At 60.4% G+C, this 230,686-nt stretch carries 185 protein-coding genes and 5 pseudogenes (1 of these 190 cut by a window edge); 98 read left to right on the forward strand and 92 right to left on the reverse strand.

What is annotated here, in order from left to right; translation table 11 throughout:
* Positions 1 to 236: 236 nt before the first annotated feature.
* A pseudogene (locus AWB77_RS07070) lies at positions 237 to 995 on the forward strand (IS3 family transposase); the annotation flags it as partial.
* A 68-nt stretch (positions 996 to 1,063) separates the two neighbouring features.
* Here the strand turns inward: AWB77_RS07070 and citF are convergent.
* The 13 genes from citF to AWB77_RS07135 all read right to left on the reverse strand — a co-directional run bounded on the left by citF (position 1,064) and on the right by AWB77_RS07135 (position 16,990).
* Positions 1,064 to 2,608 carry a citrate lyase subunit alpha gene (gene citF, locus AWB77_RS07075; RefSeq protein ID WP_061133721.1) on the reverse strand — a complete coding sequence of 515 codons (1,545 nt, stop codon included), beginning with the start codon at positions 2,606 to 2,608 and terminating at the stop codon, positions 1,064 to 1,066.
* Between the two features lie 83 nt (positions 2,609 to 2,691).
* Positions 2,692 to 4,215, reverse strand: coding sequence for a fumarate hydratase (locus AWB77_RS07080; RefSeq protein ID WP_061133722.1), 1,524 nt, complete (start codon positions 4,213 to 4,215; stop codon positions 2,692 to 2,694).
* Between the two features lie 143 nt (positions 4,216 to 4,358).
* Complete coding sequence (locus AWB77_RS07085; protein WP_061133723.1) at positions 4,359 to 5,111, reverse strand: SDR family oxidoreductase; 753 nt, start codon at positions 5,109 to 5,111, stop codon at positions 4,359 to 4,361.
* A 21-nt stretch (positions 5,112 to 5,132) separates the two neighbouring features.
* Positions 5,133 to 6,569 carry an aldehyde dehydrogenase family protein gene (locus AWB77_RS07090; RefSeq protein ID WP_061133724.1) on the reverse strand — a complete coding sequence of 479 codons (1,437 nt, stop codon included), beginning with the start codon at positions 6,567 to 6,569 and terminating at the stop codon, positions 5,133 to 5,135.
* A gap of 468 nt (positions 6,570 to 7,037) precedes the next feature.
* Positions 7,038 to 8,168 (reverse strand): porin, encoded by a 1,131-nt coding sequence (locus AWB77_RS07095; RefSeq protein ID WP_061134060.1) that lies wholly within the window; start codon positions 8,166 to 8,168, stop codon positions 7,038 to 7,040.
* Between the two features lie 150 nt (positions 8,169 to 8,318).
* Positions 8,319 to 9,446 carry a flavin reductase gene (locus AWB77_RS07100; RefSeq protein ID WP_074168865.1) on the reverse strand — a complete coding sequence of 376 codons (1,128 nt, stop codon included), beginning with the start codon at positions 9,444 to 9,446 and terminating at the stop codon, positions 8,319 to 8,321.
* Between the two features lie 29 nt (positions 9,447 to 9,475).
* Complete coding sequence (locus AWB77_RS07105; protein ID WP_061133726.1) at positions 9,476 to 10,072, reverse strand: glutathione S-transferase family protein; 597 nt, start codon at positions 10,070 to 10,072, stop codon at positions 9,476 to 9,478.
* A gap of 18 nt (positions 10,073 to 10,090) precedes the next feature.
* Positions 10,091 to 11,305, reverse strand: a complete 1,215-nt coding sequence (locus AWB77_RS07110) for a bifunctional 3,4-dihydroxy-2-butanone-4-phosphate synthase/GTP cyclohydrolase II (RefSeq protein WP_082852601.1) — start codon at positions 11,303 to 11,305, stop codon at positions 10,091 to 10,093.
* A gap of 65 nt (positions 11,306 to 11,370) precedes the next feature.
* Entirely contained in the window at positions 11,371 to 12,540 is a 1,170-nt protein-coding gene (locus tag AWB77_RS07115; RefSeq protein WP_061133728.1) for an LLM class flavin-dependent oxidoreductase, read from the reverse strand.
* Between the two features lie 49 nt (positions 12,541 to 12,589).
* Complete coding sequence (locus AWB77_RS07120) at positions 12,590 to 13,156, reverse strand: NAD(P)H-dependent oxidoreductase (protein WP_157694761.1); 567 nt, start codon at positions 13,154 to 13,156, stop codon at positions 12,590 to 12,592.
* A 339-nt stretch (positions 13,157 to 13,495) separates the two neighbouring features.
* On the reverse strand, positions 13,496 to 14,653 hold the full coding sequence (locus AWB77_RS07125) for a CaiB/BaiF CoA transferase family protein (RefSeq protein WP_061133730.1): 1,158 nt from the start codon (positions 14,651 to 14,653) through the stop codon (positions 13,496 to 13,498).
* Between the two features lie 245 nt (positions 14,654 to 14,898).
* Entirely contained in the window at positions 14,899 to 15,804 is a 906-nt protein-coding gene (locus AWB77_RS07130) for a LysR family transcriptional regulator (RefSeq protein ID WP_061133731.1), read from the reverse strand.
* Positions 15,805 to 15,982: 178 nt separating this feature from the next.
* Complete coding sequence (locus tag AWB77_RS07135; RefSeq protein WP_061133732.1) at positions 15,983 to 16,990, reverse strand: LysR substrate-binding domain-containing protein; 1,008 nt, start codon at positions 16,988 to 16,990, stop codon at positions 15,983 to 15,985.
* 211 nt (positions 16,991 to 17,201) lie between these two features.
* Between AWB77_RS07135 and AWB77_RS37165 the strand changes: the two genes are divergently transcribed.
* From AWB77_RS37165 to AWB77_RS07150, 4 genes are all read left to right on the forward strand, one after another.
* On the forward strand, positions 17,202 to 17,327 hold the full coding sequence (locus AWB77_RS37165) for a hypothetical protein (protein ID WP_279616173.1): 126 nt from the start codon (positions 17,202 to 17,204) through the stop codon (positions 17,325 to 17,327).
* A gap of 757 nt (positions 17,328 to 18,084) precedes the next feature.
* Positions 18,085 to 18,489 carry a MarR family winged helix-turn-helix transcriptional regulator gene (locus tag AWB77_RS07140; RefSeq protein WP_061134061.1) on the forward strand — a complete coding sequence of 135 codons (405 nt, stop codon included), beginning with the start codon at positions 18,085 to 18,087 and terminating at the stop codon, positions 18,487 to 18,489.
* Between the two features lie 11 nt (positions 18,490 to 18,500).
* On the forward strand, positions 18,501 to 19,235 hold the full coding sequence (locus AWB77_RS07145; protein WP_061133733.1) for an NADPH-dependent F420 reductase: 735 nt from the start codon (positions 18,501 to 18,503) through the stop codon (positions 19,233 to 19,235).
* A gap of 178 nt (positions 19,236 to 19,413) precedes the next feature.
* The gene (locus AWB77_RS07150) at positions 19,414 to 20,595 is read left to right on the forward strand and encodes an MFS transporter (protein WP_061133734.1); all 1,182 of its coding nucleotides are present in this window, start codon (positions 19,414 to 19,416) and stop codon (positions 20,593 to 20,595) included.
* A gap of 210 nt (positions 20,596 to 20,805) precedes the next feature.
* On the opposite strand, the gene AWB77_RS35625 is transcribed toward AWB77_RS07150, so the two are convergent.
* Both AWB77_RS35625 and AWB77_RS07165 read right to left on the reverse strand, forming a co-directional pair.
* Entirely contained in the window at positions 20,806 to 21,321 is a 516-nt protein-coding gene (locus tag AWB77_RS35625; protein WP_157694762.1) for a hypothetical protein, read from the reverse strand.
* A gap of 499 nt (positions 21,322 to 21,820) precedes the next feature.
* Entirely contained in the window at positions 21,821 to 22,504 is a 684-nt protein-coding gene (locus AWB77_RS07165) for a Crp/Fnr family transcriptional regulator (protein ID WP_061133737.1), read from the reverse strand.
* A 1,111-nt stretch (positions 22,505 to 23,615) separates the two neighbouring features.
* On the opposite strand from AWB77_RS07165, the gene AWB77_RS07170 reads away from it, so the two are divergent.
* The 5 genes from AWB77_RS07170 to AWB77_RS07180 all read left to right on the forward strand — a co-directional run bounded on the left by AWB77_RS07170 (position 23,616) and on the right by AWB77_RS07180 (position 27,982).
* Positions 23,616 to 23,936 carry an alcohol dehydrogenase catalytic domain-containing protein gene (locus tag AWB77_RS07170; protein WP_082852604.1) on the forward strand — a complete coding sequence of 107 codons (321 nt, stop codon included), beginning with the start codon at positions 23,616 to 23,618 and terminating at the stop codon, positions 23,934 to 23,936.
* A gap of 14 nt (positions 23,937 to 23,950) precedes the next feature.
* Entirely contained in the window at positions 23,951 to 25,435 is a 1,485-nt protein-coding gene (locus tag AWB77_RS07175; protein WP_208601504.1) for a class I adenylate-forming enzyme family protein, read from the forward strand.
* A gap of 37 nt (positions 25,436 to 25,472) precedes the next feature.
* The gene (locus AWB77_RS35630) at positions 25,473 to 25,619 is read left to right on the forward strand and encodes a hypothetical protein (protein ID WP_157694763.1); all 147 of its coding nucleotides are present in this window, start codon (positions 25,473 to 25,475) and stop codon (positions 25,617 to 25,619) included.
* Positions 25,620 to 26,267: 648 nt separating this feature from the next.
* Positions 26,268 to 26,513, forward strand: coding sequence for a hypothetical protein (locus AWB77_RS35635; RefSeq protein ID WP_157694764.1), 246 nt, complete (start codon positions 26,268 to 26,270; stop codon positions 26,511 to 26,513).
* A 197-nt stretch (positions 26,514 to 26,710) separates the two neighbouring features.
* A complete protein-coding gene (locus AWB77_RS07180; protein ID WP_082852605.1) occupies positions 26,711 to 27,982 on the forward strand; it encodes an SGNH/GDSL hydrolase family protein in 1,272 nt (423 codons plus the stop codon).
* A 1,190-nt stretch (positions 27,983 to 29,172) separates the two neighbouring features.
* On the opposite strand, the gene AWB77_RS07185 is transcribed toward AWB77_RS07180, so the two are convergent.
* The gene (locus AWB77_RS07185; protein ID WP_157694765.1) at positions 29,173 to 29,859 is read right to left on the reverse strand and encodes a hypothetical protein; all 687 of its coding nucleotides are present in this window, start codon (positions 29,857 to 29,859) and stop codon (positions 29,173 to 29,175) included.
* 665 nt (positions 29,860 to 30,524) lie between these two features.
* On the opposite strand from AWB77_RS07185, the gene AWB77_RS35640 reads away from it, so the two are divergent.
* Positions 30,525 to 30,680 carry a hypothetical protein gene (locus tag AWB77_RS35640; RefSeq protein ID WP_157694766.1) on the forward strand — a complete coding sequence of 52 codons (156 nt, stop codon included), beginning with the start codon at positions 30,525 to 30,527 and terminating at the stop codon, positions 30,678 to 30,680.
* Between the two features lie 430 nt (positions 30,681 to 31,110).
* Here AWB77_RS35640 and AWB77_RS07190 read toward each other — a convergent pair whose 3' ends face one another.
* The 5 genes from AWB77_RS07190 to AWB77_RS07215 form a co-directional block, all read right to left on the reverse strand.
* Positions 31,111 to 31,320 carry a hypothetical protein gene (locus tag AWB77_RS07190; protein WP_061133741.1) on the reverse strand — a complete coding sequence of 70 codons (210 nt, stop codon included), beginning with the start codon at positions 31,318 to 31,320 and terminating at the stop codon, positions 31,111 to 31,113.
* Positions 31,321 to 31,817: 497 nt separating this feature from the next.
* Positions 31,818 to 32,630 (reverse strand): oxidoreductase, encoded by an 813-nt coding sequence (locus AWB77_RS07200; protein ID WP_061134063.1) that lies wholly within the window; start codon positions 32,628 to 32,630, stop codon positions 31,818 to 31,820.
* Positions 32,631 to 32,665: 35 nt separating this feature from the next.
* A complete protein-coding gene (locus tag AWB77_RS07205; protein ID WP_061133743.1) occupies positions 32,666 to 35,806 on the reverse strand; it encodes an efflux RND transporter permease subunit in 3,141 nt (1,046 codons plus the stop codon).
* Positions 35,803 to 36,918 (reverse strand): efflux RND transporter periplasmic adaptor subunit, encoded by a 1,116-nt coding sequence (locus AWB77_RS07210; protein WP_061133744.1) that lies wholly within the window; start codon positions 36,916 to 36,918, stop codon positions 35,803 to 35,805. Before AWB77_RS07210 ends, AWB77_RS07205 begins: the two co-directional genes overlap by 4 nt.
* Before the next feature lie 82 nt (positions 36,919 to 37,000).
* A complete protein-coding gene (locus AWB77_RS07215; protein ID WP_061133745.1) occupies positions 37,001 to 37,618 on the reverse strand; it encodes a TetR/AcrR family transcriptional regulator in 618 nt (205 codons plus the stop codon).
* A gap of 77 nt (positions 37,619 to 37,695) precedes the next feature.
* On the opposite strand from AWB77_RS07215, the gene AWB77_RS07220 reads away from it, so the two are divergent.
* From AWB77_RS07220 to AWB77_RS07255, 7 genes are all read left to right on the forward strand, one after another.
* Complete coding sequence (locus tag AWB77_RS07220; RefSeq protein ID WP_061133746.1) at positions 37,696 to 39,156, forward strand: efflux transporter outer membrane subunit; 1,461 nt, start codon at positions 37,696 to 37,698, stop codon at positions 39,154 to 39,156.
* A gap of 129 nt (positions 39,157 to 39,285) precedes the next feature.
* Positions 39,286 to 39,852, forward strand: a complete 567-nt coding sequence (locus AWB77_RS07225; protein WP_244158479.1) for a TetR/AcrR family transcriptional regulator — start codon at positions 39,286 to 39,288, stop codon at positions 39,850 to 39,852.
* Between the two features lie 786 nt (positions 39,853 to 40,638).
* Entirely contained in the window at positions 40,639 to 41,400 is a 762-nt protein-coding gene (locus AWB77_RS07235; protein WP_157694767.1) for a hypothetical protein, read from the forward strand.
* A 75-nt stretch (positions 41,401 to 41,475) separates the two neighbouring features.
* Entirely contained in the window at positions 41,476 to 42,624 is a 1,149-nt protein-coding gene (locus AWB77_RS07240; protein WP_061133749.1) for a hypothetical protein, read from the forward strand.
* Between the two features lie 534 nt (positions 42,625 to 43,158).
* Positions 43,159 to 43,968, forward strand: coding sequence for a hypothetical protein (locus AWB77_RS36595; protein ID WP_208601505.1), 810 nt, complete (start codon positions 43,159 to 43,161; stop codon positions 43,966 to 43,968).
* Between the two features lies 1 nt (position 43,969).
* Positions 43,970 to 45,466: a hypothetical protein gene (locus AWB77_RS07250; protein WP_157694768.1), complete on the forward strand. Its 1,497-nt coding sequence runs from the start codon at positions 43,970 to 43,972 to the stop codon at positions 45,464 to 45,466.
* A 191-nt stretch (positions 45,467 to 45,657) separates the two neighbouring features.
* Positions 45,658 to 47,409, forward strand: coding sequence for an ATP-binding protein (locus AWB77_RS07255; protein WP_061133752.1), 1,752 nt, complete (start codon positions 45,658 to 45,660; stop codon positions 47,407 to 47,409).
* A gap of 540 nt (positions 47,410 to 47,949) precedes the next feature.
* Here the strand turns inward: AWB77_RS07255 and AWB77_RS07260 are convergent.
* On the reverse strand, positions 47,950 to 51,663 hold the full coding sequence (locus AWB77_RS07260; protein ID WP_061133753.1) for a hypothetical protein: 3,714 nt from the start codon (positions 51,661 to 51,663) through the stop codon (positions 47,950 to 47,952).
* Positions 51,664 to 51,862: 199 nt separating this feature from the next.
* Between AWB77_RS07260 and AWB77_RS07265 the strand changes: the two genes are divergently transcribed.
* On the forward strand, positions 51,863 to 52,060 hold the full coding sequence (locus tag AWB77_RS07265) for a hypothetical protein (RefSeq protein ID WP_157694769.1): 198 nt from the start codon (positions 51,863 to 51,865) through the stop codon (positions 52,058 to 52,060).
* Positions 52,061 to 52,832: 772 nt separating this feature from the next.
* Here the strand turns inward: AWB77_RS07265 and AWB77_RS07270 are convergent.
* Complete coding sequence (locus AWB77_RS07270) at positions 52,833 to 53,201, reverse strand: hypothetical protein (protein WP_061133755.1); 369 nt, start codon at positions 53,199 to 53,201, stop codon at positions 52,833 to 52,835.
* 996 nt (positions 53,202 to 54,197) lie between these two features.
* On the opposite strand from AWB77_RS07270, the gene AWB77_RS07275 reads away from it, so the two are divergent.
* Both AWB77_RS07275 and AWB77_RS37170 read left to right on the forward strand, forming a co-directional pair.
* Entirely contained in the window at positions 54,198 to 56,462 is a 2,265-nt protein-coding gene (locus AWB77_RS07275) for a hypothetical protein (RefSeq protein ID WP_157694770.1), read from the forward strand.
* 619 nt (positions 56,463 to 57,081) lie between these two features.
* On the forward strand, positions 57,082 to 57,903 hold the full coding sequence (locus AWB77_RS37170) for an H-NS family nucleoid-associated regulatory protein (protein WP_061133757.1): 822 nt from the start codon (positions 57,082 to 57,084) through the stop codon (positions 57,901 to 57,903).
* Positions 57,904 to 59,973: 2,070 nt separating this feature from the next.
* Here AWB77_RS37170 and AWB77_RS37410 read toward each other — a convergent pair.
* Positions 59,974 to 60,378 (reverse strand): annotated as a pseudogene (locus AWB77_RS37410) (calcium-binding protein).
* Between the two features lie 470 nt (positions 60,379 to 60,848).
* Here AWB77_RS37410 and AWB77_RS07295 point away from each other — a divergent pair.
* The 3 genes from AWB77_RS07295 (at position 60,849) to AWB77_RS34255 (ending at position 63,395) form a co-directional block, all read left to right on the forward strand.
* The gene (locus AWB77_RS07295; protein ID WP_061133759.1) at positions 60,849 to 61,523 is read left to right on the forward strand and encodes a hypothetical protein; all 675 of its coding nucleotides are present in this window, start codon (positions 60,849 to 60,851) and stop codon (positions 61,521 to 61,523) included.
* The gene (locus AWB77_RS36600) at positions 61,520 to 63,031 is read left to right on the forward strand and encodes a lysozyme inhibitor LprI family protein (RefSeq protein WP_208601506.1); all 1,512 of its coding nucleotides are present in this window, start codon (positions 61,520 to 61,522) and stop codon (positions 63,029 to 63,031) included. The genes AWB77_RS07295 and AWB77_RS36600 overlap by 4 nt, the downstream gene beginning before the upstream one ends.
* A gap of 94 nt (positions 63,032 to 63,125) precedes the next feature.
* Positions 63,126 to 63,395: a hypothetical protein gene (locus AWB77_RS34255; RefSeq protein ID WP_074168867.1), complete on the forward strand. Its 270-nt coding sequence runs from the start codon at positions 63,126 to 63,128 to the stop codon at positions 63,393 to 63,395.
* An 880-nt stretch (positions 63,396 to 64,275) separates the two neighbouring features.
* On the opposite strand, the pseudogene AWB77_RS07305 reads toward AWB77_RS34255, so the two are convergent.
* Both AWB77_RS07305 and ligD read right to left on the reverse strand, forming a co-directional pair.
* Positions 64,276 to 64,685: pseudogene (locus AWB77_RS07305) on the reverse strand (HU family DNA-binding protein).
* A gap of 28 nt (positions 64,686 to 64,713) precedes the next feature.
* The gene (gene ligD, locus AWB77_RS37290) at positions 64,714 to 65,022 is read right to left on the reverse strand and encodes a non-homologous end-joining DNA ligase LigD (RefSeq protein WP_341844955.1); all 309 of its coding nucleotides are present in this window, start codon (positions 65,020 to 65,022) and stop codon (positions 64,714 to 64,716) included.
* A 368-nt stretch (positions 65,023 to 65,390) separates the two neighbouring features.
* Between ligD and AWB77_RS07310 the strand changes: the two genes are divergently transcribed.
* The 4 genes from AWB77_RS07310 (at position 65,391) to AWB77_RS07325 (ending at position 75,704) form a co-directional block, all read left to right on the forward strand.
* A complete protein-coding gene (locus AWB77_RS07310) occupies positions 65,391 to 66,629 on the forward strand; it encodes a DUF6361 family protein (protein ID WP_061133761.1) in 1,239 nt (412 codons plus the stop codon).
* Complete coding sequence (locus tag AWB77_RS07315; protein ID WP_061133762.1) at positions 66,623 to 68,455, forward strand: phospholipase D family protein; 1,833 nt, start codon at positions 66,623 to 66,625, stop codon at positions 68,453 to 68,455. The genes AWB77_RS07310 and AWB77_RS07315 overlap by 7 nt, the downstream gene beginning before the upstream one ends.
* The gene (locus AWB77_RS07320) at positions 68,452 to 71,766 is read left to right on the forward strand and encodes a helicase C-terminal domain-containing protein (protein ID WP_061133763.1); all 3,315 of its coding nucleotides are present in this window, start codon (positions 68,452 to 68,454) and stop codon (positions 71,764 to 71,766) included. Before AWB77_RS07315 ends, AWB77_RS07320 begins: the two co-directional genes overlap by 4 nt.
* Positions 71,767 to 71,948: 182 nt before the next feature.
* The gene (locus AWB77_RS07325) at positions 71,949 to 75,704 is read left to right on the forward strand and encodes a DEAD/DEAH box helicase (RefSeq protein WP_061133764.1); all 3,756 of its coding nucleotides are present in this window, start codon (positions 71,949 to 71,951) and stop codon (positions 75,702 to 75,704) included.
* 248 nt (positions 75,705 to 75,952) lie between these two features.
* On the opposite strand, the gene AWB77_RS07330 is transcribed toward AWB77_RS07325, so the two are convergent.
* Positions 75,953 to 79,897 carry an SIR2 family NAD-dependent protein deacylase gene (locus tag AWB77_RS07330; RefSeq protein ID WP_061133765.1) on the reverse strand — a complete coding sequence of 1,315 codons (3,945 nt, stop codon included), beginning with the start codon at positions 79,895 to 79,897 and terminating at the stop codon, positions 75,953 to 75,955.
* 350 nt (positions 79,898 to 80,247) lie between these two features.
* Between AWB77_RS07330 and AWB77_RS07335 the strand changes: the two genes are divergently transcribed.
* The 3 genes and pseudogenes from AWB77_RS07335 to AWB77_RS07350 all read left to right on the forward strand — a co-directional run.
* Positions 80,248 to 81,555 (forward strand): SAVED domain-containing protein, encoded by a 1,308-nt coding sequence (locus AWB77_RS07335; protein ID WP_061133766.1) that lies wholly within the window; start codon positions 80,248 to 80,250, stop codon positions 81,553 to 81,555.
* Entirely contained in the window at positions 81,548 to 82,876 is a 1,329-nt protein-coding gene (locus AWB77_RS07340; protein WP_244158480.1) for a nucleotide-binding domain-containing protein, read from the forward strand. Before AWB77_RS07335 ends, AWB77_RS07340 begins: the two co-directional genes overlap by 8 nt.
* Before the next feature lie 1,278 nt (positions 82,877 to 84,154).
* Positions 84,155 to 84,793 (forward strand): annotated as a pseudogene (locus AWB77_RS07350) (IS110 family transposase); the annotation flags it as partial.
* Between the two features lie 212 nt (positions 84,794 to 85,005).
* On the opposite strand, the gene dgt reads toward AWB77_RS07350, so the two are convergent.
* From dgt to AWB77_RS37175, 3 genes are read right to left on the reverse strand one after another with little or no spacing between them, the layout of a single operon-like run.
* Complete coding sequence (gene dgt / locus AWB77_RS07355) at positions 85,006 to 86,412, reverse strand: dGTP triphosphohydrolase (RefSeq protein WP_063936491.1); 1,407 nt, start codon at positions 86,410 to 86,412, stop codon at positions 85,006 to 85,008.
* Between the two features lie 44 nt (positions 86,413 to 86,456).
* On the reverse strand, positions 86,457 to 86,645 hold the full coding sequence (locus tag AWB77_RS35645) for a hypothetical protein (protein ID WP_157694771.1): 189 nt from the start codon (positions 86,643 to 86,645) through the stop codon (positions 86,457 to 86,459).
* Between the two features lie 28 nt (positions 86,646 to 86,673).
* The gene (locus tag AWB77_RS37175; protein ID WP_082852606.1) at positions 86,674 to 87,327 is read right to left on the reverse strand and encodes a restriction endonuclease; all 654 of its coding nucleotides are present in this window, start codon (positions 87,325 to 87,327) and stop codon (positions 86,674 to 86,676) included.
* 321 nt (positions 87,328 to 87,648) lie between these two features.
* Between AWB77_RS37175 and AWB77_RS07365 the strand changes: the two genes are divergently transcribed.
* Positions 87,649 to 88,593, forward strand: a complete 945-nt coding sequence (locus tag AWB77_RS07365) for an FRG domain-containing protein (RefSeq protein WP_061133771.1) — start codon at positions 87,649 to 87,651, stop codon at positions 88,591 to 88,593.
* Between the two features lie 144 nt (positions 88,594 to 88,737).
* Here the strand turns inward: AWB77_RS07365 and AWB77_RS07370 are convergent, their stop codons facing one another.
* Both AWB77_RS07370 and AWB77_RS35650 read right to left on the reverse strand, forming a co-directional pair.
* Entirely contained in the window at positions 88,738 to 89,484 is a 747-nt protein-coding gene (locus AWB77_RS07370) for a hypothetical protein (RefSeq protein WP_061133772.1), read from the reverse strand.
* A complete protein-coding gene (locus AWB77_RS35650) occupies positions 89,433 to 90,008 on the reverse strand; it encodes a hypothetical protein (RefSeq protein ID WP_157694773.1) in 576 nt (191 codons plus the stop codon). Before AWB77_RS35650 ends, AWB77_RS07370 begins: the two co-directional genes overlap by 52 nt.
* Before the next feature lie 924 nt (positions 90,009 to 90,932).
* On the opposite strand from AWB77_RS35650, the gene AWB77_RS07380 reads away from it, so the two are divergent.
* The 5 genes from AWB77_RS07380 to AWB77_RS07400 are packed head-to-tail and all read left to right on the forward strand — an operon-like array spanning position 90,933 to position 96,050.
* Positions 90,933 to 92,261 (forward strand): gallate dioxygenase, encoded by a 1,329-nt coding sequence (locus AWB77_RS07380; protein ID WP_061133774.1) that lies wholly within the window; start codon positions 90,933 to 90,935, stop codon positions 92,259 to 92,261.
* Positions 92,262 to 92,285: 24 nt separating this feature from the next.
* Complete coding sequence (locus AWB77_RS07385) at positions 92,286 to 93,635, forward strand: MFS transporter (RefSeq protein ID WP_061133775.1); 1,350 nt, start codon at positions 92,286 to 92,288, stop codon at positions 93,633 to 93,635.
* Positions 93,636 to 93,650: 15 nt separating this feature from the next.
* Entirely contained in the window at positions 93,651 to 94,676 is a 1,026-nt protein-coding gene (locus AWB77_RS07390) for an amidohydrolase family protein (protein WP_061133776.1), read from the forward strand.
* Between the two features lies 1 nt (position 94,677).
* Positions 94,678 to 95,361 carry a 4-carboxy-4-hydroxy-2-oxoadipate aldolase/oxaloacetate decarboxylase gene (ligK, locus tag AWB77_RS07395; protein WP_061133777.1) on the forward strand — a complete coding sequence of 228 codons (684 nt, stop codon included), beginning with the start codon at positions 94,678 to 94,680 and terminating at the stop codon, positions 95,359 to 95,361.
* A 5-nt stretch (positions 95,362 to 95,366) separates the two neighbouring features.
* A complete protein-coding gene (locus AWB77_RS07400; RefSeq protein ID WP_074168858.1) occupies positions 95,367 to 96,050 on the forward strand; it encodes a substrate-binding domain-containing protein in 684 nt (227 codons plus the stop codon).
* A 13-nt stretch (positions 96,051 to 96,063) separates the two neighbouring features.
* Here AWB77_RS07400 and AWB77_RS07405 read toward each other — a convergent pair whose 3' ends face one another.
* The gene (locus AWB77_RS07405; RefSeq protein WP_061133779.1) at positions 96,064 to 97,164 is read right to left on the reverse strand and encodes an NADH:flavin oxidoreductase/NADH oxidase; all 1,101 of its coding nucleotides are present in this window, start codon (positions 97,162 to 97,164) and stop codon (positions 96,064 to 96,066) included.
* Between the two features lie 94 nt (positions 97,165 to 97,258).
* Here AWB77_RS07405 and AWB77_RS07410 point away from each other — a divergent pair, with 94 nt between their 5' ends.
* On the forward strand, positions 97,259 to 98,170 hold the full coding sequence (locus AWB77_RS07410) for a LysR family transcriptional regulator (RefSeq protein WP_061133780.1): 912 nt from the start codon (positions 97,259 to 97,261) through the stop codon (positions 98,168 to 98,170).
* Positions 98,171 to 98,263: 93 nt separating this feature from the next.
* Here the strand turns inward: AWB77_RS07410 and AWB77_RS07415 are convergent, their stop codons facing one another.
* Positions 98,264 to 99,820 (reverse strand): methyl-accepting chemotaxis protein, encoded by a 1,557-nt coding sequence (locus AWB77_RS07415; RefSeq protein ID WP_061133781.1) that lies wholly within the window; start codon positions 99,818 to 99,820, stop codon positions 98,264 to 98,266.
* A gap of 242 nt (positions 99,821 to 100,062) precedes the next feature.
* On the opposite strand from AWB77_RS07415, the gene AWB77_RS07420 reads away from it, so the two are divergent.
* The gene (locus AWB77_RS07420; RefSeq protein ID WP_061133782.1) at positions 100,063 to 101,061 is read left to right on the forward strand and encodes an FUSC family protein; all 999 of its coding nucleotides are present in this window, start codon (positions 100,063 to 100,065) and stop codon (positions 101,059 to 101,061) included.
* 19 nt (positions 101,062 to 101,080) lie between these two features.
* Here the strand turns inward: AWB77_RS07420 and AWB77_RS07425 are convergent, their stop codons facing one another.
* Positions 101,081 to 102,622, reverse strand: coding sequence for a DHA2 family efflux MFS transporter permease subunit (locus AWB77_RS07425; protein WP_061133783.1), 1,542 nt, complete (start codon positions 102,620 to 102,622; stop codon positions 101,081 to 101,083).
* Positions 102,623 to 102,728: 106 nt separating this feature from the next.
* Between AWB77_RS07425 and AWB77_RS07430 the strand changes: the two genes are divergently transcribed.
* Positions 102,729 to 103,172 (forward strand): MarR family winged helix-turn-helix transcriptional regulator, encoded by a 444-nt coding sequence (locus tag AWB77_RS07430; RefSeq protein ID WP_061122936.1) that lies wholly within the window; start codon positions 102,729 to 102,731, stop codon positions 103,170 to 103,172.
* A gap of 88 nt (positions 103,173 to 103,260) precedes the next feature.
* Positions 103,261 to 103,548: a DUF4148 domain-containing protein gene (locus AWB77_RS07435; RefSeq protein WP_082852607.1), complete on the forward strand. Its 288-nt coding sequence runs from the start codon at positions 103,261 to 103,263 to the stop codon at positions 103,546 to 103,548.
* Positions 103,549 to 103,570: 22 nt separating this feature from the next.
* Here AWB77_RS07435 and AWB77_RS34260 read toward each other — a convergent pair.
* A pseudogene (locus AWB77_RS34260) lies at positions 103,571 to 103,873 on the reverse strand (ShlB/FhaC/HecB family hemolysin secretion/activation protein); the annotation flags it as partial.
* A 440-nt stretch (positions 103,874 to 104,313) separates the two neighbouring features.
* On the opposite strand from AWB77_RS34260, the gene AWB77_RS07445 reads away from it, so the two are divergent.
* Entirely contained in the window at positions 104,314 to 106,230 is a 1,917-nt protein-coding gene (locus AWB77_RS07445; RefSeq protein WP_061133785.1) for a M60 family metallopeptidase, read from the forward strand.
* Positions 106,231 to 106,489: 259 nt separating this feature from the next.
* Here AWB77_RS07445 and AWB77_RS07455 read toward each other — a convergent pair whose 3' ends face one another.
* On the reverse strand, positions 106,490 to 107,374 hold the full coding sequence (locus AWB77_RS07455; protein WP_061133786.1) for an EAL domain-containing protein: 885 nt from the start codon (positions 107,372 to 107,374) through the stop codon (positions 106,490 to 106,492).
* A gap of 341 nt (positions 107,375 to 107,715) precedes the next feature.
* On the reverse strand, positions 107,716 to 108,837 hold the full coding sequence (locus AWB77_RS07460) for an ABC transporter ATP-binding protein (protein ID WP_061134067.1): 1,122 nt from the start codon (positions 108,835 to 108,837) through the stop codon (positions 107,716 to 107,718).
* A gap of 178 nt (positions 108,838 to 109,015) precedes the next feature.
* Here AWB77_RS07460 and AWB77_RS07465 point away from each other — a divergent pair, with 178 nt between their 5' ends.
* Genes AWB77_RS07465 through AWB77_RS07495 form a run of 7 tightly spaced genes read left to right on the forward strand, consistent with a single transcriptional unit; the run spans position 109,016 to position 116,172 of the window.
* Complete coding sequence (locus tag AWB77_RS07465; protein ID WP_061133787.1) at positions 109,016 to 110,386, forward strand: ABC transporter substrate-binding protein; 1,371 nt, start codon at positions 109,016 to 109,018, stop codon at positions 110,384 to 110,386.
* A 46-nt stretch (positions 110,387 to 110,432) separates the two neighbouring features.
* Positions 110,433 to 111,362 carry a carbohydrate ABC transporter permease gene (locus AWB77_RS07470; protein ID WP_244158482.1) on the forward strand — a complete coding sequence of 310 codons (930 nt, stop codon included), beginning with the start codon at positions 110,433 to 110,435 and terminating at the stop codon, positions 111,360 to 111,362.
* Positions 111,363 to 111,373: 11 nt separating this feature from the next.
* The gene (locus AWB77_RS07475) at positions 111,374 to 112,225 is read left to right on the forward strand and encodes an ABC transporter permease subunit (RefSeq protein ID WP_061134068.1); all 852 of its coding nucleotides are present in this window, start codon (positions 111,374 to 111,376) and stop codon (positions 112,223 to 112,225) included.
* A 33-nt stretch (positions 112,226 to 112,258) separates the two neighbouring features.
* The gene (locus AWB77_RS07480) at positions 112,259 to 113,239 is read left to right on the forward strand and encodes a sugar-binding transcriptional regulator (RefSeq protein ID WP_061133789.1); all 981 of its coding nucleotides are present in this window, start codon (positions 112,259 to 112,261) and stop codon (positions 113,237 to 113,239) included.
* A gap of 10 nt (positions 113,240 to 113,249) precedes the next feature.
* Positions 113,250 to 113,996, forward strand: coding sequence for an SDR family oxidoreductase (locus tag AWB77_RS07485; RefSeq protein ID WP_061133790.1), 747 nt, complete (start codon positions 113,250 to 113,252; stop codon positions 113,994 to 113,996).
* A 31-nt stretch (positions 113,997 to 114,027) separates the two neighbouring features.
* Positions 114,028 to 115,065 carry an NAD(P)-dependent alcohol dehydrogenase gene (locus tag AWB77_RS07490; RefSeq protein WP_061133791.1) on the forward strand — a complete coding sequence of 346 codons (1,038 nt, stop codon included), beginning with the start codon at positions 114,028 to 114,030 and terminating at the stop codon, positions 115,063 to 115,065.
* A 33-nt stretch (positions 115,066 to 115,098) separates the two neighbouring features.
* Entirely contained in the window at positions 115,099 to 116,172 is a 1,074-nt protein-coding gene (locus tag AWB77_RS07495) for an alcohol dehydrogenase catalytic domain-containing protein (protein WP_061133792.1), read from the forward strand.
* A gap of 16 nt (positions 116,173 to 116,188) precedes the next feature.
* On the opposite strand, the gene AWB77_RS07500 is transcribed toward AWB77_RS07495, so the two are convergent.
* Genes AWB77_RS07500 through AWB77_RS07510 form a run of 3 tightly spaced genes read right to left on the reverse strand, consistent with a single transcriptional unit; the run spans position 116,189 to position 119,649 of the window.
* Complete coding sequence (locus AWB77_RS07500) at positions 116,189 to 117,265, reverse strand: ABC transporter substrate-binding protein (RefSeq protein ID WP_082852608.1); 1,077 nt, start codon at positions 117,263 to 117,265, stop codon at positions 116,189 to 116,191.
* Complete coding sequence (locus AWB77_RS07505) at positions 117,259 to 118,284, reverse strand: aldo/keto reductase (RefSeq protein ID WP_061133794.1); 1,026 nt, start codon at positions 118,282 to 118,284, stop codon at positions 117,259 to 117,261. Before AWB77_RS07505 ends, AWB77_RS07500 begins: the two co-directional genes overlap by 7 nt.
* Positions 118,285 to 118,305: 21 nt before the next feature.
* A complete protein-coding gene (locus AWB77_RS07510; RefSeq protein WP_061133795.1) occupies positions 118,306 to 119,649 on the reverse strand; it encodes a Rieske 2Fe-2S domain-containing protein in 1,344 nt (447 codons plus the stop codon).
* 133 nt (positions 119,650 to 119,782) lie between these two features.
* Between AWB77_RS07510 and AWB77_RS07515 the strand changes: the two genes are divergently transcribed.
* Both AWB77_RS07515 and AWB77_RS07520 read left to right on the forward strand, forming a co-directional pair.
* On the forward strand, positions 119,783 to 120,580 hold the full coding sequence (locus AWB77_RS07515; RefSeq protein WP_061133796.1) for an IclR family transcriptional regulator: 798 nt from the start codon (positions 119,783 to 119,785) through the stop codon (positions 120,578 to 120,580).
* Positions 120,581 to 120,622: 42 nt separating this feature from the next.
* Complete coding sequence (locus tag AWB77_RS07520) at positions 120,623 to 121,588, forward strand: PDR/VanB family oxidoreductase (protein ID WP_061133797.1); 966 nt, start codon at positions 120,623 to 120,625, stop codon at positions 121,586 to 121,588.
* A 58-nt stretch (positions 121,589 to 121,646) separates the two neighbouring features.
* Here the strand turns inward: AWB77_RS07520 and AWB77_RS07525 are convergent, their stop codons facing one another.
* The 4 genes from AWB77_RS07525 to AWB77_RS07540 all read right to left on the reverse strand — a co-directional run bounded on the left by AWB77_RS07525 (position 121,647) and on the right by AWB77_RS07540 (position 125,858).
* Positions 121,647 to 122,909, reverse strand: a complete 1,263-nt coding sequence (locus AWB77_RS07525) for an MFS transporter (RefSeq protein ID WP_061133798.1) — start codon at positions 122,907 to 122,909, stop codon at positions 121,647 to 121,649.
* A gap of 49 nt (positions 122,910 to 122,958) precedes the next feature.
* The gene (locus tag AWB77_RS07530) at positions 122,959 to 123,321 is read right to left on the reverse strand and encodes a hypothetical protein (protein ID WP_244158484.1); all 363 of its coding nucleotides are present in this window, start codon (positions 123,319 to 123,321) and stop codon (positions 122,959 to 122,961) included.
* 137 nt (positions 123,322 to 123,458) lie between these two features.
* A complete protein-coding gene (locus tag AWB77_RS07535) occupies positions 123,459 to 124,568 on the reverse strand; it encodes a zinc-dependent alcohol dehydrogenase (protein WP_061133800.1) in 1,110 nt (369 codons plus the stop codon).
* Between the two features lie 3 nt (positions 124,569 to 124,571).
* A complete protein-coding gene (locus AWB77_RS07540) occupies positions 124,572 to 125,858 on the reverse strand; it encodes an aromatic ring-hydroxylating dioxygenase subunit alpha (protein WP_061133801.1) in 1,287 nt (428 codons plus the stop codon).
* 191 nt (positions 125,859 to 126,049) lie between these two features.
* On the opposite strand from AWB77_RS07540, the gene AWB77_RS07545 reads away from it, so the two are divergent.
* Positions 126,050 to 126,376 carry a non-heme iron oxygenase ferredoxin subunit gene (locus tag AWB77_RS07545; protein ID WP_061133802.1) on the forward strand — a complete coding sequence of 109 codons (327 nt, stop codon included), beginning with the start codon at positions 126,050 to 126,052 and terminating at the stop codon, positions 126,374 to 126,376.
* 45 nt (positions 126,377 to 126,421) lie between these two features.
* On the opposite strand, the gene AWB77_RS07550 is transcribed toward AWB77_RS07545, so the two are convergent.
* From AWB77_RS07550 to AWB77_RS07575, 6 genes are all read right to left on the reverse strand, one after another.
* Positions 126,422 to 127,327 carry a CobW family GTP-binding protein gene (locus AWB77_RS07550; protein ID WP_061134069.1) on the reverse strand — a complete coding sequence of 302 codons (906 nt, stop codon included), beginning with the start codon at positions 127,325 to 127,327 and terminating at the stop codon, positions 126,422 to 126,424.
* Between the two features lie 12 nt (positions 127,328 to 127,339).
* Positions 127,340 to 128,050, reverse strand: a complete 711-nt coding sequence (locus AWB77_RS07555) for a class II aldolase/adducin family protein (protein WP_061133803.1) — start codon at positions 128,048 to 128,050, stop codon at positions 127,340 to 127,342.
* A gap of 23 nt (positions 128,051 to 128,073) precedes the next feature.
* Positions 128,074 to 128,907, reverse strand: coding sequence for an ABC transporter permease (locus tag AWB77_RS07560; protein ID WP_061133804.1), 834 nt, complete (start codon positions 128,905 to 128,907; stop codon positions 128,074 to 128,076).
* A complete protein-coding gene (locus AWB77_RS07565; protein WP_061133805.1) occupies positions 128,904 to 129,728 on the reverse strand; it encodes an ABC transporter ATP-binding protein in 825 nt (274 codons plus the stop codon). Before AWB77_RS07565 ends, AWB77_RS07560 begins: the two co-directional genes overlap by 4 nt.
* A gap of 9 nt (positions 129,729 to 129,737) precedes the next feature.
* Positions 129,738 to 130,778, reverse strand: coding sequence for an ABC transporter substrate-binding protein (locus AWB77_RS07570; protein WP_082852609.1), 1,041 nt, complete (start codon positions 130,776 to 130,778; stop codon positions 129,738 to 129,740).
* Positions 130,779 to 130,850: 72 nt separating this feature from the next.
* Positions 130,851 to 131,987, reverse strand: coding sequence for a porin (locus tag AWB77_RS07575; RefSeq protein WP_061133806.1), 1,137 nt, complete (start codon positions 131,985 to 131,987; stop codon positions 130,851 to 130,853).
* A 443-nt stretch (positions 131,988 to 132,430) separates the two neighbouring features.
* On the opposite strand from AWB77_RS07575, the gene AWB77_RS07580 reads away from it, so the two are divergent.
* From AWB77_RS07580 to AWB77_RS07590, 3 genes are read left to right on the forward strand one after another with little or no spacing between them, the layout of a single operon-like run.
* Positions 132,431 to 133,252, forward strand: coding sequence for an IclR family transcriptional regulator (locus AWB77_RS07580; RefSeq protein WP_244158485.1), 822 nt, complete (start codon positions 132,431 to 132,433; stop codon positions 133,250 to 133,252).
* 8 nt (positions 133,253 to 133,260) lie between these two features.
* Positions 133,261 to 134,319: a 2Fe-2S iron-sulfur cluster-binding protein gene (locus AWB77_RS07585; RefSeq protein WP_244158486.1), complete on the forward strand. Its 1,059-nt coding sequence runs from the start codon at positions 133,261 to 133,263 to the stop codon at positions 134,317 to 134,319.
* 56 nt (positions 134,320 to 134,375) lie between these two features.
* Positions 134,376 to 135,368: a hypothetical protein gene (locus AWB77_RS07590; RefSeq protein WP_061133808.1), complete on the forward strand. Its 993-nt coding sequence runs from the start codon at positions 134,376 to 134,378 to the stop codon at positions 135,366 to 135,368.
* Positions 135,369 to 135,414: 46 nt separating this feature from the next.
* Here AWB77_RS07590 and AWB77_RS07595 read toward each other — a convergent pair whose 3' ends face one another.
* The 5 genes from AWB77_RS07595 to AWB77_RS07615 all read right to left on the reverse strand — a co-directional run bounded on the left by AWB77_RS07595 (position 135,415) and on the right by AWB77_RS07615 (position 140,073).
* Positions 135,415 to 136,539: a VIT1/CCC1 transporter family protein gene (locus AWB77_RS07595; protein WP_061133809.1), complete on the reverse strand. Its 1,125-nt coding sequence runs from the start codon at positions 136,537 to 136,539 to the stop codon at positions 135,415 to 135,417.
* A gap of 114 nt (positions 136,540 to 136,653) precedes the next feature.
* Positions 136,654 to 137,220, reverse strand: coding sequence for a cytochrome b (locus tag AWB77_RS07600; RefSeq protein ID WP_061134072.1), 567 nt, complete (start codon positions 137,218 to 137,220; stop codon positions 136,654 to 136,656).
* 93 nt (positions 137,221 to 137,313) lie between these two features.
* A complete protein-coding gene (locus AWB77_RS07605) occupies positions 137,314 to 138,303 on the reverse strand; it encodes a PDR/VanB family oxidoreductase (RefSeq protein ID WP_061134073.1) in 990 nt (329 codons plus the stop codon).
* Between the two features lie 46 nt (positions 138,304 to 138,349).
* On the reverse strand, positions 138,350 to 139,522 hold the full coding sequence (locus tag AWB77_RS07610; RefSeq protein ID WP_061133810.1) for a Gfo/Idh/MocA family protein: 1,173 nt from the start codon (positions 139,520 to 139,522) through the stop codon (positions 138,350 to 138,352).
* Positions 139,519 to 140,073, reverse strand: coding sequence for a MarR family winged helix-turn-helix transcriptional regulator (locus AWB77_RS07615; RefSeq protein ID WP_061133811.1), 555 nt, complete (start codon positions 140,071 to 140,073; stop codon positions 139,519 to 139,521). Before AWB77_RS07615 ends, AWB77_RS07610 begins: the two co-directional genes overlap by 4 nt.
* A 299-nt stretch (positions 140,074 to 140,372) precedes the next feature.
* Here AWB77_RS07615 and AWB77_RS07620 point away from each other — a divergent pair, with 299 nt between their 5' ends.
* From AWB77_RS07620 to AWB77_RS07660, 9 genes are all read left to right on the forward strand, one after another.
* Positions 140,373 to 141,611, forward strand: a complete 1,239-nt coding sequence (locus AWB77_RS07620; RefSeq protein WP_061133812.1) for an aromatic ring-hydroxylating dioxygenase subunit alpha — start codon at positions 140,373 to 140,375, stop codon at positions 141,609 to 141,611.
* A gap of 277 nt (positions 141,612 to 141,888) precedes the next feature.
* Positions 141,889 to 144,096, forward strand: a complete 2,208-nt coding sequence (locus tag AWB77_RS07625) for a tripartite tricarboxylate transporter permease (protein WP_061133813.1) — start codon at positions 141,889 to 141,891, stop codon at positions 144,094 to 144,096.
* Positions 144,097 to 144,170: 74 nt separating this feature from the next.
* Positions 144,171 to 145,259, forward strand: a complete 1,089-nt coding sequence (locus AWB77_RS07630) for a Bug family tripartite tricarboxylate transporter substrate binding protein (RefSeq protein ID WP_061134074.1) — start codon at positions 144,171 to 144,173, stop codon at positions 145,257 to 145,259.
* Positions 145,260 to 145,291: 32 nt separating this feature from the next.
* Entirely contained in the window at positions 145,292 to 146,005 is a 714-nt protein-coding gene (locus AWB77_RS07635) for a class II aldolase/adducin family protein (RefSeq protein WP_061134075.1), read from the forward strand.
* Between the two features lie 278 nt (positions 146,006 to 146,283).
* Positions 146,284 to 146,892 (forward strand): chromate transporter, encoded by a 609-nt coding sequence (locus AWB77_RS07640; RefSeq protein WP_061133814.1) that lies wholly within the window; start codon positions 146,284 to 146,286, stop codon positions 146,890 to 146,892.
* A 4-nt stretch (positions 146,893 to 146,896) separates the two neighbouring features.
* Positions 146,897 to 147,424 (forward strand): chromate transporter, encoded by a 528-nt coding sequence (locus AWB77_RS07645; protein WP_061133815.1) that lies wholly within the window; start codon positions 146,897 to 146,899, stop codon positions 147,422 to 147,424.
* A gap of 326 nt (positions 147,425 to 147,750) precedes the next feature.
* The gene (locus tag AWB77_RS07650) at positions 147,751 to 148,206 is read left to right on the forward strand and encodes a (2Fe-2S)-binding protein (RefSeq protein ID WP_061133816.1); all 456 of its coding nucleotides are present in this window, start codon (positions 147,751 to 147,753) and stop codon (positions 148,204 to 148,206) included.
* Between the two features lies 1 nt (position 148,207).
* A complete protein-coding gene (locus AWB77_RS07655) occupies positions 148,208 to 150,442 on the forward strand; it encodes a xanthine dehydrogenase family protein molybdopterin-binding subunit (RefSeq protein WP_061133817.1) in 2,235 nt (744 codons plus the stop codon).
* Positions 150,443 to 150,452: 10 nt separating this feature from the next.
* Complete coding sequence (locus AWB77_RS07660; RefSeq protein WP_061133818.1) at positions 150,453 to 151,721, forward strand: c-type cytochrome; 1,269 nt, start codon at positions 150,453 to 150,455, stop codon at positions 151,719 to 151,721.
* Between the two features lie 30 nt (positions 151,722 to 151,751).
* Here AWB77_RS07660 and AWB77_RS07665 read toward each other — a convergent pair whose 3' ends face one another.
* Positions 151,752 to 152,021, reverse strand: a complete 270-nt coding sequence (locus AWB77_RS07665) for a DUF1488 family protein (protein ID WP_061133819.1) — start codon at positions 152,019 to 152,021, stop codon at positions 151,752 to 151,754.
* A gap of 455 nt (positions 152,022 to 152,476) precedes the next feature.
* Here AWB77_RS07665 and AWB77_RS34265 point away from each other — a divergent pair, with 455 nt between their 5' ends.
* A complete protein-coding gene (locus tag AWB77_RS34265) occupies positions 152,477 to 152,917 on the forward strand; it encodes a DUF3331 domain-containing protein (RefSeq protein WP_074168860.1) in 441 nt (146 codons plus the stop codon).
* Positions 152,918 to 153,182: 265 nt separating this feature from the next.
* The gene (locus AWB77_RS07670; RefSeq protein ID WP_061133820.1) at positions 153,183 to 153,614 is read left to right on the forward strand and encodes an H-NS histone family protein; all 432 of its coding nucleotides are present in this window, start codon (positions 153,183 to 153,185) and stop codon (positions 153,612 to 153,614) included.
* A gap of 18 nt (positions 153,615 to 153,632) precedes the next feature.
* On the opposite strand, the gene AWB77_RS07675 is transcribed toward AWB77_RS07670, so the two are convergent.
* From AWB77_RS07675 to AWB77_RS07700, 6 genes are all read right to left on the reverse strand, one after another.
* Positions 153,633 to 155,096, reverse strand: coding sequence for an amidase (locus AWB77_RS07675; protein WP_061133821.1), 1,464 nt, complete (start codon positions 155,094 to 155,096; stop codon positions 153,633 to 153,635).
* A 27-nt stretch (positions 155,097 to 155,123) separates the two neighbouring features.
* The gene (locus AWB77_RS07680) at positions 155,124 to 156,083 is read right to left on the reverse strand and encodes an LLM class oxidoreductase (protein WP_061134076.1); all 960 of its coding nucleotides are present in this window, start codon (positions 156,081 to 156,083) and stop codon (positions 155,124 to 155,126) included.
* A 102-nt stretch (positions 156,084 to 156,185) separates the two neighbouring features.
* A complete protein-coding gene (gene mctP / locus AWB77_RS07685) occupies positions 156,186 to 157,667 on the reverse strand; it encodes a monocarboxylate uptake permease MctP (protein ID WP_061133822.1) in 1,482 nt (493 codons plus the stop codon).
* A complete protein-coding gene (locus tag AWB77_RS07690) occupies positions 157,664 to 157,864 on the reverse strand; it encodes a DUF3311 domain-containing protein (protein WP_061133823.1) in 201 nt (66 codons plus the stop codon). The genes mctP and AWB77_RS07690 overlap by 4 nt, the downstream gene beginning before the upstream one ends.
* 256 nt (positions 157,865 to 158,120) lie before the next feature.
* Positions 158,121 to 158,864, reverse strand: coding sequence for a tRNA (5-methylaminomethyl-2-thiouridine)(34)-methyltransferase MnmC2 (gene mnmC2, locus AWB77_RS07695; protein ID WP_061133824.1), 744 nt, complete (start codon positions 158,862 to 158,864; stop codon positions 158,121 to 158,123).
* Positions 158,865 to 158,866: 2 nt separating this feature from the next.
* A complete protein-coding gene (locus AWB77_RS07700) occupies positions 158,867 to 159,574 on the reverse strand; it encodes a YceH family protein (protein WP_061133825.1) in 708 nt (235 codons plus the stop codon).
* Between the two features lie 426 nt (positions 159,575 to 160,000).
* Between AWB77_RS07700 and AWB77_RS07705 the strand changes: the two genes are divergently transcribed.
* Positions 160,001 to 161,473, forward strand: a complete 1,473-nt coding sequence (locus AWB77_RS07705) for a circularly permuted type 2 ATP-grasp protein (RefSeq protein ID WP_061133826.1) — start codon at positions 160,001 to 160,003, stop codon at positions 161,471 to 161,473.
* Positions 161,474 to 161,533: 60 nt separating this feature from the next.
* Positions 161,534 to 162,583: an alpha-E domain-containing protein gene (locus AWB77_RS07710; RefSeq protein WP_061133827.1), complete on the forward strand. Its 1,050-nt coding sequence runs from the start codon at positions 161,534 to 161,536 to the stop codon at positions 162,581 to 162,583.
* A 10-nt stretch (positions 162,584 to 162,593) separates the two neighbouring features.
* Here AWB77_RS07710 and AWB77_RS07715 read toward each other — a convergent pair whose 3' ends face one another.
* Positions 162,594 to 163,664: a zinc-binding metallopeptidase family protein gene (locus tag AWB77_RS07715; RefSeq protein ID WP_082852610.1), complete on the reverse strand. Its 1,071-nt coding sequence runs from the start codon at positions 163,662 to 163,664 to the stop codon at positions 162,594 to 162,596.
* A 163-nt stretch (positions 163,665 to 163,827) separates the two neighbouring features.
* Between AWB77_RS07715 and AWB77_RS07720 the strand changes: the two genes are divergently transcribed.
* The 4 genes from AWB77_RS07720 (at position 163,828) to AWB77_RS07735 (ending at position 171,906) form a co-directional block, all read left to right on the forward strand.
* Positions 163,828 to 167,262 carry a transglutaminase family protein gene (locus tag AWB77_RS07720; protein ID WP_061133828.1) on the forward strand — a complete coding sequence of 1,145 codons (3,435 nt, stop codon included), beginning with the start codon at positions 163,828 to 163,830 and terminating at the stop codon, positions 167,260 to 167,262.
* A gap of 36 nt (positions 167,263 to 167,298) precedes the next feature.
* A complete protein-coding gene (locus AWB77_RS07725) occupies positions 167,299 to 169,923 on the forward strand; it encodes a circularly permuted type 2 ATP-grasp protein (protein ID WP_061133829.1) in 2,625 nt (874 codons plus the stop codon).
* Positions 169,920 to 170,816, forward strand: a complete 897-nt coding sequence (locus tag AWB77_RS07730; RefSeq protein ID WP_096031098.1) for a transglutaminase family protein — start codon at positions 169,920 to 169,922, stop codon at positions 170,814 to 170,816. The genes AWB77_RS07725 and AWB77_RS07730 overlap by 4 nt, the downstream gene beginning before the upstream one ends.
* Positions 170,817 to 170,928: 112 nt before the next feature.
* The gene (locus AWB77_RS07735; protein ID WP_061134079.1) at positions 170,929 to 171,906 is read left to right on the forward strand and encodes an aldo/keto reductase; all 978 of its coding nucleotides are present in this window, start codon (positions 170,929 to 170,931) and stop codon (positions 171,904 to 171,906) included.
* A 6-nt stretch (positions 171,907 to 171,912) separates the two neighbouring features.
* Here the strand turns inward: AWB77_RS07735 and AWB77_RS07740 are convergent, their stop codons facing one another.
* The 5 genes from AWB77_RS07740 to AWB77_RS07760 all read right to left on the reverse strand — a co-directional run bounded on the left by AWB77_RS07740 (position 171,913) and on the right by AWB77_RS07760 (position 177,201).
* On the reverse strand, positions 171,913 to 173,469 hold the full coding sequence (locus AWB77_RS07740; RefSeq protein WP_061133830.1) for a phospholipase D family protein: 1,557 nt from the start codon (positions 173,467 to 173,469) through the stop codon (positions 171,913 to 171,915).
* Between the two features lie 28 nt (positions 173,470 to 173,497).
* Positions 173,498 to 174,838 (reverse strand): TAXI family TRAP transporter solute-binding subunit, encoded by a 1,341-nt coding sequence (locus tag AWB77_RS07745; protein WP_374728679.1) that lies wholly within the window; start codon positions 174,836 to 174,838, stop codon positions 173,498 to 173,500.
* A 184-nt stretch (positions 174,839 to 175,022) separates the two neighbouring features.
* Positions 175,023 to 176,012 (reverse strand): hypothetical protein, encoded by a 990-nt coding sequence (locus AWB77_RS07750; protein ID WP_082852611.1) that lies wholly within the window; start codon positions 176,010 to 176,012, stop codon positions 175,023 to 175,025.
* A 150-nt stretch (positions 176,013 to 176,162) separates the two neighbouring features.
* Entirely contained in the window at positions 176,163 to 176,714 is a 552-nt protein-coding gene (locus AWB77_RS07755) for a TetR/AcrR family transcriptional regulator (RefSeq protein ID WP_061133832.1), read from the reverse strand.
* Positions 176,715 to 176,775: 61 nt separating this feature from the next.
* On the reverse strand, positions 176,776 to 177,201 hold the full coding sequence (locus AWB77_RS07760; RefSeq protein ID WP_061133833.1) for a hypothetical protein: 426 nt from the start codon (positions 177,199 to 177,201) through the stop codon (positions 176,776 to 176,778).
* A 141-nt stretch (positions 177,202 to 177,342) separates the two neighbouring features.
* Between AWB77_RS07760 and AWB77_RS07765 the strand changes: the two genes are divergently transcribed.
* Positions 177,343 to 178,491, forward strand: a complete 1,149-nt coding sequence (locus tag AWB77_RS07765) for a peptidyl-alpha-hydroxyglycine alpha-amidating lyase family protein (RefSeq protein WP_061133834.1) — start codon at positions 177,343 to 177,345, stop codon at positions 178,489 to 178,491.
* Between the two features lie 7 nt (positions 178,492 to 178,498).
* On the opposite strand, the gene AWB77_RS07770 is transcribed toward AWB77_RS07765, so the two are convergent.
* Positions 178,499 to 180,472: an MFS transporter gene (locus AWB77_RS07770; protein WP_061133835.1), complete on the reverse strand. Its 1,974-nt coding sequence runs from the start codon at positions 180,470 to 180,472 to the stop codon at positions 178,499 to 178,501.
* Between the two features lie 153 nt (positions 180,473 to 180,625).
* Positions 180,626 to 181,549, reverse strand: a complete 924-nt coding sequence (locus tag AWB77_RS07775; RefSeq protein ID WP_061133836.1) for a DNA-3-methyladenine glycosylase family protein — start codon at positions 181,547 to 181,549, stop codon at positions 180,626 to 180,628.
* 161 nt (positions 181,550 to 181,710) lie between these two features.
* On the opposite strand from AWB77_RS07775, the gene AWB77_RS34270 reads away from it, so the two are divergent.
* Complete coding sequence (locus AWB77_RS34270) at positions 181,711 to 181,878, forward strand: hypothetical protein (RefSeq protein ID WP_244158487.1); 168 nt, start codon at positions 181,711 to 181,713, stop codon at positions 181,876 to 181,878.
* 15 nt (positions 181,879 to 181,893) lie between these two features.
* Here the strand turns inward: AWB77_RS34270 and AWB77_RS07785 are convergent, their stop codons facing one another.
* A complete protein-coding gene (locus tag AWB77_RS07785) occupies positions 181,894 to 182,256 on the reverse strand; it encodes a hypothetical protein (protein WP_061133838.1) in 363 nt (120 codons plus the stop codon).
* A gap of 86 nt (positions 182,257 to 182,342) precedes the next feature.
* Complete coding sequence (locus tag AWB77_RS07790; RefSeq protein ID WP_061133839.1) at positions 182,343 to 183,098, reverse strand: GntR family transcriptional regulator; 756 nt, start codon at positions 183,096 to 183,098, stop codon at positions 182,343 to 182,345.
* Between the two features lie 163 nt (positions 183,099 to 183,261).
* Between AWB77_RS07790 and AWB77_RS07795 the strand changes: the two genes are divergently transcribed.
* From AWB77_RS07795 to AWB77_RS07825, 7 genes are all read left to right on the forward strand, one after another.
* On the forward strand, positions 183,262 to 184,482 hold the full coding sequence (locus AWB77_RS07795) for a pyridoxal-phosphate-dependent aminotransferase family protein (protein ID WP_061133840.1): 1,221 nt from the start codon (positions 183,262 to 183,264) through the stop codon (positions 184,480 to 184,482).
* Positions 184,479 to 185,243 (forward strand): 2-keto-4-pentenoate hydratase, encoded by a 765-nt coding sequence (locus AWB77_RS07800; protein ID WP_061133841.1) that lies wholly within the window; start codon positions 184,479 to 184,481, stop codon positions 185,241 to 185,243. The genes AWB77_RS07795 and AWB77_RS07800 overlap by 4 nt, the downstream gene beginning before the upstream one ends.
* 54 nt (positions 185,244 to 185,297) lie before the next feature.
* On the forward strand, positions 185,298 to 188,336 hold the full coding sequence (locus AWB77_RS07805) for an FAD-binding and (Fe-S)-binding domain-containing protein (protein ID WP_061134081.1): 3,039 nt from the start codon (positions 185,298 to 185,300) through the stop codon (positions 188,334 to 188,336).
* A gap of 263 nt (positions 188,337 to 188,599) precedes the next feature.
* The gene (locus AWB77_RS07810) at positions 188,600 to 189,889 is read left to right on the forward strand and encodes an MFS transporter (RefSeq protein WP_061133842.1); all 1,290 of its coding nucleotides are present in this window, start codon (positions 188,600 to 188,602) and stop codon (positions 189,887 to 189,889) included.
* A gap of 93 nt (positions 189,890 to 189,982) precedes the next feature.
* Positions 189,983 to 190,765, forward strand: a complete 783-nt coding sequence (locus AWB77_RS07815) for an enoyl-CoA hydratase/isomerase family protein (RefSeq protein ID WP_061133843.1) — start codon at positions 189,983 to 189,985, stop codon at positions 190,763 to 190,765.
* Between the two features lies 1 nt (position 190,766).
* A complete protein-coding gene (locus AWB77_RS07820; RefSeq protein ID WP_061133844.1) occupies positions 190,767 to 192,005 on the forward strand; it encodes a CaiB/BaiF CoA transferase family protein in 1,239 nt (412 codons plus the stop codon).
* A 77-nt stretch (positions 192,006 to 192,082) separates the two neighbouring features.
* Positions 192,083 to 193,231, forward strand: coding sequence for a DSD1 family PLP-dependent enzyme (locus AWB77_RS07825; RefSeq protein WP_061133845.1), 1,149 nt, complete (start codon positions 192,083 to 192,085; stop codon positions 193,229 to 193,231).
* On the opposite strand, the gene AWB77_RS07830 is transcribed toward AWB77_RS07825, so the two are convergent.
* From AWB77_RS07830 to AWB77_RS07860, 7 genes are all read right to left on the reverse strand, one after another.
* Positions 193,228 to 194,277, reverse strand: a complete 1,050-nt coding sequence (locus AWB77_RS07830; RefSeq protein ID WP_061134082.1) for an FUSC family protein — start codon at positions 194,275 to 194,277, stop codon at positions 193,228 to 193,230. The genes AWB77_RS07825 and AWB77_RS07830 overlap by 4 nt on opposite strands.
* A 212-nt stretch (positions 194,278 to 194,489) precedes the next feature.
* A complete protein-coding gene (locus AWB77_RS07835) occupies positions 194,490 to 194,675 on the reverse strand; it encodes a hypothetical protein (RefSeq protein WP_061134083.1) in 186 nt (61 codons plus the stop codon).
* A gap of 147 nt (positions 194,676 to 194,822) precedes the next feature.
* Positions 194,823 to 196,007, reverse strand: a complete 1,185-nt coding sequence (locus AWB77_RS07840; protein WP_061134084.1) for a c-type cytochrome — start codon at positions 196,005 to 196,007, stop codon at positions 194,823 to 194,825.
* Between the two features lie 73 nt (positions 196,008 to 196,080).
* Positions 196,081 to 197,820 (reverse strand): methanol/ethanol family PQQ-dependent dehydrogenase, encoded by a 1,740-nt coding sequence (locus AWB77_RS07845; RefSeq protein WP_061133846.1) that lies wholly within the window; start codon positions 197,818 to 197,820, stop codon positions 196,081 to 196,083.
* Positions 197,821 to 198,017: 197 nt separating this feature from the next.
* Positions 198,018 to 198,299 (reverse strand): pyrroloquinoline quinone biosynthesis peptide chaperone PqqD, encoded by a 282-nt coding sequence (gene pqqD / locus AWB77_RS07850; RefSeq protein ID WP_061133847.1) that lies wholly within the window; start codon positions 198,297 to 198,299, stop codon positions 198,018 to 198,020.
* Between the two features lie 62 nt (positions 198,300 to 198,361).
* The gene (gene pqqA, locus AWB77_RS07855) at positions 198,362 to 198,436 is read right to left on the reverse strand and encodes a pyrroloquinoline quinone precursor peptide PqqA (RefSeq protein WP_008347847.1); all 75 of its coding nucleotides are present in this window, start codon (positions 198,434 to 198,436) and stop codon (positions 198,362 to 198,364) included.
* Between the two features lie 173 nt (positions 198,437 to 198,609).
* Positions 198,610 to 200,553, reverse strand: a complete 1,944-nt coding sequence (locus tag AWB77_RS07860; protein WP_061134085.1) for a sigma-54-dependent Fis family transcriptional regulator — start codon at positions 200,551 to 200,553, stop codon at positions 198,610 to 198,612.
* A gap of 364 nt (positions 200,554 to 200,917) precedes the next feature.
* Here AWB77_RS07860 and AWB77_RS07865 point away from each other — a divergent pair, with 364 nt between their 5' ends.
* Entirely contained in the window at positions 200,918 to 201,112 is a 195-nt protein-coding gene (locus AWB77_RS07865) for a hypothetical protein (RefSeq protein ID WP_061133848.1), read from the forward strand.
* Between the two features lie 122 nt (positions 201,113 to 201,234).
* Here AWB77_RS07865 and AWB77_RS07870 read toward each other — a convergent pair whose 3' ends face one another.
* From AWB77_RS07870 to AWB77_RS07885, 4 genes are all read right to left on the reverse strand, one after another.
* Positions 201,235 to 201,879 (reverse strand): LysE family translocator, encoded by a 645-nt coding sequence (locus AWB77_RS07870; RefSeq protein WP_061134086.1) that lies wholly within the window; start codon positions 201,877 to 201,879, stop codon positions 201,235 to 201,237.
* Positions 201,880 to 201,941: 62 nt separating this feature from the next.
* A complete protein-coding gene (locus AWB77_RS07875) occupies positions 201,942 to 203,522 on the reverse strand; it encodes a GGDEF domain-containing protein (protein WP_244158488.1) in 1,581 nt (526 codons plus the stop codon).
* Between the two features lie 109 nt (positions 203,523 to 203,631).
* Positions 203,632 to 204,480, reverse strand: a complete 849-nt coding sequence (locus tag AWB77_RS07880) for a hypothetical protein (protein ID WP_061133849.1) — start codon at positions 204,478 to 204,480, stop codon at positions 203,632 to 203,634.
* Between the two features lie 184 nt (positions 204,481 to 204,664).
* On the reverse strand, positions 204,665 to 205,750 hold the full coding sequence (locus AWB77_RS07885) for a tartrate dehydrogenase (protein WP_061133850.1): 1,086 nt from the start codon (positions 205,748 to 205,750) through the stop codon (positions 204,665 to 204,667).
* A gap of 134 nt (positions 205,751 to 205,884) precedes the next feature.
* Here AWB77_RS07885 and AWB77_RS07890 point away from each other — a divergent pair, with 134 nt between their 5' ends.
* The 13 genes from AWB77_RS07890 (at position 205,885) to AWB77_RS07950 (ending at position 219,200) form a co-directional block, all read left to right on the forward strand.
* Positions 205,885 to 206,805, forward strand: a complete 921-nt coding sequence (locus AWB77_RS07890) for a LysR family transcriptional regulator (RefSeq protein ID WP_061133851.1) — start codon at positions 205,885 to 205,887, stop codon at positions 206,803 to 206,805.
* A 149-nt stretch (positions 206,806 to 206,954) separates the two neighbouring features.
* Entirely contained in the window at positions 206,955 to 208,109 is a 1,155-nt protein-coding gene (locus tag AWB77_RS07895) for an efflux RND transporter periplasmic adaptor subunit (RefSeq protein WP_341844953.1), read from the forward strand.
* Between the two features lies 1 nt (position 208,110).
* A complete protein-coding gene (locus tag AWB77_RS07900) occupies positions 208,111 to 208,803 on the forward strand; it encodes an ABC transporter ATP-binding protein (RefSeq protein WP_061133853.1) in 693 nt (230 codons plus the stop codon).
* Positions 208,804 to 208,809: 6 nt separating this feature from the next.
* Positions 208,810 to 209,964 (forward strand): ABC transporter permease, encoded by a 1,155-nt coding sequence (locus AWB77_RS07905; protein WP_061133854.1) that lies wholly within the window; start codon positions 208,810 to 208,812, stop codon positions 209,962 to 209,964.
* A 9-nt stretch (positions 209,965 to 209,973) separates the two neighbouring features.
* Positions 209,974 to 211,140 carry an ABC transporter permease gene (locus tag AWB77_RS07910; RefSeq protein ID WP_061133855.1) on the forward strand — a complete coding sequence of 389 codons (1,167 nt, stop codon included), beginning with the start codon at positions 209,974 to 209,976 and terminating at the stop codon, positions 211,138 to 211,140.
* Between the two features lie 103 nt (positions 211,141 to 211,243).
* Complete coding sequence (locus tag AWB77_RS07915; protein WP_061133856.1) at positions 211,244 to 211,636, forward strand: tautomerase family protein; 393 nt, start codon at positions 211,244 to 211,246, stop codon at positions 211,634 to 211,636.
* Positions 211,637 to 211,665: 29 nt separating this feature from the next.
* Complete coding sequence (locus tag AWB77_RS07920) at positions 211,666 to 212,037, forward strand: GFA family protein (RefSeq protein WP_061133857.1); 372 nt, start codon at positions 211,666 to 211,668, stop codon at positions 212,035 to 212,037.
* Positions 212,038 to 212,187: 150 nt separating this feature from the next.
* Complete coding sequence (locus tag AWB77_RS07925; protein ID WP_061133858.1) at positions 212,188 to 213,657, forward strand: alkaline phosphatase family protein; 1,470 nt, start codon at positions 212,188 to 212,190, stop codon at positions 213,655 to 213,657.
* A 187-nt stretch (positions 213,658 to 213,844) separates the two neighbouring features.
* On the forward strand, positions 213,845 to 214,930 hold the full coding sequence (locus AWB77_RS07930) for a linear amide C-N hydrolase (RefSeq protein ID WP_061133859.1): 1,086 nt from the start codon (positions 213,845 to 213,847) through the stop codon (positions 214,928 to 214,930).
* Between the two features lie 108 nt (positions 214,931 to 215,038).
* The gene (locus AWB77_RS07935; RefSeq protein WP_061133860.1) at positions 215,039 to 215,707 is read left to right on the forward strand and encodes a DUF3348 domain-containing protein; all 669 of its coding nucleotides are present in this window, start codon (positions 215,039 to 215,041) and stop codon (positions 215,705 to 215,707) included.
* Between the two features lie 10 nt (positions 215,708 to 215,717).
* Positions 215,718 to 217,964, forward strand: coding sequence for a DUF802 domain-containing protein (locus AWB77_RS07940; RefSeq protein WP_061133861.1), 2,247 nt, complete (start codon positions 215,718 to 215,720; stop codon positions 217,962 to 217,964).
* On the forward strand, positions 217,961 to 218,617 hold the full coding sequence (locus AWB77_RS07945; protein WP_061133862.1) for an OmpA family protein: 657 nt from the start codon (positions 217,961 to 217,963) through the stop codon (positions 218,615 to 218,617). The genes AWB77_RS07940 and AWB77_RS07945 overlap by 4 nt, the downstream gene beginning before the upstream one ends.
* Positions 218,601 to 219,200, forward strand: coding sequence for a DUF2894 domain-containing protein (locus tag AWB77_RS07950; protein WP_061133863.1), 600 nt, complete (start codon positions 218,601 to 218,603; stop codon positions 219,198 to 219,200). The genes AWB77_RS07945 and AWB77_RS07950 overlap by 17 nt, the downstream gene beginning before the upstream one ends.
* 57 nt (positions 219,201 to 219,257) lie before the next feature.
* Here AWB77_RS07950 and AWB77_RS07955 read toward each other — a convergent pair whose 3' ends face one another.
* The 8 genes from AWB77_RS07955 to AWB77_RS07990 all read right to left on the reverse strand — a co-directional run bounded on the left by AWB77_RS07955 (position 219,258) and on the right by AWB77_RS07990 (position 227,876).
* The gene (locus AWB77_RS07955; protein ID WP_061133864.1) at positions 219,258 to 220,241 is read right to left on the reverse strand and encodes a transketolase family protein; all 984 of its coding nucleotides are present in this window, start codon (positions 220,239 to 220,241) and stop codon (positions 219,258 to 219,260) included.
* Positions 220,238 to 221,080: a transketolase gene (locus tag AWB77_RS07960; RefSeq protein WP_061133865.1), complete on the reverse strand. Its 843-nt coding sequence runs from the start codon at positions 221,078 to 221,080 to the stop codon at positions 220,238 to 220,240. The genes AWB77_RS07955 and AWB77_RS07960 overlap by 4 nt, the downstream gene beginning before the upstream one ends.
* Positions 221,081 to 221,105: 25 nt before the next feature.
* Entirely contained in the window at positions 221,106 to 222,434 is a 1,329-nt protein-coding gene (locus AWB77_RS07965) for an MFS transporter (protein WP_061133866.1), read from the reverse strand.
* A 55-nt stretch (positions 222,435 to 222,489) separates the two neighbouring features.
* The gene (locus tag AWB77_RS07970; RefSeq protein WP_061133867.1) at positions 222,490 to 223,239 is read right to left on the reverse strand and encodes an SDR family NAD(P)-dependent oxidoreductase; all 750 of its coding nucleotides are present in this window, start codon (positions 223,237 to 223,239) and stop codon (positions 222,490 to 222,492) included.
* Positions 223,240 to 223,332: 93 nt separating this feature from the next.
* Complete coding sequence (locus AWB77_RS07975) at positions 223,333 to 224,226, reverse strand: LysR substrate-binding domain-containing protein (RefSeq protein WP_061133868.1); 894 nt, start codon at positions 224,224 to 224,226, stop codon at positions 223,333 to 223,335.
* A gap of 6 nt (positions 224,227 to 224,232) precedes the next feature.
* The gene (locus AWB77_RS07980) at positions 224,233 to 224,820 is read right to left on the reverse strand and encodes a peroxidase-related enzyme (RefSeq protein WP_061133869.1); all 588 of its coding nucleotides are present in this window, start codon (positions 224,818 to 224,820) and stop codon (positions 224,233 to 224,235) included.
* Positions 224,821 to 224,865: 45 nt separating this feature from the next.
* Positions 224,866 to 227,478, reverse strand: a complete 2,613-nt coding sequence (locus tag AWB77_RS07985; protein ID WP_061133870.1) for a PAS domain-containing hybrid sensor histidine kinase/response regulator — start codon at positions 227,476 to 227,478, stop codon at positions 224,866 to 224,868.
* A 206-nt stretch (positions 227,479 to 227,684) separates the two neighbouring features.
* Positions 227,685 to 227,876 carry a hypothetical protein gene (locus tag AWB77_RS07990; protein WP_061133871.1) on the reverse strand — a complete coding sequence of 64 codons (192 nt, stop codon included), beginning with the start codon at positions 227,874 to 227,876 and terminating at the stop codon, positions 227,685 to 227,687.
* A gap of 194 nt (positions 227,877 to 228,070) precedes the next feature.
* On the opposite strand from AWB77_RS07990, the gene AWB77_RS07995 reads away from it, so the two are divergent.
* The 3 genes from AWB77_RS07995 to AWB77_RS08005 form a co-directional block, all read left to right on the forward strand.
* Positions 228,071 to 229,177, forward strand: a complete 1,107-nt coding sequence (locus AWB77_RS07995) for an aldose epimerase family protein (RefSeq protein ID WP_244158503.1) — start codon at positions 228,071 to 228,073, stop codon at positions 229,175 to 229,177.
* An 87-nt stretch (positions 229,178 to 229,264) separates the two neighbouring features.
* Positions 229,265 to 230,146 (forward strand): RNA polymerase sigma-70 factor, encoded by an 882-nt coding sequence (locus AWB77_RS08000; RefSeq protein WP_061133873.1) that lies wholly within the window; start codon positions 229,265 to 229,267, stop codon positions 230,144 to 230,146.
* Positions 230,147 to 230,299: 153 nt separating this feature from the next.
* Positions 230,300 to 230,686, forward strand: partial view of a carboxymuconolactone decarboxylase family protein gene (locus AWB77_RS08005; protein WP_061133874.1) — the 5' portion only. The gene runs 93 nt beyond the window's last position; 387 of the gene's 480 nt are visible here — the first part of the coding sequence; its start codon is at positions 230,300 to 230,302; its stop codon lies beyond the right edge, outside the window.

Raw genomic sequence — 230,686 nt, forward strand, 5'->3', positions numbered from 1 at the left:
ATTTCTCCACTCCCGTCGATTACGAGGCTAGGATGATCGCTGCATAATTTGCTGTACGTGGAAACGAGGCAGGATCATACCTTCGTTTGCCGTTGGAGCATTCTCGGATGACTCGGAGTGGCAGAAAGTCAAACTCATCGTCGCTCATGGTCTGCGTCCGCAATGTGGGTTGCGGACGCAATCGTCGCTCTTAACGCCCCTCGAAGAAAGGTGTGCTCGTTTTAGCGCTTACGGCCGATGCGCAACTGCTGACGTTGATTCGAACGATTCATGCCAGGTTCAAAGGCGCTTACGGCTCGCCGGGCATGACCGAAGCGGTGCGTTCTCGCGGCTTTCCGGCTAGCAAAGCACGTGTGGAGCGGCTGATGAGCGCCAATGGCATTCGGGCCCGCCACAAGCGCCGTTATCGCGTGACAACCGATTCTCGGCACAAGCTGCCGGTCGCACCGATGTGTTGAACACCAACTTCACGCCGGCCGAGCCCAATCAGGTGTTCACCTCGGACATCACGTACATCTGGACAAATGAGGGCTGGCTGTATCTGGCGGTCGCGCTCGACCTGTTCAATCGGGAGGTCGCGGGTTGGTCCATCAAGCCGCCGCGTGGCGACGGAGCTCGTCACTGACGCGCTGACAATGGCGTGGTTCCGCCGCCGGCCCGCGCCCGGCGCGCTGCATCATTCCGATAGAGGCAGTCAATACGCCAGCCACGACCTCCAGCGCAAGCTGGCCCCGTACGGGATGCGCTGCTCGATGAGTCGCAAAGGCAGCTGCTGGGACAACGCGCCGACGGAAAGCTTCTTCACTAGCCTGAAGAACGAGCGGGTGCACGGCACCCGTTATCGCACGCATCGCGATGCCGTTGCGGACTTGTTCGCATACATCGAAGTGTTTTATAACCGCAGTCGTCGTCATTCATCGCTCGGCTTCATGTCGCCAACTCAGTTCATGCAAGACTGGCTTGCGGCTCAGCGGACAAAGGATACGGCTGAATAACTCGGGGCCTCTGGAAGGCGAACAGCCGAGGGAAGCTCACTGGCTTGTCGCGCTGACAATAGATCTACTTAGACCTGAAGCAGAGCATCGACGATGGTTCCATCGCGGTACTCCTGTAATGCAACGACTCGACGTGACTCGTCTGGCACTCGTTGGTAACTCGGTTGCTTCACGCCACCCTGTGCGAGGTCATAGAGCTTTTGAATGGGCAACACGGTCAGACCGGCTGAAAGAAGAAGGTCGGTCAGGTCGGCTCGTAATGGATTCACAGCCACACCCGCCTCCGTGACAACCACGTCAATTGACGAGCCCGGCGTAGTGACGGTCGTGACTTGCTCCACGACCTTGGGGAATGAGCCGGCGTTCAACTTGGTTGTGACCATGGCTAACTTGGCGCCTGCGGCCGTATCGCTGTGCCCGCCCGAGCCACCGAGCAGCCGGCCGTCAGAGCGGGTCGAAACGTTTACATTGAAGCTTAAATCAATCTCGGACGCACCGAGAATCATCGAGTCAAGACGATTCACGACCGGACCGCGCGTTGAAGGGTTCGCATAGAGCGAGGCTGACATCGCCTGATGATGCGGATTCTCTCGGTAGGACCTGACCGCGTCGAGGTCAAAGCATTGCACGTCGAAGAGTGTGCGGAACAGCCCCTCTTCAAGCATCGAAACAATCTTTCCGGTAATGCCGCCTGCAGCGAAGCTTCCTTGGACGCCTCGGTCCCGCATCATCTCATGAACGTATTGCGCGACTGCCAGCGACACTCCTCCGGCGCCCGTCTGGAATGAGAATCCGTCCGTGATAAGTCGGCTCGCACGTAGGACGTTCGCGGCAGTCTTGGCAATGCTGAGTCCCACTGGGTCCTCGGTCACTCTGGTCGTGCCTGAGACGATTTGGGAGGCGTCGCCGACGCAGGGGACGGCAACAACGAAATCCACGTAATCTTGAGTGATTTCCGCCGGGCATGCAGGATAGGTGACAAGATTGTCGGTGACGGCGACGACATGGCGCGCACAACCAGCATCAACCATCGCATAGCCGAGCACGCCGCAAGCCGACGGGCCGTCGACCCCATTGATGTTGCCGTAGTCATCCGCCGTGGGTGCTGCAATGAAGGCAATGTCAATGGCAAGCTCGCCCGATTCGATTGCTCGCGCACGACCGCCATGTGTTTGCAGGATAGCGACGTCGTGAAGCTTGCCTACGCTGATTGCGTCTGCCACGGGGCCGGCCACATATCCTGTGTAGATGCTCCGAACCACACCCGACTCAAAATGCCCCACCAACGGCGCATGCACCGGAAACAGAGAGCTCGCTGCAACTCGCAGCCCGCGCAACCCCATTTCTGCTGCGGCCTGCACGACCATGTTTAGAACATGGTCGCCGTTACGCAGATGATGATGAAACGAAAGTGTTGCCCCATCCCGCGCGCCGCACGCCTCGAGGGCGGCTCGGATGTTCGGTAGTAACTTTGCAACTCCTGGAGGAACGCTTAGCACTCGAAGCGAAGCGCGCTCGACAACGCGTGATTCGGCAGGCGCGCCGGCGAAGGGCTTGACTTCGCCATAACCAGGAACTCTGTCAGGTAACGTTCGACCGAGAGCGTTTATCATTTCAAGTATCCCGTTGTGACTTCTTGAGCTTCAAAGATAGTCTGCTTTGCGTAAGCGCGGGAGGGCACAGGGCTCTACGCGTGTCAGACACTCACCACTGGGATCCCAGCGATACGTGTTCTCCACTCAGCAGGGCCTGTCTCGTGGACCGAGGTTCCACGCGAATCGACGGCGACGGTAACAGGCATGTCGCGTACTTCAAACTCGTAGATTGCCTCCATCCCGAGGTCTTCAAAGGCCAGGACTTTTGCGCTGCGGATGGCCTTCGAGACTAAATAGGCTGCGCCCCCAACTGCCATCAGGTATGCGGCCCCATGACGTTTTATTGCGTCGACGGCAACGGGGCCTCGTTCGGCTTTCCCAATCATAGAAATCAGGCCGGTCTGCGAGAGCATCGTTTCCGTGAATTCGTCCATTCGTGTGGAGGTCGTCGGGCCGGCCGGGCCGACGATCTCGTCGCGCACGGGGTCGACGGGCCCCACGTAATAGATGACGCGATTCGTGAAATCGACCGGAAGAAGTTCACCATTTTCAAGCATGGTCGAGATTCGTTTGTGTGCAGCATCTCGACCGGTCAACATCTTTCCGGAAAGAAGCAAAGTCTCACCCGGCCTCCATGAAGCGACTTCTTCTCGCGTCAGAGTTTCAAGATTCACGCGCTTGCTCGTTTGCGCATTCGGCGCCCATTCCACTGTGGGCCAATCGTCAAGAGACGGTTCCTCGAGCTTCGCGGGACCGGAACCGTCGAGCGTGAAGTGAATGTGCCGCGTTGCGGCACAGTTGGGGATGATGGCCACGGGCTTCGAGGCAGCGTGAGTGGGTGCAGCGAGGATCTTGACATCCAGTACCGTCGTCAGCCCTCCGAGACCTTGCGCGCCAATGCCGAGCGCGTTGACCTTTTTGTAAAGCTCCATCCGAAGCTCTTCGATCCAATCTCGTGGACCACGGGCGATGACTTCCGCGATGTCGATTGGCGCCATCAGCGATTCCTTCGCCATAACCATTGCTTTCTCAGCTGTTCCACCGATTCCGATCCCAAGCATTCCTGGGGGACACCAGCCGGCGCCCATCAAGGGCACAGTCTTGAGCACCCAGTCCACTATCGAGTCGGACGGGTTAAGCATGGCAAACTTCGACTTGTTTTCTGAACCACCACCCTTTGCCGCGACGTCGAATTCGACCTTATCTCCTTGGACAAGGCTGTAATGGATGATAGCTGGCGTGTTGTCGTGCGTATTTCTGCGCGAGCCTTCGGGCGGGCTCACGATGGATGCACGCAGGACGTTGTCGGGGTGAAGATATGCCTGGCGAACACCTTCGTTAATCATGTCGTCGACGCTGAGGCTCGCATCCTCCCAGCGCACGCTCATGCCGATTTTGACGAAGACTGTGACGATTCCAGTGTCCTGACACATCGGGCGATGGCCCTGAGCCGACATTCGGCTGTTGGTAAGAATCTGCGCGATAGCATCTTTCGCGGCGGCGCTCTGCTCGAGCTCGTATGCACGGCCGAGGGAACTGATGTAGTCGAGCGGGTGGTAGTAACTGATGTACTGCAAGGCGTCAGCGATGCTCTGAATGACGTCTTGCTGCTTGATGACTGCCATGAGTTTCTCCGTGGGGGCGGCGCAGCCGTTGCGTTGCAAGTTCAGGAGGGCGCCACATACGGACCGACCGCCTGCGACGCACCCAGCAAGAATCGCGTTGCGTCGCAGGGCTAGCGGTGAAGCGTTTCATCGTGCCGCCGTTCTTAGATGGTGCGTCCGCCGTCGACGGGAACTTCCAGCCCGGTCAAATAGGCCGCTCCGTCCGTTGCCAAAAATACTGACACCTGCGCTACGTCATCCGGCTCGCACAGCCGACCGAGAGGAATCGAGGAGATGAAGCGAGCGCGATTATCGGGCGTATCCGGCACCCCCATGAAGTTTTCGAGCAGTGCAGTCGCACCCATCACCGGACAGATTGCGTTGACACGGATGTTGTCGGGAGCGAGCTCGACCGCCATTGATTTCGACAGCATGTTGACGGCACCCTTGGACCCGTTGTACCAGGTGAGGCCCGGGCGCGGCCGGATACCCGCTACGGAACCGACATTCAAAATCACACCTGCCTTCCGCTCACGCATCAAGGGAACTACTGCGTGTGCCATGTGATAAATGGACTTGATGTTGACCGCGTAGACGCGGTCGAACGTCTCCTCGTCAACGTTGAGCATGGGCTGATTTTTGTGCGTCGTGCCGGCATTGTTGACGACGATGTCGGGAGCACCGAACGTATCGACGCATGCTTTTACCGCTGCATTGACATCGGCAGCCTTTGTAACGTTGCAGTGTACCGCAACCGCGTTCGCGCCCAACTCCGCCGCCAGCTTCTGCCCAGCTTCGATATTCAGGTCAGCGATGACAACCTTCGCCCCTTGTTCAATGTAGCGGCGAGCAATCTGCGCGCCGAAACCGCTCGCTGCACCCGTGACGATCGCGACCTTACCTTCTAAAGCTCCCATTTCCTGTCCCCTTAACACGCTTTATCCATTGAAGTTTTGCACCACAGTTTTGGTCGTGCTCATCTCTTCGAGAGCAAGGAAGCCCTTTTCCCGTCCGTGACCGCTCTTCTTCATGCCGCCGAAAGGCAATTCGACACCGCCGCCAGCGCCGTAGCAGTTGATGAAGACTTGACCTGCAATAATCTTCCGAGCAAGGCGAGCCTGCCGGCTGCCGTTCTCCGTCCATACGCCGGCCGCCAGACCAAACTCAGTACCATTGGCAAGCGCCACCGCGTCGGCCTCATCTTTGAACGACATCGCTGACAGGACGGGCCCGAAGACCTCGTTGCATGCGAGGCGATGGTCACGCGGAACCTTGCCGAACAGGACGGGCGCGACGAAATACCCATCAGCAGGCGCGTCCGGCGAGATAGAACCCTTCGCAATTACTTCGACGCCTGAGGCCGCAGCCTCGTCGATAAAGTTTTGCACCCGTTTTTGCTGCTTCGCGCTCACAATAGGTCCGCAGTCGAGGTCCATCTCCGGCGTCCCGACGCGTACTTCGTTGAACAGACGCGCGACCTTTTCCATGAACTTGTCGTAGATGTCCTCCTGTATAAGCAGACGGCTACCGGCTGAGCAAGTCTGCCCAGCGTTTTGGACGATCGCCTTGACGATTTGGGGTGCCGCCTTGTCTAGGTCTGCGTCGTTAAATACGACCTGAGGAGACTTGCCGCCCAGTTCGAGCACGCACGGAACATGATTGCGAGCCGTTGCCTCCTGAACCATCACGCCGACTTCCGGCGAGCCTGTAAAAGTTGCGAAGTTGATTTTCGGATGTGAGGTGAGCGCGGCGCCCGCTTCGTGCCCATAGCCTGTGACCAGATTGAACGAGCCTGCGGGGAACCCGGCCTCGTCGAAGAGCTGGGCAATGCGGATACTGCTCAGACATGCGTCTTCCGATGGCTTCAGCACGGCGGCGTTGCCCATCGCGAGGGCAGGAGCGATGGTGCGGCCAAGCATTTGCGCCGGATAGTTCCACGGAATGATGTGGGCCGTCACACCGTGCGGGACACGCACAACGCTAACATTGAAGCCGTCGAGGTACGGAATCGTCTGGCCGTGGATTTTGTCCGCCGCAGTGCCATAGAATTCGAAGTAACGCGCCACGACTTTGACGTCGTTCCGAGCAACGGTGAGCGGCTTCCCAGTATCCCGTGCTTCGATCTGCGCGAGATCCTCGGCGTTGTCCAGGATGACCTGGCCCAGGCGGCACAACAGCCGACCGCGCTCGGTAGCGGTGAGCCGGCCCCACTCGCCGTCTAGCGCCTGGTTGGCAGCGAGCACTGCGCGGTCGATGTCTTCAGACTTCCCGCGACTAATCGTGGTGAACTCTTCGCCCGTCGACGGGTTGAAGACATCGATGGTCGAACCGTCAGCTGCATCGCTCCATTTTCCGTTGATGTAAATCGTGCCCATCGTTCGTCTCCATAGAGTTAATGCGTTCGCGGATCCCCGGGAACCGGCATATCCGCTCAGCGCTTGCATAAGAATGTACGCTTTGGTCGACCGGAATGGGAAATATGGATTGAGTCTCCCCGATATAGGACGGTCCTATACGACCGACTCTCCGGCTTTGACCGCTGTGCGTGAAAGAGAGGTGCAAGAAGCGCGACAACTGGCAGGGAAACCCCTCGGGTTTCCCCTTATACAAGAGGCTCGGACGAAGGGTTAGGGAAGTGAGCCCATGTATCCTGCAGTCACCTTGGAGCGGCCCAACAGTAGTCTCGATAGGTTAGGACGATAGCTCATGCTCCGCGACGGCTCGACGGCCCCTTTAGTGAATGAACTCGCCTCGTCGAGTGCTCGTCATGCGCAGATGAGGAATTCCTGCCTTATTTGCCAACCCTCCCGAGGCGATCTGTTCAGCGCATGCCGTAGCGATACTTAGAACGCGTGTTTAATACCGACTCGCAGCACAAGTTGGGATGTGCTCGACGAAGGTGAGGCCGCACCAGCAATATAAGCGTTGTTGAAGACCGTTCCATCTGCCTGGCGTACGTGCTGATATACGCCTTGGGCATAGACGTCGGTTCGCTTCGAGATAAAGTAGTCAGCCTGCAGTCCGCCTTGTTGCCACTTTGGCCGCGTGGTGCCGGTGCCACCATCCAAGCTGCCTTCCGTGAAGTTGTACATCGCCATCAACTGCACAGCCGGCGTTACTTGGTATTTCCCGAACACTTCGAAGTTATCGAACTTCAGGAACGTCGAGCCGGGTGGCAAGGCGCCGAAATACACGGAGCCAACCGGGTTCCTCAATGCAGTGTGCTCATAGTTGACGCCCGCCATGACCTGACCGAAGGTGTACGTGACCGCTGCTCCCCAGATCTGCTGGCGCTGAGCAACAAAGTTCGTGTCGTCGGTGGCAAGTGCACCTCCTTGGTTAACGCCACCTGAGTTTGCCTGCAGATAACCTGCTGCCACGGCAAGCCCGGCTCCCGAATAAGACGCGCCGACGCTATACAGGCGATTGTTTGCGAATCCGCCGGCTTGGTTACTAAAAGCGTATAAGCCGCCAAACCGGAATCCGCCGTAGTTGATGCTGGAGTACTTCACCGCATTGTCGACCCGGAAGCTGTTATCGAGATTGTCGTTGTCGAACGGGTGGGAGAAGATGAAGCCGCCATATCCGCCGTTGGCGGTCAGCGGGGCGACATAATCAACAATCGAGTCGTATTGACGCCCGAAGGTCACAGTCCCGAAGTCCTGAGACTTCACTCCAACATACGCCTGGCGGCCAAACATTCTTCCCGACTGACCGAGCCTTCCTGAATTGAGGTCGAAGCCATTCTCCAAAGTGAAGATGGCTGAAAGCCCAGCGCCCAGGTCTTCGACGCCCTTCAATCCCCATCGGTCGCCGGCGACGTATCCTGCCTGGAGTTGATATGCCTTGTTACCACCAGCATTGTTGGTCCACCCGAAGCCTTCGTCGATTAAACCATACAGCGTGACCGAACTCTGCGCAATAGCTGAAGTCGAGAGCAGGAGTCCAGCACATGCTAAGGGCAGTTTGTTCACTTCATCTCCTTTTTTGAGCAAGTCTCCCTAGAGCCTTGCCATGTAATGTAGTACTACTATTTATCAGGCAGAACGAGACGATGAGAAACGGTGACAAATCGCTTCGTCGTCTAACTAAGCCCCGCACGTATCAACGCGCAGGAAGGCAAGTTAGCCTGCGCAGCGTCGCAAATGGTCGATAAGACGCTTTCCGGCAATTTGCAACGAGTCATAGGACCGGATGACGATGGAGTGTGTTCGCTCAGCCCACTCGTCCTCCAGACGAATGACTTTGATGCCCACCGCTTTCGCGTACAGATTGGCCATCTTTTCGGGAAGTACACCTATGCCGAGGCCCGCTTGAACCATGGCGGCTTGCGCGTCGTAGGTTGCAACCTGCATACGACACTTCCATGACATGTCGAGCTCGGCCGCCGCTCGTTGCATCTGCAGATTGATTTGGCTTCCGGTGTGGAGCCCAACGTAGTTGTGCTCAAGCGTGTCGGCGAATGCAACCGAATCCTTGTCTGCAAGCGGATGCCCCGCGCGTGTGGTCAGTACGAGTCGGTCCTTGCGATACGGGATGACTTCAAGCTTATTGACCTTCGGTCCCGAGACAATCATCCCGATGTCGCACGCGTTCTCCTCGACCGCCGAAACAACGGCCGTACTGACCTTCTCTTCAAGGTGCACGTCGATGAGCGGATTCTTCCCCAGGAAGGATGCCAGGTCCTCCGGCAGAAACTGAGTAAGGGTGGAGAGATTGGAGGTAATGCGAACATGCCCAGTCAGCGCTTGGGTTGCACTGAGCTTGCCGTCAGCGTAGATGAGCGGACTGATGCCTTCCTCGACGCGGACGGCGTTGACGCGCCCAATGATGACAGAGTGCGTGGCGAACGGAACAATGCTGTCGACGTCGCAAAAGAGGTTGCATTGCGCACCTTCCAGATATGGAATGCCGCTCTCGTCGGTGCACCACGTGCCTACGCCAAAGCGCGCATCACCCTTGAGCTTCCCGCTGAACGCCGCAACGAGGTCTTCGTGCTCAGTGGTGAGCACATTCACACAGAACCGCCCCCTGATGGTAAGCGGGTCATGGATACTTGCGCTTTGGTTGGCACAGATCAGCAGCGAGGGCGGGTCCATGGTCAGCGAGTTGACCGCCGTCGCTGTCATCCCGAACCTGCTTCCATTCACATCCGCTGTGCTGATAATCGTGACCGTCGATGCGAGACGGCGCATGGCACGCTTGAAATCACCTGTGGCCTGGTCGATATCGACCACGACTGGGGTAGTCATGATTTGCTTCTCCAATTTCTCTGCGCTCGTCACTGCTTCGGCACGCTGTGTTCAAACGACGGACGGCTGGAAAGGCGATTCCGCAGAGCGTCGAGTTCGGGCAGCGATGGCATCCATTCAGTTTTCGGGAACCGAAAACGGACATAATCGAGCGCAACAACGGCAGTGATAGCGGCGAGGTCAGGCGTACCGGCTTCGTAGGTGGGTGGGTCCTGTTCCAGCTTCAACAGACCATTGACCATCGAGCGACGGCGGCGAAGACCTACCGGCGCCTCGTCGAAGCCGGCATCCGTAATCTTTCGCCCGATAAGCGTGTGGACGGCGGCATCAATGACGCCCATCGCCACGCCGGCCTTCGCGATGGTTCGCGTAGCGGAGTCGCCGAGCAACGACGGACTTGGCCTCTGGCTTTCGAGCCACAGCACGATGAGGAGCGACTCTGTGAGCGTCACCCCGTCGTTCGTCACCAGTGCTGGAACGCGAGCCGCTGGGTTCACTTCCAGAAGTGCGGGGGCGTCCGCCCACGGGTCCACGACTTCGCCCGGTACATCGCTGCCGATTTTTTCTTCAAAGGAAATTCGGGCGATACGTGCATAGGGCGACGTGGTATTAAGGAACAGTTTCATGCTGTCTCCCGAAGATTGTTATACGATGGCTTCGAGTGAGCCGAGAAGATGCCCAAGCTTGAGCTTCTTAGTTTCAAGGTACGTTGCATTTTCGAGGTTCGGCTCGCAGACAAGTGAGGTCCGTCTCACTGAAGAGTTTCCGGTGCGGGCAACCGCCGCAACCTTTTGCGGGTTGTTCGTGAGCAACTCGACGCTGGTCAGCCCAAGGTCCGCCAGGATGTCGACGGCGACAGCGTAGTCACGAGCGTCTAATGGCAAGCCGAGCGCTTCATTGGCTTGCAATGTGTCAAGACCGGCTTCCTGCAACTCGTAGGCCCGAATTTTGTTGACCAAACCTACGCCTCGCCCCTCGTGACCGCGGAGATAAATGACGACACCTTGACCGCGTTGCGCGACCATCTCCATCGAAGCCTTTAACTGCTCACCACAGTCGCATCTGCGAGACCCGAACACATCGCCGGTCAGGCATTCCGAGTGGATTCGGACCAGTACGTCGGATGCGTTGGTCACATCACCTGTCACCAGGGCGAGGTGTTCGTGAGAGCTCCCGTCAACTCGGTATGCGTACGCATCAAACGGACCGAAGCTGGTTGGGAGTCGCGCTTTTCCAGCACGCTGAGCCAATGCAACCTTCATCCTGTATGCCACCAGGTCGGCGATGGAGATGATGGGAAGGTCGTGCAGCCGCGCAAAGGCTTCGAGCTCCGGCCTTCTTGCCATGCTGCCATCATCGTTTACCACCTCCGCAAGCACACCGCCGCGCCGGAGGCCTGCTAGTGTTGCGAGGTCCACCGCTGCTTCGGTATGGCCAGGGCGCACCAGCACTCCACCCGGAACTGCTCGCAAGGGAAACACATGGCCAGGGCGATTGAAGTCGCCCGCTGACACGGCCGGGTCTACGAGGGCGGAGATAGTCGCGGCTCGGTCGGCTGCGGAGATGCCGGTCGAGGTTCCTTGCTTGACGTCGACGGTAATCGTGTAGGCAGTGCGCATCGAGTCAGTGTTGCGCTCGACCATCAATGGAAGCTCGAGAGCGTCGATGCGTTCCCCTGGCAGACCGACGCAAAGCATTCCGCTCGTGTATCGAACCATGAATGCGATGGCCTGAGGGGTCGCGAACTCAGCAGCAAGAATGAGGTCACCCTCGTTCTCACGGTCTTCGTCGTCGACCACGACTACCATCGAACCAGCCTTCATTGCCTCGATGGCGTCCTCAATTTTGTCCAGTGCCACGAATTCTTCTCCGAAATTTTCAAGGACAGCCGCAGGCGATGCTGCGGCCACCGCTGGCGACTGCGTTACGCAGCCTCCGCCGTCGCTACCGCTTCCGCTGTCTGCTTATGCGGCTTGCGCAGGCCGGCCTGCTCGAGAAGCGGCATCACCCGCTCGTTCCAGTACGGGAGCTCGGCGTTGTAGTCGACCATCGTGATGAGGGAGCCATTGACGCCTGTCTTGGAGAGTTCCAGAAGACGGTCGGTGACCTGCTCAGGGGTACCGACAAGCGGATAGCCGCCCCAGCCTGCAATGAAATTCCGGCGGAACTTGTCCATGTAGTCAGGCGAGTACGAGCCGCTCTCGACACCGAAAACCTTGCAGACGTTGTCTGCAGCTTCCCAGTCGCCTTTCTGGTTCACGTAATAGTCGTAATACTCTTTCGCTTCCTTCTCCGTATCGCGGACGACAGTGTAGCAATACGTGAACGTGTTGATCTCGCGCTGGTAGTTTTCCAACGCGGTCTTCTTCATCTCCTTGACCCACGCGGTCGCCTTGTCCAGGCCGTTTTCTTCGACGACCGAGAAGTTGATGTCGCAATACTTGGCCGCGAATTCGCGGCCTTTGCCCGACGAGCCTGCGCTGATGAGAACGGGGCGGGGACTCTGGTAAGGCTTGGGCGAGGAGAAGCCGTTCTTCAGCGAAAGGAAATTGCCCTCAAAATCAGACCACTCTTCGGTCCAGAGCTTCTGGACGATTTCAACCCATTCCGTCGCGTACTCATAGCGCGTGTCGTGTTCCATCATCTTGCGACCGAACATTTCCATCTCTGGCGTGAACCAGCCGCAGACCATGTTGATACCGAACCGACCTTTGGAGATACGGTCGATGGTCGTGCCCATCTTGGCGGCAACGATGGGATGAATGGTCGGCACGTGCGACGTCGCGAAAAGAAAAATCTTGCTCGTTACAGCGGCCAGAGCTGATGCCCATGTGTACGTCTCCATACACGTGCCATTGAAGTTGCTCGGGCCACCGAAGCCACGCCAACGGGCGATAGGCACCATCGCTTCCCAGCCAGCGCCTTCGAGCATGGCGGCAAGTTCCTTGTTCTTTTCGAACGTGGGCTCGAAGGAGGTCTCGGCCAACGTCATCGCGCATGCGTTAGAGCAGTTGGAGCCGAAGATGCCGAGCTTGAATTTGTTGTCGTTGAACATCGGGTTGCCTGCTTCACGGAATGCGTCGAGATTGCTCATGGTGGTATCTCCTGATGACTTGGATGAGTGACTAATGGCTGGACAAGATTTACGCGCAGACGCGTTGCAGCATCTCCGATAGTTCGTCGACGCTACGTGCGACACGCGTGCTGTAAGCGGGCTTCAACTCGTCCTGCGAGGCGAAGTCGTCCGTCAGTGCGTAGAGGCCGCGGCTCGCAACCCTCGCGTCGAAGAAAAGGAAGAGCGGCCGAAGGTGATAGTCGAGAATTGATTCGTGGTACGGCGCAGCACCAGTGGCTGTGATGATTACGGGCTTATCCGCAAAGGCTTCACGGTCGTACAGGTCAAAGAAGTGCTTGAAAATGCCTGTATAAGAGCCCTTGTAGACTGAGGTGCCAACGACGAGCACGTCGCACATCTCGACGGCTGCCATCACAGCCTTCGCAGATGGTTCAGCTTCGTCACGACTAAAGATAGAACCGAGCGATTTGCCTGTATCAACGAAATCAAACAGGGTCGTCTGACCGAGACCTCGCAATTCGGCCTCGTCTAGAACCGCCTTCACCAAGGTGCGAGTCCGGGAAGGGCGATTCCAGTTACCTGACAGACCGACGATGCGTCGGTTCGATTTCACGGTGTCAGTTGACTGAGTCAAGATTCATGTCTCCGTACGGCTAGTAGTTTTGGTCTGCCGCTCGTGGTGGCAGATGTCTTGAACGAAATGCTATGCGCCTCAACCATTACTAAGAAGCTGATTCTGGGCAACGGGGCTGCTTGCGAATTCGAACTCGATACAAACCCTAAGCGGCAGGGCGACGAAGTGAAGGCATGCATCTGCATGTATAAGCGGGTGTCATCACACGCTTAAGCAGCGCGTCCGTAACGTGCAGAGCAGGGGCTGTCAGCTCGATGCATGATTCGAGCGACATCAGAGAATTGGAGACAGGCGTGGCGCTAGCTGAGTGCCACGTCTTTCTCCCGAAAGTGCGGAGCGTTAGAAGGCGATGCGGTCAGATGAACTGGCGAGCTGAGCTATGCCGCTTTCGATCGTTGCCCCCTGTTGATTGATATCAGGAACCGTTCGATATGACTTTTCATCCCACTCAGTGATGTAGGGTGTAGCCGGAATTTCGAAAGACTTACCGTGAATTTCCATTGGACGTGTTCGAAATTGCGGATGTTGTATGAGGTCGTGGACCGTGTTAATAGCTCCGAACGCCGTCTGCGCCTCAGTCATCCTGTCGACCGCCTGGCTATAGCTCAGGCCCAGGAAGACTTCAGTGATGAGAGACTCCAACTCTTCTCGATTACGTACACGAGCGTGATTCGAGCTAAATCGTTCATCGCATGCGATGTACGGCATCGACAACACCCTTTCGCAAAACAGCGTCCACTCGCGCTCGTTCTGAATCGACAGTACGAATTCCTTGCCGTCTGAACAGGTGAATACTCCGTATGGCGCTATGCTCGGATGCTTCAACCCAACGCGCTCCGGTGCCCCATGGCCGTATCGAGTCTGGAGATAAGGGACCGCCATTAAGTCTGCAGCTGAATCGAAAAGTGACACTTGAACTCTGCTCCCTTGGCCTGTATTGGCTCGTTGCAGCAGAGCTTGCTGAATGCCAATCAATGCATTCATTCCAGCTGTAATGTCGCAAATCGAGACGCCGATACGGCCCCACGGGCCTGGTGCGCCGCTAATCGCGACAAGGCCACTCTCTGCCTGTACCAAGAGGTCGTAAGCCTTCAGTTCACGCAATGGGCCGTTCTCACCATATCCGGAGATATCGCAGGTGATGAGGCGTGGGAACGCCATGCGCAACTCGGCTGAGCCAAATCCCAAACGCTGCGCTGCCCCGGGTGCCAAGTTTTGTATGAAAACATCGGCCGACGCACAAAGTGCTCGCAGCGTGTTCCGGTCGGCCGCTTCACGAAGATTCAAGGAAATCGATTCCTTTCCTCTGTTAATCCACACGAAGTAGGACGATTCACCATTCACGGCATGGTCATATCCTCGAGCGAAGTCACCCTCGGGTCGCTCTATCTTAATGACTCGTGCGCCAGCGTCCGCTAAGCGGCTTGTACAGAAAGGTGCAGCAACCGCCTGTTCGAGTGCCACGACGGTGATGCCGTCCATCGGTTTTTTGGTCATTGCGATGCCTGTTCACTCAATGAGTTTGCAGCGAAGCTCGCGTCTGTTGGCTCGGTCATCGCTAACGAGTCCGGGCGTCGACATTCTTCTATGGCTGTCCATCCGCGCGAACTCGCTGCTCGATACACGAAAAATGCGCGCCATCTCCAAGCCAATTGTGGTTGGGCGGCTGAATGGCGTCTATTTCAATGTGGTCAAGGCGGGATTGCGCAAATTCATGATTCGGTTTACTACCTAGCGCGCGCTTAAGAGGCTTGCTTTTCGCTTGAAGAAGCGAGCAAATGCTCAAGCAGCAATGTCGTTGGGACATTGGGAACGCGGTCCCTCTTAGTACATACGAGCATCGGACGTTCGGCCCACTCCTCAGGCAGTGGTCGAACTATCAATCTAAGGCCGTCTGCAATGCTCTTCGCTGCCTCGAAAGGTAGTATCCCCACACCTAAGCCCGACTGAACCATTCGACAGACAACATCAAAGCTTCGTACCTGGACTTGCAGGCGCAGCGGTTTTTCTAGAGTAACGGCCTGCTCAGTCAGAAGACGCATCATCGAAGCTCCGCTCTCCAAGGCAATGAGATCGTAGTCGAGTACGTCTGCGAAACTGAAATCGACAGCAGAGGCAAGTTCGTGCTGCGGGAGGCACACCGCTGCGAGCCGGTCCGAGCGATAGTGACGCATATCCAGGCCATCAGTCGGTATGCCCTCCATGACAAGTCCGATGTCGGCCTCCCCAGCCAGTAGCGCGGTCCGGATTTCCGGGCTCCAGCGCTCTTGAACCACGACCCGGATATCTGGATGCAGCGCCGTGAAGGTCGCGAGGTCGTCCGGTAAGAATTCCGTAAGGCACGATGTATTGGCGAGCACGCGAAGTGCTCCGCGCTTTCCCATCGCGTGGCCGCTCATTTCCGCCTCCATCCCGTTAAGCTGGGCGAGAAGGGCTTTGGCGTGTGCAAGCAGCGAAGCGCCGGCCGGCGTCAGCTCCACGCCACGAGGCGAGCGCTCCAGGAGCGTGGTCTTGAAGCGATGTTCTAGCAGTGCTATTCGGCGGCTTGCCGCAGCCGCACCTATGTGTGATGCGTCTGCTGCTTTGGTTAGGCTGTGTAGCTCAGCCGCGCGCACGAACAGCGCCAAGGAATCTATGTCAGGCAGCATGTTAGGCGTCCTTCGAGCGATTCGAGCGCTCGTGTAGTTCTATATGCGCTCGCCTCTGAAGAGGAGGCTCCATGCGTGCATTCAGGTCACCGGCGCGTTCTACCCGCGACTCTAGCCTCTTACCGGGCTCCGTGGAAAGACGAATTGCCTCTTTCCGCTATAGGATGAATCTATGCCATCAGGTCCCTTCACGCTTTCCTCTACGAGGAACAGCCGCATCAGGCGCAGGCTCCGGCATCTGCTCACCCGCTGGCGGCTCGCGCAACGTGATGCCTTGCCAATCACCAACAGCATGCAACTCAGAAACCAGTTCAATCATGGTGGAGCGGACAACCTGCGTCGCCGCGATGGTGGGCACGCCATTACTCCAACACAAGCTCGCGGGGCGATTCATGCTGGGTTCCACCACCTTTCTGATAGGCGGTCGCTTCTGGAAATTTCGGCGAGCCAAGGCTGATACCGGCAGGATGGTACAAGCCGTTCCAGACTCGGCGATCTCAAGCATCGTTGGCAGGGAGTCGATGTCGGCCACAATGTTCAGGTCGACATCCGCTCGCGAAAACGTGCGTTCGATGAGCAAGCGTAGGCCGTTGGTCGGTCCCGGTGCCACCATCGGCACATTGCTCAGAAATCGGATTGGGCAGGTCGTATCGTCCTCGCCCAAGTTCGGCACTGGATAGCCGACGACATGGAGATCCTCGTCGAACAACGGGTGAGCAGAAACGCCCAAGCTGTCAGTGTCCCGGAACAAGATAGCGAGGTCGAGTCGTCCGTTGGCAAGCAGTTCCGTAATGTAGCCACTCATACTTTCGAATATTTGTAGACGGATGCCTGGGTATCGCTGCCTCACGCGCTCAAAGAGGGGAGCGGCCAACGTCGACGCGATTGTTGTCGGGAAGCCGATAGCAACCGTGCCGGATTCACTTCCGCCACCCTCCTGAACTTCCTGTTTAATCTGTTCCATCCGGCGAAGCACGTCTCTAGACAAGCGGTAGAGCGCCTTGCCAGCTTCTGTTGGGGCCACTCCTTGTGGGCTTCGGATGAGCAACTTGGCCTTCAACTCCGCCTCGAGATTGAGTACCTGCTGGCTCAGTGACGGCTGAGCGATGAAAAGGCGTTCCGCGGCCTTCGACAGGCTGCCCGAGTCGACTATAGTCACGAAGTACTTAAGTTGCCTGACGTCCATGTAATCGTCCAAGCCTCATTTTCGATTGACGGCCATAGGATACTCCTCTAGCGTCATCCCCCGTTCCGATATTCCTTTGATTCCCGCTCGGCTGGAAACATGTTTCCTCGTTCTTGGCACGACCGCCGACGCCGCGACTTGGGCCGGAGCTTGCGCGGCGCAGCCATGACAACCACCGCGATGACGTTTTCCGGGCGCACGCGGGTGCGCGATGAACCGGGGCAAGGGGCAAGGCCAGAGCTTCCCTTCGAAGACGCTCAAGGAGACGGGCAGGGCGAGCAGCGAGACGGATGGCGAGATCGAGGAAACGGCTAGCGTCGTGAGCCAGTACCACTGAAGGGTCTAAGGAAACCGCGCCCAATACGGCAAACGGAAGCAGTCGTTCAGCAACGTCACCGGAGAACAGGTAGCGATGAAATCCGCTGACATGCAGGAAGCCCACCGTAAGGTGGGCGCGGCAGACGGGTGACCGCGATTGTTGAAGCGCGCTTCGGCTGGTATGACGCAACCCACCCAGAAGCGAAGCCAATAGCTTGTAGTTGCACGTGCTCGATAACCTTATTCATGAACACATCAAAGACCTGTTGATGCGGGAACTGATCTCGCTACAGGACGCTTCATCTCCTTCGCTCGTAGGGCCGCATGGCAATGCGCCATCGAGCCGTCGATGCACTACCGGGCGCTGGCAAACGCATCGATCAATCCGTCGCCGGTGCGACGCGTCAAGCCCGCACGGGATGAGGCGCCGCGCGCGCCATGGGCGGTGGAATGCTCATTCTTTGGAAGGGGGTGTTGACTCGGAAGCGCGCGTCACCATGTCGACCATGGGCTTAGCGAAAGCGCTCGCCGAGTCAACTCAGCGTGAGCCCAGGTGCGGCATGGACAGTTCATACATCGCGCGCTGTGTTGCGCTCCAGAGTAATCGAAGGCGCAACGCTCGTCGCCTGGGATGCATTGTCACGGCTAGACAGCCAGCATTTATCTTGTACAATAGGAAATCGCGGTCTAGTAACAGTTGATCTAGAGACATGACAGATAGGGAAGACAGGCAAGATACTCAAGGGCCCCCGCGAACTTGGCAGCACGCACCAAACATGCAGCTTTCGTTCGCAATCTATGGCCTCGCCAGTCGGATGGCGCGTTTGCATAAGCCGTTCCTCGAACCGCTTGGACTGACCTTTCCTCAGTATCTCGCGATGCTCGAGCTTTACACGGGCACGCCACGCTACGTCAGCGACCTGGGGAACAGCCTTGGAATGGATACGGGCACTATCACCCCGCTCCTGAAACGAATGGAGGTGCAGGGGCTTGTCACCCGCACGCGGGACCCAAAGGACGAGCGCCGCGTGCTCGTCAGCCTGACCGCTAAAGGCGAGGAGCTCAAGGCACAAGTCTGGGGCGTCTGCGACAGCATCGACGGCGAATGCCCGCTCAGCGCGCGGGAAGTCATTACCCTGCGGGACACTCTTAACGGACTCTTGCAACCCGATCAAAACTAAGAGGGATCGTCATGAAAATCGGAATCATCGGCGCCGGGAACATCGGGTTGGAACTGGCCCGCAAACTGTCAAAGGCCGGGCATGCAATAAAGCTCGCCAACTCGCGGGGGCCTGAAAGCTTGGCCGACGTCGTCAAAGATACGGACATTAAAGCTGCCACCGGCGAAGACGCAGGAAAAGACGCCGACGTCGTCATCCTCTCGCTGCCGTTTAATAGGAACCTGGCGGCGGCGGAGTTGCTCAAGCATACGCCCGCTACTGCGATCATCATTGATACGTCCAACTACTATCCTGCACGAGACGGTCACATCGATGAGGTTGATGCCGGCGAACCTGAGACGCTGTGGGTCAGTAAGCGAATCAGGCGCCCTTTATTGAAGGCATGGAATGCACTGCTATCCTCAACTCTTAGAGAGGCCGGTCTTCAGCCGTCCGAGTCGGGACGGATAGCGATCCCAATTGCTGGCGACGATGTTGTCGCGAAAGATGTCCTCGCAAGCTTAGTGAGCGAAACCGGATTCGACAGCGTCGACGCCGGCACGCTGGGTGAGTCCTGGCGCTTCCAGCCGGGTGCTCCAGCCTACTGCACCGAACTCACGCGCAACGAACTCGAGATCGCCCTGGCTAGTGCCGTTAAGGGACGTGTGCCCGCTAACCGGGACGCAATCATGAAGGTGTTTACCGACGGGCCGGGCCCGTCGTCGCGCAGGGACTTGGTGCAATTAAATCGGACGATGTCACTCTAGCGTTACCGTTGACGGTGTAAAGGTCAGTAGGGAACTCACGCGGTCAACGGTCAATCAACTAGCGCGCTAGGAAATAGCGAGCTAGAAGTCCCACGAAAATCTGCACCAGAAAGATTCCCGTCGGGTCTCAGGCAGTCCGCGAGACGACGACGCCCCCATATCAAACAGCGAGGTAACCATGCTGCAGGCCGCCAAAAAACCAGTCGTGAACCCGAATTGGGCGTCGGTGTTTGCAATAACATTCACCGGCATCCTGCTTCTCGCCTCCGAATTTTTACCGGTTGCGATTTTGACGCCGATTGCCGCTGATCTTCAAATAACGGAGGGCCATGCAGGGCAATCCATTTCGATCGCTGGATTGTTCGCACTCTTCACAGGGTTATTTATCGCTCCAGTCATTGGTCGCGCTGACCGAAAACGGGTGGCACTTTACCTTATTAGCCTGATGCTTGCTTCGGGTGTCGTCGTCGCGAGTGCTTCGAACTCTGCATTCCTGATGATTGGTCGTGCCATGATCGGCGTGGCGATCGGAGGATTTTGGGCCCTGACAACCGCGATCGTCATACGCCTCGTGCCGGAAGACAAAGTCCCGAAAGCGCTCGCTCTGATCAACGGCGGCAATGCGATTGCTGCGACCGTTGCGGCGCCGCTGGGTAGCTACTTAAGCAGCATCATCGGATGGAGAGCGGCCTTCGGGCTTATCGTACCGCTCGCGGCGATCGCCTTGATTTGGTTCTGGCGTGCGCTTCCTAGCCTCTCTTCCGAGCAGCAGCCGAAGAGCGTCAAGGACGTGTTCGGGCTATTCAAAAATTTTCGCTTCGCGTCGGGTGCGGTTGCGATTGGGCTCTTCAACACCGGGCACTTCGCATTTTTCACCTATCTGCGTCCGTTCCTTGACGTTGTAACCAACAACGACCCCATGGCCGTATCAGGCATGCTGTTCACCTTCGGATTTGCCGGTATCGTTGGATCCTCGTGGATCAGCATCCTTCTGAAGAAGCATCTTTTCGTTGCGCTCACACTGCTTCCGCTCACGATGGCGGCCCTCGGGGTCGGACTTATTACCGTCGGTGGCGCACAGCTTTACGCTTTGGTCCTTTTGTTCGGCTGGGGCATGCTGATCGTGTCTGTACAGGTCTCATGGTGGACTTGGCTAAGCCGCACGATGGCACACGAGGCCGAAGCGGCCGGCGGGCTGATGGTGGCTATCATCCAGGTATCCATCACGCTGGGCGCGGGTGTCGGTGGCGTACTGTTCGACGCTGCCGGATACACAGCGTCGTTCGGCTTTGCGGTCGCCATGCTCTGCGCCAGCGCGCTCGTAGCGTCGCTCGCCGCCCGTGCGGGAGTGCCCGGCTAAGGTTTCATCGGTGCAGTCCGGTTTGGGCCGATCGATCGTCAAGCGTAGCAAAGCAATGTTGTCACCGACCAATTGCCACGCAATGGCGGTCGAGGCCTCTTAAGTTAAACAACATTACTTCGCTCTCCGGCTGTCGAGACCGTTCAGAATTGCGGCGAGATTGAATAAGTGAAGCAGCGGTTCGGCGCGCCCGTCAGGTCATCGATCCGACTAAGCAGCATATGGTTTGGTGCCGCCACGCGCTCCTTCTTCGTTTGCCTCAGCGATATGATGACGCATCAACGCATAGGCAGATGCAGATGGTGGGAATCGGCGATCATGTTCGCCGCGCGCCTTAGCGCCTCGCCGCAATCCTCGCAATTCTGCGGGCCGCCGAGACACAGGCAGACGCAACGCATTGCGGGCGGATTCCGCGACCTCGGAGATGCCGAATCCGTTCACCGTGCCGTGGCCGCGCATCCGCAAATCTCGGAATGGTTGCTGCCGGTCGCGCGCAGCTAGATTTATACGACCGCCGCGCCGCCAGGAGTCGCGCAAACCTTGCGGGCGAGTCTCGAATTCATCGCCGAGTACGAGGGTGCACAGCGGCGCATAAAGCTGCAACAACGCGTCCGTCAACTGCGTGATGGGCTGTCCGCGATGCCGATGCGCGTTACTCGACTGGCGCCTGCCCGAGTCCGGGACCGCGATCCAGCCGCTGCTCATCACGCGATACAACTCGACCACGCTTTCTCGGCGATCGAGCGGTTTTTTCGCGATAAGTCGCGCGCCGAGCTGGAGGCTCCGGTCAACGCTATGGGGTGGCTACGGCAGCAGTGCTGAGCCTGGGTAAAGCGTTGATGAGCGACCATATCAACACTCGCCATTTCTTTTCACTGTCGCACGCACTCACGGAATCCAGGCATCGTTTCCGGAGCGCGAACGTGGTGGACGCCTTCCGCCCGGCAGTCGGCGTACCATGCTTGGAGGCGGTCGGTCACGGTCTGCGAAATTTCAAGCCACGCCTGCGCGACCAAGGTACGTCAGTTCGCGACCTAGGGAGGAGAGCGCTCGTCCGCTGGCCGGGGAGGGGTACTTGACCTTAGCGTCATCGCGGTCGGAACCGAACAGGGCAGCCTATTCGGCGACGACGGGGCGGATCTCAGCAAGATTGAAACTCAGCTCTCACGGACGGGATCGAATCCCCGAAAACATCGAGTCGCAAATGCGAAGCAAGTTCCCGCTGTCACTCTGACGCCTCTGCAAAGCGGCGCAAGCCCTCCACATTCGTTACTTCGACGCGCCCATAACTGACGTTCACCAGTCCCACTTCCTGAAGGCGTCGGACCGCGCGATTAACCTTTTGACGCGTGATGCCGGACAAATAGCCGATTTCCTCCTGCGTCAACGCAATCTCAGCGCTGCAAATGGGGTAGAGCTTGGGATTGAACATCGCGAGAAGGCAGTTCGATACACGCAGAGACGGTTCCGATAGACGATCGTTCTGAACCGTCGCCATAAGCTGCCCGAGCCGCTCGTTGATGTGCTCGAGTAGGAATCGGTTGAAAAAGAGACTCTCATCGAGGATTCGAAAGAAGAGTTCCGCCGGTAGCAATGCAACGAGTGACGGCCGTAGCGCAATGGCATCGTAGTGCCATTGTTCAGACTTCAAAACCGTTCCTTCTCCGAACCAGGCGCCGGGTGGAATGCCTGCAAACGTCATTAAACGTCCTGTCTGCGACGAATTACAGACCTTGACCAAGCCATCGACCACGCCGACCCAATGGCGGCAATGGTCTCCACGTCGGCAGACATAACCGTCGGGCTCGACTACGCGCGATACGATGCCGTTGCGCACGGCTTGCTGCAAGTCGGCTGGAAGGCCCGAAAACCAAGGTGAGCGGGATAGGTGATCGTCAACAATTTTCATAGGAGGGACACTACAGGCATTGAGGTACCGCGTGCCCTCGGGGAAATCCGGATAACAGATTGTTTCATGCGAGACAAACTTGCCAAGCCCTCTGACATAGACTTGCTCAACAACATGCAAGCGCCGCTGGACTTCTGTCTGACGTGCGTGCGGCCACGGCGCAGAGACACATGAAGGCTTCGACAGAGATGCGTATTTCAGGTTCGGCCCCGTGGGACGACGAGAAAGCTGTATTAGCTAGCTTTGAGCAATCCTACTCGTTCTCGCGACTTGGTCTCGATTTTTCAGCGTTGACCACGATGCGGCGCGAGATAAGGATCCGTTGCACTTTGGTTGTCTCCGCGCAAGGGCATGGGACAGCTGAAACTTTCCGTCATAGCCCGTTGTCACTTGGGCGATGCCTGAGTCGACCTGCCGCGGATAGACGGCAGCAGGCGCGCGCTGATCGCTTCCCGTTCCTTGGTACTGCGCGCTCGGAACATGTTCGTTCCTCGCTCCACCATGAAGGACGCGCAGCGCTTCTCGCAACGGATAGCACGGAGGATGCGGCCGCGCGCGCCAACAACGGCGTCGCTTGCGTTCTTAATTTTCGTATAGGAATCGCCCCGTATTCAGTCCGACCTCCAGGTCAGGGTGGGGAGGGTAAGCGGTTCCTGAGTCTGGCTAGTGCAATCAGCCTCTCGGCGCAGAGTTGCCTATCCGCGTTCGTAAACAGATCTGTCAAACGTGCATCAACGACTCGGCAGCACGGCCGATTCAATCACCGCGATATGAAGGTTGATGCCGAGGGACGTGGATGGCGACGTGGGCCCGAGTACGGCGATCGCTTACGTCATGGGCTCAGGCGGAGTCTATCGTGACCATTTTATCGGTGCCTTGGACGAGGAAAGTACCACTGTTCGATCGCGCGGCGCTACCGAAGACTGAAGAACGCCAACGACGTGAGCGGCGCTGAGCGGGACATGCGGTAAGCCTTGGGGTCCTTCGTTGTGACGCCCGCGACGCCGGGGCATGAAGCGAACGGAGTCCGTAATGTCCGGGCGCGCGTTGCCCGAGAAACTCCAACAAGTACAACGCGCAGGCTTTGCCTGCCGCACAGTAGGAGACAGTCGTGACACGAGTAAATGCGGCAGTAGTCAGGGAAAATAGAGGCGCGTTCAGGATCGAACTCGAAGATCGGCGTGACAATGAAGTGCTGGTGCGCATCAAAGGCGTGGGCTTGTGCCAGACGGACTTAGTGGTGCCGGATCAATATTTTCCCACACCACTATCGGCCGTACTTGAACACGAGGGCGCAAGAGTGGTCGAGCAAGTCGGTAGCGCAGTGGCCAAGATGAAGGCGGGCAATCATGTGGTGCCCAGCTACGTCGCTCCAGAGTCATTGGAGGTCCTCACAGCGGATCTGATTCCCGGCGACGTAGAGGTTGAATGATGCGAGCCGCTACGATGACTCATCTGGTTCGGCACGCCGCTGGGCGATTCGGCGACCGGATCGGGCTGACACTGCCGGGCGAAGGTGAATACAGCTATAGCCAGTTCGACCAACTCGCGGGGCGCTTCGCCGGCGGGCTTGCTGATCTGGGCATCGGGCCTGGCGATAGGGTCGTGTTGTATCTGCCTAACGGCTGGCAATGGATCGTCGCCTATCACGGGATCGCGCGGCTCGGCGCGGTTGTCGTGCCGGCCAACATTCTTCTCAGTGCCCAGGAGGTCGCGTACATCGCTTCCGATTCGAAGGCCGTCGCGGCGATTCTGCCCGGCGAACGCAGCGCGGCGGTGCCGTTAGACGATCAGGTCTGCCGCATTGCACTGGGGAATGCGGCAGACGCAATGGAATTCGAATCGCTACTGCACGGGGGCTATCGGGAACCGGTCGAGCGCCGGCCCGACGACCTGTTCACGATTGCCTACACCTCAGGCACTACGGGTAAGCCGAAGGGAGCAATGCTGACCCATCGCGCTCTGTGGGAGAGCCTGGTCGGAACGGCGACGTTCCATGTACGCCATTCCAGCGAGGTAGTGTTGTCTTCGTTGCCGTACGCACACGTGTACGGCAATATCGTGATGAATGCGATGTTCCTTGCGGGCACCCGGCTGGTTAGCACACCAAAGTTTGATGCAGGTCGCGCCTTCGAATTGATCGAAGCGGAGCGAGTCTCGCTATTCGAGGGCGTCCCGACGATGTACTACCAGATGTTGGCGCATCCTCAGATCGCGGGTGCCGACTTTTCTAGCCTACAGCGTTGTACGGTCGGGGGGCAAACGATGCCCGTTGCCAAGATCGAAGCAGTCGTCGACCGCTTCGGTTGTCCGCTGTTAGAGCTGTGGGGTATGACCGAGGTTGCCGGCCCTGCGGTTACACACTCGCCGTACTGGGTAGCGCGGCCCGGCTCGATCGGTCTGCCGTTCGCGGGCATGCAGGTGCGCATTGCGGACCTGAACGATACGTCTCGCGACTCTCCGTGTGGTACGCCAGGCGAGCTCATGGTGCGAGGACCGCAAGTGACCGTCGGTTATTACAACAATCCCACCGCGACTGCGCAGGCGCTTGACGCACAGGGCTGGCTAGCGACGGGTGACATTGCCTATGCTGACGCGGATGGCTTCTTATACGTCGTAGACCGCAAGAAGGACATGATCATTACAGCGGGCTACAACGTGTATCCGGCCGAGTTGGAGCAGGTGGTCGCGATGCACCCTGACGTAGTAATGACCGCAGTGGCTGGCATCCCCGACGAGGAGAAGGGCGAAATCGCCGTCGCCTTCGTCGTATTGCGCGAAGGATCGCAGCTCGACGAGGCAACGCTGTTGGTGCACTGTCGTCAGCACCTGGCCGCCTACAAGATGCCACGTGCAGTGCGCTTCGTGTCCGAACTACCGAAAACGAGCACAGGCAAGATCATGCGACGCTTACTTGCCAATATCGCCTGATTACAAACATACAATCTGCGAACAAAGGTGTTGCGCCATGGCGATCGACTTCTTCTCCGACTCCGCGACGACAATCCACGGCGAGTTCGTCACTGCGGCTGCCAGCATGGCGGTAATCAATCCGGCCAACGAGGGTCCACAAAGAGTCGACCATGCTGACGTCAATCTATATGCGCGATCCTGACTTGACCTTGATTGGGATTTGCGAGCGCATCGCAACGAGTTGAGCTTTCGACGAGGCGTCCGCTTGAACTGGCTCGCGAATGCGCCTGGAGTTAGAAATGAGCGGTGCCTATGGAGGGGGTTCAATATTAACTGACTCTTACCGGTTGGACAGGACTTAGCTAGCCGGCATCGAACCGTGGCCATGGATACTGCAGCCGTCCTCCGAACTGGAACCTAACTGGATTGGGAGACCGATCGTTGGATTATCAGGAACTAGGCCCGTATCGAATGCATGCTATGACGTTGCGAGGGCGACGGGTGGTCAGGCAATAGTCAGTGCGCGCAGGAAGGGATGTTCGCATGTGCCGCGCGCAGATCACAAGGTTCACATTCCGCACGCGACACTTTAAGTTTTGGGCGGCGTCCGGAGGCGGCCTCTCCATGACCCTCGGGAAAACGATAGTGCTTTCCATGTCGCCGACGAGAGTGCGAGTAAGAGTCCAGTCAGTTTCGCGATTCAGAATGACTGCATGCCTTTGAGAGCGGTTCAATAGACAGCGATGTCGGGTAGGCGCTAGTAAGCAGTCGCGTATCCAAACATGCGTGGCCCCAAGGTTGGCGCAACGCGATCGGCCTTTCTACGACGAGATTCAATAATGGAGACGCCGTGTTCATACAGACCGATCGCGAGACGAGCTTAGCCGCATGCTGCCCGAAGACGGCCATTCAGGATCAGGAAGAAGAGAAGATGCGCGGCTCCGGCAGCTATGAGGAATCGTCATTCGGGGAGGTGAGGGTAACAAGCAGCACAACAGACTCAGCCGCTGCACTGGTCTCGGAAGTTGCTATTCGACCATCTGAACGACAGAAAGGCTTCGGCGATACAAAAGGCGGGTGGCGTCGAGGTTTGTAAGTCGAGCGCGCCGGAGAAGCGATGTCGACAACGCCACTTTTTGTCGGACCTCAGCGCATCGAGTAACGACGTGGAAAAGCTTTAAGATCACGAAGCAATGCCTGGCCTGTGGATTGAAGTTGTACTAATTTATAACCCGGACAAGCGACAACTTGCGGTCGATTCGCAAAAAAAGGTCCACTAAAAGGAGACACGTTATGTTAGCGGCTTTAACGAAGAGCATAAAATCATCTTTGTCTTCCGCAGCGTCCGTAATCTCGATCGTCGCTGCGACGTCAATATTGTTGGCCGCGTGCGGCGGCGGAGTGGATGCCCCCAACAGATGGGTGGCGACTTGGTACGCAGCGCCGCAGAACTATAATGACCCACTCTCTATTGTTCCCGTGTCGACACCCTTTACAGTTGAAAATCAGACGATTAGACAAATAGTGCATCTATCAAAGGGTGGAAATGCTGTGCGACTGAAGCTGGCTAACCTTTTTGGCTCCGGTCCTGTTAGTTTCTCGGCCATACGTATTGCGCGTAACCAAGGAAGTGGAGGCGCTATCGATGTCGCTACCGATAAGCCGGTGACGTTTTCGGGATCCACAGCGCTTACCTTGGAACCGGGTGCGGTTGCCTGGAGTGACAGCATCAACATCCCTGTTTCGACCCACGACGAAATCGCAATCAGTATATATCTCGCAGGTGGGGTGCAAGTTGCGGATGTACATTCCGATGCAAGACAGACGAATTATTTCGCGCCGGGGAATCAAACCTCAAACGGGGTGTTGAAGAACGCCATTTCAAAGACATCATACTATTGGGTTTCCGAATTGGACGTAAATTCGTCGAACGACACGAAAGTTGTCGTTGCATTCGGCGACTCGATTACGGACGGTCACAATTCGACTGTCGACGCCAACCATCGGTGGCCTAACTTTCTTGACGATCTCGCGCAATCTCCGGGTTCCCGTCTTAGTAATTTGGCCGTTGTAAATTCCGGCATTTCAGGGAACCGTTGGTTGACCGATGGTACGGGTCCCAACGGGCTTAGCCGTTTCGACCGGGATGTGCTTGGAATTTCAGGCGTGACGCACGTCATCATCTTACTTGGCATCAATGATATTGGTTTTCCGTATCTGCTTCCTTCACAAGCGGTTACGGCGAACCAGATTATTCAGGCAATGCAGACGGCGATTTCCAAGGCGAAGGAGAGGGGTTTGAAGGTCTATCTTGGGACTTTGACTCCCATGGGAGGGTCTCCGTATTTCAATACAAATAGCGAAGCTGATCGGCAGTCCGTCAACGCGTTCATTCGATTGGCGCCGAAGGGGGTCGACGGGGTAATCGACTTTGATAAAGCTATCCAAGATCCGGCAGACTCGACGCGAATGTTGGCTGCATACGATAGTGGCGATCACCTTCATCCTAATGATGCGGGTTACAAGGCAATGGCCGATGCAATAAATCTCGCGTCGCTTAATTGAGACCTCCAATATTGCAGTGAACGGTCGGGTCTTGTGCGCCCAACGGATGACGATTCCCGCTGAAAATCTCCGTATTCTCTACGACCTCCATTTCTAGGCGCCGTTAGGAGGGACGCCCATGAAGTTCATTGAGAGTCGACGGGTGAACGAGGTGACGAAGAAATCGAACTTAGCTTTTTTGTCACCGTCTGATAGTGATGCGGTGCGCTGGCAGTCAGCGCCCGTGCTGACAGGGAGGGGCAGCGAAGCTCGCGCCGCCGCTTAAATTCGCATCACGTTGGTGGCCGGCGCAGGACTCGCTCCCTTTCTCGCCGTACTGGGCGTCAATCTTTGTCGAACAACGCGGGCGCGGATGTGCTCTTCAGCCTGCTGATTCCCGGCGGCTTATGCGCTCTCGCGAGAGAGAAAGGCAGGAATGCTTTCCTGATAGTGGTCAAGTCCGCTGAGCCAGTATGCCTAGGCCCACTTGCCGTTGACAGCAAACGCGTGCACGGCTAAGCGCTCGTTATCCTAACCGAAAATCATGTAGCTCTTATAGCTCTGCCGTTCCCATGACTCTTGTCCGATGCCGCACGATGGCTTTGAGACGCATGTTTGAACCCACCCTTGAGCTGTCACCCTGCTCTACGCTGCCATACGCGCACGAAACGTTGGTGCGTTCCGCTAGCGCTTCGGAGCGAAGACCGTGACGTTCATCAAGCGGTAACCTGACGCGTGAAATACCACGCTCGTTAGCCGTCTCGATGGCAGCGATGAAGCAGCGGAACTCTCTCGATCGCTTACTGGTGATCGGTCTCACGAGCTTGCGCCGGTGAAGGAATTCGGATGCTACGGAACTGATCGATGAACGACAAAAGCCCCCCAGTGAGAAAGGGCTCCCCGCCCTGTCAAGCTCAAAAACGTTGACTGCAATGAGCCGAACTTGATGCGGCCTGCTCTAACGGGCGCGTCCGACGATCGTGCGTTTCTGGGCATAGGTGGAAAGCTTTGCGCGGCGCAACGATCTACTACTACCGCCATGGGTTCGGTAACCGAAGAACACGAGTCACTGGGTCAGCGAATGTCGGAACGTGGGATAACTCATCGACTCATCGGATTCGCCGGCCCGGAGTTCAGGACGGTCCCGACCGTGCATGCCAGCCGACCGGGTGCGGGCCCAACGGCAAAAATCTCAGGCTCCGTGTGCGCTGTTAGCGGGGCGGATCTCCCCAAGCTGGCGTGCCGGTCGTGAGTGTTGCGATTGCCAATTCCGTCAGAAGGCGCCAGCCTTGCCGGGACTGCGACTCGTTGCAGGGCATGCGCGACGACCATGGCTTGTGCTCCTTGCGATCGTCGCCCGTCCTTCGTGGCTGCCGGCCGCACAAGCGGCCAACATTCCGCGCTTCGTCGCTACGCACTCTTGTCACCAGCCTGGGACGACAGGGGCTCTCGTAAGACCTGGTCGGCAGCGAGTTGCGCGCTTCGGCGCAAAGCCCATCCGGTAGCGGCGACGCCCGTTGACTTGCGACGAATCGCTTGAGGCGCTCGGTCGCCGCGGTCAAAATCCTTGAGTGCGATCGAGCGATCGAGCGCAACTGCTGGTCGTGAAGCGACAGGATCTTTCCGAGCAGGGAAGCGGTCGGCGCGTCAATGAACCACGCCCGCTGTTGCTCAGCGTTCGTAATCGCGGTGTTCATTCCAAGCTCGGCACTCGCGTACACTTGCATCGGAAGACCAGCAAAACCCCTTTCTTGCAGGTGATAGGTGATGTCCAGGGCCGGCAGCAGTTCATTGAACTGATAGGAGGTGCCGCGCTTGGGGCGACGGCAGGCCGCCAGGGCTACGTGGATCTGCAGCAACATTTTCTCCGCCGCGGCCATTGGCAGTGGCAGCAACATCGAGCGAGTCATAGGTCCGCGAGGGCCGATCGAGTGCCCCGATTTGCGGGGCGTTCGGGTGGCGCTGCGAGGCATTACGGACAGAGGCAGACGAACAGAGTTTGGGACCGGAAGCTTCGAGACTACACGTGCATTTTATCGCACGGGCCCGACGGCGCGGACCGCGCTAGGCCAGAAAGGCCGAGTATGGCAAGTCTCCTTCCGAGATCAATCCGCTCCACTTGCCGACAACAGACCTTATGCCGAGTACGAGGACCGAACGAGCCAGCCGGCCACAGCCAGTTGGTCGCGAGAATGATGTTGCGACGAATCCGTAGAGCTTCCATCGCGGCGGATGGTATCTGACCGTACGGCCGAGGCCCCAATTGCGCTGGCGCGAAGTGGGTCAGGCTGCCGCCCAAGGGCGGGAAGCCTCTTTCACGATGCAAGCCTAAGCCGGCCCCAGCGGTACCGCAAGGCGCCACATGCTCAATCATCGGAACCGGACCTGCAGCGGTTCCCCTTTTCGGTAAGACGCGTCAATTTCGACGGCGATGCCACGTTCCTGACTTGTTCCTCGGAAAGCAAGCGAACGCCCTTCGCTGCGAGAAGCTTCGCGCCTCTAATGGCCGACACATGATCGTCGCGCGCGCCACCTCATCGCGAGCGTGCTCAACGCTTTCTCGATGTCTCTCTGTAACAAGTATGCCGTGCTGGACGTCTATGACGATGCGGGTATGGCCGACGCGCTTGCGGCGGCCCTGACGGCATACGGCTACCATGCTCTCGTGTCGCACGGCGGCACGCCGCTCTTCAAATCCCACAAGCATGGGCGCCCCTAATGGTCGTCCTTGACACAGAAATGGCGCCCGGCGACGGCTTCAGGGTCGAAGAAGCCATGCGTGGTTCCATTCGATTCACCGCGGTGCCGGTCATCGGCCACAGCCGAGGCGCTAGGGTTTTCGATATCTCGTCACCGCAACGATGCACAGCGACATCCGCGTTTTCTATGAGAGGGCGGTCTCAACTCGAAGTGCAACGAGGGGTTTAATGTTTGGGCCTTGAGGTTGACTTGCTGATTTGACCTGCCTATGTGACGTCGTTGAAGCGGTAGCACCCTCGTGATTGCTGGGATCGTCCGCGCTGGGCCCTAGAATCCAGAACTTGCGAAGGGTGGCCATGTACACCGCTTCATGGGCAAAAAAAAGCGCCGACTGTGGGTCGGCGCAAAAGTCCCGAGGTGGGACCTGAGAGATCGTTCCTGCTTCTTACTCAATGTACGGTTCCAAAGAATGCGATCGCGCCGTCCGCCGGCGTTAGGCCCGCCTGGAAATAGCCTTCGAGACGATCCGCGATGGTCTCGTCAAGCGTGATGGGTGGCTCCACGAAGCCTGCGAGCCGAGCATGGTCGTACCACTCGTCGAGCCAGGTGCGCGCATCAATCACATACAGCGTTAGCGCGTTCGAAGCATCGTTGAACATGGTTGGCTCCTTGTTTCGTGCAAGATCAAACCGCCGCGGCACCGTTGCCCATTCCCGGCCGGCGGTGCTCCGGCGGGAACAGAAACCAAGAGCGGTCGGCGTGGCGAAAGAAGAAAACCAATGATAAGCGGCCCGTCCAGCCGATCTCCATGCACAGTCGGCGCCTAGCGCCCTCGCGCCACCGTGTGACGAAGCGCACGCGCATTCGCTCGTCGCGCGTCTCAGCCACGAGTCTTTCGACCTGAACGCGAAGCGATATCTCGCCTGGGGCCATCTCCCTTCCCGCTAGGTGATGAACCGACGCCACGTGCATCGCTGTCTCAGTCCAATCAGGCGCATAGGAACGTATTGTCAGGATTTGCTGATTTGGTTCGTCAGAAATTTCTGACGCGTTCGAAGCAGTTTGAGGCCGGCCTGCTTGAGCGCGCCGAGTCGACGTCGGGGGGCGCACGCTAGCACGCTCTTGGCGACCACAGGGCGCAGACCTTGCCGCGGACTCAGGGTTCACGGAGGCCAAATGTCTTCCTCAAACTAGCGTCGACCGGACCTGCCGGCATAAAGCGCCGCAGCTTCCTCAAGAGAGACGCCTGTCCTGCCGGCGCAAAGCGCATCCCCCAGTTACCAAGCGACGCTTCAACAATTGTATTGGCTACGACATCCGGCAGAGGAGCACCTCTGACGCTGTTGACGACTGCGGTCGACGCAAGCCCACGCTCGCGTTCGTACGCCGCAATTTTCGAACACACCTGAGGCGCATTGACGTCCAGATTAGTCCGCGTAAAGGACGGCTCGACGAGCGTTGCCCGGATACCGAACTGGCGGATTTCGTGATCCAGCGTCTCGGTCAACCCTTCGACCGCATGCTTGGACGCGGCATAGAGGCCCATATATGGTGCCGGCAAAAAGCCGAGTACCGAACTGACATTGACGATCCGTCCGTGTCGTTGCACTCGCATGTAAGGAAGCACTGCCTGGGTCGTGCGCAGAATGCTAAATACGTTCGTGTTGAACAGCGCCGCGGCTTCGGTAACTGAAGTTTCCTCCACCCCGCCGATCAGCGTCGTGCCGGCGTTATTGACGAGCACGTCGATACGTCCGGCGCGGTCGATAATCGTATTAACCGCGTTTCGAACGGAAGCATCGTCACGAACATCCATCTGCACCAGCTCCACACCGCTCAATTGCGACGTTCGTGCAATGCTGCGTATGGTTCCGAATACGCGGCAACCGCGATTTGCGAATTTTTCTGCCGTCGCGCGCCCGATGCCGGACGACACTCCGGTCACGATGACCACATTGGAACTGTGCATGGCAGTTTCCTTCGACATGGTGAACTGGTTTCGCTTCAACTGCTCGCGTCGAGCGCTTCCTGGCGCGTCGATTCGGTTGCAGAGGCGTGCTCCCGGCGGTCATTGTGGTAACTCGCGCTGTCGCTCGGCCGGATTTTGAACCAGATTGAATACATCGCCGGCAGGAACACCAGAGTCAGTACTGTCCCTGCAAATGTTCCGCCGATTAGGGTGTACGCGAGCGTGCCCCAGAACACAGAGTGGGTTAGCGGAATAAACGCGAGGATTGCTGCCATAGCGGTCAGGATCACTGGGCGCGCACGTTGCACAGTGGCCTCGACGACGGCATGGAAAGGATCCAGCCCCGCCTGTTCGTTCTGGTGGATCTGTCCGATCAGGATCAGCGTGTTGCGCATTAGGATGCCCGATAGCGCGATGAGACCGACCAGCGCATTGATGCCGAACGGCTGCCGGAACAGGATCAACGTCGGCACCACTCCGATCAGGCCCAGCGGGCTGGTCAGGAACACCATCACCATGGCGGAGATCGAGCGCACCTGGAAGATGATGATGATGAGCGTAACCGCCAGCATGATAGGGAAGAGCGGCAGCATGGCTTTCGTCGCCTTGCCCGATTCCTCGACGGAGCCGGCTTCCTCGATCCGGTAGCCGATGGGAAGGTTTGCCATGATGGGCTGAAGCTGCTTCGTGATTGCAGTCGAGACGTCCGGCGGCTGAAGGTTGTCAGCAATGTCGCCCCGTACCGTGATCGTCGGTGCGCGATCGCGCCAGCGCATGATGGGTTCCTCCATGCGCACGACGACCTTGCCCACCTGCGACAGCGGAATGCGTTGCCCGTTCGCGCCGGCCAGCGTGAAGTCGCCGAGCCGTGCCGGGTCGAGACGAACATCGCCGGCCGAACGAGCCATGACCTGCACGGTCCGAATATCCTCGCGCACGGCGGTGACAGGCACGCCGGTAAGGAGGAACTGCAGTTGTTGAGCCACGGCGCTGGACGTCAGTCCCACCGCCTGAAGGCGGTCCTGCTGCAGCGTGAAGTGCAGCGTCGGCGAGCGCGTGCCCCAGTCCGCATTGACTGTGCGCATCATTGGACTGCCGTCCATCACCTCTTGAACTTCGGCGGCAATACCACGTAACTTGTCGGGGTCCGGACCGGTGACGCGATAGGCGACCGGGAACGGCGAATACGGCCCGAACACAAGCTGTGTGACCCGCACGCGTGCCTCGGGGGCGAGACCGTTAGAGACTGCCTGACGGAGTCGCTGCTTCAGCGCGTCGCGCTCTTCCTGGCTGTCCGTGCGGATCACGATCTTGGCGAACGACGGGTCGGGTAGTTCTGGTCCCATTGCTAGATAGAAACGCGGCGCACCCTGCCCGACATAGGCGGTGACGATCTTTGCTTCCTTCTGCTTAGCGAGCCACGCTTCGACCTTCCTCGTGGCGGCGCTGGTTTGCGCGATCGACGTGCCATAGGGCATCTGCACCTCGACCAGTACTTCCGGACGGTCGGAGATCGGGAAAAACTGTTTCTTGACCACGCCCATGCCGAGGATGGCCAGGACGAAGAGGCCCACGACCGAACCGGCGACCAGCCATTTGCGCGCGATGACCCGCGTGAGCAACTGACGGAAGCGGTTGTAGCGCGGCGTGTCGTAGATCGCGTCGTGACCGCCTTCAATTCTTTTGAAGTCGGGCAGCATCTTCACACCCAGGTAGGGCGTGAAGACCACGGCGACGACCCACGATGCGATCAGCGCGATGCCGACGATCCAGAACATGTTGCTGGTGTACTCGCCGGCCGTGGAGCGCGCGAAGCCATTGGGCATGAAGCCGACGGCGGTCACCAGCGTGCCCGCCAGCATCGGCGCGGCCGTATGACTCCACGCGTAGGCGGAGGCAGCGATGCGGCTGTAGCCTTCCTCCATCTTTACCACCATCATCTCGATCGCGATGATCGCGTCGTCCACGAGTAGGCCGAGCGCCAGGATCAGCGACCCAAGCGTGATGCGATCGAAGTTCTTGCCGGTCGCGGCCATCACGACGAACACCACCGCGAGTGTCAGCGGTACGGCCGCGGCAACGACGAGACCCACCCGCCATCCCATGCTGATGAAACTCACCAGCATGACCACCAGCAGCGCAACAAAAAACTTGACCATGAACTCATCGACCGCCGAGCTGATGTTCACGGCCTGATCCGTGACCTTGGTCAGGCTCATGCCCAGCGGCAGCCCGGCGTTGATTGCGCCCACCTCGCCGTCTAGCGCCTTGCCGAGATCGAGTCCGTTCGAGCCGTCGCGCATGACGATGCCGAGCAGAAGTGCCGGTTCGCCGTTGTTGCGGATCATGAACGTCGCCGGATCTTCATAGCCACGCGTAACGGTGGCAATGTCCGACAGCTTCAGCGTGCGGCCCTGCGCTACGACCGGCGTGTCACGGATCTTCTGAAGGTTGTCAAACGCGCCGTCGAGGCGAATGAAAACCTCCGGACCTTTGGTCTCCACGGAGCCGGCCGGCGTCAGCGCGTTCTGGCCGTTGAGCGCGGCGAACACGTCCTGGGGGCTCACGCCCAGCGTTGCCAGCCGCTCATGTGAGAGCTGGATATAGATTCTCTCCGACTGCTCGCCGATGATGTCGACCTTCTTCACACCCGGCACGTGGAGCAACCGTTGGCGCAGCGTCTCCGCATCGCGCACCAGCCGGCGCTGCGGTTCGCCTTTAGCCTTCAGTGCGAAAAGGGCAAACGTGACGTCCGCATATTCGTCATTGACCATCGGCCCTATCACGCCACCCGGAAGCTTAGCTGCTTCGTCACCAATTTTTTTCCGGGCCTGGTAGAACTCTTCCTGTACCTCCGATGGCGGTGTGCTGTCGAGCAGCGTCAGCGTCGTGAAGGCCAGCCCGGGGCGCGTATAGGTTTCGGTGCGGTCGTACCAGCGCAATTCCTGCATGCGCTTTTCGATCTTCTCGGCAACCTGATCGTGCATTTCTTGGGCGGTTGCGCCCGGCCATGCGGTGACGATGGTCATTACCTTGACCGTAAAGGCAGGGTCTTCCGCGCGACCGAGCTTTAAGAAGGACACGAGCCCGGCAAGCGAGATCAGGCAGATGAGGAACAGCGTTATCGCACGCTCGCGCACAGCGAGCGCCGACAGGTTGAATCGGCCTTCGCTCACGGACGTGCTCCTTCGCTCGCCATCGCGACGGCCTGGCCGGCGACGCGGACCGGCTGGCCGTCGCGCAGCAATTGTGCGCCGAGCGCGACGACCCGCTCACCTTGCTTTAGTCCAGCGGAGATGCGCGCGCTATCGTCGTCCAAATGTTCGACCGTCACCGGCCGCCAAGAAACCTTGGCCGGTTCTCCATTGATTACCCACACGCCCGGCCCATTGCCCGCATCGAGCAGCGCGCCGATGGGCACCTGCCAACCGGCGTGCACCGCAGAACCTGTGTCGGCAATCTGGACTGTCACCGTGGCACCCAGTGGGGCGCTGGCAAGTTCACCTTGCAGGACATACCGCGCTTCGAAGGTTCGGGTGCGGAGGTCCGCCGTATCCGAGAGCTGGCGCAGTGTCGCCGGCACGCTGACGCCGCCGTAGCCGAACAGCGTCGCTTGTGCAACCGAGCCGATTCGCGGGCGCAGCGTTTCGGGCAACTGGATAACGGCCTCGCGGCTGCCGGCATGGGCCAGACGCACCACGGTCTGGCCTGCGCTGACGACCTGGCCCGGTTCGGCGAGCGTCTCCATCACGACGCCATCGCCGTCGGCGACCAACGCGGCATAGCCAGTGGCATTACGCGCGACGTTGGCGTCGGCCTCGGCCGCGTTGAGCTGCGCCCTCGCGGCATCCGCGGCCGCCTTGGCCTGGTCGTAGGCCGAAGCTGATATCGCACCCGTGCCTCGCAGATCGCGGTACCGCTGCTCATCCTGCGCGGTCTGCTCCGCTCGCGCCCGGGCGGCGGTCACCGCCTCGTGCCGCGCCTGCGCGGCAAGCTTGAGATCGATAGGGTCGAGGCGCATCAGCGGCTGCCCACGTTTGACGGTTTGCCCGGCATCCACCAGCCGCTCCAGCACCTTGCCGGAAACCCGGAAACCAAGGTCGCTCTCCACCCGGGCGGCGATGGTTCCGGTAAACGAACGGGATGCGGGGATCGCGCGTTGGACGATAGCGGTCCTCACCAGCGGCACCTCAGTGCGCGGATCAGGCGGTGCTTTTGCGCCGCAGGCGGTTAGTGCAAGCGGCAACGCACAGGCGAGTGCCGAGGCGGCGAGGCGACGCGAGAACATGAAATTTCCATCGATGAGTGATGATGGATTTCATTATGGTTCTAGTGACCAGTACAGTCAAGCGTCACAACCTTAGTGTCGGTTAGGGCGACAGGCTGCGAAGTACCAAGCTGGCCAACTGTGCGGGCGCGACGTCCGTGGTGTCACGGCTGTACTGAAGCAGCAGTGGATTGAGGTATGGGCGCATCACGAGATAGATCGCCCTTGCGGTTTCGTCCAGCGGCGTCTTGCGTTCGAAGTCTCCGTTCTGCCGGCCTTCCTGCAGGACGTCCTGGAGCAGCTTCTGCACGCGTTCTTCGTAGACTTGCACCGCCTGCCAGTTTTCCGTGGCTGCCGACGCAGCGATGTCGTAAAGCTTGCGGTCAAGGAAAAACAGCCGGAGGCTAGCATCGGTAATGACTTTGAACATCCGCCGTAGCTTCTCGGGCGGCAAATCGGTGTCTGCGACGGCTTTCCTGACCTCGCTTTCGATCTCGTGCAGGCAGTTCGCGCAGATCATCTCGCCAATGGCCTGCTTGGACTCGAAGAACTTGTAGATGTAGGCCTTGGAAAACCCGATCGCCTTGGCGAGGTCCGAGACTGTCGTTTTATCGTAGCCATACCGGCTGAAGTGCTCGGTGGCCGCAGCGACGATTTGGTCCCGCACGTCGTGCTCGGCAGGACCGCGTGGGGAAGCGGAGGGGGTAGTGGTGTTTTTCATAGGCATAGCATACAGGAATGGACAACCTGTGACTGTTTGGTATTATAGTCACAACCGGAATCCCTGCGAAGACGCCCATGCTACCGAAACACCTCGTTGCCGCGGTCATTGTCGCGAGCCTCTCGACAGGCTGCGCGGTCGGTCCTGATTATGTGCGACCGAGCGTCGCTATGCCAGACAGCTTTTTGGGCCAGCCGGCAGTTGCTCACAGGCAGGCGACGGCGACTGCCGATCTTGTCACGTGGTGGACCGGGTTCGGCGATCCGCAACTGACGCGATATGTCACGCTTGCGCTGGACCAGAATCTCGACCTCGCGCAGGCGGCCGCGCGCGTTACGCAAGCGCGCGCTGGACTCGGCGCGGCGAACGCCGCACTGCTACCGTCCGGCAATGTCAGCGGCCAGGCGGCGCGCGTCTACCAGTCGGTCGAAACTCCCTTGGGGCGGCTCTTGAATTCAACGCCCGGCTTCGACCGTTACGGCAACGACTACGAGGCTAATTTCAACGCGAGCTGGGAACTGGATGTGTTCGGGGGCCTGCGTCACGGGCGGGAAGCGGCGCTTGCCGACTATCAGGCTTCGGAGGCCGGCGAGGTGGCAACGCGCCTCGCGGTGGCAGCGCAGACTGCAGACATCTACATCACAATTCGTGGATTGCAGGCTCGTCTGCAGGTTGCTCGCAAGCAGTCGCAGACGCAGCAAGATCTACTTTCCACCATCAAACTTCTGTATGGAAAGGGCCTCGCGGCCGACCTTCAGGTGAGCCAGGCTGAAGGCGCGCTGGCTCAGGTTCGGGCATCCATCCCGGTCCTCGAGGCGGGGATGGATGCAGCGATGAACGCGTTGGATGTGATGCTGGGTTCACAACCTGGCACGCATCGGGCGGAACTGCTCGAGGGCGGCGATATCCCCTCCGCCCCTCGAATCGCGGACACCGGAGCGCCGGGAGAGTTGCTCAGGCGTCGACCCGACCTGATCGTGGCCGAGCGGCGCCTCGCTGCATCGAACGCGCGTGTCGGCGTGGCCATCGCAGAGTATTACCCTAAGGTGTCGCTCAGCGGCCTGATCGGCAGCGCTACCTCGGTGGCCAGCGGCAACCTGTTCAGTAGCGGTGCCAGTCAAGGTGCCGGCGTGCTGGGGCTGCGCTGGCGCCTGTTCGATTTCGGCCGCATCAATGCGCAGATCAATGAGGCCAAAGGGCACGAAGCGGAAATGCTCGCCGCGTACCGGCTTGCCGCATTGCATGCTACGGAGGACGTCGAGAATTCTTTCTCGGCACTGGTCAAGCGCGAGGATCAGGCTGCCATTCTCGCGCAAGGCGTGAACTCGCTCGGCCGGGCGCGAGCGTCCTCGTTCGCCGCTTATCAAAAGGGTGTCGTGAGCCTGATCGAAGTGCTGCAGGCAGACGACAGTCTTTTGCGCGCCTCCGATGAGCGGGTGCAGGCGCAAACGGAATCGGCGCGCGCAGCGGTAGCGGCGTTCAAGGCGCTCGGTGGAGGGTGGAAACCCGCTGAAGCCGAAGCGGTCGCCAGTGAGTAGCAAGGCTACATAACACGTACTTGCCAACAACGTCGGTCCTCCCATCGCCCATTTTCGATATGAGCGCTTCGCGGTATGCCACCTAAACGACTGACTCGAGCAGAGAGCCGAGAGAGGACGCGGCGGCGTTTGCTCGATGCAGCGGCGTCGAGCATTGCCGAGAAAGGGTTTGCCGCGACGAGCGTGGAAGACATCGCTGCACGCGCCGGATATACGCGTGGCGCCTTCTACTCGCACTACAGCAGTACGTGCGATGTTTTCGCCGAGCTGCTACTTCTCCGTCATCAGAATGAGCGAGACGATCTGCAGGCGCTACTGGACGCAGCCTCATTCGCTGAAGACCTTCAGTCGCAGCTAACTTTATTGAATGTGCGGCGCCATGGCGACAGCGATAGCTACCTTATCTGGGCTGAAGCACGCATGCATGCCCTGCGCGATGCAACATTCCGACAACGCATCAACGTCCTATTCCTCGAGAGGCGCGACATCGTTGGGCGCCTCATAGGAAGATTCAGGGACCGTCTTAATAGGATGCCGCCTGGTTCTTCGGATGACCAAGCGGTCGCCGCAATCGCGCTCTTGAAGGGAATCGCCTACTTCAACATGACGATGCCCGAAAAACTGCCCAACGTTTTGGCCATAGCGATTATCGACACCGTCTTCGTGGCAGCTTTCTTGCCGCCGTCCTATGATTGACGCGTCCAGATGGACGGACAACTCGACCGACGATACTTTTCGCTAGTCACACTGGCGACTGTGAGGTGCAACGACTTCGAGGGGTTGAGTTGCGGACAGATAGCGAAGACGCTCGTGCAATCGTCGACGACATAACTGGCACGCGGAACCGGAGCGTATTGGTTATGGGAAGACACGGCGTCGGTGCGTTGTTGCTCGTCCTTTAGCTCCGAAGACGATGGGCTAGTCAGTGCGGTTTTCGATACGGCGAAGAAAGCGGCGCGAAGTCAGCTGTCGGGAGCGCGACCAGCGCTTATCTTATTTGGTTTCGAGAGCGTCGAGGCTGACCAGCTATCGAGCCTAGCGCGGCAAGATGGAGATCGCACGCAAGCACCGAGTGCTGCGCCGTTGGCCGTCAGTCAGTCCCATCTGGCGATGGCCGGGAACACGTTGTGGGCGTCGGTCTTCTCAGCCGTAGCCGCTTGCGAGCTCGAGGCTCTGGCTGCCTCGACAGCGGCGAAGTGGCCTGCTACTTTGAGAACAAGAGCAGTCCCCTCTGGCTGCCGGTGTTCAAGGGTTTGTTTCGGGCGTAGGCACTCGGTCAGCCTGGCGGAGCGCACAAGATCTATACGCGGGAACGTTCGATGAACTCTCCCAAGATTAAAGTTCTTTCAGCGTTTGCCGTAAACGAGCGTGCCTACTACCCACAGGTTTTCGGGCCCTGCAAGAAGGCCGAACCAGATCTGGCGCGCGGATGGGCCATGCGCCTCACCAAGAACTTGCCACCAGGAACAGGGAGCTCAGCCGATGACCAAAATCGAACGTCGCTCTATCAGTGACGCGGACATATCGGAAGTGCATGAGATTGTAGTCGAGCTCACCACTCGAAAGCGGCCAGCGGGAAATCGAACACCGATGGAGCTATGGTTCGATAAGGCTGCCACGGCACTACGAGACCACTCGATCGCGATGTTAAGTGCGCTGTTTTGCTTGCTGTTTCTGAGCTGGGCGTTCGAGAAGGAATCGTTGCGAGACGCCTTTTTGGTAGAGAGCGCGTTCGTTGGACTGATACTGCTTACTGCATCGTTCATTGGGATCGGCGGCGCTGTCCCGTTTATCAACCGCCTGCGCAAGGCCCCATATTCGCCTCTGCTTTGGTCGGTTGAAGCTTGTTCTCGCATCGATCTACCGCTCTTCCACCGGCTCCTCCGCTGCAATCGGAACGCCATAGCTTATATGCTGGTTCAATTCAGCCACGAGCGTAGCTCATTCGAAAAGCGCGGTGCGATGCTCGCCGGGGCGCTCGACAGGATTGGGCTATTTCCGGCAATCGCGGCTTTCGTCGGACTCGCAACATCGCTGTGGTCGCACTCGGAAACATTCGTTCGTGTGCTCGTTTTCCTAGTTCCGGCTTTCTATTTCATTAATTTTTTGAACTGGATGCTCTTGCAAGAAATGGATCGGACAATAGCGATCCTAAAGTATAGCCTTGACATTCTCGAAGCGGATCACGAGGGGTTGTCGTTAGCAGAAACACGCATGCTAAAGGACATCGGAATCGCAGCGTGATACGGACCGTGCCGAAACCATCGTCGGAGAATCTTTCCCTTCGCGCAGTTAGTTCAATTCCAACTCGCAACTTAAATGGATCAGAAAAGCTTTCTTGAACATTTTGGTGTCAGCCAAGATGAGATAGACTCTATGACGAAGCGCGCAAGGCTTGAGACATTCAATGAAAAAGCACTTTTCGCTCGCTTATCGACAGCTCAGCGGACCCCAGACGCGGGCGCCTATATTGCAGAGCAGCTGTGGGCCTGTCATCGCGTTCTTTCCGCCGCTGGCGTTCACAACCTGATGTATCTAACTAGAGGCCTCGTAGAAAGGGGAATTGCTCATCTCTGCTGGGAGGAGCTGCTGGATCGGAAGTTCGGCGATCCAATGAATGTGCAAAATCGTGCGGTGTGGCTTCTGTTCCACCTCTGTTTGCAAGCTCAACGAGACTTTGCGCTCGATGTCTGCACCGCTCGATCCCGTGAGGATCTGCTAACAGGGCGTTTCTTAGAGGGGATTAAGGGCGCATGCGCTGGTTGGACAGAATCGTCATCTTCTTATCTCCGGAGGGTAGAAAACGTCCTGGAAGTTTGCAGCCTCGACTTGACGGTGGGCGGGGGCGAGCAAGAAACCGGCGGTGACTTCGCCTTGATCTTGGACATCAAAGGCAATCCTTCTTGTGCGCAAGACTTCGAGCATAGTATTGTGACGCTGACAGAAGGCGGCCCACGAGGTGACTTTTTTGTTCCTCTCATATTCCAGGCAAAACGTTATACCGGTTCCGCTGCAGACATCTCGAGAAGAAATAGTACCCAAGGTTATCAATTCAATCGGCTGCGGCAAAGAGACTGTGCTTCTGCCTATATCTTTTATGAAAACGGTGACAACGGTATTGACTGTCCGGCGCTTCCCATGGTTAAACTCGCCAATCACTGCTCACCTGTGGAAGTGAGCCGCACGACTGGCGTATTTGAAGATAGTGTCGACTTCGCGACGTATATCCTTTGCGCCGTGAACGGATGTGATGATATGCCTGCGGCCCAAACCCGCGAAGATGCGTTGAACATGATACTTGCCAACGCATCACCTGAAAGCCTGACCAAGTTGGTTGTGCTCGGAAACACGGCAGGGCTCAAAGAAACATACAGGGACGCGTTAGCGGCACTTCGTGCAGAGATCAAGAGTGGAGTCTCGATGGACGCGACGCAGCCCGAACGACCGCGGAAACATGGACCATGTTGATCCTTGCTCGAGAGATTAAGCCAGCTTCACTACCGAGACTGCAGAATATTCCGGTTTCTGCCGCGGGCGGCGCGCCAAAGAACGAAGACGACGGCTTAAGTTGGAAGGCGCGCTCCGGTCGAACAAGGTCGAAGAGATTTCTGAAGGCTCAACGCCTAATTCCTGCGAATGACGAATGCGACAGCCTAATGCGCTGTGAATTCGGTCGTCCCAATCGAGCTATAGTTGAACTAGCTCAAATAAGCGATGGCGGGCAGTCATTCGCTCTGCAGAGCCGTGCTGCAAAAACGTCTACGCGGATCCGAGGCGAATCATCGCTCATCAACACTGACCGAATGCCATATGCGCATGGCGATGGAGTGGAGCGGACCTTCTTTCCATGAGTCAATGGGGGTCGGAATAAAAATACCGAACTGTGTGTCGATTCGAAACAGAATCATCGAATGATTGGCGGGAAGGCTTCTGTGCGCGAAAATCTCTTGGAGCCAGTGCGGCCCAGTGCGCACGCCCGGAACGAAGCACGGAAAAGAAGAAATGGCATCGTCGCCACTCTTAGGTCCTGAAAATAGCGAGGACGGAAGACAGTCGCGGCTGTATCGCGCCCTACCGACGCTGCATCGGACCGAGCCTAACTTGTTTTGGGTGCACTCGATGGCGCCTCGCGTATTCCGAGACGCCGCAGAGACTGGCTATGTCATGCCGTCTCGCTGTTCATTTTTCAAGCGCGATCTCATCTACCTGTTCTACGGCCGGCCGGCCTATCGATTTGGCTACGACGGTTCCATGCGCGCCGGCCAATGGGCACCCTGCGTCATCGTTTTTCGTCCTACGATTGAATCGTTCAGCGTCCAGTCGCACCCGTTCGACACCGGGGCTTTTCTCAGCGGGAGGTACGAACAATGGATACCCCGCGAGTACGACGTGGCGGATTTCGAGCTGCCGTCATCCTGCGGAGCGCCCGCCCAGTGCATTCAGGCGTTTTATGGTTCGAACCGGAACTACTGGGTCGGCGACGGCAGAAAGGCAGCCGCGTACCGCGGCGGCGAACTTGAGCGTGTTGTCCTCGCTGATATGATTTCTGACCGCGCAGGGGCCCATGCCGACAACCGGCGCCTTGCAATCGAGATGGCGCTCGCAACAAAAGTTCCGATCGACCGGGAACATGTTCTGGCGCTTGTTGTCCCAGATACGCTGAAAGACGCGCCATATGTTTTGCCCTACTCGTTTGCGAAGAACATTCCCGTGTTTTCGTACAGGCTGTATGAAGGCGCAACGGTAATGGAGCATCAAGTGCATATCGAGGAAGCCGTACGACATGTGCACGAACTGAATGGGGCGATTTGAAATGGAATCCATATTCAAGCCGCACGGTTTCGCGCCAATCGATCCTGCTCTTCCGGGTTTCGCCAGGAGCATTTTCGCTTCTACCCGCGATGGTCAACTTTTTATACAAGACGTTGTAAGGGAGGAATCCATCCGATTTATTAGCGTTGCAACTGCGGAACCGGAAATTTTAAAATTCGACGACGCTGCAATTTCGGAGCTGACTCAAATGCCGGGGATGGGGGCGCATAACTGGCACTCGACGCCGCTTTACGTATTCTCATGGGGAGATGGAAGAATCACGGCGGGGAGCAAAGATAAGGTAGCGATAGTGCTGCTTGAAAAGCTCCAAGACTTGATCCAGTGGCCGCGTATTTACGCGTCCGCCGCAGACTTTATCTATTCCTCAAAATCATCCCAAGGCGTCGGAATCCATAGTTATCGCCGGAATGACGGGGACCTTTTATTTGTTGCGGACCAGAAGGTAGCATCTTTAAAGATGCGAACAAACAAGATCCTCACAAAGATACAGCCAAGCCGTATTGCATCCGTTGATCACGGCGCCGAAGCAATGCGGCTATACCAGCGATTCAAAGAAAGACTTGCCCCTGATGTGATGGAGCTTGCAGTTCTTTACTTGGAAATGCAGCGAAGCGAGGATGTGATCAAGCTTCTTGACTTGGCGTCCGAGGGTGCACATTCAACTCGTGCACCATGGCCGCGAGTCACCGATGAAGTTGTTGAAAGACTCCGATTCGCGGATAGAGAAATCGCGCGAGGAAAGTACCGAGTAGCAACTTCAGTTTATGCAGCCGTGCTTGCAGAGTTGAGTTCTGAGATCGACGACGACATCGTTGTCAGGCTTGCTAGGTTCTCTATCTCAGAGAGGTGCGGCCTGCTTAGAACAGGCCGTGACGTATTGCGTCTTCCGGAGTGGCAACTGCTCGACTGTCTGCTGAAAGAACTGTGCTGCATTGCCAGTAGTTCAAACGAATGGCTTGCCTACAGTGGACGATCGTTGCTACGTCTCGCGAGTGTGTTTCTATCTAAGAAGGAGACTGAGCGAGCGCGGGACGTTCTTTCAATGGTTTCAGAGTTAGCGACTTCGGCGGCCGACCGGAAACTGTCAATTGACTATGACCTTTCGACGGAGCTTCTCTTAACCCAGGCGAGCCTTGAGATATATGCTGGGGATTTGGGCCGTGCAGAAAAGTGCTACCAGCAAGCGGTCGCGCGTCTGCGCAAGGCTGACGAGAACGTCAGTACGATGTTTCGGTTGGCGTCAGTGCTGGCGGGTTTATCCGACTTCTACCTCGCGCAGGGGCGACTGATTGCGGCGGAGGCGACTGCAATTGAAGGAGTGGCATGGGGAAGAATCTTGGCGCTCGCTGGAATTCCAAAAAGCGAAGAAAGCGTATTGACGGCTCAAGGTGTCCTCGAGAGATTGTACGTTCGAGCCAGTCGGGACTTAGAGCTCTCTCTCCTGCGCAAGACCCTGGATGCTTCGACACGCGGTTGATTTGCCGTATAAGACATGAGTCGCTCGACGACTTGCCTTCCCACAGGCATGGCGCCTGTGGGCTGCACCGTCGCACCTGATCACTAAAGTGTTCCGTAGCTTTGCCGTTAACGACTACGGATGGGGCAGAAAAGCTAGTAGTGACAGGTGAGACTGAAGGATCGCAACGAGACCGGATCCCGTTTTGCAAGATGAAAAACAACAAAGCCCGTTTTAGCGTTAATTCCCGGCTGGCACACATTCTCAGCCAGGAGTACACCTCGAGCGAGAAGGCTCTCAAAGAGCTTGTGGACAACGCTTGGGACGCCGACGCAGAGCGTGTGACCATATCATTGCCCGAGCCGATGAGCGACGCGCCGATTGTCATCTCAGACGATGGTAGCGGCATGACCACAGCGGAGTTGAATAACCACTACCTCTCGATCGCGTCGGATCGCCGCGCGAGAAGTGGCGAGCGTACCGCGCGTAAGCAGCGTTTGGTCAAAGGGCGCAAGGGTATCGGCAAGTTCGCGGGACTGATGACAGCCTCCGTGATGACGCTTGAGACCTGCGCACGAGGGACCAGGACGAGCTTCACGCTGCGACTTCAGGATTTGTTAAACGCTCACGACCTTGACATGTTGGACCTAGAGCTCGTTACGACTGTGTGCGACTCGAGCGCACATGGGACGACGATTACTCTCAGCGATCTTGACCAGCAGTTGGCGTTTCCTAGTCCCCAGCGAATTCGCCAATTGCTATTGCAAGACTATGGTCGCGAAACGGATTTTGGCATCGTTGTTGACGGGAAGCCACTTGGCGTTGACGACGTTGTCGGGACATTCAAGGACAACACCTTTTCTGTACAGAACGTGGGAGAAGTCAAGCTTCGGTTCGCGATCGCGGAGAAAAAATCGGTGTCACGGCAGCCTGGAATCGTGATACGTGTCGACGGAAAGGTGGTAGGGAAACCCTCTTTCTTCGGATTGGACGAACGCGACGATTTCCCTCCGAAGCTTTTGAAGCGTCTCTACGGTGAGATAGATGCGGATGGACTTCGAGATCACGTCACCGCCGGTTGGGACAGCCTTATCGAGAATAGCGAGCTTCTAGAGAAGGTTAGGGAAGTCGTTGCGCCCCTTGTCCTTCAGGCGTTCAAGGAGGCTCACGGCAAGGAACTGCAGCTCGCTCATGCCCGGCTGAAGCGCGAAATCAAAGAGCGGCTAGCCGCCCTTCCAGAGAACCGACGGGAATATGCCGAAAGCGCGATAAGGAAGGTGCTCGACAAATTCTACGGCGAACCGCCGGAGAAAGTGGAGCCTTTCATCCATGTCCTGCTGGAGGCAATCGAACGATCAGACTACGGTTCCGTGGTTAGGCATTTGGCGGAAGCGCGACGTAGAGATGTAGTTGCACTTGCGGAGGCGCTGGACGAGTTTGGTCTCGCCGACATGGCTTATCTCGTTGAGCAGGCGGGAGCGCGTCGAGAATTTCTTAACAATCTTGAAGCGCTCGCGAAGGATGAGAAAACCATCGAAGCGCAGATGCATAGAGCGGTCGAGCGAAATCTTTGGGTATTTGGCCCCGAGTATTCGGTATTCAGCTCGAACCAGACACTGCAGCGCCAGGTGGAGGACATGCTCGGTAAGAAGTTTACGGGATCGCGTTCAAAGAAGCGGCCCGACCTGCTGCTCAATGAGAATCTTAGTGGAGAGTGCTTGCTCGTCGAGTTCAAACGGCCATCGCACGCGTTAAACCGCGGCGATTATGAGCAAGCTACTCACTATAGACATGACTTGACGAAGCACATGGGCAAGAGGATCAAAGTGTTGTTGGTTGGTGGGGACCGTTCTCCCGACTACCCGACGAACAATACCGAGCCGGACGTCGTGGCTCATACTTTTCTAGACGTCATTGCAACAGCGAGACGTCAACTGGATTGGCAAATCCGACAGCAGCGTTGACGCCTGCTGAGCCTCGCTTCTGAAGCCCAGTGAAGGGTGCCCATGACCAGCACAAGGATCAGTTATTCCCACTTTTCTCGTATTGCGCAGATGCTACCATTGCAGTCAAAGCGATTTCGCCGCGCGTCAGCCGCGGCAAATTTTATCTTAACTACTGTCGCTCCGCGCTCAACCATACATGTCTCGTTTGGGAATCGACCGTGCGACCGGCGAGGGAAAGGATCATCCGCGCTACCTCGCCGTACCTACGCCCGTCGTGTCGCAATGCAAGCTCATAGAAACCCCCTCTGATCTGTCCGAGCTACCGCTCGGGCTCGACAGTCAACCCTTTGGTTGGGTGTTTCGCGAGGAATCCTTCGATCCGATCTAGCTCGATGCATCAGCGCGATTCCGTCGAAAAATCAGTGGCGCTCGCGTGTTTGGCTGACTGCTAGCACTGCTTGCGTACTCATGGCGCGCGGAGCTACGCCCTACAAGACGTGCGTCGCATGGGTCCAGCTGTCGTGATCAGCAACTACCTCGAGGTTGCTGCCCGCCAGCCTATGCGGTAGCGAGGTCGCAGTCCCTGAGCAATGCGATATTTGTCCCAGCAAGCCGCTTGACGATAACGTCCCAGCGTGTCTTGCCTGCATTTGAAAGAATGCCGACTTCGGACTGTTTCAATTTGGCAATGATGTTTTGAAGCAGGACAACATCGCGGCGCGCGAAATCAGCGAATTTCTTTGCCCTCGGTCGGAGATCATCTCCCGCCTTTTCGCTGGCTCTCGCATCGCGAAGCAACGCCCAGCTAAGGCCTTGCATAACACTGCACCTTTCGATAAGGAACCTGATGGTCAGTGAGTCGGAGGGATGAGTCCTGAGCAAGCTCAGTTCCGCCTCGCCAACAAATCCTAAGGCAATTTGATAGCGCCGTACAGCACCGGGAAATTGCACCGCCGTGACGCAGCGGATGGTGGATGCAGGCGCGACTCTTTGGACTGCCAGCACGTTTCTTTTGTTGCCCCGGTAGGCAATTCTTGCGAAGCGCGACTCGAGGAGCAGCATATGTGCGCGTTCGTTCTCGTTCTCGTGGAACTGTTGCGCGTAGTAGTCCAATGCTCTGCGAATCTTAGCGGTCAGGTCGAGTACGAGCATCTTTGCAGCGGGGTGGGCGGCTTGACTCGGTTTCTGCAAGATTCGGATTATCTCTAAGCCCAATCGGCCAAACATCCTCAGACCCTCTGCCGCAAGATACGGAGGTCGAGCCACTGATGCACCTCCAGGGAGGCGATTGAGAAGCTCGAAGGCGGCGAGAAAAGGTACGGTGTAACCGAGCAACTGCGCTATTGCCATGTTTTCCGTGTCTTTGGATTCCGCAGCGGCCGAACGGAAGATTCCAAGTAACACGAGGTGAGAAAAGACGTCGTCGGTATTGTCGTGTATTTTCACGTCAATCGAACCGGCTGCGCGTTCTACCCGTTCGTTAAGCTGGTCGGCCGTTGGTAGCCATGAATCTGCAGGCTTGCGCTCAGTGTCATGGAACTCGAAGAGTTGCGGAGGAATGCTGTAGCCACGCAGAAGCTTGAGGCATTCGCCACTGGAGCGCTCGCTCGTCGGACCATCAGAGAGCCCATCGATCTGAACAAGCACTTTCCCAATCACCGACTTTCCTTTCATCAGACTGTCGAAGCGATTCAGCGTGGGGCGGATCGTTCGCCAAGTGGAGCTCGGTCCGCACCGGAATGCCGCCACGCCGAGGGATATATAGTGACGAACGAGATCCTGCTCACTCAAACACTGCCTGCCGGGCAGGTCGAATGAACTATCGCATCGATAATCTAGCAGCTGCGGCGGGGCTGAATGAGCAAATAGCGGGAATATCTTGTCTTGGACGTACATTGCGACCTCAAATCTAATTAGCTCGGCACCCCATTCTGTGCGGGAAGACTCGTGGGATTTCGGGCCCAACAAAAGGTCGAACAGACCTCGATACAAGAAGTGGAACAGGTTGAATGCTTGTCGTCGGCCGCTAGCGTCGGTCATCAATTCGACCATTAGCGGAAGACAAACAAGCCCGTGATACAGAGATTCCAGCCCTCGTCGGTACGACCGTAGTGTCGTCCTACTGCTCTTCACAGAATGTCGTAAAACAAGCGTATGCTGACGATATGCTTCCTCCTGGATGATCTGGTGGCATTTAAGCGCAAGGCCCCGATGACGCTTCAGGAGCGCGACAGCCAATTCCTCTTGAACATCGGGGTGCAGGAAGTCGATAGATTCCGTCCACCACTCCTGTGCATTTGAATCTAGTGACAGCAGGTCCTCATTTGGATACTCGAAAGGATGGCGGTGAGGGTCTAGGTCGGTCCACTTCTCGTCAGGTCCGATGCTTATCAGCGGGGAAAATCTGTCGAGTGTTGTTTCAAAAAATTTGCTCCATTCCTCAGCACTGGATGGAAAGTGTTCGAATTCCCTGGTTGCAGTATCCCCGGGCTCTGCGATTCCCTCGCCTTCGAAGAACCCCAAACAGCGCATTAGTGTTGCCCGACGCATTCCGGATATCGAGAATGTAAGCAGCGCGAGGAAGCCCCGCGTTTGGGGAGCGCAAGAACCGTCGAGAAGTTCGGCCAGTCGTCCGACCATGGCTCCAAAACCCTCGAAGTCGCCTATCTTCGAGCGACGCAGTTCCGGCGCCAGTCGGCCTGTTACACCCTGTTCCATTCTGCTTATTTGCTCAAAGACAGCCAACGCAGATTCGGTCGGTTCCCAAAGCAAGTCCGGGATATCAGAGCAGGCGTCAGCCGTGTTTTTGAAGTCATTCTCCCGCAGAACCGTTGGAAGGTCCTCTACGGCGAGCGCAGCGAGCGTAAGCGAGGGTTGCTGATACTCCTGTAGTGCCCCCAATTCTGTTGTTCCAAGCACTAGGAAGTAGGACCAGTCGAAGAATTTAATATCGACCGGATCATCGATACTTTCCTTCTCCGGCTGGGTCGGCTGACTGAGGTACGCAAGGAATTCGGCAAGCGGTGAATCACCTACCGCGCGCCGTAGATTCGGTAAGACTTCGGGAGTCGGGTCCAGCCCGACGAAAATCGCGATCAGGGAACGATGTGCGAGCGCTTGTCGAATCTCAGTGATTCCGGCGTGCAGTTGCGTTTCCGACATTTCGGGAGCAACGACAACGGGCGCCTCGTCCTTCAACAATGCGAGAAAATTGTGAACTAAGTACTCCATGCCACGAAACGCCACCGGCGCGATCCATCTACCACACGGGATGACAAAGATGCTCCGCGCCGGAGGGTTGCCCGAATATTCACTCGACCTCAACGAAGAAGCGAGCAGGTCTGGCAGCGTTTCCGAGAGACGCACAGCCAATGCTTCCAGTCCCGTCGGCGCACCGGGAGCAACAATACACTGAATCGATCTGCCTTCGTTCTCTCGGCTGAGCCTTGAAACGAGGCGATCTTCCATCTCCTTGCGGGTTTCCGACTCAAAGTAAGTCCGTTTCTGCAGCATCAAGGCTTGCTCGGGATTTGCGACAAGAGCTGTGACGCCCGTTGTGATGAGCGTCAGGAACTCGTCTACAGCGGACTCGCCGAAGTGCCTTTTCTTGAGCTTGTCGGGCGACATCTTGAAGCTCGATGCCACTTGGCGGTAGCGATCGCCGAAGAAACTGTTGAGGAGGCGGCATGCCTCATCGAGTGCAGCAGTCCCATAACTGTCAACCTTGGCTTTCTCAGCGCGCTCGCGCTGCCGTTCTAATGGCGCGGCTGCAGTCAGGCCGACATTGCCCAATTGCTTGAACCAAGGTTGGAACCCGGCCCCCTTCAAAAATTCTTGGACTAACACCTCCGGTGTCCCAAATCGCTCCCTCTGTCTGCACCGCTCAAAGAAGTGATTCTTGAGAGTGCAGACGATCAGATTCCACCTGAATTGCATCCCGAGCCCAATTTCGTCATCGATTAGCATGTCACGAAAGCGCGCTATCGGATGATGGCTGGGTATGGAAACGGGAAACGAATCTGGCTCCGGTAGCACGCCCATGTCCGATTGCAGCAAGAGCGCACGCCATAAGTCACGAATGCGTGACTCGTCGTAAGGGGCCGTTTTACTGTATAACGTTGGTGCGGCAGAGCCGGCGGTGCCATCGGAGGCAAGGACATTGGACGCTGTGTTCATCGCTTCTATTCCCAGAGTTCGTTCGACGGCGTTCTCGTCAATTTCTCGCAGGGATGCCGCGGCAAAGGTTTGATAGCGCTGCTGACGCGGGAACATGCAACGCGCTTCCCTCAGCAAAGGGAAGGGTACTCTTGAACGGGCAGGGTTTCAGCAAACGTTCTCGCGGCGGGATTTCAAATTTTTTCGAAAGTTGTGTCCAATGGTTGCAAGCCGGTTGACGTCAAAGCAGCCAATCGGCCAGCGGATTCTCGACGGTGCGCCGGGAGCCGCGACCTGCTGCTGTTGGAGAACCGTCATGGATACTCACACCCTCGAAACGATCATTTCGGCGTTGCTTGAGCTGTTGATGGCCGTGTGCTACGGACTAGTCATCAAGAAGGTTGAGAAGCCGAGCCACGAAACGCTCCACCTGCTTCTCTTCGCCCTGTATCTCGCGGGCTTCGGCTGCAAGATCGTGTTTCTCGCACTCGAAGAGGTCCACTACGTTGTCTAACTGCGCAGCGGCCGCGTTCCATCCGTGAAACTGGAAAACACGCGGCCGCACCATGACAGGCGTAAGTGTGCGGCGGGTTGCAAGATTAAGCGGGGAACGAACAAAACCTTGCAAACAAGTCACGACAGTCTCTGTGCGGTGAATCACGACATGTTCCCGACGAGCAATGAGCTATCGTCGTCACACCGCCGCTTAGGCCCGTCAGATGAAATGTAAATGTAAATGTAAGAGTCGGTTGTGCGATCAGGTGGTGGTTCCGAAATATATCTTGGTGTCGTCTTAGCGCATACTCGGAATAACGCTTGCGCTCATCGTCGCTGGCATCGCGGAGCGCGCGACGTTCTCAGCCGCCTTGGCACTCATGGTGTTGTCGTTGAGGTACTTGAGTGTGCCGTCGCGCATGGTGTGGAGCCGGCCACTGCCGGACGGCTACACCAGCCTCTCTGCCGGGAGAAGCGAGCGCTACTGCCAGCGCCCTTTGGCAGAAGGGACGCGCGCGACTGCGCCGACTGCACGGTCGTGTGTATCGACTGTGGCCCTGCGGCACTCGTGGTACCGGTCGTGATCGGCAATCACGCAAGGATGTCGAGCGATTACGGCAAACACGTCCGGCGGTACCCTTGGTCCGCCTTGATGTCATCGATGAAATTTGTGTGTAAGCCTAGACACTGAAGCGCTGCGCATTCGCGCGTGTCGGACTCTTCGGGAGCTGGCAGGTCGAAGCTACTGATCCGCTGACACCCGTTGCCGCGCCGTAATGCGGGATGTCGAGTTATCGACCGGTGCCCAGTTCAAACCCGGGCACGGATCGTAATTCTGCCGGTGCGACGACGATGCTAGGAAACTTGCCCGAGAACGTGGTGACATCGTGGCCCACCACGCCAGTCTTCTTGCCGGCATCGGCAGTCGTCTTCTTGTTGTCAGTGTTGCCGCCGTCCGTTTGATCTGCCGGCTTCATGACCTGCTTCAGTGTGATAGTTAGCTTACTCCCACGGCTCGCATTCACGGTCTGTTCCATGCCCAGTTGTGGTCCCAACTGGAAACCCTTCGCAAAATCTACTGAGAGGGTGTCCTTCCCGTCTTTCGATGTGGTCAGATCCAACTCTACGTTGATAGTGTCAACGTAGAGGCCGAGATACATTTTCTTGTCGTTTAGACTTGATTTGAAATCGTATAAGCCTTCCGCAACCTGCGTTAGCGCGCTCTTCACAGAGATGTCACTAGGTTGCACGGGGGAGGGAGAAAATGCTGTGCATCCGGAAATCAGTAGTCCGAAGTATACCGCATAAATCAAATTTCTCATATCTTCCACCCAGATATCAGACGTTGGCCGATTCGGCAACAGAAATACAGGGAAATTGAGCAAACAGACAGCATCCGGTCGTGCCCTGAGCTTCTTATAGAAGAGACTCACTGGAAACGCTAACCATCCCGAGCCATGAGGATCGTGAGCATTGCGTATGCCGCTGTCGAATGAACACCGAGCAGTCGTCGTCACCTAGGTACGCCCGTTTCGCAATCGCCTATCTTGGTGACTCGGGCGCTACGCGTTGGCGACAAGTTAAGTTTTGCACTTAGTATCGAAGCTTTGTCATGCTCTTATATAAGCAGAAAGGCCGCGTAGATGTAAGGCCATCTGTTGCCTGGCGCACACTTCTTTCGACCGGATGGCATCGCCGGATTCGCGTAGATTTTGGATTGTCCGATACTAGCGCTTCGGTGGTCCCTGACGTTGTCCATGAGGCCAAATGCCTCGAATTCATCGTTCGTTTGTTCGATAAAGAACCGAGCACCGGCAGTAAGAACTGGCTCTTTTGCGACGCCCCGTAGGTCCGTGGCGCCCTTGTCTCCCGTGAGAGCGGTCCTACACCAGGTGCTCACTCGCGCAAGACCTAACCGGTGGCGACGGACCGGCCAGAGGCCTGTCTGGCCCGCGTAAAGCCACTACTATCGGCGCGTGATCATATCGCGCGACCTAATGGCGACGCGCGTTAACGGTGCAGCTGCCGAGTGTCCACGCGCACGTCAACTTTCTCCTATATTACGTTGCAGAAGCTAAGATCGCTGAGCAGAGCATTGCGAAAGAATAAGCTTGAATCTTTCTGAGGTCGCGCGTTTTCTAGACGAAGGATATTGCATGAACACCGTCACCAGGGCAGAGTCGCGCCGCACATCATGGCAGGGGAGGAAGCTAGCGCGGGGCATCATTTTTTCCGCCCCGATCATTGCGTGTATGTCCACCTTGAGTGCGTGCCAGCCAATCGCGGATTGGACCGCCGGAAAGATTTATGCAAGCTTGTCAGAGCCGTGGGAATCTGAAGCGCCGCGAACATTCACTAGTTATCCTTCGTCGCCGGAAACGCAGGCCATTATCGGCGCGGGCGGTCGTAGCCTAGATTGTTCAATCCCCTCGTGGGCCGATGTCGCATTTCGGACTCCAAGCAACAGCCTGTCCGATGTGAGATTGCGATTTCGACAAGCGTGCGTGAACCACGACTTCTGTTATCGGCACGGCTTCGCGACGTATGGTTATTCGCAAAACGATTGCGACATGATGCTGCAACAGTCGTCTTACAGACTATGCCGCCAGGTATTTCAGCGTGACTCCGTGAGCAAGCAGAGCGGCGCCGCTACCAAAGAAAAGCCGTTCGCGTTCTGCGAGGCTGAAGCGAGGAAAGTGCTGCTGGGCGTCGCGCTAGGGGGCGCTGGCTCGTACATGGGCGCTGGGCGCTCGACCTACTTCGAGTACGACCCAATGCCGAGTGTCGCCGACGACTACGTCGTAGCACGTGCTGTCCCGGCCAAGCCGCAAGCGCAGGGTTCACCAATCGATATGGGAATCCGCACTTTTTACATCAAACGCAACAGTGTTGTCATGTCCGCGCTGCGCGACCTGAACGGCATGACGATTCGTGCCGAGACGTCGAAGAGCACGGTCTTCCCGGACCAGCGTATCGCAACCCCACCCCAGTGGGTGCGGACGCCGGGCGCAGCCACCCTCGCATCGGTCGCGCGAGACAATTTTGCCGACACCAGCGTGGCCGTCTACACGTTTGATTATTCCACTCCCTTCGACGGCCATCCGTTTGGCATCCGTCGGTGCGGCGCGGATGGCGGTAGCGGACTGCGTTGTCTCGATATGGATGCGGACGCTTCCGTCAGCAAACTGGTATTGCTGGATGACGGCATTGGCCTGCTGTCACTTTCACATCGCATCGGCATTCCATTGCAGGGCAGTCCGAAGAAGCTCAGCGGGGTGACACCGACGATCATCTTGCAGCACCTAGCTGGGCCGTCAGAACCAGAGATATTGAGATTGGACTCCAGAACTGTCAGCGCTAATGCCCGATTCCTGCAACATGACGTGCTCCTTGAGTCCGATGCCAACGGCAAGAGCACGCATGCTTGGGTACTCGCTCGCGGCATGACGGTGACCATGGACGGTAAGCATTTTGAGCAGACGGACGAACACGAGCATGCGGCAAGCACCGCATCCTCGCCGTGCGATGACGCGGTTAGAAATTATCGAACATGCGTTGCGGTGGCGCGACAGGAACTGAAGGCTGGCGGGAAGGTTCAGCTCTTCGCGATTTCGCCCAGCGAGAAGAACGAGCCACTCAACATTATTCGGCTTGCCGATGGTTCCGCAGCGCTGGTTGGTCTGGAATGGAGCGCAGACGACTTCGATCGCGTTATCAATCATAAGGTGCCGAAGGACGCCGCTCGGTTCAGATTCTGGATTCCGACCAACGATGGAAACCTCAGCGAAGCCGGATTCACCGCAAGTCTGCCCGACGAGACGCGAGCGGGCTTTCTAGAGATGCCAGCAATCGTCATGAATGTGCATGGCGTCAGGGAGCCCTTGCTTATCCTCACTCGGGTCACTGCGTTGGTCGACGAAGACGAGGCCAACGCGGAAGCAGCCAATTCCCGGAGACTCCAGTTGGCGCATCTGGAGACCGTAATTTCGAAGATTGAAGGCGGATCAGGAAAGCCGCTGCGCGTCTCACGCCTTGGAAGCGCTCATTGTTCGATTCGAATAGGCGACCAGCTTCTTCTCAAAGACGTCACGGGAGCGCGACGAATCAGGCAGCACGCGAATCGTGCTTACGACAGGTCGGCGGATGCCACTATCGAATCCGGGACGCCTGCCTGGCGGCGTGGATTGCTAGAACTCGGGCAACGATGGAAGATGAGCCAGATCGTGGCGTCGGACCCGTACGAGGAAGCCCCTTCCCAAACAATAGCCCTTACCGCAGTGTTCAACGGATTCACGGATATGTCGATCCAAATGCGGCTGCGGATAGACGAAGCGAGTGCCAAGTTCGATCGGCAGCTGGGCGGCAAAGGTTTTGCTGATTGTGAGGCCGGACTCGATACGATGTTGGTTGCGATGCAATGACTTGCAAGAAGATCCCGTCCCTCGATCGACGGGTGCTTGACCGAGGGGGAGGCAAACGTGCCAGCTTGATGCTAGAGCAAGACAGCGCCGGGACGAGCCGCAATTGCCTCTAGGCCCTGCGAATATCGTCCCTATCTGCGGCGCGATTGCCGAGCGTCGGGGACAAGCAACGTCGCCGCCCCGATGGATGCCTAAGTCAGGGCCGTCAAGCGTGTCAGATGTGTACGCCCAAGTATGGCTGAACCGCTGGCTTCTTCGAAGTTCGGCGCAGCACGTTGCGCGATACAACAGACCTTCCGGTACGTCTGCTGACCCGAGATTCTCCAATCCGTACGGTCTTGGACAGTGCCGGTAAGGTCAGTCGAAGCTTACGTGTGAAGTAATTTCCTCACGAAATTCCCAACGCCATGCGTTTGCTGCGTCTTCCAGGCGACCTCTACGATGTTCAGGCTCCGACTTTTCAGTTCGTTGTCGAATGACGGGGCAGTTTATATGGTTTGATGCAAATACATGAATTCCTCAATTGAATCGGGGACGATCCAAGAGCCAGATAAACGCCTGACATTTCGCTGAATGGTGTGGCATAGTGCGGCCATCGAAACCCTAAGGAGGGGATGTGATGGCAACGCTGATTGAAATTCAGGCAAAGATCCAAAAGCTGCAGGCGCAGGCATCGGAAATTGCCAAGAAGCAATCGTCCAAGGTGCTGGCAGAGATACGAAGTCTGATGGATAAACATGGCGTGACGATTGCCCACATCGAAAGCTACCTTGGCAAATCGGGACGAGGTCAGAAGGCGCCGTCTTCGAAGTTGTCTGCGAACCCCGCAGGAGCGGAGAAGTATCGCGATCCAAAAACGGGAGCGACGTGGACTGGCCATGGCCGCGCGCCCGCGTGGATTGCGAATGCCAAGAACCGAAATCGCTTCTTGATCGATGCTGATACGACCGCGCCGCCGGTCGCCGCTTTGAAGCAGCCAAAAGCTGGGAACTATGCGCGCGGACCGCAGGCGCCTAAGTATCGCGACCCGGAAAGTGGTGCGACCTGGAGTGGCCGTGGTAAAGCTCCGGCATGGCTGGCCACCGCCAAGGACCGAACAACGTATCTTATCGACAAGGTGACCGACGAGCCTGAGATGTCCGACGCCGCTCCGGGGCAGAAGACGGCCGCTAAGAAAGGAACTGCGAAAAAGGCCGTGGCGAAGAAGGCCGTGGCGAAGAAGGCAGTGACGAGGAAGGTTGCCAGTAAAAAGGTAGTGACGAAGAAGCCGGCCGCAAAGAAAGCAGCCTCGGGGGCGGCAACCGTGAAGAAGGCGGCAGTGAAGAAGAGTACAGCTGCTGGCAAGAAGGTGCTGGCGAGGAAAGTGCCGACGACTGCAGAGGTCTCGTCGTCGGCTACTGACCAGGGAAGCGCTGAGGCGAACACGACGACGACGGCTTGATCTACACCTCAAAGTCGGCTTTGGTTGAGCCGGGAGTGCCCGCCCTGATCATAGGGAGGATGGCACGACATCGACCCGATGTTAAGTTTCCGCAAGAGGCGGAATGGCATCTGCGGCGGCCGAAGCGGCTTTGTCTTGTCTGATGCCGTTTCCAAGTTCCGCCGTAGCTCGTTTGCGGACTGCGGTCGGGAGCGGAGACGCACGTTCGGAAACGGCGAAGCGGTCGAGTCTTTCCTGTGCGCCAAAGTGGGCATATCGGGGCGCGCTCGCGAGCTGGCGATCCGCCTCCTGCAGCACTGTCTCAAATAGCGGCAGGTCGCCCGGGTCCAGCCTCCATACGCGCTCACTTTCTGCGCGTTGGACGCTGCGTTCCAAGGCGGCCTCCGCGCGCGCGTAGACAATCACGTCGGTGTCGCCGAAGCCGGCGTCCTGCACGTAGAAGGTGATTTAGACCAAGCGAATGAGTTCGTTCAACAGATACGCAGTGCCGGCACCGTCTCGGCAGGCGACGAAGCTCAAATGGTTCGCAAGCGCCATCGTTCGCGCCGCGCCTACAGGAAGAGGCAGCAGCATCTCCTTATTGAAGTGTTTCTGCGAGGGCGATCGCGAGGTTCGCAGGGTTAGGCGACGTCCGGTCATCAGGAAAAAAGCAACATAAAAAGCGCAACGAGCGGGACTGTTCGAAGAAAAGGCTCAACGAATCAGGGTGTCTGTGGCGCACGCCACGCCGAAACGCCAGACGCATCTTGGCGGCCCTTCAAAACAGTCGGCAGACTCTCCGCATGCGGCTGCGGTCTCGAGTGAGTTGCGATCCTTCCTTAAAGGCCTCAACGTGCATCTTGCCGGACGCCGGTTCACCGCGCCGCTTTCGAAGCGGTAGCCGCAGTTCACCTTGGACGGTTCTGGCCGATCCAGAATCATGGCCTGTCCCGTGGAATGGTGCAACTCCGCGTGCTGACGGGTCGACCAAGAGCCGGTAAGAGTTAGGTCGTACCCATCTTTGCAGCAAACAGAAATCCATCGGCCTTCCGAACGTCCTGCTGACCTCGTGCGTTTCCTCTGTGGGCGGCGAATGACTCTGAGGCGAATCAAACGGGAATCCGTATTGTTACAATATTCTTCGCCCGAAGCGTTTTGGGAAAAAGCTCATCGAATAAAGCAAGATTTTGTTCGGATGAAATCTTAGAGCGACTTTCGGCTCGGTTTTCGATTGGCGATTGAGCGACTTCGGTGTTATACATCAATAGTCACGCGTGGGCCGAGCACTGAGCCGCCCTATGTTAATGCCGCTTCTTCCGACTGAAGAGCTCCGGCGGTGACCTCCAGCGTGGACGGGTGCGACCGGTGGCGCGCTGGAGAAATCGGACTACCACGGGGGGTAGGTTGAAATAGTCCGGGCGGTGGCGAAGAGAGAGCCGCGACCTTGAAGTCTGTCGGAGCCATTCGAATATGGTGGAAGGGGAAGCTGCGGTGTTTGGCAGGGGCCCCGGCTATTCCGAGCTACTCTAAAGAAAGATATGCTCACTAAGGATCTGCTTCCGTGAGCGTGTTTTTCTATTCTCAAATGAGCCTGTTTTCACTCCAACATGTGCTCAATCTTGAAAGCACATGCTCGCGTGAGGCTATGCTTCCATCTGTTGCGTGCATCCTATGAAGGCCGCTGCGCGGCTGGCAGCCAGGACGGGATGCTCGCGGCGGGCGTCATTCTTCCGGTGCTCACGAACAAGCGCATTTGCCACCGGCGGCGCACGCCTCGTCACTGGTCTGATCCGGAGGTAAATCCCGCATTTGCCGCCTGGATGGTACCTGCCCGGCTGACGTCCAACAAGTGATTGCCTGCGTCGCAAAGCATCTTGCAATGCCGAGAGGCGTTCCGGGGAGCGCGGCAGCGTTCGCTGTCTTCGGGCTGTGAAGTGGTTTTTGATGCAGGGCGGGTTCCAGTCCTTGAACTGCTGGGCCAGCGATCAACTCCGCTTCGACGCCAGCCTTGTGTCCGATTCCTATAAGGGTATCCTCAGCGTAACCCGTTCCGGCTGGAAGATAGTGCGAGACGAGAATTGCTGAGTCAGATCAGGACGAGGCGGTGGTAGGCGAGCCTTTCTCGGTGTCAGAATGTGCGGCCTTGCTCGTGCCAATAGTGCCGGTCCGCGACCGCGACTCGAGTCGGCTTGTCGCCGCTTAACGGATTGGTCTGCGCCAGGGGCGCCACCACGTCGCGTCCTTTCCGTCGAACCCAGACGAAGATTCCAACCCGACACAGGTCTTCATGAGCGAGTGCGGTGACGCAGACGTGTTCGCCCGTGGGCAGCGGCGAGGAGTCCATGGCTTGCGAACGCCTGCCTTGAATGGGAACGATAGCTGTTCTTCCAGATAGCAGTACCGCGACATCGCACGCTCTTCCTCGGTATAAGCGTTGACGACGATTTCCATCTCGGTGCGATGTTCCCGTTCCGCGTTGAATTTTGTCTTGGCCATGATGTCTATTTTATATTTAGGTCGGTTGGGACTACAGGTCGACGATATAGCGCAGCAGGCCATAGGAAACGCGCCAGTGTCCTTCCGAGTCAGTCACCGCGATCGACGCGGTCTTAGAATTCAGTCTGACGATGGAGGGCAATGTTTGTGGGTAAGAAGCGGCGCGTGCCGCGGTCCAGCGTTAGCACGGGAACGAGTCACTTAACGTTTCTGTCACTCGGGTCACGCGGTGAAAAGTCACGTCGCCGCGCGACCGGCGAAAATGGTTTACGGCCCGGCTCGGGCGAACTTTAGGGCTTTTAAGGCGCTCGACGCGCAACTACCGTGGAGATTTGCGACGGGCGCAATTCAAGCAGTACATCGTTGGAAATGCGCCACGTGCTCGGGATAGTCACGCACTTGTGGGGGATATATCATTCGCTCGCTGATTGCGGTCAGCGTCGAAAACCAAAATTAATCCGGGGTGGACCATGAGTATCGTCGAGGGCTTCGAGCGTAAAGCGCTTTTTAACATCACGCGTGCCGTCGCTTTGATTTGCGTAACAACGTTCCTGCTTATCATCGTTGGCGGTGTAATTTACGGCGCCTCAGTTTGGCAGGAGCAAGTGGACACGAAGGTGCCACCTCAAGAGATCGTCGAATCGCTTAGGGCGACGCAGGCCAGACCGACAGATGTCGCTGGACCCAAGGGCGTGCAGCCGCCTGGCCAACAAGCGGCGGAGCAGAGTCCGCTCGCCGGCTATAAGATTCCCTTCGTGCTTCAAAAATATGTATCGGGTGACAATGCAAAAATCGTCAAGCGTCATCTTGACGAGGTTCCGGTGGTTGAGCGCCAGGCGTACATCGACGAACTCGGCGCGGTAGTGACGGAAGCCGAGGCGAAGAAAGTAGATGGCGTCAAGGCGATCAACGCGTACATGGACGTGAAAAGCGAGCGCTATAAAGCAGCATCTGCAAAGAATCTGCAGAAATGGGAGACGTTGAAAATCGTCGCGGAGGTGACTGCAGGTGGCCTTCTTCTGGTAGCGCTTTTCAGCTTGGTCTTGGTGCTGCTCGCAATTGAACGAAATACCCGTTCATTTCGTCAGGCACAGGTTGAGAGCCGCTCCTTTCCGGATGTTCAGCGCGAGGTCGCGACAGCATGAAGCCGTTCACATCGTTTCGACGTTTCGGGGGTGTTGGCGCAGTCGCAGTGTCTGTTGTCTTCGCTTTGAGTGGTTGTGGCAAAGACGCCAACAAGCCTGCAGCCAGCGCATCGAACGATCGGTATCCGGGGTATAAGCAGGTCGGCGAATCTGGAGATGCTGCGCAGTTGTGGTTCAACTCTTCTGACATCGGCCGAAGCGGTAGCCACTACATCGTCCATGCCTTAAAGGCTTTCCCGCAGGGGTACGCGCGATTTGACGTTGCGACGAACTGCCGCGACGCAACGCAACGGCTCTCGGGGACACAATACCGGGTCGACGGAACGGCTGAAAAGGAATATCCCGGCAACGATGGCGCGGTGAATGCGAAATCTGAACCCGGCATGAGCGAGCTGATGTCGGCGGCCTGCGAGATCGCAATGGCTTCGCGATCCATCGCCGGCAACTTCAATGTACCCGCTGCGCTCGAACTCCTGTACGGCCCCTACGACCAAACGAGCAAAACAGCGCGATGGGAAGATGCGACTGTTCCGTCGGATCTGGCGTGGCGGGAGAACCTCCAGTTGCCCGTTCGAGGCGTAATGCGCGTGAAGGGCGTCGCAACATTCGACTTCTCAGAAGGCGGGAAAGCCAAAAAAGTATTGGTAACCGACTCGATGCCCGAAGACGGCGGCTGTCACGGGTGTACGGGCCTACTCGGTGTCGCCGTCTTCGCGAAGGAAGGCGATAAATGGAAGGTTGAGTCCAATCACCCTTACATCGCTTCAATGGGAGCAATGGGCTCGGTAGGAGACCGTTTCGACTGGGTACCAGCCGGCGATGACTTGTACGCGTTAGTGGTGGGCGGTGATGACATGCATCAAGGCTATCAAACAGTATCGACGACAGCATTCGTGCGAACCAAGGAAGGTAGCTTTGTTGGTGTAATAGACGATGGCGATACCGGTACGTCTGATCAGGAAACGTTGCTTGCACAAACGACTTTCATCAAGGGCAAAAACGCCTCGCATTACGATGTGAAGGTTGCGATTTCCTATCGCCTTCCAGGAAAGTCCGTGTACGTGGCGGACCACGTTTATCAGTATTCGGGTGGCAAATACGTTCTCACGAAGAAGGACGATCCGCCGAAGTTCGTCGAGACAGCGATGCCCGTCTCGGATGGCTCTGCGCAATCGGTGAACTTCAGTCCGTCCTCCTCAATCGGTGCCACGCCTGCGCTCGAAATTTCTGCCGCGATCGGTCCCAGCTTTGACTGCGCGAAAGCTAAGTCAGACGCGGAAAGGCTGATCTGTTCGGACGCTGACCTTGCGTCTCGTGATGTCGAACTCGCGTCGCTTTTTATCAAGGCGAAAGCCGCGGTCTCCGACAAAAGCGGGTTCAAGGAACGCACGAGGCAGCATTGGAACTATCGCGAAAATGTGTGCCACGACCGTGAGTGTCTTGTTCGTTGGTACGCCGACCAACGAACAGCGCTTTCCCACATTGCGGATACTGGTCGTATGGATTGAGGAGAAGTTGCTGGTGTGAGGTGTTGACTTGATGTTTCACAAGCCGTCGGACTTCGTTGAAGCCGGCAAAGCAAATAGCTCTAAGGGGACCGATATGACTTTCAAGACCATGATTGTTTTTGTGCTGTGCGCAGTTTCCGTGACTTCCTTTGCGCGTGGTGGAGGCTACTCCGGAGGTCACAGCGGTTACCACTCGAGCGGAGCCGGGGAGCACTACGTCAGCGGCTATACGCGCAGCACCGGAACGTACGTGGCGGGTCACCATCAGACGAATCCCAACGATACAAAGTACGATAATTGGTCGTCGAAAGGAAATGTGAACCCGCATACGGGCAAGGAAGGGACGATCGATCCGTCCAAATGAGTGGTTCCTGTTGCGATCCACGATCGAACTCTTGATACGCACGCCGTTGGGCAGTTGCTCCTGCTCAACGGCGTTAGTGTCATGCGCTGAGAGGGTGTGCCTAGGGAAGTCGAATTCAGTATGACATCGGTTACAGGTCCGTAGCCAGAACAGAGGGGGATCACAGACGCCGCGCGAGTCACACTATCGCGTCGCCACTGCTCTCTCATTGAAGCGCTCGGCGCGATACGGGGCCGGCTGACTAACGCGCATCCTCCCGAGCAATTCGGTCGTGGTATGGTTCGAAAGTCTTGCAGCGAGGGCAATACTCGCGTTGTTTGTGGTCGACAGATGCCCGGTAACGAGGCCGAACGGCTCGCAACAGGCAAGCCGTCTGCGGGAATCACACGCCGCGTCTCCGTTACTTTCTCGAACGACGAGTCCTTGAGGCCACCAATAGCACGCGCCGCGGTGGGCTCCAGTTCGTGCGGGTCCGAGCGCTTGGGTCGCCGACGGGCGAACCCAACGAGCTGGGGATTCGCGATGCCGCCCGGAAAGATCGAAGTGCCCCGCCTTGCGTTCTGGGACGGGTAGCCGTGGATACGGCTAGCATGGACGGGCTGGATCATTCGTCATTCGCATCGTGGACTGCCATCGCATGTCGAGATTAAATGGGAAGGGCTTGACGAAGCAAACCAGAGCCCGGGTGCTTGCGGTATCGCGAGGGCCCCGATTCCCCAAGAGCGGAATAGCATTAGCCACTCCGCTGTCCCTGAGACGTTGTGCCTCGGCCACGGTGCAAGTGGGATCGTTTGCAGGAGCTTTCTGGAAACGTGCTTGCACCGTGCTACAGAGGAGAAAAAGGCCCGCTTGAAGCGAGCCTTGGCGAACGTCATTGTGCTTACGCCGCTGCGTCTTTTAACTTCTTGAGCGCCCGAACCTTCAACCTCACCGTCGCGGGCTTGGCGTCAAACCAACGCTCCTGGCCCGTGAATGGGTCTTTGCCGAAACGACGCTTCTTCGCCGGTACTTGCTGCACGTTGATTTTCAGCAGGCGGGACAGTGTGAACTCGCCAGGGCCCTTCTTGTGCACCGAGCCGAGAATCTTTTCTTCCAACGCTGCGAGCACGACCTTCACTTGTTTGGGTCAACGCCTGCTTCGGTTGCCACGTGGGTCGTGAGCGACGACTTTGTGAACTGATCTTTCACCAGCTTGAGCGTGCCGGCAGTGACTGCGGCCTTCTTTGGTGTTGCGGCCTTCTTGGCGGGTGCGGCGGTTCTCCTCGGTTCAGCAGCTTTTTTCGTTGCCATTGAGTCTCTCCTAGGAATGGAACGCTGCTTAGGCCGAAGCACCCCGGGCTATCTCCTGGGCACCGCGACTTGAAACCTTTGCTCCCAGTCGTCTTGGCGACTGAGCGCGCAGGGCGAATTCGCCCTTCCCGACCTTGACAAGCGAAGCGACATCGAGTGTTGCCGACCACCGCTGCGGTGGATCGGGATCGAGGTCGAAGATGGCGCGATCGGGATGCGCGAGATCAAGCGCTACGCTTTCCCATAAGTGCAGCTCTACAGCGTTTATTTGAACCAGCCCGACTAGCGCATCGGCGATATTGGCGACCAGCAGCGCCTTGTGGCCGGGTACACGCAGACGGGCAGCTGTTTTACGTCAGGAATGCGGGCGCGCGAGAAATGCTTCGGGATAATCTTTGAAAGGATTGTTCAGCGGGACGCCGCGACGGGGCGGCGCGCAACATCGCCGCGCAGTCGGTTGATGTTGATGGAAATGTCGACTGTTTGTGAGTAGCGTGGAGACGACAAGCGACATGACTGATTGCTCCGAAAGGAGGCTGAGAGTGGCGGCTGGCACTTGCAGTGCCCTCGAGTGGCAAGTGTCCCCTTGTCTGACAACGACTGACGACGCCATCTTCAGAAGTCCGTTGGTCTGCTGTAATCTGTTAGGTGGCCGCGCAGCGAATTTGCGCTTGTGGGTCGCACGGCGTGAATATCGGGAGACTGATGAGCAGTATTGGATGGATCGATTTTTCTTCGACGGACCGCAAGCGCGTGCATGAAGTGCTCGCGCTGATGAAAGAGCCGGGCACCCTGGATGAACTGGGCTTCGGACAGCTCCGCGATGCATACGCGGACACGCTATTTCCTGGCTTCTCCACGGTTCAAACGCGCGCACGGTATTTTCTCGCCGTGCCGAAGATCATGCTCGACTGGGCGGACTTGACGGACGCAAAGCGCCGCCGCCGACCGCTCGACGACTACCTGAAGATGGCGGAGAACGAATTCGCAAAAACGCTCAAGACCAACTACGATGCGGCGCGCCTGGAACCCGAAGGCGTAATCGGTCACACCGTGGTGGAACAGGGCGGCGTTGCGCGACGTCCGTCCTCGACTTATTGGAACGGCCTGCGCGTGTTCGAAATAGTACGCGCGCAAAGTTCGCTCGCCGAATTCTGCCGCTACTGGCGTCGCGACGGAGACGCTCAGGAAGCCGTAAGCTCAGAAGAAGGCACCGATGACGCCGGGCAACGCTTCGAGTCTGCTGTGCGTCGTCCGCCGGGATCGCGAGGCGACTGGCCGGTCGGTCTCACCTTGACACTCGACGTGGACGAAGCGCGTTTCCTGCGCGAGCGCTTCACTTTGGCGCGTGGCCTTGACAACACGGTTTGTGCCCAACTGCTCTCCAACGACCTTGCTGCCAGTGCGCTGAGCGACGACTACGCCAGCTTTGCCGCGTTCAGCAAATGGGCCGCCGGGCAATGCTCGCTGGGCCCGACATGCCGCGACAACATCGCGGCAGCGCAGCGCTTCAGCCTCGCAGTCGAGGGCGCGCATATCGTCTTCAACCGGCTGATTGCGAAAGGCATCGACGACAACCGTCTGCATTCACTTTGCGACGAGCTCTACGCCGGGTGGCGCGCGACAGTCAAAGTCGCCGGCATCTTCCGTCCGGGCGCGGATCTCGAATGGCTGAGCGTGGCGGAAGCGGGCGGTACGCGCGTGAAGCGGCGAACGATCGAATTTCTCGAACGATGGAATGTGCTGAATGAGGCTGACGCTCCGAAGCTATCCGATCTCGATTCCCTCGTGCGCACTCAGGCCGTCGATAACAAACCCGCGCGCTCGTTGCTAATCAAACTACCGCACGAGCGTGCCGACTGGTACGGCATGCGTGCGCTCGACTATCGCTGGCAGACCGTCCGACGCATGTTGAAAGACATCGTCGAGGTGCTGCCGTGCTGAAGCTCGAAAGCGATCGTCTCGATTACGGCGATCAAATGCGCGCGCCGCCGGGCTATGCGTTGCACTCGGCTGTCGCGACCACCTTCTCGCTCGATCTCGAAACGCTCGCGGCCGCTTCGCTCTCGCTCACGCTGGATCAGACGCTGGAAGAAGAAAACGAGGGAGAACTGTCGGGCGAGCGTGTGGCATTGCTCGAATCCATCGATCAGCTTCAGAAGCGCCTGATGGTTTTCTACCAGCGCGGCAACATCAAGGTGCCGAACAAATTCAATCGCCTCTTCACGCTGCTTGAACCGCTGCTCGTGCCGGTCGTGGCGCTCGAAGGCGCAGACGGTGCGTTCGCGTCGTTCCATCCTAAAGTGTGGCTGCTGCGCTTCAGCGCGCTCGACGAAGACGGTCCGGATAAATGGCGCTTGCTGGTGTTGTCGCGCAACCTCACGTTCGATCGTAGCTGGGATCTCGCTGTGTCGATCGACGGCGAAACGGCGCGCCGCGGCAACGGCGATCCGCGTCTCATCGCGTTCCTGCGCTCGCTGGCAGAGGATCCGCGCCATACTCAACAGATCGAAGCTTGGTGCGATGCCCTCGGGCATGTCGCCTGGACGGCGCCCGATCAGTTCGACCCGGCGTTTGAGGTGCTGCCAGGTTCTCATGGCGACGAGAACACCGCCGGCGTGCCGGTCGATCTGCCGGACCGGTTCGGCGATCTGCTGGTCATGTCGCCTTTCATCGATGCCGATGAACAAAGCATGCTCGCCGAACTCGCCAGCCGCACCCGCGATGACGCCCGACGCACTCTCATCAGCCGGGGTGACACGCTCGACAAGATCGGCAAAGACGCGCTGGAAGACTGGGATTGCCTGTCGCTGTCGGAGCGCGTGGTCGACGGCGAGGAGCGGCACGAAAGCCGCGCGCCGGAGCAACAGAATCTTCACGCCAAGCTCATTGTCGCCAAGCACGGCACGCAGGCCGTCTGGCATGTCGGTTCGGCCAATATGACGAACGCTGCGTTCGGGCAGCCGGGCAAGCTGGCGCCGCCCCGCAATCGCGAACTGATGCTACGACTCACGGGCAGAAACAGCAAGGTTGGTCCCGACGCGTTGCTGGCAGCATGGAAGACGTCGAACGTGTTCCAGAAGCATGAGTTTCGCGAGGGCGCACCGGCGAGCCCCGAGGAAGATAGCTTGATGCGCCGCGCCGTACATGCGCTCAGTTCCGCCGAGTGGCTGCTGCATGTGAAGGAAGAACAGAACGAGCCGGCACAGTTCGACCTGCGGCTCGAGATGCAACCGGACGGCGCGGCCATACGATTGCCTGGGGGCTACGAGGCCACCGTCCGCTTGCTCTGCCGCGACGATCCGCGCGCGCTCGGCGCTTCGCTGACATGGACCGGCGTCAGCCTGACGGACATCAGCGCGTTCCTACCGGTCGAGATCGTGTCGCCGACGGGCCTGCGCAAGAGATTCGTCGTGCAGGCGGCTCTGTCCGTCGACCTGCTCGAGCGGCGCAAGGGCGCGCTGTTCCGGGATATTGTCGGCGATGGCAAGAAGCTCCTTCGTTACCTCGCATTGATTCTGGACCTGGACCCGTCGCGTACCGACTGGACCCGAGCGGACGGCAACGGGCAGGGCGCTGACGTGTTCGGGCTCGACGGCAAGGGCGCGCTCTACGAGCAACTACTCCGGGCGGCCTCGCGCGCACCGCGCCGGATGAGCCGTGCCATCGATATCTACCGGCGTGTTCGCGCCGAGATCGACACTTTGCCGGAAGGGCTGGACGCGCTCTTCGACAGTTTTGCCGCTTACCATCAGGAACGAAACGCATGAAGCACGAAGCGCAACAGCGCATCCGGGACGCGCTCGGTGACTTGAGGGACTTTCAGCGCGCGACGGTCGAGCAGGCCTGCACGCGTCTCGATGGCCCGAATGGACCGCACGGCCGGCTGCTGGTCGGCGACGAAGTCGGACTCGGCAAGACGCTGGTGGCGCGCGGCGTCGTGGCTTCGCTTTTGAGCCGTCGACTGGAAGACAATCCCGCGGCGCAACCACTTAGGGTGGTTTACATCTGCTCGAATCAGGCGCTTGCGCACGAGAACGCGCGCAAGCTCGCGGTGTTCAGCGGCAGTGACCAAGATCATTGGGTCAGTTCGCTGAAGTTCGGCCGTCTTGCGGAACTGGGTCTCAAGCAACCAGACCCGGAACCCGGCACGCTGATGGAATCGTGCTCCCTCACGCCGGCGACTTCGTTTTCGCTGAGCCGGGGCGGCGGAAATGCGCTGGAGCGATACATTCTCTGGCTCGCCGTAAAGAGTGCAGGCCAGATCGATGACACCAGGCGACTCGAAGAATTCTTCCGCAACGGTGTGAATGGCGCGTGGCAGTACGCCGCGCGGTACTGCCACGCGCGGGAACTCGAGCCTGAGGCGCTCGCGGACTTCATCGAACGTGTAGCGGAGCGGCCGAAGCTCGACGCGTCGGCGCGAACCGCGGCGAAAGCGTTGCAACTGCATCTGCATTCGTGGGCCACGCTGATCCAGAGCCTTTCTGAAGCCGCGGCGGAAGATGTCAGGGCGATCAAGCACGGCACGCATCTGACGACCTGCGTGCGCGGCGGCATCCGGCAGATGTTTGTCGAAGCCTGCGCGCGCAATCTGAAGGCGGATATCTTCATCCTCCATGAATTCCAGCGGTTTTCGGCACTGCTGCACGCCGGCTCCGTTACGCCGGATGCGGCTGCCGGCGAGGACACCGTTTCGGAGGAGCAGATCATCGCGCGACGGGTGCTGCATGAAGGCACCGGCTATGCAACGCTTCTGCTGTCGGCGACGCCGTTTAAGGCGCTGACGCATCTCGACGAAGATCAGGAAGGCCAGGCGCACGAGAAGCAGCTCAACGATCTGCTCGGCTACCTGTGTCGGGATGACAGGGACGTGCTCGGTCGTTACGCAAAGGCGCGCGATGCCCTGCTGCGGAAATTGCTGACGCTCCCGGCAGCACCGCTCCTTCCGGGCACGCTCAGCACCGCCGAGCGCGACGGCGTCGAGAATGCGCTGCGCCCTTATATCTGTCGCTCCGAGCGGGGCGCAATCGAGCCGGACATTGAGAAGATCTTCGTGACCGTGCGGAGGGACGAACTGGATGCACGCCCGCAAACGGCGGAGATCGATGGGTTCGTCGCGCTCGACCGGCTCGCTCAGGCGCTCAAGTCGGTTAGCCGTGGTCATGCCGTGAGTGATGTCATGCAGTTCCACAAGGCCGCGCCCTGGAGCCTGTCTTTCCTGAGCGGCTATCAGCTTCGCGAGACGCTGCGTCTGCATGCCAGAGAGACGCCCGTCAAGGATGCGCTGCAGGAAGGCGGCGCGGGCTGGATTCCGTACCAGCGCTTCCGGAACTACAGTCTGAATCTGACGCACGAGGCGCCGAGCGGACGCTTCGCGCAAGTGTTGCGTGCGGCCGCGCCCGAGGGCGCCGAACGATTGCTCTGGGTTCCGCCGAGTCTGTCCAACTATGTGGGCTGCGGCCCCTTCAAGGACAAGGAAGGCTTCAGCAAGACCCTGCTGTTTTCCTCGCTCGTACTGGCTCCGCGTGCGCTGAGCAGCTACGTTTCGTACGAGTGCGAACGGCGTCTGCTGGCCAAGGGGCGCAAGCGTCACGATTATCTCGACAACCGCGACGCGTACAAAGGCACCTTGCTGTTCGACGGAGCGAAGATCGGCCCGGCGTGGGGGCTGATTTACCCGTCCGCGCGTCTGGTCGCCGTGCCAGTATGTCATCCCGGCGTCTCGCTCGATGGAGTTAGGCAGCATGTGCGCGACGAACTGACGGCGGATTTCCGCCTGCTGTGCGAGCGCTATGGGCACGGCACGCAGCGGTACAGCGCGCGCTGGTACGCGCTCGCGCCGTTCTTGCTCGACGTGATTCGCGATGGCGACAACGACACGCAGGCATGCGTTACCCGCTGGGCGCGCGCATTTGAGCGATTTTCAGTGGCCAGTCAGGCGCGTAAGACGCACGTGCCGCGCGTTCTGGAGGCGCTTGCCCGCGCTGATGGCGGACTCGGCGAGCCGCCTGCCGACTTGCTCGGCTGGCTCGTGGATCTTGCCATCGCCGGGCCGGCGGTGTGCATGCGGCGCACGCTCAGCACGGTCTGGGAAACCGGCGTGGCGGACGACTCCAACGACAAACTGCTCGCGCACGCGACGGACTGCGCATCGTCGTTCATCGACAAGATGAACCGCATGGAATCGCAGCGTGTACTGCGCGCCGTGCTGCCGGGTGCAAAGCCCTGGGTAGCCGTCTCATCGTACGCCGCGATGGGAAATTTGCAGGCCGTCTTCGACGAGTTCCTGCATCTGCTCAAATCGGTTCATCGCGGCATGGACGAGTCGGTTGGGGCGTTTCACGCGGCTATTGCGCCGGGTGCGGTATCGCTCACGGCGCAGACCGCGCTTCCGCCGCTGAAAGGCCAGGTGAAGAGGCACGACGTGAAATTTCATTGCCACTATGCCGTGCCGTTTGGGAATCAGAGCAGCACCGAGGAAGAGGGCATCAAGCGGATCACCAGCGTGCGTGCATCGTTCAATTCGCCGTTCTGGCCGTTCATGCTCAATTCGACGTCCATTGGTCAGGAAGGACTCGATTTTCACTGGTATTGCCGGCGCGTCGTGCACTGGAGTCTGCCTGCAAACCCGATCGACCTCGAGCAGCGTGAGGGGCGCATCAACCGCTATAAATCGCTGGTGGTGCGCCAGCGTGTCGCTCAGGCGTACGGCGATGCGTTGACTTCGCCCGCGCCGTCGCAGTCGCACGACGTCTGGACGCGCCTTTTCGATCTGGCAAGCAAGAACGAACGCCGCACGGATCTTGTGCCGTACTGGTACGTTCCGCTTGGCTACGCGTGCCTCGAACGGATCGTGCCAGCGGCGCCGTTCAGCAGCGAGGTTGAGCGGCTTGACGAGATTCTGCGGATTCTCTCTCTTTATCGACTGTCATTCGGTCAACCGAGGCAGCAGGAACTCATCGAGAACCTCCTTAGGAAAAACTATAAGGACGTCGATCTGCGAGAGATCCGCGATGCGCTTCTGACGATCTCGCGCCCATCAACCGTGTTCTGGAAGCGACAGGCGAAGACCGCGTAGACGCGGCTTGAAGAAACGAGCCGGACATTGCCGTCCGACCGTCGCTTCGCCGCTGACTGGTCCTGAAAAACCGTCCTGCCACAGGGGCAACTATCGTGAACCTTTCAAGCAGACGCCGCTGATTCAGCAACGTCTGACATTAGAATAAGCGCTTAAATCTCTATCGTGGGTTCGCGCATCAGATGTTGAAGGAATTGGAAAAGAATGGCCGTAGCACCGGCGCACGGGATAGCTGGAAGGAGGCGGAAGCGGCAATCAACTTCTGGCAAGCCCTGGAATATTTCGCCCTGCAGTCGCCGCCGGCCGTGAAGCTCGAGGAGTCGGTGTGGGCGTTCGAAGCCGGTGCCGCCGATCACGAGTTGCCGTGGGGCGATCCCAAAAAACGCCTATTGCTGGACCGACAGATTGGGCCAAACAGAAAATTTCAAGTCTTCGCCGGCATCCTTGGCGGCAGCTACTTCGTTGAGGCGGCACGCCGATATCTTGACGCGGAGCCGATTGACTTTTCCGAAATGCGGCCGGTGTCGCCAGTAGCTTGTGTCGTTCTGAATGTCGACGGGGAGGGCATGGCCAGCGGTCAGGTCTTTGTCAGCACCGTACCTTGGGCAATGTCGCGCATAGCCAATTCGCCAGATCGCGCTTCTGCGCTTGAATTCGAGGGGTTCTTCGGACTGGGGGGGCTTGAGGAGCAGATCGGCAAGAAAGTGCAGGACTTGATGGTCGAGCGCCGGCTTCTTGCTAGGAAATCGCTTGAAGAGTCCAACGACGATTCCATTGTTCAAGGTGCGGAGACGGTAGGTCCCACGGCGCCGCATGCAGCTGCTTCCGCGGGCGCTGACGCTGGGTCTCGCCCTGAGCCGCCTCCCTTGAGACCGCTGACGGCGCAGGACGTCGCAGCCATTACTGATCTTGTTTTCGAGATGTCCGGCTGGCGCCCGGAACACCAGGAGCGGTGGCGCATTCAAGCTGTGTGGGCGCCAGCGAAAGATGGGAGCGAGAAAGAAGCGGACGCAGCGTCGCAAGACGACCCACTGAACAGCTTCTATGCGGAAGATCTCGCTGGGCTAGCGGGCGCGGTTGCAGGCCGCCGAATAGGTGCTGGCTTGCGCGATTATCTGAGAGGTGAGGATTCTTCCGGACGGGTTGACCTTGAGTCTCAGGTTGACCGGTTGATTGAAGGAGTTCATCCCTCGAAGCTACCCGCAGGGTGCTGGCCGGCCAAGTTTCCTTTGGTTACGGCCCAGCAGTTCGCGGTCAATACCATAATCAACGATCTGTCCGATGGTGCAGGACTTTTCTCGGTAAACGGTCCTCCGGGCACCGGAAAGACTACCATGCTCAAGGATGTTATCGCGGCCGTCGTAGTGCAGCGAGCTGATGTCCTTATGGAATTCGATACGCCTGTCGCCGCCTTTACGAAGCGGCTCGACATTGAACAGTATGAGTATCAGGCCTTTGAGCTTGACAAGCGCTTGCGCGGCTTTGGCATCGTAGTGTCGTCGGCCAACAACGGTGCGGTCGAAAACATCACGAAGGAACTGCCGGGAGTGGCCGCGATCGCACCGGAAATTGACATTGACTACTTCTCGATAGTCGCAGATTCGGTCGGTGCCCCGGAAAAAGCAAAGCAACGTACGGCGAAGAAGGAGCGATGGGGTCTTGTCACAGCAGTGTTAGGCAACAAGACCAACCGGAATCAGTTTGCGACGCGCTTCTGGCTCGCCGGCCTTCCTCGGAAGAACAATGAGGCGAAGCGACCGCAGGAGCCGGACCCGTTGCGCTTGCGATCGCTGCAGGATCTTGTCAAGAGTGGACAGCACGGAGCGCTCCCTTGGGAAGAGGCCCGTGCGCGTTACCGCGAAGCCAGGAGAAAGGTGGATGATCTAACGCGGACGGCCGCGGCTCTCGCCGATGCAATCGAGTTGAGGGCAAGCGCAACCCGTGCGAAAAGAAAGGCTCTCGCTCTGGTGGCCGAAAATCAGCAGGCCATCGTCCGATACAAGGACGCATTGAGCGAAGCGACAGTCAGGCTGGACGCCGCTGTTGACGCAGAACAGCGAGCCGCCCGTCGGCTGGCGGCCGGCAAGGCGTGGAGCAATGCACATATCGAATTGAAGGCTCGGCAGAAAGGCTATAACCTCGTTCGGGAAAACGTTGATCCTGATGCGGTCGCTAACGCGCGTGCCACGCACGAAGTCGCTGCAGCTGCACTAGCTGGCGTTCAGGCGGACCTCGATTTTCATCTACGGGGCAAACCGGGATTTTTTTCAGAACTCTTCCGTACACAGTACAGCCGTCGATGGAATCTACGCGGCGCCGAACTCGATCAGCAACTCCGAGATGCTCGCGCGCAAATCGCTCGCGCTGCTCAGCGACTTGCGAACGAAGAAGTACTCGGGCTAAAACTTCAAAGTTTGATGGACGCTGTAACGGCTGCTCAGCAGAAGGTGTTGGGGTGCAGGGCGGAGGCACAGGACGCCGGAGTACCGGTCGGCGAAGCAGAGCGCGATGATGGCACGACGGGGCTACCGCCTGAAGTTCTCGAAGGCATAAGTGAGACGCACATTCATACATGCAACGTCGTTCGCGAGGCTCGCGACCACGTGAGTGATGCGCAAGCCTCGGTTACGGCGGCGCAACAGCGCATTGAAGACGCACAGGCGCAAGTGGTGAGAGCCGATTCGGATCTCGAAAGGGCGCGACGGATATTGGCTGCGTCGCCAGTCACGACGGACGAACTCGCTCAGTGGGATCTTTCGAATCTCGATCGCGAGAACCTGCATCGCGTTGCCCCCTACGAATTTCCTGCGTTGTTCCAGGCACGCCGAGAAGTATTCGTTGCTGCTATGAAGCTGCACCAGGCATTTGTAGTTGCCGCGTGGAGCCGTCTCTCTCGCACGCTCAGTGCGTTCGTCAACCTACTACAAGGCAACCTGAACGTCACCCAGATACCGAAGGGCGCCATCCATCTTTGGGACGCATTCTTCTTGGTGGTACCCGTAGTTTCTACAACATTTGCTTCGTTCCCACGACTCTTTCGCGACATTAGTAGTGAGGAACTCGCGTGGCTAATGATTGACGAGGCGGGGCAAGCTGCCCCGCAGCAGGCTGCCGGCGCTATCTGGCGCAGCCGGCGTTCGGTGATCGTGGGTGATCCGCTTCAGCTTGAGCCGGTTGTGGGTGTGCCAACGGAGTTGGTTACCCCGTTGCTCCGTCGCTGCTCAGCCGAACCGCAATGGGCGCCACCGCTTACCTCGGCGCAGACGCTAGCGGACCGAGCTAACCGGTTCGGAATGTATCTGGGCGAACCGGATGCGGATGAGCGGCTTTGGCTCGGATCGCCGCTCCTCGTCCACCGGCGTTGTCTCGATCCCATGTTCCGGATCGCCAACAGCATCGCCTATGCAGACAAGATGGTCTATGGCACAGGCGAGGATATGGGGCCGCACGGGATTGGGCCGAGCTGCTGGGTACACATACCCGCCGATTTCTCAGATGGACATTGGGTCGAAGCGCAGGCGGATCACGCCATGGGTCTGGTCGAACGACTTACGGACGGCGTGCTGAAGGAGAACGGGCAGTTCAAGGTCTACGTTATTACACCATTCCGCACGGTGGCGTCCAAGATTCGGTTGCTGCTGTATCGACGCTATGGCGGGGCAAGCAAGGGAATGGCGGGGACTGTTCATACCTTCCAAGGCAAGGAAGCTGAGCACGTTGTTTTCCTGCTGGGTGGGAACCCGACCAGCCCAGGCGTGATTTCGACTTTCGCTGGCGCGAAGCCGAATCTCGTGAACGTTGCCGTGACGCGCGCCAAGCGTCGATTGTATGTCGTCGGTGATCGTCGTTTCTGGACAGGGCCATCTGACGTACACCGTATCTTCAACCGCATGACAGAACATCTTGATGATGTGGCGGGAACGAAGCCGTCTTCGTGAGCGACACAAGCCGAAGCGCCGGCATGCGACAACTGTGATTTCGCTACCGCCGCCCTCCGACCATCATGGTATTCATGCTTTCCCATGCATTTAAATGGTCTGAGGTCGAGGCGGCGGCGTTCGATCTTCCGTCCCATGCTGCCGATTGAAGTTCGAACATGGCAGTGTACGTGACCCAGCGAGAAGAGATTTAAGCCAAGTTTCTGCGGCGCCCCGAAGCCTGCGGATTGGGTCGGAAGGTAGCCGGCCTATTGCGGAGTCTCTACAACGCCGTAGAAGCCTGTATCGGCCGCGAGGTTGCGGACAGGCAAGACAGGATCGGCTCTAGCGAAATCCATTGCAGCGTTCCAAGTATCCAATTGCTTGACCGACGGAATGGCGTGTCGTATCGCAACAAGGAGTGAAACAATTGCGTCTCTCAAAATCGGCCGAGCTGCACGCTCCAGAAGATTAGCTGCCGGATAGTCGTATCGAAGACTGTGCAGTAGTTCGCAAAGTGCCGAACAAATGTCAAAAGCATGGTCAACGAAGTGATACGACGCTCCCTGCTTGAGAAGTTCCGTAATATTATTGAGTTTCCGATCAAGGAAGAGCTCGCTTTTGCGACGCACGCCTTCGACCAAGTGTTGGACATGTCTCGCCGAAACGTCCGTCGGCGATTTGAGTTGTAATAGCCAACGTCCAGCAGCACTCATCGCAGCGGTTACGACATGAACGTCACGACTGGAGACGAGGACAGAATTGGCGATCTCGATTACTCGGCGCTCCTGCTGAGGCCACCAGACAAGCCCAGCGAAGAGTAGCGGAACGAGCGGGGCATCGATCCTCAGACCGGCATGCCATAGCTCTGCTAGCCAGTCATGGAGTCGATCACGCAAACAGGTTTGAAGCGACAAGTTCGGCACCAAGACTCTTTGCATGGCATGTGCGATAAGGCGCATTCGAGCCGCCATAATGTCCGATAAGAAACTGTCATTCGAACTGGTAGCTGCGCGTTCAAGTAGTGCCGCTCCTTCGGCGCTCCACCAGCGCCTGAGTTCTTCCACGACGGACAAGATGAGAGATTCTGTCCACGAGAAGCCTCTCACTCCAGCGCCTTCGGTCAAAAGCACGTTCACAAGAAGCGATTCTCCCGGTGTTCCGAAGTAAGCTGCCGCCTTCCCATCGTCGACCGGTTGACGGGTGATGAACTCGATTTGCTCACGCTTGAGCCAGCGACGAAAATCCTCAGTCGGTGAGCGGTCATCCGGAGAGGGCCACGTCAGCGCGGCTCCGCGGTAAAAACGTTTGATGAGCGGGAGTTCTCCATGCTCAACGTTCCTATAGATCAGGCGTGCGAACCTCGAAGACTGCTCGGCCGACATAAGGTTTCGCCGGAAGAGTAGGTCAAGACGCGAGAAATTATCAGCCTCTTGCTCGTGGCCCGGTTCGTCTTCTTCCGCTTGAGCGAGCACCCTATCGATAACATCTCGCCAGTCGTTAGTAATTTTGGGATCAAACCGTGCGCCCTCTTCACGGAGCGCCTGGATAATGTCTGGCCAGGTGTTTATTGATTGTAGACCTCGCAGTGGTTTAAGCCTTAATAGGTCAGGAGCCTTTTCTTCGAGAAGCCTTCGAGACACGAGACGGAGCGTTCGCGAAAGAAACGTGCTGTATTGCGGATGAACGTTCCGATCGGAACGGATCATCGAAGACTCATGCAAAAGGATAGCGAGATCCATGAGTGTCGTGGCCTGCTTTTCACCAAGGCGGAAAGCGACTCTGGACATCAGATCCATGTGAAATCGGAGATAGGTACGCGCAGCTCGGTCGAGCGGTAGTTCTTTGGTTTCCAGTAGGGTCGTTATCTCCTTATGACAGTGGCTGAATGTCGCGATCGCTGAGTCCGCCGTCAGTTCGGCGACTGTACCCATGTCTAAGGCATCTGCCTTCGTTAACCAGGCTGCCGTGCTTACCCGATTGAATATTCTGAAGTTGATCGTTGCGTCGATCGTTATCGAAAGGATTCGGTATGCGGTGATCCACCTTTTTGCTGAGACACCAAGCTGGCCGACCGCCGGGACGTAGGCGGCGACTTCGCCAAAGCGACAGAAGGTCGCACTTGCACTTTGTGCTTCGTCGCGAAAAAACGGGCTAGCGATAGGTGTGGACATCGTCCGAGCGTCGAACTCCACGTTCGCCGCCTGAAGCATGGTTTCGGCGAAGTCAAGTTCCTTCAACAACTCCTTGCTGAGAGAACTGGGATGTTCCACGTTATCTCGTGCAGCGTGGTTCCGCTCAACGGTGTCCTCGTCCTCAAGTTCGGGCCGAGCCGCCGTCGGACCTTCCTCCTGGGCGATCAGCTCTCGAAGGCTAATCTCCGGCTGACGGGAAGAGTTTGACGGTCTGTCCTCTACCAGTTCGGGTTTTCTAGCGGGAGTGGTCTGGGAAGAGGCTCTTGCTTGGCGACACACGTCAAGAATGCGCTCCGCCCACTGCTCACGTGACAATAGAGCGACCGATTCCCCTTCCGCGAATATTCTCTCTCGAATTCCGTGCAGTGCTGAACGGAGGACTTCGTTGGCGCGTTGAACCGCTCCCATTTCGCCTAAGAGAGCGCCGGCGCGTACCCGCCAGTACAGGTCGACCGACGGACTGTCCGCTGTGGAAAGCCTGTTAGCCTTCTGAAGAGCATCGGCGCCTCTGCGCGTTTCCAGATCAAACAGCAGCGATTCGTACAATGCGGCCCAATCGTTATCGTCCCAAGCGGCTTGCTTCTGCGGCGAGTTCAATTGGGAGGCGAATCGTGCGAAGTTGTCCGCGTCCCCGGTTTCCCGGCAGTAGCGCATAGCATGTACCGTCAGCCGCCGAATGATGCGGATCAACTGTTCGTCAGATGGACGCAAACTGCTGGCATCTTCGGGGATGTCGTGCGTTGTATTGCATGAGCGATTTGCTTCCGCCGATCCGAGCAATTCCAAAATCGTTTCATATCGGTATTTTGATAGCGGCGAAAGCGTTTGATCCTCGATCCAGGCCGCCTCGTCGATCACGACGGCTCTCAACCAGAAGGGCATTCCTTCGGCCTCGCTCCTGTACGCGGAAAATAGCTGCCAAAGGACCGATACGTGGTCGAGTCGCTCCCGGTTTGCAGCCGGTGAAATGAGCCACCCAGGGTAGTCTCCGCGATTGCGAGCGGCGTCCCGCGCCCAATTTACGATTGTGGCTATGTCGGCCTTTTGGCGTAGGGCCCGCGAAGGCGCATGATACGGCCAATCCGAACGCCGTCGTACCGGCTTATCGGCCCAGTAGTCGAGCAAAAGGTCGAGTGCCAACCCATAGTCGACTGAGTCGTCACAGGTCCCTAACGGACCGATATTCAAAGGAATGACGTTACGTCTCTCGAGAACGAGTCTTTGCCCTTCGGAGACGGGACTGAGCGAAATCAGATATATCGGAGGCGTTCTGTCACCCAACCGATCCCGTACCCATCCGCTCCACGCAAGAAAATTCGGATCGTCGCCGGAAAAACCGATGAGGCAAAACACGTTCTCCAGCATGGATTGTTGTACCGTGTTGACGAATGGCGCGAACTCCTCAGGGTAAGACCTGTAATCTTCCTCCGTAACAATGAGCTTCGTTCCGCTACGAAGGCTGCCATGCAGCTTGACAACTCGGGGACGGCCATTGCGGCGTGAGAAGGGAACGTTGTTTGCGGCAACAACCACCTGATACTGTCGTCGTATGCGTGGATGAAACTGCCGGCGATCCGTGTCAAGCGCGCGCTCAAGCAACGTGTCGTAGTTTGTCGTATAGACGTCAGTCCATGGTAGCGCCAGCAACTTAGTGTGAAGGTCACCGGGAATAACAACCCCGGCGTCAGGCAGCAATTCGTGCATCTTTGCGTCAAGCTGCGCACGGCCGCGCACAGCCGCATATTCCTCAGCTAGGCGAAGCATCCCGCTTGTCCCGCCAAGCCGCTTCTTGGCATCCTGCTTTGCTCGGTCCGTGGCGTATAAATCGTCCAGCAGACTGTCAATCATGCCTGCCCACATTGTCAGGCGATTTCCATATTGCGCGTTCAGGCTAAAGCCTGACCCGATCATCACGCACGCATGGTTCTCGAGCAGGGCATTGCGGATACGTTCAAGGTGTACTGCGCCGTCGAGTTTATTCACTCGTTGTGAGATGCTCGTATATTCCTGCGCTTTCATCGAACTTTTGTATTGGTTTTTGTTTACTTGTAGCGCCTAGATTTGAATTGCAGCGCAGAGTTCTTCGACTGGATTTCTGACGCGTGGCGTAAAGTGTACCTTGTCGGCCAACTGTTCTGTGCCGCGCAAGACGTGGACGCAGCGCCACCTGCGCGAACCGAGCAACGTAACGACTGATTCGAGCGCAGTGTGAACAGGCGTCTCGAATTCCTTATTTCGTCAATGGTGAATTCGGCAAGTTTGCTGACCGACTGCGCGCGCGGCGCAAAAGACACAAGATGTTCGGTACTTATTGCGGTTTCGTACAATATGTAGTAGTGTAATAAGTACCTCATTCACCGCGGCTCCGCATGAGTTCCTTCGACGACTTTCAGATTCCCCCGCCGGCCGATTGGCAAAAGTTCGAGCGTTTTTGCCGCGACCTGTTCTCAGCTCACTGGGCCGATCCGTCTGCGCAACAGAACGGACGGGGTGGGCAGCAGCAAAACGGCGTTGATTGCTTCGGGCGAAACTGGACTACTGGCGAGCTGGAGGGGGTTCAGTGCAAAGGCAAGGACGGTCGATACGACAAGGCGCTCACTGTCGATGAGCTGACGAAGGAAGTAGGGAAGGCGCTGACATTTAAACCGCGTCTTTCGAGATTCATTCTTGCGACTTCAGGTCAGGCCGACGCGAAGGTGCAACAGGTGGCGCGGGAGATTTCTGTTCAGCATCGGGCTAAGGGCCTGTTTCCAGTCGAGGTACTCAGCTGGGATATGCTGGTCGGCTTGCTCGAGAAGCACGCGGACGTCTTCCGTGCGCACTATGGCGACCTCGTAAAGAAAATCTTCGCAATAGGGCAGCAAGAGTCACCCTTGATCGCGATTCGACATCAGTCTCAGGAAGGGACCACCGAAGCGTTCCAGTCCATCTCCTCGGACGGGTTCGGACGGGCTGTGATCTCAATCGATTGCGATTCCACGATGGCCTACGAGAACGGCGTTCTCAACCCCCTGGTTGCATTGCGCCCGCAGATGTCACTTGTTCAGCAGCTTCAGCATCAGCTGGCACTTCACGGCAATGCAGATGTCGCGTATTTCGGCATCGCGCACATACCGTTGATTTTCCATGCGGGTATGTCTGTCTCTACCAAGCGGCGGATCTCGTTGTATGAATTGCAACGATCGAGCGGGGATTGGGTTCAGTTGTCCGCAGACGTCGGGCCGGACCTGGGCATTACGCTTTCCGAGTTGCGCGGCGAGGCGTCGGACGACATCGCGGTTCTGTCGATCGAAGTGAGCTACCCGGTACCCGTCGCTGATATTGAGGCGGCAGTACGTGCGGATTTTCGTCACTGGAAGCTGTCAATTGATAAGCCGCGCATTGACGCTGTCCAGCACGAGTCGCAGGTCAAGGAGCTTGCGGACGCGTTCCGCGCTGTCCTCGATGCGGTCCACAACGAAATGGACAATCGCCCACTGCACGTGTTCTATGCCGGCCCGGTGAGCGTCGCATTCAGGATGGGGCAGCACGTCAGCCAGACCATCCATGGTCCCGTCATCGTTCACAACTACTCCGCCAGAAGCACGCCGCGCTACGCATGGGCTATCGATCTGAACGCCGCCAATTTTTCAGCGAAACAGGTCTTGTTTGCAGAACTGAAGGACATGTATGTTTAACTTGCACACCGAGCTGAACGTTTTCTACAACGAACATGTCCGTTTGCCGCAAAAGCTCCGGAACGACCTCGCAGGCTACCGTGATCTTAATGTGAAACGGTTGAAGGAGGGCCTCGACGAGCTGACGGCGCAGACGGGTGTCAGGCATGCGCATCCGGTTGATGTCCAGAATCAGGGTAGTTACGCGATGCACACTCTGAATCAGTCCGACTCCGCTGGTTATGACATCGACGTCGCCCTGGTTTTCGACGAAAAGGACCTGCCATCCGACGCGGCCATGGCAAGAGCGCGGGTAGAGGCGGCGCTCCTAAAGCGATGCTCAAATTTTACGCAGCCGCCGGAGGCACGGAAGAACGCAGTTACTGTTTGGTACGCAGAAAACTATCATATTGATTTCGCGGTCTATCGGAAGCGATCCGACTGGATTGGTATTGAGACCGTTGAACATGCCGGCGCCGATGGCTGGTCGCCGCGAAAGCCCGCCGACTTTGCATCATGGTTCGACAAGCAGCTGGAATCGCACGACCGTGGCGACCTGTTCCGGGCTCTCCTCGGGATAACCGTCGAAAAGCATCAGTTGCGTCGGGTCGTTCGCCTTGTCAAGGCGTTTGCGCGATCGCGCTCGGGGTGGTCGCTTCCTGGCGGTATCGTCCTGACGACCTTGGTGTGTGAGGTCTACAGGTCGGACGCCAATCGCGATGACGTCGCGCTCTACAATACGTTGGTGGCATTGAGGGGGCGTCTGCGAGCCTCAAGGGAGGTTTTGTGCCCGGTGCCCAATCACAAGAGCCTCGTCGGATCCGAGCGTCGTCAGAAAGAGATGGACCGTTTGCTGAAGTGCGTCGATAGCGCGCTAACCAGTCTCGCTCCGCTGTTCACCGCGGACTGTACGCGCGAAAGAGCACTCAGTGCTTGGAAATCCGTATTCAATCATCGCTATTGGGGCACGCAGATTCAGGAGGCTCGAGTCGCTCAGAATGCGAGTGCGCTGTTGTTGGAGTGCGGTCTCGCGAAGCGCGATAAAGGTACGCCATACGGAACGTATTCCAGCGGGTCGAGCATCCTTCCCAAAGGCGTCCACCTGCGGTTCCGTCTCAAGCAGACCAGCGTTTTGCCGCCGTTCCAGGTGCGTTGGACGGTGGAGAACGAAGGAGACGAAGCGACGGATGATAACCAGGTCACTTGGACAAGGTACACCTCGAATCACGAGGCGCTCTGGACTAACACCAAGTATCGCGGTCGCCAGAGAATGAAATGCGAGGTCCTGAAAGACGGGAAGGTGTTGGAATCGACGACGCACATCGTGCGCATTTCTGAGTAGCCATACTGGATGGTACCTTGCGCGCTCGGCACCGAGAGCCAGTACACCGGCGGGGAGAAGAGGGCACCGATGCCACCTGAATGAGATGGTGCGTACACGGCGGCAAGTGACGGCGGTGGACGTGAGAACTCTGCAACACCCGAGACTGGGCGAAAACCGCCCGGCGCGATGAGGGCACGCGCTCCTTTCCCTTGCATAGAGGTGTTAGTCGTGAACCGCCGGATCGAGCATCAAAAATGAATAGCCCGTCTGCAACGAACATGTTTTTTCGCAACACAACCGACAGGCTCGTCCTACGTCTGTACGCTACAGGATCAGGTCTGCTTCTCGTTCTATTCGCTCAGCTATGCATGTCGAACTCTCAGTCACTTAGCGGCCCAGAGACTGCGGTTGCTGGCGTCGGAGTGGCAGCGCTGGCCGCCGGCCTGCTGTTGCGATTTAACGCTATGTTTCGGGCGTTCTGGAGTTCGTCGTTTGGCAAACTTGCGACGGTGGTCTACAGCGCGCTTGCAACTGTGCTTGCGATTCGGCCTGCGAAGAACATCGTTGCGAACGCTCTTCAGCTCCCGCCGACGGACTTTCCCGTCACCTTGGGATTTTGGACGGTTCTGTGCACACCAGAGATATGGTTAATCGGTGCAGCAATTCTCGTATTCATCTGCTACGTGCTCTTTCTCTGCGCGGTTGCTATCGCTTGCTTGTCGACCCGTGAGCCTATCGACAGCATCTTGGAGCTAATTGCGCACGCCATGGCCTCCCGGTGGACACGGCCTCGAAGAATGGTTGCTGCGCGGGCACGCTTCGTCGTATTCGCGTTTCTGGATACTTCCCGGCCGCCACAGTGGCCGTACTGTTAAGTGAGAGCGTAGTGGCATCTTATGCCGTAGTGAATCAGCCCAATTTTGTTCGATTGTTCGCCTACTACGCCGACTATGACCTTGCCTCCAAATATCCGGGCGTGCAATCAAGGCCAATTCGCTTGCACGATAACGGCGTGGTCTCGTATGCGCGCACCAGTCGTGGGATGCGGTGATTGAGGTAGGCCACGTCGCCGACCCTTCGTGCGTTTCGACTGCTGCGTTCCCACGCTGATCTGATTCTCAGCCAGGGCCGTCGATACGTCGCCGAATCGCGAAACGTACGCATTTAGTCAGTATGACTCCCCGTGCGGTGCAAAGGCTGGCCTGCCGTGAGGAATCAAACGCGGGTTAGCATCGCTGCCAGGGCCGCACGGTGTGGACAGGGCCACACCCGGCGATTTTCACCGCGGAGGCCAGCATGGAAGACGATAGCACGCTGTACGTCGGTCTTGATGTCCATAAGGATTCGATCACGGTTGCCTATGCGCTCGACGCAGGCGAGGTCGAACTGCTCGGCAAGATCGGCACGACGAAGACGGATATCGATCGCCTGTGCAAACGCCTGCAGTCGAAGGCGCGACGCATCGACATCGTCTACGAGGCCGGCCCATGCGGCTACGTGCTTTGCCGTCAGCTAGTACAGAAGGGATTCGACTGCATGGTGTGCGCACCGTCGTTGATTCCCAGGAAGCCGGGTGAGCGCGTCAAGACCGACCGACGCGATGCGATCAAACTGGTGCGGTCGCTGCGTGCCGGCGACCTGTCAGCGGTCTACGTGCCCAGCGTCGAAGACGAAGCATTTCGCGATCTGGCCCGCACCTGGGTCAGCGCCAAGGACGATCTGAAGCGTGCGCGGCAACGGCTGAAGGCCTTCTTGCTCTCGCATGGAGTGCGCTATACCGGGCGCGCCGACTGGAGCCCGGCGCACCGGCGCTGGCTGAGCACGTATGCGTTCGACAGCGCATGGCAGCAAATGGCGTTTGAGGAACATCGGCGCACGATAGACGACCGCCTCGCGCAATGCGAACGGCTCGAGGCTGCGTTACGCAAGGAAATTCTTCATAGCCACATTTCCAGCGACTCAAGTCGCTGGCGGCAAGCAACCCGCAGTTCTTCAAAGCTTCTGGTTTCGATCTGAGTCGTAGTCATTCCACTAATCTCGCAATCTCAGCTTCCGGGCCGTGATGCCTTCATCTCAAGTGGTCGAACACTGTGTGGCACCAGCACATAACTCGCTGCCGGGCGTACCGGTGCCCACGCGTCCAACGGTCAGAGAGGCTTAAAAATCGACATGCCTTTGCCGAACAGACGATCGTGCATCTCTGCTGCGTAACGGTCGGTCATGCCGGCGACAAAATCGCAGACGACTCGAGCTTTGGCTGAGTCACCGTCCGCTGCTCGATATTCGGTCTGCCAGTCATCCGGCAGGAGGCGGCCGCCCGTGTCGCTGAACGCCAGAAACAGGTCGCGCACAACGTCCTTGCCGCGGTGTTCGACGACGGCAAGGCGGGACGAACGGATCACGAGCTGAAAATTCAGATGCTTCAATACTTCAACTCTCAACAAAGCTTCGCGGCTGAGCATCACCTTCGAGAGCTTCGGATATGCTTCATTAACTTTCACTTCAACGGAATCGATGAGTGACCCGACCCGCTGCGCGGTGAACTGGTTGCGCGCAAGTGAATTGCTCGCAAGCTGCCGGTCGCGCAGCCATGCGTTCGCGCCTGCCCGAAACTTGTTAGCCACGCCGGTGTTCGTAGACACACCGTTCTGCGGCTGCAAACCTCTGAAAACCTCTTCAATGCAGTCAGTGAGCTGGCCAGGATTATCGAGCGCCTCGTATCCGGAGTCTGCGAGTGCCTTGTTGGTCTTGTCGAAAACAGCTACCGCGATTTCGCTGCGATTTTCGAGTGCGTCGAACAGCGAATATGGCGTTACAAACCCGGCGTGCAACGAATCTTCCAGGTCATATGTCGAGTATGCGATGTCGTCGGCGAGGTCCATGATCGAGCACTCAATTGTCTTGAACTCTCCAACGTAGCCTGGTGCGACGGCGTTCTTGACGGCCGCCACGAGTTCGCTCTCGCTGTCGTAGTAACCTTTAACCAGAGCCGCCCCATCCCTGCGTTCCAGCGGAATCGGCCGGTCGTATTTAAGGACCGAGGCAAGCGCACGCATGGTCAGATTCAGTCCGTATGCGCTCGACGGTTCTCCGGCCGCGTCTGTGACCAGTTTCTGCTCGGTTGTCGACACGATTCTCAGTGTCTGCGCGTTGCCCTCGAAGCCGCCATGCGGGACCATCAGCTCGTCCAAGGCCGCTTCGCCATTGTGACCAAAAGGCGGATGACCCAGGTCGTGGGCAAGCGAAGCAAACTCAACCAGATCGAGGTCGATGCCTTCACCGAAGTGGCGTGCCTCTGCCAGGTGATTCAGACGTGCAGCTATCCCGCCTGCAATTTGCGCGACCTCGAGAGAGTGCGTCAACCGGTTTCGGAAAAAATCGGACTCGGATCCAGGGAACAACTGGGTTTTCCCTTGCAGGCGACGAAAAGACGGAGCATGCAGCAGACGCGCATAATCTTTCCGGAAGGCCGTCCGACCAGTTTCGCGGCCAAGATCAAGCCCATGATCGCCATTTTGGCGACGGATATCATCCGATGAATAAAATTCGTACATAAAAAAACCGGGCAAAAGCCCGGCTCCATTGAAATCAGTAATAATTACTTGCGTTTCGCCAGCGTGTAATCCACCGCAGTAAACGTGGCGTCCTGTTTCAGTTGCACGTCCAGCCGACGCGTAGCCGACGCATTTCCACCGTGTTTCTGCACCAGAGTATCGATGTATTTGAAAGCAAGGGTGTCCTGCGCCGCGCGATTTGACGGCGGATTGCGATGTTCAGATTGGCTCATAGGTCGCTCCTTATCATCCATAGGCTCATTATATAGCGACCGGTTTCAGCCAGGGTGGCGAAGCCCAAGTCGTCTTCCCTCGCTTCAGCGCATGTAGTTCCTGGCAGAGATCCGTTCCGCGTGTGTCTTCCTCGGTATCCGGGTCGACCTTGTCAAGCTTCCGAACGTTAAGCTTCGCTTTTTCGTCAGGGCGAGCGGGTTCGGGCGAAGCGCCGAGGTCGTCGTCGATTAAAGAATGCAGCGCATCGACAAGTCCGGGGTCTTTCGCTGCCCAGCTCAGCAATTTCGGCCTGTCGAGGATGACAATGCTGTACCTGTCTTCGAGTGTCACCCTGAGAGCCTCGGGAACGACGCATGAAACGACAAGCATGCCGCCCCATGCACCAAAAATAAGGCCTCGAGTTGCCAATCGGGCTGCTGCAGACGCTAGAAGCGATCCTTGTGCCCTCGAAGTCCTATAGAACTTCACTTCAACAGCGAGAGTCTCGTTTCCCGACGACGCTGAGAAATCAAATGAACTGTCCGCGTTCGTTATATGGACATTTACGACTCTGTACCCGTTCGCTTCGAAAATCCTGCGGACAAGGAATTCGAACTCAAGCGCGCTGCCACTCATCCCGGGCTTCATAAAGGTATTTTGGTTGTTCGTGAACGTTCGTATGCGGGAGTGTTGCAAGCGCATGTTCCTAACCGCCGCGCGCTGCAGGCGTACGTTAGCACGCAACTCGTGACTTCGGAAGCAAACGCCTTTTTACCGCGGCCGACGACAGTGCGACGAGCCGGGCAAACTGCTTCGTTGTCTTGCACCTCGCCGCCGCTGTTCGTCCACATGCAAACGTCGGCTAGCGGATCTGCCGCTGTTCAAGGGTTTATGTCACGAGCGTCGGCAGAACACGCGCAGCCGTCAACCTCTGGCAGTTGTTACCGTTAAGTCGCGTTAGGATCACCTTCAACGGACGAGATGGCATAAGCTCTCCGTTCGACGATAAAGCAAGGGGCAACCATGCGCGGACAGTGGCTCGGGCGATTTCAAGCAACTGGCTGGAGCGGATCTGCTACGGTCGAGGTCGATGACCTCGGGAAGACCTTTGGCGGGCGCGTTTACCTGTTTTCTAATGACACAAGCATGCCCAGCGCAATTGCCTATTTTGAGGCACCGAAGGGCGACAATCCTGCGCGGGCCGTCGCGCAAATCCTGCACAAAAGCAATGCGGAGCGAGCGTCGGAGTACGCGGAAACTCCGATGGAGTGGGGCCAGTTTAAGGCTCACGTGGCTGGCTTGGAGTTTCGCCGATTCGTTTTCCGGGGCCAGGCAAAGCGCTGGCGCCTGCGAACCCACTTTCATAGGACCGGTCGTGCGGATCTTTGGAAATATAACAACGAGGACATGACGCTGCTCCATCGTCACTTGAGCGCACGTACACGCCATACCTTTAACCGGCGCGATAGCGACGAGAATGGTGCCTTCCTGCACCTCGCCCAGCACCATGGTTTCCCAACGCCGTTGCTGGACTGGACTTACTCGCCGTACGTGGCAGCGTTCTTTGCCTACCAGAAGGTACCGAAGGAGCTCTCTCCAGTCGACGCCGGTTCTCGAGTCCGTATCTTTCAGTTCGACCGAGAAAAGTGGACGAACGATTTGATCCAAATCCCCAAGGCGGCGCCGGCGCGGCCGCATTTTTCGCTTCTCGAGTTCATCGCAATCGAGAATGAGCGCATGATTCCCCAGCAGGCGCTCTCGGGGCTGACTAACGTCGACGACGTGGAAGACTATATCCGTTCGGTCGAGAGAAGCAATGGGACCCGCTACCTCTCGGTGATTGACCTGCCCGCAGCAGACCGCACAATGGTGATGCAGGAGCTTAGTACGATGGGGATTACCGCCGGCGCCTTGTTCCCTGGCTTGGACGGCGCCTGTGAGGAACTTCGGGAGCGCCTTTTCCCGTAAGCAACCCGTCGTGCGCTGGCCTTTACCGTTCATTGCTGGCCTAGCGCGGTCTGGCGTCCCCCGTTAATGGCATGCGCACATAACTTTATGCACCGACGCCTAAGCCGTCCGATATCTTAATGAAAATAGCCGATGGTTCCTGACTTAGAAGAGCTGTGCCATCAACTTTTCGACCTCTGCGGTAACGATGTTTTCGGGAAGTTCGAATCCGTCAAACTTGCGGTACAGCGGCGACAGTGCTTCTGCAACGCGCGCGCCAACTGCCGAGTCGGGAAGATCAAGCGGCAGTTCGAACGACGATGTCGCCACGTCGTCATGCGCCACAGCACGCACTGGCCAGAAGCGGTTGGAATATGCATTCGAAAGCGTTCTGCCTTCGAGCTTGCTCCACCTGAGCCGGATAGCAAGTTTGCTTTCTTCTACCGACGTCGCGAACTCGCGCGCAATAGCCAAGGCTTCAATGATAGCGTCGGCCGATCGCCAGACTGGTAGTACGATTGCAAACGAGCACAGGGGCTTCAGATTGTCGTCAAGATCTTCGTCGTAGGCACGAAGAGCGTAAAAGCGACCCGTTGCTTCGATGCGCCAGAAGTCGATAGTCTTCATGTCCCACGAAGTGCCTGCGGGTTGAATGACTGCCTGTTCCCACGTGTCCTCGACCAATCTTGGGCGTCGTTCCGGCAAATCGGCACCGTGAAGAACGCTGAAGTAGGGATAGCCGCCGAACCGGCGGTTGGCTGAAGTAATGAGATTCAGCAGATTCTTGTTCGCTTGCAGTTCAGGCTTGATATCACCCACCAACGTCGCGGCAAACTCGAAGTAGCCGCGGTCGGGGAGCGTTATGGCGGCCTTGCGGACGCGGCGTTCGAACGCTGCGAAGCCATCATCCATCCAGCTTGCAGACTTCTCAAATGCATCCGGTTCTTTACGAATCTGTGCTTGTCCGAGAAGCGCAGCGAGCTTGCCAGTCCGCTTCCGCCCAAATGCCGACGCACCAAGCGTCCGACGTCCGCCTCCCTGTTGTCGAAGCAGATTTCAAAAAGTCGCGGCCAGGCTTGCCATAGCGCCGCCGCAGTGCTCACCGTGTTGCTGCTATTGAGCGTACGAACGAACACCGAGTTGATTGGAAGAAGGACTTTCTGCGTACCCGGATCATTGATTTCACCCCGAGTCGCGACCGCCGTCTTTACGCCGGCCGGAACGCAAATAACGGGATGGATGTTCCCGTCGAACGTGGGGTATTGAACCAGAATTTCGAATGGCTCGGACGCGTAACGCGTCACAACAGCGTGAATCGCGTCCTGGTCGAATGCGGCCCGGACATCTGCCGGCCGTCCATCAGCGACGGGTTTCATGTCCTCGTCACTGAAGCCGATGACAAATCGACCGCCGTCGTTATTGCGCAACGCGATCAATGTTCGAACCAGCTTGACCTTTCCTTCGACGCTATGCGGACGAACCAGCTCTTGACTTCTACGGGGTACGCCTCGGAGAGGTTCTGCAGCAACGCGGTGGTGCTTTCAATGCTTGGAAACATTGATTTACTCAGGAAGTCCCGACGCGCGCATTTTATCGGCTTGCCGCTCTGCGCTCGAACGGCGAAGGCGTAGGGCGGAAGCAAGTCTCCGCGATTTTCGGCGCGGTTCAGATTGCCCTATCTGACAGGACGGCCTCGCTTGGCTGTCGTCGAAGATGTTCAATTTTGTTGAGCAGAACCGTGCGGTGCTGCCTCTAGCCGAATCTTCCAGAACACCTTTTGATTGCAAACTCGAACTCCCGGACCAGTTTTCTTTGCACGATTTTTCGCAAGTCCTTGATTTCTTTGGTCGCTGCATGGCCCCTTGTCCGGTCGCCTACCCGCACATCGCTCACTCAAACTACGTCGGTCATCATCCCGCACCACATAGGTTTTCGGGTGGGTTCTCTTCCGGTCAAAAAAAAGGTCGTAGAAACAAAGACTTGCGTGGCTCAGAACAAGTTTGTTTGCAAGGGCTGCGACAGGTAGATGGGACTGGAACAGGTTTATTTGCACAAAAACCCGATAACAGCTTTGTTTGCACCGGGACAGGTTTTGTTTGCGAACAACCAGATCGGAACGCACAACTTGCGTCTTGTTTCACCCGCCATCAGTTTTGTTTATCGCCACAGCCGGCGCACCGCCCGCATGCACTGCCTCCAACGCCCCGCCAGACGGCCTCTCGCGCCGCCGAAACCCCATCCACGAAGCGAATTTACTGGTTAACACGTAGTTCCGTTCCCGCATCCTCCGTCGCTACCCTTCGACTTCAGTTTCCCTGAAGCAAGCCCGCTCGGCCACGCATTCTGAAGGAGTAGCGCATATGGCACGGATCATCGGAGGCATCGCCGCCTCGCACACACCGACCATCGGTTTCGCGTTCGACAAGAACAAGCGCGACGATCCCGTATGGGCGCCGATCTTCGAGAACTTCGCGCCGCTCGCGAACTGGCTCGCGGAAAAGCAGCCCGATGTCATCGTCGCGATCTACAACGACCACGTCACGTCGTTCTTCTTTGATCACTACTCGGCCTTCGCGCTCGGCGTCGGACCGGAATGGCGCGTCGCGGACGAAGGCGGCGGCGCGCGCGATCTGCCGGCCATCAAAGGCCATCCCGCGTTCGCCGCGCACATCGGCACCTCGTTGATGACCGATGAATTCGACATGTCGTTCTTTCAGAACAAGGCGCTCGATCACGGCTGCTTCTCGCCGCTTTCGATGCTCTGTCCGCACAAGCCCGAATGGCCCGTCAAGCTCGTGCCGCTGCAAATGGGCGTGCTGCAATTGCCCGTGCCGAGCGCGCGCCGCTTTTACAAGCTCGGGCAGGCGTTGCGCCGCGCGATCGAAAGCTATCCCGAGGACATCAAGGTCGCGATTCTCGCGACGGGCGGTCTTTCGCATCAGGTGCATGGCGAACGTTCGGGCTTCAACAACACGCAATGGGATGCGCGTTTCCTCGATCTCTTCGAGCGCGATCCCGAGCAACTCGCGGATATGACCATCGCCGAGTATGCGGCGCTCGGCGGCTACGAGGGCGCCGAAGTCATCATGTGGCTGACGATGCGCGGCGCGTTGTCGAGCAATGTCGTGTGCAAGCATCGCAGCTATTACCTGCCGTCGATGGCCGGTATCGCGACCGCGATCTACGAAGGCGAGGACAGCGAGACGAAGCCGGCGATCATCGAGCGGCATCGGCAGAAGATGGCCGTGCAGCTCACCGATGTCGAGAAGCTCGAAGGCACGTATCCGTTCTCCATCGAAACGGCGGTGCGCGCATTTCGCATCAACGATTATCTGCATCGCATGGTCGAGCCCGCGCATCGCGAGGCATTCAAGGCTGATCAAGAAGCGAGCTTCGAAGCGGCTGGTCTTTCCGAACAGGAGCGCGATCTCATTCGGCGGCGCGACTGGCGCGGCCTGCTTCATTACGGCGTGATCTTCTTCATGCTCGAAAAGCTCGGCGCGGTGACGGGCGTATCGAATCTGCATATCTATGCCGCAATGCGCGGCGAAACGCTCGAAGAATTCCAGAAGACGCGCAATGCGCCGGGCGCACTGTATTCGGTCGCGGGCAAAGGCTCGGGCAAGCTCGACTGGGATAAGGCGGAAAAGGCGGAAAAGGCGGAAAAGGCGGAAAAGGCCAGGAACTGAGCACGAAGGGGACAGGAGACAAACATGACAAGCGGTAAATCAATCGATATCAAAGGCTTCATCGACGAACGCCCGATCTCCGCTTACCAGTGGCTATTGGTGGCGCTGTGCTTTCTCGTCGTGACGGCGGACGGCATGGACGTCGCGATCATGGGCTTCGTCGCGCCATCGATCATCGCGGACTGGCACATCTCGCGGCCCGCGTTCGGCCTCGTGATGAGCGCCGCGCCCATCGGTCTCGTGATCGGCGCGCTGGCTGCGGGACCGGCATCGGATCGCATCGGGCGCAAGTGGGTCCTGATAACCTCGGTGTTCCTATTCGGCGTGTTCACGATCGCCACCGCTTTCACGAATTCGCCTTCCAGCATGGCGTTTTTGCGTGTACTGACCGGCATCGGTCTCGGCGCGGCGATGCCCAACACGACGACGCTGCTCTCCGAATACGCGCCGCAACGCAAGCGGGCGCTGCTCATCACGATCATGTTCACGGGCTTCAATCTCGGCTCGGCGCTGATCGGCTTCGTCGCGGGCTGGCTGATTCCGGTACACGGATGGCGGTCCGTGCTGATCTTCGGCGGCGCGCTGCCGCTCGTGCTGATCCCGCTGCAAATCTGGCTGCTGCCTGAATCGGCACGTCTGCTCGCGGTACGCGGCGCGACGCCGCAACGCATCGGCAAGGTGCTCGGCCGTGTATGCGGCGCGCGTTTCGATGGCAGCGAGACGTTCGTATCGAACGAACCGCCGTTGCCGACGAAGAAGCCCATCGGCGTGCTGTTCTCGCAAGGTTATGGCCTGATGACGGCGGCGCTGTGGGTCACGTATTTCATGGGCCTGCTCGTGATCTACCTGCTGACCGGGTGGCTGCCGACGCTGATGAAGGACGCGGGCCTCACCGTCTCCGCAGCGGCCAACGTCACGGCGATGTTCCAGATCGGCGGCACGATCGGCGCGATCATCGTCGGATGGATCATGGATCGCGCGCGCCCCGCGCCCGTCATCAGCGCGGCGTATCTCGGCGGCGCGGTGTGCGTGCTCGGGCTCGCGTGGATCGGCGCGTTGTCGTCGTCGCTCGCATTGCTCGTGTTCGCGGCAGGCTTCTGCATGAGCGGCGCGCAAACGGGTCTCAACGCATTCGCACCGGGTCGTTATCCGACGGTCGCGCGTGCCACCGGCGTGAGCTGGATGCTCGGCATGGGACGCTTCGGCAGCATCTTCGGTTCCGCATTCGGCGGCGCATTGCTCGGTATCGGATGGCAGTTCGGCGCGATCCTCGCGATGCTTGCCGTGCCCGCGACGCTGGCCGCCATTTCCATTCTCGTCGCGCAGCGCACGCGCGCCGACGAAGCGCATGCACAACCGACCGCAGCACACTAGTACCTGGAGTAACGGATGATCATCGATATTCACGGCCACTACACGACCGCGCCGAAAGCGCTCGAAGCGTGGCGCAACCGGCAGGTCGCAGGCATCACCAATCCATCGGAGATGCCGGCGGCGTCGGAACTGCGTATCAGCGACGACGAACTGCGCGAATCGATCGAGAGCAATCAACTGCGCCTGATGCGCGAACGCGGACTCGACCTCACCGTGTTCAGCCCGCGCGCGAGTTTCATGGCGCATCATATTGGCGGCTTCGAAGTGTCGAGCACGTGGGCCGCGATCTGCAACGAGCTGTGCTATCGCGTGAGCGAACTCTTTCCCGATAGCTTCGTTCCCGCCGCGATGCTGCCGCAAAGTCCGGGCGTCGATGTATCGACGTGCATTCCCGAGCTCGTGAAGTGCGTCGAGCAATACGGCAATGTCGCGATCAACCTGAATCCCGATCCGTCGGGCGGGCACTGGACGAGTCCGCCGCTCTCCGACCGCGCGTGGTATCCGGTCTACGAGAAGATGGTCGAGTACGACATCCCCGCGATGATCCACGTGAGCACGAGTTGCAACGCGTGCTTTCATACGACGGGCGCGCATTATCTGAACGCCGATACGACCGCGTTCATGCAGTGCCTGACCTCCGATCTGTTCCGCGATTTCCCGACGCTCAAGTTCGTGATTCCGCATGGCGGCGGCGCGGTGCCGTATCACTGGGGACGTTTTCGCGGACTCGCGCAAGAGCTGAAAAAGCCTTTGCTGAAGGATCATTTGCTCGACAACGTGTTCTTCGATACCTGCGTCTATCATCAGCCGGGCATCGATCTTCTGACGCGCGTGATTCCCGTCGACAACATCTTGTTCGCGAGCGAAATGATCGGCGCGGTGCGCGGCATCGATCCTGAAACGGGACACTATTTCGACGACACGAAGCGCTATGTCGAAGCCGCGCAGATCGAACCCGAAGCGCGCTACAAGATCTACGAAGGAAACGCACGCCGTGTGTATCCGCGCCTCGATGCGGCGCTCAAAGCGAAAGGACGTTGATATGTACGAACTGGGTGTGGTGTATCGCAACATCGATCGCGCAAACGACGATGCGGCGCGCAAGCTCGGCGCGCTCGGCAGCGCGACCGTGCACGAAGCGATGGGCCGTGTCGGTCTGATGAAGACTTATATGCGGCCCATTTACGCAGGCGCGCAGGTGGGCGGCGCGGCGGTGACCGTATTGCTGCAACCGGGTGACAACTGGATGCTGCACGTCGCGGCCGAGCAGATCAGGCCGGGCGATGTCGTCGTCGCGGCATGCACGACGGATAACACCGACGGCTTCTTCGGCGATCTTCTCGCGACGAGCTTCAAGGCGCGCGGCGCGCGTGCGCTCGTCATCGACGGCGGCGTGCGCGACGTGCGCGTGCTCACGGAGATGAACTTTCCCGTATGGAGCCGCGCGATCTCGTCGAAAGGCACGGTGAAGGCGACGCTCGGATCGGTGAATATTCCTGTCGTGTGCGCGGGCGCATGGGTCACGCCCGGCGATGTGATCGTCGCGGACGACGATGGCGTCGTCGTCGTGCCGTTGGCATCGGCACAACAGGTGCTCGACAAGGCCGTTGCGCGCGAGGCGCTCGAAGAAGAGAAGCGCGCGAAGCTCGCGAGCGGCGTGCTCGGCCTCGACATGTACAAGATGCGCGAACCGCTGGAAAAAGCGGGTCTGCGCTATGTCGACTGACGCGCATGAGCATCACCGTTATCTCTTCGATGGCGACGCGTCATGTGCTCAACGATCTCGCTTCCGCTTATGAAATGAAGTCGGGACAACGTGTCGCGGTCGAATCGGTGGGCGGCGTCGCGGCGCTCAAACGCATCGAAGATGGCGAAGCGTTCGATATCGTCGTGCTCGCAGTGGATGCGATCGATCGGCTCGTAGCTTCAGGACATGTCGATGCAACGGGCCGCGTGCGTATCGCGCGTTCGGGCGTGGCGATCGCGGTTGCATCGGGCGCGCGGCATCCTTCTATCGACGATGAAGCCGCCGTGCGCGAAGCCGTGCTCGCCGCACGCACGATCGGCTATTCGACGGGACCGAGCGGCGTGTATCTGATGCGTCTGTTCGAACGTTGGGGTATCGCGGAGCGCATCGCATCGCGCATCGTGCAGGCGCCGCCGGGTGTCGCCGTCGGCGCGCTGATCGCGCGTGGCGAAGTCGAGCTGGGCTTTCAGCAGTTGAGCGAGATGATCGGCCTCGAAGGCATCGATGTGCTCGGCATGTTGCCGCCGCAGATTCAGACGATGACGGTCTTCGAAGGCACTATCGGCACAGATGCAAACGCGCGGCCCAAGGCTCGCGCGTTCCTCGACTATCTCGCTTCGCCCGATGCCGGTGACGCGAAGATGCGTCACGGCATGGAGTCTTGCTAACGCCAGCGAAACATCATTCCGCGACGGCGTATCGTTCGAGCCAGTGCGCGTAAGGCGCGGGCAACGCCCACGACGGCTTCTCGACCTTCAATTGCTTCGCCGCCTGATACGGCCAGTGCGGATTCGAAAGATGCGCGCGGCCGATCATCACGAGATCGAGCTGTCCCGCCTCGACCGCGTGTTCGGCGTTCGGCGGCGAATCGAAACCCCACGCCGATGCCACCGGAATCTCCGCTTCACGGCGCACACGCTCTGCGATCGGACCGAGAAACGCCGGACCCCAGGGAATGCGCGCATCGGGCGTCGAAAAGCCGACGCTCACGCTCAACATATCGAGTCCACGGCGACGCAGCGTCTTCGTCAGTTCGATCGATTCCTTCAGCGTGGCATCATCGCGGCCATCGTATTCGATGACGCCGAAACGCGCCGTCAACGGCAAGTTCTCCGGCCACACTGCACGCACCGCATCGAACGTTTCGACGAGGAAGCGGCTGCGGCCCGCGAGATCGCCGCCGTATTGATCGTCGCGCCGGTTCGCATCGACGGAGAAGAAACTCTGCGCGAGATAGCCGTGCGCGAAGTGCAATTCCAGCCATTCGAAACCCGCTTCGCGCGCACGACGCGCGGCCGCCGCGAAGTCGGCCTTCACGCGTTCGATATCGTCGAGCGTCATGGCCTTGGGCACTTTCGGCAAGCCGCCGCCGAACGCGACCGCCGATGGCGCGAGCGTGTCCCAGCCGCGCGCGTCGTCGGAGGCGATGTGATCGTCGCCTTCCCACGGACGATTCGCGCTCGCCTTGCGGCCCGCATGCGCGATCTGGATGCCGGGCACCGCGCCCGCCGCCTTGATCGCCGCCGCGATGTTCTTCATGCCTTCGATATGCGCGTCGTCCCAGAGGCCCGTGCATCCCGGCGTGATGCGGCCTTCCGGCGACACGCCCGTCGCCTCGACGATCACGAGGCCCGCGCCGCCGCGCGCAAGGCTCGCATAGTGGCTCAAGTGCCAGTCGTTGACGAAGCCGTCGACGGCGCTGTATTGACACATCGGCGGAATGGCGATGCGGTTGCGCAGCGTGACGTCTTTCAGTTTGAACGGTGTAAAGAGTGCGGACATCTGGTGTTCTCTTGTTCGATGAAGGCGTTCAGATTAACCGTTCAGTGTCATAATGAAAACTATCTACGTATTATCGATTCTATAAAATTTTGTGATGCTCAATCCGCAATGGCTGCGCACCTTTCTCGCGCTCGTCGATCTCGGCAACTTCACGCGCGCCGCGGAACGCCTCGACCTGACGCAAGCGGCCGTGAGCCAGCATCTTCGTCATCTAGAAGACGAGCTCGGGCTGCTCGTGATCCGCCGCACGCGCGGCATCGAACTGACGCCGGCGGGCAGGGCGCTCATCGACTATTGCAACGAAATGGAACTGGCGAGCAAGCGTCTTGCGTCGCGCCTGTCCGATAGCGAGGACGAAGCCGGCGAGATCGGCCTCATCACGCCGGGCAGCATCGGGCTCGTGCTCTTTCCGCTGTTGCTCGATCTGCAGCAGCAACGTCCGGAATGGAAGATGCGCCATCGCTTCGCGCCGGATTCGGAAGTGCTCGAAGCCGTGCTCGAAAGCCGTTACGATCTCGGCATCGTTGCGTTGAAACCGGACGATCCGCGCCTTGCCGCGAGCAAGTTCATCGAAGAGCCGCTCGAACTCGTCGTGCCCGCGAACGCGGATGTGCATGAATGGAGCGATCTGGAACGGCTTGGTTTCATCGACTATCCCGAAGCGCATATGACCGCGAGCCGTTTATTGAGCCGGCGTTTTCCGGGCAATCCGGGTGTCGCCACGTTGCGGCGGCAAGGCTTCAGCAACCAGATCAGCCTCATCCTCGAGTTCGTCGCGCGCGGTCTCGGCTTCACGGTGATACCGCGTTATGCGCGCATCGCGTTCGGCAAGCCTGAAGCGATCGGCGTCGTGGAATGCGGCGCGCCGGTGATCGATACGCTGTGGCTCATCAGGCGCGCGGAATGGCCGCTGCCCTCGCGTTGCGCGCGCGCCGTGGAGTATTTGCGGGAACGTGTGGGCGTGCCGGCGATGAAGGCCGAACCGAGAAGGAAGCGGCGGCGGTAGCGCAGGATTTCGCGCTGTTATGGCTCACCACAAAAACAAACGGCTCGCGTTTCAAGGGACCGCGAGCCGTGCATCATCGAAAAGAGAAGAACGTCAGGCCGTTGCGCGCATGCCTTCTTCTTGCAGACGGAACGTCTCGACCGCCGTGCGCAACGCGCCTGCCTGATGCTCGAGCGATTGCGCCGCCGCCGCAGCCTCTTCGACGAGCGCCGCATTCTGTTGCGTCACTTCGTCCATCTGCGTGACGGCGCGCGCCACCTGATCGATGCCGCTGCTTTGCTCCTCGGATGCCGCCGCGATCTCGCCCATGATGTCGGTCACGCGCTGCACCGCCGTGCTGATCTCCGTCATCGTGCGGCCCGCTTCGTCGACGAGCGCGCTGCCCGATTGCACGCGCTCGACCGAGTTGTCGATCAGTTCCTTGATCTCCTTCGCCGCCGCCGACGAACGCTGCGCGAGCGAACGCACCTCGCCCGCCACGACTGCGAAGCCGCGTCCTTCCTCGCCCGCGCGCGCCGCTTCGACCGCCGCGTTGAGCGCGAGAATGTTCGTCTGGAACGCAATGCCTTCGATGATCGTGATGATGTCCGCGATCTTCGACGAGCTCTGGTTGATCTCGCCCATCGTCGTCACGACCTGCGATACGACGTGGCTGCCCTTGCCCGCGATCTCCGACGCATTCGCCGCGAGCAAGCTCGCCTGACGCGCATTGTCGGCGTTCTGCTTGACCGTGCCGGTCAGCTCGTCCATGCTCGACGCGGTTTGCTGAAGCGCCGACGCCTGCTCTTCCGTACGCGAGGACAGGTCGACGTTGCCTGCCGCGATCTGCTTCGTCGCGGATGCAATCGATTCGCTGCCGCCGCGAACCGTGCGAACGGTATCGATGAGGCTCGCTTGCATCGTCGCGAGACCGCGCAGCAATTGGCCCATTTCATCGTTCGACGTCACGCTCAGGTTGCGGCGCAAGTCGCCGGCCGCGATCGCATCGAACTGTGCGAGCGCCGCATCGAGCGGACGCGAAATACGGCGGCGCAGCGACACCCACGTATAGAACGCCGCGGCGACGCCAACCAGAATCGCGATGACCGACGCCATGCGGAACATGCCGAAGATTTCCTGTCCACGGTCGTACGAGCTTTTCGCCTGATCGAATTGCAGCTTGCGCAGCGCGATGCCGGTCTTCGCGAACTCGTTGAACGATGCCTGCATCGCGCTTGCGTCGGCGAGAATCTTCGCCTGATCGTTCGCGCGGATATCGGCATAGCCCTGGTCGAGCAGCTTTTGCAGCGCGATACGCTGGGCGCCGAACGTGTCGGCGAGCGCCTTTTCCTCGGGGCCTTGCGGCAGGGCGGAATAGGCGGCCCACGCTTCGTCGGACGTCTTGCGCATCAGCGCGCCGCGTCCGATCGCATCTTCGGCTGCGGGCGTGCCCGCGTTCAGTGCGCCGCGGTCGAACGAAAGACGCTCGCGCGCCATGAACATTTCCGTATTGCCGACCGACACGGCGCTCGGCATTTCATTCGTAAACAAGTCGTAAGTGACGGAGTTGGACCGGCTCATGCCGATCAGACCGACCATGCCGACCGCGATCAGCAACGCGCTCAGCAGCGTCATGGCCAAGGCCAGGCGGCCTTTGATTGTCGAAAACATAGCTCTCTCAAGGTGGCTGCATCGCAGGGGCGCGTGCGCGGGCAGTGACGGCGATGCATCGCCTGCCGCGCGGCCGACGAAACCCATCGGCTGGTCTGTATAACGACCGCGCAGCGAGGTTCCTTTAGCAGCCACTGAATACGTGTTTCATTCACCCTGCGAATAGAAAGCGTCTCGTTTTTAAGGATTTTTCGTGATGGTGCGACTACACTTCATGCGGAATCACGGATCGATTGCCGCGCATGTCCGCCGACGCACCGCACGTTCGTATCGCGAGCGAAATCATGATCTGGCCGCTGTTACGCGCGACGGTCTCGCTGCTGCCGTTCGCCGTGCTCGCGCTCGTCACCGGCAACGCGATATGGATGAAGGCTTCGCTGCTCGCAATCGCCACCGTGATCGCGCAAGACAAGCTCGCGTTGCGGCCACTGGGCGTCATCGCGCACGGGCTCGCGATCGTCGCCGGAACGTATCTCCTGCTGCTTGCCGAACGCGTGCCGGCGTTCTTCGTCGTCGCGTGCATGATGCTCGCGGCCTGCGTGATCCTGCTTGCATCGCGTGGCAATGCATTGCGCCCGCTCGGCAACTGGACATTCATTCCGGTGCTCGTGCTCGCGAACGAACTGCACGGCGGCCGCTCCATCGATGCGCTGTTGCGCGCCGCGCCCGCATCGCTGCCTTATCTGCTCGTGGCGCTCGTGCCGGCGGTCGTATCGGCGTATGTGCGCTCACGCGGCAAGCCTGCGGCGCGCTGGTCGAATCTCGATGATTTCGGCGCGCGCGCGCCCTTCGGCGAAGACCTGGCCGCGATGCTCGCGAGCGTCGGCATCGCGGCGTTGATGGTCGTCTGGGTTCACGCGGATCGCGCGCAATGGGTGATATGGGGCGCGGCGAGCATCGTCACCGGTTCCGTCGACACGGCGCGCGCGAAGCTGAAGCATCGCGCATGGGGCGTGATCGCGGGCGTGCCGATCGGCATCGCGCTCGGACGCTTCGTCGTGCCGCATTCGGACATGGCCGTCACGCTCGCGACGCTCGCTGTGTTCCTCACGCTCGTCGCGTTCCAGCGCTATGTCGTCGGCTATTTCGTTCGATGCGTGTTCGTGGCGCTCGCCATCATGCTGGCGAATCAATCCGCCGCCGATGCGTTCGAGCGGCTCACGCACGTGCTCGCGGGCGGGGTGATCGGGATTGCGTGCGTGCTGGGCGCGCATGCCGCGTCGCGCCGGCTGACTCGTTGAAGCATGCTCGACGTACCGCTCAATCCATCGCTGCATGCGCGACCGGCTCGTCCCGCGCCGCCTTCCTCGCCGGACGGATCAGCAGCAATAACGGCACGACCAGCAAGGTCGCGACGAACATGAGCTTGAAGTCGTTGAGATACGCAATCATGGAAGCCTGTTGCGTGATGGTCTGATTGAGCATTGCCATGTCCTGCATCGAACCGCCGGACAGGATCGGCTGCATCGCCGGATTGAACGGCGTCACCTGCGCGGCGAGGTCCGCGTGAGCGACCTGCGTGTTGCGCGTCATCAGCGTCTGCACGATCGAAATGCCGATACTGCTGCCGATATTGCGCATGAGGCTGTAAGTAGCGGTGCCATCGGCGCGCAACTCGGGCGTGAGCGTCGAGAACGTCAGCGCCGATAGCGGCACGAACACGAGTCCGAGGCCGAAGCCCTGAATCACGCCCGGCCACACGATATCCGATGCCGACAGCTCGATCGTGTAATGCATCATCTGCCATAGCGCGAACGCCGAGATCAGAAAGCCCGAGAGCAACATCAAGCGCGCATCGATATGCTTGAGCAGCCGTCCCGCGACGAGCATCGCGATCATCGTGCCCGCGCCGCTCGGCGCTGTAACGAGACCCGTCGTCGCAACGGGATAGTTCATCAGGTTCTGCAGCATCGGCGGCAAGAGCGCCCGCGTCGCATACATCACCGCGCCGATCACGAAGATGAAGCACGTGCCCGTCGCGAAGTTGCGATCCTTCAGCAACTGATATTTGAAGAACGAGCGCGCGCCGGCCGTCGCCGTATGCGCAATGAAAAAGACGAACGCGAGCGCGGCGAGTATCGCCTCGATGCGGATTTCCATCGATCCGAACCAGTCGAGCTGCTCGCCGCGATCGAGCATTGCCTGGAACGCGCCGATCGCGAGGCCGAGCGTCGCGAAGCCGAAGGCATCGAACTTCACTGCGCGGCGCGCGGCCTGCGCGGGCAGGAACGTCAAAACGCCGAACAGCGCGAACGCGCCGATCGGCACGTTGATGAAAAACACCCAGCGCCAGTTGTAGCTGTCAGTGAGCCAGCCGCCGAGCGTCGGACCGAGAATCGGCCCGACCATCACGCCCATGCCCCAGACGGCCATCGCTTGACCTTGTTTCTCGCGCGGATTGATGTCGAGCAGGATCGATTGCGACAGCGGCACGAGCGACGCGCCGAACACGCCCTGCAACAGCCGCGACGCGACGATCTGCGCGAGCGTTTCCGACAGCCCGCAAAGGGCCGACGCCACCGTGAAGCCGGCGATCGACACGCACAGGAGCTTCTTCACGCTCAACTGGTCGGAGAGCCAGCCGGTGAGCGGCGTCGCGATCGCCGCCGCGACGATGTACGAGGTCAACACCCACGTAATCTCGTCCTGCGACGCCGACAGCGCGCCCTGCATGTGCGGCAGCGCGACGTTCGCGATGGTGCTGTCGAGCGTCTGGATCAGCGTCGCGAGCATGATCGAGACCGTCAGCATGCCGCGGTTCAGAGGCGCCGCGGCGCTTTCCGTGGAGACTTCGGAGGACATGGACGTGGCCGCGAGACGCGGCTTTTGTAAGTAGGGTGATGATAAGCAGGCTTATTATAGATCGCGCGAGATGCGCGCATCGAAATTCGTTACCTATAATCGCGCGATGGAAACTCAACTCGATAAACGCTTCGGCTTTCTCGTCGCCGACGTGGACCGCCTGTGCGGCAACCGTTTCGACGTGCTGGCCAAGTCGTCGCTCAATCTCACGCGCGCGCAATGTCGCGTGCTCGCGTATCTCTCGCATTACGGCGAGGTAAATCAGGCGCGGCTCGCCGGACTGCTGGAAGTCGCGCCGATTTCCGCCGGGCGTCTGCTCGACCGCATGGAAGAGGGCGGCTGGATCGAGCGGCGGCTCAATCCCGACGACCGCCGCGAGCGCCAGGTCCGCATGACCGCGAAGGCGGAGAAGGCGCTCGACCGGGCGCGGCGCGTCGGCGACGAGATCACGTCGGAGGCGCTCGCGGGCTTCAGCCGTCAGGAAAGCGAGCAGTTGATCGCGCTCTTGCAGCGCGTGCGCGGGAATTTGAGCCGCATCGTCGACCGGTAATGCGCTGGAAGGTGGATCGCGGATTGCTTATGCGTTTGCCGCGAGCGTCGCACGCACACTACCATCATCCATCCGGAGAAGATCGATCATGAACAAACGCACCGCACCGCTGGCCATCATCGCCCTGTCCGTGGCCGCTTTCGTCGCGATGCCCGTCGCGCAGGCGCAGGACACGGCCGCCTCCACGCCGAAGCAGGTCAAGAAAGCCCAGCGCAAGGAAGCGCGCGCGAAGAAGAACGCCGAACTCAAGCAACTGGAGCAGAACGGCTACAACCCGGCGGGGGAGCAGACGAACTATCCGCAGAATCTGCAGAACGCGCAGTCGCGCATCAACGCGGAGAAGGCGGGCAAGCCGGCGCCCGCTTCGGCGCCGTGAGCGAAGCGCCGGCTCGTCGATCGAGCTGATACGACAGCGTCGCGTTGATCCGCGGATTACGCGACGCGCTTTCCACCGGCGCATCGCCGATGGTTTTCGCAACAGACAAGTCGATGCCGTAGTGCTTCGCATCCGACATGCGAAAGCCGATTCCCACTTACGAAAGCCTGCGCGGACTCGCCGTGCCGCCGTGCAGGAAGACGCGTGCGGCATCCATCATCACGTAGGGCGTCAAGGTCTTCAGATACGTCATCCCGGCGTCCATTGGCCGATTCAGCTCGAACAACGCGCCCCAGCCCGAATCGCCCGACGCCTCGCCCGGCTGCCCTGGATATCGTGTATTGAACCAACCAGGGGCGATTGATTGCATCAGGTGTGGCAACGTACGGACAAAAGGGCTTTGAATGACAATGAAGCCGCGTTTTGCTCCGACGCTTCACGGTCTTGCGTGCGCTGGGCCACTCATCCGGGTGACGCATCGGTTACGGATAAGGTCGCACGCCGTAACGTTACGAAACGCGGGACGCGTTACGACGTTCCGGGTGACACGGCCGCACGTCACAGCGTTTGCGCAGGAAACAAATGCGTGTGCGATGTTTGCCAGGCATGTCGCATTTCCAGGCGCTCGACGCCAACGGCTGGCGGCGGCACGACACTGCGCACTATCGCGGCATCAGCCGCAAGGTGCTATGAGAGAAGATGCGCAAGTTCCAGATCTTCGACGAAGAGCCGGAGACCCGGCCGATGTGACGAGAGGGCGCATTCATGCGATGGCGTTCGTGGCTTTCGATCTTCGCGTTGATTGCGTCATTCGACGCGCATGCGGCGTCGCGCTATTACGCGCCCATGACGTTCTATCCGCATGACGCGGTGCGCGTATCGCGCTTCGCTTCGAAGGCAAACGCGATGCTGGTGCCTTATGGCGCCGGCGCGAAAGTCGAGGAAGGCGACTTCTATATCGTCTCGGACGCGACGTTCAAGCCGTTGACCGCGCAAGTGCAGCGCGACGGCAGGATCGCGCTGGTGCAATCGAAATGGACGCCCGAACTGGACGCGAGCCAGATATGGACGATCGACAAGGAAGGCAGCGGCTTTCGCATCTATTCGAAGCTCTACGGACGTTATGTGACGCTGGGCGCGCGTGCCGGGCTCGAAGCGGCGTCGGGCGAGGCGCGTCAGAACTGGAGCATCGAAGCCGATGCGAACGCCGTGACCATCGCGGCAAGCGGCGCGAAGACGGGGCTCGCGGTCGCGCATCACGCGTTGCGCGATGGCGCGTTGGTCGAAGCGAGCGGCGAGGCCAGTCGATGGCGCTTATATCGGGCAGGCAATGCAAGCGCGGATCATGCATACCGCACGCTCGATGCGTCCGCGCGCTCGACCTACGATAACGCCGGCCGGTGCTATCACCTGAGCGCCTACGCGCCCGATGCGATCGAGGCCGACCGGCTCGGCGGCTTCCGATGGACCGACTATCATCCATCGGGGCTGTATGTATCGAAGGGCGAGTCCGTGGTGATCGACGTGAACGGCCTCGCCGACGACAGCCCCGATGGCCTCGTCGTGATGGTCGGCAACAAGAACGGCTTCTATCGTCGGCAACCGGCGGGCGATCCGCAGGCGATCCTCGCGACCGAAGGGCGCAACACGTTCGTCGCATCGCGTGACGGCTTGCTGTACTTCGAATACATCGACAGCGGCTTCAACGCGCGGCCACGCACGTCGATCGATGTGTTCGTGCGCGAGGGCGGCAGGCCGGTGCCGTTCTATGTCGAAGGTACGACGACGCTCCCCGCATGGCGAGCGATGCTGCAACGTTACGCCGATGCGCCGCTCGTCGAGATGGTCGGCAAGCGCACGATGTTCACCGTGTCCCGCGCGATGTACGACCAGGCCGGCGCCGCGGACCCGGCCGCGCTGCTCGGCTATGTCGAGCGCGTGATGGGCTTTCACGACGAGTTGTCCGGGCTCGACGGATCGAGCGCGCTCGATGCGCCGTCGCCGTTGCGCGTGCATTTCGTGCAAGACGCAATCTCGACGCGCGCGGAGTTGCAGGATGCGTATCTCTATGCGACCTACTACATGATCGGCCTGCCGATGAATAGCGCGGCGCAGACCGTGCTCAAGTCCGCAAAGGCCGACCAATGGGGCGTGTGGCACGAGATGGGCCACATGTATCAGCAATGGGACTGGACCTGGCCGGGCGTCACCGAGACGACGGTGAACATCTATTCGCTGCATGCGCTGGAGCGTCTGGGCACGCCGATGCCTTCGCCGCTGCTGCAGGTCGTCGACGCGCGCGGCAAGCGCAATCGGCTGGAGCTTGCGGCATCGTATCTCGCGCAGCCGTCGCGCAATTTCCTCGACGATGCGTCGTTCCCGGTTCCATCGGAAGCGCTCTGGATCCGGCTCGTGATGTACGAACAGTTGCGCCGCGCGCTCGGCGACGGGTTCTATGCGCGGCTGCACAAGGCGTATCGGCTGCATCCGCTGACGGAGAGCGAAGGCGGCGAGCGCAACGAAGTGCAGCGTTTCGTGCTGCGCGCGTGCATTGCGGCGAACCTCGATCTGACGGATTTCCTCGAGCGATGGGGCTTGCCCGTCGATGCCGCTACGCGTGAGGCGATCGGTGCGTTGAGGTTGAAGGCGGCTGGGGTGGATTTGGCGCGGGTACGAGGGTGACGGGAAAGCGGCGTAATGAAGACGTATTGGACGGGAAAGATAGCAGGCACGCGGGAAGTGACTGCGCACGAAAATTATTGCTCGGTGTATGAAACCGACGGCGACGACATTTGGGTGCTTGCACTCGTGCATACCGCGCGCCGCTGACCGCCGCTGCCACAATAACGGTGCAAAAAGCGCCGGTGCAAAAAAACGCCGGCGCAACGTCGCGCCGGCGAAGTCCTGGCTTTACGAGGGCTGCCAGAAACGCTTCAGTTCTTCATGCCGCATCCGCGAGGCGGATGGCCGGCGGTTCGTCACGCCGCGCCGCTCTCGTTGGCGCGGCCGGCCGTGCGAAGCACGCGCCCGGCACATTATCGATGCCAAACGCGGGCCGCGCGAGAAAGAAGCCCTGCGCGAGCACGTGCGGCCATTGTGCGATCCACTGCGCCTGCGCGGCCGTCTCCACGCCTTCGACGACGATCGCCACCTTCAGCCGCGTCAGCAACGAAAGCACCGACGAAAACACGATGCATGCATTCGCGTTGCGCGGCGCTTGTGCAAGCAATTCCTTCGCGATCTTCACGGTGCCGAAGTCGATCGGTCCGAGCGCCGCGAGACACGAATAACCGGTGCCAAAATCGTCCATCGCGACGACGACGCCTTTGTCCTTCAGGCACCGGACGACCTTCGGCATCGACGGCATGCAAGCGAGATCCTCGCTCTCCAGCAATTCGAGTTCGATGCAGTCGGGCGCGATGCCGCGCGCGCGGCAGATCGATTCCATGCGATCGGCGAAACCCGGCAGCGCCGCAACCGATGGCGGAACGTTCACCGCGACCGAATAATGCACGCCGCCGCGCGCGCGCCATGCGCTGATTTCGGACGCGACCGCATCCAGCACGAACCACGTGAGCTCGCGCATGATGTCGGTGTCCTTGAAAACATCGCTGAATGCGCCTGGCAACAGCACGCCGTAATCCGGATGACGCCAGCGAATCAGCGCTTCCATCTGCGCGAGTTCGCCGCTGTCGACTCGGTAGATTCCCTGATAGGCGATGCAGAACTCCCCGGCCTTGAGGCCATCGAGTACGCGATGCCTGAATGCATGATCTGACTTCGGCGCGGCGTTCGCGACAGGCGAGCCGTGGGTCGTTTCGTTCATGCTTGAGCCATCCCCTCCCAGTTGGTCGAGTCAGGGCTTGCACGAGTCGTGCCAAAAGCGGCGTCCGTGCGGCATCCGACGCAACTGACACGGAAACGCGCGGCCGGACAACGTTTGCGGGCGTTTACGTTGCGTAGTGGGGCATGACGCAACGGCGCACGTGACGTAACGGAGCCGTAACGGAGCCGTAACGCCATCGGGTTTATGTGGGGTTGCGCACATAAGGGGCGACGGTTCATGCGCCGACTCGCCCGCCGTTTTGCACTTTTGTGCAGGGCGACTCGGGAAAATTTGTAATCCCGACTAGTCGCGCGGCTCGAACCGATGATCGGCGATGGCCGTCAGACCGTCGCGGTCTCTGCAACCGGGCGCATGCGTTCGAGCGCGCTGCCGTCCTCGCGGAACAGATGCACATGGCGAATGCTGAAGCCCGCGTTGAGCCGCTGTCCTTCGACCGCCGTCGATTCGCCCGAGCCCTTCACCTGAATCACGAGATCGTTCGGCAGGCGCATGTGCAAGAGCGTCTCGCCGCCGAGATGCTCGATCACCATGACTTCGCCCGTGAGACCGCTGTCGACATCGCCGCCGCACGCTTCGATGAAATGCTCGGGCCGGATGCCGAGCGTGAGCGTCTCGCCCGCCTTCACCGACGCCGCCGCGAACGGCAACGTGAGCGGCTCGCCGCCGGGTAGTTCGATGGTGACGCCCGCCGCATCGACGCGCATCACGCGAACGTCCATGAAGTTCATCTTCGGCGAGCCGATAAACCCCGCGACGAAGCGGTTGTGCGGCGTGCGATACAACTCGAGCGGCGAACCGATCTGCTCCACGCGCCCGTGATTCAGCACGACGATGCGATCGGCCATGGTCATCGCTTCGGTCTGATCGTGCGTGACGTAGATCATCGTCGCGTTGAGCTGCTTGTGAAGCTTGATGAGTTCGAGGCGCATCTGCACGCGCAAGGCGGCATCGAGATTGGAGAGCGGTTCGTCGAAGAGAAAGACTTGAGGCTCGCGCACGATCGAACGGCCGATCGCCACGCGCTGACGCTGCCCGCCCGACAGCGCACGCGGCCTGCGGTCCAGCAACTGGCCGATCTGAAGAATCTCGGCCGCGCGATGCACGCGCTCCTTGATCTGCGCTTCGGGCAGCTTGAGCATGCGCAAGCCGAACGCGATGTTTTCATACACCGACATGTGCGGATAGAGCGCATAGGACTGAAACACCATCGCGACGCCGCGTTGCGACGGTTCGAGATCGGTGACGTCTTCGCCGCCAATCAGAACATGTCCCGAATCGCTGCGTTCGAGTCCCGCGATGGTGCGCAGCAACGTCGACTTGCCGCAGCCCGAAGGACCGACGAAGACCATGAACTCGCGGTCGGTGACTTCGATATCGACGCCCTTCAACACGTCGACGCCGGCAAACGACTTGCGGATCTGCTGCAGATGAACTGCGCTCATACGTTGTCTCCCGTGACTGCTGCGGCGGCGCAGCATCGGATGCATCGTCGAATTTGTTCTTGACAACCTGTTCGGGCCAAAATATACAATTGTAAAACCGAAATTACAAGTGAAACGAGGCAAGGCCCGGCACGTCATAGCAGGACACATCCGCTCGAATAAAACCAAGGAGACAGGCATGAAGAAGCGCTTCATCACGGCCACGCAGCTCGGCCCGATCAAACACGTCGCGGCAGCCGCGCTACTCGCGGCGAGCGCGGCCTTCGCCGCATCGAACGCGCAAGCCTGGACTCTGAAGGAAGCGGCGCAACCGTATTCGGGCACCACGATCAAGGCCATCTTTCTCGATCGTCCCGGCTATAAGGCCGCGCAACAGCTCATTCCGCAGTTCGAGAAAGAGACCGGCATCAAGGTGCGCTGGGAAGTGATCCCGTACGAGAACACGCGCGAGAAGGAAGTGCTCAACTTCGTGGGCGGCGGCGATCAGGACATCGTGCTCGTCGACGTCGTGTGGATCGGCGAATTCGCAAGCAACAAGTGGCTCGTGCCAATCAAGAAGTTCACTGACGATCCCAAGCTCGCGGACCCGAACCTCAATCTGAAGGGTTTTTTCCCAATCCTGCTCGATTCGTTCGGCACATGGGACAAGGTCACCTACGGCCTGCCGTTCGATAACTACTCGGGCCTGATGTTCTACAACAAATGCATGTTGAAGGACGCGGGTTTCGACCAACCGCCGAAGACCTGGGACGAGCTGCTCAACACGTATGCGCCGAAGCTCACGAAGGGCGACAAGTTCGCCTTCGCGCTGCAATCGCGGCGTGGCGAAACGCAATCGGCGGACAGCTTCATGCGCGTGCTGTGGCCCAACGGCGGCTCGCTGCTCGACGCGAAGTTCAAGTCGAACCTGATGTCGACGCAATCGCAGGCGGGTCTCGAATATCGGCAGAAGCTGATGAAGTACATGCCGCCCGGCATCGTCGATTTCGATCATGCCGAAGCGGTGAACGCGCTCGCGCAAGGGCAGGTGGCGATGATCACCGAGTGGTCCGCGTTCTATCCGACGCTCACCGATCCGAGCAAGTCGAAGATCGGCAACTGTCTCGCTATCACCACCGAACCGAAGGGACCGGCGGGTCTGAAGCCCGCGCTCGGCGGCTTCTCGCTCGCGGTCAACGCGAAGTCGAATGCGAAGAAACAGGCGGCGTCGTGGCTCTTTATCCAATGGATCACGTCCGAAGCGATGGCGAAGCCTTATCTCGAAGCGGGCGGCGTGCCGGCGCGCATGGCCATCTATGAGGACAAGGCCGTGCAGGACAAGTATCCGTTCGTGAAGCCGATGGTCGAATCGTGGCAGGGCGGCGTGCCGGATTATCGTCCGCGCTTCCCGGAATGGCCGGCGATTTCGGAAGTCATCGGCGAATGGGGCAGCAAGATGATGCTCGGCCAGGTGACGGTGAAGGAAGGCGCGCAGACCATCGGTCAGAAGACCGAAGACATCCTGAAGAAAGCGGGCTACTACGACGGCAAGAAACCTTTGCTCAAGTAACGCACGCGACAGCGCGTCATCAAGGAAGGAAACCGGAGGCGATCGAATGGCATCACCTGCAATGCACGCGCGTGGACCGCGCAAGCCCGCGCGCTACTTCGGCATATTGCCGCGTTCGCCCGCCTTCTGGTTTCTGATTCCCGCTATCGCGGCGCTCGCGATCATCGGCATCTATCCGCTGTTGCTCGCGCTCTATAACTCGTTTCATCAGTACAAGCTCGCGGACTTAGGCTCGGGCACGCCGTTCGTCGGCGTCGACAACTATGTTGCGACGCTGACCGATCCGACCTTCTGGGAGGCGCTCGGGCGCACCGCGTTGTTCCTGTGCGTGACGTTGCCTATCGAAGTCGCGCTCGGCCTCTTCGCCGCGTTGCTGCTGCACCGCACGGAGTTGCCGTGGATGCGCGCGGCGGCGCGCGTGAGCCTCGTCATTCCGATGGCGACCACGTATGCGGTCGTGGGCCTCATCGGCCGGCTGATCTTCAACCGGCAGTTCGGCGTGGCGAACTATCTCACCGGCTTGATCGGCATTCCGCCGCAGGACTGGCTCGCCGACCCGACGCTGGCGTTCGTCTCCGTGATGATCATGGATATCTGGCAATGGACGCCGTTCTGCGCGCTGATTCTGCTTGCAGGGCTCTCGATGGTGCCGAAGGAAGCCGAAGAAGCCGCGCGGCTCGAAACGCCGAAGTGGAGCATGATTCTGTGGCATTTGCAGCGTCCGTATCTGCTGCCCGGTCTCACGGCCATTCTCATTCTTCGTTCCGCCGACATGCTCAAGATGTTCGACGCCGTCTTCACGATGACGCGCGGCGGACCGGGCGCGGCGACCGAGTTCATCAGCGTCTACATCCAGCGCGTGGGCTTTCGTCTCTTCGATCAGGGCATGGCGTCCGCACAGGCGATCATCCTGCTGATCCTGACGATCGTGCTGTCGCGTCTCTATATCCGTTTCGTGTATCGGGAGGCCGCGTGAGTTCGATCAACATGCAGACCACGCAGCGGGCAAAGCGCGCACGCGCGGCAAGAAAACGCGCGACGGTATGGCACTTCATTGGTCTCGTCGTCGTGTTCATGTCGTCGGTGTTTCCGTTCTACTGGATGGTCACGACGAGCCTGAAAAGCCAGGCCGACGCACTCGCGTATCCGCCGAAGTGGCTTTTCTCGCCGACGTTTCATCACTACTCGGCGGCGCTCTTCGAACATGATGTGGCGGGCAGTCTGCTGAATTCGCTCATCATCGCGAGCAGCACGACGGTGCTCGCGATCCTGCTCGGCACGCCAGCCGCGTATGCGCTCGCGCGCTACGAATTCCGCGGCAAGGAAGACCTGTGGTTCTGGTTCATCTCGAACCGCATGGTGAGCCCTGTCGTGCTCGCGGTGCCGTTCTTCCTGATCGCGACGAAGCTCGATCTCGTCGATACGCATATCGTGCTGATTCTGCTCTATCTGACGTTCTCGCTGCCGATCGTCGTGTGGATTTGCACGGACCAGTTCCGCAATATTCCCGTCGAACTCGACGAAGCCGCGCGGCTCGACGGCGCGTCGCCGTGGCGCGTGTTCTGGCGCATCAATCTGCCGCTCGCGATGCCGGGCATCGTCGTATCGGCGATCTTCGCGTTCATCTTTTCATGGAACGATCTGCTCTATGCGCTCGTGCTTACGCGCAGCGACGCGATCACGTCGCCCGTTGCAGCGACGAGTTACATGAGCGGCTATGAGTTGCCGTGGGGCGAGATCATGGCGACAGGCACGCTGATCGTGCTGCCGATGGTGGTGTTCGCGCTCGCCGTGTCGGGCCGGCTGGTGCAGGGCCTGACGATGGGCGCGGTGAAATAGAATCGCGGCGCCTTCATTCAAACATAGGACACCATGAGCAAGACCGCACCGCCCGTCGCCATCGCTGAAGCGGACGATTCCATCGACTCCGAAGAGGAACTGCAGGCGCGTGTCGCGTGGCATTACTACGTCGGCAATCTGACGCAGCAGGAGATCGCGCAGCGCATCGGCAGCAATCGTGTGCGCGTGAACCGGCTGCTTGCCGCGAGCCGCGAATCCGGGCTCGTGCAGATCACGATCAACAGCAAGATCGCGCCGTGCGTCGCGCTGGAAGAAGCGCTCGCCAAGCGCTTCGGTCTCGAATGCGCAGTCGTCGTGCCGAGCGGCGTGAACAACGAGGCGAACAATGCGGCGCTCGGCATTGGCGCGGCGTCGTATTTCGCGAGGCAGATCGTCGCGGGGCAGACCATCGGCCTCGGCTGGGGACGCACGATTCGCGCCGTGCTGCGCGCGATGCCGCAGCGCACGTACGGGCCGGTGTCGGCGGTGTCGCTGCAAGGCGGCTTGTCGCATTGCCCGAGCATCAACACGTTCGATATCGTGTCCGACTTCGCGAACATCTGCCGCGCCGATGGCTATCTCTTCGCCGCGCCGATTTACGTCAGCAGCCAGAAGGCGCGCGACGTCATCTTGCAGGAAGAGACGGTGCGCGAGACCTACGAACTCGCACGCAATGCCGATCTCGCGCTGCTCACGTGCGGCGATCTCACCGAATCGCTCGTCGTGACTTACGGCATCGACAATCCTGAGCAATTGCGCACGCTGCAAAAAGCAGGCGCGGTCGGCGACATGCTCGGTCACTTCATGGATGAAGATGGCGAGCTGATCGATCATCCGCTGAATCGCCGCACGGTCGCGATCACGCTGGACGATCTGCGCAAGGTAAAGCGCGTGATTCTCGTGAGCGGCGGAAAGAAGAAGTTTCATGTGACGCGCGCGGCGTTGCGCGGGCGTTATCCCTCCGTGCTCGTGACCGACGAAGACACCGCGCGACGTCTGTGCGACGAGCCCTGAAGACGACACCATGACGACCATCGACAGAAATCGCGAATTCGCGGGAAAGACCGTGCTCGTCACGGGCGCGGGCAAAGGCATCGGTCAGGCGACCGTGCAACTGCTGATCGAACGTGGCGCGCGCGTGATCGCGCTGAGCCGCAGCGCATCCGATCTCGACGCGTTGAAGAACGAGACCGGCTGCGAAACCATCGCTGTCGATCTCGCCGATGCGAACGCCACGCGCGAGGCCGCGCGCGCCGTTCAGCCGGTCGATCTGCTCGTCAACAACGCGGGCATCGCCGTGCTGGAGCCGTTTCTCGATACGACTGTCGAAGCCTTCGACCTGACGATGAACGTGAACGTGCGCGCGGCGATGATCGTCGCGCAGGAATGCGCGAGGAACATGATTGCGCGCGGCGTGGGCGGTTCGATCGTCAACGTATCGAGCTTGTCGGCGAATGTGGGCTTTGCGCTGCACGCAGCGTATTGCGCATCGAAAGGCGGACTCGACGCGATGACGCGCGTGATGGCCAACGAACTCGGCGCGCATGGCATTCGCGTGAACGCGGTCCTGCCGACCGTCACGATGACCGCGATGGGCGAACGCGCGTGGAGCGATCCCGCCAAATCAGCGCCGATGCTCGCGCGCATTCCGATGAACCGTTTCGTGGAACCGCTCGAAGTCGCGCGCACGATTGCCTATCTGCTCTCCGACGATTCGAGCATGGTCAGCGGCGTCAGCCTGCTCGTCGATGGTGGATTCCAGTCCCGCTGAAACAGCCGATTCAACTATCAAAGGAACGACGATGGAAGCACTGGTTCTCGAGGAAGCGAAACGCATCAGCCTGCGTCCATTCAGCTTGCCGCAAGTCGTGGGCGCGCGCGATGTGCGCATCAAGATTCATACGGTCGGCATTTGCGGCAGCGACATTCACTACTATCAGCATGGCCGCATCGGGCCGTTCGTCGTGAACGAGCCGATGGTGCTCGGGCACGAAGCATCGGGCACGGTCGTCGAAGTGGGCGAGGAAGTGAAGCATCTCAAGGCGGGCGATCGCGTGTGCATGGAGCCGGGCGTGCCCGACATGGACTCGCGCGCATCGCGTGAAGGTCTGTACAACCTCGATCCCAAAGTGCGCTTCTGGGCCACGCCGCCCGTGCATGGATGTCTCGCGCCGTATGTCGTGCATCCCGCCGCGTTCACGTACAAGCTGCCCGATAACGTGAGCTTCGCCGAAGGCGCGATCGTCGAGCCGTTGTCGATCGGATTGCAGGCCGCGAAGAAGGCGGCGATCAAGCCGGGCGATGTCGCGGTCGTGCTCGGCGCGGGCACGATCGGCATGATGTGCGCGCTCGCCGCGCTCGCGGGCGGATGCAGCCGCGCGATCGTCTGCGATCTCGTCGAGGAAAAGCTGGAACTGATCGGCGGCGTGCAGGGCGTGACGGCGGTGAACATTCGCGAGAAGCGCGCGCTCGATGTCGTTCGTGATTTGACGGACGGCTGGGGCGCGGACATCGTGTTCGAAGCCAGCGGCAACGAGAAGGCGTTCGAAGGCATCGTCGATCTGTTGTGTCCGGGCGGCTGCCTCGTGCTCGTCGGCATGCCGCAACGCGCGGTGCCGCTCGATGTGGTTGCGGTGCAGATCAAGGAAGCGCGCATCGAGTCGGTGTTCCGCTACGCGAACATCTTTCCGCGCGCGATTCAGTTGATCGCATCCGGCAAGCTCGATGTGAAGCCGTTCATCTCGCGCACGTTCCCGTTCGCCGAAGGCATCAAGGCATTCGAGGAAGCAGCGAGCGGCGTGCCGACCGACGTCAAGGTGCAGATCGTACTGGAAGAGTGATTCGCGATTCTCATAACGATACGGAGACACCTCATGGCCGATTCAGATATGACTGCGATCGTATGCCGCGCGCCGAAGGACTATCGCGTCGAGCGCGTGCAGCGTCCGCGTCCCGCGCGCGATGAACTCGTGATCCGCATCGCGGCATGCGGCATCTGTGCGAGCGACTGCAAATGCTGGTCGGGCGCGAAGATGTTCTGGGGCGGCCCGAATCCTTGGGTCAAGGCGCCTGTCATTCCCGGACACGAGTTCTTCGGCTATGTCGAGGAACTGGGCGATGGCGCAGAAGAACATTTCGGCGTGAAGCAGGGCGATCGCGTGATCGCCGAGCAGATCGTGCCGTGCGGGAAATGCCGCTATTGCAAGTCGGGCGAGTACTGGATGTGCGAAGTGCATAACATCTTCGGCTTTCAGCGAGAGGTCGCGGACGGCGGCATGGCCGAATACATGCGTTTTCCGCCGACTGCCATCGTGCATAAGATTCCGGATGGCATCTCGCTCGAAGATGCGGCGATCATCGAGCCGCTCGCGTGTGCGATCCATACGGTGAATCGCGGTGACATCCAGTTGAGCGACGTCGTCGTGATCGCGGGCGCGGGGCCGCTCGGCTTGATGATGACGCAGGTCGCGCATCTGAAGACGCCGAAGAAGCTCGTCGTCATCGATCTCGTCGACGAACGTCTTGCGCTTGCACGCGAATATGGCGCCGACATCACGATCAACCCGAAGACCGACGATGCGCTCGAAATCATCCGTTCGATCACGGACCGATACGGCTGCGACGTGTATATCGAAACGACCGGCGTGCCAGCGGGCGTGTCGCAAGGGCTGGAGCTGATACGCAAGCTCGGCCGCTTCGTCGAGTTCTCGGTGTTCGGCGCGGATACGACCGTCGACTGGTCGATCATCGGCGACCGCAAGGAGCTCGACGTGCGCGGCGCGCATCTCGGGCCATATTGCTATCCGATCGCGATCGATCTGCTCGCGCGCGGTTTGGTCACGTCGAAGGGCATCGTCACGCATGGCTTCACGCTCGACGAATGGGACGAGGCCATCAAGATCGCGAATTCGCTCGACTCGATCAAGGTGCTGCTCAAGCCGAAATGACATCTGCGCTCGCGCATCACGTTCCCGATGCGTGCAGGAAGATCTGGTTGAACGTCTTGTTCCATTGACCGCGGTCGCGCATCGTCATGGCCGGATCGACGAGCGCGACGCTGATGCCTTGCATCGGCGAGGCGACATTGCGATTGGTGGGCACATAGTCGCGCGAAACGAGGATGCGCTGCGCATCGACGGACAGCAGATAGTCGTACAGCAGCAACGCGGCGGCCGGATGCGGCGCATGTGTCAGCAACGCAACGCCGTTGGCGCGCGCCGCCGCGGGCTGCAACACGAACCAGTCGATCGGCGCGCCGCGACGCTTCGCCTGCGCGGGCATGTAGTTGTAGACCTCCAATGCGAGCGGAACTTCGCCGGCCACCACGAGATTGTTCAACAGCGAGTTGCCCGTGCGCGCGGCGACGCCGTTCGTATCGACGAGCGTGCGAAAGAACTCGATGCCTTTGTCGCGGCCCATTTGCGTGGCTACCGTGGCGAACCAGTCGCTGCTTTTCGCTTCGATGCCGAGTTTGCCTTTCCAGTGCGATCCGAGCAGATCGTCGTATGTCTTCGGCAGATCGGCGCGCTCGATGAGGCGTGTGTTGTACGCCTGCACCCAGACGGAGAGCATCGTCGAGGCCCATTGCCGATGATCCGGCACGACGTTCGGCGCAAGTTCAGCGAGCACCGGCGACGTGACCGGCGCGAGCAGCTTTTCGCGGCGCAGCGCATCGAGATACGACGAGCCCGTGTGCACCGCATCGACGATGTAGCGATGCCCCTGCGATTCCGCGACGATACGCTGTACCACTTGCTCATCGCCCGCGCGCCATACGTTGACCTTGATGCCATAACGCGCTTCGAACGGATCGATGAGCGGCGCGACATCCGGCTGCGCAATCGACGTATAGAAGTTCAACTCGCCTTCTTCCTTCGCGGCGGCGAGAATCTTCGCGGCGCGGTCCGGGCCTTCATACGACGCGAGCGCGAGGTTCGGCTGCGGCTGCGCTTCTCTCGCCCGGGCCGCAGGCGGCAGGCCCGCAGCGCCGAGCGCGAGCGCAGCTCCTGCAAGACGCATCACGTCTCTTCGCGTCACCATGATTCCGTCTCCGCGAAATTGCTCTCCCACACGCGTTCGAGCCGCGCGTTGAGCGCAGCGTCGAATGGGCCCATACCGGAGACGGCGCAGAGTTCTTTCAATTGTTCCATCGACGAGAATCCGCCAAGCGCGGTCGTGACGGCCGGATGCGCGAGCACGAAGCGGAACGCGGCCTGCGCGAGCGAAATGCCGGATTCGAGCGCGAGAAAGCGCACACGCGCCGCACGTTCGCGCATCGCGTTGGCGTCGGATGCGTTGTGCGATACTTCGCGCGCAAGCGGATGATGGGCTTCGCCCGCAACACTCTGGTCCGACAGAAAGCCGCGCGCGAGCACGCTGTAGATCGCGGCGCCCGCACCGGCTTCGCGTGCATCGTCGAGTACGGCGCCGCCGTCCTTGTCGACGGAAAGCTTCGGGGGCAGCACCATGCCCGCGCTCGGATTGAGCAGCGTGTACGGCACGTTGAGCACATTGAACATGCCGGTCGCAAGAAGCTCGCGCACGTAAGGCGCATCGTTGCCGCGACAGACGAAGCCAAGATGGCGCACCTTGCCGGCATCGACGAGACGGCGCAGACCCTCGAGCGCGCCGCCTGCGCCGAGAAAATGCCGCACGCCGAGCGTGTGATAGTCGTGACCGGCCGGTAGGCGCGATCCGCCTATGGGCGCGTTATGAATCTGCACGACATCGAGCGTGTCGACGCCGATCTCTCTCAGGCTCGTTTCGACGGAGTGCACCACATGCCCGGCGATGTCGTCGAGATTGGCAGCGCGTATTTCGACCTTCGAATTGATGAGCGGCCGCGCGTGAAGCGTGCGCAGCACGCGGCCGAGATTCGCTTCAGCGCCGATGTAGTCGGGCGCGACATCGAAGTAGTTGATGCCTGCGTCGAGCGCCGCTTCGACGATGCGCAACTGCTCGTCGAAGCGGCCGCGCACCATCAGGCCGGCGTTGCCGCCGCAACCGAAGCCGATCTCGGACACCTTCAGATCCGTGCGCCCGATGCTTCTGTATTTCATCGCGATGTTCTCCGCGCGTAATCAGGTCGTGCTCGGGCTGGCTTCGCGCGCGGCGATCTCCGCTTCCTCGATTCGGCGATGCAGGTCCTTCACGTCTTCGATGATCGGGCCATAGCGGTCGGCATCGTCGTTGAAGAAGCCGCGATGATAGAGCTTGCGGAAGTTGTGCTTGAGAAGCGGCTTGCTGAAATCCGGCGCTTCGCCCGAGCCGTAGATGATATCGGGCGACGCATCGCGCCAGAAGTTGATCGGCTCGAGCCCTTCCTCGACACGGCGAATCTGCTCGTCGAGCTGCTTGCGCAACAGCACGATGGGGATGTCCGTTCGGCCGAGCAGTTCCTTCGATCGATCCGTGATCGCGCCTTGCGCATCCCACACGAGCGCGTCCTGCGCGAGCACGTAATCGAGGATGGGCTTGCCGTGCTCATCGTAACGCGGCGGCTCGTACCACGGCACGCTGTCCTGCTTTGGCGCATCGACGCCCGGCGGGGCCGCATAGACCTGATAGCAGATGTGATACGTGTGTTCATCGTCGATGGGCACGCGAATCTGATACTCGCTGCGGGGCGCCCCCGTTTTGCCGGTCTGTGTGAAGAACGGGAAGATGACCGTCGAATGCTCGCGCGTGTAGTCTTCTTCGGCGCCGAGCTCCTTCGAGTACCGCACGCCCTTCGAGATGCCGTGCGTGCTTTGATTCGCATACAGTTCCTTGATGCCGATGCCTGTTTTCAGCCGCGTATGCAACGTATGTTCGGCGCGCGCGGCGGCATCCTCATAACGCCCCTGCTTTTCCAGCACGTACTGGAACATGTGGCCGTGCGCCCATGCGCTGTGCGTCGGATCGCCGGTGTTCTCATGGCATTGCAGCCAGTTGCAGTCGATCTTCATGATCGCGATCTGGCGAATCGCGTTGGGCCATACGAAGAGGTCCCAGCGCGGCAATGCGGGTGCGGGCAATGGTCCGAGGTAAGCGAATACGAGTCCGCCAAGTTCCTGCGCCGGATACGCCTTGAGCTTTTGCTTGATCTCGCCGCGCGGCGTGGCTTCCATTGGCCGCTCGACGCATTTGCCGTCTTCGTTGAAGAGCCAGCCGTGATAGGGACAACGCAGGCCGCAGCTATCGGGGATGCCGAACCTGAGATCGACATTGCGGTGCAGACAGCGATCGCCGATCAGACCGAGCGTGCCGCTCTTGTCCTTGTAGAGCACGAGATCCTCGCCGAGCACGCGCACTTTATGCACGGGATTTTCAGCGTCGAGTTGCGAGTAAGGCGCGATCGGAATCCAGTAGCGCCGCATCAGTTCGCCGCCGGGCGTGCCCGGGCCCACGCGCGTGAGTCTCTCGTTCATCGCTGCACTCAACATGTTCCGTCTCCGTGTTCAGGTGAATGCAGATTAGGGTTCGCATGGCGTTCTGACAAGCGGCACAAATTCTGTTGGACAGAATAGGTGGCCGACGCTATAAATTCCCCATGAACGATGTCGTGGAGATGAAGCGATGAACCTCGAATACCCGATGCGTGCATCGAACGCGAATGCGTCGTTCGACGAAGCGAACGACATGGAAGACAAGCGTCCGCGCGTGGAAGCGGTGGAACGTTCGCTCGCGCTCCTGCAATGCTTTCGTTTGCCCGGTGAGGCGCTTTCGCTTGCGGTGCTCGCGCAGCGTTCGGGGTTCTACAAGAGCACGATTCTGCGGCTGTGCGCGTCGCTCGTGCATATGCGGTTTCTCGATCGCGATGCGAGCGGTCATTTCACGCTCGGTCCGGAATTGCGCCGTCTGGGCGCGTTGAGCCAGGCCGACGTGAGTCTCGAGGACCTCGTGCGTCCCGCGTTGCAGAAGCTGTCGACGTTCACGCGCGAGACGGCATCGTTTTATGTGCGGGATGGCGATGAGCGCATTTGTCTGTATCGCGTGAACTCGCCGCGTTCGGCGCGGCATCATCTCGACGAAGGTTCGCGGCATTCGCTGAAGGGCGGCGCGGCGGGCCGTGTGCTGTGGGCCTTCGATCCGCAATCGCGCGGCGAGGAAGCGAGCATGCCTGTGCGTTCGCGCGGCTGGGTCGTATCGAAGGGCGATCGCGATCCCGATCTCGCGGCGGTCGCGGTGCCGCTCCTGAACGAGCGCGGTGAGTTGCTCGGCGCGTTGACGGTATCGGGCTTGCTTTCGCGATTCACGACGGATCAAGTGAAGGTATTTCGCAAGATGCTGCTCGATACGGCTGCGTCGCTCAAGCCGCGTTTGCCGATGAAGAGCGTGCTCGCGAGCGCGGCGCGCCACATCGAGCAGGAATGATTTCGCGGCGCGATGCCGCCGCCTGTATGGAGGAGAGGTTTCATGTCTTTGCCGACGAGCGCATCCAATGCGCCGATGAACATGCGCGTGACCGCCATCCGTTACGCGGCTGACGATATCAACGTCTACGAAATTCGCCGTCCCGATAACGCGGCGTTGCCGCATGCGGAACCGGGCGCGCATATCGATGTACATATGCCGAGCGGGCTGATGCGTCAGTATTCGCTCGTGACCGCCGATGGCGATGAGCGCGCGTATCTGATCGGCATCAAGCGCGATCGTGCGAGCCGGGGCGGATCGCGGTTCATGCACGAGCAATTGCGCGTCGGGCAGATGCTCGAGATCGGCGGGCCGCGCAATAACTTTCCGCTGTGTGAGACTGCATCGCATACGGTCTTGATTGCGGGCGGTATCGGCATCACGCCGATCTGGTGCATGGCGCAGCGGCTGATGCGTTTGAATCGCTCGTTCGAGTTGCATTACGCGTGTCGTGAGCGAAGGGAAGCGGCCTTTCTGGATACGTTCTCGGCGTTGCCGCAAGCGCATTTGCATTTCGATTGCGAGAACGATGGGCGGGTTCTGGATATTTCTTCTGTTGTCGGCAATGCGCCTGACGGGTCGCATTTTTATTGTTGTGGGCCGCAGGGAATGCTCGCGGGATACGAAGCCGCTACGGCTTCGATCGATGAGGAGCGGGTGCATATCGAGTACTTTGCGCCACGGGCGGTGGCGGCGTGCGATGGCGGTTATGTCGTGCAGTTGCATCGCACCGGGCAGCAGTTCGAAGTGCCGCCTGGAAAGACGATTCTTCAGGTATTGCGTGAAGGGGGCGTGGCGGCGCCTTACTCATGTGAAGAAGGGATCTGCGGGGCCTGTCAAGTCGATGTGATCGAAGGGACGCCGGATCATCGGGATAGTGTGCTCACTGAGCGTGAGCGGGCTTCTGGCGAGACTATGATGATTTGTTGTTCCGGGGTCTTGGGGGAAAGGGTGGTTATTGACTTTTGAAGGTTTCTCTTTTCGCCGGATCCCGGTTTGCCACGAAGAAACCGCGATCCGGCGAAAATCAGACCTCTACCGACCCATCGACCGCGGAATGCAAATCCACCCGCCGGTCCCCTTGCTCCGGATACGCATAAGGCCCAAGCCGAACGATAGAAACAACCGACACCGCCACGAGCCCTGAAAAAACCCAAAGCGCAAGATGATAAGACCGTGTGAGGTCATAACAAAGCCCGGAGAGAAAAATCATGATCCCCGCGCCCCAACCCCAACACGCCCACATCCCGCCGCACACACGTCCGAAGAGCCGCAGATCGAAGTATCGACTCACGATGAACGTAATGATGTCCGCCTCCGCGCCGATACTCACCCCGATCATCGCCGAAGCGACCATCGCCGCATCGCCGGTTGCGCCAGCAGCGAGAATCAGCACGCCGCACAACGTCAACCCGAACGACATCGCCGCCACATAAGGCGCATGCACGCGATCCATCAGATAGCCCGCAAACAAGCGCCCGACAGCCGAAGCAAGTCCCGCGATCGACAGCATGGTTCCCGCGGCACGCACGGTCTCGCCGCGATCGGTCATCATCGGAACGAGTTGCGATAGCAGCGCCAGCAGCACGCCCGACATGCAGAAGATCGCGATGCCGAGCAAACGGAACGTGCGATCGTGCCGGAAGATCGTCCACAGCGAAGGCAGATCGGCACGCGCTTCGCGTGCACGGCGCGAGATCGATTCATCGACGCCAGGTGGCATCTTCACGAGAAAGTAGAGCGCCGGAATCGACAACACCGCCATCAGCGCGGCAACGCCGAGATAACCCGTGCGCCAGCCGAAATGACGCAGCAGATAGCCCGCATATTGCGGCATCAACATGGCGCCAATAGCGGTGCCGCCGACCGTCAACCCGAGCGCGAGCCCGCGCCGATGATCGAACCGCGCACACACGACCTTCGCATACGGCAACGCATTGCTGCCCGGCGCGAAGAAGCCGACCAACACGAACACGAGACAAAAGAGCGCAAGCGACACGGGAATTACGCCGACGAGCGCAATCGATCCCGCGAACAGCAGCAGGAACAACATCGTCGGACGGCGCACGCCGAAGCGGTCGATCAGCGAACCGAGCATGATCGTGCCCGGTCCCATCGCGAACTCGAAGATCGTGAGGCCGAGCGAGACTTGCGCGCGGCTCCATCCGTTCTCGGCCGCGATCGCCTTGATGAACGTGCCGAACATGAACGCCGATATCACGCCCGCGCCGACGGAAAGGCAGATCGCGCCGCCAAGGACGGTCCACCATCGATTGATGTCTTGCTTCAAGGCCTCGTCTCCTGCATGTCCGCGCGTGCGTGCGCGAACGTATTCGTTGTCATGCGCCGAGCGCGGCGAGCAGATCGTCGAGATATCCCGCGCCCACGGGAAGAATCAGCATCGTGCAATGAGGGCGCAGCATATCGGCGGTGCCGGTGCGGGCTCGCTCGTCGTCGCCCGCGCCAATGACGCCCGATACCGTCACGCCACGGCTTCGATACGCCTTTGCCGCCACCGCGCCCGCCTGCGCATCGTCGCCTTCGCGGCCCGCGATCACGACGATATCCGGCGTGCCGAGCCACGCGTTCAACGCGGACGTGTTCGCATCGACGCTGCGCAGGATGCTCGCGGCGTCGGCGCCTTCGGTCTGCAGCAGCGCGGCAAGCTCGCGCGCAAGCACGAACTGCACGGCGTCGTTCACGTGTTGCGCATGTTGAGCGCATCTTCTCACTTCGGCATCGTCATCGGTAAGCGCAATGACCCTGATGCGGCGTGGCGCTGCGTTTGGGGACCGGACCCTGAAACGCACCTCCGAAGGCGCGCGATGTGCTTGCATCGTTACATCCATGGATCGATCGTCATGTGAATCGCGCCTTCGACGCCGTCGCCGTGCAAGGTGCGCAACGCGAGATCGGTATCGTTCAGGCCGAAGGTGTGAGTGCTCATGCGCGTGACATCGTGACGATTCGCCGCAATGAGTTGCAGCGCGAGTTCGACCGATTGATAGCTATGACCGCGCATGCCTTTCACCGTGAGAAAGCGCGCGATGATCATGTCGCTGTTGAACTCGGGAATCGGCGCGCGCTTCTGGCCGCCGAGCACTACGGTGCCGCGCTTGCGTGCAAGCTGGATCGCCGATGTGATCGTGGCCGGCCCGCCCGATGCGCAATCGATCACGAGATCGGCCATCGCGCCGCCGGTGAGATCCGCGACGCGTTCGAGCACATCATCCTGATCGACTTCGATCGTATGGTCCGCGCCGAGACGCGTGGCGAGTTCGAGACGCTCGCGATCGGTCTTCGTCGACAAACCCGTCACGATGATCTTCGCCGCGCCCGCTTCACGCGCCGCGACGACGCACGACAGACCTTGCTGTCCCGGTCCCTGAATCACGACCGCCTGACCCGGCCCCGCGCCGCCCTGCAGATAAGCCCATTCGATGCCGTTGCCGAGCGGAAGCGCGAGCGCCGCATGTTTCGGCGCGACGCTCGACGGCACGCGATGAAACACCGTGTTCAGTTGCAGATACTGATACTGGCTGAATCCGCCCCAGAAACTCGGCGCGGTGCGCAAGCCGGTCGCGCCATAACGCAGACCGTTCAGACGCCAGTCGGTGGCATCGCAAAGACGGAATTCGTTCGACAGGCAGAACTCGCAATGGCCGCACGGCACGTATTCTTCGAGCGCGACGTAATCGCCTTCCTTCAGGCCCCAACGTGCGCGCGCGAGCTCGCCCGCTTCCTCTATGTGTCCGACCGATTCATGCCCGAGAATCAAGGGTCCGCGGCTTTGCGGCAATTGACGATAGTACGGGCCGTCGCTGCCGCATACGCCCGTGATCGCGACGCGCAACAGGCCCGTCGACGACGTGATCGCGGGCCGCTCGAACGTCTGAACTTCCGTGCGCGATGGTTCGACCGCAACCGCGGCCTTGAAGGTATCGTTCATGCGTCAGATGGTCGTGTGCGCCTTGCCCGCTTCGGCGTGGAGCGCGTCGTGCGCGCCTTCCTTGAAGGGCTTTTCTCGATGAAGCACGATCGCGACCGAACGCACCTTCTGCGATTCGGGATCGCGTCCCGGCGGCTCGACGCCTTTCTCCGCGAGCGCGCGCGCCGCCTTCATCAAGCGATGACGCACCATGATGATGCCGTTGTCCGTCGATACGAGGTTCTCGCGCGTGCGGTCCTGAATCGGACCCATGCTTTCCTGTAGCGATGCGTCCTGCATCGCGATGCCTTCCACGCCGCTGTAAGTGATGCCGGCCTTCTGCGCGGCGCGGTCCATCAGATAGTCGTTGGTCTTATTCTGCAGCGGAATGTAGGTGCCGGGAATGTAGCGCACGTGTATGCCCTTGCCGTCTTTCATCGCCTGCACCTCAGCTTCCGTGAGGTCGCGCGTCGGATGGTAATCGAAGCTCCAGGCCCAGCAGTTTTCATCGTCGATGGGCACCCAGAAGTGGCCATGCACCGGATGATCGCCGCGCGGCGGAACCATCGTGAAGCAGGGCATGACCCACGGCGTGATGCGCCAGTAGTATTGGTCGTCCTCGGCATTGCGCCGCGCGCCGATGAACAGGCCGCCATCCGATTCCACCACTTCGAACACCGGGCTCAGATCGGAAAGGTTGTATTGATTGCCGCGCGAACCCTTGAAAAGCGGGTCCGTGTTGAGGCTGCCGCTATGCAGGAACGACACGTGGCTCGAATCGACGCCGCCTTCGAGCGCCTGCAGCCAGTTGCACTCCTGCAGCCGCTTGCTCGTGAACGACTGGCTCTGCGGCACAGTGGAGAACTCGAATGCGGGCAGCGGCGGTTGCTGTTCCTTCGGTCCCATGTAGACCCAGACCACGCCGCCCTGCTCGACAAGCGGATAGCTCTTGAGCTTGATCTTGTTGCAATAGCCGCTCGCAGCGGGCTCCGACGGCACGTCGATGCACTGGCCGGTCACATCATATTTCCAGCCGTGATACGGGCAGCGGATGCCGCCTTCCTCGTTGCGGCCGAACCAGAGCGAAACGCCGCGATGCGCGCAGAACTCGTCGATGAGGCCGAGCTTTCCTTCCGAATCGCGAAACGCGAGCATGCGCTCCGACAGCAATTGCAGACGCACCGGCTCGCCGCCCGCTTCGACAACTTCCTCGGATAACAGCGCGGGCAGCCAGAAACGGCGGAACAACTCGCCCATCGGTGTGCCGGGGCCGGTTTGCGTGACCAGATCGTTTTGCTCTTTTCTCAACATAGTGCTTGCCTCAGGGTTTGCGCTCGTCTCTCGACGGATGTTCGTGTGGACCGTCGCTCATGCCGCCTCGATGCGGTTCTTTCTTTCGTGACCTTTTCGTCGTGTTCCGTATAAAGGAACGCTGTTCATCGAACAGGAACAAAGTTATCATTTGCCCCAGCCTCATGTCAAACGGAAGAAGGAGATAACCGATGCATCAAGCTTGCGCATTTGCCCGTCTTTGCAAAGCCGGCGACGTCGCCGACGGTCACGCCATCAAGGTCGAGAAGAACGGCCTCACGCTGGCCGTGTTCAACATTCAAGGCGAATACTTCGTCACCAACGACACCTGCACGCATGGTCCGGGCTCGTTGTCCGAGGGCTATATCGACGGCGACGTGGTGGAGTGCGATTTCCATAACGGCTCGTTCAACATCAGGACGGGCGAAGTCGTCGCGCCGCCTTGCATGATTCCGCTCAAGACCTACAAGACGCGTGTCGAAGAGGGCGAGGTGACCATCGAGATCGACGGCGAATGAATGAGCCGCGACAACGCGTGCGTTGGGACGCGCCTGACGTCGCGTCTACGCTTTCAAGATCAACGTAAGACCGCTTCTGACCGCGTTAGCGGGACATTCGGTGATTTGCGCGGATGCATCGCCGCGCGCGTACTGCACGAGCGCGAGCGCGTCGCTATCCTTCAGCCGCACCATTCCCTTCAGCCTCAAAAGCGACTCGCCGTGCTGCGCCCTGATCGCCTGTATCTGCGCGTCCAGCGCGTCGATATCGCGCGCCTCGTCGATGGGGATGAAGCGCGTCTGCGCATCGTGCGAATGCGTGAGCGAGAAGGGCAGCGCGGCGATGTTCTCGATTGCTGGCGCGGGCAGCGAGAGCAACGCGAGTGCATCCTGCAACGCGAGACTGCCGTTTGCCGAATGCGCGACGCGTGCGCCCCGCAACCGCGCCTGCACGGCGGCGAGTTCTTCGTCGTTCGCGAGATCGGTCTTCGTGACGATGACGGCGTCCGCGCCTTTGAGTTGCGCGCGCGCTTCGGCGTAGCGGGTGAGGGTATCGGCTGCATGGGGCGCGGAGATCGTCGTGAATGTGCCCGCGATGCGATAGCGCTCCTTCACGAACGCATTGAGACTCAGGGATGCGGCGAGCGGCCCGGGATCGGCGAGACCGGTCGTTTCGATGACGACCATTTTGAAGCGCGCGATGCTGCGATGCAGCCGCGCCCAGAACAATTGTTCGAGCGCTTCGTTGAGCGCGGGCAAGCCGCTGCAACAGACGCATGCATCGGCGAGCAGCATCGACGCGTCGCCCGCGAAGCCGAGCGTCGCGTGATCGATGCCGACTTCGCCGATCTCGTTGACGATGAGCGCGGCGTCGGAGAAGGGCGCTTGTTTCAGCCAGCGCGAGAGCAGTGTGGATTTGCCGCTGCCGAGAAAGCCGGTGACGACATAGACCGGTATGCGTTCACGATGCATCGGATAAGACACTCAAGCGCGCGCGCCGAGCTTGCCCGCGTGATAGTCCCACACCTTCTGCAGCAGATTCGGCTTCCATAGATTGCGTTGAATGATCGCGATCTGATCCGCATCGAGCACGGCCGGTTCGCCGAGCTGACTCGCAAGATACTGGCGATGCGCATTCTCTTCGAGATAGAACGCGAGCACGAACGCTTCAAGAATGCTCGACGCAGCGATCACCGAGCCATGCGACTTCAACATCGCGACACGATGCGGCCCGAGCGCATCGGCCAGTTCTTCACCGAGCTCCTTGCGGTTGATCGACGCGGTCTTCGCGAAGTGCCGGATCTCGCCGAGCACGGCCGCCTGCATGATGACGGGCCGCACTTGCTTGCCCGTCATGCTGAAGAGCGTCGACCATAACGGATGCGCGTGAATCACCGATCCGACATCGGGGCGCTTGCGATAGATCTCGGAGTGAATATGAAACTCCATCGGCGGCACGGCATCGCCTTCGATCAGGTTGCCGTCGAAATCGACGATGACGATATCCGCTGCCGTGAGCGCGCTGCGCACCGACGCCCCGGAGTTGATGAGCATGCGTTCCTGGCCGGGCACGCGCCAGCTTGCGTGCCCGTTGAAGTCGATGACCTCGGCGCGTTCGAGCATCAGGATCGCGTCGGCCAGCATGCGCTTCTGGCCGCTGTGGCTTTCGGTTTGAATCGTTGCGGACGAATTCATGACGTGACGTAATGATTACGCGATCAACGCGAAGATTTCCACGGAATCAGCTTGCGTTCGAGTTCGGTCAGCACGACCGAAATGATGTAACCGAGCGCGGCGATTACGAGCAGGCCCACATACATCTGCTCGACGGAAAGCAGCTCCCACGCATTCCAGATCATGTAGCCGAGACCGCTCTTCGATCCGATCATCTCCGCGATCGCGATCAACATGAGACCGAGGCCGATGCCGAGCTTGATGCCGCTCATGATGTGCGGCACGGCGCCGGGTAATGCGATCGTACGAAACACTTGCCAGCGGCTCGCGCGGAAATTGCGGCCTACGTCGAGATAGATCTTGTTGATCTCGAGCACGCCCGTCGCGGTATTGATGAGCACGGGGAAGAACACGCCGATCGCGACCATCACGATCTTCGATGCTTCACCGAGGCCGCAGATCAGCAGCAACAGCGGGAAGATCGCGCTCTTGGGCACCGGGTATGTCGCCGCGATCAGCGGATCGAATACCGCGCGAAGCGGCCGCGACAGACCGATCGCGACGCCGAGCATCAACGCCGGAATGCCGCCGGCAAGGGTGCCCCAGAAGAGACGTTGCAGCGTGGCCCACGTGTTCTCCCAGAGCGAGCCGTCGTTCACGAGCGCGATGAACGTGCCGAATACTTTTGACGGCGCTGGAAAGAAGCGCTCGTCGATGACGCCCGTTTCCGCGAGTATCTGCCACACGATCAGCAGCACGACCGGCGATGCGATGCTGATCATGCGGTCGCGGTTGTTGCCCGAGAACCAGCGCTTGAGCCGAGAGGAAGAGGACTTGTATCGCACTGCCGGTGCTGTGAGTTTTTGCGCGGTTTTCATGCTTGAATCTCGCCAAGATCGCGTGAACGGGCGCGCTGAACTTCCTCGCGCAGTTGTCCCCAGATGGAATAGACGAACTCGCCGTATTCGGGCCGCGAACGCAGTTCGAGCACGGAGCGCGGACGCTCGAAGGGCACATCGACGATCTGCTTTGCCGTGCCCGGTTGCGCGGTCATGATCATCACGCGATCCCCGAGCGTCACCGCTTCATCGACGCTATGCGTGATGAAGAGCACCGTCTTGCGCGTCTCTTCCCAGATGCGCAGCAGTTCTTCCTGCAACAGCACCTTGTTCTGTTCGTCGAGCGCGGAAAAGGGTTCGTCCATCAGGAGAATGTCGGGATCGTTGGCAAACGCACGCGCGATCGATACGCGCTGACGCATACCGCCCGATAGCTGATGCGGATAAGCCTTCGCAAAGCGTGTGAGACCCGTGCGGCTCAGATAGTGACCGACCACTTCCTTGATCTGCGCCTTCGGCACGCCGCGCAACGAGAGACCATAGGCCGCGTTGTCCCACACGGTCATCCACGGAAAGAGCGAATCGCCCTGGAAGACCATCGAATTGCTCGGGCGATTTTCAGCGGGCGCGCTGATCTCGACGGTGCCGCTCGTCGGTTCGTCGAGATTGGCGAGCATGCGCAGCAAGGTGGACTTGCCGCAGCCGCTCGGCCCGACGATCATGAAGAAGCAGCCCGTCGGGATATCGAGCGACATGTTGTCGAGCGCGGTGACGGTGCCGCCGCCCGATTGAAACGACTTGGTCAGATTGCGCAGGCGGATCTTGACCGGTGCATCATCGGAGAGAGAGGGGATCGACATGCCGGCTCCTTACCTGGTCGGTTTGTACGGGCCGAGTTCCTTCACGGCGTTTTGCGCGAACGACGTATCGAGCACTTGCGCGACCGTCACGTTGCCCTTCACGACGCCTTCGCTCTTGAAGAACGCGAGATCGTTCTCCAGGCTCGCGACGTTGAGCTTGCCATCCGGGTTCGTGCCCTGCGGCACGATCGTGCGATAGATGTTCGGGTCTTTGATCGGCGTGTATTCGGTGAGGATCGAGATCACTTCGGGTGCGTTCGGGCCAGCGAGCTTGCCGTTCAGAAGCGCGTTGTTGTAGTCGCGCACCGCGCGGATATATGCGCGCATGAACGCCTTTGCCGCGTCCGGATGGTCCTTGATGAAGCCGGTCGAATAGAGCACGACCGCAAGCTGATGATTCGGATAAATTTGATCGTCACCGACGACGCGCACCGCAGCGCCGCGCTTCACGGCTTCGGTAGCCGATGGCTCCGTGGTGAGCGCCGCATCGACGGCCTTGTTCTGCAGCGCCATCACGTGTTGCGGAAACGACAGATAGATGCGTTCGACGTCGCTCGTCTTGAGGCCGGCCTTCTTGAGCGCTTCGTTCATCGTCGAGGTCGATGCGCTGCCCGTCGCGCTGCCCGCGACCTTCATCCCCTTCAGATCGGCGAGCGACTTGTAGCGCCCGTTCGCGACGAGATCCGCGCGCACGAGCAAGGGCTGATAGCCATAACCCGGCGGCGTCGATCCTTTATCGGCAACGATCCTGATGCCGATGCCGCGCACGACCGCGTTATACAGGCCAGCCGACGGCGATCCGCCCGCGACGTCGAGCTGGCCCGCCCCGAGCGGCGCGACCATCTTCGCGCCGGAGTCGAACGGGATGAACTTCGCGTCGAGCCCTTCCTGACGGAAATAACCCTTTTTCTCCGCGATGAAAAACGCCACGTCACTGCTCGCGTTGGCAATGCCGACACGCACGGTCGTCAGATCGGCCGCGCCTGCCGCGCCCGTTCCCGCCATCACGCACGCGACGAGCGCCGCGCCCCATACCCTGACTCCTTTCACTACCGGTCTCCTTGATCGAACGTCCGTGGCGCGTGGCCAGCGAGGCGCCGCGCCGTGTCAATGCAAACGTGTTTAGAAGCGATGACGCAGCGAGAGCTTGACCGCCACCTGATTGGGCGTCGTGGACTGGCCGAGCGAGCCGATCGCAGCGACCGCGGGCTTGCCCGTCGAGTCGATACCCGATGCGTGCTGCCATACGCCGACGAGGTTCAGATCGGTGCGCTTCGAGATGAAGTAATCCGGCCCGAAGTCCACTTGCTCGTATTTCGCCGATTCGGCCTTGGTGTAATCGAAGGATGCGGCGATCTGCAGCGAGGGAATCACGAACCAGCGCGCATTGACTTCATAGCTGTTGAACGTGGCCTTGCCCGTGTTCGGCGTGGTCGGCGTGCGCAGGATGTCGTTGTAGCGCGTGTTCGTATAAACGAAACCGACCTTGCCCGCGCCGAAGCTATAGGAGATCCCCGCACCGAAGATCTCGACCGAATTCGCCGACGCATAGCCGCTATAGACAGGGCTCTTGCCCGGTGACGTGTAGCCGGGCTGACCGGGATTCACCGTGCCGTCGTATGCAGACACCGATGGGTTGTTCACGTTGTCGTAAGCGATCGCGGCGGTGATCGGACCGTTCACGTACGACGCCGCGAGCGTGTAGACACGTCCGGATGCGAAGTTGCCCGCGACGCCGCCGGGCGCGAAGATGCCCGACAGGCGCAAGCCATACAGATTCGGCGACATGTACTTCACGGCGTTGTTGACGCGGAAGTTCGAGTTGAGATTGTCGAAGTCGCCTGGGTGCGTGCCGACCCATGCCCACAGCGACGTCGCCGCGATTTCGCCGATCCACTCGGTCATCGGATCGTACTGGCGGCCGAGCGTGACCGTGCCGTAAGGGCTCGACAGACCCACGAACGCTTGCCGGCCAAACTCGCGTCCGCCTTGCAGCAGCTTGCCGTTGGATGTGTCGAAACCGTTTTCGAGCGTGAATATCGCCTTCATGCCGCCGCCCAGGTCTTCCGAACCGCGCAAACCCCAGCGGCTGCCGTTCGTCTGTCCCGTCACCGTCTCGATGTTCGCATGGCCCGACTGATTGTTGATATAGACGAGACCTGCATCGAGCAGACCGTACAACGTTACCGAGCTTTGAGCGTGTGCCACGCCGGCACCGGCCAGCATGGGAAGTGCGAGAAACAACGCTGCCTTTTTCATGGGGTCTCCGTCCCTTGATTCATAGTGATGCCGGTCGCTTGTGAACCGGGATGCTTTGCTACGGAATTTTTTTATCGACGCTCTATTGATTTGGATGTCTAAGCGTATGCGTGATTTGCACGCCTCCTCGGGCGCTTTCCTTGATCGAATGTCCGATGCGCCGATCGGTTGACGTCTTTCCGGGAACAGCCATCCCGTTCCGCTATACAGAACGATGGTCTGCTAGAATGGGACGAACTGAGTTTGGCTTTGATTAGGTCCCTAAGTCAAGCGGAACGAAAGCTAGTCAGGGTTATTCCGCATCGAAGCGAGGCTTCGCCGTCCGGAATCCGAACGATCCGTTGTTTTCGCGTCATGCGTGCGTGGTTGTCGCAGTGAAGGGCTACCGCCGTGCGTTCCTTTATACGGAACGCTATTCCATTCCAATGTTTCTGGAGTATATTTTGGTCAAATCGGATGTCACGCAGGTCGAAGCGGGCAAGGCGCAGGAGAAAGACGAAGGACCGCAGCGCCTGTCGTCGGTGACGGCAGCGCTCCAGTTGCTGAAGGTCTTCTCGGAGCACGAGCCGGAATTGGGCATCAGCACGCTCGCGAAACGCATGGGCATTGCGAAGAGCACGGCGCATCGGCTAGCGAGCGCGTTGCTGGCCGAGGGCATGCTCGAGCAGAACGCGGACAACGGGCGCTATCGCCTGGGCATTCAGTTGTTCACGCTGGGCGCGCTGGTGCGGCGGCGTTTCGATGTAGCGAAGCAGGCCGTGCCGTTTCTGCACGTGCTGCGCGAGCACACCGACGAAACCGTGCATCTCGCGGTGCTGGACGATACGAGCATCGTGTATCTGTTCAATCTCGAGAGCGATCAGGCGATCCGCATGCGTTCGTATATCGGCGTGCGCAAGCCCGCGTTCTGCACGGCCGAAGGTCATGTGCTGCTCGCATCGCGCACGCCCGATGTCATTTCGCGCGTGCTGAAGGAAGGGCTCGCCGCGCGCACGCCGAAGACGAACACCGACACGCAGGTTTTTTTGAAGACGCTGGAAGCCGCGCGCCGCGACGGCTATTCGATCGACGACGAAGAGTCGGAAGTCGGCATGCGCGGCATCGCGGCGCCCGTGCGCGATATCACGGGCAACGTGGTGGCGGCGGTCGGCATCGGCGGGCCGGCGCAACGGCTCACGAAGAAGGCGCTGCGCGCGGCGGTGCCGCATTTGATTACCGCGGCCGAAGGCATCTCCGCAACCCTCGGATTTCATCGGCCGCTATGAAATAACTCTTGAAACAAGGTGGATTCATGCATTCGAACGGCCACGCACATCGCATCACGCTCGCAGCATCTGACCGGACTTTCGAATGCGACGCCGGCGATGTGATGCTGCGCTCGGCCTTGCGCGCGGGCATCGCGTTTCCCTACGAATGCAACGTGGGCGCGTGCGGCAACTGCAAGTTCGAACTGATCGAAGGTGAAGTCGATGTCGTGTGGCCCGATGCGCCCGGCTGGACCGCGAAGGATCGCGAGCGGCGCCGCTATCTCGGCTGCCAAAGCGCGCCGCGCAGCGACTGCACGATCAAGATGCGTCCGTCTGCGCACTACGCGCCGAGACATGCACCGCGCCGCGTGACCGGCACGTTGACCGAGCGCCGCGCGATCACGCATGACATCGAAGAGTTTCGCTTCACGCTCTCGGGCGACATGCCCTTCGAGCCGGGCCAGTATGCGCTGCTGACGCTGCCCGGCGTGCAAGGTCAGCGCGCGTATTCGATGAGCAATATCGCCGATAACGTCGATGCCCCGCGCGAGCTGCATTTTCAGGTGCGCCGCGTGCCGAACGGGCAAGGCACGGGCGTGCTCTTCGATGCGCTCGATATCGGCACACGCATCGGCATCGACGGGCCGTACGGCATGGCCTATCTGCGTCGCGACGTGAAGCGCGACATCCTGTGCATCGCAGGCGGTTCGGGACTCGCGCCGATGATTTCGATTGCGCGCGGCGTCGCGGCTGATGCCTCGCTCGATGGCGTCAGGCTGCACTTCCTCTACGGCGGCCGCACGCCGCGCGACGTATGCGGCCGCGACATGCTCGAAGAACTGCCAGGCTGGGCCGAGCGCCTGCATTTTCAGGCTGCCGTATCCGATGTCATGCCGGATAGCGAGACCACATGGGACGGTCACGTCGGCTTCGTTCACACCGTCGCCGAAACGCTCTTCGGCGAGAACCTGCGCGACATGGAAATCTACTTCGCCGGCCCGCCTGCGATGGGCACCGCGATCCAGCGCGCGCTCATCGCGTTGAAGGTGCCGTTCGAACAGGTGCATTTCGATCAGTTCTATTGATGCGCGGCGAAGCATCGCGCATTGCATGAATTCTCACACGCTGCCAGGAGCAGACCTTGTCCAAGCTCAGACTCACCTTCGGATGCTGGAATTACGACCGCACGCGCGCATTGATGGACGGGAGCGTGCAGCCGGACGGCATCGATCTGAACTATCTGAACATGCCCGTCGAAGAGACGTTCTTTCGTATGCTGCGTCACCAGGAGTTCGATGCATCGGAGATGTCGCTGTCGTCGTACACGATGTCGTGCTTTCGCGAGCCGCGCCCGTTCATTGCAATTCCGGTGTTCCCGTCGCGCTTCTTTCGTCACTCGTGCATCTATGTGAACGCCGATTCGGGCATCGAGAAGCCGCAGGATCTGATCGGCAAGCGCATCGGCAATCCCGAGTATCAGATGACCGCGCCCGTGTGGATTCGCGGCATCCTCTCCGATCACTACGGCGTGCCCGTCGATAGCGTGACGTATTACACCGGCGGCGAGGAAGAGCCGAACCGGCCGGAGAAGCTCAAGCTCGATTTGCCCGCGAACATCCGCGTCAAGCAGATCGGCCCGGACAAGACGCTAGCGCGGATGCTGCTCGATGGCGAGATCGACGCGCTTTACACGGCGCGCATGCCGTCGTCGTATGTGAATGGAAAAGGGCGCGTGAAGCGACTCTTCGAAAACTATATCGACGTTGAACGCCAGTACTTCCGCGATACGAAGATGTTCCCGATCATGCATACCGTCGTGCTCAGACGCGAAGTGTATGAGGCGAATCGCTGGGCCGCGCAATCGCTGTATAAGGCGTTGATCGAATCGCAGCGCCGCACGTACGCGGACCTCAACGAAACGGCTGCGTTGAAGTCGATGCTGCCGTGGCTGAATGCGCACGTCGAAGAAACCCGCAAGGAAATGGGCGACGATTACTGGCCTTACGGTATCGATAAGAATCGCGAAAACCTGCGCACGTTTCTGCGATATTCATACGAGCAAGGCTTGTCGAAGCGTTTGCTCGAACCGGAAGAAATCTTCGCGCCCGAAACTTTCGAATCGTTCAAGATCTGACGATGTGAACACGTTGCGCCGCGCGCGTGATTGCGCGGCGCATCGCTCACGATAGCGACACGCCCAGCAGCTTCCCGATGCCATAGGTGCAAGCCGCCGCGATCATGCCGATGAGCACCTGGCGCACGGCGGAAAAGATCGCGCCGCGGCCGTTGAACAGCGACGTGAACACGCCGATGCCCGCAAGCCCCAGACCGCTCAGCACGATGCATTGCGCGATGCCCGACGCGCCGCTTGCCCATAAAAATGCGATTGCCGGAATGATCGCGCCCACTGCAAACAACGTGAACGACGCGAGCGCGGCCGTCCACGGATTACCGCCGAGCTCGCGTGGATCGAGGCCGAGTTCTTCGCGCGTGAGCGTATCGAGCGCCTTGTCCTTGTCGCGCATGATCTGGGCGGCAACGCGCTTCGCTTGATCCGCATCGATGCCCTTCGCCTGATAGATGAGCGCGAGTTCGTGACGCTCCGCATCGGGCATGTGATCGAGCTCGTCCTTCTCTCGCGCTATCTGCGTGCGCGCGAGTTCGCGCGCATTCGTGACTGAGAGCCACTCGCCGAGCGCCATCGACAATGCACCCGCGATGAGTCCCGCGAATGCCGTGAGCAATACCGTTTTGCTGTTGCTGCCCGCACCCGCGACGCCCATGATGAGACAGAAGTTCGACACGAGCCCGTCGTTCGCACCGAGCACGGCGGCACGCAGGTCGTTGCCCGATGCCACGCCGCGGTGCCACGATTCCGCCGCCGCAATGGCGCCGCCCTTGCTCAAACCTTTGCTGCGGTTCGCCACTTCCTGCACGATATCGGCGTGATGCCGCTCTTCCGCCGACATCTGCGCGGCATCGGGCTGGCCCGCGTATTTATCGCGATCGGCCATTTCATTCGCGGCGACGGAGCGCAGCACGAAGTCGGGTCCGAAGGTCTGCGCGAGCGTGCGCATGATGCGCGTCTTCGCGCTGATGCGATGCGGCTCGACCTGTATGCCATTCGCGCGCAATTTCGCGGCCCATATGTCGGCGTGACGGCGCTCGGCTTCGGCCAGTCCGGCATAGACGCGGCGCTTGTCTTCCTGCTTCTCGGCTTGTGCGAGCGTGTCGTAGAGCGCGGCGCTGTCGAGTTCGTCGGCGAGATTGGAGGTGAAGCGCTTGAGTTCGGTGCGGGACGCCATGACGTCACCTTTATCGTTCGTCTGGTTGTTGAAGAGTAAAGACGAATACGGTGACAGGTCGTCAATACCCCTACGACGCGCGATGAGTGAGAATGGAATCGCGTCTCATCGTCGTCATTGTTCAGGCGATGCAGCCTTGCGATGTGTCGGCAACATGCGTCCCAGCGTGCCGTCGCGCAAGACGAATTGATGAAAGAGCGCCGCGGCGACATGCATCCCGACGAGCGCGAGCAGCACCCATGCGAACACGCGATGCCAGTCGCCGAGCGCATGGCCGACGGACGATCCGGCCGGCGAAAGCGGCGGCATTGGAATCGCGGCGAAGAGCGTGACAGCCCAGTCGCGCGACGACGCATTCGCCCAGCCCATCAGCGGAACTGCGATCAGCAGCAGATAAAGCAGCCAGTGCGTGTATCGCGCGAGCGCGCGCAGGGCGGGCGGCAGGCTCGCGGGTTCGGGTGGCGCCGCATGCACGCTGCGCCAGAGCAGCCGCACGAGCACGAGCAAGAAGATGGCGACACCGACGCCCAGATGCCACGCGATCAACCCGATGGGTTTCGTGTCGCGATGCACGTCCGGCATCGTCCAGGCGAGCACGTATTGAATGAGCAGCAGCGCGGCCGTGGCCCAGTGAAACAGGCGGGCGGTCGCGTCATAGACAGGCGCGCGGGCAGGTTGCATGAACTGATTTTCCGATGATGAAAGGCTGGCGGCGCAAACGCGCGGCGAAACTTCAATCATCGGGCAGCAATGCTTAGGCGAGCCTTATGGACATCACAGGTCGAGCACGAGTTCGTCCGAACGCGCGCGCGATACGCAGATCATGATCTCCGATGTCTGCTCATCGTCATCGAGCACGAAATCGCGATGATCGGCTTCGCCCGCGAGCAGGCGTGTCCGGCATGAACCGCACGTGCCCGCTTCGCAGGAACTGGGCGTGTCGATGCCGTTCGCGCGCAGCGCATCGAGGATCGTTTCGCCCGGCGCGACGTTGACGCATCCGCCGCTGCGCGCAAGTCGCACGTTGAACGGCTTTTCGCCCGATGCGCTTTCTTTCGCGCTCGTGCCGAAATCCTCGAAATGCACGGCGGAAGACGGCCAGTGCGAAGCGGCGTCGCGCACCGCCTGCATCAACGGGCGCGGTCCGCAGCAATAGATGTGCGTATCGCCGAAACGTTCGGCGACGAGCGGCGCGATGGCAAGCGACTGCGCGCGGTCGCCGAAATCGTGATGCACGCGCACGCGCGAAGCGAAATCGCTTGCCTTCAACTCGTCGAGAAAAGCGGTCGTTTCGGGCGAACGCGTGCAGTAGATCACATCGAAATGCGCGCCGCGTGCCGCGATTTCGGCCATCATCGCGCGCATCGGCGTGATGCCGATGCCGCCCGCGATCAGCAGATAGCGCGATGCCTCGGCCGAGAGAGCGAAGTAGTTCAGCGGCGGCGAGACTCCGAGCGTTGCGCCCACGTGTACGTCGCGAGCCATGCTGAGGGAGCCGCCACTGCCTGCGGCATCGCGCTTCACGGCGATCACGTAACGCTCGCGTTCGGCGGGATCGTTGCACAGCGAGTAACGTCGCGCGATGCCGGCGGGCGTATGCACCAACAGATGCGCGCCTGCGGTGAAGGGCGGGAGTTGCCCACCGTTCCCGTGGCGCAGTTCGAAGAGGAAGATGTCTTCCGCGATCTCGCGCTTGTCCGTTACCACGAGCGTGAGCGTTTTGTCAGTGTCTTCGATCAAATCAGGGATGCTAAGTGTATTCATGTTCATCGCGCGGACTCGTTGGCCGCCTCACAGTTCGATCATGACATCACGCGCGCCGTTCGAGCGCGACCTGATGTTCCAGAAAAACTTCCTCGCCGCGTTCTGACGAGGCAATCGCCGCGGCGCAGACTTCGAGATTTGCCAGGCCCCATTTGCCATCGTGGACGGCGCGCTTGCGTCCGCTGATCGCATCGTGGAACTCGCGCATCACGAGTTCGCGCGGCGATACATTGGTCGGTAATTGAATTTCGCGCTTACCGTCGCGCGTATAAACGAGCAGTCCCTTCGGTGATTGGCGCATCTCGCCGCGTTCGCAACTGACGAGCGTGAGGCCGAAGAACGGCTGATTCGGCGCGCTCGCGGGAATCGCGTTGTGGGCGCGCTCGGCTTTCGCGCGCAATTCATCTTCGACGCTCGCGGGTTTCGCCATCGCGCGCGATTGCGCGGGAAAGCCCCATTCGCCGATGTCGAAGCACAACTCCGCGCTCGCGAAACGTCCATAGCCGTTGTAGACGGCGGTGGCGGCGGCACCATCGTCGAATTCGATGAACACCGTATGCGCGCCGATTGCGCGGCGCTCGGGATCCCAGTCGAACGTCTTCGCGCGCACGCTGCGTGCGGCGCCGCCGGCGAGCAGACGAATGATGTCGAACTGATGCGAGCCTTGACGCAAGGTGACGCCGCCGCCTTGCGATGCGTCGAGCTCGTCGGGACGGCGAGGGCGATAGATCCAGTCGCTGAAGCACCACGTATGCACCATGCGAACGCGGCCCAATTCGCCCGAATCGATGAGCGCGCGCATCGCATGAATCGGCTGATCGTAGCTGTGCGAATGGCCCGCAAGCAGCACGATGCCGGCTGCATCGGCAGCGGCGACCATCGCGCGAGCATCGTCGAGCGTGGCGGCCATCGGCTTTTCGACGAGCACGTGCTTGCCCGCGCGCGCCGCAAGCTCGACATGCGCGCGATGCAGCGTCGTCGGCGACGCGACATACACGGCGTCGAGCGCGCCTCGTTCGATGAGCGCGTCGATGCTCTCGTAAGCCGCGACGCCGAATTCGCGAGCGCCGCGTTCGCGTACCGATGACGATGGATCGGCGAAGCCCGCGAAGAAGAAGCCGCTGTGCTTCGCGATGGCGGGCACGAATGCGCGTCCCGCCGTCCCGAAGCCCACGATGCCGATGCGCACCGTCTTCGCTGCATCGCTTGCGTGGGTCATAGCGTGTCCTCGCTCGTGTCGCCATTGGCCGGCTCGCGGCCGTTCTTCGGCGCCGCGATGTCGTCGGCGGCGAGGTTCTCGATCATCGCGAGCAGCGTGCGCCGCGTGGCCGCGATGTCTTCCGGTGCGATGCCGCCGAGCGCGATGCGGTTGACGTCGATCGCGAACGGCACGAGCACGCTGCGCAGCGCGACGCCCTTCGGCGTGAGAAAGACGCGCACCTGCTTGCGATTATCGGGCAGCTTCTGACGCGTGAGATAACCGAGCGTTTCCATCGTCTTGAGCGCGGAAAAGGTGGTCGGCTCCGCGACGCCCGCCTGTTCGCTCAATTGCCGCTGCGTGAGGCCATCGGTCTGCCAGAGGATGCGCAGAAAGGTCCAGTGGCCGTAGAGCACCGAGTGCTCCCTGAGACGAGCTTGCAAGGAACGCGAAAAGCCGCGCGCCGCGTCCTTCACGAGATGCGCCATGCGCTCCTCCGGGAGCGCCTCGCGCCAGTGTTTCAGCGTGCCCGGCTGCGGGTCGCGTGGGATCTTCTGCTCGCTCTTGTTCATCCTCTCACCTTGTTGTCGGCACGACTGCATGCCTTTTCGTAAACTTAGTTAACTAAGATAAAGTTGTCAATGATTCGCTTCTTAGGGTGAATCCGGATTCGATGTGTCGCTTCATCGATGGCGATAGCATCGCTTAAACGAAGCCCTGCGGTGCATAGACGGGCTTTTCAAGACGTACGTCGACCCACTCGGTAGTTTCCATTATTTTTAAGTTAGGTACCTAAGCATAATATGAGTTTCAAGGCGGGCGGCATGGCGGTGCCGCTGGCGCGCTTCTTCCACCATACTGGAATCGACTCATGCTCACGGCAGAACAAAACGAAACCATGACGCGCATCGGGCCCGGCACGCCGATGGGCAAGCTGTTGCGCCGCTACTGGCAGCCTTTCGCGGCGGCTTCCGAACTCGACGACAAATGGACCAAGCGCGTGCGTCTGCTCGGCGAGGATCTCGTGCTGTTTCGGGATCGTCAGGGAAGACGCGGCCTGATTGCGGAGCAATGTCCGCATCGTCGTGCATCGTTCGCGCACGGCATTCCCACGGAGCAGGGCATCCGCTGCCCGTATCACGGCTGGGAGTTCAGCGCGGAGGGTAAGTGTCTCGATCAGCCGAACGAGCCCGACAACTGCACGTTCCGCGACAAGGTCACGACCGATGCGTATTCGGTCGAGGAACTCGGCGGCGTGCTGTTCGCATACATGGGACCGGAGCCGCGTCCGCTGTTGCCGCGCTTCGACGGCTTCGTCGCGCCGGGCGCGATCCGCATGATGGGCCGTGCGTTGTTGCCGGTGAACTGGCTGCAGATCATGGAGAACTCCGTCGACCCGATTCATACCGAGTGGCTGCATGGTCATCACTATGAATTCCAGAAGGAGCAGGAAGGCGTCAAGGTGGCGATCAGCGCGAAGCACGAGAAGATCGCCTTCAACGAGTTCGAGTTCGGTGTGACGAAGCATCGCCTGCTCGCGGGACATTCGGAGGACTCGGACGACTGGCGCATCGGTCATCCGATCGTGTTCCCGAACATGCTCGCGGTCGGCAACGGCGACGAGACTTCGCGCTATTACTCGTTCCAGATTCGCGTGCCGGTCGACGACGAGCACACGCTGCATCTCTGGTACAACGCCTACATCCCGCCGAAGGGCATGGACGTGCCGGCGCGCCTCACCGATCGACTGCATACCTACGACGTGCCGTTCAGGGACGCGGACGGCGAGTTCATCGTCGATAACGTCGACGGTCAGGACATGATGGCGTGGATCACACAAGGCCCGATCGCGGACCGCACGCGCGAAAACCTTGGCGCTTCGGATCAGGGACTCGCGATCTACCGCCGCATACTTCGCCGCGAAATGAAGAAGGCCGAAGCGGGCGAAGACCCGATGGGCCTCGTGCGAGACCCGGTGCGCAATCAGTGCATCGACTTGCCTAACGAACGCAAGAAGCACCACAACAGCGATGGCTTCTCGAGCTTCATGCTGCGCACGCACGCGAAATACTCGCCGATCGCGCAGGATCTGGTGCGTATCTTCGAATAAGCGCACCGCGCGGTGTACGGCGCGCCTGCATGTTGCATGCAAAACGCATAACGCAAAACACAAAACACAAAAGGCAATCGTGAATGCGTAATGCAAAACGCAGCATGCAAACACACGCGGCGCGCTGCAACGAGACGATCGACTGGCGGTTCGACTACAAACGCCCGGCCACGCAGCCGGGCGGATACCGGAGACTTGAGATGCGACCCACATGCATGCGATCGCGCCGTCACGGCCTCGGTCGCGCCGCGAGGCAAGCCCGGCTGGAGGTGCGCTGATGCTCGACGCCGCCTTCCATGCGCTGACCCTGATCCTCGATCCGCTGCGCCTCGGCATCATGCTGGGCGGAGTGCTGCTCGGGCTCGCGCTCGGTGTCGTGCCGGGCCTCGGCGGAATCGTCGGGCTCGCGTTGCTCATCCCGTTCACGTATCACCTGGACGGCTACACGGCCTTCGCGCTTCTGCTCGGCATGGCCGCGGTGACGACGGTCTCCGACTTCATCCCCGCCGTGCTGTTCGGCGTGCCCGGCACCGTGGGCGCGGCCGCGACCGTGCTCGACGGCCATCCGCTCGCGAAGCAGGGGCAGGCGCGGCGCGCATTCGGCGCGGGCTATGCGTCGTCGCTCGCAGGCGGCATCTTCGGCGCGCTGCTGCTCGCGCTTTCCATTCCCGTGCTGCGTCTGATCGTCCTCTACATCGGCTCAGCGGAACTGCTTGCGATGTGCATCTTCGGCCTCTCGATGGTCGCGACGCTGTCGGGCAAGGCGCCTATGAAAGGTCTCGCCGTCGCGTCGTTCGGCCTGATGCTTTCGCTCATCGGTTCCGATCCGCAAACCGGCACACTGCGCTGGACGTTTGGCACTTTGTATTTATGGGACCATCTGCCGATCGTGCCGGTGACCCTCGGAATCTTCGCGTTGCCCGAACTAGCCGACATGGCGATCGAGCGCACCGGCATCGCGCGCGAGCGTCCGCAAGCCGGGGTGCGCGCGAGCACGCAATGGGACGGCGTGATGGATGCCGCGCGCCATTGGTGGCTGATCCTGCGATGCAGCGGCCTCGGCGCGCTGCTTGGCGCGGTGCCGGGCATCGGTTCGGCGGTCATCGACTGGATGGCTTACGGTCACGCGATCCGCACCGAAAAGAACGCGGAGAACTTCGGCAAGGGCGATATTCGCGGCGTGATCGCATCGGAAAGCTCGAACAACGCGAAGGAGGGCGGTCACCTTATTCCCACGGTCGCGTTCGGCATGCCCGCGGGCGCATCCATGGCGCTGCTGCTTTCTGCATTCATCATGCACGGTTTCACGCCCGGCCCCGAGATGCTGACCAAGCATCTCGACGTGACGTACACGATCATCTGGACGCTGACCATCTCGCACATCATGGGCGCGGTGATCTGCCTTTCGAGCAGCAGTCTGTTCTCACGGCTCGCGACAGTGCGCGTCGGCATCCTTATTCCGCTCGTCATCGCGATCGTCTATCTGGGCGCTTTCAATGCCAGTCAGAGCTGGGGCGATCTGTGTTCGCTCGTGCTGTTCGGCGCGGTCGGCTGGATCATGAAGCGCCTGAACTGGCCGCGTCCGCCGCTCGTTCTGGGCCTCGTGCTCGGCAGCATCTTCGAGCGCTACTACTTCATCTCGCACGAGATTTATGGCATCGGTCTTTTCGCGCGTCCGGTCGTGATCGTGATTCTGCTCGCCGCGCTGTGGGTCGTGCTCGGTCCGACGATCAAGGGTCTGCGCAAGACCTTGCGCGCGCGTTCGCAAACGCCCTCGCGTGGCGCGATGCCTATGTTCAGGCTGCGCGTGCGCCGCTTGAATTGGCAGATCGCTTTCACGATGATGCTCACCGCTCTCGTGATCGTCGCGATGACGTTCGCGCGCGACTGGGCCTTCGCCGCGCGGCTCATGCCGATGACGAGCGCATGCGCCGCGCTCGTGTTCTGCTGCATCGTGCTGATCGAACAGTTATTCACGCGCGATGTAGTCGCGAGCGGGACATCGACGACGCCTTCGTTCGAAGCCTCCGCATCGATGGGCGATCTCGCGATGGCCGGCGCCGGCGTGCACTTCAGCGAGCCGCGCATCAATGCCGATGCCCAGCTCAACGTCATAGCAAAGGCCAATGCAAGCGCGGATGCAAACGCGAGCCTCGGCGCGCACGGCGATCCTTCGTTGCATGACGGACTCGCATCGTCGCTCGATACACGCACCATCTACATACGCGGCATGCGCTTCTTCGCATGGATCGCCGGCGCGCTCGCCACGGCCGCGGTGATCGGACTGTTGCCCGCACTGCTGATCTTCATGTTGCTCGTTGCGCGCTTCGAGTTCGGTGAGCGTTGGCGCACATCGGCGATGCTATCGATCGCGATGACCATCGCGTTATGGCTCGTGTTCGGCCGCATCTTTTCGACGCCGTGGCCTCAATCGCTCATCGGCGACTGGCTGCCCGCGCTGCGACAGTTGGGCGGTCTCGTTTGATCATGCAGACAATCAAGAGACACTGGCAGCCGGCATGCATTGGCCAGCCGGTCACAACCGATGGAGACAGCATCATGAACGATCGACTCTCGCAGCTATCGTCTCGCGAAGGCCTCGAAAGGAAGAGCCTCCGAACGTTTGCGAACGCAACCTTATCGATACTTGCGGCCGCTTCGCTATGCGCGCCGCTCGCAAGCCGCGCGGCGGCCGAATCGGTTGCGGACTTCTATAACGGCCGCAATGTGACGATGACGATCGGGTACTCGGTCGGCGGCGGCTATGATACGTATGCGCGTCTGCTCGGCAAGTACATCGGCAACTTTCTGCCAGGCAAGCCATCCATCACGCCGCAAAGCATGCCGGGCGCGGGCAGCCTGAAGGCGGTGAATTATCTGTATGGCATCGCGCCGAAAGATGGCGCGACGTTCGGCACCTTTGGACGCACGATGCCCGAGCAGCCGCTTCTGGGCGATGCGAATTTCGATGCGCGCAAGCTCACGTGGCTCGGCAGCATCACGAGCGATGTGAGTCTGTGCGTGACGTGGAATACGTCGCCGGTGAAGAACTTCAAGGATCTCATCGACAAGGAAGCGCGCATGGGCGGTCAGGGCGCAGGCTCCGATCCGGACGTGATTGCATCGACGATCAAAAACCTCTTCAATTCCAGGCTGAAGCTCGTCACGGGTTATCCGGGCAGCAATGAAACAGCGCTCGCGATGGAGCGCGGCGAAATCGACGGCGAATGCGGCGTGTCGTGGAGCACGATACAGACGCGTCATCCGGACTGGATCACGGGCAAGAAGATCAACATCCTCGTGCAGGTCGCGCTGGAAAAGCATCCCGAGTTGCCCGACGTGCCGCTCTTGCTCGACCTCGCGCCGAACGATCAGACGCGTCAGGTGCTGAAGGTGATCGTCGCGAGCCAGGTGTTTGCGCGTCCCTTCGCGGCGCCGCCGGGCTTGCCGCCCGAGCGCACGGCGGCGTTGCGGCAGGCGTTCGAGCAGACGGTCAAGGACCCGCAGTTCCTCGCCGAAGCGAAGCGCATGGGCCTCGAAGTGCGCCCCGTTTCATGGCAGCGCATGGACCAGTTGCTCGACGAACTCTACAAGACGCCACCCGATGTGCTTTCGAAAGCGAAGGCCGCGGTGGGCGGGCGCTTCTAAACTAATCCCTCTACATGAAGCAGGACGACATCATGACTCTCGAAGAAGCGAAGCAAAAACTGATCGACGCTGGCCGCATCCTCGAGGCCGAAGGTCAGGGCGATCTCACGCGTGGACATATCTCCGTGCGCGTTCCCGGCGATCCTACGCACTTCCTGATGAAGCCGCATAGCCACGGCTTCGACGAGATCACGGAGGAGAACATCGTCGTCTGCAATCTCGATGGCGAGAAGGTAAGCGGCGGCGGGCGTCGTCATAGCGAGGTCTTCATCCACTCCGAGATCTTCAAGGTGCGCCCGGACGTGACGAGCGTAATCCACGCGCATCCAACCCATGCGGTCGCGCTATCGGCAACGGGCCAGCCGCTCCATATGATCAGCCAGCCGAGCGTGCATTTTGCCGATGGCCTGCCGTACTACACCGAAACAATGAACCTCATTCGCACGCAGGAGATGGGCGCGGGCGTCGCGCGCGCGCTCGGATCGAGCAAGGCCGTGCTGATGCGCAATCATGGCGTCGCGGTGGTGGGGCGCTCTATCGAGGAATCCGTGGTGCTGTCGCTGCTTCTGGATAGTGCATGCCGAATTCAATTGCTGACGAAGGCGGCGGGCGGTGTCGGGGAAACCTTTTCGCCGCAGGACGTCGAACGGCTGCATGACGCCGTGACGCGGGCAGAACAATTCTCTGTCAATTTCGAGTTCCTGCGCCGCAAGGTCAACCGCAACATCGTGCATTCGTTGGTTTAATGCACTTTGCATACATTCGACAAAACGGCCTTACGCATGCAAAACGCAAAAGACTCGCGCGATGCTCGAAGACCCCAGTCGCCCCGTCGCGATGGGCGACGATCAATGGTCCTACGGCATCGATGCGAATCGCGTTACACTCGAGATCTTCCTACGTCATCAATATGCGTAAGGATTGTCAAAACGCCGCTTGACTATCGAAGAGATATTCCGTCCGCCACGTTCGAAATGGCCATTTAGAAGCGATAAGCGCGCCGCAGTCGACCGCACGAATCACGATGACTTCCCCTACGATCCGCGAGCTCGCGGCCGCCGCTACATCTGCGAGCGAAGTGAACGCGTCCGGCGCGCCGCACGTGCCGACATCTTTCGCGCTGTTCAAGGCATTCTTCTTTATCGGCCTGACGGGTTTTGGCGGCGTGTTGCCGTGGGCGCGGCGCATGCTCGTCGAGCGGCTCGGCTGGCTCAGCAGTCGTGAGTTCGCGGAGTTGCTGCCGCTCGCGCAATTGCTGCCAGGGCCGAATGTGGCGAACATCGCAACCGTGCTGGGCCGGCAGTATCGCGGCGCAAAGGGCGCGGCAATCGCAGTGTTCGGGTTATATCTCGCGCCCACAATCATCACGATCTGCATCGGCTATGCATATGCGCGATGGGGACATGCGACGATCACCGAACATCTCTTCGCCGGACTCATGCCCGCTGCGACGGGGCTCGTCATTGCCACCGTGCTCAAGCTCGTGACGAGTTTGCCGCGCGGCGCCACAAGCATCGTGCTCGTTGCGGCGACGTTCATCGCGATCGCGCTCTTGAAGATACCGCTTCTTATCGTGCTTGCCGTGCTCGGTCCGCTCGGCACGATCGCGATGCTGCGACGAACGAAGGAATGACGCGATGCTCAGCACGCTCGCCGATCTCTTCCTGCATGGCGCGATATGGTCGTTGCTCGCCGTGGGCGGCATGAATGCGACGCTTGCGGATATCCAGCGCTATGCAGTCGATACGCGTCACTGGCTCACCGGCGAGCAATTCGTCACGTTCTTCTCGATCACGCAAGCCGCGCCCGGCCCGAACGGCATGGCAGTCGCATTGATCGGCTTTCAGGCGGCGGGACTCGCGGGCGCGCTCGTTTCGACCATGGCGAAGATCGTGCCGTCATCATTGATGGCGTATTTCGTCAGTGCGTGGGTGGAGCGCCGACAAGACTCGCGCATCGTGACCGCGATTCGCAAGGGCCTTGCACCCGTGACCGTGGGCCTGCTCGTGTCGGCCGCATATGTGTTCGCGCGCGAGACGGATGTGAACGTGTCCCGCGCGCTTTGCACGATCGCGTGCGCGGCGGTCGCTTATCGCAGCAAGCTCAATCCCATCTATCTCGTGGCGGCGAGTGCGCTTCTCGGACTCGCGGGCGTATTCGGTTGATCGTTCATCGATTGGATAACTTCGATCCGATAGCGCTTCATAAGCCCGATCGAACAATAACCTTGCCACGCAACTAACTGTCCTTCGCACTTATCCACTTTTTGTTCGATCGAGTAAACGAATAGGTTGGCATATCAGGCAATCGATGCCAATAAAAAATGCGACGCACCAAACTGAGGCGCGATAACAAAGTTATCGCCGGGGTGTCGCCATTTGCGCTTCTTTTTTTAAGCGGCGCTACAATCCGTTGCCTGAAACCGGCTGATGCCCCACGCAGCCGGCCATTTGCGATATCCGCTGAAACCCCTTATTAGACGGAGCCGCTCATGACGACGCTTTCCATCAACGGCCGGAATCATACGATCGACGCGCCGCCCGACATGCCGCTCCTTTGGGTATTGCGCGATATCGTCGGTTTGACAGGCACCAAATTCGGCTGCGGCATTGCGCAATGCGGCGCTTGCACCGTTCATCTCGATGGCGCGGCCGTTCGTTCGTGCGTCTTGCCCATCGCTGCGGTCGGCGAACGCAAGGTGACGACGATCGAAGGCATCGGCGAAACAGCTGCCGGCAAAAAAGTCCAAGCCGCATGGCGTCAACTCGATGTCGTGCAATGCGGTTATTGTCAGTCGGGACAAGTTATGTCAGCTACAGCATTGCTCACGACCGTGCCCGATCCGAACGACTCGGATATCGATGCCGCGATGGCGGGCAACATCTGCCGCTGCGGCACGTACCACCGCATCCGTGCGGCCATCAAACAGGCTGCGAAGGAGGCGTGAGATGTCGCAAGGATTGATCGAAGCGGGACGTCATGCGGCTCGCGCGGGACTGTCGCGCCGCGCTTTTCTGAAGCTCGGCGTGACAGCCGGTGTCGCGGCGAGCGGCGGGTTGCTGATCGGCTTCAGCTTGCCGGCCGCGAGTCAGGATCAAGGCAAGGGAAAATCGGTGATCGGCGGCGATGGCGTCGAACCTCCAACCGACGGCATCTTCGCACCGAATGCTTTCGTGCAGATCGACAAAAGCGGAAAAGTGGTGCTCATCATGCCGAAAGTCGAAATGGGCCAGGGGGTCTATACCGCGTTGCCTATGCTGATCGCAGAGGAACTCGACGTTCCGCTCGACAGCGTCACGATCGATCACGCACCGCCCAATGAAAAGTTATTCACGGACCCGCTATTGGGCGGCCAGTTGACGGGCGGTTCGACCTCGATACGCTATGCATGGGAACCGTTGCGCAAGGCAGGCGCGGCCGCGCGCATGATGCTCGTCTCGGCCGCGGCACAGCAATGGCAATGCGATCCATCGTCTTGTCAGGCTAAAAGCGGCAAGGTTATGCATGCATCGGACAATCGCAGTGCAAGTTATGGCGATCTCGCCGAAGCGGCCGCGAAATTGCCCGTGCCGCAAGATATCAAGCTCAAGGACCCGGCACAGTTCAAGATCATCGGCACGCCGGTGAAGCGCCTCGATTCGCCGGAGAAAGTGGACGGCACCGCGATGTTCGGTCTCGACGTGCGTTTGCCGGACATGGTGTATGCGGCAATCGTGAATTGTCCGGTATTCGGCGGCACGCTCGCATCCGTCGACGATAGCAATGCCAAAAAAATTCCCGGCGTGCGTCAGATCGTCAAGTTCGACAACGGCGTCGCAGTGATCGGCGATCATACGTGGGCGGCGCGGCGCGGCGCTGCGGCGTTGCAGATTCAATGGAACGAGGGCGCGAGCGCGAATGTTTCGACGAAGCAGATCGTCGACGATATGGCGAATGCGTCGCAGCGCACGGGCGCGGTTGCGCGCAAGGACGGCGATGTCGATAAAGCGTTCTCCGGTGCAAAGACACGCGTCGATGCGGTTTATGTCCAGCCCTTTCTCGCGCATGCGACGATGGAGCCAATCAACTGCACGGTGCATGTGCGTTCCGATGGCTGCGATATATGGCTCGGCACACAAGTGCCCACGCGTATCCGCGATGCAGGCATGAAAGCGACCGGCCTGCCCGCCGACAAGATCGTCGTTCATAACTATTTGCTCGGCGGAGGCTTCGGCCGGCGGCTCGAATTCGATATGGCGACGCAGGCGCTTAAGATCGGCAAGACGCTTGGCGTGCCGGTCAAGGTTATCTGGTCGCGGGAAGAAGATATCCAGCACGATATGTATCGGCCGTGCTATTACGACAAGTTATCCGCAGGACTCGATGCGAATGGCAAACCCGTTGCATGGACGCATCGTATCGTCGGGTCTTCGGTGCTCGCGCGTTTTGCGCCGCCCGCGGTAAAGGATGGCGTCGATCCGGATGCAGTCGAAGTGGCATCCGATCTTCCCTACGATCTGCCGAATCAGCTCATCGATTATGTGCGGCTCGAACCGCATGACGTGCCCACTGCATTCTGGCGCGGCGTGGGACCGACGCGCGGCACCTTCGTCGTGGAGAGTTTCATCGACGAACTCGCCGTGCAGGCGAAGGTCGATCCCGTCAAATACCGTCGCGATCTGCTCGGCAAGTCGCCACGTGCGAGCAACGTACTCGATGTGGCGACCAAGGCCGCAGGCTGGGGACAACAATCGGTGCCGCAAGGGCAAGGACGTGGCGTTTCGGTAATGCACGCGTTCGGCAGCTTCTTCGCTATCGTTGCGGATGTCGCTGTCGACAAGGACGGCGCGGTGAGCGTGAACCGGATCGTATGCGCGGTCGATTGCGGCATGGTCGTGAATCCGAATACGGTCGAAGCGCAAGTGCAGGGCGGCATTTTATTCGGCATAACCGCTGCGCTTTATAGCGAGATCACGATCAAGGACGGGCGGGTAGAACAAAACAATTTCACCGACTATCGGATGCTGCGCATTCACGAAACGCCGCCGGTGGAAGTGCATATCATCAAGAGCACGGAGGCGCCGGGCGGCATCGGCGAACCCGGCACGGCGGCGCTTGCGCCCGCCATCACCAATGCAATCTATGCCGCGACGGGCAAGCGACTGAGAAAGTTACCCGTCGGCGATCAATTGCGCAGCGCTTGAGGAGGCCGCCATGAAGCATGCATTCAAGCCTCTCTGTGCGGTTCTGTTTGCTTTGACATCGACCGCTCATGCTGCGGACGATGCGCTCGTGACTCGTGGCGCATATCTCGCCAAAGCGGGCGATTGCGTCGCCTGTCATTCCGCACCGCGCGGCAAGCCGCTTGCCGGCGGATTGCAGATGATGACGCCACTGGGCGCGATCTACACGACCAACATCACGCCCGATCCAGATACGGGAATCGGCCGCTATACCGAAGAGGAATTCGCGCGCGCATTGCGTGAAGGCGTGGCGAAGGACGGCCACAATCTCTATCCGGCGATGCCTTATCCGTCTTATGCAAAGATCAACGCCGATGATATGCACGCGCTCTATGCGTACTTCATGCATGGCGTGACGCCTGTCAAGCAGGCCAATCGCGAGCCGGATATCAAGTGGCCGCTCAATATGCGCTGGCCGCTCAAGCTATGGAATGTGGTCTTCCTGGACAAAGGCGTTTATCAGAATAAGGCGGGCAAGGATGTCGCCTGGAATCGCGGTGCTTATCTGATCCAAGGCCTTGGACATTGCGGCTCGTGTCATACGCCGCGCGGGATAGCTTTTCAGGAGAAAGGACTCGACGAAAGCAGCAGCACTTATTTGACGGGCGGCTTGCTCGATAACTGGTTTGCTTCCAACCTGACGGGCGAACACAACACGGGACTCGGCCGTTGGTCGGAACAGGACATCGCCTCTTTCCTCAAGACGGGAGCGAATGCGCACGCGTCCGCATTCGGATCGATGACGAGCGTGATCAATAACAGCACGCAGGCACTGAACGATACGGATATCGCTTCGATGGCGCGCTACCTGAAGTCATTGCCCGCGTCGGGCGGCTACGGTGGCGCGGCGTATGCCTATGACCCGAAAGCGACCAAAGTGTCATTGACACGCCCGGCCGCGACAGACTCCGGCGCGCGCGTGTACACGGCTTACTGCATGCATTGCCATGGCGTCGACGGCCGCGGCTTTGCGCCGATGCTTGCGCCGCTCGCGGGCAATCCGAATGTGCTGGAGAAGGACGCGTCCTCGTTGATCAATGTGACGCTGAACGGGACCGGCGATCTCGTACTGAACGGTATTCCCGCGCCGTACCCGATGCCGCGTTATGCACCCGTGCTCAACGATCAGCAAATCGCGGACGTGTTGACTTTCATTCGTGGCGCATGGAACAACAATACACCGGCGGTTCAGGCTGGGGACGTAAGCAAGATGCGCAAGGCGACGCAGGCGGCGCGCTGATATGCGCCGCCGTTTCAACGAATACCGCTCTCAGGATGAAAAATCAATGACATCCAGATGAATCGAGCTGGACGGATGCGCGAGAAATTTTCGATGCACACGAGCGCTGATTCGTTCATAACCGTCGCTCAGCGCCTTCAGAAGTCGCTCGTCGCTCGCTCCTGTGGGCGCCCAGAAGCACTGTTCCAAGGCCTTGCGCGTGATATTGCATTGAATCGCCTGCTCGCGAGAGAACGCGACAAAGCTGACCGACGCGCGGTCCGCTGAGATCGTGGCATGGATCGAGAGCTCGCTTTTCATAGTTCGACAGGGGAAAGCCGGTTCATTGGATTTTATTGTGTCAGAAATCGACGAGTTCGCGCATGCTTGAAAGAGCACGAAACGTGCGCAAACGGCCAGATGCGCATCGATTCTTTCAGAAGACCTGTCGGAGAAACCGGCAAATATCAGATGATATAACCGAACGTTCGTTCCGTCCGCAGACTTTAAACGTCCGCTGATGAGTCTGGTCCCGCGGCGTCGCGAGCCACGGCTTTGACTTCATCTCAAACGCCAAGGCTGGCGCGCGTGTTCGAATATGTCCAAGAAAAATGAAAACAAAAGCATGCTCAGGTGTACTACTCTAGGAACGATTATCCGAAGCGGCGCGGCAGGCCATCCCAGTTAGCGGGTCGTGCCGCGCATTCCCCGGAATCCCACCGGCAACGCCATCCGTCTTTCGTTAAGGCGGGCGTTGTCGCCAGCAGGAGCGGAACATGAAGCATCCATCGTTGATGGATCCCTGGAGCCGTACCCTGGCAATGCTCGACAGCCGTCCGAGCCGCCCGATCGAAGCGAACGAGAAACTTGCGCTAATGCCACGATCCCTCGTGCGCAATGTTCAGGGCAAGAGTGCCTGCATGGGAACAGCCGAAGGACATTGCGTCAATATCCGCGTGCTCGAACGACTCAGCGAGTCGACCCTCTCGTTGTCGTGGCACGATCCTACGTCGTTCAATTACTCCGAGCAGGTGTGGGCGCTTTGCACTGCGCGCAAGCGCGGAACTTGTGCATTGAGCGGACAAGCGATAAGACGCGGACAACCGGTCTACAGGCCGAGGCGTGTAGGGAGTTCGGTGCCGCTCAATAGCGGCGCGATGATTCTCGCGCTGGCGTTGACGCCGTCAGAACAGGAAACAAGCCTCGTGTTGGAGTGATTCAACAAGTTTGCAGCTATGTAACGCGTGCGCAATGTACGCGTCTTTAGTCATATGACGGCGCGACGCTTTGCTGGCTTCTCGCTAATCGTCTGACGAGCGCGCAGTCGATAAGTCGACGTCACAATTGAAGTATCAAAGAGCCATCTTTCTACAGAGAATGCTTGGTGCTGGCGATATCCATATAAGATCTGCGTACCACGGCAATGTGTCGAGCAATAGGCACACACGTTGCCTCGCTCGAGCCGATTCAAGAGGAGAAACGATGGTTACATTGGCACAGCTAGAAAGTCAGATTCAAAAGCTGCAGCGTCGCGCGGACGCGATGCGCGAACAAAAGTCGGTCGAAGTCATTGCGAAGATCCGTTCCATGATGGACGAGTATGGCTTGACCACAGCGGATCTCGCTAAAGCCGGCTCAGGATCGGGCAATAAGCGCGGTCGGAAGCCGGGTACGAAGACTTCGGCAAGTTCGAAGAACGGAGCAGCAAAGACTACGCTTCCTGCCAAGTATCGCGACCCGGAATCGGGCGCGACCTGGAGCGGCCATGCACGGCCGCCGGCGTGGATCAAGGATGCGCCTGATCGCAGCGTGTATCTTATCGACGGTGCATCGAATAAGAAACGGGCGTTGAAGAAAGGCCGCGCGGCAGTGAAGAAAACTGCACGCAGGAACGCACGGAGCGCAGCCGCCTGAGCGAGCGCGTCTAAATCTTTAGCGCAACAATGGGCTGCGCGCTTTGGAGAAACCGCTTGCGCGGTCGTACGCGAGCCCGATCTGCAATACGCCCAGATCGCCTTGCGTGGGACCGATAACCTGCAATCCGGCCGGCAAACCGCCGAGGCCGAATCCGGCTGGTACGCTTAGCGCGGGCAGCGAAGCCATCGTCGCCGGTACCACGGTTTCCATCCAGCGATGGTAAGTATCCATCGCGTGGCCGTCGATGGCGTGAGGCCAATCCAATGCAGCATCAAAGGGAAAGACCTGAGCCGAAGGCATGACGAGATAGTCGAAACGGGCGAATAGCGCGTTGATCGCCTGATACCACGCCGCACGGTCGCGAACCGCACGCGAAACATCTTCGCCCGATAACTTCAGGCCACGCTCGATTTCCCATATCGCTTCGGGTTTGAGCAGATTGCGCGTGGCGTCGTTGCGGTATAAAGAAGCATTGGTGCCCGAGAAAGTCAGGCTGCGCAAATCGAGCCAGGCATTCCAGAGACGATCGAGATCGAAAGTTATCTCGGCCGCATCGACGGTGCAACCCGCCGTTTCGAAGTGACGCAATGCGGATGCATAGACATCCATCAAGCCGTTTTCCATCGGCAGATGTTTATTCAAATCGCCCAGCCAGCCGATACGTGTGCCGCGCATGTCGCGCTCTAGCGAATGGGCGAAGTCAGCGGGTTTGTCGCTTCTGCGCGAGAGAGGTGCGCGCGCATCGAAGCCCGCCTGCACGGACAGCAACAAGCCAAGATCGGAAATGTTTCGCGCAAGCGGACCGGCGACGCTGAATTGCTGAAAGAAGACATCGTCGCTCGGTGCATAAGGCACACATCCCGGCGTCGTGCGAAAGCCGAACACATTGTTGAATGCGGCGGGCGTGCGCAGCGAGCCCATCATGTCGGAGCCATCGGCGCAGGGCAGCATATTCAACGCGACGGAAACGGCAGCGCCGCCGCTGCTGCCGCCTGCCGAGCGCGACGGGTCGAATGCATTGCGCGTGGTGCCATAGATCGGGTTATAGGTATGTCCGCCGAGGCCGAATTCCGGAGAGTTCGTGCGCCCGATAAAGATTGCGCCTGCTTTGCGCATGCGCTCGAATATGACGGCATCGACTCTGGATATTTCGCCTTTGTATATGGGCGAGCCTTTGGTCGTCACCATGCCGGCGACGGGCAAGATATCTTTAGGCGCTTGCGGAAAGCCATGCAACGGCCCGAGGCTTTCGCCTTTGGATAGCTGCGCATCGCGCTCGTTTGCGAGTGCACGCAACGCATCGCGATCCCGCATCGCGACGATTGCATTGACCACGGGATTGAGGCGATCGATCTGTGCGAGATACGCATTCATCACTTCGACACACGATATCTCGCGCGCGTGAATCGAACGAGAGAGCGCGACGGCGTCGAGAGAAACGATATCCTTGTCGGGCGAGGAAGCATCGTGTGCGGTCATGTTCTTGTCGTGAATGAAGAAGCGGATTCAGCGATGAAACTCGGGAAGCACGTGAGCAGCGAGTTCTTCGATGATATCGCGCGCCGGTCTTCGGCCTGCGGCGATGTTGAGCGTCACGTGATGCGTGCCGTTGTCGCGCATCTCGCGCAGGAGCGAAACGAGTGCATGACGTCCCGCGCGATAGCCCAGCGGGATATCGGTTGCGGGCTCGTCCGCATCGTCAGCGAGATCGAGCCGCATGGCCACACCGAAGGCGCGAAAAGCGCCGGGAGCCGCGCGATCGACGGCGGCGCGCCACATGCTATAGCGTCCACGCTGTGTTTGCGGTTCGCGATGATAAGTCATCCAGCCAAGCGAATGACGCGCGATCCAGTCGACGCTCTGACCGCCCGATCCGACCGCGAGCATAGGAATGGCAACGTCGTGGCGAGGCAAGAGATAGAACTCAGGCGCGCCGTCGGGTGTATCGTCCGGAATCACGCGAGAAGGCACGCCGACGGCCGCGGCCAACGTTTCCCAATGGCGTCGATACAGATCGCGCCGGTCATCGGGATTGCGGCCGAATGCGGCGTATTCCGGCGGACGGTCGCCCGAACCAAGACCCAGAATGAAACGTCCACGAGATAACGTGTCGACGGAAATCGCGGCTTTCGCGACATGAAGCGGATGTCTCAGCGTCAGTACGATTGCGCCGCTGATAAGCGCGATGCGTTCGGTATTCGATGCCAGCGCGCCGAGCAGCACCCACGGATCGAGATGCCCGACCGGGTCGGGATAGTCGATGCTATTGAGCGGCACGTCGCGCACCCAAAGCGCGCGATAGCCGAGTTGATCGGCGTGGCGCGCGAGTGCTATCTGCTCATTGAAGTCAACGATGCTTTGGTCGTCGCGCGTGATCGGCAATGTGATGCCGACAGATAACTTGTCTTGCGCAAACACCGCATTCGCGATGGCAGACGAGGCCGGGTTGTTTTCGCTGGCGTTCATGACACGCATTGCGTCAAGGAAAGGGCTTGACGCCGATGGTATCACCGTACATGCAAACACTGCCCGGCGCGCGAGCACCGGACAGCGTGAAGCGTCGCGCTTTCAAGCCACGGCCACTATGCTGCGCCGCGTAACGAGCGACACGACATACGTCACGACGATATTCACGACGAGCGCGATCAGGCCGATATAAACCGGCCACGAAGCATCGCCGACATGTACGACATAGACCGGCTTGAGCCCTTGCGAGATCGCGAGACCGGTTCCCAACGCGATGCCGAAGAGCCAGCCGAGGAAAAGGCCGGGCGTCGTCAAGCGGCGCGTATAGAGCGAGAACACGATGGCCGGGAAGATCTGCAGAATCCACACGCCGCCGAGCAATTGCAGATCGATCGCGTATTGCGTCGGCAAAAACACGATGAACAGCAATGCGCCGAACTTCACGACGAGCGATACGAGCTTTGCAGTCGATGCTTCGGCAGCCGATGACATATCGGGCGAAACGAGCGGACGCCACAAGTTACGCGTGAACAGATTCGCCGCGCCGATCGACATGATCGCCGCCGGCACGAGCGCGCTGATCGCAATCGCCGCTGCGGCAAAGCCGACGAACCATGACGGAAACAGCGTGCCGAACAATGTCGGCACGACATCCGATGCGGACTTCACATGCACGCCCGCCGCGATCGCCATATAGCCGAGCAGCGCAATCAGACCGAGCAGCAGCGTATAGGCAGGCAGGAAGATGGCGTTCTTGCGCACCGTGGTCGCGGATGACGAAGAGAGCACTGCCGTCATCGTATGCGGATACATGAATGCGGCAAGCGCCGAGCCGAGCGCGAGCGACGCATATGCCGTGAATTGACCCGGCTTGAGAATGATGCCCGTCGGGCCGCCTTTCGCCTTGAAGTATTGATCGGCCGAATCGAATACATGGGCATAGCCGCCGAGCTTCGAAGGAATGAACCAGACCGCCGCGATCACGACGATATAGATCATGATGTCCTTCACGAAGGCGATCATCGCGGGCGCGCGCAGGCCGCTGGTATAGGTATAGAGCGCGAGAATCACGAACGCGATAATGAGCGGCAACTCGCCCGTTACGCCTAGCCCTTTGATAACTACTTGCATGCCGACGAGTTGCAGCGCGATATAAGGCATCGTCGCCACGATGCCTGTGATGGCGACCGCGGCCGGAAACCATTTGCCGCCGTATTCGCCCTGTACGTAATCGGCGCCGGTGATGTGATTCTTCGCGTGCGCGATCTTCCATAACTTCGGCATCACGGCGAACACGAACGGATAGACGATGATCGTATAAGGCAGCGCGAAGAAGCCGTAAGCGCCGACGGAATAGACGAGCGCCGGCACAGCAATGACGGTATAGGCGGTATAGAAGTCGCCGCCGACGAGAAACCATGAGATCAGCACGCCGAACTGGCGGCCACCCAAGCCCCATTCGTGAAGCTGCGTGAGATCCCCGCGTTTCCAGCGCGCGGCAAAGAAACCGACGACCGTTACGAGCGCAAAGAACGCGATGAAGATGGTCATCGCAACCGGATCGACTGGCGTGAGATCGTTCATTTCATGCCCCTGTAGACCACATAAAGCAGGAGCGAGGTAAGCGGCACCCACAAGAACTGATACCAGTAGAAGAACGGGAAGCCCGCAAGAGAAGGACGCGTGTCGTTATAGAACGGCAGCCAGAGCAATGCGACGTACGGAATCAATAGCGCGACCCAGAGCCAGGGGCTGCGCGACGCGTCGTTGTTGGGTTCCAAAGCTATTCTCCTCATGATTCAGCGCTGATAAGAAGTCGCCGGCGCGCGGTCTCGACGTCTTTTTGCAATGCGATGACATGCCGCGCCGCCAACGGGTGCGGATTATCCAACTTATTTCGCTTTGTTGCCGAACGCCAGGAACTCAGAGAAGACTTGAGTGAACGCGTGCTTACGCAATGCTTTCCACGTATTGCTGTATCGGCGATTCAATAGCAATGTCGATGCAAAAAAGGCCTTCAGATTGCATCATCGATAATTACGATTCGATGACGTATCGGATGTGCGCTCGCTTGCCGACGAGCATCGCACGCTTGCCGCCGAAGCCCGCGACCTTGCTATAGGCGAATCCGCTTTCGACGAGCGCGCGCTTGACCTGACCCGCGCTGGTGTAGGTCGCGAAGGTGGCATCGTAGTTGGACATGCGTGCCAGCGATGCGAACACTTGAGGCGTCCACATGTCCGGATTCCTGGCCGGCGCGAAGCCGTCGAGATAGATTGCGTCAGCGGTGAAGCCAAGGTCGGCGAGGCGCGGCAAGATATCGGCGGCATCGCCGAAAGCGAGCGTCAACGTGACCGCGCCCGCCGAAAATGCAAGCCGATGGAGGCCGGCCTCGAGCGGCGGCCATGCTGAAGCGAGCGCATCGGATAACGGCGCGAAGGCGTCTTCGTCGATGATCGCTGCGTGTGCCGCGCGCAAATCGTCGGCACTGAATGGATATTTCTCGATCGATAGGAATTCAAGCATTGACGGACGATGCGCTGCTTCAAGCCATGCTGCCCACGTCGCAAGAAAATTGACGCCCATGCCGAAGCCGGTCTCGATCACAGTGAAGCGCGGGGTGCCGCGCCAGCGCGCGGGCAGGCCGTTGCCCTTCAGAAAGACATGGCGTGCTTGCGCCAGCGCGCCCGCCGCGCTGTGATAGATATCGTCGTGACGCGGCGAGTAGGGAGTTCCGTCGTCGCGAAACACGAGCGGTGCCGATATCAGCGGCTCGCTCATCCTCAGGCGTCGGGCGACGATTGATTCAAGGTTATGCCCAGTTCGCTCGCCATTTGCTGAACCATCGCACGCAGTTGAATGACTTCATGCGTGAGGCGCTTCTGCTCGGATTTCAGCGCTTCGAACTCGGAGAGGGAGAAAGAGTCTCCCGCTTGCGATTCGCGCGACGGCAGATCGCTCGCGCTCACTTCGCCACATAACAGATGCATCCAGCGGCTTTCCCGCTCGCCGGGTGTGCGCGATAACTTCACGACACGCGGTGGATCGTTGGCGGCAAGTTCGTCGAGAAAGCTTTCGACCGATGATATGTCCGCGAACGAATGCAGCCGCACGCTGTTGGCGCGCAATTCCGCCGCCGTTTGCGGGCCGCGCAGAAAGAGCGTCGCGAGCAGGGCAACCGACTGGCTCGGCACGCCGAGCACGCGATTCACATTGTGTTCGAAGCGCGGCACGCGGCTGCTGCTTCCTTCGATGACGAGACTCAGACGCTTTAGGCCATCGATGGTCGTCAGCACTTCGTCCTCGCTGACATTCATCACGGGCGAGCGGGCTGTTTTCTGATTGCATCCCGCGGTTAGGGAATTCAACGAAAGAGGATAAGTGTCCGGCACGGTATGCTGTTTCTCGACGAGCACGCCGAGCACGCGTGCTTCGAGAGGCGTGAGTTCGCGCAGGGCTGGACGGGGTGCGGCTTCGGAAGGCGTGTTCATAGGCGTGAAGGACGTGCTGTAAGACGCCTATGATACCGGCGACACGCAGCATATCCGCAATTCGCGCACCGCCTTGCAGCATGAACGTCATACGCTATACGTGCAGTGCGCAGGCGTTATGCGCTCATTTGGTGCAGAACGACAAACTTGATCGTGCAACAGTGCTTTATATAAGGAATCGAACCGTCTATAACATTGGCATTGAAGTTGCTTTTTCTGATTCGGCACTGGGCTGCCTGCGCAATCGATGCGTCACACGAAACCCGTGTGACGAACAAGGCCATCGCGCTTCGAGGTCGCCTATCGGCGCATCCGATGATACGGATGCGTCGCGTCTTTCGGGCTCTTCAAGCATCTTGCGAGTGCAACCAGAATACGAGCGAAGGGAATCGCCACCCCGCATGCACTTCATTTGGAAGACCGGCTATGACGCAAGCATTCTTCAACGAGATGTTCGAGCGCGACGATCTGCAAGCGCGCGGCGTGTCGGCGGAAGCATTTCGCGGCGTGGGCGATCCACGCACGCATTACCGCGACTTCATGACATGGCTCACCGCGCAGAGCGAGCAGCAGATCGATCTCAAGCGCGCGGAAGCCGATCTCAACTTCAGGCGCGTTGGCATAACATTCGCGGTCTATGGGACGAGCGATCTTCCCGGCATCATTCCGGAGCGCACGATTCCGTTCGATGTCATTCCGCGCATCTTTCCCGCCGATGAGTGGCGATCATTGGAGCGCGGCTTGCGGCAGCGCGTCAACGCGCTCAATCGCTTCATCCACGATATCTACCACCAGCAGGACATCATTCGCGCAGGCATCATTCCCGAAGCGCAGATACTAGGCAACGCGCAGTATCGTCCTGAGATGCGCGGCGTCGATGTCGCGCGCGATATTTACGCGCATATCGCGGGCATCGATATCGTGCGGGCGGGACAGGGCGAATTTTATGTGCTGGAAGATAACCTGCGTGTCCCGTCAGGCGTTTCGTACATGCTCGAAAACCGCAAGATGATGATGCGGCTATTCCCCGATCTCTTCGCGCGCAATCGCGTTGCGCCGGTTGCGCATTATCCGGACTTGCTGCTCGATACCTTGCGCGCCGCCGCGCCTGCCGGCGTCGAGAATCCGAACATCGTCGTGATGACGCCGGGCATGTATAACTCGGCGTATTTCGAGCATGCGTTCCTCGCGCAGCAAATGGGCGTCGAGCTCGTCGAAGGACAGGATCTCTTTGTCGACGACGAATGTTTGTATATGCGTACCACGCAAGGCCCGCAGCGTGTCGATGTGATCTATCGACGCATCGACGACGACTTTCTCGATCCGCTCGTGTTCCGGGCGGATTCCGCGCTCGGCGTGCCGGGATTGATCGGCGCCTATCGTGCGGGCAATGTCTCGTTATGCAATGCGGTCGGCACCGGCATCGCGGACGACAAGTCGATCTATCCATATGTTCCGGACATGGTGCGCTTTTATCTCGGCGAGGAACCGATCCTCAATAACGTGCCGACATGGATGTGCCGCAAGCCCGACGATCTCAAGTACGTGCTCGATCATCTTCCCGAACTTGTGGTGAAGGAAACGCATGGCGCGGGCGGGTACGGCATGCTGGTCGGCCCGGCGTCTACGGCGGCGCAGATCGCGGAGTTTCGCGCGGTGCTCGAAGCGCATCCTGAGAAATACATCGCGCAGCCGACGCTCGCGCTTTCCACTTGTCCCACCTATGTCGAAGCAGGCATCGCGCCGCGTCATATCGACTTGCGTCCGTTCGTGCTTTCCGGAACCGAAGTGCGGATGGTGCCGGGCGGTCTGACGCGCGTCGCATTGCGCGAAGGCTCGCTCGTCGTGAATTCGTCTCAAGGCGGCGGCACGAAGGATACATGGGTGCTAGAGCGCTGAACGATGTTATGAAGAAAGCACTGCGCCGTTAAAGACAAAGACAAACAACCGGGAACACCCATGCTGAGCCGTACCGCGGATCATCTCTTCTGGATGGCGCGTTATACCGAGCGCGCTGAAAATACTGCCCGGATGCTCGACGCGAACTATCAGCTCTCGCTTCTGCCGCAATCGGATGAATATGCGGAACTGGGCTGGCGCGCGATGCTTTCGATATCGGAGTTGAGCGGCACCTTCTCCGCTGCGCATCACGGCATGAAAAGCCGCGACGTGATCGACTTCATGGCGCGCGATCTGTCAAATCCTTCGTCGATCGTGAGTTGTTTGCGCGCTGCGCGCGAGAACGCCCGCGCGGTGCGCAGCTCGACCAATAGCGAGCTATGGGAATCGCTCAATACGACATGGCTCGACTGTCAACGCATGCTCGCCGATGGCATTCTCGAGCGCGAACCCTATACCTTTTTCGAGTGGGTGAAGTTTCGCTCGCATCTCTCGCGCGGCGTACAGCTCGGCACGCTCGTGAAGGACGATGCGTTTTATTTCATGCGTCTCGGGACTTTCATCGAACGCGCGGACAATACGGCCCGCATTCTCGACGTCAAGTTCGAAATGATGGAGCAACGTGCCGATACATCCGCACAACCGTTCGATTATCACCACTGGGTCGCGGTGCTCGGTTCGGTGTCGGGACTGGAAGTCTATCGCCGGGTTTATCGCGACGTCATCACACCGGAACGCGTGGCGGGACTGCTGATTCTTTATGGCGACTGGCCGCGTTCATTGGCGGCGAGCATCGCGGAGGCGGAACTACTGATCGGGCATGTGACGAAGGGGCGCGATACGGAAGCGACGCGGCTTGCGGCGCAATTGAGTTCGGAGCTGAAGAACGGAAGCATTCGCGACATCCTGCGAGGCGGCTTGCATACCTATCTCGTCGACTTTCTCGCGCGCGTGAACGATCTCGCGAGCCTCGTGAGCCGCGAGTTTTTATTGCCCATCGCGCCAGAGCCGCCGACACAGACGCAATCGCAGTCGACGTCGCCTTCCCAGTCGCAATCGCAGTCGACGTCGCCTTCCCAGTCGCAAACGCAGTGGCAGAGCAAAGGTTAAGCGCGTGAAGTCAGCGTTTGGCCGCCGCCGCGACGACGCGATGCACGAAGCGCAGCTTGTCGATGACGGCCGGCGCGAGCGTGAACGGATAGCCATCCGGCATGCCGAGGCTTCGATTCAGGCTGTTCAGAACATACGTGAGCGGGAACCAGCGTTTCATCAGGTTATCGAACGTGGTTTCCTCGACCGGCGTCTGGTCGGTGAGCGTGGGTTCGTGAGGGCTATCGGGAACGAGTACGAGGCCGCACGAAACGGCAGTGTCGAGCGTATCGACGATGTGCAGATAATGCGCCCACGTTTCCGCCCAATCCTCCCACGGATGCATCGTGGCATAGGCGCTAATGAAGTTGTCTTCCCATTGCGCGGGCCGACCTTCTTTGTAATGGCGATCGAGTGCGGCGGCGTAATCGGCTTGCTCGTCGCCGAATGCGGTCCGAAATGGTGCAACGCGCGCCGTGTCGCCGATCAGACGATCGAAGAAATAGTGCCCCGATTCATGGCGGAAATGACCGAGCAGCGTGCGATACGGCTCGTGCAATGCAGAGCGTGTCTTCTCGCGATACGCGTCGTCCGCTTCGGCAACGTTGAGCGTGATGATGCCGTTGTTATGTCCGGTCATGACGCCGTGGCCCTGCGAATCGGCTTCGAGAAATTGAAATTCGAGGCCGCGCTCGGGATCCTCCTGGCGCGACTTCACCTGCAAGCCGAGTTCGGAGAACGTGTAGAGCAGCCGGCGCTTGGCGGCTTCGATGCGATACCAATAGAGGCGGTTCTCCGGATTCGAAAGGTTGGGAATGGTGCTCGTCAACTGGCACGAACAGCAGAGCGCGTCGGGCGATTCCGCGTCGGTCGCGGGAACGACCCAGTTGCAGACGTTCTCGACCGCGTAATTGTGGCAGGGCCGATAGAGAAGATCTTTCGCAAGCGGATGCAGGCTGCGCCAGGTGCCGTCATCGGCGTCCTCGAAAGCACTGATCTGATTGATCTCGGGGATATAGCCGAGCCGCGCGCCGCAGTTCTCGCAATGCGTGTTTTCGAAGAATACGAGCTGGTCGCAACGGTTGCAGTGGAAGGTCTTCATCGTGTGATCGGCGGGAGTGGAGTTGCGCGAGTCCGGTGCGCGCTGTCGGCGGTTCAGTCGCAAACATCGTGCCCCGACAAGATTGTTCCATCCATGACAGGCAGAAAAGCGCGTCGCAGCGCGTATTGCGTGCACGGCATCAACTGAACAAAAGGAGTCTGGTGTGTCCATTCGTGTCGCGTTGAACCATGTCACGCATTACCGTTATGACCAGCTCGTCGGTCTGTCACCGCAAGTCGTACGATTGCGGCCCGCGCCGCATTGCCGCACGCCAATCGTGTCGTATTCGATGCGCGTGGAGCCCGAGGATCACTTCATCAACTGGCAGCAGGACGCGTTCGCCAACTATCAGGCGCGCCTCGTTTTCCCGGAGAAAACACGCGAATTCAAGGTGACGGTCGATCTCGTCGCCGAAATGGCCGTCTATAACCCGTTCGATTTTTTTCTCGAGCCTGCGGCCGAGAAATTTCCGTTCACCTACGCGCCCGAGTTGTTGCACGATCTCGCGCCCTATATGGTCAAGCGCGCGCCGACGCCGCGCTTTGCCGCGTTCGTCGAGAGCATCGATCGTTCGCCGCACGCCACCATCGATTTTCTCGTCGAATTGAATCAAAGGTTATCGCGCGACATTCGCTATCTGATTCGCATGGAGCCGGGCGTGCAGACGCCGGAAGAAACGCTCGAAAGCGCGGCGGGCTCCTGCCGTGATTCGGGCTGGCTGCTCGTCGAAACGCTGCGTCATCTCGGGCTCGCGGCGCGCTTCGTGTCGGGTTATCTGTTGCAGCTCGCACCGGACACCAAGTCGCTCGATGGACCCAGCGGCACCGAAGTGGACTTCACTGATCTGCATGCGTGGTGCGAAGTCTTTCTGCCGGGCGCAGGATGGATCGGCTTCGATCCGACCTCCGGCCTTCTCGCAGGCGAAGGACACATTCCGGTCGCATGCACGCCGGAACCGGACAGCGCTGCACCGGTTTCGGGCGCGATCGATCCGTGCGAAGTCGAGTTCGTCCATACGATGTCCATCGAGCGCGTGCTCGAAACGCCGCGCGTCACGAAGCCCTACAGCGAGGACGACTGGAACGCCGTGGTGCGCATGGGCGAACGCGTGGATGCGCAATTGAACGCATCGGACGTGCGGCTCACGATGGGCGGCGAGCCGACTTACGTTTCGGTCCGCGATCGCGACGAACCCGAATGGAACACCGACGCGCTCGGCCCGACGAAGCGCGCCTATGCAGTGTCACTGATGGACAAGCTGCGCGCGCAGTACGGCGCGGGCGGCTTCCTGCACATCGGACAGGGAAAGTGGTATCCGGGCGAGCAGTTGCCGCGCTGGGCCTTGTCGCTGTTCTGGCGTGCCGATGGCGAACCGTGCTGGCACGATCCGGCGCTGTTCGCGGACGAGCGGCAGCCCGCGTCCTATACGTCGGATGACGCCGCGCGCTTCATCCGTCATCTCGCGGGCAAGCTCTCTTTGGATTCAAAATACATTCAACCGGCGTACGAGGACACGTGGTACTACCTGTGGCGCGAACGCCGTTTGCCGGTGAACGTCGATCCGTTCGACTCGCGCCTGGACGACGAACTGGAACGCGCGCGCCTGCGCCGCGTCTTCGATGCCGGCCTGCCGTCGATCACGGGCTACGCGCTGCCGGTCGCGCGCGAGGACGGCCCGGCGCTGGAGCCGGGCCACTGGACGAGCGGGCCGTGGTTCTTCCGCGACGAGCGCATGTACCTGATTCCGGGCGATTCGTCGATGGGCTATCGCCTGCCGCTCGACTCGCTGCCGTGGGTGGCGGAGGGCGACTACCCCTGGCAACACGCGCACGATCCGTTTGCACCGTCCGTGCCGTTGCGCAGCGCGACTGAATTACGCATGCAATATGCGGATCTGGATAATGAATCACGCATGCAAAATGCGGACGCGCGCCCAACGCGTTCCGCCGCCGCAACCGGTGACGCGCGGGATCGCGTGCCTCAACGCGGCGAGTCGGCCAACTGGATCGCACGCACCGCGCTGTGCGTGGAAGCGCGCGATCCGGCGCGCGCGGCCGGTCCGAAAGCGGAAGCCGATGCTTTCGCGAAACTCGGTAACGGCAACAAGCTGATGCATGTGTTCATGCCGCCGCTTACCGCGCTCGACGATTACCTCGACCTGCTCGCAGCCATCGAAGCGACCGCAGCCGATCTCAAGATTCCGGTGATCGTCGAAGGTTATCCGCCGCCGCGCGATCCGCGTCTCAAGATGCTGCAGGTGACGCCCGATCCCGGCGTGATCGAGGTGAACATTCATCCGGCCGCGAACTGGAACGATCTCGTCGAGCATACGGAGTTTCTCTACAACGCGGCGCACGAGTCCTATCTGAGCCCCGAGAAATTCATGCTCGATGGCCGGCACACCGGAACGGGCGGCGGCAATCACTTCGTGCTCGGCGGCGCAACGCCTGCCGACAGTCCGTTCCTGCGACGCCCCGATCTGCTCGCGAGCCTGATCGCGTACTGGCACAACCATCCGTCGTTGTCGATGTTGTTCTCGGGTCTCTTCATCGGTCCGACGAGTCAGGCGCCGCGCGTCGACGAAGCGCGCAACGATGAGGTCTATGAACTGGCGATCGCGTTCGCCGAATTGCAGCGTCAACTCGATCTGCTCGGTGGACGCGGCAACGCGGCCGTGCCGCCGTGGCTCGTCGATCGCATCCTGCGCAACATCCTGATCGACGTGACGGGCAACACGCATCGCGCGGAGTTCTGCATCGACAAGCTGTACTCGCCCGATGGCCCGACCGGCCGCCTCGGCCTGCTCGAATTGCGCGGCTTCGAGATGCCGCCTCATGCACGCATGAGTCTCGTGCAGCAACTTCTGCTGCGCGCACTCGTGGCGCGCTTCTGGGATACGCCTTACACCACGCGTCTCACCCGCTGGGGCACGGAGTTGCATGACCGCTTCATGCTCGGCACCTTCGTGCAGATGGACTTCGACGACGTCCTCTCCGACTTGCGCGATGCAGGCTTCGCGTTCGAACGAAGCTGGTTCGCACCGCACTTCGAGTTCCGTTTCCCGCTCGTCGGCGCATACGATACGAACGGCATCGCGCTCACGATCCGTAATGCGCTCGAACCGTGGCACGTGATGGGCGAAGAGGGCGCGATCGGCGGCACGGTGCGCTTCGTCGATTCATCGGTCGAACGTCTCGAAGTGCGCGTGCTCGGCCTGAACGGCAATCGTCATGTCGTCACCGTGAACGGCGAGCCGCTGCCATTGCAGCCGACCGGGCGCGTGAGCGAATACGTCGCGGGCGTGCGCTTTCGCGCATGGTCGCAGGCGGCGTCGCTGCACCCGACCATCGGCGTGCATGCGCCGCTTACGTTCGACATCGTCGATACATGGACGGGGCGCGCTATCGGCGGATGCCAATATCATGTCGCGCATCCGGGCGGGCGCAACTATCAGACCTTCCCGGTCAACGCCTACGAAGCGGAAAGCCGCAGACGTTCGCGCTTCTTCGCAACGGGACACACGCCCGGCGCGATGCATGTCGAAGCCCGCGAACGCAGCCTCGAATTTCCGTTCACGCTCGACCTGCGTTATCGTTGAATGCAATCATCGTTCGAATAAAGAACAGAGACGACTTTGGCTTATCAATCCACTTTGCCATTCGATATCGCAGCGGCGCGAATCGATGCGCTCGCGCTGCTGCGCACGCTGCCCGCGCGCGAAGGGCATTGGGACGAGTTGCGCGATGCAGCGGGCGCATTGCGCGAGCCGTGGCGGCAATTCTTCGAGCTGCTCGGAGAGCGGGGCATCGCGCGGCTCGACGAAGGCGTGGCCGCCGTCGCGCGGCAGGTGCGCGACAACGACATCACGTACAACGTGTACGCCGATAACGGCAAGCCGCGCGCGTGGTCGCTCGATCTTCTGCCGCTCATCATCGACGAAGACGAGTGGGCGCTGATCGAACGAGGCGTGGCACAACGCGCGCGGCTCATGGAAGCCATCGTCGCCGATGTCTATGGCCCGCAAACGCTGCTGCATCGCGGACTCTTGCCAGGCGCGCTCGTGTTTGGTCATCCGGGGTATCTGCGCGCGGTGAAGGGCTTCATGCCGCCTTTCGGCCGCTTTTTGCAGATCGTCGCGGTCGATCTCGCGCGCGCGGAGTCGGGTGCGTGGACGGTCATCGCGCATCGCACTGAAGTGCCTTCGGGTCTCGGCTATGCGCTCGAAAACCGCCTGATCGTCGCGAGCCTCTTCGCCGATCCGTTCCGCGCGATGCGTGTGAGCCGGCTCGCGGCGACCTATTCGCAACTCATCGCGACGATCGCGCAAGCCGCACGCGCGACGATGCGCGATAACGAAGATAGTCGCAGCGATGCCTCGGACGATGCACCGCATATCGCATTGCTAAGTCCGGGCCCGTTCAGCGAGACGTATTTCGAACATATCTTTCTCGCGCGTTATCTTGGCGTGACGCTCGTCGAAGGCAAGGACCTCACGGTGCGTCATGACAAGCTCTATCTCAAGACGCTCGCTGGCCTGTCGCGCGTGCATGCGGTATTGCGTCGTCTCGATGATGCGTTCTGCGATCCCGTCGAGTTGCGCGCGGACTCGACCATCGGCGTGCCGGGCTTGTTGCAGGTGATGCGTGCGGGCAATGTGATGGTGTCGAACGTGCCGGGCGCGGGCTTCACCGAATCGCCCGCGCTCAACGCGTTCTTGCCAGGCATCGCGCAGGCGCTGCTCGGCGAGTCGCTCGAATTGCCGACCGTGCCGACATGGTGGTGCGGCGAAGAAGCCGCGCGCCGTGAAGTCTTCGAACGCCTCGACAGCGCGCTCATCGCACCGACATGGCCCGGCGCGCAGAGCGATGAGGCGCCGGGCATCGATGCGGGCGTGCAAGACCTCGCGGCTTGGCGCGAACGCATCGAACGCGCGCCGGATGTCTTCACGGTGCAGGAGAATCTGCCTTTCTCCACGACGCCGCGCTTTCATGACGGCGCGCTCGGTTCGCGTCCGTGCGTGTTGCGCGCCTATGCGATCGCCAACATTGATGGAAGCTGGAGCGTGTTGCCGGGCGGCTTCACGCGGCTCGCTGCCGACAAGCGCGCGACCGTGTCGATGCAGTTCGGCGGCAGCAGCGTCGATACATGGGTGATGTCGAGCCAACCCGGCGGTTCCGTATCGTTGCGACCCACGCCGATGAAGCCGGGCGAATTGCGCAAGCATCGCATCGTATCGAGCCGCGCCGCGGAGAATCTCTTCTGGGCGGGACGTTACGGCGAGCGCGCGGAAAACAACGTACGCCTGTGCCGGCTCTTGCTCGGCATGCTCGATGGCAGCGACGCCGAAGAACTCTTTCCGACGCTCGCGGAACTCGCGTCGCAATGCGGTCTGATACCGAAGGCCGACACGCTCGCGCGAAGCACGCCGCAAGCGTTCGAACGCGTGCTCGTCGCGGGCTTGCCGGAGTCGAGCAGGGCGACGAGCATCGGCGGCAATCTCGCGGATCAGGTGCGTGCGAGCGGCGAGATACGCGACAGGTTATCGACGGATCATTGGCGCACGATCCTCGCATCGCGTAACGACTTCCGCGATGCGCTCGCGCGTCTCGTCTGCAACGATCACGGCGATGAACATACGGTGCGAATCGGCCGCGATTACGATCGGCTGATGCTTGCAGGCGCGCTCGAACAACTCGCGACGCAGCTTACCGCAATCAGCGGGGCGCAAGGCGATCGCATGACGCGCGACGAAGCGTGGCGGCTGCTGTTCATCGGGCGGCATATCGAACGCGTCTCGACGATGTCGACGATCCTGCGCGTGGTCGCCGAGCGCGGCACGCTTGCATCGCCCGCTGGATTCGATCTGTTGTTGCAGCTCTTCGACAGCACGCTCACGTATCGCTCGCTGTATCCGGGAAGACTCGAAGTGCCGGCGTTGATCGATCTGATCGTCGTCGATCAAACCAATCCGCGCGGACTCTATGGCGTCTACTCGCGCCTTCGCACCAAGCTCGATGAGATCGCTGCGGCAGCGGGCGGCGCGCGCCGCGCACAAGCGATACGCTTCGCGGACCTGCTCGTTCACGCCGATACGTTGCCCGATCTCGCGACGCTCTGCGAAACACGCAAGGATGGCCGTCACGATGCGTTGATCGCGCTGTGCGACAAGCTCGTTGCTTCGGTGAGCGCGGCATCGAACGAAGTCAGCGCGCGCTACTTCAGTCACGCGAACACGCTTGCCGCGCAGGTGTCGTCATGAGTCTCGGACTGAACGACACGGTGCTCGCGGTCACGCATCGCACGACCTATCGTTATTCAACGCCGGTCGAAATCGCGCAGCATCTCGCGACAATCCGTCCGTTGCATTGTCCGTGGCAGCAGGTCATCTCGCATACGGAGCGCATCGAACCGGTGCCGTCCTACGTGCATAGCCGCGTCGATGCATTCGGTAACGACGTGCTGTATTTTTCGCTCGATGCGCCGCACGAACGCCTGTCGATGACGAGCGAGACCACCGTGCGCCTCACGCGTCGCTGGAATGCGCTGGATCCGCAAGCCACGCCGCCGTGGGAGAAAGTCGCGCAGAGGCTGCAATATAGCGTGGGCGGTGCGTTCTATCCCGAGAGCGAGTTCTGCTACGCGTCGCCCAACATCTCGCTCGATCATGCCCTGCGTACTTATGCGCAGGCGAGTTTCGCCGCGGGCACGCCGCTCGTTGCGGGCGCGATCGATCTCATGCATCGCATTCACGCGGACTTCGAATACAAGCCTTCGGCTACGGCGTTCGATACACCCGCGTCGCGCGCATTCGAATTGCGTCATGGCGTGTGTCAGGACTTCTCGCAGGTGATGATCGGCTGTCTGCGCGCGCTCGGATTGCCCGCGCGTTACGTGAGCGGTTATCTTCGCAACGATCCGCCGCCGGGGCATCCACGGTTGATCGGCGCGGATGCATCGCATGCGTGGGTTTCCGTGCATTGTCCGCAAAGCGGCTGGATCGATCTCGATCCGACCAACGATGTCCTCGCGGACCTCGATCACGTCACGCTCGCAACGGGGCGCGATTACAGCGACGTGTCGTTACTGCGCGGCATGATATTGGGCGGCGGCGCGCATCATGTCGATGTGGCGGTGAACGTGCTTGCGCTCTGATGTGCCATCGGGTGAAAGCAAGCAAAGCGATGCTGGGTTAATGTTCTAGCTTTCGCCGCTCATGCGCGCATGGCTTCGCGCATGCCTTACGCTTTGCAAGGAGATTCGCACGATGGATTACGTGAAACTGGGTTCGACCGGTCTCGAAGTGTCGCGGATTTGTCTTGGTTGCATGACATACGGGGTACCCGATCGCGGCACGCATCCGTGGACGCTCGATGAAGAGAAGAGCCGCCCGCTCATTCGCGACGCGCTCGAAGCCGGCATCAATTTCTTCGACACGGCCAACACGTATTCGGACGGAACATCGGAAGAAATCGTCGGACGTGCCCTGCGCGACATGACGAAGCGCGACGATATCGTGATCGCGACCAAAGTATTCAATCGCATGCGTCCCGGACCGAATGGCGCGGGATTATCGCGCAAGGCTATCTTCAACGAGATCGATAACAGCCTGAAACGTCTCGGCACCGATTACGTCGATCTTTATCAGATCCATCGCTGGGACTACACGACGCCGATCGAAGAAACGCTCGAAGCGCTGCACGATGTCGTGAAAGCGGGCAAGGCCCGTTATATCGGCGCGTCGTCGATGTATGCGTGGCAGTTCAGCAAGTCGCTCTATATATCGCGCGCGAATGGATGGACCGAGTTCAAGACGATGCAGAATCACCTGAACCTGCTGTATCGCGAGGAAGAGCGCGAGATGATGCCGCTCTGCAAGGATCAAGGCATCGGCATGTTGCCGTGGAGTCCGCTCGCGCGCGGCCGTCTCACGCGCGAGTGGGACGCAACGAGCGCGCGGCAGGAATCGGATACGTTCGGCAGCACGCTTTATCGCACCGACGACGCCGATCGCGCAGTCGTCGAAGCGGTCGCGGCGGTCGCGAAGGCGCGCGGCGTACCGCGTGCGCAAGTGGCACTCGCATGGGTCGCGCAGAAGTCGCCGGTGACCGCGCCGATCATCGGGGCTTCGAAGCCGGAACATGTGAGCGATGCGGTCGCGGCCCTGTCGCTGAATCTCAAGGCGGAGGAAATCGCGCAGCTCGAAGCGCCCTATGTGCCGCACGCGGTGTCCGGTTTCAAATGATGCGTCTCATAGCTGCGATTCGATAGGCAATAGGCCAAGCATCCAGATTCCCGCGCGCCTGAACGCCGACACGCCCGGCTCGCTATCGAGTTCGGTCGTGTTGCCGTTGGCGTCGGTATCGATCCATACCATGCGCGTGCGGCCGTTGCCATCGTCGCGCAACTCGACGCGCCACGCGATGCGATCGATATTCATGCCGATGCCATCGGCCACTTGCACGGCCGCCGCCGTGCTCTCGCAATACACGCCGATCTCCGTATTCAACTGCACGGAACGCGGGTCGAGATTCATCGAGCCGATGAAGATGCGCTTGCGATCGAATACATAGGTCTTTGCATGCAGCGATGCTTTGGACGAACCGAAGGTCGTCTTCTTCGCGCTCTTGTCGTCGTCCGCCGATGCGACGGGCTTCAGCTCATATAGCTTCACGCCCGCCTCGAGCATGTCCTTGCGATAGCGCTGATAACCCGCATGCACGGCGGCGACATCGGTGGCGGCGAGCGAGTTCGTGAGCACGGTCACGCGCACGCCGCGCGAAGTCATCGATCGCAGCCATTGCACGCCTTCTTCGCGCGGCACGAAGTACGGCGACACGATCAGCATGTCACGATGGGGATCGAGATCGAGCGCCTTGAATTGCGACATCAAATGGCCTTCGGTGTCGCCGGGCGCGCGCGTGATCTTCGCGGGATCGTCGTAGAGCAAGGTTGCCTTGCCCCATGAAAATGCTGTCTCGTGCGCCTGTATCACGTTCGTATAGCGCTCGCGAATTTGCGCGACATAAGGCGAGCTTTGTTCCGACAACAGATAGCTATCGAGCTTTTGACGATAACCGGCGAGCGCTTCGGAATCGGCGTGACGCCGCAGCAGATTATCGATCGGATAAGCCGCATCCGAGTTCCAGTACATGTCGAAAGCAGTCGAGACTTCGCGCACGACAGGACCGTGCACGAGCACATCGAGATCGCCGAACGCGACCGTGCTCGATGCGCCGAAGTACTCGTCGCCGATGTTGCGTCCACCGAGAATTGCCGCCTGGTTATCGGCGATGAGCGCCTTGTTATGCATCCGCCTGTTCACACGAAAGAACTCGGCCGCGGAGCCGAGCCGCTTGAACGTGCGGTTCGCCACTGGATTGAAAAGCCGCACTTGCACGTTCGGATGCGAGGCGAGCGCGAGCAGGAACTGGTCGTCCGCATTGGTGCCGAGATCGTCGAGAAGAAGACGCACGCGTACACCGCGATCGGCGGCGCGCATGATCGACGCGGCCATTTCGCGCCCGGTCAGATCGTCGTGCCAGATGTAGTACTGGAGATCGAGCGAACGCTCTGCGTTCTCGCTGAGGATCACGCGCGCGATGAGCGCGTCCATGCCGTTCGATAACAGATGAAACGCGTTGTCGCCGGGATGCGCGGCCTCGCTTGCCGCGAAGGTTGTGCCGAGGCGCGTAGTCTCGGTGCCGGTCAGCGCGTGCGAGTGCATGCGACCGGCTTGCGGCGGAAGGCTCGCGCATGCTGTCACCAACATCGTCAACGCAACGGCGAACCAGGTACGAAGTTTCATCGCGTGCCTTCGGCTGTGTCATGCGTATCTAGACCATGCTCTTTTCCCGCCGCGATGCTTCGCTCAGCCGTGCGCGCACGAAGCTAACGTGCTCGCGAAGCACATAGAGGGCATCGGCGTAAGCGAGCGGCAGCTTGAGCGTATCGAGTGATTCTTCTATGTAGTCGAGTTCGACGACGAGCGCGCGCCGCTCGTCCTCGCTCGTGACGCGCATCGCGCCGCGTTCCACCGCGATCAGCGCGCCGTAATAGCGATAGATGCGCGAGCGCACGCGCCATCGATAGAGCGCGGGCACGAGGCGAAGCGCGGGAAAGATCAGCACCGCGACGGGCAGCAGCAACACGAGCGCGCGATCCGCGATATTCGCGAGCCAGAACGGCAGCGTGCGATACAGAAAGCTCTTGCCCGAGCGATAGTAGCGGCTCGCATCTTCGCTGATCGGAAACTCGTGCGCGACGGGACTCGGGAACTGCCCCGCTCGCTGCAGCAGACCCGCCGTGCCATGCACTTCCTGCGCCGCTTCGATGAGCAGATCGGATAACGCGGGATGCAGACTTTGCCGCGCGACGAGTTCGACTGTCGGACTGATCAGATGCACGGTCTGCGGTGGAATGCGTCTGCCGAGATCGAGCACGCCGGGCGGCAACTCGATCTCGTCGAGATACGGAAAGAGACGCGTATAGGCACGCGCTTCGTTGAAGTCCATCACCGAAATGCCGGGCACGCGCAAGAGCCGCAGCATCAGCGCGCGCGTCGCGGAATCGCCGGACAGGAAGACCGCGTCGGCCTCGTTGCTGACGAGCTGCGTCGCGGCCTGCAGGCCATCGGTCGGCAGAAGTTGTGTATCGCCGCCGGGATAGATGCCGTTCGCTTCGAGCAGCTTGAGCGATAACACGCGCGTGCCGCTGCCTTCGCGGCCGATCGCGATGCGCTTGCCTTCGAGTTGCGATAGCAGCGTGAGCGGCTTGCCGCGATAGAACACGACGAGCGGCACGTACGACACGCTTCCGAGCGACGTTAGTTGCGACGCCTGTTCCTTCGTCGCGATGCCGCCTTGCACGAGCGCGAGGTCGACGTGCTGCTTCGGATCGAGAAGACGTTCGAGGTTCTGCACGGAGCCATCGGACGGCAACACCTTCAGTGTGATGCCGTTACGCGCGAGCAGCTTCGCGTATTCCTGCGAGATGACATAGAAGGAGCTGTCGGGCTGACCCGCGCTCATCGTGATGGTTTTGGGCGGCGCGGGATCGACGAGCCAGTAGACGAGCGCGACGACGATCGCAATGAGCAGCACGACAGGGCCCGCCGTCCACGTGATGTCGTGGAGGACACTCTTCGCATGATCGCGAGGCAGATGCGGGCGCTTCATGCGATATCTCGTCATGAGCGCGCATGCATGACTGCGTGCGTAACTGCTTGCGTACGGCGAAAGACATGAAGCATGTCGTGCCTTCAATCGGAAGCGGCGTTGCTTCGCAGTGTAACGCGTGCTGCGGATAAAACGACGAAGCCGGCGCGCATGCGGCCGGCTTCGTGGATGCTGCTTCGCTGCTTTATGCCCAGTGCGCGGGAATCCAGAAGCGTCCGACCCAATGACCCGGGATCAGGACCGCGCGGTGCGGCGGCACGACATAGACGGTCTTCGCGGGCGGCGGCGGCGCGACATACACGGTCTTGACCGGAGCCGGTGCCGGCGCGACCACTACCGTCTTCGCGGGCGGCGGGGGCGGCGTGACCACGACCGCCGACGGAGCCGGGGGCGGCGCCACGACCACCGTCGTCGAAGGCGGCGGGGGCGGCGGCACGATCACGGGCGCGGCGACGACCGTCGTTCCGGTGACCACAGGGGCGGGCGCGATGACCGTCGTGCTCGAACTCACGGTGCCGCCGCCGACGACCGTCGTGCTGTGCGAGCCGCTCGTGACCGTCGCGGTGCCCGACGTCGTGACCACGCCAGGGGCGACGCTCGTCGCGCTGCCCGAATGGTTGACGGTGCCGCCGTTGGCCGTGTTCACCGTGCCCGAGCGGTTGCAGGTGTAGCCCGCGCAATTCGTGGATGCCGAGTGTGTCGACGTATTGCCGTTCGGTCCCGTCACCGAGCCGGACGACGAGTACTGGCCGGGCGCCGTGCGCGTCACGGTATCGCTGCCGGTCGCGGTCTTGCCGTTCGGGCCGGTCGCGCTGCCGTTGTGCGTGCAACTGCCGCCTGCGCAGCTCGTATCGCCTGCGTGCTGCACGGAGCGGCCGTTCGGGCCGTAGGCGGTGCCCGAGTTGGAGAACTGGCCCGGCGCGGTGCGCGTCACGGTGCCGGAGTTCGTGGCGACGTGGCCCCACGGATTTTCGACGCCGCCCGCATGCGAGCAACTGCCGCCGCCGCACGAGCCGACGTGCGCGCCCTGATACTCGCCACGACCCGTGTAAGCCGTACCGCCGCGCGCCCAGCCCGCGAAGGCGGAACTGCTCGCGAGCGTGAGGGCGGCGGTCGCGGCGACGATGAACACATGGCGCAGGTGGCGCTTGCCGAAAGTCGATCTGCTTTTCACGGGATGTCCTTCTCGGTTCTTTAAGCCACGTTGCGTTTCGTGTGGCGACGGAGATGACTATAAAGAAGAGGTCCGGCGAAGTCCCGCGGCAACTTATTTCACGCGATGTCATGAGCTCGTCCATTCGTCATAACAAACGCGCTTGCCTAATCACGTCTCGGATTTGCCCGGCGGAAAAAGCGAAAACATGGTCTCGATGGCGGTGCTCGCGCGGCGTTTGCCGTCCGTGCGGCCGACCGCGAGATCGATGACCGCGAGTCCGACGACGAGCGCATGCACCATCGACACATGTTCTTTGGTGACGGCAAGACCCATTGCTTCGAGCATGCGCGTGATACGTACCGCGACGCCTTCCGCAAGTTCGCGAAAGAGACTGCGTATGGTCGGTTCTTCGTCGGCGGCTTGCGCGAGCGCCATCAAGACGCGCGTGTTCTCGTGGCGCATAGCGACATTGGCGATGGATGCAGCCGTGACCTTGGGCGATGCTTCGCTCGCGAAGGCATCGACGGCGGCGAGCTGGCCGTCGATGGCAGTGCGTGCAACCGCTTCGATCAATGCGAGCCGTGTCGGAAAATAATAGGTGAGATGACTCTGGCGCACGCCCGCGCGCGCAGCGACGCGCGGCTGCGTAAAACCCGAATAACCTTCTTCACGCAAGGTGGCGAGGGCGGCTTCGAGTATGGTTTGTCGACGATCCTGCACGGAGCGCGTCCTGTTTGGTTGATTTACCAAACCTTAGCGTGGGCGATGCAGGACGTCAACCTCATGAACGGTCATACGAGGGCGGTTGCGGGTTATGCGCAGGATTCGTATCGAGTTTGCGGATATCGGTGATCGCATCGCTCGCAAGTGATTGAAGATCGGCCTCGAGCGCATCGGCGAGCGTCTTTTCATAGACTTCATCGCCATGTACATAGAGCGTGAATGCTTCGAGATACTTCGCCTTTTTAGCAGGATTTTCGATGGTCTCGCGCGTCCATCGATAGAGCGGATACTGCTCGATGCCATCTCTTTCCGCTTGCGCGACGTAATCGGCGAAGGCGTCGTATTGGCATTTCAACAGGGCGTCGTGCTTCGTCAATACTTCGTTGATAGGCGCGAGCAGTTCATTCGCGGGATCGCGGCGCGCCATCGCCGCGTAGTCAGGCGCGAGCCGGATTCGTATCTGGTATTGCCATACTTCGGTCATGATTTCCCTTTCCGTGTTGAAAGCTATCGATAGACGCGCATGTGAATAATGCGGTTCATGCACTACACTTCCTCTCGCATCGCGAAGCAAGCCGGCCATCGACGTTCATCATCACGGACGACGAACAAGAGGAGGGTAACAGTGAGTCTTCGACACTCGACGTACTGCGCATGTTGCGACACTGCGCCATTCGCCGCAAGCCGCCGGCGTTTTCTCGCGCTCGCGGGACAAAGCGCCGCCGCACTCGCGCTCTTTCCTCACCTCGCTTACGCCGATAACGACGTCCCGGCTATCGCCTACGATTCCGTTCCCGATCCGGTACGTTTGCCGCGCGATGTGTACTTCGGCGAATGCTCCGGCGTCGCGCTCAATTCGGCAGGTCATATCTTCGTGCTGTCGCGCGGCAATAGCATCGGTCCCGCATATGGTGCGGCCGCGGCTCAATTGCTCGAATTCGATCGCAATGGGCGATTCGTGCGCGAACTTGGCCATAACCTTTATGCCTGGTCGTTTGCGCATACGGTGAAAGTGGATCGGCAAGACAATGTCTGGGTCACCGACAAAGGCTCGGACATGATCATCAAGTTCACGCCCGAAGGCCGGGTCGCGATGGTGTTCGGGCGCAAGCAGGAAGCGTCGGACGAAGAGACCGCGCCGCTCAAACATCCGAATCCGCCGCTGCTTTCCGAGCCCGGGCGCTTCCGGCAAGTGACGGATGTCGCGTGGGACGCTGCCGGCAATACTTATATCAGCGACGGCTATATCAACTCGCGGGTCGCGAAAGTGGATAAGGACGGCAACTGGATCAAGTCATGGGGCGAGCGCGGCAAGGAGCCGGGACAATTTCATACGCCGCATAGCATTGCTGTCGACAGGAATGGCCTCGTCTATGTCGCGGATCGCAGCAACCGACGCATTCAGGTCTTCGATGGCGAAGGCAATTTTCAGCGGCAATTCACGATCGATGTGCCAGTGCCGCCCGATGCGCGCCCTGCTATCGGCAACATGCCCGACGAAGCGGCGATTGCGGCGGGAACATTCGCGCCGGGTTCACCCTGGGCAATCTGCATATCGCCGGGGCCGAATCAAGTGTTGTATTCCGCCGATGCCTTTCCTGGCCGCATTTACAAGTTATCGCTCGATGGGAAACTGCTCGGCGTGCTCGGACGATCGGGCAAGCAGTTGAAGCAGTTCGGTTGGATACATCAGATGGCGTGTCCGAGCGAGAACACATTGTTCGTCGCCGAATTGCTCAATTGGCGCATTCAGAAACTCGAATTGCACGGATAAGATTTCATTATTTTTTCCGCGTCTTCGAACGCATCGACATGATCGCCGCGATCGGCCTGGGGCGCGCGTCGCATCGATTCTCACGCCACGCGCGCAAGGTATCGAGCGCGACGGAATTGCGCACATAGCGATGCCATACGAACGCGAGATCGAAGATAAGAATGGCGAGCCACCACGCATAAAGAAAGAATGCTCCACCGAGCACGACGGGCCATAATGGTTTGCCGGCGAGATCGCCCCATAACCTTACGCCCACGATCAGGGTCATCATCAGCGTGCCGAGCGCAACGAGAATGCGCCTTCCCCAATGGGGTCTGCGTGGCGCGAGCCAGCCGCTTATCGCGCATACGAATCCGGCGAGCACGAAAACCGCTTTGCCGACGACAGGATCGGCGCGATCGCGATGCAGGATATCCGCGAACGGACTCGCGAGAAATGCGGCCACGCCGCTCAATAGGACGAGCCAAAAGATAAGCGCGCCCGCGACGAACGCCAGCAGCGCGACGACGCGCCAGCGCAGCCAGGCGTCCGTGCGTCTTGCGCCGCGCGCCTTGACGAGACGCGGCAGACGCGCGGCGACCGTCGTGCCCATCAGGAGGCACGCGAGCGCGAACACCGAGCGCGTGAGATAGATGAATTCGGGCGCGGCGCTCGTGCCGCCCGCGCCCGAATCAGAGGAAGCGGTGACGGCTTTATAAATGAAAAACACTGCCAGAAGGTGCAGCGCGAAACTCAGCAAGTAGGGAACCGCCGTACTCACGATGCCGCGATAACGCCTGTTTTGCGGCACTCTTGCAGTGTTCTTGTCGAGCACGACGTTCTCGATGAAGTGGCCGAAGACATCGCCATCGGTCCAGTAATCGGTATGCGCTTTTCCCGGCAGCCAGTAACGCGAGAAGCCGATGTCGTGCACCGGTTCGAATTCGAAGGCGAGACAGCCCCGATGATCGAGATAGGCGCGCGCGGTATCGAGCGCAAAGCCGACGGGATCGCCGAAGTCGTAATAGTTGCGCCAGCGGATGCGCGAAGGCAATGTGATGGGGCCGCCGGGCCGCTCGGTCTGCGTCACGGCATCGCCATTCATTTCGCTCTTCAGAGCCATGCCTTCCCAGAGCTTCGGCCATAGCAGGATGTGCTTGTCGATCGGCGAGCCGATGGTCATGAAGCCGCGCAGACTTTGCACCCAGTCCGTGCCGATGATCTGCTCGCTGTCCTTCGGGTCGGTGACGGTCGGCATCGACAAGGCCTGCAGGATGCCGAGGAAGCTGATCACGGTCCCTTCGCTATGCGCGACGATATACACCTCGGGCGCACACTGGCAACGCTCGGTGGCGAGCGCGACGAGCCGTTCCATCACGCGATGAAAGCGGAACACGATGGTCTCGCGATGCTGCCTGAAATCCGCGACGAGCTGCACGTCGCCGACATAATCGCGCAGCATCGGCGCGAGATCGAACTTGAAGATGCCGGCCTTCTCCGTCACCGCGAGCAGGCTTTGCATGACGGCCACCGTTTCGACGACCTCTTCGACGACGCCCGAGGCCAGCGAAAAATCGGCGGGCTCTAGCTTGCGTTCATCGACGTTGAGCATATAAGTCGCCTGCGCGCGGCTCACGATGGACAAGCCCCACGCCTTGCTCTCTTCGAGCGTGTCGTCCTGCTTCACGACTTCGCGCGGAATGTCGGCCCAATACACTTCCGCGAAGCCCAGCGCGGAATAGAAGTCGCGCTGCGCCGCGGTGTAGGGACCGCCCGGCGGAAGATCGAGCTGACGAACGTCCACTTCGCCGACACCCGCGATATCGAAATAGCCGAGCGGCATCACGGGCAGGGGCGGGTCGTAGCGCGCGCCGAACTGACTTGCCACCGAGCGCACCGTGTCGCTGTGCAATTGATTGCCGATGCCGTGTATCGCGACGACGATCTTCTGCACGCGCGGTGTGATGGTCTCTTCTTGCGCGTCGAGGGATGATGCGTTCATGAACGTCTCCCGATGGCGTTTCGTCAGCGCTTCTTTGCGCGGCCGCTCGAAAGCAGATTAGTTCATTTTTTAGACAAGACAACGAAATGATGGCCGCGACGCATTGCACCGGCATTTTGCATGCGTGATGTTGCACGCAAAATGCCGCGCAATTCAACCGCCGCGCGCAAGGCCGGTTTCCATCGCCACGCCATTCCAGAGATGCATTGCCGCATAGGCACGCCACGGACGCCAGCGCTCGGTGCGCGCGCGCTGCTCGGCGGGTCGCGTGAGCGACGGATCGCGTCGTGCGATCGCCTGCATGAGGACGAGATCGGCTTCGGGCCACGCGTCGGGATCGCGTAGCGCGCGCATCGCGACATAGCCGACGGTCCACGGCCCGATGCCGGGCATCGCGAGCATGTCCCGCTTCACGCGTTCGGGATCGGCGCCGGGTTCGTCGAGCGGCAGTGCGCCGGTTGCGACCGCGTGCGCGAAGCGCTGCACGGTCTCGATACGCTTCGTCGGCATGCCGATCTTGTCCAGATCGGCGGCGGCGAGTTCGGCGGGCGTCGGAAAGCGCCATGCGGTGCCCTCGTGCGGATGACCTTCGATCCGCTTGCCCGCGCGCTGGACGATGCGGTTCATGATCGTCGACGCCCCTTTGACGCTCACCTGCTGCCCGACGATGGTCCGCACCACGAGCTCGAAGCCGGACCATGCCCCCGGCACGCGCAGTCCGGGCGCGGCCTCGATGAGCGGCGCGAGCACCGGGTCATCGGCGAGGCCGCGGGCGATCTCGCGCGGATCGGCGTGCAGATCGAACATGCGCGCGAGCGGCGCGGCGAGTTCGCCGGCGTGCCGCGCGAGCGCGCCGTCTACGTGCACGACCAGCCGGTGCCGGCGTTCGTGCCGCATCACTTCGATGGTGCCGTCGTCGCCTTGCCATTCGATCGCGCGCCGGTACACGCCGTCCTCGACCGACTCCACGCCCGCCGAGGCGCGTCCGCCGATGAATTTCAGCATGCGTGTCCAGTCGAACGGCCGCTTGAAGGGCAGCTCGATTGTGGCGGTCGATGTGTCGATGGTCGAATGCATTTTGAATGCCGCTCGTGCGATGGTCGATTGCATGCCGATTTTACTTCGGCAACTGCATGATCCTGTCGCGCGGGCGTGCTCATTCTTCGCTAACTCTCGCCGGCGACAATGCCTCACATCGACAGCAAGCAATCCCCATCAGGCAGCCGAAGGAGCCGAACATGAACGCAATCTCGATCAGCATCGTCGCCATCGTCATCACCGCCGCGCTTGCGGCCATCGCGCCGGTCACACATTACACGCAACATGAAATCGCGGCGTTGAGCGCGCATGCCGCGCGTACGCGCGCCGATGTCCGAATCGGCGCAGGCAGCGGATTGACGGCCTGAGCGTCGCGCGCCCGTTCAACGGCGGGTCGCCAGTTTCATCGTGCTCGCGTTGAGCATCTGCATGAATTCGGGATCGTGCGATAGGGACTGGCGCGCGCTCGTCTCCAGTTGCGCGCGGCGCTCCCATTGATCGGAGCGCACGACGCAGCGCGCGAAAACATCGTCGTACAAGGGATGAACTGCATCGCGGTCGTGTACCGCGGTCAGCCGCGCGATGCGGCTTTTTTCGTCACGCGTGAGCTCGCGTGTGATGCAGTCGACGGCCTGACGGTCCATCGCGGCCTGCGCGGCGTCGAAGTCCGGCGAGTGATAGAGCGTCACGCCCGTGACGGCAAGCGCCGCGCCGAGCGCGACGCATAGGCCTCGAATCCTGGTCATGGTTTCCCCCGAAAGTGGCTTCGACGGCCGAGGGCCGGCGGTATCGCAGGCCTACATTCGAGGGATTCGCGCGGCCGTTCTATTCGTTAGCGCTCGTCCGGCGCCGTCTTGTCCGCTGCGCGCTTCCTCGGCGCCGCGGGCTTCATCGTCGTCAGGGTGCGCTCGGCGAGCACCGCGTCGCGCTTGGACAGCAAATGCTTGCGCAGAATCTCGCCCATGCGCCTGCCATCGCGCGTTTCAAGCGCTTCGATCATCTCTTCGTGATCGCGGATGGCGCGGTCCCACTTCGGCGTCTGAAAGTTCGAGCGAAACCGCAGCGCCATCAGACGCCGGTTGATCGATACGTAAGTCTGACGCAAAGCCGTATTGCGCGCCGCTTCGTTGATCTTGTCATGGATCGCCTGATTGCGGCTGTAGTAGCCGGAGAGATCGTTCTGCGCACGGCAGGCGAGCATCGCGTAATGCAGCGCCTTGATCTCGGCGATCTCAAGCGGCGTGATGCGCTCGCATGCAAGCTCGCCCGAAAACGCTTCGAGCCCGCTCATCAATTCGAACATCTCGCGGATCTCGAACTCGCTCATCTGCGAAACCGATGCACCGCGATTCGGCGAGATATCGATCAGCCCTTCGGCGGCGAGCACCTTCAGTGCTTCACGCAACGGTGTGCGCGAGATGCCGAGCGTCTCGCACAGCTTGCGCTCGTTGAGCTTCACGCCGGGCGCAAGCAAGCCTTCGACGATGAAGCCGCGCAAGTGGTCGACGACGGTGTCGTGCAGACGCAGACGCTCGACTTTCGGCAGCGGTGAAGACACATGGAAGTCCGGCAAATCGGGATTTTGCATTCAATACCTCTTATTCCATTTCGGCAATTTTAACCCAGCGTTAGCCGGAAAAACCGTCAGCGGGTTATCCCTAGACCGTTTGGCCTATGTATTCCTTTACCCGTTCGGGCAGCTGCGTTATTGTATTTTGCATGCAAAATTACATTTAATAGGACGCCGACCCATGCTGAAGCTCGATTTCCATCCCGCTGGCCGTCACTTTCTGCAGATTCCGGGGCCGAGTCCCGTGCCGGATCGCATCCTTCGGGCGATGAGCTATCCGACGATCGATCATCGCGGCCCGGAGTTCGGCGCGTTGGGCCTCAAGGTGCTCGACGGCATCAAGAAGATCTTCAAGACGAGTCAGCCCGTGGTGATCTATCCCGCATCGGGGACGGGCGCGTGGGAGGCGGCACTATGCAACACGCTGAGCCCCGGCGACACGGTGCTGATGTACGAGACAGGCCACTTCGCGACACTGTGGAAGAAGATGGCCGAGAACCTGGGTTTGAAGCCCGAGTTTCTCGGTTTGCCGGGCATCGAGGGATGGCGGCGCGGCGTACAGGCCGACATGATCGAAAAGCGCCTGCGCGAAGATACGCAACATGCGATCAAGGCCGTGTGCGTCGTCCATAACGAAACGTCGACGGGCGTGACCTCGGATATCGCCGCCGTGCGACGCGCGATCGACGCCGCGAAGCATCCCGCACTGCTGATGGTGGATACGATCTCGGGTCTCGCATCGGCCGACTATCGTCACGACGAATGGGGCGTCGACGTGACGGTGTCGGGATCGCAGAAGGGCTTGATGCTGCCGCCGGGCATCAGCTTCAACGCGGTATCGGAGAAGGCGCGCGAGGCGTCCGCGCGCGCGACGTTGCCGCGCGCGTTCTGGGACTGGACCGACATCATCGAGATGAACAAGCAGGGTTACTGGCCGTACACGCCGAATACGAACCTGCTCTACGGCCTCTCCGAAGCGCTCGACATGATTCTCGGCGAAGGGCTCGATAACGTGTTCGCGCGCCATCAACGGCTCGCGGCCGCATGCCGCGCGGCCGTCACCGCGTGGGGACTGGAGATTCAATGTGCCGACGCCGCCGTCTATTCGCCGGTGCTCACGGGCGTGATGACGCCCGAAGGCGTCGATGCCGACGCAGTGCGCAAGCTCATCTACGAACACTTCGACATGTCGCTCGGCACGGGGCTCGGCAAGGTGAAGGGCCGCATGTTCCGCATCGGACATCTTGGCGACTGCAACGATCTCACGTTGATGGCCGCGCTCACCGGCTGCGAGATGGGCCTGAAGCTCGCGGGCATCGAACTGAAGGGTGGCGGCGTTGCGGCGGCGATGGACTATCTGACGAGTCATGTCGCGAAGCCCGCGCTGAAGGCGGCCGCATGAACGCCGCGTTCGATGCCGACGCGCTCGCGCGGCTCTTCGTCGACGCGCGCGCGCATCGCGCGAAGCTCGACACGTTGCCCGAAAATGCGCGCCCCGCAAGTGCCGGCGATGCCTACGCCGCGCAGGACGCGACGTTGCGCGCGCTGGATGCGGACATCGGCGGATGGAAAGTCGGCGCGAAAACGCATGATGGCCCGGTCCAGGCCGCGCCGCTTCCTGCCGATGGCATTCATAAAACCGGCGCGCGTCTGTCAATGCTCGCGTTCGGCAAGGCGGGTCTCGAACTCGAAATCGCGTTCAGGCTCGGCCGGCGTTTCGAACCGGATAGCGGACCGTATAGCGATGAAGACGTCATTGCCGCGATCGAGTCCGTTAACGCGACGATCGAAGTGGTGGCGAGCCGCTTCGCCGCGTGGCCGGATGTCGAGAAGCCCTGGCAACTCGCCGATTTGCAGAACCACGGCGCGTTGATCGTGGGCGAGGGCGTGCCTTACGACGCGGCGTTTCCCTTCGTATCGCCCGCGATGACGTTCACGTTCGACGGTGCGCCGCTCTTCAAGGAGGCGCCGGCGAATCCGGCGGGCGATCCGCGGCGCCTGCTCGCGTGGACGGTGAATCACAGCGTGTCGCGCGGGCTCGCCGTCGAACGCGGGACCGTGCTCACGGCGGGTTCGTACACGGGCCTTGCCTTTCCCGATGCACCCGGCGCGGCTGTCGGCAGGATCGAAGGACTGCCTTCCGTCGAATTGCATCTTGCGTAATGCATTCATAAGGTCAGGCACCGTATGGCGCTCTGGCATTCACCGACAGCGACGATGCTCAATTCCCCAACCGACCGTCTCGTCAAGCCGATTCATCTGATGCCCGCTTCGGCGCGCGCGCGGCTCGCGTCCACGCCGACGCCGCTGCAGGCGCGGCTGCAGCGCGAACTGAAGGGCGATGTGTTGTTCGATCGCGCATCGCGTGGACGTTATGCCACCGATGCGTCGATCTATCAGATCATGCCGCTCGGCGTCGTCGTGCCGAAGGATCAGGACGACTTGCGTCTCGCGTTGCAGATCGCACGCGATAGCCGAGCGAGCGTGCTTGCGCGCGGCGCGGGCACGAGCCAATGCGGGCAGACGGTGGGCGAGGCGCTCGTCATCGATACGACGAAGTGGCTCAATAACATCGTTCAGTTCGACAAGGACGCGCGCACGGTCACGGTCGAACCGGGCGTCGTGCTCGATCATCTGAATGCGTGGCTCAAGCCGCACGGCCTGTGGTTCCCGGTCGATGTGTCGACGAGCGCGCAGTGCACGATAGGCGGTATGGCGGGCAATAACTCGTGCGGCTCGCGCTCGATGGAATACGGGATCATGGTGCATAACGTCGACGCGATCGACGCGATCCTCGCCGATGGACACGAAGCGCGTTTCGGCAAGCTCTCGTCGATGACGAACGATGCACGCACGCGCGATCTAGTCGACGGCGTGCGCGGCATTGCAATGCGCGAGCAGCAGGAGATGCGCGAACGTATTCCGAAGGTGCTGCGTCGCGTGGCGGGCTATAACCTCGATCTCTTCGATTGCCAGAGTCCGCTCGCCTTCACCGCCGACGGCGAGCCGAACCTCGCGAATCTCCTCGTCGGATCGGAGGGCACGCTCGCCTTCAGCCGGCAACTCACGCTGAAGCTCGCGCCGCTGCCCGCGCACAAGACGCTCGGCGTCGTCAACTTTCCGAGCTTCTACGACGCGATGGACATGACGCAGCACATCGTGAAGCTCGGTCCGGTCGCGGTCGAACTCGTCGATCGCACGATGATCGATCTGGCGATGTCGAATCCCGCGTTTCGTCCTGTCATCGAAAAGGCCTTGGTGGGCGAGCCGGAAGCGATTCTGCTCGTCGAATTCGCGGGCGCGCAGCGTGACACGCAAGTGACCAAGCTCGCGCAACTCGTCGAGCTGATGGGCGATCTCGGCTTGCCAGGCTCGGTCGTGCAGATGCCCGATGCGGGTCCGCAAAAGGCGCTATGGGAAGTGCGCAAGGCCGGCCTCAACATCATGATGAGCATGAAGGGCGACGGCAAACCGGTGTCTTTCATCGAGGATTGCGCGGTGCCGCTCGAACATCTTGCGCAATACACGAGCCGCCTCACCGATGTGTTTCGCAAGCATGGAACGGAAGGCACGTGGTACGCGCATGCGAGCGTCGGCACGCTGCATGTCAGGCCGATTCTCGACATGCGCCGCGACGGGGCCATCAAGATGCGTGCGATCGCTGAAGAGGCCGCGGCGATGGTGCGTGAATACAAGGGCGCATTTTCGGGTGAGCACGGCGACGGTCTGTGCCGTGGCGAATGGGTCGCGTGGCAATACGGGCCGCGCATCAACGAAGCGTTCCGCGACATCAAGCAACGCTTCGATCCGGACAACCGGATGAGTCCGGATCGCATCGTCGCACCGCCGAAGATGGACGATGCGCGCAACTTCCGCTTCGCGCCTTCTTATCGCGAAAGCGCGTTGACGCCGCGTCTCGACTGGTCTGCATGGAACGTGACGCGCGACCCGCTGACAGGCGAGCAGGGCATGCCGGGATCGGGCGGCGATCTGTCGGGCGGCCTCGCGAAAGCGGTCGAGATGTGCAACAACAACGGCCATTGCCGCAAGTTCGATGCAGGCACGATGTGTCCGAGCTATCGCATCACGAAGGACGAGCAGCATGTCACGCGCGGACGTGCGAACACGTTGCGGCTTGCACTGTCGGGACAACTGGGCGATGACGGCCTCGCGAGCCGTGACGTGAAGGACGTGCTCGATCTGTGCGTGTCGTGCAAGGGCTGCAAGCGCGATTGCCCGACGGGCGTCGACATGGCGCGCTTCAAGATCGAGGCGCGTGCCGCATGGACGTCGCGTCATGGCGTGCGCCTGCGAGAGCGTCTGATCGCGTTTCTGCCGCGCTATGCGCCGTATGCGAGCCGCATGCCTGCGCTAGCGAATGCATTGGACGTCAAGATGCCAGGCGTCGCGCGCTGGCTCAAGACGAAGCTCGGGCTTGCACCGCAGAGAGCGTTTCCACACTTCAGGAAGCCATTTCTCGCGAGCGCTTCAGCGAGGACCGTTGCATCGGCGACCAACGAGGTCCTGCTCTTCGTCGATACGTTCAACAACTACATGGAGCCGGACAACGCGCGCGCCGCAAGACGCGTGCTCGAAGCGGCGGGCTACACGGTGCATTTGAACGTGAACGCAAACGAGCGGCCGCTATGTTGCGGGCGCACGTTCCTTTCGGCGGGTCTCGTCGATGAAGCGAAAGCCGAAGCGCGCCGCGCGCTCGATGCGCTCATGCCTTATGTCGAACGCGACGTGGCGGTCGTCGGTCTCGAACCTTCGTGTCTGCTTTCGTTGCGCGATGAATTCCTCGGCTATGGCTATGGCGATGCCGCGCGCAAGCTGTCGCAAGCATCTTTTCTATTCGAAGAGTTTCTCGTGCGTGAAGAAGCGGAGGGTCGATTGCGTCTGAAGCTCAAAGCGCTCGATCAAACCAAGGCTTTGCTGCACGGGCATTGTCATCAGAAGGCGTTCGATGCCGTGCGTCCCATCGAAAAAGTGCTCGGCTGGATTCCGGGACTCGATGTGAAGACGATCGAAACATCGTGCTGCGGCATGGCGGGCAGCTTCGGTTACGAGGCGGAACATTACGACGCTTCGAAGGCGATGGCCGAGATGTCGTTGCTGCCGGCCGTGCGTGCGGCGCGTGACGCGCTGATCGTCGCGGATGGCACGAGCTGCCGTCATCAGATCGCCGATGGCGCGCAACGAGAGGCGCTGCATGTCGCGCGCGTGCTCGAGATGGCGCTCGATATGGAAGCGTGATTACAGCGAGACGAGAGTTTCATTCACCGAAGCAAAACAGCGGATAACAACGAGCCGCGATCAGGAGACGAGCGATGACATCACCGCGCAAACCAGGCATTCGCAGGCTGCGCCGCCGAACGCAATAGGCTCGATTCGAGCCGCAGTCCCCATTCGACCTATCCCCCTTAGACGTACCCCAAGCGAAGTTCCGCATGTCGTTACATGAGGCGTCTTTCGATAGCGGAAGACGTTCATGCACGCACGCGGCCATCAAGGAGACGATGATGTTCCGTCGAGCCACGACGCGCGTTCTGTTGCTGCTATGCGCGATGTATTTCATCACCTATATCGATCGGGTCAATGTCAGTACCGCCGCCGCGCAATTCGGCGCGGAACTCGGTCTTTCGCACACGCAGGTGGGTTTCGTGTTTTCTGCATTCGCGTATCCCTATCTCGTGTTCCAGATCATCGGCGGATGGGTGGGCGATCGTTTTGGACCGCGCCGCACGCTGACCCTGTGCGCGATCATCTGGGCGGGCGCTACGGTGTTGACGGGTCTTGCGGGCGGTTTCGTGTCGTTGATCGTGGCGCGCGTGCTGCTCGGCCTCGGCGAAGGCGCGACCTTTCCGACCGCGACGCGTGCGATGTCGAACTGGATGCCAGCGGACCAACGCGGTTTTGCACAAGGCATAACGCATGCAGCATCACGTATCGGCAATGCCGTAGCGCCGCCGCTCATCGTCTGGTTGATGGTCGCGACGAGCTGGCGCGGCGCGTTCATCATCACCGGCATCATCAGTTTTGTGTGGGCGCTCGCGTGGGTTTTCTACTTCCGCGACAATCCGCGCGATCATCCGCGCATCACGGAAAGCGAATGCGCGACGCTCGCGACGTACTCGGGCGTGAAGCAACGCGCGCCGGTGCCCTGGCGCACGCTGCTCGGCCGCATGGCGCCCGTCACAGCCGTGTACTTCTGCTATGGCTGGGTGCTGTGGCTCTTTCTCGGCTGGATTCCGCAGTACTTTCTGCATAGCTATCACATGCAGCTCGGCAAGTCGGCACTGTTCGCGTCCGGTGTCTTCTTCGCGGGTGTGCTCGGCGACTGGCTCGGCGGTTCGCTCACCGATCGCATCCTGAGAAAGAGCGGCAACGTGCGCCTTGCGCGCAACGTGATGGTCGGCGTGTGCATGTTGCTCACGCTGCTTTCGCTCGCACCGATCATGCTCATCTCCAACATCTCGATCACGCTCGCGGCGGTGTGCCTTTCGGCAGGCTTCTTCTTCAACGAAATGACGATCGGTCCGATGTGGTCCGTGCCGATGGATATCGCGCCGAAGCATTCTGGCACCGCGGCGGGCATCATGAATTCCGGTTCGGCGCTAGCCGCGATCATCAGCCCGGTCGTCGGCGGCTGGCTGATCGACCGCACTGGCAACTGGAATTTGCCGTTCACGGTGTCGATGGTGCTGATGGCCGCCGGCATCATCCTCTCGTTCACGATGCGCCCGGACCGTGTGCTCGAAACGGAAGAGGAAAAGAAGGACGCAGCGGACGCGCGCAAATTCGTGTGATCTCGCGAACACGGCGGTGCGATGCATTTTGCATGCATTGAACCGCATTGAATTTCGCATACAGCATGCAGCATTCAAAATCAAGGAGGCGATGTGGCGGAACCATCCATCCTGATCGAGCGCGACGGCGATATCGCGACAGTCGTGATCGACCGGCCCGAGAAGCTCAACGCGATGACGAAGCATTTGTGGCGCTCGCTCGGGGACACCATCGAAACGCTTTCCGGCGATGACACGCTGCGCTGCATCGTGCTCCGCGGCGCGGGCGAGAAGGCGTTCTCGCCCGGCAACGATATCGCGGAATTCCGCACGGACCGGTCGAATGTCGACGAAGCGCGCGCGTACGGGGCGATCATGCATCGCACTTTGCATGCATTGAACGTGTGCCGGCATCCGATCGTCGCGATGATTCACGGCATCTGCGTCGGCGGCGGCCTCGAGATCGCGGCAATGTGCGACCTGCGCATCTGCGGCGAATCGAGCCGCTTCGGCGTGCCAATCAGGAATCTCGGCCTCGTCATGGCGCATGCCGAAATGGAAGGGCTCGTGCGTCTTGCGGGGCCAGCCGCCGCGCTCGAGATTCTTCTCGAAGGACGCATCTTCGATGCGCGAGAAGCGCTCGCGAAAGGACTTGTCACGCGCATCGTCGCGGATTCAGACGTGACCGCGCACACGTATGAGACGGCACGGTGCATCGCGGACGGCGCGCCGCTCGTCGCACGCTGGCACAAGCAATTCGTGCGTCGCGTGATGGACCCCGCGCCGCTCACCGAGGCAGAACGCGACGAAGGCTTCGCGTGCTTCGGCACCGAGGACTTCCGCACCGGCTATCAGGCCTTCCTCGACAAAACCAAGCCGCAATTCAAGGGACGTTGACATGGCAGACACGAAACCAACGGCCGCGCCCGGCGCGGGACCGCTTGCAGGCATGCGCGTGATCGAGCTCGCGCACATCATGTCGGGGCCGATCTGCGGGATGATGCTCGCCGACATGGGCGCCGACGTCATCAAGGTCGAGAAAATTCCAAACGGCGACGACTGCCGCCGCTTCGCGCCGATCCTCGCGAGCGGCGAGTCCGCATCCTTCATGATCGTGAACCGCAACAAACGCGGCATCGCGCTCAACCTGAAAGCGGAAGGCGGCAAGGAAGTGCTGCGAAAGATGCTGGCGAGCGCGGATGTCGTCACGGAGAACTATCGGCGCGGCACGATGGAAAAGCTCTGCATGGGCTACGAAGCCCTCAAGGCGGTCAACCCCGGCCTCATCTATTGCGCGATATCGGGCTATGGCCGCAGCGGTCCGATGGCCGACAAGGGCGGCTTCGATCTCATCGCGCAGGGTTTGAGCGGCCTGATGAGCATGACGGGCGAACCGGGGCAAGCGCCGATCAAGGCCGGCTCGCCCGTCACCGACATCAACGCCGGCATCCTCGCGGCGCTCGGCATCAGCGCGGCCTACGCGCGCAAGCAAGCGACGGGAATCGGCCAGATGGTCGATACGTCGCTCTTCGAAGCGGGCCTGCAACAGATGTATTGGGCCTTTGCCAACTACTTCGCGGACGGGACCGTGTTGCCGAAGGCCGGCTCGGCCAATCCGACGAGCGCGCCGTATCAGGCGTTTCGCACGCGCGATGGCTGGGTCAACATCGGCGCGGCGAACCAGAGCAACTACGAGCGTCTCGTCGACGTGTTGAACATCGCCGGTCTCGCCGATGACGAGCGCTTTCGGACCAACGCGGGACGGCTGAAACATCGCGAGGCGCTTGTCGACCTTCTGACGGCGCGTCTTGTCGAACGCACGACCGACGAGTGGCTCGCCGCATTCGATGCGATCGGCTTGCCGAGCGGCGCTGTGCTCGGCGTGCCCGAAGCGTCGTCGCACGAACAGGCGATCGCGCGCGGGATGATCGTCGAGACGCAGCATCCGCTTGCGGGCAACATGCGCGGCATCGGCCTGCCGATACACTTTTCCGAAGGATGCACGAAGCAATCGCGTCCTGCGCCGCTCCTCGGCCAGCACACCGGCGAAGTGCTGAACGAGTACGGCTTCGACGATGCGCGCATTCAGGCGCTCAAGGACGAAGGTGCGATTCTGGAAACGGAAGTGCCGGCATGAACTGGTCTTATGCATTCATCATGCAAAATGCAGCGCTATGATCAACGTCTGATTCCACATCATCGATACGACTTGCCATGACGCTCGCACCTCCGCCCGCCGCCCGCGTGGGCGACCCGCTCGCCTCCGTCGCCACGCCTTCGCTCATGCTCGATCTCGACGCCTTCGACGCCAATCTCGCGGCGATGTCGGCGTTCGCGAATCGCCACGGCGTCGTGTTGCGTCCGCATGCGAAGGCGCACAAATCCAGCAAGATCGCCAGGCGTCAGATCGCAGCGGGCGCGGTCGGCGTGTGCTGTCAGAAGCTGTCGGAGGCGTATCCGTTCGCGGCGGCGGGCATCGCGAGCATTCACGTCAGCAACGAGTTCGTCGGCGCGGACAAAGTGGAGATGGCCGTCGAACTCGCATCGCACGTGCGGCTTTCCGTATGCGTGGACGCGTTGCCGCAAGTTCGCGCGCTCGGTGATGCGGCGGCGCGCGCGGGCGTCACGATCGACGTACTGCCGGAAATCGATGCGGGGCAACATCGTTGCGGCGTGACGAACGAAGCCGCGTTGCTCGCGCTCGTCGATGGCATCGCGGACCAGAGCGCGCTGCGCTTCGCGGGCATTCAGGCGTATCACGGCGGCATCCAGCACGTCGCGGACTGGCGTATGCGCCACGACGAAGCGAAGCGCGCCACCGACGTCGCCGCGCGTTACGTGCGCGCGCTCGATGTACGCGGAGTGCGCTGCGGCATCGTGACGGGCGGCGGCACCGGCACCGTCGAATTCGATGCGGCGAGCGGCGTCTTCACCGAGCTTCAACCCGGCTCATATTTGTTCATGGATGGCGACTATGGCGACATCGGCTGGGACGGCGAGTTGCGCTGGCGTCATAGCCTGTTCGTACTCTCGACGATCATGAGCGCGACGCGGCCCGGCATGGCCGTATGCGATGTCGGTCTCAAAGGGCTCGCCGTCGATTCAGGCTTGCCGCGCAGCGCGCATTGGCTCGACGCGAGCACGATGCCTGCGTTGACGTATGTCTCCGCGAACGACGAGCACGGCATGTTGCAAGCGCAGGGCGACATGCAAAGCGACTTCGCGGACCTCGTCGGCATGCGTCTCATGTTGCCGCCGGGCCATTGCGATCCCACCGTGAATCTCTACGACGAATACGTGTGCTATCGAGGCGAACGCGTGAGCGACATATGGCCGATCGATGCACGCGGTCTCTCACGTTAAGCCTGAGACTCCTTCGGCGGGTAGATGGTGACCATCAAGGCTTCGAGATCCGCGACGATCAGCCCGACGACGAACTGCGCCACTTCCTGCGCGCCGTGCGCCGCCTCCTGCATCGCGAGCGCGCGCTTGAGCGTTTCTACAGAGGCGCGTGCGCGCGCGACCTTCGCATCATCCTGATGATTCGACGCAAGGACGCTCGCGAGCGTCTCGAACAATGCCTGCAATTCGCGGCCCGTCGTGCCGAGCCGCGCCGCGCACGTTTCGCGATCGAGACATGACACCGCTTTCGCAAGAAAGAGCGCATCGCTGTGCAGACGCCGCAGAAACGGCGCGGCTTTGTCGATGGCATCCGCGCGATGATTCTGCACGAGCACGATGATGTGCTCGCGCTCCGCTTCCTTCAGTGCATCGTCGAAGGCTTTCTGCGCGTCGGTGCTTTGCGTCTCGAGGCGCGTCGCGCGCGCGTCGTCGATTTCGCCCGACAGATACAGCCCGATCAACTGACCGAGACTCTTCAAGGTATCCGCGACACTGCGATGTGCCGACGTCAGCGCGCGGTTCGGCCATAACGCTGACGCGACGAACGACGACGCCGCGCCGATCAATATCTCCAGCACGCGATGCATCGGCCGCTCGAAAGGCGAGCCCGGTCCCGACGGAATCAACACGACGATCACGAGCGTCACGCATGCGAGCCGGAATGCGGGCCGCTTGGCGCTCAACGCGGCGAGCGGTACAAGCGCGACGGAGAAGACCGCAAGCGGCGGCGCGCCGCGCTCCATAACGAAGATACCGAGCACGCCCACCACGGCGCCGATGAATGCGCCGATGATCTGATCGCGCGCGATATCGACGGCTTGCGTGAGGCTCGGCTGCGTCACGATGACGAGAGTCGTGATGAGCGCCCAATAACCTTCGGGCAGCGCGGCGAGTCGCGCGGCGGCGTAGCTGATCGCGCAACTCATCAGCGTGCGCAAAAGGCGTCTTGCTTCGGGCGCGCCGAAGAAGGCGCGGACTTGTCGTCGAGTGCGGGTGATCGCGGTCATGCGGTCTCGCTCGATGATGAAACGAAGAGGGAAGAGAAGACGCAACGCATGCGTGCGCCGGTGCTGCATTATGCCAATGCGCACGGAGCGAGCGGGAAGAAGCGTGTGGCGGGGGAAGAGGAACGAGGCGGCACACATGCCCTTGCTGTGGACACGCGGCCGCCTCTGTGTCGCTGCGAGCGGAAGTCTGGACGAAACGTCAGGGTATATCGTCAGGTGAGTATTGGCACTGCTTCGATCAGCGCGAGCCCGAGTAGCGCCCCGATGGCTGCGCCGATGAGCTTCGGATGCCAGCCATCCAGATGCAGTGCCGTAAGCAGCGCGCCGAACAGGATGACGCCGAGCAAAGCGAAAACCACGACAAGATAGCCGATTTCGAGATCGTTATTGATAAGCACGACGCTGGGCTCCCGCCGGTTCGAACCGGCCGATTTGCGCATTGCGCCGCGTTGCGGCCTCGGATCGAACCCGCCCCGCGCGACACTTCAAGTATATGTCACGTTGTGACGTAATCAAGACGGGCAATCGATGTATGCATGGCGACCTCAACGGCCCGGCCCCGCATTGAGCGGCAGTTTCGACGCGCGCGCGCTGTCGGCGGTCATTTTTCCGCTGCCCGGTTTATAGCCGTTCGACATCAGCAGGAATGCCATGATGTCGGCATAGTCCTGATCTTTCATCTTGCCCGGACGGTCGGCGGGCATGTTGGTTTCCATATAGGTGAAGATGCCGCCGACGGTGAGATGCGAGTTCGATGGCGGGGCGAACGATGGACCTTGCAACGCGGGCGCGGTCACGCCTTGCAGTTGCGCGCCGTGGCATTTCGCGCACGAACTCGAATACAGCGTCTTGCCGTGCGTCGTTTGTGCCTGCTCGAACGTCGGCGGTTCGATGCCTGCTTCGTTCGCCACCTTGATGATGCCGCTACGCATCGGCATTGCCTTCGAAGGTACATCGAGATAGCGCGATACCGAAGCGCTTTGCGCGGGCAACGTCCATTGCCGCGTCAGCACTTGCAATTGGCCATCGTCGGTCATCGATGTCAGCGCGTTGTCGATACGTGTGCGCAACGCGGCGGTTCGAGCGCCGAATGCGAATGTGAGATGCCAGTCCGCGTAGGGCGAATCGGCGGTTGTCACGGTGAAGCTATGTTGCGGATGCGCGATGCGATATGCGACGACCGCCGGATACCAGACGATCGCACGTTGCGCACGTCCGCTCGCCACGGCAACGACCGTCGATGCCGACGTGTTCTCGAGATCGAGCGTCACGTCGTGTCGTTGAACGGCGATGAGTTGCGCGGGACTCGCGTAAGTCGCGGCGACCGTGTGCTTCGCCGTGTCCTTGAGTTCGGCATCGGGCGCTTCGATGCTGACGTAACCCGCGCGCAGATAGCCGCGCGAGAACTGCATCTTGCCGCCCGATGCATCGGCGATGGCAGAGCGCGGAAAGCCCGCTATTACGTCGCAGTCGCGCGCGAGCGTCTTGTCGAGTTCGTGCAGCGATACACCGTCGTCGTCGCCTTCGCCGATGCCATGCGATACGACGGCCGCTGCAATCTTGGCTCGCGCGAAAACCGCCTGGGCGACGCTGCGATCGAGCGCCGCCGACGGGCTGCCGGGGAACGTGCAGATCTTAACGACTGCATTCGAAGCCGAAGCCGATGACGTGAGGACGATGCAGGCAACCAGCATGCCCGCCGCGCGAGTGAAACGGATGGAGTAATTCATGTCGATGCGTCCGGTGATGTCGATAAGCACCGCAAGCGCGCAGCGTATCGCGCTCGCGGCTCGATTCGAAGGATCAGGCGCGGTTGAGCGCGAACACGTAGAGCGTGCCGCCGCGCGGCACCTTGTCCGCGGCTTTCGCCATCGGTCCGCCCCAGATCGGATTGGCGCCGCCGTAACCCGCGAGAATGGCGACGTATTCCTTGCCGTCGATCTCATACACCGAGGGCTGCGCGATGATGCCGCTTGCGAGCTTGGGGCTTTGCCACAGAACCTTGCCGGTCTTTTCATCGAACGCATAGAGATGGCCGTCGAGCGAGCCGCTGAACGCGAGGCCGCCCGCCGTGGTCGCGACACCGCCGTTCCACGGCAGCTTGCTCCAGTGACTCCAGACTTTCTTGCCTGTATCGACATCGATGGCCTGCAATTCGCCATAGCCTTTGCTGTTGGGCTCCGGCTTGATCTCGAAGCCTTCGCCGAGATAGGGCAGGCCTTCCATGTAGTTGACCGACTTGCCGGACAAGGACATGCACGCATGGAGGGCCGGCACGATAGCGAGATGCTTCTGCGGATCGTATGACACGGACCACCAGTTCTTGCCGCCGAGAAAGCTCGGACATGTTTCGATGGTCGTGCCGGTCTTCGGATACTTGGCCGCATCCTGAATGGGCTTGCCATCATCGGTATAACCGGTGACCGATGTCGCCGTGACGAAGGGCCGCGCATAGATCAGCTTGCCGTTGCTGCGATCGATCGCATGAAAGAAGCCGTTGCGGTCCGCATGAATGATCGCGTCGTAGTCCTTGCCCTGATATTTGATGTTCGCGAGCACGGGCGTGTTGACGCCATCGTAGTCCCACGTGTCATGCGTCGTGTATTGATAGTGCCATTTGAGATCGCCCGACTTCGGATCGAGCGCGAGCAGCGAGTCGGAATAGAGGTTGTCGCCTGGACGAAGATCGGCAAGCCACGGTCCCGGATTGCCGACGCCCCAATAGAGCGTCTTGCTCGCCGCGTCGTAAGTGCCGGTGAGCCATGCGGGCGCGCCGCCGTGTTCCTGCATGCCATCGGGCCATGTATCGCCGCCGGGTTCCTTCGCGCCAGGCACCGTATAGCGCTTCCAGAGCACTTTGCCGTCGTTGGGGTCGAGTGCTGCAATGAAGCCGCGCGCGCCGTATTCACCGCCCGAGCTGCCGACGACGAGCGCGCCATCGAGTGCGAGCGGCGCGAGCGAGAACGCATAGCCGACGCCCGGATCGAACATCGCCTTCTTCCACACGAGCGCGCCCGTTTGCGCATCGAGCGCGGCGACTTCGCCGTTCAGCATCGCGACGTAGACGTTCTTGCCATACAGCGCCACGCCGCGATTGACCACATCGCAACATGCGGTCTTGAAGGATCGCGCATCGAGATTGGGCTCGTATTTCCAGAGTGATTTGCCCGTTGCGGCATCGAACGCGTAGACGTTGTCCTTGGGCGTCGTCACGAAGAGAAAGCGGCCATTGACGATCGGCGTAGCTTCGAAGCCTTGCTGCAGGTCCTTTGGAAACTTATAGCTCCATACCTGCCTGAGATTCTTCACGTTGCTTGTGTCGATCTGCTTGAGCGGCGAATGACCATGACCGTTATAAGTGCGGTAGTACGTGAGCCAGCCCGGGTCGTCCTGCGCGCTTGCGAGACGTTCGTAGGTGACATCGGGATATGGTGCAGGCGTCGCGTCCGCCGCGATAGCCTGATGCTGCCCTACGCCGAATGCAGCCATGACGCCTGCCGCGAGCGCCGCGATACGCATTGCCGGCTCGATACGAATCTTCATCGTTGTCTCCTTGATGTTGTCGGTGCGTCACCAAGGCAAGTCATGTGCCATTGAATATCGATGCGCGCGTGTGCCTTGCTGCACGCAGATCTCGCGTACGAAGCCTCGCATTCGAGCGACGTGAAGCGTTCATGCATCGCTGTTGCATCGTGGAGCAGTGGGACGTTCGACGTGTTGCCCGATGCCACAACGCGAATTCAATCGAGCCAGCCGAGACGGCGCGCCTGATCGACGAAGCGATACACATCCGCGGTCAGCCCCGTCATGCCGAAGCGCACTTCGAGTTCACCGATGATGTCATCGAGTTCGCGCGTGCCATCGCAGCGTGCGAGTATCTCGCCCGCGCTGCGGTTCAGTTCGATGCTGCCGTGCGTCTGCACAAGCTCGCATGAGTGCATGTCCGCATGCCAATGGAGCTTCAATGGCGTGCGCAGGCGCGGGCGCGTGGAAGCGTCCGCATGCGCGGTCGTCGGATTCATGTGGGAAGAAGAGAGGGCGCGGTCCCGGGTCTCATCGACCCGGAACCGTCATTAGCGAAGCATCAGCGTGTCGCGATGTACATCGTGATCTCAAAGCCGAAACGCAGATCGGTGAAGGCAGGCGTCGTCCATTGCATGTTCATCTCCTTGATGATGTTCGAGTCGGATCGCGAACCGTTTCGCGATCGGCCGTCGAAACGCAAGGTCCATGCCTCTAACGAAAGACAGTGCATATGCACGCTTCCATCCTTTCAGTCCGGTTTCGTTTCGTGACGAGGGTGTATCGAAGTGGAACACCCCACGGAACAGGTCACTGCTCCATCGATGAACAAGCGGGCAGCTTGCGATAGATCGTGTTGCGGGATACACCGAGCGCACGCGCGGCGGCCGATACGTTGCCGCGATGCCGCGCGAGTGCCGCCGCGATCACGGACGCCGTGATCTCCTGCAGACGTCCCGAAGCCGGCGGCGATGAAGCGCATGCTTCAGAGGTGATTTGCGCATGCATGCGCGGTTCATCGAAGAAGTCCTCGGGAAGATGTTCGCGATGAATGCAGCCATCGTCATCCACCATAGCAGCCGCCGTGCGCAGCAGATTGCATAGCTGCCGAAAGTTACCAGGCCACGCATAGCGCTCGAAGAGCGCCATCACATCGTCGTCGATGGACAAGCGCATGCCGCAAGCTTCATCATCGCTCACGGCGCGCAGCATCTTCGTAATGACTGCCGCGAGGTCGGTGCGCTCGCGCAGCGGCGGCAGCTTGACTACGAGCCCGTTCAGTCGATAGTACAAGTCCTCGCGAAAGCGGTTTTGCTCGATCATCTCGCGTAGATTGCGGTGCGTCGCGCAGATGATGGCGACATCGACCGGTATCGACTTGTTCGATCCGAGCGGATCGACGACGCGTTCCTGCAGCACGCGCAGAAGACGCACTTGCAGCGGATAGGGCATGTCGCCGATCTCGTCGAGAAAGAGCGTGCCGCCGTGAGCCTGCAGCAGCTTGCCCGCCGCGCCCTTGCGCCGCGCGCCCGTGAACGCGCCTTCCTCGTAACCGAACAGCTCCGACTCGATGAGATTCTCGGGTATCGACGCACAGTTCACCGCGACAAACGGCCCAGCGCGACGCGGCGAATCGCCGTGAATGGCTTGCGCGAGCAACTCCTTGCCGGTGCCCGTTTCGCCTGTAATGAGTATCGGAATGTCCTTGCCGATGACCTTGCGCACCTTGCCGATGACGGCGGCCACTTTTGCATCGCCCGTATCGAGCGATGCGAGCCTCGACGATGGAACGGGCGTTGTCGATGCATGGGGTGCCGGCTTGCTTGCGACGGACCTGGACGCCACATCGGCAAACGGCGCACGGTTGAGCCGCACGCGCGCGCACACGACCGCGCCATTGTTCAGATCGAGCGCAATGTGCGGCGCGCGGCTTGCATGCGAACGGTCGATCAATTGAGCGCTCGTCATGCCGAAGAGTGACGACAACGTATGCGCGCGCAGCGCCGACAGCGGCAGGCCAAACTGAAACTGCGCGCTGCGATTGGCGGAAAGAAAGCGTCCGTCGCACGTGAAAGCCATGATGCCTTCCATCAGCGTGCCGAGGAACTCGGGGCGGCTATGGAACGCGATCTGCAGCATGCCCCGAAACGTGCTGGAAAACAGATGGTTTTCGATCATCTGGACGGACATGCGCGCGAGCGCCATCGTATGACGATGGTAGCTGCGATGATCGCCCGTCACATCGAGCACGCCGATCAGATCGCCATACGGATCGAGAATCGGCACGCTCGAGCATGTGAGAAAACGGTTTGCGGCGAGATAGTGCTGATCGCCATGCACGACAGTGGGCGAACGTTCCGCGATGGCCGTGCCGATGGCGTTTGTCCCTTGCCGTTCCTCGGCCCAGTTCGCACCGGCTCTGAGCGCGACTTTCTCGGCGCGCGCGAGGAAGTCGTCATCGCCCGTGGAGTGCAGGATAAGACCTTGCGCATCGGTCAGCACGATCATGCTTTGCGTGTTGACGATCTGCTCGCGCAACGTTTCCATCACCGGCGTTGCATGCGCGCACAACACGCGGTTCTGCTCGAGCTTGAGCAGCAGTTCGCCTTCGGTGAGCACGTCATAGTCGGGGCGTGTTGTCGCATTCAGCCCGAACGTTACCGACCGCTCGTGCGCCTTGCGGATCGCCGGAATCGGCCAGTTGCGCTCTCGCTCGTCACAGGTAGCCGCAGTCTCGCGAATATCGTCTTGCATCGTCTCCTCCTTGTGCAAGCGCCGGTCGTATCGCCGGATAATCGAGCGCGGTTAAAAGCAAGTCCTGCGCCAATTTGCGTTTTGCATTCAATGTAGGAAAAACGAAAGGTCGTCGCGTGCGTCGACGCGTGTGTCATCGCGGCACCGACAAGCCATCGAGCATTGTGTTGGTCGACGTGCGACTTGCGCTTATCGATGGCTTCGTGAGCATAACTGCCGGATGCCCGTCCGACCAGGCGCGGCGGGCATCGATGCCCGATGCGTTGCGCGTTGGCATATCCAATGCAAAAGACCGGACGAGCGCCAACAGGCGCTCGAGTCGAATCGAACGAACTCTCGCTCACGCATCGCAAGGAGAAACGCCATGACGAACCTGAAGCTCGATGATCTGCAACACGCCCAGCAATTGTCCTCGTCCGAGATGTCCCGCATCGTCGGAGGCGACAAGAAGGAGCCTGCCGGCCGCCCAATCCACATCGACGCTCAGAGCGGCGTGCTGACCTTCAAGGACGGCTCGAAGTGGACGATGGATCTCGACGGCAAGCTGCATCCGCTATGACGCGCGTGCTTTTCGAATGCTTGTCCAACAGGCCGGACTCGCCGCGCGGCGCGTCCGGCCTTTTTGCGTTCTGCATTCGAAACGCCAGATGGTGTTTTGTGTAATGCGTTTTGAATGCGAAATCAAAGGCCGGTTCTGCCCGCCGTGAGGACGAGCCGCAAGCCGAGCATCGCAATCACGCTTGCCGCGATGCGGTCGATCCATTTTCTCGCGCGCAGGTATATCTCGCGCGGGCGCTTGCTTGAGAAACCCAGCGCGACGATGGTGTACCAGCCCGTCTCGATCGCAAAGACCATCGGCGGAAGCACGAAGTAGCACCAGAGCGGCGGATGTTGCGGCAAAAGCGCCGCGAAGATGCTGCCGTACCAGATGGCCGTCTTCGGGTTGCTCAGCTGCGTCGATAGCCCGAGCCAGAATGACTTGCGTGCGCGTGGCGTTGGTGCGGGCACGGCGTCGTGGCCGGGTATGTGCATCGGCTGTGCGGCGCCGAGCCAGATCTTCGATGCGACGTAAATCAGATACAGCCCGCCCGCGATCTTCAGCGCGACGTAGAGCCACTCGACCGCAACGAGCAGCGTATAGAGCCCGGCGAGCGCGATGCCGCCGAAGAAGATGCCGCCCACACCCATGCCGAGCGCAGTCGCGAGACCATCGGCGCGCGATATGCCGATCGCATTGCGGGCGACGATCACGAAGCTTGGGCCGGGAATCATCGCGCCCAGCAGCAGAGAGAACAGAATCGCGAGCACGGCAGTCGATGCGTTCATCGGATTATCTCCTTCGGATAAGGCATCTTGCATTAAGCATGCATGATACGCGCGCCGTCGCCTCAGACGCCGCCGCTACCAACGCTGTCCTCGTGAATCGCGCGGTTCCGTCCCGTGCGTTTGGCGAGATAGAGCGCGGCATCGGCGCTGTTGAGGAGCTTGAGCGCATCGTCGCTCTGGCGCGGCGAGGCCGTCGCGATGCCGATGCTGATGGTCAATACGCCTCTGGCCGCCGCGCTGTTCGGAATGGCGAGGGCTTCCACGTTCGAGCGCAGCCGCTCCGCGAACGTGAGCGCGCCGCTCGCCGCGGCGCCCGGCAGCACGACGACGAACTCCTCGCCGCCGTAGCGCGCGACGATATCGCCGGGCCGCTTCGCTGCATTCTGTATGCAATCGGCCACGGCGATGAGCGCATCGTCGCCCATCGCGTGACCGTAGGTATCGTTGTAGAGCTTGAAGTGATCGACATCAACGAACAGCGCCGACAGAGGCTGATCGGCGCGGCGGGCGCGTCGCCATTCCTCGTCGAGCCGGCGGTCGAGCGCGCGTCGATTGCTCAGCCCGGTCAGCGAATCGGTGCCTGCGAGACGTTGCAGTTTCTCTTGCGCGATTGCACGGGAGCGAAGCGAAATCGCGAGCAGCCAGGAGACGACGATGAAACAGCCGCCGAACATCAACGTCAGACCGCCGATGATGACGCTGCGTTCGCGCCAGGCAGCGAGCACGTCATCTTCCGCAGGCGCGACAGCCGCGATCAACTGCGTGCCCGGCACATGCTGGAAGGTATAGAGCCGCCTGACGCCATCGAGCGGAGAGCGTGAGATATAAGAGCCGGAGGGCGCGTTCTTCATCGCGGCGAAGGTCGGGGATCTCGCGACGTTGCTCGCTTCATCGGAAGGCAGCGCGGGCTTTCTCGCGATCATCACGCCGTCCTGCTGCACGATGAACACCGACCCGGACTGGCCGACGCTCACATGCGAAAGCAGGTTCTTGAAGTAGGAGACGTTCAACGCGATCACCGCGACGCCCGCGAACGAACCATCGGGCGCATCGATGCGCCGGCTCATCGCAAGCGAGGCCGCGCCTTGACGCAATCGCGATACGTAAGGGCCGGAAATGAAGAGGCCGGCATCGGGATGGTCGGCGTGAACCCTGAAGTATTCTCGATCGTTGAAGAGCAGATCGGAGTGCTCGGAAGGATCGCGTTCGACGACGATACGTCCTTCGCGATTCATCACGAACGCGCCGCCGACGGAGCTCATGCCGGTGGCGCCATCGAAGAGCACCAGCTTGCGCAGGTCGGGAGGCAGCGCCATCACGGCGGGATTTTCGACACCGCGCGCGATGGTGCGCAGCGATAGATCGCTCGATTCGACATTGCGCGCGATATCGGCGCTCAACGTGGCGACGAGATTGGCTGCCGCATGATGCGCGTTCTGCAGCGCCTGCGCGCGTCCCTGCCACAGCGCGGCGAACGACAACACCGCCATCGATAGCGCGATGACCGTGCCCATGAGTCCTGCGAGTGCCGGATACCGCGAGAACGCTTCGGCAAAGCGCATTGCTGCGGTACTGTTGCGTCGTATCAGCCGGCGGCTGACCATGCGGCCGGTCTTGCGAACGGCCTTGAATCTGACAGGCATTCATGTTCTCCGCGTGGCGCCAAGTTCCGCACGACCCCGCTTTGCATCGAAAACACCATGTTTTAGGAGCGATTTGCTTTGCGCGATCCGATTGTAGTCGGTCGCTTCGCTACTTCACGAGGCGCAGCCGCTTCGTGATGATCGTGCCTTCCTTGCGATCGATGAGCCACGCTGCGTCGACACGTCCGTTCAACGTGGACGTTCTGCGCGTGATGTCCGTCGGCTCTTCGTCGGTGGGCGCGCTGTGCTCGATGTCGTCGTTGAGATAGGGCGGTGCAAGCGTGCAGATGAGGACGATCGCGAAGTCGCCGTTGCCGCGTTCGTGATTGAATGACGCAAGCGCGGTTCGTCCGCTGACGGTCGTCTTGATGCCGCCTTGCGGCTTCAACTGAATGACGTCGAAGGTCTGCACGAAGCCTTTCTCTCTGGCTTCGGGCGCGACTACGAGCTTGCGGCCGCTTTGTCCCTTGACGGTTTCCTTGAGCAGAATTGCATCGGGACTCGCCGGGGCCGCGAGCGAGACATTTACGGTAAGCAGCTTCTTCTTCGACAGATAGCGCACGCCGTACGAAACCGGAATGACGAACGTGAACATGCGGTCCGATTGCGCGACCGGCTGGCTTGCACCATGCGACGTCTTGTCGAACGGACGAGAAAGGAAGGCGCGCACGCGGCCTGTGATCGACGCCGGTTGTCCGGGTGCGGGTTGACCCGCGAGCGCGTCGCGGACGTGTTCGGGATCGTCGCCCGTGAAGTTCGGTGGAAGGGCATCGACGGACATGATGCCTTGAGCGGACGCACCGCTTGCAGCGCTTGGGCCGCTCGCACCGCTCGCGACTTCGGCGGCGCTCGCCGCGCGGCCGCCATGCGGCGTGGCCGCGAGCGCGGACGCTGTCAACGACGACAGCGCGCAGGCGACGCACAAAGCGATGCTATGTCCGCGTTTCAATATATACACCTGCCACTCCCTGCCGCACCGGGCCTGTCACGCTGGAAGTGGCTATCTTAAAGCGAAGCGCGCCGATCGGCATCTTGCATGCGTGATATTGAATTCAATATCAATCACGCAGGGCCGGCGATGGCGGCTAGCGGATCGTTCCGACAGCAGGGGCGATCAGTGCATCAACGGCATCGCTCGTTCGTTATGCCGCAGCCGCTTCGACGCGCGCGACGAACGCGCACACGGCGGCCGTCACCTGCGCGGTCGTCGCCGTGCCGCCGAGATCGCCGGTATGCAGCGACGGGTCGGCCGTGACGGCTTCGACCGCGGCCATCACGCGTCGCGCGGCGTCGAATTCGCCGAGATGCTCGAGCAGCATCACGACGGACCAGAACGTGCCGATCGGGTTCGCCAGCCCCTTGCCCATGATGTCGAACGCGGAGCCGTGGATTGGCTCGAACATGGACGGATAGCGGCGCTCCGGATCGATGTTGCCCGTCGGCGCGATGCCGAGGCTGCCCGCCAGCGCGGCGGCCAGATCGCTCAGGATGTCAGCGTGCAGGTTCGTGGCGACGATCGTGTCGAGCGTGGCGGGCCGATTCACCATGCGCGCCGTAGCGGCATCGACGAGTTCCTTGTCCCACTTCACGTCAGGAAACTCCTTCGAGATTTCGAGCGCGATCTCGTCCCACATGACCATCGCGTGGCGCTGCGCATTGCTCTTCGTGATGACCGTCAGCAGCTTGCGCGGACGTGACTGCGCGAGCTTGAATGCAAAACGCAAAATGCGTTCGACGCCGGCGCGCGTAAGAATCGAGACATCGGTGGCCGTCTCGATCGGATGGCCCTGATGGACACGTCCGCCGACGCCCGAATACTCGCCTTCCGAGTTCTCGCGCACGATTACCCAGTTCAGGTCTTCCGGCTTGCACCGCTTGAGCGGGCCGTCGATGCCCGGCAGGATGCGCGTCGGGCGCACGTTCGCGTACTGGTCCAGACCCTGGCAGATCTTCAGGCGCAGTCCCCACAGCGTGATGTGATCGGGCACGTCGGGATCGCCCGCCGAGCCGAACAGGATCGCGTCCTTGTCGCGCATGGCATCGAGGCCGTCGGCGGGCATCATGACGCCGTGCTGGCGGTAATAGTCCGCGCCCCAGTCGAAGTTCTCGAACTGGAATTCAAAATTTTGCGTGCAACGTGCCAGCGCTTCGAGCACCTGCTGGCCCGCGGGCACGACCTCCTTGCCGATGCCGTCGCCGGGAATGGTCGCGATGCGGTACGTCTTCATGTCTAGTCTCCGTTTTCGATGGCTCGTCCAAGGTGCCGGGCGCATTTCAGCGTGAAGCCACTTTACCTAACTTCTAGCGTCAGAACCGGTGCTAGACTCAAAGCATCTTTAACTTTTATTCACAAGTTGACGTCATGGCGGAGACCGTTCAACCATCCGACCTGAGCTTTTTTTCGACGCTCGCCGCGTCGGGCAGCCTCAGCGCGGCGGCGCGCGAACTGGGCCTCACGGCCGCCGCCGTCAGCAAGCGACTCACGCAGATGGAAGCGCGCGCGGGCGTGCCGCTCGTCAACCGCACGACGCGGCGCATGATGCTCACGCCCGAGGGCGAGCTGTATCTCGAACACGCGCGGCGCATTCTCGATGAGATCGACGCACTCGCGGAACTGCTCGGCAGCGCGAAGAAAAGTCCGAAGGGGCTGCTGCGCGTGAACGCGACGCTGGGCTTCGGGCGCAGTCATATCGCGCCGGCGATTTCCCGTTTCGTCGCGCGGCATCCGCAGGTGTCGGTGCAGCTTCAGTTGTCGGTCGCGCCGCCGCCGCTCACCGACGATACCTTCGATGTCTGCATCCGCTTCGGCGAGCCGCCCGACACGCGTGTCATCGCGCGGCGTCTCGCGCCGAATCGCCGGCTCGTGTGCGCGGCGCCCGCGTATATCGCCGCGCACGGCATGCCCACGACACCGCACGATCTGACACGGCACAACTGCATCGGCATCCGTCAGGGCGACGAAGCCTATGGCGTGTGGCGTCTGACGACGGGACGCGGCGCCGCGCGCAAGACCGAAGCCGTGCGCATCAAGGGGAATCTCACGACCAACGATGGCGAGATCGCCGTGAAGTGGGCGCTCGAAGGGCACGGCATCCTGATGCGCGCAGAGTGGGACATTCGCGACTATCTTGCCGATGGCCGTCTCGTGCCCGTGCTGCCCGAACACGAAACGCCCAACGCGGATATCTACGCGGTGTATTCGCGGCGGCATCAGATGTCGGCGCGCATCCGGGCATTCGTGGATTTCATCGCGGACGAACTGAAGCGCGCATACGGCGCCTGAATGCCGCCGCACCGGTACAGACATCACCGTAAGCGAAGCAGATGTCGGCGCTATACTGACCATCCCTTCAACGCATCCCGCCGCCCGTCCATAAATTGGCTGAACACGATCTGGAAAAACTCAAAATCGACCGGGGACCGACTGCCGCCATGCCGCGTCGACGGCGTAGCTGGCTTCGTTACGTCATCATCGCCGCGATCGTGCTCGCGCTCATCGGCGTGGCGTTTCGTCTCACCGGCCCGCAGGCCGTCGAGAGCGCGACCGTGACATCGGTTTATCCGTCGCAGAGCTATACGATGTTGAACGCCACCGGCTATGTCGTGCCGCAACGCAAGGCGGCCGTCGCATCGAAAGGGCAAGGGCGGGTCGAATGGCTCGGCGTGCTCGAAGGCACGCCTGTGAAGGAAGGTCAGATCATCGCGCGGCTCGAAAGCAACGACGTGAGCGCATCGCTTGCGCAGGCTCAGGCGCAGGTCAAGGTCGCACGGGCGAATCTGGAACTGCAGCGCGCCGAATTGAAGAACGCCGAAGTCGATCTGAAGCGCTACAAAATTCTCGCACCGCAAGGGGCGATTCCCGCGACGCAATACGATGCCGCGCTCGCACGTTTCGACAAGGCGAAGGCATCGATCAACAGCGACGAAGCCGCGATCGTCTCCGCGCAGGCAAACGCGCAGGCCGCGCAAGTCGCCGTCGATCAAACGGTGATCCGCGCGCCCTTCGATGGCGTCGTGATCGAGAAGCACGCGAACGTCGGGGACAACATCACGCCGTTCTCGTCGGCGTCGGACAGCAAGGGCGCAGTCGTCACCATCGCGGACATGAAGACGCTCGAAGTCGAGGCCGATGTCGCCGAGTCGAACATTGCGCGCATCGCCGTCGATCAGCCTTGCGAGATTCAGCTCGACGCGCTGCCCGATGTGCGCTTCGCGGGCCGCGTGTCGCGCATCGTGCCGACGGTCGATCGTTCCAAGGCCACCGTGCTCGTCAAGGTGCGCTTCGTCGATCGCGATGCGCGCGTGCTGCCCGATATGTCCGCGAAGGTCGCGTTCCTCTCGAAGCCGGTGCCGCCCGGCGAGAAGAAGGCGGTCGTCGCGGTGCAACCGTCGGCGGTCGTCACGCGCGACGGCAAGAAGGTCGTCTATACGATCGAGCACGATAGCGCGCGCGAACTGCCCGTGTCGACCGGCGAGCGCATCGGCGATCTTGTGGCCGTGCAAGGCGTGAAGCCCGGCGACGTGCTCGTGCTTGTGCCCGGCGACAAGATGAAGGACGGCGCCAAAGTCACCGTGGCGAAGAAGTAACGTGAGCACGACGCCTCTCGTTCAGATCAGCCACGTCGCGAAGTCGTACCGGCGCGGCGTGCAGACGGTGCCGGTGCTGACCGACATCACGTTGTCCATCGCGCAAGGCAACTTCGTCGCGTTGATGGGACCGTCCGGTTCGGGCAAGAGCACGCTGCTCAACCTGATCGCGGGCATCGACCGGCCCGATAGCGGCGAGTTGCGTGTCGGCGGACTGGATATCACGCGTCTGCCCGAAGCCGCGCTCGCGGACTGGCGCGCGGCGCACGTCGGCTTCATTTTTCAGTTCTATAACCTGATGCCTGTGCTGTCCGCGTTCGAGAATGTCGAGTTGCCGCTGATGCTCACGCGCCTCACGCGACACGAGCGCAAGGAGCGCGTCGCCATGGTCCTCGACATGGTCAACATGGCCGATCGCATGAGTCACTATCCGTCGGAGCTGTCGGGCGGACAGCAGCAGCGTGTGGCGATTGCGCGAGCGTTGATTACGGACCCGACGCTGATCGTCGCCGATGAACCGACCGGCGATCTCGACCGCAACTCCGCCGCCGATGTCCTCGCGATGCTGCAACGTCTCAACGACAAGCTCGGCAAGACCATCATCATGGTGACGCACGACGCGCACGCGGCCGGCGCGGCGAAGGCGCTCGTGCATCTGGAGAAAGGCGAGCTGATCGATGGAACCACGAAATAGCCCATCATGTTCGTGCTCAAGCTGATCCTGCGCAACGCGTTGCGGCACAAGCTGCGCACCACGCTGACGGTGCTCGGGCTGACCATCGCGGTGCTTGCTTACGGCCTGCTGCATACGGTCGTCGACGCGTGGTATGCGGGCGCGGCGGCGGCATCGAATGCACGGCTCGTCACGCGCAATGCCATCTCGCTCGTGTTTCCGTTGCCGCTTGCCTATGAGAACCGCATACGCGGCGTCGATGGCGTGACGCTCGTCGCGCGTTCGAACTGGTTCGGCGGCGTTTATCGCGATCCGAAAAACTTCTTCGCGCAGTTCGCCGTGTCGGACAATTATCTCGATCTCTATCCCGAGTTCATCGTGTCGGAGCAGCAGCGCGCCGACTATCGGCGTGACCGCAAAGGCGCGCTGATCGGCCGGCAGCTTGCGGATCAATACGGCTTCAAGGTCGGCGACGTCATACCGCTCAAGGGCACGATCTATCCGGGAACATGGGATTTCGTCGTGCGCGGCATCATGGAAGGCCGCGACGAATCGACCATCACGCGGCAGCTGATCTTTCACTACGACTACCTGAACGAAACGATCCGCAAGACGACGAAGCGCAACGTCGATCAGGTCGGCGTGTATGTCGTCGGCATCAAGCACCCGGACGAAGCGGCTGTCGTCTCGCGCAACATCGACGAGGTCTTCAAGAACTCGCTTGCCGAAACGCTCACCGAAACGGAGCAGGCGTTTCAACTCGGCTTCGTCGCGATGTCGAATCAGATCATCGCAGCGATACGCGTCGTCTCATATGTAGTGATCCTGATCATCATGGCCGTGATGGCGAACGCAATGGCGATGAGCGCGCGCGAACGCACGACCGAATACGCCACGTTGAAGGCGCTCGGCTTCGGCCCCGCGTTCCTCTCGATGCTCGTGTTCGGCGAATCGATGGCGATCTGCGCGATCGGCGGCGGCATCGGTATACTGGCGACGCCGCCGATGGCCGAAGTCTTCAAACGCGCGACGGGCGGCGTGTTCCCGGTCTTCATGGTCTCGCACGAGACGATGCTCTCGCAGGCCGCATGCGCGTTCATCGTCGCGATGGCGGCGGCGATCGTGCCGGCGGTGCAGGCGAGCCGCGTGCGGATCGTCGAAGGCCTGCGGGCCATCGGCTGAGGACGCGCGATGGCCATTCCCGTCTCCTACGTCGCGCGCAATCTATGGGCGCGCCGTCTCACGACGATGCTGACGGCAGGCGGCCTCGCGCTCGTCGTGTTCGTGTTCGCGACCGTGCTGATGCTCGATGCGGGCCTGAAGAAAACGCTCGTATCGACGGGCGAAGCGGACAACGTCGTCGTGATCCGCAAGGGCGCGGAAACGGAGATCCAGAGCGCGATCGACCGCAATCAGGCGCACGTGATGGAGATGCATCCCGCCGTCGCGATGAACGGCGACGGCGCGCCACTCGCATCGAAAGAAACCGTGGTGCTCATCTCGCTCACCAAGCTCGGCACGAACACGCCCGCGAACGTAGTGATTCGCGGCGTCTCGCCGATGGGCGTGCAACTGCGACCGCAGGTGAAGCTCACGGCGGGGCGCATGTTCAGGCGCGGGTCGTCGGAGATCATCGTCGGCAGCAGCATCGCAAAGGGATTCGGCGGCACGCGCGTCGGCGATTCGCTGCGTTTCGCGCAGCGCGACTGGACCATCGTCGGCCATTTCGATGCGGGCGGCAGCGGCTTCGATTCGGAAATCTGGGGCGATGTCGATCAGTTGATGCAATCGTTCCGTCGCACGAGTTATTCGTCGATGGTCGTGCGGCTCGCACGCAGCGATGCCTTCGAAAGCTTTCGCGGCGATATCGACGTGGACCCGCGCCTCGCCGACGAAGCGAAGCGAGAGCAGGTCTTCTACGGCGATCAATCAAAAGCGCTCTCGACGTTCATCAATATTCTCGGCTTCACGTTGTCGATCATCTTTTCGATCGCGGCGATGATCGGCGCGATGATCACGATGTACGCGTCGGTGGCCAATCGCGTCGCGGAGATCGGCACCTTGCGCGCGCTCGGCTTCAAGCGTTTCGACGTGCTCGCGGCGTTCCTGCTCGAGGCGCTGCTGCTCGGTCTCGTCGGCGGCATGGCGGGGCTCGCGTGCGCGGCGCTGATGCAGTTCGCATCGTTTTCGACGACCAATTTCCAGACCTTCGCGGACCTGTCGTTCCGCTTCATCCTGACGCCATCGGTCATCGCTAAAACGCTCGGCTTCTCGCTCGTGATGGGCCTCGTCGGCGGATTCCTTCCGGCGATGCGCGCTTCGCGTATGAACATCGTCGACGCGTTGCGCGCGCGATGATCCGCTTTCATCGAACGGTCGTTGTGAAAGTATTCAATATTCATTACGCAGCATGCGGCGTAGAGTCGGAGTCGTTCACATGCGACTTCGAAGGAGAACCGCCATGCCGCTCGTCAGAATCTCACTCGTCAAAGGCAAGCCGCGCGAGCACATCCGCGCGATCTCGAACAGCGTGCACGATGCGCTCGTCGAAGCGTTCAAGGTGCCCGCCGACGATCGTTTCCAGTTGATCGAGCAGCACGACCGCGACGACTTCATCTATGATCCGGGCTATCTCGGCATGGAGCGAAGCGACGATGTCGTGTTCATCCACATCACCGCGAGCGACTGGCGCGACACGGCGACGAAGAAGGCGTTCTACAAGACGCTCGTCGCAAAGCTCGTTGCATCGCCCGGACTTCGGCCCGACGACGTGATGATCGCGCTCGCGCCGAATCGCCGGGAAGACTGGTCCTTTGGACGCGGACTCGCGCAGTACGTGGAGGACGCGGCCTGATTCGAACCCGCACAGGAGACGCACGCACGATGAACCCGACGATCCTGAAAGGCGCGTGCCATTGCGGCGCGGTCACCTTCGAAGCCGAAACGCCCGCCGAGCCCGCCGTGCGCTGCAATTGCAGCTTCTGCCGGCGGCGCGGCGCGGTGATGTCGGCGCCGTTTCTGAAGGAGAAACTGCGCGTCCTCTCGGGCGAAAGCGACCTTGCGCTCTATCAGTTCAACACGCAGGTCGCGCAGCATTTTTTCTGCAAGCACTGTGGAATTTACACGTTCCATCAAACGCGCTCCAACCCGGATGAATGGCGCGTCAACTTGGGCTGCGTCGACGGCATCGATGCCTATGCGCTCGATGCGCCTGTCAAGGACGGCGCGAGCAGCCCGCTCGTGAAGCGCGCCTGAAGGCGCTGCCGTGTGAGTGATAAGCCTGCGTGCCGGGAATGTTATGTGCTACATCCCGGCACCCACAAGCCGTTCGCGTTCGAAGTCACGAAGCGCAACCGCGTTGCCTTGAGAACGGCGTCGATAACAACACTGACACGGAGCGCCGACATGGCCCAAAAGCCCTCGAACGAACCCGACGCGGTACGCCGCCGTCTGCTTGCCGCGCTCGCCAGCACGGCGATGCTGTCCGCGTGCGGCGGAGGCGGCAGCGATGACGACTCGGGCACCGTCACGCCGACGAGTCCCATCGGCAACATTCCGGCCGATCGCGCGAACCTGCCGCGACCAGCGTTGCCCGCGCCGGCGACATCGGGCATCGATCACATCGTCCTCGTCACGATGGAGAACCGCTCCTTCGATCACATGCTCGGCTGGGCGCCGGGCGCGGAGGGCGCGCAGGCGGGCAAGCAGTTCACCGACGCATTCGGCACGACGCAAACGACCTTCTCGCTCTCGGCCAATGCGGCCTTCGGCTATCAAAGCTGTCAGTTCGCGGACCCCGATCACGAGTACGACGCGGGCCGCACGCATCTCGCGAACGGCGCGATGAACGGCTTTCTGCTCACGCCCGACACGAACAAGACGCGCGGCGATCTGCTGCCGATCGGTTACTTCACGGGCAACGATCTCGAGTTCTATCGACAGGCCGTGACGCAATACACCGTCTGCGATTACTACATGAGCGGCATTCTTGCCGACACGTTCCCGAACCGCGTCTATCTGCATAGCGGCGAGACGGATCGCCTGAGCGATACGCTCGATACGTCGTCGCTCTCGACCATCTGGGACCGGCTCGATGCGAAGAACGTCTCGTCGAAATACTACTTCCACGATGTGCCGTTCACGGCGCTCTACGGCACGCGTTATGTCGGCCGCTCGAAGCTCTTTTCCGACTTCCTTTCCGATGCCGCCAGCGGCAATCTGCCGTCTTTCTGCATGGTCGACCCGAGCTTCGGCGGCGAGGCGAACGGCACATCGAACGACGATCACCCGCATGCCGATGTGCGCAACGGCCAGGCGCTGCTCGGGCAAATCTATGAAGCGCTGCGCACCAGCCCGAACTGGGGCACGACGCTGATGATCATCGTCTACGACGAGTGGGGCGGCTTCTTCGAACATGTCGTGCCGCCGGTCAAGTCGTTGTCGGCGGCGGAGCAGAAACTCGGCAACGATGGCCGTCTCGGTTTTCGCGTGCCGTGCATGCTGCTCGGGCCACGCGTGCGCGCGAACAACGTGGCGCGCTATCCGTTCGATCCGAGCTCGATCCATCAACTGCTCGCATGGCGCTTCGGACTCGACCCGCTCGGCGTGCGCGCCAGCGATCCGACCACCTTCAACATGGCCTATGCACTCGATCTGACCGACGCGCCGCGCACCGATGCGCCCGCGCTCACCGTGGCGCAAGGACCGTTCGGTCTCGCATGCTCGAATACGCCGTCGAGCGGATCGGGACTGGGCACCGTCGACAAGTCGCAAACGGCGAAGGCGGCCGAGGGCGCATCGCAAACGCCGACGCCGGGCGGCCGCTTCGCCGACTTGCGCGCCAAGGCCATGGCGCTGGGATTCCCGTCTTCCTGATCCAACGTCACGTGCCGTGTTTATTGCATGATGCATGCAATAAACACGGCACGGCGCCTGGCCGGCCCATGGGTCATGCGTTCTTTTTTCGCCAGTGTCGTCGACTGTTGCGCGCGCTGTGCTTTACAGCGCCGCCGAATTCCAATATTGCTGACCGTTCGGATGCGAACGACAACGGAATACGGCCATGACCCGTCTGACTCGAAAGCTCGCGTGCCTCGTCGCGCTCGCACTGCTCTCCACGTCGCTCGCGCTTGCCTGCACGCGCGCGCTGTATGTCGGCGACAAGGGGCTCGTGATAACGGGCCGTTCGATGGACTGGTCCGAAGACATGCGCTCGAACTTGTGGGTGATGCCCGCGGGTATCGAACGCGATGGCAATGCGGGCCCGCGTTCGATCAAATGGAAATCGAAGTACGGCAGCGTGGTGGTGTCGGGCTATGAGATCGGCACGGTGGATGGCATGAACGAGCGTGGTCTCGTCGCGAATGCGCTTTATCTGGCGGAGACCGATTACGGCAAGCCCGATCCGAAACGCGATCCGATGTCGATCAGCTTGTGGGCGCAATACGCGCTCGATAACTTCGCGACTGTCGGACAAGCCGTGTACGTGCTTTCGCGCGAGCCGTTCCAGATCATCGCGCCGCCGCTGCCCAACGGCAAGCCGCTCACGATTCATCTTTCGCTTTCCGATGCGCGCGGCGATTCGGCGATCTTCGAGTACCTCAACGGCAAGCTCATCATTCATCAAAGCAAGAAGTACAAGGTGATGACGAACTCACCGATATACGACGAACAGCTCGCCATCGATGCGTACTGGAAAAGCGTCGGCGGACTCGGTTTTCTGCCCGGCACGAATCGCGCGGCCGATCGCTTCGTGCGTGCGTCGTTTCTGCTCGATGCAATTCCGAAGCAGGCCGATCCGAACTACATGGCGGGCGTGCCGCAACAGTCCTACGCCTATCAGGCGGTCGCGAGCGTGATGAGCGTGATGCGTTCCGTGAGCGTGCCGCTCGGCATCAGCACGCCGGAGCAGCCGAATCTCTCGTCGACGATATGGCGCACGGTATCGGATCAGCAGAACCTCATCTATTACTTCGATTCGGCCACGCGGCCCGATACGTTCTGGGTCTCGTTGAAGAAGCTCAACCTCAATCCAGGCGCGCCGGTGATGAAGCTCACCATCGATGCGGGACAGGTTTTCTCGGGGGAGGCTGCCGGCAGCTTCGTCGCGACGCAACCCTTTGCGTTCATGCCGGCGAAGGCGCCTTGATGGCCGCGTTCGCGGCCACGTTCTCGTGACTCGATGCAAAACGGGGCATCGATTCCGGCCGCGCAGGTAAAATAGCGTCCTTTTGCCCCCGGTGATCCTGTGCAAGGCATGAAGCGCACGGCATTCAGCGGCCCGGCGCTCGTTCGCCTGCTGGCACATTTTGCCGATCTCGACGTTCACAAACCCGCTCAATCGCTCGCGGACCGCCTGAGCCAATGGCTCGGCTGGACCGACGCGATCGCGCTTTCCACCGCGCTCGCCTCCGATCCGCCCGCCATCTCCGGCGCGCGATCCGCTGCGCGCGACGTGGAAGAAGAGTGCGCGCGCGTGCGGGCATCGCTTGCGGGCGCATTCGCACGCGAGGAGGCGGCCGCGCGCCGCAGACATCGCGCGCCGGTTCAAGCGACACCCGAAGACGTGCCGGTCGAGTACGCCGACTTTCGTCAACGGTACGTGTCGTTGCAACAGGCGATGGAGTCCGACATCGGCGCGTTGCGCACGCGTCTGCGCTCGATGCTCGCGACGAAGACGCCGGACATGGCGCGTCTCGCCGTCGTCGATGCCGTCATGGAACAGGCGCTGAGCGCGCGTGAACGCAGTCTGCTCGCCAATGTGCCCGCGTTGCTCGGCAAGCGTTTCGAGCGCTTGAAAGAGGCATCGCCGTCCGATGCGTGGCTCGACGTGTTTCGCAAGGATCTGCAAAGCGTGTTGCTTGCCGAACTGGACGTTCGTTTTCAACCGATCGAAGGCTTGCTCGCGGCCCTTCGCCCCCGCTAACTGGCTCGCTATGCCCCGAAATCTTTTGAACATCGCTGTTTTCTCGATTGGTCTCGCCGCGGTGCTCGGCATCGGCATTGCGTATGTCGCATCGAATGTAGTCGCGTTCGCCGTGACGCTCGTGATCGCCGGTTGCTATCTCGCCGGTGCGGCGGAATTGCGCCGTTATCAGCAGATCACGGCTTCGCTCGAACGAGCCGTCACGCAACTCGTCACCGCACCGCGCAGTCTCGTCGTATGGCTCGACAGTCTTCATCCGGGCCTGCGCAATGCGGTGCGTCTGCGCATCGAAGGCGAACGCGCTGCGTTGCCCGGTCCCGCGCTCGCGCCGTATCTCGTCGGCTTGCTCGTGTTGCTCGGCATGCTCGGCACGCTGCTCGGCATGGTTGCGACCTTGCGCGGCACCGGCACGGCGTTGCAGAGCGCATCCGATCTCACGGCGATTCGCGCATCGCTCGCGGCCCCCGTGACGGGTCTCGGTTTCGCGTTTGGCACGTCGATCGCGGGCGTTGCCACTTCCGCGATGCTCGGTCTGCTCACAACGTTGTGCCGTCGCGAACGTCTGAACGTCACGCAGCAACTCGACATGAAGATCGCGACGACGCTGCGCGTGTTCACGCAGGCGCATCGCAGCGAGGAAACGTTCAAGCTGTTGCAGCTCCAGACCGAACTGATGCCGAGGCTCGTCGATCGTCTTCATTCGATGACCATCGCGATCGAACAGCAAAGTCTTGCGGCGAACGAGCGTCAGGTCGCGAGTCAGGATGCGTTTCATGCGAAGGCGGAGACGTCGTACCGGCGGCTCGCGACATCGGTGGAACTGTCGTTGAAGCAAAGCGTTGCCGATAGCGCGCGTGCCGCCGGCGCCGCATTGCAGCCCGTCATGCAGGCGACGATGGACGGCATCGCGCGCGAAGTCACCGCGTTGCACGGCAACGTCGAGCAGGCGGTCGCGCGTCAACTGGAAGGGTTGGCGAGCGGCTTCGAGTCATCGTCGGCGAAGGTCGCGCAGATCTGGAACGCATCGCTCTCGAAGCACGCGGAATCGAACGCGGCGCTCGTCGGCGAGATGGGCGTATCGCTCGATCGTTTCGCGCAAGCCTTCGAGCAACGCGCGACGAGTCTCGTCGAAGGCGTATCGGCGCATATGGATCGCGTGTCGGGCGCGATGGAGTCGTCGGTGGCGAAGCACGCGCAATCGAGCGATGCGCTCGTCACGCGCATGGACGCATCGTTCGATGCTTTCGCGCGAGCCTTCGATACGCGCTCTTCCACTTTGATCGACGATGTCTCTACGCGTCTCGAAGGCGCGACGAACAACATGTCGCACGCATGGCGCGAAGCGCTCGCCGAACACGCGCGCGCCAACGAGCAGACTGCTTCACAGAACGAGAACGCATTGACGGCTGCCACCGCACGTTTCGAAGAGCATGCGGCGGCGCTCGTGCAATCGGTCGATCGATCGCATGCGGACTTGCGCGCCGAACTCGCGCAACACGGCGATGCGCGTCTTGCTGCATTGAGCGGCGCGCTCGATACGATGGCCGGCTCTCTCCACGAACAATGGCAGCAGACGAGCGAGGTCGCGGCGAATCGTCAGAAGGACATCTGCGATGCGCTCGCGCAAACGGCGCGCAACATGTCCGCGCAATCGCAGGCGCATGCGAGCGCGACCATCGTGGAGATCGAAAAGCTCGTGCAGGCCGCATCGCAAGCGCCGAAGGCTGCGGCCGAAGTCGTCGCCGAGATGCGTCAGAAGCTGTCCGATTCGATGGTGCGCGACACCGCGATGCTCGACGAGCGCAGCCGCCTGCTCGCCACCGTCGAGACCTTGCTCGGTGCGGTGAATCTCGCATCGAACGAGCAACGCGCCGCGATCGATGCACTCGTCGATACATCGGCGACGCTGCTCGAACGCGTCGGCGCGCAATTCACGGGCATCGTAGAAACGCAGTCGGGCAAGCTCGGCTCGATGGCCGCGCAAGTGACGACGAGCGCCGTCGAAATGGCGAGTTTGTCGGATGCGTTCGGCGCCGCCGTGCAGGCGTTCGGCGAATCGAACGACAAGCTCGTCGCGCATCTCGAACGCATCGAAAGCGCGCTCGACAAATCGCTTGCGCGCAGCGATGAACAGCTTGCGTATTACGTCGCGCAGGCGAAGGAAGTCATCGATCTCAGCATGATGTCGCAGAAGCAGATCGTCGAGGACTTGCAGCTTATCGCGGGGCAACGCGTGGCCGGAGCGCGCGCGGCATGAACGATGACATCGACAGCGGCGCGGAGCAGGCCGCGCCGATCTGGGCCGCGTTCGCCGATCTGATGTCGGTGCTGCTGGGCGCATTCGTGCTGATACTCGTCGGTGTGATCGGCGTGCAGTTGCAGTTGGAGGACAAGCTCGATCAGGAAGTGAAGCATCGGCAAGAAGAGACGCAGCGGCGCATCACGCTCGAGCAGGCGCTCGCGGGACCGCTCGCGTCGGGGCGCGTGACGCTCGTGAACGGGCGCATCGGCATCAGCGGCAATGTGCTTTTCGCGCTCAATTCCGATCAGTTGCAGCCTCAGGGCCGCGACGTGCTGAAGAGCCTCGCCGGGCCGCTGTCGACGTATCTGCGCGCGCATGAGGAAATACTCATGGTGAGCGGTTTCGCCGACGATCAACAGGTGCACGAAGGCAACCGGCGCTTCGCGGACAACTGGGAACTCTCGGCGAAGCGCGCACTGACGGTCACGCGCGCGTTGATCGATGCAGGCGTGCCATCCGCGTCCGTATTTGCGGCCGCGTTCGGTTCCGAGCGGCCCGTGAGTTCGAACGCCGATGAAGTCGGCCGCGCGAAGAATCGCCGCGTGGAAATATCAGCTGTGCCGCGTCCATCGGATAGCGTGGCGAAGCCTCATGAGCAACGTGAATAACGTCACTAACGCGACGCCGGCACGCGCGATGCTCGACGCATGGCGCGCGAACGGCGATGATCGCGCGAACCCCGTGCGCTTTCATCTCATCGATGCGCTCGACAAGCGCGCGGCCGCGTACGAAGGCGAGACGCGCGAACGGCTCGAAGAACGCATTGCGCGATTGCTCGATGAATATCGACGCGAGATCGAGCGTGCTGCATCGTCCGACGCATCAATCGGCGATGTCGATGCACGCGGACCGCTCGCAATGCTCGTCGATGACATCGCGAAAGCATCGTCGATGCACGAGACATCGCATGCGGCGTTGCTCGATTACTTTCGCGCCGTGTGGAAGAAAGTCAGCGCGGAGAAGCAGTTGCGCGACTCGCTTGCGCACGTGCCGAAGAATGCGGGGCCGCTCAATTCGAGCAGTCTCGTGCATCGGTCGCTTTCGTTGATGCGCGAAGTATCGCCGGATTATCTGCAGCACTTTCTCGCGTATGCCGATGCACTATCCTGGATGGAAGCGATCAACGCACCGGACGCTGTTGTCGCTACAGAGACGGCGAGCGCGAAGAAAGTCGGGCGCAGGAAGAAGTGAAAGAAATGAGCGTGACGAAGCGCCGCGCGCTGCATGGGTCGCGCGGCGCGCATGATGTCACGCGATCCAGCCTTTGATCGTGCTCGACATCACATCCGTCGAGATGCCGTAGCGATCGTGCAGCGTGGGCAGGGCGCCCGCATCGAGGAACGCATCGGGCAGCGCGATCTGTCGATAAGCGGGCGTAACGCCTGCGGTCAGCAACGCGGTCGCGACCGCTTCGCCCAGTCCGCCGATCACCGTATGGTTCTCGGCCACGACGACGAGACGCCCCGAACGCTTCGCTTCGCGGATGATCGTTTCAGTGTCGAGCGGCTTGATCGTCGGTACGTGCAGCACGGCGACATCGACGCTATCGGCCTGCAATGCCTTAGCGGTTTCGAGCGCGCGCATCGTCAGAATGCCCGATGAGATGATGAGCACGTCGCGTCCGTCGCGCAGCAGCTTCGCCTTGCCGAGTTCAAAACGATAGTCGTATTCATCGAGCACGGCGGGCACGTTGCCGCGCAACAGACGCGCATATACGGGGCCTTTGTGCGCGGCGATGGCGGGCACCATCTGCTCGATATCGAGCGCATCGCACGGATCGATCACGGTCATGTTCGGCATCGCGCGCATCAACGCGAGGTCTTCCGCTGCCTGATGGCTCGGGCCATAACCCGTCGTGAGACCCGGCAGCGCGGCGACGATCTTCACATCGAGATTGTCTTCAGCGATCGTCTGATGGATGAAGTCATAGGCTCGGCGCGTCGCGAATACTGCATACGTCGTGACGAAAGGCTGCGCGCCTTCGTGCGCAAAGCCCGCCGCCGCGCCCATCAGCAATTGCTCGGCCATGCCCATCTGATAGTAACGCTCGGGAAAGGCCTTCGCGAAGATATGCAGGTCCGTGTACTTGCCGAGATCGGCCGTCATGCCGATGATATTCGACTTCGTGCGCGCTTCTTCGACGAGCGCGTGGCCGAACGGCGCGGAACGTGTGACCTGTCCTTCGCTCGCAATCGACGCGATCATCGCGGATGTCTTCAGACGCGTGCTCATGCTTGTCTCCCTGCTTCAAGTGCTTCGAGCGCCAGTTGCCATTCATGGGCATCGACGCGGATGAAATGGTTTTTCTCGCGCTGTTCGAGAAAGGGCACGCCGCAGCCCATCTTCGTATCGCATACGATGATGCGCGGCTTCGCGTCCTTTAGATTGCGCGCGTTATCGAAGGCCGCTTTTACCACGTCGATATCGTTGCCGTTCACGCGCTGCACGTACCAGCCGAACGCCTCCAGCTTGTCGACGAGCGGCTCGAACGACATGATCTGCGTCGAAGGACCGTCGGCTTGCTGATTGTTCACGTCGACCATCGCGATGAGATTGTCGAGCTTCCAGTGCGCCGCCGACATGAGACCTTCCCAGATCGAACCTTCGTCGAGTTCGCCATCGGAAAAGAGCGTATACACGAAGGACTTCGAGCCTTTGCGCTTGAGCCCGAGGCAACGGCCCACCGCGATCGTGAGACCTTGCCCGAGCGAGCCGCCCGACATCTCCATGCCGGGCGTGTAGCTCGCCATGCCGGACATCGGCAAACGACTGTCGTCGCTGCCATAGGTTTCGAGTTCGTTCTGCGGCAGGATCCCTGCTTCGAACAGCGCGGCATACAGTGCGATTGCATAGTGGCCGTTGGAGAGCAGGAAGCGGTCGCGGCCTTCCCATGCGGGATCGTTGGCGCGGTAGTGCATCGCGCCGAAGTACGCGACGGCCAGGACGTCGGCGATGTCGAGTGCCTGGCCGATATAGCCCTGGCCCTGCACTTCGCCCATCAAAAGCGCATTGCGGCGGATACGGTAGGCGCGCTCGGCGAGCGTCACCTCCTCGATGACGGGAGTACTCATGCGTTGTCTCCTTGAATGAATGGAATCAGCGATTGACCGTTTTGGCGGGCACGAAGAACACGAGCACCGAGCCGATTACGATGGCAATCGATATGAAGATCAGACCCGCGGTCGATTTGCCCGTGAGGTCATTGAGCCAGCCGACGATAGCCGGCGAGAAGAAGCCCGCGAGATTGGCGAAGCAGTTGACCGCGGCAATGCCTGCCGCCGCCGACATGCCGCCGAGCACCGCCGTAGGCAACGACCAGAATTGCGACGATGACGCGAGAATGCCCGCCGCCGCGATGCTCACGCAGACGATCGACGCGCCCACGCTGCCGAGCATCGGCAAGGTGGCGAAGCCTGCCGCTGACACGAGCATTGGAATCGCGAGATGCAGGCGGCGTTCGCGGCGCTTGTCTGCACTCGCGCCGATCAGCGGCAGCGCGACGATCGCGCAGAGATACGGAATCGCGGTGAGAATGCCGACCCACAGCGGGTCCGCTACGCCGGTGCGGCGCACGATGGTCGGCAGCCAGAACGTAAGTCCGTATTGGCCCATCACCACACAGAAGTAGATCGCGGCCATCAGCCACAGACGACGATCGCCGATGAATGCGCGAATCGATACATGCTTCACGGTCTGCGCATTGTCCTTCTCGACATTGCGCTTGAGCAGGGCCTTTTCTTCATCGCTGAGCCACTTCGCGCCGGCGATGCCGTTGTCGAGATAAAACAGGATCGCGACACCGAGAAAGATCGAAGGCAGCGCTTCGAGCATGAAGAGCCACTTCCATCCCGCGAGCCCGTGCACGCCCTGGAACGCATGCATGATGTAGCCCGAGAGCGGACCGCCGACGATGCCCGCAAGCGGGATCGCCATGAAGAAAAGCGAGAGCGCTTTGGCGCGCCGCGCCGCAGGGAACCAGTATGTGAGATAGAGAATCACGCCAGGCGCAAAGCCCGCTTCCGCGACACCGAGCAAAAACCGCAGTACATAGAATACCGTCGGCGACTTCACGAACACGAAGCTGGCGGAGATCACGGCCCACGTCAGCATGATGCGGGCGAGCCAGTTGCGCGCGCCCACTTTATGCAGGATGACGTTGCTGGGAACTTCGAAGATGAAGTAGCCGAGAAAGAAGATGCCTGCGCCGACGCCGTAAATCGTTTCACTGAAACGCAGATCGTTGAGCATCTGCAATTTGGCGAAGCCGACGTTGACGCGATCCAGATACGCGCCGAGGTAGCACAGCATCAGAAACGGAATCAGGCGGCGTCCGACCTTCGCATAGGTCTTCGCTTCGAAGCTCGTGGCATCGTCGGACGATGTGAATTCGGCGCTTACCGCAGCCGCGGATAACTTTGATTTCATGTGTGTCTCCATCCATGTTCGACGCCCTGGTTTCCAGGTGCGTCCGTGCGTGCGATCAATGGATCAACATACCGCCGTTGACATCGAGCGTGACACCGGTGAGATAAGAGGAAAGATCGCTCGCGAGATAAAGGCATGCATTGGCGATATCCGCGGCATCGCCGAGACGCGCGAGCGGAATGCCCTTGATGATCTCCGCGCGCATCTCGGGCGTGAGCTTGTCGCCGGTTATGTCGGTTTGGATGAGGCCCGGGGTGATCGAATTCACGCGGATGCCATCGCCGCCGAATTCGCGCGCCATCGCTTTCGCGAGACCGAGCACGCCGGCCTTCGCCGCGCTGTAATGCGGCCCGCCGAAGATGCCGCCGCCACGCTGCGCAGATACCGACGACATGCACACGATGCTCCCGCGCTTCTGCTTTTTCATGTGCGGAATCACGGCTTGCGACATGTACAACGTGCCGCGCAGATTCACGCCGATGACCGCGTCGAAGTTATCCGCGCCTATCTCCAGCGTCTTGATCGGCTGAGTGATGCCGGCGTTATTGATGAGCGCGTCGATGCGCCCATACTTTTCGATCGTCGCGCTGGCGGCGGCGATGCACGCGGCTTTATCGGTGACATCGCAGGCGAGGCCGAGATGGCCTCCGCCCAGATCGTTCGCGGCGCTTTGCGCGTCTGCCTCCTTCAAGTCCAGCACGACAATGCGTGCGCCTTGCGCCGCGAGTGCTTTCGCCGTTGCCTTGCCGATCCCGCGCGCCGATGCCGCGCCCGTGACGATCACTACCTGGTTCTCGAGCAACATCTTTGTCTCCGTCGATTGTCTGGTGTAGGCGCAGTTTCTTCGCCTTCGACCTGACGATCAACGGAGTTTCACTCAACTATTGCTGAGAAATTTTCAGGTATTGCCGTGTCGATCAATCTGCTGATCCATCCACGCGAGAAACTTCGCGACGCGCGGCAAACCAGCGTTCTGGCTCGGGTAAACCAGATGATGCGCGCTCACTTCGATCGCGTGTTCCTTGCCGAAGACAGGCACGAGCGAGCCACGCTCGAGATGTCCCGACGCGAGCATCGTGCTTTCGAGCGCGATGCCGTGACCGAGCGCCGCCGCTTCGAGCGACATATACGAGCGGTCGAACGAGAAGTCGAACGCCTTGCGCTTCACCGCGACGCCGAACTTGCCGAACCATTGCTGCCATTGAACGAGCGGCGACTCGGAGAGAATCAGGCGCCGTTCGAGCAGATCGTCGGGTGAGGCGACGGGAAAGCGTTCGAGATAGGCACGCGATGCGAGCGGCGCGATGGTCTCGTGCCGCAGCGTCTTCACTTCGACATCGCTCCAGTGAGCATAGCCATGACGCACCGCGATGTCGTAATAGCCCGATGTGAACGACACGTCTTCATACGAACACGCGAGGTTCATTTGGATATCGCCATTGGCCTCCTGAAACGCGGCGAGTCGCGGCAATAACCACATCAGCCCGAAGCTCGGGCTCGAATGAATGCGCAGTATCTCGACGGATGTCTCGCTCGATGCACGTTCCGTCGCGCGGTTCAGTTCGGCGAGCGCACCGGTGACATCGGAAAGATACTGCGCGCCGGTAGGCGTGAGCACGAGACCGCGTCCCAGCCGCGTGAATAGCGGCCGCCCGACGATGCCCTCCAGATTCGCCAGTTGATGACTGACGGCCGAAGGCGTGAGGCCGAGTTCGTCGGCGGCGCGGTTAACGCTCTTCGTGCGTGCGACACTCTCGAACGCGATGATGGATTTAAGCGGAGGAAGGCGCATGGATGCTTACTTCGACGCCTTCGGAACGCGTCCCATCAGAAAGAATTCGTCGTTGGGCCGCATCGATATGACATTCGCCATGCGATTCGATAGCCCGAAGAAGGCCGTGATCGCCGCGATATCCCAGATGTCTTCATCGCTGAAGTGATGCGCGTGCAATGCGGCGAAATCGGTGTCGTCCACGGTGCCCGAAGCGCTACACACCTTCAACGCAAAATCGAGCATGGCTTTCTGACGCGGCGTGATATCCGCCTTGCGATGATTCACCGCGACCTGATCCGCGACGAGCACGTTCTTCTCGTAGATGCGCAAGATCGCACCGTGCGCGACGACGCAATAAAGGCAATCGTTGATGGCGCTCGTCGCGACGACGATCATCTCACGCTCGCCTTTGGAGAGGCCGCCTTCCTTGAGCATCAATGCATCGTGATAAGCGAAGAACGCGCGGAATTCGTCGGGCCTATGCGCAAGCGTGAGAAACACGTTCGGCACGAAGCCCGCTTTCTCCTGCACTTCGAGGATGCGCGCGCGGATATCGTCGGGCCAGTCTTGCGGATCGGGAACGGGATATCGGCTGATGGGCTTTTGCGTCATGACGTCCTCGAGGGCTTTGATGGAACGTCCATTGTAGAGCGGGGACTATGAGCGCGTGATGGTCAACGACGACAATAACTTCAAAAGGCTTTCCACGTTCACCGGCTTCACGAAGTGATAGTCGAAGCCGGCCGATTGCGCACGCAACCGGTCTTCCGCTTGTCCATAACCCGTGATCGCGATGAGCAAAGGCGTTCTGTCTCCCTTACGGCGCAGACGGCGTGCGAGTTCATAGCCGTCGATATCGGGCAGGCCGATATCGAGCAGCGCGACATCGGGTTGCAGAAGCGGTGCGCTTTCGAGCGCTTCCGCGGATGAATACGCGACGCGCGCGACATGATCCTCCGACTCGCATAACATGGCGAGCGAATCGGCGGCATCGCGGTTATCGTCGACGACGAGAATGCGCAGGGATTTGCGCGCCTCGCGCGGGCTTTGCTCCGATAACGCGAGCGCAGAATGCCGTTCGTGATGATGCAGGCGCGGCAGCCGAACGGTTACGGTCGTGCCCAGGCCTGGACCGGGGCTTTTCACGGTGATCGTTCCCTTGTGCATCTCCACGAGCTTTTTGACGAGCGAAAGCCCGATGCCGAGTCCGCCATTCGAACGGTCCAGCGTGCGCTCGCCTTGCGCAAAGAGTTCGAATACTTTCGGCAAGAGATCGGCTGAGATGCCCGTTCCCGTATCGGCGATGATAATCGACACCGACTCGTCGTCGGCTTGCACGCTCACCGTGATGCGGCCTTGCTCGGGCGTGTACTTGCTCGCATTGTTCAGCACGTTGACGAGTATCTGCGAGAGGCGCGTGGGATCGCCGCAGACCCATGTGGTCGCATCGGAGACATCGACCTGAATGTTCTGCGAGCGCGACTCGACCATGCCCGCGATGGCCTCGACCGCGTGATAAACCGCCGTGCCGACGAGTATCGGTTCGAGCTGCAATGCAATGCGCCCTTGCGTGATGCGCGACACTTCGAGCAGATCGTCGACAATACGCGTCATGTGCTCGACCTGTCTGCGCATCAAATCGATCAGATCGCGCATATGTGCGTCGCCGTCCTCGTCCTTTTGCAGGAGCGCGATGGCCGTGCGCAACGGCGCGAGCGGATTGCGCAACTCATGCGCGAGCATCGCGAGAAACTCGTCCTTGCGGCGTCCCGCTTCACGCAGCATCAGCTCCATGTGCTTGCGCTCGGTAATGTCGATCACGCTGCCGATGATGCGCAACGGCTCGCCGTCCTTGCTGCGCTGAAGCAGGGCGCTGCCTTGCATCCATTGTTCGCCGTGCCGGTTGCGCACGCGAAATTCGAAGTGTCCGTCGGGGTCTTCGCCTGCCGCGATGCTGCGCACATAACGGTCGAGCGTGGGGCTGTCATCGGGATGCACGCGTGCAAGCGCCGCTTCATAGCCGAGCGTTTCGGTGATCTGCCGCTCGCCGCCCGTTTCGAGCGATAGCGTCCACGTCGCGAGTTCGATCGATGCGATATGAATGTTCGCGGCCTGCATCGCGACCGTCAGGCGCAGGCTGCGTGCTTCGATCGCGGCTTGCGCTTCGTAGCGCGGCGTGACGTCGGTCGTCGTGCCGAACCATTCCTGCAGATTGCCCTTGTCGTCATAGAGCGGCGCGGCATGGGCCTGTACCATCCGATACACGCCGTCGCGCCGATACATGCGAAACGTGAGCGTGCGCGCGATGCCTTCGCGCAAGGCTTCGAGCCATGCCTGATGCGTGCGTTCGCGATCGTCGGGATGAATGTAGTCGAGCCATCCCCAGCCGGACAGCACATCCGGCGACGTGCCCGTGAATTCCTCCCACTCACCGCCCGAAGGACGAATTTCGCCGTTGGCATCGGCGGACCAGACGAGCGCGCCCGTGGTCTCGACGAGCGCACGATAGCGCCGCTCGGAGAGGCTCAGGCGATCTTCATCGGCACGTTGCGCGCTGATATCGAAGCTCACGCCATAGACGCGCGCGAGCACGCCATGTCGATCGAACTCGGGATGACCGCGCATGCGCAGCCAGCGCCGATGTCCTTGATCGCCTTCCAGCACGAAGTCGAATTCGAAAGGACCGCCATTGCGCAATGCTTCCGTCAGCTTGCGCTGGAACGGTTCACGATGCTCGGGCGCGACGCGGTCCCACACTTCCGAGAGCAGCACCGCTTCGGTGCCGGGCGGAAAGGAATAGAGTGCGGCGAGTTGCGCGGTCATGCGCACGACGCGCGTCTTCATATCCCATTCCCACGCGCCCATGCGCGCGCCGGCGAACGCAGCCTGCAAGCGCCGTTCGCTCGCTTCGTACATCTCCCATGCGTGACGGCACTCGTGAATGTCGATAGCGACGCCGACAGTATCGCCGATCTGTCCTTCCTCGTCCCGCCGCGCCTGAAGATGCAGCGTATGCCAGCGGAACGTTCCGTCGTTGCGCAAGAGGCGCACGTCGGCATTGCGAAGCAGCGTGCCGTTACGCATCTGACGCAGCGCATCGAGAACGGGCGCAATGTCATCGGCATGGACAAAAGCATTCCAATGCCGTCCGACAAGCTCGGGAAAGGGAATGCCGAGATAGCGGCAGGCCCACGGATTTGCGTACTGGATTACCCCGTCTCGCGCCGCGCGCCACACGAACGACGGCAGAAAATGAGCAGGATCGTGCATGGGCGTTCTTGCTTCTCTAATCCGGCGAGAGGCGTCGCCGGGCGCTGCATCGAAGGCTGCGATAGCTTAGGGATACCATACAACAAAAGCGATGCCCCACGACGCGGGGCATCTTCAGCTATCGACGTTCCAGCAGCACGCTATGTAATTTGTACTTGTTGGGAAGCCTTTCATCTAATGAATGCGCAACACTGCCGTTTTCGTTCTTATCCCGCTTCGCCTACATCCTTTGGATTGGGCAGAGTGCTTTCCTTGGTGTCATCGGTTTGCTTCGGCGGCTCGGGCTCGTTTTTCATCGACTGCTTCTGTTCTTCGGAAAGACGCCGGTCCGCGACGTTCGGATCATCGGGCGTCTGTCTGGGCGGCGTGGGTCGATCGGCGTTCTCATTTCCGTTCATGTCGGCTCCTTTTCATTAGGGCGTAAGTTGATCGCGTCATTGGAACGCATGACACGTGCCCGGCTCGGCGGGCATAGCCGATGCTTTCCACTGCGCTCCACGGGTCAGCACAGGCCCGATCGAACGATCGTCCTTTCACAGCGCTCATGTTCAACACTACCCACACGCTCATCCGTTGCGCCGCGCTTGTCTGCATGACATCGACGTCGATGTACAGTGCGGCTGCGTCAATCGCTTCGGCACCTTACGGCGCGACGCAGCAAGGACAAGCCGTCATGCAGTACACGCTCTCGAACACGCGCGGCGTGACGATGAACTGCATCACGTATGGCGGTATCGTGACGCGTCTCGACGTACCGGACCGGCGAGGCCGCCGCGCGGATATCGTGCTCGGCTTCGGCTCGCTCAACGACTACGAGAAGTACAACGGCAAGATTCATTTCGGCGCTTTGATCGGCCGCTTCGCAAACCGCATCGCCGACGGCAAGTTCGATCTCGACGGCCACACCTACAAGCTGCCCGTCAACGAGCCGCCCAATACGTTGCACGGCGGCCCGCATGGTTTCGATGAAAAGGTCTGGACCGTCGTGAAGACGTTTCAGGGTACGCAGGGCGCGGGCGTGCAGCTTCGTTATGTGAGTCCCGATGGCGAGAACGGTTTTCCCGGCTCGCTTACTGTCGATGTGACCTACACGCTTACCGACGACAACGAAGTGCGTATCGACTATCGCGCGAAGACCGACAAGCCGACTGTCGTGAACCTCACGAACCACAGCTATTTCAATCTGGCGGGCGAGGGCAGCGGCAATATCGAAGAGCAGCTCATCATGATTGCGGCATCGAGCTATACGCCCACGCGCGCCGATTCGATTCCGACTGGTGAAATATCGAGTGTCGAAAACACGCCGCTGGATTTGCGCGCGCTGACGCCGATCGGCGCTCGGCTGCGTTCGCAGAATCAGCAGATGCGCTACGCGCATGGCTACGATCAGAACTGGAAGCTCAACAGGAACGGCGTGCGCAATGGTGAACCTGGCTTTGCCGCGCGCGCCTACGATCCGTCGAGTGGCCGCGTGCTCGATGTCTATACGACGCAGCCGGGCATACAGTTCTATACGGGCAACGGACTCGATGGCAGCGTGACCGGTACGTCGGGCACGTCTTATCGGCAAACGGATGGCTTCGCGCTCGAAACGCAGCACTTCCCGGACTCGCCGAACCGGCCAGCGTTCCCGTCTACCGAACTCAGGCCCGGCGACGAGTATCACGAAGTCACAGTGTGGAAGATCGGCGTTCGTTAGCCGCGAGCGTGGCCGCACGCGCGTAAGATACGAACACCTTCAACATCGATGGCTTTGCAGTCTGCCGGGAAACGAGGATCTGCCTTCATGGACGACGCCACGCGCGAGTTCGATCGCCTGCGCCCTCGCTTGCAGGGCATCGCATATCGCATGCTCGGATCGGTTGCCGAAGCCGAGGACATCGTGCAGGACGTATGGCTGCGCTGGCATGCAGCGGCGCGCGACGCTATCGAGAGTGCGGAGGCGTGGCTCGTCGCGGTGACGACGCGCCATTCGATCGACCGGTTGCGCGCCGCCAAATTGCAGCGCGAACATTACGCGGGCATCTGGCTGCCCGAGCCGCAGATCACCGAGCCGCCCGCGACGCCTGAGGAAGTCACCGAGCGCGCGGACGATGTGTCGGTCGCTTTTCTCATGTTGCTCGAGCGTCTGACGCCCGAAGCGCGCGCGGCGTTTCTGTTGCGTGAAGTCTTCGATGCCGATTACGCGGAGGTCGCGAGCATCATCGGCAAGACCGAGGCCGCATGCCGGCAACTCGTGAGCCGCGCCAAAGGACAGCTACGCGAAGAACGTCCGCGCCGTTCGGTGCCGCGCGAGATTCACAGGCGTCTGCTGCATGCTTTCGCGCGTGCGCTCGAACATGGCGATTTCGCGGCGATCCACGCGATGCTCGCGGAAGAGGCGACGCTCATCGGCGATGGCGGCGGACACGTGCAGAGCTTCCCGAAGCCGCTCATCGGCGCCAAGCGCATCGCACAGCTTTTCTATGCCGCGTTTCTGCGTTACGGAGCAGGCGTGCGTCTCGAACTCGTCATGCTCAACGAGCAATGGGCGCTGCTGCGCTTCATCGACGGAGCACTCGAATCCGCCCAGACGTACGACATCGAAGACGAACGCATCGTGCGTATTCAGGTGCAACGCAACCCCGAGAAACTCGAACGTATCGCGGCCCGCTTCGGCGGCGCGTGAATGACGTCATGCGATGCCAGTGATGCGATTGGTGCGTCTAAGGCAACAGCATGCGCACGCTCGCGCGTCTACCGAAGCGCGCCGCGCAAACTTACGATGACGTCCACGCCGGTTACGCAAACCGGCGACCTCTCAACCAGGCATGGAGTCATCATGACGCAGCGAATCAACTATATCCAACAATCGCCGGAGCTGTTCAGGAAGTTCTATGAATTCAGTCAGGCGGTGCGCGAATGCTCGATCGAACAGACGACGCGCGATCTCATGACGCTGCGCGCATCGCAGATGAATGGCTGCGCCTTCTGCGTGGATATGCACGTGAAGGAAGCGAAGATTCACGGCGAGCGCGAACTGCGCACGCATCACGTTGCCATATGGTGCGAGTCGACGCTGTTCTCGCCTCGCGAACGCGCCGCGCTCGCGTGGACCGAAGTATTGACGCGCATTCCCGAGCACGGCGTGTCCGACGATCTCTATGCACGCGTGCGCGAGCAGTTCACGGAGAAGGAATTGTCGGACCTGACGTACATCGTCATGGAG

It is taken from the genome of Caballeronia fortuita (genome assembly GCF_001544835.2).
Lineage (GTDB): Bacteria > Pseudomonadota > Gammaproteobacteria > Burkholderiales > Burkholderiaceae > Caballeronia > Caballeronia fortuita.

Excerpts from the sequence above, each read along its gene's own strand:
- citF (WP_061133721.1), bottom strand. The coding sequence starts at position 2,608 with ATGATAAACGCTCTCGGTCGAACGTTACCTGACAGAGTTCCTGGTTAT.
- AWB77_RS07080 (WP_061133722.1), bottom strand. The coding sequence starts at position 4,215 with ATGGCAGTCATCAAGCAGCAAGACGTCATTCAGAGCATCGCTGACGCC.
- AWB77_RS07085 (WP_061133723.1), bottom strand. The coding sequence starts at position 5,111 with ATGGGAGCTTTAGAAGGTAAGGTCGCGATCGTCACGGGTGCAGCGAGC.
- AWB77_RS07090 (WP_061133724.1), bottom strand. The coding sequence starts at position 6,569 with ATGGGCACGATTTACATCAACGGAAAATGGAGCGATGCAGCTGACGGT.
- AWB77_RS07100 (WP_074168865.1), bottom strand. The coding sequence starts at position 9,446 with ATGACTACCCCAGTCGTGGTCGATATCGACCAGGCCACAGGTGATTTC.
- AWB77_RS07105 (WP_061133726.1), bottom strand. The coding sequence starts at position 10,072 with ATGAAACTGTTCCTTAATACCACGTCGCCCTATGCACGTATCGCCCGA.
- AWB77_RS07115 (WP_061133728.1), bottom strand. The coding sequence starts at position 12,540 with ATGAGCAATCTCGACGCATTCCGTGAAGCAGGCAACCCGATGTTCAAC.
- AWB77_RS07125 (WP_061133730.1), bottom strand. The coding sequence starts at position 14,653 with ATGACCAAAAAACCGATGGACGGCATCACCGTCGTGGCACTCGAACAG.
- AWB77_RS07130 (WP_061133731.1), bottom strand. The coding sequence starts at position 15,804 with ATGCTGCCTGACATAGATTCCTTGGCGCTGTTCGTGCGCGCGGCTGAG.
- AWB77_RS07135 (WP_061133732.1), bottom strand. The coding sequence starts at position 16,990 with ATGGACGTCAGGCAACTTAAGTACTTCGTGACTATAGTCGACTCGGGC.
- AWB77_RS37165 (WP_279616173.1), top strand. The coding sequence starts at position 17,202 with ATGAACCGGGGCAAGGGGCAAGGCCAGAGCTTCCCTTCGAAGACGCTC.
- AWB77_RS07140 (WP_061134061.1), top strand. The coding sequence starts at position 18,085 with ATGCAGCTTTCGTTCGCAATCTATGGCCTCGCCAGTCGGATGGCGCGT.
- AWB77_RS07145 (WP_061133733.1), top strand. The coding sequence starts at position 18,501 with ATGAAAATCGGAATCATCGGCGCCGGGAACATCGGGTTGGAACTGGCC.
- AWB77_RS07150 (WP_061133734.1), top strand. The coding sequence starts at position 19,414 with ATGCTGCAGGCCGCCAAAAAACCAGTCGTGAACCCGAATTGGGCGTCG.
- AWB77_RS07165 (WP_061133737.1), bottom strand. The coding sequence starts at position 22,504 with ATGAAAATTGTTGACGATCACCTATCCCGCTCACCTTGGTTTTCGGGC.
- AWB77_RS07175 (WP_208601504.1), top strand. The coding sequence starts at position 23,951 with ATGACTCATCTGGTTCGGCACGCCGCTGGGCGATTCGGCGACCGGATC.
- AWB77_RS35630 (WP_157694763.1), top strand. The coding sequence starts at position 25,473 with ATGGCGATCGACTTCTTCTCCGACTCCGCGACGACAATCCACGGCGAG.
- AWB77_RS07180 (WP_082852605.1), top strand. The coding sequence starts at position 26,711 with ATGTTAGCGGCTTTAACGAAGAGCATAAAATCATCTTTGTCTTCCGCA.
- AWB77_RS07185 (WP_157694765.1), bottom strand. The coding sequence starts at position 29,859 with ATGTTGCTGCCACTGCCAATGGCCGCGGCGGAGAAAATGTTGCTGCAG.
- AWB77_RS35640 (WP_157694766.1), top strand. The coding sequence starts at position 30,525 with ATGTCTCTCTGTAACAAGTATGCCGTGCTGGACGTCTATGACGATGCG.
- AWB77_RS07190 (WP_061133741.1), bottom strand. The coding sequence starts at position 31,320 with ATGTTCAACGATGCTTCGAACGCGCTAACGCTGTATGTGATTGATGCG.
- AWB77_RS07200 (WP_061134063.1), bottom strand. The coding sequence starts at position 32,630 with ATGCACAGTTCCAATGTGGTCATCGTGACCGGAGTGTCGTCCGGCATC.
- AWB77_RS07210 (WP_061133744.1), bottom strand. The coding sequence starts at position 36,918 with ATGTTCTCGCGTCGCCTCGCCGCCTCGGCACTCGCCTGTGCGTTGCCG.
- AWB77_RS07215 (WP_061133745.1), bottom strand. The coding sequence starts at position 37,618 with ATGAAAAACACCACTACCCCCTCCGCTTCCCCACGCGGTCCTGCCGAG.
- AWB77_RS07220 (WP_061133746.1), top strand. The coding sequence starts at position 37,696 with ATGCTACCGAAACACCTCGTTGCCGCGGTCATTGTCGCGAGCCTCTCG.
- AWB77_RS07235 (WP_157694767.1), top strand. The coding sequence starts at position 40,639 with ATGACCAAAATCGAACGTCGCTCTATCAGTGACGCGGACATATCGGAA.
- AWB77_RS07240 (WP_061133749.1), top strand. The coding sequence starts at position 41,476 with ATGGATCAGAAAAGCTTTCTTGAACATTTTGGTGTCAGCCAAGATGAG.
- AWB77_RS36595 (WP_208601505.1), top strand. The coding sequence starts at position 43,159 with ATGGCATCGTCGCCACTCTTAGGTCCTGAAAATAGCGAGGACGGAAGA.
- AWB77_RS07250 (WP_157694768.1), top strand. The coding sequence starts at position 43,970 with ATGGAATCCATATTCAAGCCGCACGGTTTCGCGCCAATCGATCCTGCT.
- AWB77_RS07255 (WP_061133752.1), top strand. The coding sequence starts at position 45,658 with ATGAAAAACAACAAAGCCCGTTTTAGCGTTAATTCCCGGCTGGCACAC.
- AWB77_RS07260 (WP_061133753.1), bottom strand. The coding sequence starts at position 51,663 with ATGTTCCCGCGTCAGCAGCGCTATCAAACCTTTGCCGCGGCATCCCTG.
- AWB77_RS07265 (WP_157694769.1), top strand. The coding sequence starts at position 51,863 with ATGGATACTCACACCCTCGAAACGATCATTTCGGCGTTGCTTGAGCTG.
- AWB77_RS07270 (WP_061133755.1), bottom strand. The coding sequence starts at position 53,201 with ATGTATCTCGGCCTCTACGTTGACACTATCAACGTAGAGTTGGATCTG.
- AWB77_RS07275 (WP_157694770.1), top strand. The coding sequence starts at position 54,198 with ATGAACACCGTCACCAGGGCAGAGTCGCGCCGCACATCATGGCAGGGG.
- AWB77_RS37170 (WP_061133757.1), top strand. The coding sequence starts at position 57,082 with ATGGCAACGCTGATTGAAATTCAGGCAAAGATCCAAAAGCTGCAGGCG.
- AWB77_RS07295 (WP_061133759.1), top strand. The coding sequence starts at position 60,849 with ATGAGTATCGTCGAGGGCTTCGAGCGTAAAGCGCTTTTTAACATCACG.
- AWB77_RS36600 (WP_208601506.1), top strand. The coding sequence starts at position 61,520 with ATGAAGCCGTTCACATCGTTTCGACGTTTCGGGGGTGTTGGCGCAGTC.
- AWB77_RS34255 (WP_074168867.1), top strand. The coding sequence starts at position 63,126 with ATGACTTTCAAGACCATGATTGTTTTTGTGCTGTGCGCAGTTTCCGTG.
- AWB77_RS07310 (WP_061133761.1), top strand. The coding sequence starts at position 65,391 with ATGAGCAGTATTGGATGGATCGATTTTTCTTCGACGGACCGCAAGCGC.
- AWB77_RS07320 (WP_061133763.1), top strand. The coding sequence starts at position 68,452 with ATGAAGCACGAAGCGCAACAGCGCATCCGGGACGCGCTCGGTGACTTG.
- AWB77_RS07325 (WP_061133764.1), top strand. The coding sequence starts at position 71,949 with ATGTTGAAGGAATTGGAAAAGAATGGCCGTAGCACCGGCGCACGGGAT.
- AWB77_RS07330 (WP_061133765.1), bottom strand. The coding sequence starts at position 79,897 with ATGAAAGCGCAGGAATATACGAGCATCTCACAACGAGTGAATAAACTC.
- AWB77_RS07335 (WP_061133766.1), top strand. The coding sequence starts at position 80,248 with ATGAGTTCCTTCGACGACTTTCAGATTCCCCCGCCGGCCGATTGGCAA.
- AWB77_RS07340 (WP_244158480.1), top strand. The coding sequence starts at position 81,548 with ATGTTTAACTTGCACACCGAGCTGAACGTTTTCTACAACGAACATGTC.
- dgt (WP_063936491.1), bottom strand. The coding sequence starts at position 86,412 with ATGTACGAATTTTATTCATCGGATGATATCCGTCGCCAAAATGGCGAT.
- AWB77_RS35645 (WP_157694771.1), bottom strand. The coding sequence starts at position 86,645 with ATGAGCCAATCTGAACATCGCAATCCGCCGTCAAATCGCGCGGCGCAG.
- AWB77_RS37175 (WP_082852606.1), bottom strand. The coding sequence starts at position 87,327 with ATGCGCTTGCAACACTCCCGCATACGAACGTTCACGAACAACCAAAAT.
- AWB77_RS07365 (WP_061133771.1), top strand. The coding sequence starts at position 87,649 with ATGCGCGGACAGTGGCTCGGGCGATTTCAAGCAACTGGCTGGAGCGGA.
- AWB77_RS07370 (WP_061133772.1), bottom strand. The coding sequence starts at position 89,484 with ATGGATGATGGCTTCGCAGCGTTCGAACGCCGCGTCCGCAAGGCCGCC.
- AWB77_RS07380 (WP_061133774.1), top strand. The coding sequence starts at position 90,933 with ATGGCACGGATCATCGGAGGCATCGCCGCCTCGCACACACCGACCATC.
- AWB77_RS07385 (WP_061133775.1), top strand. The coding sequence starts at position 92,286 with ATGACAAGCGGTAAATCAATCGATATCAAAGGCTTCATCGACGAACGC.
- AWB77_RS07390 (WP_061133776.1), top strand. The coding sequence starts at position 93,651 with ATGATCATCGATATTCACGGCCACTACACGACCGCGCCGAAAGCGCTC.
- ligK (WP_061133777.1), top strand. The coding sequence starts at position 94,678 with ATGTACGAACTGGGTGTGGTGTATCGCAACATCGATCGCGCAAACGAC.
- AWB77_RS07400 (WP_074168858.1), top strand. The coding sequence starts at position 95,367 with ATGAGCATCACCGTTATCTCTTCGATGGCGACGCGTCATGTGCTCAAC.
- AWB77_RS07405 (WP_061133779.1), bottom strand. The coding sequence starts at position 97,164 with ATGTCCGCACTCTTTACACCGTTCAAACTGAAAGACGTCACGCTGCGC.
- AWB77_RS07410 (WP_061133780.1), top strand. The coding sequence starts at position 97,259 with ATGCTCAATCCGCAATGGCTGCGCACCTTTCTCGCGCTCGTCGATCTC.
- AWB77_RS07415 (WP_061133781.1), bottom strand. The coding sequence starts at position 99,820 with ATGTTTTCGACAATCAAAGGCCGCCTGGCCTTGGCCATGACGCTGCTG.
- AWB77_RS07420 (WP_061133782.1), top strand. The coding sequence starts at position 100,063 with ATGTCCGCCGACGCACCGCACGTTCGTATCGCGAGCGAAATCATGATC.
- AWB77_RS07425 (WP_061133783.1), bottom strand. The coding sequence starts at position 102,622 with ATGTCCTCCGAAGTCTCCACGGAAAGCGCCGCGGCGCCTCTGAACCGC.
- AWB77_RS07430 (WP_061122936.1), top strand. The coding sequence starts at position 102,729 with ATGGAAACTCAACTCGATAAACGCTTCGGCTTTCTCGTCGCCGACGTG.
- AWB77_RS07435 (WP_082852607.1), top strand. The coding sequence starts at position 103,261 with ATGAACAAACGCACCGCACCGCTGGCCATCATCGCCCTGTCCGTGGCC.
- AWB77_RS07445 (WP_061133785.1), top strand. The coding sequence starts at position 104,314 with ATGCGATGGCGTTCGTGGCTTTCGATCTTCGCGTTGATTGCGTCATTC.
- AWB77_RS07455 (WP_061133786.1), bottom strand. The coding sequence starts at position 107,374 with ATGAACGAAACGACCCACGGCTCGCCTGTCGCGAACGCCGCGCCGAAG.
- AWB77_RS07460 (WP_061134067.1), bottom strand. The coding sequence starts at position 108,837 with ATGAGCGCAGTTCATCTGCAGCAGATCCGCAAGTCGTTTGCCGGCGTC.
- AWB77_RS07465 (WP_061133787.1), top strand. The coding sequence starts at position 109,016 with ATGAAGAAGCGCTTCATCACGGCCACGCAGCTCGGCCCGATCAAACAC.
- AWB77_RS07470 (WP_244158482.1), top strand. The coding sequence starts at position 110,433 with ATGGCATCACCTGCAATGCACGCGCGTGGACCGCGCAAGCCCGCGCGC.
- AWB77_RS07475 (WP_061134068.1), top strand. The coding sequence starts at position 111,374 with ATGCAGACCACGCAGCGGGCAAAGCGCGCACGCGCGGCAAGAAAACGC.
- AWB77_RS07480 (WP_061133789.1), top strand. The coding sequence starts at position 112,259 with ATGAGCAAGACCGCACCGCCCGTCGCCATCGCTGAAGCGGACGATTCC.
- AWB77_RS07485 (WP_061133790.1), top strand. The coding sequence starts at position 113,250 with ATGACGACCATCGACAGAAATCGCGAATTCGCGGGAAAGACCGTGCTC.
- AWB77_RS07490 (WP_061133791.1), top strand. The coding sequence starts at position 114,028 with ATGGAAGCACTGGTTCTCGAGGAAGCGAAACGCATCAGCCTGCGTCCA.
- AWB77_RS07495 (WP_061133792.1), top strand. The coding sequence starts at position 115,099 with ATGGCCGATTCAGATATGACTGCGATCGTATGCCGCGCGCCGAAGGAC.
- AWB77_RS07500 (WP_082852608.1), bottom strand. The coding sequence starts at position 117,265 with ATGGTGACGCGAAGAGACGTGATGCGTCTTGCAGGAGCTGCGCTCGCG.
- AWB77_RS07505 (WP_061133794.1), bottom strand. The coding sequence starts at position 118,284 with ATGAAATACAGAAGCATCGGGCGCACGGATCTGAAGGTGTCCGAGATC.
- AWB77_RS07510 (WP_061133795.1), bottom strand. The coding sequence starts at position 119,649 with ATGTTGAGTGCAGCGATGAACGAGAGACTCACGCGCGTGGGCCCGGGC.
- AWB77_RS07515 (WP_061133796.1), top strand. The coding sequence starts at position 119,783 with ATGAACCTCGAATACCCGATGCGTGCATCGAACGCGAATGCGTCGTTC.
- AWB77_RS07520 (WP_061133797.1), top strand. The coding sequence starts at position 120,623 with ATGTCTTTGCCGACGAGCGCATCCAATGCGCCGATGAACATGCGCGTG.
- AWB77_RS07535 (WP_061133800.1), bottom strand. The coding sequence starts at position 124,568 with ATGAACGATACCTTCAAGGCCGCGGTTGCGGTCGAACCATCGCGCACG.
- AWB77_RS07540 (WP_061133801.1), bottom strand. The coding sequence starts at position 125,858 with ATGTTGAGAAAAGAGCAAAACGATCTGGTCACGCAAACCGGCCCCGGC.
- AWB77_RS07545 (WP_061133802.1), top strand. The coding sequence starts at position 126,050 with ATGCATCAAGCTTGCGCATTTGCCCGTCTTTGCAAAGCCGGCGACGTC.
- AWB77_RS07550 (WP_061134069.1), bottom strand. The coding sequence starts at position 127,327 with ATGCATCGTGAACGCATACCGGTCTATGTCGTCACCGGCTTTCTCGGC.
- AWB77_RS07555 (WP_061133803.1), bottom strand. The coding sequence starts at position 128,050 with ATGAATTCGTCCGCAACGATTCAAACCGAAAGCCACAGCGGCCAGAAG.
- AWB77_RS07560 (WP_061133804.1), bottom strand. The coding sequence starts at position 128,907 with ATGAAAACCGCGCAAAAACTCACAGCACCGGCAGTGCGATACAAGTCC.
- AWB77_RS07565 (WP_061133805.1), bottom strand. The coding sequence starts at position 129,728 with ATGTCGATCCCCTCTCTCTCCGATGATGCACCGGTCAAGATCCGCCTG.
- AWB77_RS07575 (WP_061133806.1), bottom strand. The coding sequence starts at position 131,987 with ATGAAAAAGGCAGCGTTGTTTCTCGCACTTCCCATGCTGGCCGGTGCC.
- AWB77_RS07595 (WP_061133809.1), bottom strand. The coding sequence starts at position 136,539 with ATGGCGTCCCGCACCGAACTCAAGCGCTTCACCTCCAATCTCGCCGAC.
- AWB77_RS07600 (WP_061134072.1), bottom strand. The coding sequence starts at position 137,220 with ATGCAACCTGCCCGCGCGCCTGTCTATGACGCGACCGCCCGCCTGTTT.
- AWB77_RS07605 (WP_061134073.1), bottom strand. The coding sequence starts at position 138,303 with ATGAATACACTTAGCATCCCTGATTTGATCGAAGACACTGACAAAACG.
- AWB77_RS07610 (WP_061133810.1), bottom strand. The coding sequence starts at position 139,522 with ATGACCCACGCAAGCGATGCAGCGAAGACGGTGCGCATCGGCATCGTG.
- AWB77_RS07615 (WP_061133811.1), bottom strand. The coding sequence starts at position 140,073 with ATGAACAAGAGCGAGCAGAAGATCCCACGCGACCCGCAGCCGGGCACG.
- AWB77_RS07620 (WP_061133812.1), top strand. The coding sequence starts at position 140,373 with ATGCTCACGGCAGAACAAAACGAAACCATGACGCGCATCGGGCCCGGC.
- AWB77_RS07625 (WP_061133813.1), top strand. The coding sequence starts at position 141,889 with ATGCTCGACGCCGCCTTCCATGCGCTGACCCTGATCCTCGATCCGCTG.
- AWB77_RS07630 (WP_061134074.1), top strand. The coding sequence starts at position 144,171 with ATGAACGATCGACTCTCGCAGCTATCGTCTCGCGAAGGCCTCGAAAGG.
- AWB77_RS07635 (WP_061134075.1), top strand. The coding sequence starts at position 145,292 with ATGACTCTCGAAGAAGCGAAGCAAAAACTGATCGACGCTGGCCGCATC.
- AWB77_RS07640 (WP_061133814.1), top strand. The coding sequence starts at position 146,284 with ATGACTTCCCCTACGATCCGCGAGCTCGCGGCCGCCGCTACATCTGCG.
- AWB77_RS07645 (WP_061133815.1), top strand. The coding sequence starts at position 146,897 with ATGCTCAGCACGCTCGCCGATCTCTTCCTGCATGGCGCGATATGGTCG.
- AWB77_RS07650 (WP_061133816.1), top strand. The coding sequence starts at position 147,751 with ATGACGACGCTTTCCATCAACGGCCGGAATCATACGATCGACGCGCCG.
- AWB77_RS07655 (WP_061133817.1), top strand. The coding sequence starts at position 148,208 with ATGTCGCAAGGATTGATCGAAGCGGGACGTCATGCGGCTCGCGCGGGA.
- AWB77_RS07660 (WP_061133818.1), top strand. The coding sequence starts at position 150,453 with ATGAAGCATGCATTCAAGCCTCTCTGTGCGGTTCTGTTTGCTTTGACA.
- AWB77_RS07665 (WP_061133819.1), bottom strand. The coding sequence starts at position 152,021 with ATGAAAAGCGAGCTCTCGATCCATGCCACGATCTCAGCGGACCGCGCG.
- AWB77_RS34265 (WP_074168860.1), top strand. The coding sequence starts at position 152,477 with ATGAAGCATCCATCGTTGATGGATCCCTGGAGCCGTACCCTGGCAATG.
- AWB77_RS07670 (WP_061133820.1), top strand. The coding sequence starts at position 153,183 with ATGGTTACATTGGCACAGCTAGAAAGTCAGATTCAAAAGCTGCAGCGT.
- AWB77_RS07675 (WP_061133821.1), bottom strand. The coding sequence starts at position 155,096 with ATGACCGCACACGATGCTTCCTCGCCCGACAAGGATATCGTTTCTCTC.
- AWB77_RS07680 (WP_061134076.1), bottom strand. The coding sequence starts at position 156,083 with ATGAACGCCAGCGAAAACAACCCGGCCTCGTCTGCCATCGCGAATGCG.
- mctP (WP_061133822.1), bottom strand. The coding sequence starts at position 157,667 with ATGAACGATCTCACGCCAGTCGATCCGGTTGCGATGACCATCTTCATC.
- mnmC2 (WP_061133824.1), bottom strand. The coding sequence starts at position 158,864 with ATGAGCGAGCCGCTGATATCGGCACCGCTCGTGTTTCGCGACGACGGA.
- AWB77_RS07700 (WP_061133825.1), bottom strand. The coding sequence starts at position 159,574 with ATGAACACGCCTTCCGAAGCCGCACCCCGTCCAGCCCTGCGCGAACTC.
- AWB77_RS07705 (WP_061133826.1), top strand. The coding sequence starts at position 160,001 with ATGACGCAAGCATTCTTCAACGAGATGTTCGAGCGCGACGATCTGCAA.
- AWB77_RS07710 (WP_061133827.1), top strand. The coding sequence starts at position 161,534 with ATGCTGAGCCGTACCGCGGATCATCTCTTCTGGATGGCGCGTTATACC.
- AWB77_RS07715 (WP_082852610.1), bottom strand. The coding sequence starts at position 163,664 with ATGAAGACCTTCCACTGCAACCGTTGCGACCAGCTCGTATTCTTCGAA.
- AWB77_RS07730 (WP_096031098.1), top strand. The coding sequence starts at position 169,920 with ATGAGTCTCGGACTGAACGACACGGTGCTCGCGGTCACGCATCGCACG.
- AWB77_RS07735 (WP_061134079.1), top strand. The coding sequence starts at position 170,929 with ATGGATTACGTGAAACTGGGTTCGACCGGTCTCGAAGTGTCGCGGATT.
- AWB77_RS07740 (WP_061133830.1), bottom strand. The coding sequence starts at position 173,469 with ATGAAACTTCGTACCTGGTTCGCCGTTGCGTTGACGATGTTGGTGACA.
- AWB77_RS07745 (WP_374728679.1), bottom strand. The coding sequence starts at position 174,838 with ATGAAGCGCCCGCATCTGCCTCGCGATCATGCGAAGAGTGTCCTCCAC.
- AWB77_RS07760 (WP_061133833.1), bottom strand. The coding sequence starts at position 177,201 with ATGACCGAAGTATGGCAATACCAGATACGAATCCGGCTCGCGCCTGAC.
- AWB77_RS07770 (WP_061133835.1), bottom strand. The coding sequence starts at position 180,472 with ATGAACGCATCATCCCTCGACGCGCAAGAAGAGACCATCACACCGCGC.
- AWB77_RS07775 (WP_061133836.1), bottom strand. The coding sequence starts at position 181,549 with ATGCATTCGACCATCGACACATCGACCGCCACAATCGAGCTGCCCTTC.
- AWB77_RS34270 (WP_244158487.1), top strand. The coding sequence starts at position 181,711 with ATGAACGCAATCTCGATCAGCATCGTCGCCATCGTCATCACCGCCGCG.
- AWB77_RS07785 (WP_061133838.1), bottom strand. The coding sequence starts at position 182,256 with ATGACCAGGATTCGAGGCCTATGCGTCGCGCTCGGCGCGGCGCTTGCC.
- AWB77_RS07790 (WP_061133839.1), bottom strand. The coding sequence starts at position 183,098 with ATGCAAAATCCCGATTTGCCGGACTTCCATGTGTCTTCACCGCTGCCG.
- AWB77_RS07795 (WP_061133840.1), top strand. The coding sequence starts at position 183,262 with ATGCTGAAGCTCGATTTCCATCCCGCTGGCCGTCACTTTCTGCAGATT.
- AWB77_RS07800 (WP_061133841.1), top strand. The coding sequence starts at position 184,479 with ATGAACGCCGCGTTCGATGCCGACGCGCTCGCGCGGCTCTTCGTCGAC.
- AWB77_RS07805 (WP_061134081.1), top strand. The coding sequence starts at position 185,298 with ATGCTCAATTCCCCAACCGACCGTCTCGTCAAGCCGATTCATCTGATG.
- AWB77_RS07810 (WP_061133842.1), top strand. The coding sequence starts at position 188,600 with ATGATGTTCCGTCGAGCCACGACGCGCGTTCTGTTGCTGCTATGCGCG.
- AWB77_RS07820 (WP_061133844.1), top strand. The coding sequence starts at position 190,767 with ATGGCAGACACGAAACCAACGGCCGCGCCCGGCGCGGGACCGCTTGCA.
- AWB77_RS07825 (WP_061133845.1), top strand. The coding sequence starts at position 192,083 with ATGACGCTCGCACCTCCGCCCGCCGCCCGCGTGGGCGACCCGCTCGCC.
- AWB77_RS07830 (WP_061134082.1), bottom strand. The coding sequence starts at position 194,277 with ATGACCGCGATCACCCGCACTCGACGACAAGTCCGCGCCTTCTTCGGC.
- AWB77_RS07840 (WP_061134084.1), bottom strand. The coding sequence starts at position 196,007 with ATGAATTACTCCATCCGTTTCACTCGCGCGGCGGGCATGCTGGTTGCC.
- AWB77_RS07845 (WP_061133846.1), bottom strand. The coding sequence starts at position 197,820 with ATGAAGATTCGTATCGAGCCGGCAATGCGTATCGCGGCGCTCGCGGCA.
- pqqD (WP_061133847.1), bottom strand. The coding sequence starts at position 198,299 with ATGAATCCGACGACCGCGCATGCGGACGCTTCCACGCGCCCGCGCCTG.
- AWB77_RS07860 (WP_061134085.1), bottom strand. The coding sequence starts at position 200,553 with ATGCAAGACGATATTCGCGAGACTGCGGCTACCTGTGACGAGCGAGAG.
- AWB77_RS07865 (WP_061133848.1), top strand. The coding sequence starts at position 200,918 with ATGACGAACCTGAAGCTCGATGATCTGCAACACGCCCAGCAATTGTCC.
- AWB77_RS07870 (WP_061134086.1), bottom strand. The coding sequence starts at position 201,879 with ATGAACGCATCGACTGCCGTGCTCGCGATTCTGTTCTCTCTGCTGCTG.
- AWB77_RS07875 (WP_244158488.1), bottom strand. The coding sequence starts at position 203,522 with ATGCCTGTCAGATTCAAGGCCGTTCGCAAGACCGGCCGCATGGTCAGC.
- AWB77_RS07885 (WP_061133850.1), bottom strand. The coding sequence starts at position 205,750 with ATGAAGACGTACCGCATCGCGACCATTCCCGGCGACGGCATCGGCAAG.
- AWB77_RS07890 (WP_061133851.1), top strand. The coding sequence starts at position 205,885 with ATGGCGGAGACCGTTCAACCATCCGACCTGAGCTTTTTTTCGACGCTC.
- AWB77_RS07895 (WP_341844953.1), top strand. The coding sequence starts at position 206,955 with ATGCCGCGTCGACGGCGTAGCTGGCTTCGTTACGTCATCATCGCCGCG.
- AWB77_RS07905 (WP_061133854.1), top strand. The coding sequence starts at position 208,810 with ATGTTCGTGCTCAAGCTGATCCTGCGCAACGCGTTGCGGCACAAGCTG.
- AWB77_RS07910 (WP_061133855.1), top strand. The coding sequence starts at position 209,974 with ATGGCCATTCCCGTCTCCTACGTCGCGCGCAATCTATGGGCGCGCCGT.
- AWB77_RS07915 (WP_061133856.1), top strand. The coding sequence starts at position 211,244 with ATGCCGCTCGTCAGAATCTCACTCGTCAAAGGCAAGCCGCGCGAGCAC.
- AWB77_RS07920 (WP_061133857.1), top strand. The coding sequence starts at position 211,666 with ATGAACCCGACGATCCTGAAAGGCGCGTGCCATTGCGGCGCGGTCACC.
- AWB77_RS07925 (WP_061133858.1), top strand. The coding sequence starts at position 212,188 with ATGGCCCAAAAGCCCTCGAACGAACCCGACGCGGTACGCCGCCGTCTG.
- AWB77_RS07930 (WP_061133859.1), top strand. The coding sequence starts at position 213,845 with ATGACCCGTCTGACTCGAAAGCTCGCGTGCCTCGTCGCGCTCGCACTG.
- AWB77_RS07935 (WP_061133860.1), top strand. The coding sequence starts at position 215,039 with ATGAAGCGCACGGCATTCAGCGGCCCGGCGCTCGTTCGCCTGCTGGCA.
- AWB77_RS07940 (WP_061133861.1), top strand. The coding sequence starts at position 215,718 with ATGCCCCGAAATCTTTTGAACATCGCTGTTTTCTCGATTGGTCTCGCC.
- AWB77_RS07945 (WP_061133862.1), top strand. The coding sequence starts at position 217,961 with ATGAACGATGACATCGACAGCGGCGCGGAGCAGGCCGCGCCGATCTGG.
- AWB77_RS07950 (WP_061133863.1), top strand. The coding sequence starts at position 218,601 with ATGAGCAACGTGAATAACGTCACTAACGCGACGCCGGCACGCGCGATG.
- AWB77_RS07955 (WP_061133864.1), bottom strand. The coding sequence starts at position 220,241 with ATGAGCACGCGTCTGAAGACATCCGCGATGATCGCGTCGATTGCGAGC.
- AWB77_RS07960 (WP_061133865.1), bottom strand. The coding sequence starts at position 221,080 with ATGAGTACTCCCGTCATCGAGGAGGTGACGCTCGCCGAGCGCGCCTAC.
- AWB77_RS07965 (WP_061133866.1), bottom strand. The coding sequence starts at position 222,434 with ATGAAATCAAAGTTATCCGCGGCTGCGGTAAGCGCCGAATTCACATCG.
- AWB77_RS07970 (WP_061133867.1), bottom strand. The coding sequence starts at position 223,239 with ATGTTGCTCGAGAACCAGGTAGTGATCGTCACGGGCGCGGCATCGGCG.
- AWB77_RS07975 (WP_061133868.1), bottom strand. The coding sequence starts at position 224,226 with ATGCGCCTTCCTCCGCTTAAATCCATCATCGCGTTCGAGAGTGTCGCA.
- AWB77_RS07980 (WP_061133869.1), bottom strand. The coding sequence starts at position 224,820 with ATGACGCAAAAGCCCATCAGCCGATATCCCGTTCCCGATCCGCAAGAC.
- AWB77_RS07985 (WP_061133870.1), bottom strand. The coding sequence starts at position 227,478 with ATGCACGATCCTGCTCATTTTCTGCCGTCGTTCGTGTGGCGCGCGGCG.
- AWB77_RS07990 (WP_061133871.1), bottom strand. The coding sequence starts at position 227,876 with ATGAACGGAAATGAGAACGCCGATCGACCCACGCCGCCCAGACAGACG.
- AWB77_RS07995 (WP_244158503.1), top strand. The coding sequence starts at position 228,071 with ATGACATCGACGTCGATGTACAGTGCGGCTGCGTCAATCGCTTCGGCA.
- AWB77_RS08000 (WP_061133873.1), top strand. The coding sequence starts at position 229,265 with ATGGACGACGCCACGCGCGAGTTCGATCGCCTGCGCCCTCGCTTGCAG.